The organism is Symbiopectobacterium sp. (genome assembly GCF_047692315.1).
Classification (GTDB): Bacteria; Pseudomonadota; Gammaproteobacteria; order Enterobacterales; family Enterobacteriaceae; genus Symbiopectobacterium.
In genome coordinates this window covers 1-176,512 of the sequence record NZ_JBLLJS010000003.1, presented here as the reverse complement: position 1 = coordinate 176,512, position 176,512 = coordinate 1, and the positions used below count along the sequence as shown (strand labels likewise).

Sequence of the window (176,512 nt, the reverse complement as noted above, 5' to 3'; positions counted from 1 at the left end):
CCCATGCCGAACTCAGAAGTGAAACGCCGTAGCGCCGATGGTAGTGTGGGGCTTCCCCATGTGAGAGTAGGGAACTGTCAGGTTTTAATTAAGCGAAGGGGCTGTCCGAAAGGACAGCCCCTTTTTGCTGTGCGTGGTTTTGTATCATGGAGCGCAATTAATCCCACATATTTTATATGTATTAATTTGCCTCACTTCCCACGGCTAAACGCCTGAAAATGGCTGAATGAATTAGCTGTAATTATGTACAAAACTATCGTAATACCAGGTTGTGAGCTTGCTCATCCCACCTCGCCAATATTTCAACTAAAACAGATAAGCCCCTGACAAAAACCTCAGGAGCATGTCGTGTCTCTGTACAACCTGCACGCATTGACGTGGGGTTAAAACCTGCAAACAAGCCAAAAAGCTGTCGGCTGCTCATAAAGGAGTAGATTATGTATAGGCGTTTACTGGTCGCAATGGCTGTCGCTACAGCATTATGTGGCGCAACACAGGCGTCGGCGTTAACCGTAGGGTTTTCGCAAATCGGTTCCGAATCGGGATGGCGCTCTGCTGAAACCAAAGTCTCTAAACAGGAAGCAGAAAAACGAGGTATCACGTTAAAAATAGCGGATACGCAACAGAAACAAGAGAATCAGATCAAAGCAGTAAGATCGTTTATTGCACAAGGCGTTGATGCGATTTTTATCGCGCCCGTGGTCGCAACAGGATGGACGCCGGTACTTCAGGAAGCCAAGGAAGCAAAAATACCGGTATTCCTGTTGGACCGTATGATCGATGTTAACGATCCCTCTTTGTATACCGCCGCTGTTGCCTCTGACAGCGTCTACGAAGGTAAGGTTGCTGCCGAATGGCTGCTGAAGGATGTGGCAGGCGTTGTTGAGCTGCAAGGCACGGTAGGCTCGAGCGTCGCAATAAACCGCAAAAAAGGGTTTGTTGATGGCATCGCATCTTCGCCGAATGTGAAGATTATCCGTTCGCAATCAGGCGACTTTACTCGCAGCAAGGGTAAAGAAGTGATGGAAAGTTTCATCAAGGCAGAACAAAACGGCAAGAATATCTGTGCGGTTTATGCCCATAACGATGATATGGCGATTGGTGCAATTCAGGCGATTAAAGAGGCTGGATTAAAACCGGGTTCACAAATTAAGGTCGTTTCTATCGATGCCGTTCCTGATATTTTTAAAGCAATGATCGACGGTGAAGCAAATGCTACGGTGGAGCTGACGCCAAATATGGCTGGCCCGGCATTTGATGCATTAATTGCATTGAAAAAAGAAGGAAAACAACCGCAGAAATTTATTCAAACTGAATCAAGATTATTATTGCCGGATACAGCACAAGCAGAATATCAATCCAAAAAAGACCTTGGTTATTAACCCTGATAACGATGGCGTGCAATACGCCATCGTTACCCCATGTTTTATGACCATTAAATCAGGTTGTGACCAATAGGTTTTTTGACCAACACCCAAACGCAAGTGGCATAGGTGAGTCTGATGGACACTGAATCGCTGTTGGATATCCAGGGAATGAGCGTCGAATTTTCTGGCATAAAAGCGTTGGATAGCGTCGATTTCACGCTGCGCAAAGGGGAGATCGTCGCCCTGTTAGGAGAAAACGGTGCGGGAAAATCGACGCTGATAAAAGCGCTGACAGGGGTTTATCGGCGGTCGGCAGGGGCGATTTTTCTCGAAGGCAAAGCGATCGATCCGTTAAACACAGCGCACGCGCAATCATTAGGTATTGGTACCGTTTACCAGGAGGTCAATCTATTACCCAACCTGTCGGTGGCGGCCAATTTGTTTTTGGGCCGGGAACCCTTGCGCTTCGGCATGGTTGACCAGAAAGAAATGGCGCGGCTTGCCAGAGAAATCGTCGCCTACTACGGGTTACGGATAGATGTCACTGATCCTTTGGGCAATTACTCGATCGCCATTCAGCAGATCATTGCCATTGCCCGTGCGGTCGATCTTTCCGCCAAAGTGTTGATCCTCGATGAATCCACGGCCAGTCTGGATGCAAATGAAGTCGATATGTTGTTCGGCATTCTTTCTCATTTGCGTGAACATGGGGTGGGCATGATTTTTGTCACCCACTTCCTCGATCAGGTTTATCGCCTGAGCGATCGTATCACCGTGTTGCGCAACGGCAAACTGGTGGGTAGCGAAATGACGGCGGCGTTGCCGCGTATCGATCTGGTACAGATGATGCTAGGCCACAGTTTCGATGAGTCGCTGTTAAAACGTTCGGCCCATGCGACTGAAACGGGCGATCCACTGGTGGAATTCCGTGGGTATGGTTGCCGTGGCATCGTTGACCCCTTTGATTTATCCGTTGCACCGGGTGAAATCGTTGGGCTGGCCGGATTACTCGGTTCAGGCCGCACTGAAACCGCACAGCTTATCTTTGGCATAAAAACGTCGGACAGTGGCGAAGCGAAGGTTAATGGACAACCGGTTTCGATTCGCACTCCGCGCAAGGCGTGTAAGCTGGGTTTTGGCTACTGCCCGGAAGACCGTAAAACGGAGGGGATCGTTGGTTCTGCGACCATGCGTGAGAATATCATTCTGGCGCTACAGGCTCAGCGTGGGTGGTTACGTCCACTGGCGTTAAAAGAGCAAACTCGCATTGCAGAAACCTTTATTGAGCGGTTGGGGATCCGCACGCCGAGCCCTGAGTAGGAAATTCAGTATCTTTCTGGCGGCAATCAGCAAAAGGTACTGCTCTCACGCTGGCTGGCGACAGAACCCCGCTTTCTCATTCTTGATGAGCCGACGCGCGGTATTGACGTTGGTGCTCATGCGGAAATTATTCGTCTGATAGAAAAACTGTGTGAGCGCGGTATGGCGCTACTGGTTATCTCGTCCGAGCTGGAAGAACTGACCGGTTATGCCGACCGCATCATTGTGTTGCGCGACAGAAAACAGGTGGCACATCTGGCGCATCATGAAATTTCCGTTGCCGCCGTGATGCAGGCCATCGCGTTACAACCGGGAGGTGCGCATGACGGACAGCCATGTTAAGCCCGCGCGCCGGGTGCGTTTAGGCGTAAAGATTGCGGCGTTGGTGGTTATCTTGTTGATTGATAGCCTGGTTGCGCCCAACTTCTTTTCACTTCATGTGCAGGATGGCCGCTTGTTCGGCAGCCTGATCGATATTCTGAATCGCGGTGCACCGGTCGCGCTGCTGGCATTAGGCATGACACTGGTGATTGCTACCGGTGGCATTGACCTCTCGGTGGGGGTGGTGATGGCGATTGCTGGCGCTACCGCCGCGAGTCTTGCAGCGCAGGGATATGCGTTACCGGTGATTTTACTGGCGGCAGTGCTCACCGGTGCGGTGTGCGGGCTATGGAATGGCTTTCTGGTTGCTGTATTACAAATACAGCCGATTGTGGCGACCTTGATGCTGATGGTCGCGGGCCGTGGCGTTGCACAGCTGATTACCGAAGGGCAGATTATTACTTTTGCGCATCCTGCGCTGGCACATTTGGGCAGCGGCTCGCTGTTCTATCTCCCGATGCCAGTGATTATCGCCTGTGCCATGCTGCTGCTCTGGCTGCTGACACGCAAAACTGCGCTGGGCCTGTTTATCGAAGCGGTAGGGATCAACGTGCGTTCGGCCAGAAATGCAGGCGTGAGCACACGTTTGGTATTGATGTCCGTCTATGTCATCTGCGGTATCTGCGCTGCGGTTGCGGGTGTCATCATTACGGCGGACATTCGCGGCGTAGACGCGAACAACGCCGGTTTGTGGCTTGAACTGGATGCCATTCTGGCGGTGGTTATCGGCGGCGGCTCTCTCTTGGGGGGACGTTTCAATCTGCTGCTTTCGGTGGTCGGGGCATTGATTATTCAAAGTATGAATACCAGTATTCTGCTGGCAGGGTACAAGCCGGAGCTGAATCTGGTGCTTAAGGCGTTGGTGGTGTTGGCAGTGCTGATTATGCAGTCTCCACGCTTCTCGCTGCGCCGCCTGTTGCGGAGGCAAGAATAATGCTGAAACGAAATATTCCGCTGTTGATTACGCTCGGCGTTTTTATTGTCGGCTATCTGTTTTGCCTGAGCCAGTTTCCCGGATTCGCCTCCACGCGCGTGTTCTTCAACCTGCTGACAGATAATGCGTTTATCGGGATCGTGGCAGTCGGCATGACCTTTGTGATCCTTTCCGGTGGGATCGATCTCTCCGTTGGCTCAGTGATCGCCTTTACCGGCGTGCTGTTAGCCAAGCTGATTGGCACCTATGGCATGCACCTAGCCTACGCGTTTGCGCCTGGCGCTGGTGATGGGGGCGGCGTTTGGCGCGCTGATGGGCTGGATCATCGATACCCTGAAACTGCCCGCGTTTATCATCACGCTGGCCGGCATGTTTTTTGTGCGCGGTATGAGCTTTATTGTCTCTCAAGAGTCGATCCCTATTGAGCATCCTGTGTATCAACAGCTTGCCGGATTAGCATGGCGGGCGGGCGCCTGACTTTTTTGGCGTTGATCATGTTGATGACGGTGATCGTCGGGATGGTATTGGCACACCGCACCTGTTTTGGTAACCGCGTCTATGCGATTGGCGGCAATATCACTTCAGCCGAGCTGATGGGAGTGCGAGTGAGAAAAACCACCATCCAGATTTACATGCTCTCCAGAACGCTAGCAGTGTTGTCAGGGATTGTGTTCTCACTCTATACCTCGGCAGGCTATGCGCTGGCGGCAAGCGGTGTGGAACTGGATGCGATTGCTGCCGTGGTGATTTGGTGGCACGCTCTTGACCGGCGGTGTGGGTACCGTACTGGGGACTTTCTTTGGTGTGCTGATTCAGGGGCTGATTCAAACCTACATCACCTTTGATGGCACGCTCAGTTCCTGGTGGACCAAGATCGTGATTGGCATCCTGCTGTTTACCTTTATCGTTTTGCAAAAAGGACTGAGCGCGTTTTGGGTCGCCAAACGCGCCTGATAGCGCTATGTGGCTCATATCATGTCGGCAATAGGGGTTTTAAGCAGTTGACGGATTAACGCCTGCTGGTCGCTGTTTTGCAGCCAAACGGCATACAGCGGGCGGATCACTGGCGGCGTATGCTGCTGAACGTACAGCAGCGGATAGATTTTTTCCCAATGGCACGGAAGAAAGGCACAGCCGCCGGTCGTCAGCAACAGCTGGCGCGTCAGGTGCGCAGAGGTGGTTGTCAAAATGGGAAGCTGTTCGTTGCTCAACAACCGCCCTTCATGCTGATGAAAATCCGCGCCCCATTCCAGTTTGATGAAAGGCCGTTCGGTCTGTTCCTCGTCTTGCGTCGCAAATAAGGCCAAGGAGAAATTTCCTAAAAGATGACTGGTTAACTCCTCCATCTTCGGCTGCTCGGTGGTAATTAGCAGGTCTAGCCGCCGTTCGTGTAACTGCTGCACCAGAGAGTAGCGCTGAGCAATGCGCGCTTCAAGCTGGAGCAGCGGGCGCTGCTGATACAGCGTTTGCAACCAGGGCGTCAGGTATGATTCCCACAGCGATACTGTCGCGCCAATGGACAGCAATTGATGTTGCTGCGAGCGCGCGACCTCTTTTTTGGCCAGTTGCCAGGTGCCCATCAGGTTCTCTGCGTAGGGCAACAGCCGCTCTCCTGCTGGGGTGAGACGAATATTATTGCGATGGCGAGTGAACAAATTTGCACCAAGTTGGTTTTCCAATTGGCGAATACGAAAACTGACCGCCGATTGAGTCAGATAGAGCGATTCTGCGGCGCGTCCAAAATGCCGCGTCCTGCTGACTTCCAGGAAGGTTTTCAGTAATTCGGTATCCACGCCCATCTCCAAAAAAAATTTGTCGTGATGATTTAAATTTTTTGTTTTACAGAATGTCAAGCCTATCTAATACTCCGCGCCATAAACAGCACGACCATAAAAGAATTAGGAGCGTGTAAGATGGCGGAAAGCTTCTCTACAATGAATCGTTTTTTTGATAACAAATCGTACCCACGCGGTTTCTCTCGTCACGGTGACTTCACGATTAAAGAAGCCCAGATGCTGGAGCGCTATGGCTATGCGTTGAATGAGCTTGACCTGGGTAAACGTCAACCGGTGACCGAGGAAGAGAGCCAGTTCGTCGCCATGTGCCGCGGTGAGTGTGATGCTTCCACTGACCTGGAAAAAACCTGGGCCAAATACGTTGCGCGCATTCGTCGTCCGAAGCGTTTTCACACGCTCTCTGGCGGTAAACCGCAGATGGATGCGGTGGAAGAATACACCGATAGCGACGACTAAGTTTTTTACTCGCGGGGTCAGCGGCCCCGTTTTTTATGTCTGCGCTTTACCCTAAATCGCGGTGTAAACGGCGCAGCAACCTGTCCATGCAGCGATAACTGATCGCCTCCGCCAAAAATGGTCGCGCTGGATATCCGGTTGTTGTGCCAGATCGGCGATGGTCCTCGCCACCTTCAATATGCGGTGCCAGGCGCTAACCGACAACTCCAGCTTAGTCATTAACGCCTCCAGCCAGGCGGCATCCTCTACTTACAATCGACAGTGAATATCCATCTCTGGTGGCGTCAGTTGCGTATTGATTTTTCCAGCCCTCTCGAGCTGCTGGTGCCGTGCTGCCAACACGCGCGCTCGCACCTCGGCACTGCACTCTCCCCGCCGCCCTTGCTTGCGTAGTGTACCGGGCGGCGGCAACGGGACTTCAATCGACAGATCAAATCTGTCGAGAAACGGCCCGGAAAGTTTCCCCAGATAGCGTAGGATCTGTTGTACCGGCAGGCGGTTATGGACCCCCTGATAGTGCCCTGAAGGGCTAGGGTTCATGGCGGCGACGAGCTGAACGCGGGCTGGATAAGTGACTTTGGCCCGCGTGCGGGAAATCACGATTTCACCCGCCTCCAGCGGTTCGCGCAGGGCATCCAGTACGCGCCGTTCAAACTCGGGCAACTCGTCGAGAAACAGTATGCCGTTGTGCGCCAGCGAGATCTCCCCCGGTTTCGGCAGAGTGCCGCCGCCCACCATCGCCGTCATCGAGGCGCTATGATGCGGGGTTCGGAAAGGGCGGGTATGCCAGCTGCCCGGCGCTGCGTCCACCGCACCGATCAGGCTATTGATGGCCGCGATTTCCAGCGCTTCCCCACTTCTCAACGGCGGTAACAACCCGGCCAACCGACTGGCCAGCATGGTTTTTTCTGTACCGGGTGGCCCCATCAGCAGCAAGTTGTGGCCGCCAGCGGCGGTGACTTCGAGCGCTCGCTTTCCCTGCTCTTGTCCAATGATATCCCCCAGATCCGGGCCGCAGGCGGGCGCGGGTGTGAGGACGTCTACTGCTTGGCTACAGATCAAAGGCTCACCGCTGTGCAAAAAGGCACACACTTGAAGCAGGTGCTCTGCCAGCAGCACCTCAGCTTGCCCGATAAGCGCCATTTCCTGCTGATGGGGCAGTGGCAAAATAAGCTGGCGGCCCGCCTTGCCTGCGGCGATGGCGGCAGGGATTGCGCCGGTTACCGCACGTAGCGTACCGGATAAGCCCAATTCTCCCAGAAACTCATACCGTCCTAACGCCTTGCCGCAAATCTGTTCCGAGGCCGCCAGAATCGATAGTGCAATCGGCAGATCGTAGCGCCCGCCCTCTTTGGGCAAATCTGCCGGAGCGAGATTGACGGTGATCCGCTTGGCAGGAAAGGTGAACCTGGCATTGAGCAGTGCGCTACGTACCCGATCCCGCGCTTCCTTGACGGTGGTTTCAGGCAGGCCAACCAGCGTCAGGGCGGGCAAGCCGTTGCTGATATGGGCTTCGATTGTCACGCAAGGGGCCTGAATGCCAATCATTGCGCGGGTATAGGTCACAGCCAGCGACATAACGCTCCTCCCTGTTAATTCCGGCAGCGTGCGTCATCCTGAGTCCAAGGGGCAGTACAAAAATAACGTTGTCAGCGACGGCTCGCACGAAGGTCGTTGCCATGCAGTGCGTTCCATCTGGGATGGGCGTTGGCTTGCAGGTCTTACGTGAGTCGATGGCGTCGTCGATGAAACTCTGAAGAAAAAGCACAATATGAATAATTGTTTATATCTATATGATTAATTTGTATTTAACGCAGGTTTTTTCATCAGATTTTGTGGCGCGCTAGAAAAAAAATATTGTCAGTAGCGCTAAGTCTGTGGTAACTCTGTAGGTATTCGTTCGACAGTGATTACAGAACAAACTATTTATGAAAGCGTTCTCTCTCGTGATTAGCCTAGTCATTATTAGCGTGGTGGTGATTATTAACCCACCGTGCAGGGTGTCGCTGAGACGAAGAATGGCTTAAAATCAAGCCGTAATTCAAAAAAACCCCGCACCGTAAGGTCGGGGGTTTTTTGTTGGGCGGTGAAAACTACAGAAGGGAGTGGGGCATGTCTTACAGCATAAAATCCTGTTTCTCCCCGGCAGCGTCGGGGAAATAAACTATGAATGGGGCTCAATGGGTGGTGCAAGCGTTGCGGGCGCAAGGTGTCGATATCGTGTTTGGTTATCCTGGTGGCGCGATCATGCCGGTTTACGATGCACTCTACGACGGCGGCGTTGAGCACCTGTTGTGCCGTCATGAACAAGGCGCTGCCATGGCGGCGCTCGGTTATGCCCGCGCGACCGGCAAGGTTGGCGTGTGCATCGCCACCTCTGGCCCCGGTGCCACTAACCTGATCACCGGGCTGGCAGATGCGCTGCTGGATTCCGTGCCCGTCGTGGCGATTACCGGGCAGGTGGCTTCACCGCTGATCGGTACTGATGCATTTCAGGAAATCGATGTGCTGGGCCTGTCGCTGGCGTGTACCAAACACAGTTTCCTGATGGATTCGCTGGAATCGCTGCCGGAAATCATGGCTGAAGCCTTCGCCATCGCCAGCAGCGGCCGCCCCGGCCCGGTGCTGGTTGATATCCCGAAAGATATTCAGTTGGCCATCAGTGAGATAGCCCCGCAGTTTACGCCAGTTGATGACAGCCAGCCGGCGTTCCCGGAGCAGGCGATTGCACAAGCGCGCGCCATGCTGGCGGCGGCGAAAAAACCGATGCTGTACGCGGGCGGTGGCGTGGGCATGGCGCAGGCAGTGCCCGCGCTGCGCGCATTCATTGCCGAGACGGAGATCCCTTCCGTCGTGACGCTGAAAGGGTTAGGTGCTGTGGATGCCGAGCATCCGCACTACCTCGGTATGTTGGGCATGCACGGCACCAAAGCGGCCAACCTCTCGGTGCAAGCATGTGACCTGCTGATTGCCGTCGGTGCTCGTTTTGACGATCGCGTGACGGGCAAACTGAATGCGTTTGCGCCGCACGCGGCGGTGATTCATCTGGATATCGATCCGGCAGAGTTGAGTAAACTGCGCCAGGCCAACGTGGCGCTGCCGGGCGATTTGAACACGCTGTTGCCCGCACTCGCCCAGCCACTGGCGATTGACGCCTGGCGTCAAGAAGTGGCTGCGCTGAAGGCTGAATACCCGTGGCGTTACGATCATCCGGGGGCAGCCATCTATGCGCCCGCGCTGTTAAAAACCCTGTCTGAACGCAAACCGGCGGAAACCGTGATCACTACCGATGTCGGCCAACACCAGATGTGGGCCGCGCAGCATATGCGTTTTTCCCGTCCGGAAAATTTCATCACCTCCAGCGGGTTAGGCGCCATGGGCTTTGGTTTGCCTGCGGCGGTGGGGGCACAGGTTGCCCGCCCTGAGGATACCGTAATGTGTATTTCCGGTGACGGCTCTTTCATGATGAATGTGCAAGAGTTGGGCACCATCAAGCGAAAACAGCTGCCGATAAAAATCGTGCTGCTGGACAACCAACGGTTAGGCATGGTTCGACAGTGGCAGCAGTTGTTCTTCAATGAACGTTATAGCGAAACCAACCTCTCCGATAACCCCGATTTTCTGACCCTGGCAAGCGCTTTTGATATCCCAGGGCAACGCATAACCCGAAAAGATCAGATCGATGCCGCGCTGGATGCCCTGTTTAGCAGTGATGGGCCGTATTTGCTGCATGTCTCTATCGATGAACTGGAAAACGTCTGGCCGCTGGTTCCACCGGGCGCCGGGAATGAAACCATGTTGGAACGTACCGAATAATGGCAGGAGAACAGAGAATGACGCACCATCAACTTTCCATACAGGCCCGTTTTCGTCCCGAAATGCTGGAGCGCGTGCTGCGCGTGGTTCGCCACCGCGGGTTCCGGGTTTGCGCCATGAACATGATGACGGCCGCCAACCCCGACCACATCAATATCGAATTGACCGTTGCCAGCCAACGGCCGGTGGATTTATTGTCAACACAGTTAAGCAAGCTGCTTGATATCGCTTGTGTTGAAATACAACCCCACACATCACAACAAATACGTGCCTGATGGCATCAAAAAGGATAAACAGAATGACGAGCAAAGCTGGTTTTATTTGGTTCAATGGTGAGATGGTGTCGTGGGCGGAAGCCAAAGTACACGTAATGTCCCATGCGCTGCATTACGGTACTTCCGTGTTTGAAGGGGTGCGCTGTTACGATTCCCACAAAGGCCCGGTGGTGTTCCGTCACCGTGAACATATGCGCCGCCTGCACGACTCCGCTAAAATTTACCGTATGCCGGTGCAGTACAGCGTGGACGACCTAATGGAAGCCTGCCGCGCTACGCTACGTAAAAATGACCTGAAAAGCGCCTATATCCGTCCGCTGGTGTTTGTCGGCGACGTAGGCATGGGCGTAAATCCGCCGGCAGGTTACGTCACGGATGTCATCATTGCGGCATTTCCCTGGGGCGCTTATTTGGGCGAAGAAGCCCCGGATCAGGGGATTGATGCCATGGTGTCCTCCTGGAACCGTGTAGCAGCCAACACTATTCCGACGGCCGCAAAAGCGGGCGGTAACTATCTCTCCTCCTTGCTGGTGGGCAGCGAAGCACGTCGCCACGGCTATCAGGAAGGGATCGCGCTGGACGTTAACGGCTACGTCTCTGAAGGTGCAGGTGAAAACCTGTTTGAAGTGAAAGATGGTGTGTTGTTCACCCCGCCGTTCACTTCCTCAGTGCTGCCGGGCATCACCCGTGATGCCATCATCAAACTGGCGCAGGATCTGGGTTTGGAAGTGCGCGATCAAGTGCTGTCGCGTGAATCGCTCTATCTGGCGGATGAAGTCTTTATGTCTGGCACTGCCGCGGAAATCACCCCGGTGCGCAGCGTGGACGGTATTCAGGTCGGCATTGGCCGCTGTGGCCCGGTCACCAAACAACTACAAAAAGCGTTCTTCGGCCTGTTTACTGGCGAAACCGAAGACAAATGGGGCTGGTTAGATCAGGTTAACCCGTAATCGTCACAAAAAAGATTAATACACCCCTTTCCCTTGCCTCCTCGGCTCAAACAAGTCTGTCGGTGTGAGTCACCGCCGAAGGAGCAGGAAAGGGGATGAAACACACACTGGAGTAATCAGAGTATGCCTAAGTACCGTTCAGCCACAACCACGCATGGCCGCAATATGGCGGGTGCGCGCGCCCTGTGGCGTGCCACCGGAATGACCGACGCCGATTTCGGCAAGCCGATCATCGCGGTGGTCAACTCGTTCACACAATTCGTTCCGGGCCACTTTCATCTGAGCGACCTGGGCAAGCTGGTGGCGGAGCAAATCGAAGCCGCTGGCGGCGTGGCCAAAGAGTTCAACACCATTGCGGTGGATGATGGCATCGCGATGGGGCACGGTGGCATGCTCTACTCCCTGCCGTCGCGTGAGCTGATTGCAGACTCGGTTGAATACATGGTGAATGCCCACTGTGCCGATGCGATGGTGTGCATTTCCAACTGCGACAAAATCACACCCGGAATGCTGATGGCCTCGCTGCGCCTGAACATCCCGGTAATTTTCGTTTCCGGCGGTCCGATGGAAGCCGGGAAAACCAAGCTCTCTAACCAACTGATCAAACTGGATCTGGTGGATGCCATGATCCAGGGCGCTAACCCGAACGTCAGTGATGCCGATAGCGATCAGATCGAACGCTCTGCCTGCCCAACCTGTGGCTCCTGTTCCGGTATGTTTACCGCTAACTCGATGAACTGCCTTACAGAAGCGCTGGGCTTGTCACAGCCGGGCAACGGTTCGCTGCTGGCGACGCACGCCGATCGTAAACAACTGTTTTTGAATGCGGGTACGCGCATCGTCGAACTGACCAAACGCTACTACGAGCAGGATGACGCCAGCGCGTTGCCGCGTAATATCGCCACCAAGGCCGCGTTTGAAAACGCCATGACGCTCGATATCGCCATGGGCGGCTCCACCAACACCGTTCTGCACCTGCTGGCCTCCGCGCAGGAAGCGGAAGTTGACTTCACCATGGACGACATCGATCGCCTGTCACGCCGGGTGCCGCAACTGTGTAAAGTGGCACCGAGCACGCAGAAATACCACATGGAAGACGTGCACCGTGCGGGCGGTGTGATCGGTATTCTGGGCGAACTGGATCGCGCGGGCTTGCTGAACCGCGATGTGCGTAACGTGTTGGGCAAAAGCTTGACAGAAACGCTGAACGCCTATGACGTGATGCTGACCGATGATGAAGCGGTGAAAAGCATGTATTCCGCAGGGCCGGCGGGCATTCGTACCACGCAGGCGTTCTCGCAGGATTGCCGCTGGGATTCGCTGGATACCGATCGTGAAGGAGGCTGTATCCGTGCCCGCGAGCACGCCTACAGTCAGGATGGCGGTCTGGCGGTGCTGTACGGCAACATCGCAGAAAACGGCTGTATCGTAAAAACCGCCGGTGTGGATGAAGGCAGCCGGGTATTCCGTGGCCCGGCGAAAGTGTACGAATCTCAGGATGATGCGGTAGACGCCATCCTGGGTAGCAAAGTGGTTGCGGGCGATGTGGTGGTTATACGTTACGAAGGGCCGAAAGGCGGGCCGGGCATGCAAGAGATGCTTTATCCGACCAGCTTCCTGAAATCGATGGGATTGGGTAAAGCCTGTGCGTTGATCACCGATGGGCGTTTCTCCGGTGGCACGTCGGGCCTTTCTATCGGTCACGCTTCGCCGGAAGCGGCAAACGGTGGCACCATCGGGTTGGTGGAAGAGGGGGACATCATCGCCATTGATATTCCGAACCGTACCATTGAGCTGGTGGTGGCAGAAGATGAATTGGCACGCCGTCACGATGCGGAGCTGGCACGCGGCGATGCAGCCTTTACGCCGAAAAATCGTCAGCGTCAGGTGTCTTTCGCACTGTGTGCCTACGCCAGTTTGGCGACCAGCGCAGACAAAGGCGCAGTGCGCGATAAGAGCAAGCTGGGAGGCTAAGTTCAATGGCGGTATCACTCCCTCTCCCCGACGCCCCGTGCGGCGCGGAGTATTTGCGCGCGGTGTTGCGCGCGCCGGTGTATGAAGTGGCGCAGGTGACGCCGCTTCAGCCAATGAATAAGCTCTCGACTCGTCTCGGCAACACCATTTTGGTGAAGCGAGAAGACCGGCAACCGGTGCACAGCTTCAAGCTGCGCGGTGCGTATGCCATGCTGGCAACGCTGACCGATGCGCAGAAGTCACAGGGCGTGGTAACTGCCTCCGCCGGTAACCACGCTCAGGGCGTTGCGCTCTCGGCCAGTAAGCTCGGCATCAAGGCGCTGATCGTGATGCCGGTTGCCACGGCGGATATCAAAGTGGATGCGGTGCGCGGTTTTGGTGGTGAAGTGCTGCTGCACGGCGCCAATTTTGATGAGGCCAAGGCCAGAGCGATTGCGCTGTCGCAAGAGCAGCATATGACCTTCATTCCGCCGTTCGATCACCCGGCAGTGATTGCCGGGCAGGGCACGCTGGCGATGGAGTTGTTGCAGCAGGATGCGCATCTCGATCGCGTATTTGTGCCCGTTGGTGGCGGCGGTCTGGCGGCGGGTGTGGCAGTGTTGATCAAGCAACTGATGCCGCAGATCAAGGTGATTGGCGTCGAGGCGGAAGATTCTGCCTGCCTGCGTGCGGCATTGGATGCCGGGCAGCCGGTGGATCTGCCGCGCGTTGGACTGTTCGCCGAAGGTGTGGCGGTCAAGCGTATTGGCGATGAAACCTTCCGCCTGTGCCAGGAATATCTGGATGATGTCATCACCGTGGACAGCGATGCGATTTGTGCGGCGCTGAAGGATATCTTTGAAGATGTGCGTGCCATTGCTGAGCCGTCTGGCGCACTGGCGCTGGCGGGGATGAAGAAGTATATCCAGCAGCACGGCATTCAGGGCGAGCATCTGGCGCATATTCTGTCGGGCGCCAACGTGAATTTCCACGGTTTGCGTTACGTCTCCGAGCGCTGTGAGCTGGGCGAGCAACGCGAAGCATTGCTGGCAGTGACCATCCCTGAGCGCAAAGGAAGCTTTTTGACCTTTTGCCAACTGCTGGGCGGTCGCTCGGTAACTGAGTTCAACTACCGTTACGCGGATGACAAAGAAGCCTGTATTTTCGTGGGCGTGCGTCTGACGCGTGGACATGCGGAGCGGGATGAGATTATCGCTGAACTCGCCGCGGGTGGTTATCAGGCGGTCGATCTCTCCGATGATGAAATGGCGAAGCTCCATGTGCGTTACATGGTGGGCGGGCGTCCTTCCAAGCCGTTGCGGGAACAGCTTTACAGCTTCGAGTTTCCGGAATCTCCCGGCGCGCTGCTGAAGTTCCTGCACACGCTCGGAACGCATTGGAACATCTCGCTGTTCCACTATCGCAGCCACGGCACCGATTTCGGTCGCGTGTTGGCTGCGTTCGAAGTCACCGAACGCGATCCGGGGTTTGAGCAACGCTTGCAGGCGCTGGGTTACGAGTGCCATGACGAAACCCAAAATCCGGCGTTTCGTTTCTTCCTGGCCGGTAACGCGGCTTGATGTCACAGCGCCCGACGGTGGAATTTCGCCGCCGGGTGCGCTATCGTGGTTGCCATTCAAGGGATTAGAAATGGCAGACCATCATGACGACGTTCAACGGTTTCTCGCAGCAGAGCCTCACCTTTCTTCAGCAAGTTCGGCAGGAAAACAGCAAAGAGTGGTTTGACGACAACCGCGCGATATACGATGAGACGCTGGTTGCCCCGTTCCGCACGCTGGTGGAGGCGCTGAGCCTGACGATGCTGCCGATCGACGATCAGTTTGAAGTGCGTCCTGCCATTGGCAAAACCTTGTCGCGTATCCATCGTGATACCCGTTTTCTCACGACAAATCCCGTTACCGCAGTCAGATGTGGCTGACATTTAAACGCCCGCGTAAAGACTGGACGGATGCGCCGGTGTACTTTTTCGAAATTGGCCCCGATTTCTGGCGCTACGGGTTGGGATATTACAGTGCCACGCTCGATACCATGGAACTGTTTCGCCAGACGCTACGCGACAACCCGCAGGCCTTTTTGGCAATGGCTGCGTGTCTGGAACCGACCTTTACGCTGGAAGGTGAAAGCTATAAGCGCCCGCTTCTCAAAGATCAGCCTGCGGAATTGGCGACCTGGTACAACCGCAAATCCTTTGCCGCCATGACCACGCGACAAGATATGGAAGCGCTGTTTTCTGCTGATCTGGTGACTACGCTGGCGCAAGGTTTTCGCCAGCTGGAGCCGCTGTATCGTTATCTGATGGGGATTGAGAGCATGAAGCGGCTGACGCCTGAGCAGGAGGAAGGGCGCTGGTCGAGCTTTCCGGCGTCAGCGCGTTTTGAACGTTAGGTTTTTGCCGCGTCATCACCATGTTGAACAGGTAGCTTTCGCCCTGCGTGTCGAAGGTGGAAATAATACGTAGTTCATTGTCGCTCACGCAGGTAAACAGGATCTTGGTGGTGCCGCCAAAACTGCTCTCTCTGCGACCAATCGCCTGCGTATCGCTCATCTGGCGCGCGGTGAACTCACCGTCATCCAGCCGGTTGGCGTAGCGGAATGCGACGGAAATGTTGCCGCTGATTTTCCCTTTCTCCTGCGTCATATCCAGCGTCATATCCAGGCCGACCCATTATAGGGCGCTTTCTGGTCGTACATTTCCTGAAAATAACTGCCGAGGTTGTCGTACTCTTCCTTGGTGAGATCCTGCAAATAATCCTCGTAGCTGAATGCGCCGTGGAAACACCCGGTATTTTTGATCGGGGTAATCGGTGTTGGCAACGCATGCTGGGCGACCTGATTGAGGTAGCGCAGTCGGTTGAGCTGTTGCTGATAACGCTGGCGCAAACAATCCTCATCCTGACATTGGTTACGCATGGTGAGCCAACTGCGCTGAAACAGGTTTAACACCTGTTCAAAGGGCTGACTCTGTGTATAGGTAGTCAGGGCTGCCCGCGCGGTCTTCCACTCCTGGGCCAGCTCATCATCCAACTGACCGAGTAGGGGGCTTTGGCAAATCTGCTTTTCCTGCGCACTGGTGGCATTGGCGCAGTCGAATGAGACAGCCTGTGCATGAGGTACAAACGCACCAGCTGCCAGTGCCGCCACGGCAGAGAACACAGAGAGCTTCATAGGGGATCCTGTTTCATCCCTTGAGCAATTAGTGTTTGTTATACAGCCATATGCGTCCCTCCGCCAGTCCAGTCCGTTAACTTAGTTTGTCGTAACCGTCCGCTGTAAACACATTCTATTTCGTGCTGACCCTTTCGGTTGCATGCTGTGTCGCCGACACGGGTCGTTGTTTTCAGAAGCGAAAACTGATATTTGGTGCCGCTGACTGGCGTTAAACTACCCATCGACCGACTCAGGTCTTTGACTGATTTTATTCGCTATACTGAGGCGTGTCGTTCCGCTTATCGTGCCGTGCACATCGGTGTTTGCGGGCGACAGCAAGGAGGCAAAAGCTCTGTATTTTGCATCGATGGTACCCTCGTCATTGTGGCATTTCCTGCGAAATTAAGGGGGGTGACGGTGCAAGTACGCAGGGAATCAGCAAAAGATTCATGATGATCTGGCTGAAACGACAGAGCATCCCCATGATGAGTCCCTCCCATTTAACCGCGCAACGCTAAATGCAAAATAAGAAAAAATTAGCGTAAATATACAATTTCTACTAATTTGCGTTTTTAATAATTTTTTTGCACTATCAGGCCAAGAATATTTTGGCTTTTTTTTACGGCCTATAAAAATAGTATTGCAGTGAAGGACGAAGAAATGTCTAAAAATAAAAGGAAAATTGACTTTGTTGAGCGGTTTTTTTTCGGTTCCGGGACCGTGCTTGCTGTTGTCTCATCGCTATTAATGGCGCCGCAGGCTCTGGCCACTGAGACGGTAACGCGCAATCCCGACGTGATGGTGGTCACTGCGGAAGGGGTGAAAAGCGCAGCGGCCCCATTACGTGGAAGGGTGGCGAAGCAGAGCGCCGCCGGAACGAAAACGGAAACGCCGCTGGTAAAGACGCCACAGTCGATTGCGGTCGTTACGCGTGCTCAAATGGATCAGCAGCGGGTGACATCCGTTTCCGATGCGTTTAATTACTCTGCCGGTATGCTTCCAAATTATCGGGGTTCCTCCAACCGCAATGACGAAACCATCGTGCGTGGTTTTCACTATGCCCCCAAATTTCTTGACGGGCTGAGTTTTGGTTTAATCGGGCAAGGTGCGGGAATTGGGAAGATTGATCCCTGGCTGTTAGAACGCGTTGAGCTGATTCGTGGCCCGGTTTCTGTCATGTATGGTCAGGTCAATCCTGGTGGCACGGTGGTTATGACCAGCAAACGCCCCACCGCAGAAAGTATTCGCTATGTGCAGTTTACTGCGGGCAATAAACGCCTGGGTGAAGCGGCGTTTGATTTCGGCGGAGTGCTGAACGATGACAGTTCGCTGTTATATCGCTTGAACGGTATAGCCAGTACCCGGCAGCAATTTGTTAAAGATGCCCGGCAACAACGTATGGAGATTGCCCTGCGCTGACCTGGTTGCCCAATGCAGACACCAGCCTGACCGTGTTGACCAGCTACCAAAACGACCCCGAAGTGGGTTTCCGTAATTTTTTACCCGCCTACGGCACCGTGTTTGCTACCAACGCGGGTTATATTCCTTACGATCTGAATGTCAGCGATCCGAATTACCATCAATCAAAACGCGAGCAGGTGGCGTTCGGTTATATTTTTGAGCACTCCTTTAACACTGCGATCTCTGTTCAACAGAATCTGCGTTACTCACAACTGCATGATAAATATAAATCCCTGGTTTACAGCACCGGTGGCAGCGCCACGGATACCACGCTAATACGTAGCCAGCAACGCGAACAAACCGATGCTGATGAACTGGGTATCGACAACCAATTGAAAGCGACCTTCGCGACCCGCGCGGTGAACCATACCCCTGCTAGCCGGGTTGGATTACAAATGGCAGAAGCGCGACGCCCGATTCTGGTTCAATACTGGCGATAAGTACAATTTCGACTGGGCCCATCCCAGTTATGGCGGGGCCTACCTGGAAAATGACAGTGATTTGTCCCTCGCTCGCAGTGCGTTTAAAAAGCTCGATCAGGTGGGGCTCTATTTACAGGATCAGGCGGTGTGGCAACGGTGGAACCTGTTGCTCTCGGGGTGTCATGACTGGACGGAAATACGTACCTACGAGCGCACGCTCAACAATGCTAAAAGACAGTCCAACGATGACGCCTTTACCGGTCGTGCGGCGCTGCTGTATGCATTTGATAATGGCGTCTCGCCCTATCTCAGTTACAGCACCTCATTTGAGCCCAATCTGGACAGCGGCATTCCGGGCTCGGCATCCTTTAAACCCACAACCGGCGAGCAACTCGAAGTGGGGATGAAGTTTCAGCCTGCGGGGAGCGAGACACTGTTAACCCTGTCGCTGTTTGATATTACGCAGAAAAATATCACCTCGTGGAACAGCAAACTCAAGTTCAACGAGCAAATCGGCAAAGTCAAGTCACGTGGCGCCGAAGCGGAACTACACACCCAAATAACGCCGGCGCTGAGCCTGATGTCGGCTTACAGTTACACCGAGGCGGAAACGAAAGAGAGTGGCAACGTGAGCACACCGGCAGGGAACAGGCCAGCGGCGACCCCACGCCATATGGCCTCTGCCTGGGGCAGCTATCACTTTCACAACGGTCCCTTGGCCGGGCTGACGCGGGGAACCGGCGTGCGTTATACCGGCAGCAGCTATGGCGATAACAAGGAGAGCTTCAACGTGCCGCATTACATCCTGTATGACGCGATGGCGAGTTATCCTCTGGGCGCTCAATCGCCACTGCTGAAAGGTGCGGTGGTACAACTCAATGTCAGCAACCTGACCAATGAACACTATGTGGCCTCTTGCAGCAATAACGAAGCCTGTTTCTACGGCGTTGGGCGCACAATTATCGCCACCCTCAGCTACCGTTGGTAAACCTTCAAACGTTGTCCTGCAAGATATGCCAGAACGCGGCAATCAGTGGTTCATTGAGTCGCTTTTTTTGCACGCATACGCCGAGCTCAAACGGCTCCATGGCTTGCTCCAGCAGTACAGAGACGCGGTTGCGCACCGGCTCCGGGCTGTTTTCCAGCACTACGTCCGGGATCAGAGAGATGCCGCAGCCGAGTGCTACCATAGAAACCATTGCCTCATGCCCGGATACGGTAGCGTAAATCAGCGGGTTGGTGATGTGATGACGACGGAACCAGACATCGATACGTTTTCGCACTGGGCCGTGCTCAGGCAAAATAAACGGAATCTGCGCCCAATCTGGATTGGGTTGCCGTACCATCGCCTGCACCGGTGATGCCAGCGCCGGGGCAATCAGCACCAGCGGGATCTTGCCGATAGGCATAAAATCAATGGTGGTGGGCAAGGTCTCCGGGTGGCCTGCAATGCCGAGATCGGCCTCATTGGACTGCACTTTTTCCACCGCATCTGCGGCATCGCCGGTAGTCAGCTTGATTTCGACTAACGGATGTTGAGCGCGAAAACGATCGAGGATCGGTGGTAAATGGCTGTAGGCTGCGGTCACAGAACAGAAAATGCGCAGCTCGCCGCTCAATGACGGCCCGCGTTGTCCAATCGCGTGGCGCAACTGCTCGTAGTGCAGCAGCGTTTGCTGAGCAAACTGCTTTAGTTGCTCACCGGCATCGGTGAGCTGCACGGTGCGGTTATCACGTAAAAACAGGGTTTGCCCGACATCCTCTTCCAGCCGTTGGATCTGGCGCGATAACGTTGAGGGACTCAGGTGCATGGCTTTGGCGGTGCGTCCGAAATGGCGGCTGTCGCACAGGTGCAGAAACAGTTTTAAATCTCGTAAATCCATGTGCGCGCGGCCTCATTTTCGTCTTGCAGTTATTGCAATGTCATATTGTTAATATATCAATTTAAGCAATATTTTTCCTGTCATATCATGAGAGCATTCAGGCTTCCATGACAGGAAACCTCTTCTGAACACTCGCAATTAACAGATTAAACGGAGTTGTGCATGGCTAACTATTTCAACACCTTGAACCTGCGTCAGCAGTTGGCGCAATTGGGTGTATGTCGCTTCATGGGGCGTGAAGAATTCGCAGACGAAGCTAACTACCTGAAAGGTAAAAAAGTGGTGATCGTCGGTTGCGGCGCGCAAGGGCTGAACCAGGGGTTGAATATGCGTGATTCCGGGCTGTATATCGCCTATGCGCTGCGTGCAGAAGCTATCGCGGAAAAACGTGCTTCATGGCGTAAAGCGACGGAAAACGGCTTCAAAGTGGGCACGTATGAAGAGCTGATCCCGCAGGCAGATCTGGTGGTTAACCTGACGCCGGACAAACAGCACTCTGCGGTGGTACAGGCCGTTCAGCCGCTGATGAAACAGGGTGCATCGCTGGGTTATTCTCACGGCTTTAACATCGTTGAAGTGGGTGATCAGATCCGTAAAGACATCACCGTGGTGATGGTTGCACCGAAATGTCCGGGCACCGAAGTGCGCGAAGAGTACAAACGCGGCTTTGGCGTTCCGACCCTGATCGCGGTTCACCCGGAAAACGATCCGAAAGGCGAAGGCATGGCGATCGCCAAAGCCTGGGCAGCCGCTACCGGTGGTCACCGTGCGGGCGTACTGCAATCCTCTTTCGTTGCAGAAGTGAAATCTGACCTGATGGGCGAGCAGACCATTCTGTGTGGTATGTTGCAAGCCGGTTCTTTGCTGAGCTTTGACAAACTGGTTGCCGAGGGTACCGATCCGGCCTATGCGGAAAAACTGATTCAGTTCGGCTGGGAAACCATCACCGAGGCGCTGAAGCAAGGCGGTATCACGCTGATGATGGATCGCCTGTCTAACCCGGCGAAACTGCGTGCTTACGCGCTGTCTGAGCAGTTGAAAGCCATCATGGCACCGCTGTTCCAGAAACACATGGATGACATCATCTCCGGTGCCTTCTCCGGCGGTATGATGAAAGACTGGGCCAACGACGACATTAAACTGCTGACCTGGCGTGAAGAAACCGGTAAAACCGCGTTTGAAAATGCGCCGCAGTTCGACGGTAAAATCGCTGAGCAAGAGTATTTTGACCACGGCGTACTGATGATCGCGATGGTTAAAGCGGGTGTGGAACTGGCGTTCGAAACCATGGTAAGCGCTGGGATCATCGAAGAATCTGCTTACTACGAATCGCTGCACGAACTGCCGCTGATTGCTAACACCATTGCGCGTAAGCGTCTGTATGAAATGAACGTGGTTATCTCTGATACTGCAGAATACGGTAACTACCTGTTCGCCAATGCAGCAGTGCCGTTGCTGAAAGAGAAATTCATGGCCTCACTGCAAGCGGGTGATATCGGTAAACCGGTGGCAACCAGCAGCGTCGATAACGCGCAACTGCGTGATGTGAATGAAGCGATTCGCAACCACCCGATCGAAGCAGTGGGCAAGAAACTGCGTGGCTACATGACTGACATGAAACGCATCGCGGTTGCAGGCTAAAAGCTAACGTATCAAATCTGAAAACAAAAGGGCGCAACCGGTGGTTGCGCCCTTTTTCATTTGAGAGTGTGTTGTGTCTTAGCGGCTCTGGAACTGCGCTTCCGCTTTGTGGAAACGCTCAACTACTGCGCTGGACGGTGCGCGCCCATTCAGACTAACGATAAAGATCGCCAGGCTGGCAAAGAGGAAGCCAGGGATGATTTCGTACAGATTAAACCAGGCGTACTGCTTCCAGATAATCACCGTAGCTGCCCCAACCAGCATACCCACCAGCGCGCCATTGCGCGTCATACGCGGCCACAGCAGGGATATCAGGATCACCGGACCAAACGCTGCACCAAAACCGGTCCAGGCGTAGCTGACTAGTCCTAACACACGGTTTTCCGGGTTCGCAGCCAATATAATTGAAATGACGGCGATCAGCAGCACCATAATGCGCCCTACCCATACCAACTCACGCTGTGACGCGCTCGGGCGGAAGAAGGGGCGATAAAGGTCTTCGGTGATGGCACTGGAACAGACCAGCAGCTGGCAGCTCAGGGTGCTCATCACCGCCGCCAGAATGGCGGAAAGCAATACGCCTGCGATCCACGGGTTAAACAGCAGCATGGAAAGCTCGATAAACACGCGCTCGGCATTGTTTGTGACGTTGCCCGCTTGTTCCGGGTGATTGCTGAAGTAGGCGATGCCGAAGAAGCCCACGCTCACGGCGCCGGCGAGACACAGGATCATCCAGGTCATGCTGATGCGGCGAGCGCTACGAATGGCGTGGTGAGAATCTGCCGCCATGAAACGCGCCAGAATGTGCGGTTGGCCAAAGTAGCCCAGTCCCCAGCTCATCAGAGAGATGATGGCGACGATATCCAGCCCCCTGAACATATCCAGATTAGCCGGATTTTTCGCCGCGATAACCAGCAGAGATGCATCGATCCCATCCAGTGACAGAATCACCATCACCGGCGTCAGAATCAGCGCGAAGATCATCAGTGTGGCCTGTACGGTATCCGTCCAACTGACCGCCAGATAGCCGCCAATAAAGGTGTAGGCGATGGTGGCTGCCGCACCGGCCCACAGCGATGTGGCGTAGCTCATGCCAAAGGTGCTTTCGAACAGACGGGCACCGGCAACGATGCCTGAAGCGCAGTAAATGGTAAAAAACACCAGAATAATCAGAGCTGCAATGACTCTCAGGATTTTTCTGGTGTCTTCGAAACGGTGTGTGAAATAGTCTGGCAGGGTGAGCGCATTGTGGTTCACTTCAGTGTGAACGCGCAGACGACCTGCAACCCAGCGCCAGTTGAGATAAGCGCCGATAGTCAGGCCAATAGCGATCCAGCTTTCGGAAATGCCGGAAATATATATCGCGCCCGGCAGTCCCATCAGCAGCCAGCCGCTCATGTCAGAGGCCCCCGCTGAAAGTGCCGTGACCACGCTGCCCATTCGGCGTCCACCCAGGATATAGTCGCCCAGGGTGGTGGTTGAGCGATAGGCGGCCAGGCCGATCAAGACCATTCCGAAGATATACACCAGAAAGGTCACCAGCATGGGTGTACTCATTGTCATTAGAATCTCCAAGTTAAAGCGCCCTGTCTATCCCCATCATGCTAGGGCATAAAGGCAAATCATATTGTTGGTTTAACCTGACGGGAACGACGTCAGGCAAAGCGCAGTCTGCACGATAGCGCATCCGTCGTGCAGACTGTTTTTTCTTATAATGCAATGCGTTAACGATTTGTTATATTTTTCCGTCGCGCCAATGTTATACACTTGTTAACTGCATTGCATCTTATGGCAACTCGCAAAAACCAGGTTGCATAATCCGATAACGGCGGCTAAGCTTCGAAGGCATACCTTCAACAAATCAACGTTATCCGATCCCTCACTATCGATGATTATCTTGGCTTCACTGGAGTGAAACGATGGGATTCTCCACTATAGCGGTAAAACTCGACGACGCGACCCGCGATCGTATCAAACGTACGGCGCTGCGCCTTGATCGCACATCGCATTGGTTGATTGAGCACGCCATTTTTTGTTACCTCGACGCCGTTGAAAGAGACGGCAAGGCACCTGACATCACGCCAGCTCATGGTGTGGTATTCAATCGCGCGCCGGAGATTATGCCGCAATCTCGTCAGGAAGGAAGCTATCAACCGTTTTTAGAATTCACCGACACGCTGTTGCCCCGTTCGCCGCTGCGTGATGCTATCACGGCGGCATACCGTCGTTCCGAGCGTGAAATGGTGCCGCTGCTGCTCGAACGGGTGGAACCCATGGCTCCGATGGCTCCGGCGGTGCAGAAACTGGCCTATCGACTGGCACAAACGCTGCGCCTTGAACAGCAAACCCACGGGCGTGCGGGACGGGTGCAAAGTTTATTACAGGCCTTTTCCCTTTCCTCTTCAGAGGGCATTGCGTTGATGTGTCTGGCAGAAGCGTTGCTGCGCATTCCCGATGCTTCAACGCGCGATGCGATGATTCGCGATAAAATCAGCAGTGGAGACTGGCATTCCCATCTGGGGAAAGGGCGATCGCTATTCGTCAATGCGGCGACCTGGGGGCTGTTGCTGACCGGAAAACTGGTTGCGACGCACAGCGAAACGCGTTTGGCGCATACCCTGAAGCAGCTGATTAACAAAGGAGGCGAACCGGTTATTCGACTGGGGATGGACCGCGTTATGCGCCTGATGGGTGAGCAGTTCGTGACCGGCGAAACCATTGATGAGGCGTTATCCAACGCACAGCACCTTGAGCAGCAAGGGTTTCGCTACTCCTATGACATGCTGGGCGAAGCGGCATTAACCGCGCAGGATGCGGAGGCTTACCTCAAAGCTTACCAACAGGCGATTCACGCTATCGGCAAAGCGTCCGCCGGGCGTGGAGTGTATGAGGGGCCGGGGATCTCCATCAAGCTGTCGGCGCTGCACCCGCGTTACAGCCGCGCGCAGTACGATCGTGTCATGGAGGAGCTTTATCCCCGCTTGCTGGCGCTGACGCTACAGGCGATGCAGTATGACATTGGCATCAATATTGATGCGGAAGAGGCTGAGCGGCTGGAAATTTCCCTCGATTTGCTGGAGCGGTTGTGCAATGAGCCCTCGCTGGCGGGTTGGAAAGGGATTGGTTTTGTGGTGCAGGCCTACCAGAAACGCTGCCCGTTTGTGATTAATTTCCTGATCGATCTGGCACAGCGTACCCAGCGACGCCTGATGGTGCGACTGGTGAAGGGGGCCTACTGGGACAGCGAAATCAAACGCACGCAGATGGACGGTTTGGAGGACTACCCCGTCTATACCCGCAAAGTCTATACCGACGTCTCCTATCTGGCTTGTGCACGCCAGCTGCTGGCGGCACCGGATGCCATTTATCCGCAGTTTGCTACACACAATGCCCATACCCTGAGCGCCGTGTATACGCTGGCCGGAGAAAACTATTACCCTGGCCAATATGAATTTCAATGTCTGCACGGCATGGGCGAAGCGCTTTATACGCAGGTCGTCGGTCCTGAAGACGAAGGTAAGCTGGCGCGCCCCTGCCGGATCTATGCCCCGGTTGGCACCCATGAAACCTTGCTGGCTTATCTGGTGCGGCGTTTATTGGAAAACGGTGCTAACACCTCGTTTGTCAATCGTATTGCCGATGCAGACGTTCCACTGGAACAACTGATTGCCAGCCCGATAGGTGAAGTGCAGGCGCTGGCTTACAAAGAGGGCGCTCCCGGCTGCCCGCATCCGCGGATTCCTTTACCCGCAGAGCTCTATGGCACTGAGCGCTGCAACGCGCAAGGCGTTGACCTGACCGATGAACGTGGCCTGGAAATACTCGCTTCGGCATTACGTGCCGATGCCGCTCGGGTATGGCATACGGCACCCATCATGGTTGATGTGCCATCGCCAAAGGCGGCTCGGCCAGTGACCAATCCAGCCCAGCAACAGGATGTTGTTGGCTACGTGCGCGATGCCAGTGAGGAGGATGTTCGCATTGCGTTGGGCCGCGCGGTGCAAGCGGCGGAGCGGTTCACCGCAACATTGCTACCCGAGCGCGCGGCCTGCCTGCAACGTGCTGCCAGCCTGCTGGAGGAGGCGTATCCACAGTTTATTGGACTGTTGGTGCGAGAGGCGGGAAAAACCGTGCCGAACGCCATCGCTGAAATACGTGAAGCGGTGGATTTTTTGCGTTATTACGCGCAGCAGTCTGTCGCCGTGATATCGGAACATGCTTGCCCGTTAGGCGTGGTGGTTTGTATTAGTCCGTGGAACTTCCCGCTTGCCATTTTTACTGGCCAGGTTGCTGCCGCGCTGGCGGCGGGTAATGCGGTACTGGCAAAACCGGCGGAGCAGACGCCGCTGGTTGCCGCGCTGGCGGTGCAACTGTTGCATCAGGCTGGCATTGCGCCTGATGTGTTGCAACTGCTGCCCGGCACAGGCGAAAGCGTCGGCGCGGCGCTGGTGGAGGATGCGCGCGTCAACGGCGTGCTGTTTACCGGCTCCACGGCGGTTGCCAAACGCTTGCAGCGCACTCTGGCAGGCAGGCTGGATGCCCATGGTCGGCCTGCGGTGCTGATCGCCGAAACCGGCGGTATGAATGCCATGATTGTCGACTCCTCAGCCCTGACGGAGCAGGTGGTTAGCGATGTTATGGCTTCCGCTTTTGACAGTGCAGGGCAGCGTTGTTCGGCACTACGTCTGCTTTGCCTTCAGAATGAAATCGCAGATGCCACGTTGAGCATGCTACGCGGGGCGATGGCACAGTACCGCGTGGGCAATCCCGATCGGTTGGTGACGGACTGCGGCCCGCTGATTGATGATGATGCTCGCGAGCAGATTGAGCAGCATGTTCACATGATGCGGGCTAACGGTCATCCGGTCTTTCAAGCGGCTTATGGTGTACAGGCATACGTGACTGCATGGCGACAAGGCACCTTTGTTCTGCCGACCCTGATTGAACTGGATAACGTTACCCTCTTGCAGCGAGAGGTCTTCGGTCCAGTGCTGCACGTGGTGCGCTACGCCCGTGAAGAGCTGGATACCTTGATTGAGCAGATCAACGCCTTGGGATATGGGCTAACGTTGGGTGTCCACTCACGCATTGACGAGACCATTTCACGTATTACGCAGCGGGCACATGTGGGTAACCAGTACGTTAACCGCAATATGGTGGGTGCTGTGGTGGGCGTACAGCCGTTTGGCGGTGAAGGGCTGTCCGGTACCGGGCCGAAGGCGGGCGGGCCGCTTTATTTGCCTCGCTTGCAGGTAGCATTACCCGGTGCATCAAGTGCAGCGAGCAACGCACTGGGCGTGGATGCTTCATTGGCAACAACGCCCGAACGCGCGGCTTTCGCTATGCTGATTGACTGGGCGCAGCGACAGGCGCGATCGGTGCTGCTAGCGGCAGCACAGCGTTACCGCGCCTGGGGCGCTGTCAGTGGGGTGATCCGCCCGTTGCCCGGCCCGACCGGAGAGCGCAATACGTATATGTTGACGCCTCGCGATAATGTGCTCTGTCTGGCCCAGGAGAGTGACGATATTCTGCTACAACTGGCCGCGCTGCTGGCCGTGGGCTGTAGCGCGTTGTGGCCCGAAAGCGAGGCGTTACGCTCTCTTGCTCGCGGCTTGCCGCAGGAAGTGCAAAACCGCATACGCTTTACGCCCGAATGGCAGCAGGAAGGTGAGAGTATTGATGCTGTTATCTGTCACGGCGATAGCGAAATGCTGCGTCAGGTGAGTTACCAGCTTGCGCAATCGGAGGGGGCTATTGTTCCCCTGCTGGGATGTGAGTCAGGCAGTGACAACATACCGCTGGAGCGGTTGTGGCATGAACGTGTGCTCAGCGTGAATACGGCGGCAGCAGGAGGAAACGCCAGCCTGCTGATGATGACAGAGTAATTACCCTGTATGCGTCGTGCAGAGCGCGGCGCAGCAATGCAAAACACTCAGTTGCGGTACAGTACCTTGATGATATGGTAACCAAACTGGGTTTTTACCGGACCGAAAGGTTTGAGTAACTCGCAGGAAAAAACCGCCTTGTCGAAGGCTGGCACCATCTCGCCCTGACGAAATTCGCCCAAATTTCCCCCATCCCGTTTAGACGGGCAGGTGGAGTGTTTTTTGGCTAACTGCTGAAAGTCTGCCCCTTGCGCTAGTTGGTCCAGTAAATCATTCGCCTGTTGTTCTGTATCGACCAGAATATGCAGTGCAGATGCTGTTTTCGCCATGGGAATACCTTTGATATGAGTAATTAGCGTGAATTTAGCTGGCCTCACTCACGCCGCTGCCGATGGCTGGCAATGTAGCACGATGCGCGCACGAAGTGAATCGGGAAAGGGGAAATCCCGTCATCAAGATCTTCCTGGCTTTCTGCTACAATCGGCTTCCGTTTTTATTGTGAGTTGAACGCCATGCGCCTGAATCCCAGTCAACAACATGTTGTCGAATTTGTTACCGGCCCTTGTCTGGTGCTGGCTGGTGCGGGGTCGGGTAAAACGCGCGTGATCGCCAACAAGATTGCTCACCTGATTCGCCAGTGCGGCTATCAGGCGCGTCATATCGCGGCTGTGACTTTTACCAACAAGGCGGCGCGCGAAATGAAAGAGCGTGTGGCGCAAACCCTGGGGCGAAAGGAGACGCGTGGGCTGCTGATCGCGACTTTCCACACGCTGGGTCTGGAGATCATCAAACGGGAATACGCAGCGCTGGGCATGAAGGCGAACTTCTCGCTGTTTGACGATCAGGATCAGGCCGCACTGCTTAATGAACTGACGGAAACCTGGCTGGAAGGGGACAAAACCCAGCTACAGCAACTTACCTCAACCATTTCCAACTGGAAAAACGATCTGATGAACCCGTCACAGGCGGTGGCATCGGTGCAGTCGGAACGCGATAAGCTGTTTGCGCACTGCTATGGCCTGTATCACGATCATCTGCACGCCTGTAACGTGCTGGATTTTGACGATCTTACCCTGTTGCCGACGCTGCTGTTCAAACGCAATGAAGAGGTGCGAGAGCGTTGGCAAAACCGCTTGCGCTATCTGCTGGTGGATGAATATCAGGACACCAACACCAGTCAGTATGAGCTGATCAAACTGTTGGTAGGCGCGCGCGCGCGTTTTACCGTGGTCGGGGATGACGACCAATCTATCTACTCTTGGCGCGGTGCCCGCCCGCAAAATCTGGTGCTGCTCTCGCAAGATTTCCCCCAGCTTGAGGTGATCAAGCTGGAACAAAATTACCGTTCCTCGGGCCGTATTCTCAAGGCCGCCAATATTCTGATCGCCAATAACCCGCACGTCTTTGAAAAAAGGCTGTTTTCAGAATTGGGTTACGGTAGTGAACTGAAGGTAATTACCGCCAATAACGAAGACCACGAGGCGGAACGGGTGGTGGGGGAACTGATCGCCCATCACTTTATCAACAAGACGCAGTACAGTGACTATGCGATCCTCTATCGCGGCAACCACCAGTCGTGGCTATTTGAAAAGATGCTGATGCAAAACCGCATTCCCTATTGCATCTCGGGTGGCACATCTTTCTTTTCCCGCCCGGAAATCAAGGATCTGTTGGCGTATCTGCGTGTCCTGACCAATGCGGATGACGACAGCGCATTTCTGCGTATCGTGAACACGCCTAAGCGAGAAATCGGCCCCGCTACGCTACAGAAACTGGGGGAGTGGGCTAATGTGCGTAACAAAAGCCTGTTTACTGCCAGTTTTGACTTGGGGTTGGAGGAGCACTTGTCTGGGAGTGGGCTGGCTTCGCTGCAACGTTTCACCCACTGGATGGGGGAAATTGCTCAGCAGGCGGAGCGGGAGCCCGTAGCGGCAGTGCGCGATCTGATCCACGGGCTGGATTATGAAAGCTGGCTATATGAAACCTCCACCAGTCCGAAAGCGGCGGAAATGCGCATGAAAAACGTCAATCAGCTGTTTAGCTGGATGACGGAAATGCTGGCGGGCTCAGATCTTGATGAGCCGATGACTCTGACGCAGGTAGTGACGCGGTTTACTCTGCGAGACATGATGGAACGCGGCGAAAGCGAAGAAGAGCTGGATCAGGTGCAACTGATGACACTTCACGCCTCCAAAGGGTTGGAATTCCCTTATGTGTATCTGGTGGGCATGGAAGAGGGGTTACTGCCGCATCAGAGCAGCATTGACGAAGACAATGTGGATGAGGAGCGCCGCCTGACGTATGTTGGCATCACGCGCGCACAGCGTGAGCTGGTCTTTACGCTGTGTAAGGAACGTCGTCAGTATGGGGAACTGATGCGGCCCGAGCCCAGCCGTTTCTTGCTGGAACTGCCGCAGGACGATCTGCAATGGGAGACGGCGCGCAAAGTGGTCAGTGCGCAAGAGCGGATGCAAAAGGGACAAAACCATCTGGCGAACCTGCGCGCACAGCTGGCGCAGGCGCGCGGCAATAAATAAAGAGTAGACAGCAGTAAAACGCGGGCAACAGTAAAAAACCAATAGTGAAGTGGTTAGCTCGCCGTTTCCTCAATCACCAGCGGCCAGTGAGCATAACCTTGCCAACGGCTCTCTTGCTCCAACGCTTCGGCGCGCAGGGGATGTGCCGCCAACCAACCCGCGGGTAACTGGACATGCAGGGTGTCTCCTTCTGCTCGCAAAACAATCTCCGGCAAGGTGTCATCGCGGCGGCGGCTGGCGAAAATAATCGCCAGACGCAACAGGCGGCACAAGCGCTGCGCAGGCAGCACCGGCATGGCGTTTTGCTGATTCAATGACTGAAGGTCGATCGCACCACTTTGATTTAACAGCAGAATGGCCAAAAGTTTTTTCTATGCTGGGGTGAAACCGGGAAGATCGCTATTGCGGATCAGATAGGCGGCGTGTTGCGGAGCATTGCGGAAATCGACGGCCAGACCGATTTCATGCAGAAAACCGGCGCTGTGAAGCAGGTCGCGACATCGGTGATCTAGCGGCTATGCCTGCGTGAGTTGATGCAAAAAATTGTCGGTCAGCGCGCTGACGCGATGGCCTTGTTCTCCGTCTAGCAAGTAGCGGTGTTACAGATTGATCAGCGTACGCTGGCGAATATCTTGCTCAACGGGCAAGTGCAGCATCCCATACACCAATCCTTCACGCAGTGCACCACCGGCCAGCGTCATGCTCTGAATGTCGAGTTCCTGGAAAATGGCCAGCAGAATGGAAAGCCCGCTGGGGAATACCAGCGCTCGCTCCAGTGTCAGGCCGTCAATTTCCAGCTCTTCCAGCTTGTGACATGCAATGGCGTGCTGTTTCAGGGCAATCAGCTTGTCGAGCGTGATGTGCTCGTCCATGCCTGCGGCCACCATAATCTCTTGTAGCGCCTGCACCGTATCGGATGCCCCAACGCACACCTGCCAGCCTTGCTCACGCAGTTGGGCGGCCACGGGGCGTATCATGTCGCGCGCAGCTTGTTCAGCGCGAGAAAAATTCTCTGCCGTAAGGGTGCGATAGCTGAAATAACGCTCCAACCAAGTTACGCATCCCATAGGCAGGCTGAGTAGCCGCGTTGCGTGGGCTGCCGTCCCGGTCGCCAGTTCGGTGCCGCCGCCGCCGATATCCACCACCAGGCGTTTTTCTGGCCCGCCGGTGGTATGCGCCACACCCTGATAAATCAGGCGTGCTTCCTCTTCACCGCTGATAATCTGAATCGGCAAGCCCAGAATCTGCTGCGCCTGAGCCAGAAATTCATCGGCGTTGGTGGCGAGTCGCAAGGTCGCCGTGGCCACAACGCGGGTTTGCGCCTGAGGGATATCCTGCAAACGTTCAGAAAACAGGCGTAAGCACTGCCAGCCGCGCTGCATAGCTTCCTGTGATAAGCGATTATCACGATCCAGCCCTGCCGCCAAACGGACCTTGCGCTTAATGCGCGCCAGTGTCTGAATGCTGCCGGCGCTCTCTCGCACAACCAGCATATGGAAGCTGTTAGAGCCCAGATCGATTGCCGCATATAGCGAGGAAGCCGTTAGCATGGACGCTTAACTCGTTCTTTTACGGTTGCCGCGCGGTGCGCCGCTACGACGTGGCGGGCCACCGCTGGTGCGCGTGCGGGGTAACCGCTTCGGCGCAGGCAGATCGGTCATCAGTGCATCGCTGTTGTATTTACTCACCGGGATCGAATGACCCGTGTACTGCTCAATCGCGGGCAGATTCAGCGCATACTCTTCACAAGCCAGGCTGATGGAGAAACCGCTGGCCCCGGCGCGTCCGGTACGGCCGATGCGGTGCACGTAGTCTTCGCAATCGTCCGGCAAATCATAGTTGAATACGTGGGTTACCGCTGGGATGTGCAGGCCGCGGGCAGCAACGTCGGTTGCGACCAGAATATCCAGGTTGCCCTGCGTGAAGTCATCCAGAATACGTAAGCGTTTTTTCTGCGCCACGTCACCGGTCAGCAGACCAACGCGATGGTCGTCCGCAGCCAGATGGCCCCAGATATCCTCGCAACGGTGCTTGGTGTTGGCGAAAATGATGCAGCGATCCGGCCACTCTTCTTCCAGCAGCGTTTGCAGCAGGCGCATTTTCTCTTCGTTTGACGGATAGAACAGCTCTTCCTTGATGCGGTGACCGGTTTTCTGCTCCGGCTCCATTTCAACGTATTCGGCATTGTTCATCTGCTCAAACGCCAATTCACGCACGCGATAAGACAGCGTGGCCGAGAACAGCATGTTCAGGCGCTGCGTAACAGGCGGCATGCGGCGGAACAGCCAGCGAATATCTTTGATAAAGCCCAGATCGTACATTCTGTCGGCTTCATCCAGCACCACAACCTGAATGGCGCCAAGGTTAATGTGATTCTGCTTGGCGTAGTCGATTAAGCGGCCCGTGGTGCCGATCAGGATATCCACACCCTGTTCCAACACTTTGAGCTGCTTGTCGTAACCGTCTCCGACGTAAGCCAGACCCAGTTTCAAGCCGGTCGCTTCCGCCAGCGCCTGCGCATCCGCGTGGATTTGCACGGCCAACTCGCGGGTGGGCGCCATGATCAGCGCGCGCGGCTGGTTGGTTTGACGCTCTGTCAAAGCAGGGTGCGACAAGAGATAGTGGAAAGTAGACACCAGAAATGCCAGCGTCTTGCCAGTTCCGGTTTGTGCCTGACCCGCGACGTCCCGGCCAGCCAAGGCTAGGGGCAGTGCGAGAGTCTGAATAGGCGTACAGTTATAAAACCCTTTTTTTCCAAGGACTTTGATTACCTGCGGGTGCAGCGCGAAGTCGGAAAACTTCTGTTCGGTCAAGTGTGTTTTGCTCATAGTGTGGTAGAATATCAGCTAACTATCGCTTTACGAAAGCGTATACAGTGAAATAAAGTCAAGCTTTGTTGGTTAATGCTACACCAACCTGCTAAAGATAATCCTACGGAGTAAAAAATGAGCGATAAAATTATTCACCTGACAGACGACAGTTTTGAAACGGACGTGTTGCAGGCCGAAGGGGCAACACTGGTTGATTTTTGGGCTGAATGGTGTGGTCCCTGCAAAATGATCGCTCCGATTCTCGATGAAGTCGCTGATGAATTCGAAGGCCGCGTGACCGTAGCCAAACTCAATATTGATGAAAACCCGGCAACGGCACCGAAATACGGCATTCGTGGCATCCCGACCCTGCTGCTGTTCAAGAACGGCGAAGTGGCGGCAACGAAAGTGGGCGCGCTGTCCAAAGGACAGTTGAAAGAGTTTCTGAACGCCAATCTGTAACGCCCGGCAGATTTACTAACCATACTTCATCGCACAAAGCGGTCAGTGAGGATTTCTCGTATTGACCGCTTGCCGCATGTCATGAAGCGTGCTAGATTCATCAATACTGCATATCGTACTTGCCTATGTTTAAGCTTTGCGGGCTTGAGCCTGAAAGTTTGAATCTATAGCATTACTCACTGTATATACCTTAACGCTGCCGGTTCGTGACAACAGATCGCACAAACACGGCATCAGAATCTGTAGCGTGGTCAGGCAATCTAAAAGCATTACATTAATTGGTTTCAGGTGTCTTCGATCTCTTGCCGTCGTTTTGTATCGGGCTTGCGTGGTCAACGTGTGACACGTTCACGTATCAAGCCAAACGGAATGGTGTGATTGAGGGCAGTTTATGATAGTGGCATGGATGACCCTTGCCATCCCATTCACGCTAATTGTTCGAGATTTACCCCGAGTTTAAGAACCCACCACTATGAATCTTACCGAATTAAAGAATACGCCAGTTTCTGAGTTAATTACTCTTGGCGAAAACATGGGGCTGGAAAACCTGGCTCGTATGCGCAAGCAGGATATTATTTTCGCCATTTTGAAGCAGCACGCAAAAAGTGGCGAAGATATTTTCGGCGATGGCGTGCTGGAAATCTTGCAGGATGGTTTTGGTTTCCTCCGCTCCGCAGACAGTTCCTACCTCGCCGGTCCCGATGATATCTACGTTTCTCCCAGCCAAATCCGCCGTTTTAACCTTCGTACTGGTGACACCATTTCAGGCAAGATTCGTCCTCCCAAAGAAGGGGAACGTTATTTTGCCTTGTTGAAAGTCAACGAAGTCAACTACGACAAACCTGAAAACGCCCGCAACAAGATCTTGTTCGAAAACCTCACTCCGCTGCATGCCAATTCGCGTCTGCGCATGGAACGCGGTAACGGTTCTACGGAAGATTTGACGGCGCGCGTGCTGGATTTGGCTTCTCCGATTGGCCGTGGTCAACGTGGTCTGATTGTGGCACCGCCGAAAGCCGGTAAAACCACGCTGCTGCAAAACATTGCGCAGAGCATCGCGTACAATCACCCTGACTGCGTGCTGATGGTGCTGCTTATCGACGAACGTCCGGAAGAAGTGACCGAGATGCAACGTCTGGTGAAAGGGGAAGTGGTCGCGTCTACCTTTGACGAACCCGCCTCACGCCACGTTCAGGTTGCTGAAATGGTGATTGAAAAGGCCAAGCGCCTGGTCGAGCACAAAAAAGACGTTATCATCCTGCTGGACTCCATTACCCGTCTGGCGCGAGCCTACAACACCGTGGTACCGGCTTCCGGCAAGGTGTTGACGGGTGGTGTGGATGCCAACGCCCTGCACCGTCCGAAACGCTTCTTTGGTGCTGCGCGTAATGTGGAAGAGGGCGGTAGCCTGACCATCATCGCAACGGCGCTTATCGATACCGGTTCCAAGATGGATGAAGTGATTTACGAAGAGTTCAAAGGTACAGGCAACATGGAACTGCACCTGTCACGTAAAGTCGCTGAGAAGCGCGTCTTCCCTGCTATCGACTACAACCGTTCCGGTACGCGTAAAGAAGAGCTACTCACCACTTCTGAAGAACTGCAAAAGATGTGGATTCTGCGCAAGATCATTCACCCGATGGGCGAGATCGATGCGATGGAGTTCCTCATCAACAAGTTGGCGATGACCAAAACCAACGATGAATTCTTCGACATGATGAAGCGTTCATAAGCCAGACAGGCTCTCGGGGAAAACGCCACGCGGGTCGTGGCGTTTTTTTTAGGAACTTACCGACCTTTACACTACGTAGCCTTTTTCCAGAGTATTCTAGGATGTCCCGGCGCCATGCTTTCCGTTATGGTACGCACTGATTTGATGGCGTCATCATAACCCCGCCGCAAGTGCCTGCTTTATGCATGCCTGTGCGATAACGTCGGCCGCATAATGATGTTGTGGTGAACGCCCTGTTATGGCGAACGATTCTGTCGCTGTGACAGCCTGCGGCGGCTTGTAGCCATAAACGGTAAACTTACTCGCTATGCGTCTAGAGTTATTATTGATTTTCCTGTTTTCTTTGGCTTTTCTACTCCTTGCCCATCGCGTGGCGGGGCCGCTGGGTCTTGTCGATCGCCTCAACCAGCGTAAACGTCACCAGGGATTGATTCCGTTGGTAGGTGGCATTTCCGTCTATGCTGGCTTGTGCTTTACCTTTCTGGTGACAGACTTCTACATCCCCCATTTCCACTTTTACCTGCTGTGTGCGGGTATTTTGGTGTTTGTTGGCGCATTGGACGATCGCTTTGATATCAGTGTTAAAGTGCGTGCGCTGGTGCAGGCGTTGGTCGCTGTTGCCATGATGTTCTTTGCCCATCTTTCATTGCGTAACCTTGGGGAGTTGTTTGGCCCGTGGGATATGGTGCTAGGGCCTTTTGGTTATCTGGTGACGCTGTTTGCCGTGTGGGCGGCTATCAACGCGATTTAACATGGTCGATGGCATCGACGGCCTGCTGGGTGGCCTTTCCGGGGTTTCATTTGGCGCGATGGGCATCCTGCTTTACGGTTACGGCCACCATAATCTGGCACTGTGGTGCTTTGCCATGATCGCGGCCACGCTGCCGTATATCTTGTTAAATCTCGGTTTCTTTGGTCGCTGCTATAAAGTGTTCATGGGCGATGCAGGCAGTACCATGATAGGGTTCACCGCCATCTGGATTCTGATGCAATCAACGCGGGGTAAATACCATCCCATTAACCCGGTAACGGCGCTGTGGCTGATCGCCATTCCGCTGATGGACATGGTTGCCATCATGTACCGCCGTCTACGCAGGGGCATGAGCCCTTTGCGCCGGATCGTCAACATATCCATCACTTACTGATGCGTGCCGGTTTTACGCCGCATCAGGCTTTTGTGCTGATCACGATGGCAGCGGTGTTGTTGGCGGGCATTGGCATGGCGGGAGAATACTTCTCTTTCATTCCGGAATGGGTCATGTTGGCACTGTTTTTACTGGCCTTCGGGCTTTGTGACTACTGCCTGAAGCGAGCCTGGCGCGTGGCGCGCTTTCTGAAACGTATGAAACGCCGGACGCGCCACCGCGACGATCATCGACACTCAACTTGAAACCACATCACTTTGGGGAAGTAATGAAACACGAAAACTCTTCTAACGGAAAATCTGGCGAAACCCATGACAACGTGCGTAATGGGCATGCTAGTATCGAGAATGAACTGGACATTCGTGGCCTGTGCTGTGCGTTGTGGCGGGGAAAATTCTGGATTGCCGGCGTGGCGCTGGCTTTCGCGCTGATGGCGCTCGGGTACTCCTATCTTGCGCGCCAGGAGTGGAGCGCCACGGCATGACTGACCGGCCCGGCGTTACGTTGCTGGGAGGCTATTATCCGCAGCAGCAGTTCTTGCGCAATCTGGATGCCAAGGCCTTTGCGTCGCTGCCGTCTGAGCCTCTGTCGGTGTCAGCCAAGGTCTATGACGAAGGTTGCCGCGTATGACACTCGGCGCGATTTCTGGCTACAGAGCGACTACTATAAATCGTATCAGGAAGGTGATGCCAAGGCGGATGCGGCCTTGCTGGACGAGCTGATTGCCGATATCCAGTTTACCCCGCGTGACGACGGCAAAAAGACCTTTGACATCGTGCGCCTGACGGCAGACAACCCTGCCGCAGCCAATCGGCTACTGCGCCAATATATCGAGTTTGCCAGCCAGCGCGCAGCGCAACATCTTAACGATGAGCTTAAAGGTGCCTGGGCAGCACGTAAGGTCTTTTTGCAGTCGCAGATCCAGCGTCAGGAAGCGGTCGCACAGGCAATTTTCGATCGTGACCTGAATAGCGTGAAAATGGCGTTGAAGATTGCGCAACAGCAGGGCATTAGCCGCAGCCAGACTGATACCCCTGCCGAAGAATTGCCTCCATCGGAATTTTCCTGCTGGGACGCCCGATGTTGCAGACGCAATTGGAGTCTTTGCAGGCCAGCGGCCCTCGCTATGACATCGATTATGACCAAAACCGCGCAATGTTGGCGACATTAAGCGTTGAGCCAATGCTCGATGCTGCATTGCTGACCTACTGTTATCTGCGCACACCGGAGGAACCGGTGAAGCGAGATAGCCCGCGCCGCCTGTTCTTGATGGTGATGTGGGGCGTCATCGGTGCATTAACCAGGGCGGGTATTGCATTGGTTCGCCGTAAGTAGCGGCGGCTGGTGGATTGACTGTTTGCGCCGCCTGAAAGGGCTGCCCCTAACCTGATGAAAGAGATTCATTGTGAAAGTGTTGACTATTTTCGGCACCCGGCCAGAAGCCATCAAAATGGCCCCTCTGGTTTATGCCCTGGCTCAGGATGAAGCCTTTGAATCGAAAATATGCGTAACAGCCCAGCACCGGGAGATGCTGGATCAGGTGCTGCGTTTATTTGCTATTACGCCGGATTATGATTTGAACATTATGCAACCGGGCCAAGGGTTGAGCGAGATTACCTGCCGCATCCTTGAAGGGTTGCAGCCGGTATTGACCGCGTTCAAACCCGATCTGGTGCTGGTGCATGGTGATACCACCACCACGCTGGCTGCCAGCCTGGCGGCGCTGTATCAGCGTATTTCTGTCGCCCATGTGGAAGCCGGGTTGCGCACCGGCAATCTCTACTCCCCCTGGCCGGAAGAGGCGAATCGAAAGCTGACCGGTCATTTGGCGACGTACCACTTTGCGCCAACCGAGCGCGCGCGATAATCTGTTGCGGGAAAATCTCGGCGATCGGCAGATCGTGGTGACAGGAAATACGGTTATCGATGCGCTGTTCTGGGTGCGCGATCGTATTCTTGGCGATGAAACATTGCGTCAGTCCCTGGATACCCACTACGGTTTTCTGGATGCGAGTAAAAAACTGATTCTGGTTACAGGGCATCGTCGTGAAAACTTTGGTGATGGTTTCGAGCGTATTTGCACTGCGCTGGCGAGCATTGCTCGTCGCCACCCGGAGGCGCAAATCCTGTATCCCGTATCCTGTATCCCGTGCATTTGAACCCGAATGTGCGCGAACCGGTGAATCGCATTTTGAACGGCATTGATAACGTGGTTCTGATCCCGCTGAAAGAGTATTTGCCGTTTGTCTATTTGATGAACCGGTCATACCTGATTTTGACCGATTCTGGCGGCATTCAGGAAGAAGCGCCCTCATGGGGGTGCCGGCGCTGGCGATGCGCGAGACCACAGAGCGGCCAGAAGCCGTAGAAGCAGGAACGGTGCGACTGGTTGGCACAGAAGTTACAACGATTCTGGATGCGGTATCGCAACTGCTAACCGATAACGCGGCGTATCAGGCAATGAGCAGGGCGCATAATCCGTTCGGTGACGGCACCGCGTGTCAGCGTATTATTGCCGCGCTGAAGAACTCCTTGGTAACACGATAATGATTAATATAATTAAAATCAATACGATAGTGGTAATTGGGCTGGGCTATATCGGTCTGCCGACCGCAGCTGCTTTTGCCTCACGTAAAAAGCGGGTGATTGGAGTGGATATTAGCCGCCATGCGGTGGAAACCATTAATCGCGGTGAGATTCATATTGTCGAGCCCGATCTGGGGGTTATGGTCAAGGCTGCCGTGGAAAACGGCTATTTAACAGCAACGCACAAACCCGAGGCAGCCGATGCCTTTTTGATTGCCGTGCCTACGCCGTTTAAAGGGGGGCACGAGCCTGATTTAAGTTATGTTCAGGCGGCGGCCTCAGTGGCGCCAGTGTTGCAACCCGGGGCGTTGGTGGTGCTTGAGTCTACCTGTCCCGTGGGAGCGACGGAGCAGATGGCGGCATGGCTGGCCGAAGCCCGGCCCGATCTGACCTTCCCGCAGCAGGCGGGAGACGATGCCGATATTCATATTGCTTACTGCCCGGAGCGGGTGCTGCCCGGTCAGGTCGTCGTGGAACTGATGAAAAACGACAGGGTGATTGGTGACATGACGCCAGCATGTGCCGTGCACGCCAGCGCATTGTACAAGATTTTTCTTGAAGGCGAGTGCGTAGAGACCGACGCACGCACGGCCGAGATGTGTAAACTGACGGAAAACAGCTTTCGCGATGTGAATATCGTCTTTGCCAACGAATTGTCGCTGATTTGTGCCGAACAAGGTATCAATGTGTGGGAGCTGATTCGACTGGCGAATCGTCATCCGCGCGTGAATATCCTTCAGCCTGGCCCGGGCGTCGGCGGCCATTGCATCGCAGTAGATCCGTGGTTTATCGTGGCGCAAAACCTGCAACAGGCACGGTTGATACACACGGCGCGATTGGTGAACGACGGTAAACCGCTGTGGGTGGTCGATCGTGTCAAAATGGCAGTGGTGGATTGTCTGGCGCAGAGTGGCAAGCGTGCCAGTGACGTGACTATCGCCTGCTTTGGGCTGGCGTTTAAACCGGATATTGACGATTTGCGCGAAAGCCCGGCGGTCGAGATTACCGAGATGATTGCGCAGTGGCATAGCGGCACGACGCTAGCTGTGGAACCGAATGTGGCCGCGTTGCCGCCGCGTTTGGCTGGATTGGTGACGCTGACGGAACTGTCAGCGGCGTTGCGTGATGCCGATGTGGTGGTGATGCTGGTCGACCATCGGGCATTCCGCGCGATAGAACCTGAAAAGATAAAACAACAGTGGATTGTAGACACGAAAGGAGTATGGCGTTGAAACGTATTTTGGTGACAGGCGGGGCAGGATTTATTGGATCGGCGCTGGTGCGCTATCTGGTAGCGGAAACGCAAGACAGCGTGGTGGTGGTCGATAAGCTGACTTATGCCGGTAATCTGGCGTCATTGGCACCCGTAGCGGCCAGCGATCGCTTCGCGTTCGAGCAGGTCGATATCTGCGATCGTCCGGCGTTGGATCGGGTATTTGCCGCTTATCAACCGGATTTGGTGATGCATCTGGCGGCGGAAAGCCACGTTGACCGCTCTATTGATGGTCCGGCGGCGTTTATTGAAACCAATATCGTCGGCACTTACCAGATGCTGGAAACGGCGCGCCACTACTGGAGCGCGCTGGATGATGAGAAAAAAGCCGCCTTCCGTTTCCACCATATCTCTACCGATGAAGTGTTTGGCGATCTGCACGGTACGGACGATCTCTTTACCGAAACCACGCCTTATGCGCCCAGCAGTCCCTATTCCGCATCCAAAGCCTCCAGCGATCATCTGGTACGCGCCTGGATGCGTACCTATGGGCTGCCGACGATTATCACCAACAGCTCCAATAACTACGGTCCTTACCATTTCCCGGAAAAATTGATTCCGCTGATGATCCTCAACGCGTTATCCGGTAAACCGCTGCCAGTGTATGGCAACGGTGCGCAGATCCGCAACTGGCTGTTTGTCGAGGATCATGCCCGTGCGCTTTACCGTGTGGTGACGGCGGGAGACGTCGGGGAAACCTACAATATCGGCGGCCATAACGAGCGCAAAAATCTCGACGTGGTGCATACCCTGTGCGATCTGCTGGAGGAACTGGCGCCGCAAAAACCGGCAGGTGTGGCTCACTATCGCGATCTCATTACCTATGTGACCGACCGACCCGGTCATGACATGCGCTACGCCATCGATGCCAGCAAAATGGCGCGCGAGCTGGATTGGAAACCGCAGGAAACCTTCGAAACGGGTATGCGTAAAACGGTGCTGTGGTATCTGAACAACGAAGCCTGGTGGCGCAGCGTGCAGGATGGCTCCTACACCGGAGAGCGGTTAGGACTGGACGCATAGTTGGCGCTGGCCACCTGAGCGTGTCAGCAACATCGGCGCTTACAGCTACATCGACGTTTACAGCAACAACAGGAGAGGCGATAACATCCACGATTTATGCGCATGTGATGCCGTTACCGTGGGAAAGTGAGTTTTTCGCCCTCCCCAGCGCGCGCTTGTTGTTCAGTGATGATGCGCCTGCGTTAACGCCTGCGGCGTTGACGGCGTATGCCGTGGTGCAGGCCAAGGTCGCTTCCAGCGATCTGGCGCAGATCGATGCGCTCTCGGCCAGAGGCTTCCAACTGGCAGAGAGCGAAGTGGATTTGTGTCTGCCGATTGCCGCGGGCGAGGTGACGCTTCCGGCCTGGCCCGTGCGCCCGAATCTGGTGCTTAACAGCGCCAACTACTTCACCTGGGAAGTTCTGAATAATCACTCTGGGCTGGCGATTTCGCCGACGCTGCTGGGATCGCTGGTGGTGATGGGGGGTGCTGTTTATCCCACTCGGTGCCATTGCGGTGGGTGTTATCGTCAAGTGGTTTGATGCGTTGTATGAATTGGGGCGGCGCAGTCAGAACCGCTACAGTGCGGCAGTGCTGCAAAGTTTCTGCTTTGGCGCCGTGTTTAACCTGATTGTGTTGGTGCGCGAAGGCGGCGACGCTTTTGTGTCGCGCGTGGTGTTTTTTGCCTTGGTGTTTGGGCTATGTGTGCTGGTGGCGAAGCTGCTTTACTGGTTGTTTGAAAACGTGGGCTTGATTCGCCAGCGCTGGGCACCGTCCCACACCGTGCCTGTGGCCCTGACGCCACATACTTCGGATACGCCGTAAGGAACCTCCATGAAAAATCATGCTCCCGTCCCTCTCTATCGCATTCGCAATATTCCGTTGCACGGGTTTGCGGATCAAGCAACCTGTCTGGCGTTTCTTTTTGCCGAGGGAGAGGTAAAAACCGGCACGTTAGTCGTGATTAATGCTGAGCAGGATAAGCCGCTGTGGGATTTGATTGCCGAGGCTGAATACAAGTATGCCGACGGCATCAGTATTGTGTGCGCCATCAAACGTAAATACCCGCAGGCGGAGGTCACGCGTGTCGCCGGGGCCGACCTGTGGGAAGCATTGATGCAAAAGGCCGGTGCTGAAGGCACCCCGGTGTTTCTGCTGGGCGGAAAACCGGCGATACTGCGCCAGACGGAAGAGAAATTGCGTAAGCAGTGGCAGGTGAATATCGTCGGCAGTCAGGATGGCTATTTCCCGGCAGAGCAGCGCGACTCGGTGTTTGAGCGTGTGCGTGCCAGTGGAGCACGCATTGTGACTGTCGCGATGGGATCCCCACGCCAGGAGATCCTGATGCGTGACTGCCGCCGCCATCCACAGGAACTCTATATGGGGGTGGGGGGCACCTATGATGTTTTCACCGGGCACGTGAAACGCGCACCTCTGGTCTGGCAGCGCCTGGGATTGGAGTGGCTCTACCGGTTGCTGAGCCAGCCCAGCCGCATTACCCGTCAAATTAAACTGTTAAAATTCCTCGCCTATTACTTTAGTGGACGTTTGTAACGACGTTCCCTCTCTGCGCAGCCATCGGTATTTGTTATGACGATTGGCTCTTAAAATAAAATTGTTATTCTCATTTGATTTTAAATGACTATTTGCTAATCAGACAAAAATGCAGAAGGATATGCTGCCTAAAATGTGCGAACCCGCTCGAAAGCGGGATGGGCACGATAAAACCCGGTATGAAACCGGGAGGAAAACACAACATTTAAGACAGAGGATCTATGGCTAACGAGGAATCGCAAGGCAAGCTCCACCGTGGGCTTGAGGCTCGGCATATTGAGCTGATCGCGCTGGGTGGAACGATTGGCGTCGGGTTGTTTATGGGAGCGGCGAGCGCATTGAAGTGGGCCGGGCCGTCTGTGCTGCTGGCTTATATTGTCGCGGGTATATTTGTTTTCTTTATCATGCGCTCGATGGGCGAAATGCTCTATATGGAACCGGTCACCGGCTCCTTTGCCGTGTATGCGCATAAATACATGAGCCCGTTCTTTGGTTATCTCACCGCCTGGGGCTACTGGTTTATGTGGATGGCGGTCGGGATTTCGGAAATCACTGCTATCGGTGTTTACGTGCAGTACTGGTTCCCGGAATTACCGCAGTGGATCCCCGCTATTGCGTGCGTAGCGCTGGTGGCGCTGGCCAATTTGGCCGCCGTGCGTCTTTACGGTGAAATTGAATTCTGGTTCGCCATGATCAAAATCACCACCATCATTGTGATGATCGTGGTGGGTGTGGGCATCATCTTTTTTGGTATCGGTAATCACGGTCAATCTACCGGTTTCGCCAACCTGACGGCCCACGGCGGCTTTCTTGCGGGCGGCTGGAAAGGGCTGCTGTTTGCGCTGTGTTTGGTGGTTGCGTCTTATCAGGGCGTCGAGCTGGTTGGGATCACTGCCGGTGAAGCCAAGAACCCCAAGATTACCCTCAAGCGTGCGATTAATAACATCCTGTGGCGTATCCTGATTTTCTATGTGGGTGCCATTTTTATCATCGTCACCATTTTCCCGTGGAATGAAATTGGCACTTCGGGCAGCCCGTTTGTGCTGACCTTTGCCAAAATCGGGATTACTGCCGCTGCCGGGATTATCAACTTTGTGGTACTGACTGCCGCGCTCTCTGGCTGTAACAGCGGTATGTACAGCTGTGGCCGTATGCTTTACTCACTGGCAAATAACCGTCAGCTACCTGCCTGGATTGGTAAAGTGACTGCCAGAGGTGTACCGGCCGCGGGCGTCACCGTGTCTATTCTTTGTCTGTTGTTAGGGTCGGCGTTAAACTACATTATTCCTAATCCGGAAAAAGTGTTTGTCTATATCTACAGCGCCAGCGTGCTGCCAGGTATGGTGCCATGGTTTGTTGTGCTGATAAGCCAGATACGTTTTCGCCAGCAGCATCAGGCTCAATTGGCGGGCCATCCGTTCAAATCCGTGCTGTTTCCGTGGGTGAACTATCTGACCATGGCTTTCCTGCTGTGTGTCCTGGTAGGGATGTACATTAATGAAGACACGCGTATGTCTTTATTGGTTGGGGTAGCGTTTCTCGCCGTCGTTAGCGTGATTTACGCTGTGCTGGAAGGGCGTAAAACAGGCATTGACGGTACCGGAAGCCTGATTAACGGGTGGGGAGAGTTGCTGACTGTGTGTTTTCGGCATGAAATGCGCAAAGCATAAGCAAACGCATCATTTCGATAAAAAAAAGCACTAGACAGGCAGAGATTAAATCCGTACTATCCCCACCCGCAACGGCGCTACGCGCCCGTAGCTCAGCTGGATAGAGCGCTGCCCTCCGGAGGCAGAGGTCTCAGGTTCGAATCCTGCCGGGCGCGCCATTCAATTTTGTGCGCGAGAGCTGCGGTGGTACGATTCACCGTAAGGGAAGTACCGGTTTTATCGTTAGTTGTAGATGTATCTAATACATCGCTATGCAGTACATTGGTGGCTATAGCTCAGTTGGTAGAGCCCTGGATTGTGATTCCAGTTGTCGTGGGTTCGAGTCCCATTAGCCACCCCAGATTCAGATGTTCGTGAATGTATGCGAAGGTGGCGGAATTGGTAGACGCGCTAGCTTCAGGTGTTAGTGTCCTTCGGACGTGAGGGTTCAAGTCCCTCTCTTCGCACCATTTCTTAATGATTTCCCCTTCTTTTTTTATTCCCTTGCATTTATCAAAAATTTTCCTTAGTACTGCGCGACGCATCGCCCGCTACGGCCACGTCGTTTGGAAAGCCACTACCAACGCGCTTAATCCGCCCGCCAGTGCGACACAGGAAGGCAGTAGCAAGTAATGGCGCAAGCGAGGATGGAACAGCATCACCGCGGTCACCAGCAGCGCAATCGCCACAATCAGCTTCCAACTGTTGAGTTGAAGATCGAGCAGAGCGAGCAACGGCATCAGCGCGGCAGGCAGCAGAATACCCCAGGCGCTGCTCAGACGTTTACCCAGACACCAGCTGGCACTCCATAACCCGCAGGCAGTAATCATGGCGGCAATCATGGTTCGCCCCTCTATACTGATAATGATAACTACTATCATATGTGAATTTATATCATTTACGTGCAGGCGTAAACCCCGGCAAACGCAGCCGGGGTGGTAGGATAGTGAGAGAAAATACGAGGAAGGGGAATCAGTAGATTGACTGGTACAGCGCCTTAATTTGCTCCAGCGTCACATCGCGCGGGTTGCCGCCGGTGCAAACGTCGTCGAAGGCAGCCTGTGCCAACGCCGGAATGTCCTCTTCCTTCATGCCCACCTGGCGTAGACGTGCCGGAATATCGACATCCTGAGAAAGCTGTTTTACCGCGGCGATGGCCGCTTCTCGCGCTTGTGCGATCGGTATCTGTTGTGAGCCAGCGACACCCATTGCTACGGCGATTTGGCGGAACTTGTCGCTGGTATAGTCGGCATTGAACGCCATGATATAAGGCAGTAGGATCGCGTTTGCCACGCCGTGTGGGGTGTCATAGAAAGCGCCCAGCGGGTGTGCCATACCGTGCACCAATCCTAATCCCACGTTGTAGAAACCCATTCCGGCGACGTACTGCCCCAGCGCCATGGCCTCCACACCTGCGGCATGGCCCGCGACCGAATCGCGCAGCGAACGGCTGATGATCTCGATGGCCTTCAGATGCAGCATGTCGGTCAGCTCCCACGCGCCTTTGGTGGTGAAGCCTTCAATCGCGTGCGTCAGGGCATCCAGACCCGTTGCCGCCTTCAGTGAGGCTGGCATACTGGCCATCATGTTGGCATCGATAAAAGAGACGATAGGAATATCATGCGGATCGACGCAGACGAACTTGCGCCGTTTTTCTTCATCGGTGATCACGTAATTAATTGTGACCTCAGCGGCGGTGCCTGCGGTGGTGGGGATCGAGAAGATCGGTACGCTGGGGAGGCGCGTGGGCGCAACGCCCTCCAGACTGCGCACATCTGCGTATTCCGGGTTGTTGATGATGATACCAATCGCTTTGCAGGTGTCCTGCGGTGAACCGCCGCCAATGGCAATCAGATAATCGGCTTGTGCGGCCTTGTAGCGCTCAATGCCTGCGGTAACTACGCGGATGGTGGGGTTGGGAATCACTTCATCGTAAACCGCATAGGGTAGGCCCGCCTGATCGAGCAGCGCAGTGACTTTGCCCACTACGCCATATTTCACCAGGTCTTTGTCGGTGACCACCAACGCTTTGTGGAAACCACGCCGGGTTATCTCTTCTACGATATGGTTAATCGCCCCCGCACCAAAATACGAGGTTTCGTTAAGGATCATTCTTTGGGTCATCGTCGTAATCTCCATAACATTTTGATTTTAAATGGATGCTGAACGTGGTCGGGTGGCGCAAGCGATCGGGGAGGGAAACGCCCTTAAGGCGCGAAAAGTTAACCGTCATAGCGTTAGCTTCTATGCCATCGATAACGGAAAGACTGTGATGGATCGCTGATAAATGGATATTACCCATTTAATCAGTATGGATATGTGAAAGGAGATTTGCCTTCCTCTCGCTGCCATCTGCTGTGACGCGGTGGCAGTGAGCGCAAGGTGAGTGTGATCGTCGTCATCTTTAGCGCTTTTGATGGCACGGCATAATCGTGGTGTTTGGTTGAAATAATCTAATTTCAGCCAGTTTTTTGCATTATAAAAACTAATCCATTGTAAATGTTTGCGGGTTGATCATCCTCTAATGATGTGAATATTTATGCCATTATTTTTGTTTTAAACTTATCTAATTGGTGTTTTGTTCTATTTAATGATTTTATTCTGGCGAATTTCGTTGTCTTGTGCTCTGGCACTCTTTTTGCCATTCACTGCTGATATATAGTTTAACTTATGACAGAGGGTGTGGTAGGCCCTGTGGCAGAGGTGGTAAGTTCAACGCAAAGAAAGCGTTTGCGTGGCGTATTTTGCGCCGTTCGCAAAGAGAGGTTCGGGAGAAAAAATGACACAGCAAACTCCGTTGTATCAGCAACATCTGGCCGATGGCGCGAAGATGGTCGACTTTCACGGCTGGATGATGCCGCTGCACTACGGCTCACAGTTGGATGAACATCACAGCGTTAGACGTTATGCGGGCATGTTCGATGTGTCGCACATGACTATTGTGGATTTAGACGGTCCACGCGTGCGCGAATTCCTGCGTTATCTGCTGGCGAATGACGTTGCCAAACTCACGCAACCGGACAAGGCGCTTTATACCGGGATGTTAAATGCCTCGGGGGGCGTCATTGACGATCTCATCGTCTATTTTCTTACCGAAACGCATTTCCGGCTGGTGGTGAACTCCGCCACGCGGGAGAAAGATCTGGCCTGGATCGCCGAGCATGCCAAGGTGTTCAACGTGGAGTGGCGTGAGCGCGACGAACTGGCGTTAATTGCCGTGCAAGGGCCGTTGGCCCAGGAGAAAGTGCAGGCGTTACTGAGTGCAGAACAACGCGCGGCAACGGCGGGAATAAAACCCTTTTTCGGCGTACAAACCGGCGACTATTTTATTGCTACCACCGGGTATACCGGTGAGTCAGGCTATGAAATCGCCCTACCAGCGGAGCAGGCGGTGTCGTTCTGGCAACAACTGCTGGCGGCCGGTGTACAGCCGTGCGGCCTCGGTGTACGTGATACGTTGCGCCTTGAAGCGGGCATGAATCTTTATGGTCAGGACATGGACGAAGGCATTTTGCCGCTGGCCGCCAATATGGGTTGGACCATCGCCTGGCAACCGGAGGCGCGTGATTTTATTGGCCGGGAAGCGCTGACACGCCAGCGTAGCGAAGGCACTGAGCAGTTGGTCGGGCTGGTGCTGCGCGAAAAAGGGGTGCTGCGCCATGAAATGCCAGTATGCTTTACCGATGCTAATGGCACCGTACAGGAAGGCATGATAACCAGCGGTACCTTTTCTCCGACGCCGGGCTTCAGCATTGCGTTGGCCCGTGTGCCACAAGGCATTAGTGAAACGGCGCTGGTGCAAATCCGCTAGCGCGAAGTGCCCGTAGAGGTCACCAAACCGGTATTTATGCGCGGCGGCAAGGCGCTGGTTTGACGCCGTGCCCGATCTGACCATGATTATCTATTGATTAACGTTAGCGCGATAGCGCGCAATGTAATACGATGAAGCCATTTTGAAGGAGAGCAGGGCAATGAGCAGCACAATCCCAACCGAGTTGAAATACACCTCATCCCATGAGTGGGTTCAGGCCGAAGGTGAGGGTATCTACCGTGTCGGTATTACCGAACATGCCCAAGAGTTGTTGGGGGACATGGTTTTCGTCGATTTGCCTGACGTTGGCACACAGGTTGCGATGCGCCGTCGCTGAGTCGGTCAAGGCGGCCTCAGATATCTATGCGCCGTTGAGCGGTGAGATCGTGACGGTGAACGATGCGCTGGAAGGACAACCGGAGCTGGTCAACAGCGCTCCCTACGCCGACGGTTGGCTGTTTAGCATCAAAGCGTCTGATGAAAGTGAATTGAGCGAATTGCTGGATGCAACGGCTTATCAGGCGCTGTTGGAAGAAGACGAATAACCTTCTCGCCCCGTGACGGTTTCACCGCACATCACGGGGCAAATCGATTTTTCAGAATGTAAGACGCTGAGCGCAGCCTACCGCGTTCGCGCTTGTTGTTTGCCATGAACGTTCACTTGCTATAAACAATCGCTTGATGCAGGAAATACCCCTAATGACCCAGACTCTCAGCCAACTCGAACATGACGCCGCTTTTGTTGAGCGTCACATCGGCCCTATGCCCGCGCAGCAGGCTTACATGCTTGAAACGCTCGGCGCGGATTCATTGTCGGCGTTGATTCGGCAGATCGTGCCGGCAGATATCCAGTTGCCCAACCCACCAGTGGTGGGAGAGGCGCTGCCCGAGCATCAGGCGTTGGCGGAACTCAAGTCTATTGCCAGTCGCAATCAGCGCTACAAGAGCTATATCGGTATGGGGTACACCGCTGTGCATATGCCACCGGTGATCTTGCGTAATCTGCTGGAAAATCCCGGCTGGTACACCGCATATACCCCTTATCAGCCTGAAGTGTCGCAAGGGCGTTTGGAAGCCTTGCTGAATTTCCAGCAGATGACGCAGGATTTGACCGGACTGGAACTGGCCTCTGCCTCTCTGCTTGATGAAGCCACAGAGGCGGCGGATGCGATGGCGATGACCAAGCGTGTCAGTAAGCTGAAACAGGCTAACCGCTTCTTCGTGGCGGAGCATGTGCATCCGCAAACGCTGGATGTGGTGCGCGCCCGTGCCGAGACCTTTGGTTTTGAAGTCGTGGTCGGCGATGCTGCCGCAGCACTGGAAACGGAAGGCGTGTTTGGCGTGCTGTTGCAGCAGGTGAATACCTATGGCGAAGCGCATGATTATCGCGAGCTGATTGCACAACTGAATGCACGTAAGGTAATCGTCAGCGTTGCTGCCGATATCATGGCACTGGTGCTGCTGGCCGCGCCGGGTAAGCAGGGGGCCGATATTGTGTTTGGCTCCGCCCAGCGTTTTGGTGTTCCGATGGGCTACGGCGGTCCGCATGCGGCCTTCTTCGCCTGTAAAGATGAATATAAACGTGCCATGCCGGGGCGTATTATCGGTGTCTCACGTGATGCTGTGGGTAACACCGCGCTGCGTATGGCGATGCAGACGCGTGAGCAACACATCCGTCGCGAAAAAGCCAACTCCAACATCTGTACCTCTCAGGTGCTGCTGGCAAACATTGCCGGTTTCTATGCCGTCTATCACAGGCCGCAGGGGCTTAAACGTATCGCGGAACGCATTCATCGCTTGACCGATATTCTGGCAGCGGGTTTGCAGAAAGGGGGGTTGAGTCTGTGGCACACCACCTGGTTTGATACGCTGGCGGTTGAGGTGGAAGACAAGAATGCCATCATCGCCCATGCGCTGAATGCCGGGATCAACCTGCGTACCGATCTCTATCATGGGGTCGGTATCACACTGGATGAAACCACCACCCGCGAGGATGTTCAGGCGTTGTTTGACGTGCTGCTGGGAGAAGGGCATGGCCTGTCTATCGATGCGCTGGATGCAGCGCTCAGTGGCGGTTCATCTTCTATTCCTTCTGCGCTGTTGCGCACGGATGCCATTTTGACTCACCCGGTATTCAACCGTTATCACAGTGAAACCGAGATGATGCGTTATCTGCATCGCTTGGCACACAAAGATCTGGCGCTGAACCGTGCCATGATCCCGCTGGGCTCCTGCACCATGAAGCTGAATGCTGCGGCGGAAATGTTGCCGATCACCTGGCCAGAGTTTGCTGAACTGCATCCATTCTGTCCGCCGGAACAAGCGCAGGGTTATCGTACGATGATCGAACAGCTTTCCGGCTGGTTGGTTCAGCTTACTGGCTATGACGCTGTGTGCATGCAGCCTAATTCAGGCGCGCAAGGCGAGTACGCTGGTTTGCTGGCCATTCGCCGCTACCATGAAAGCCGAGGTGATGCTCAGCGCACGTTGTGCCTGATTCCAAGCTCTGCACACGGCACTAACCCAGCATCGGCGCAGATGGCAGGGATAGCGGTAGAAGTGGTGGCCTGTGCCATTTTCTGGCGATCTACCTTTACGTTTAGCCCCTAAATATCAACCTGGCGCCGTTTCTTGGTGAAACAGAAACGGCGCTCAGCGACGATCCTTGCCAGTAATTATTCAGACAATGAATAAGGCAGCGGTTGCAGACTAAGCTGACTTTCCGCTGCATCGCGTACGCGCAATACGCTATCCGCTTCCAGATCGTTATTCAGTACAGCTTGCATCCAAAGTGTACCGTCGCTCAACGGGCAGGCGGCTAACACTGTACCGGTGCGACGCCAGTTTTCCCCCATTTTCAGTTCCAGGTCTTCTCCTGCTTCTGGCTCGCGCGCTGAGGTGCCTGCCAGCCAATAGAGCGCCCGCTTGTTGGCTCCGCGAAATTTTGCCCGCGCCACCATCTCCTGCCCGGTGTAGCAGCCTTTATTAAAACTGATACCGTTAAGTGCCTGTATATTCGTTGCTTGCGGGATGAACTGCGCGCTGTTTACGTTGTCAATAATCGGCAGTGCGGATTCAATATCAAGCGCCAGCCACTGTTGGCTGTCGGCCCACTGCACGCTGTCACCCAGTTTTGCACTCAGCGCAGCGGCACCTTCTTCGTTCAGTACCAGAAGGAAACGTTCAGCAGGGAGAGCAAAATGCAGCAGCGTGCCGAAGGGGTGACTGACAACGGGATGTTCGGTGTCCGGCAGAGTGGAAAAGACCTCGGCTAAACGTTCGCGTATATTGCTGCCCGCGGCACCGATAAGCTGGAGGTTGTCATCTGCGGCAATAGTGGTTTTGGCGAAGACGGCGTATTTTTTTAACTCATTCAATTGCGTATCGCGCAGATTACGGCGCACCAGATAGGCGAAGCCGTCGTTGTGAGCAAACAGGCGCAGGGTGCTCCACATTTTGCCCTTGGCATCACAATGGCCGCAAAGTACATGTTGATCGGGCGCTAACGCGTTAACATCGGCAGTCACCTGGCCTTGCAGGTAAGTGCGTGTGTCTGGACCGGTGAGTGTGACCAGCGCCCAGTCATTAAGCGCTATCAGCGTAGCGGGAAGCTGGGCCGAAGCCGTGATGGAAAGTGATTTAACCGTTTGTGGTGCTGAGGGAATTGGGGTTGCCATGTAACCATCCTCGCGAAGGTACGTTTGCGTTTGGCCTAATGGTAAAAGAGCTTGTGGGGTTTGCAAGCAGTTATTCGTGCCATTGCATCACATGACTTTCAGTTAGCATATTCACAAGCGTTACTGCGCGTGCGTGATGGATAACCTTCTGCGAAGTGCGGATATGCGCTAAAATATGTCCAAATGTTACATTTAGTTGAGTGTTTATCTAGACATCCGAGTTACACTACACGTTGGCGTCGATAAAAAGTAGGAAAAGCAATGGATATCGATAATAAGGCGCGAATTCACTGGGCGTGCCGCCGAGGAATGCGAGAGTTAGATATCGCCATCATGCCCTTTTTTGAACACGAGTATGATGTGCTAAACGATGATGACAAACGTGCTTTTGTGCGTTTATTACAGTGCGATGACCCTGATCTGTTTAACTGGTTGATGAACCACGGTGAACCGGAAGACGGGGAACTTAAACGCATGATCTCTCTTATCCAGACGCGAAATAAAGATCGTGGCCCTGTGGCGCTGTGATTTGCGCGTCTCCTGGCGCATGCAGGTATTTTCTTTGCTGGTGCACGGGCTCTTGCTGTTATTGATTCTGCTGGCGCCCTGGCCGGACGGCTATGCGGTGCTTTGGTTATCGCTGATGACGTTGGTGGTTTTCGGGTTTATCCGCAGCCAGCGTAATATCAAAGCGCGCCACGGCGAAATCGTGTTGCAGGATGAAGCGAGTCTTGAGTGGCAGCAGCATCGCTGGCGTATTATCCGCCGTCCGTGGATGTTGAAAAATGGCATCCTGCTGTCGCTGCGGCGTAGCGACGGTAAACGCCAACAGCGGCTGTGGCTGGCATCGGACAACATGGATAAGCAGGAATGGCGACATTTGCGCCAGCTGTTGCTGGAGAGCAAAGAGTGGGCGAGTGAAAACTCGGACGTGCGCTAATTCAGGTTCAGCCGGCAGCACAATGTCGGCTGATGTCTCTCGGGAAATCCCCCGGATGTTACAACTGCTCAGCCATTTCCTGTAAGATCTGCTCGCACCACTGCTGCAACCGCTCATCGCTCACGTCATACTGATTTACCTCATCAAGCGCCAGCCCGACAAAGTGTTTCCCATCCTGCGTGAGCGGTTTGGTGGTCGTGAACTCATAGCCCTCGGTGGGCCAGTAGCCAATAAAGGTTGCACCGCTCACGGCCAGTTGCTGATGCAGCATACCGAGAGCGTCAAGGAACCATTCGCCGTAGCCGAGCTGGTCGCCCATGCCATACAGTGCAATGATTTTTCCTTGTAGATTCAATGAGGGCAACTGCCCCCAGATGGCTTCCCAATTTTCCTGAATTTCACCCAAATCCCACGTTGGGATACCCAGAATCAGGAATTCATACTCCTCCATCTTCAGCGGATCGACATCTTTAACGTTATGCAGATCAACCAGTGATTCGCCCAAAATGTCACGAATCTTCTCCGCTGCCATCTCGGTGTAGCAGGTGCTGGAGCCGTAGAACAAACCAATTTTCATATGCAATTGCAGCGTGTTAAACAAACCTGCCATTAGCCTAACTGAATCTTGCTGCGAGGCATAGCGTGGATGTGGGGAGTGCGTTCTGTGAGAAAAAGCGTGGGAGAAAAAAACGGGCGAAGGCCATTAACCTTCACCCGTATTCACGTTTGCCCGTAATGCTTAGCCGAGTGCTTGGTGACGCGTTTCTTTGGTCAGCAATAATGCGATAAGCGTTAAGGACGCCATGGCGAACAGATAAACACCCACATAGGACAGACCGTAGTTGGCTGTCAGCCAGGCCGCGATGTAAGGCGCAACCGATGCCCCCAAAATCGAGGAGACGTTATAGGAGAACGAGGCTCCGGTATAACGCACTTCGGTGGGGAACAGTCCTGGCAGCAATGCGCCCATCGGGCCAAAGGTCAGCCCCATCAGGCCCAGACCCAGCACCAGAAACAGCATCACCAGCGGTTGGCTGCCAGAGCCTAACAGCGACGGGAATAACATCGCGAACACCAGCATGCCGCAGGTGACGACGATCATGGTCTTGCGGCGGCCATAGGCATCTGCCAGCAGCCCGGCAACCGGAATCAGCAGACCAAAGGCGATAACCGCTACCATCAGCATCCACAGAAAGCTGTTACGGGAGAAACCCAGCCCTTTAGGAATGGGCGAGGTGTCGTAGGTCATGGAGTAGACCGTCATGATGTAGAACAGCGTATAGGTGGCAAGCATGATAAAGGTGCCAAGAATGGTCGCCTTCAGATGTTTGCTCAGCAGCGTTCCCAACGGGATGCGGACTTTTTTACCTGCCTCGATAGCTTTGGTAAACACTGGCGCTTCGTGCAGAGAGACACGAACATACAGGCCGATCAATACCAATACCGCAGAGGCAACGAAAGGTACGCGCTACCCCCAGGTCATGAACTGCTCTTCGCTTAATATCCAGGAGAGCAGCAGGGAGGTGCCGTTGGCAAAGAAGAAGCCGATAGGGGCACCTAACTGCGGGAATGAGCCATACAGCGCGCGCTTGTGGGCTAGCGCATTTTCGGTTGCCAGCAACGCGGCCCCGCCCCATTCACCGCCCAGACCGAGGCCCTGACCAAAACGGGCCAATGCCAGCAGCAACGGTGCGAAAATACCAATGCTGTCATAGGTCGGCAGCAGGCCGATCAGCACGGTAGAGATCCCCATGGTGAGCAGTGAAGCCACCAACGTGACCTTACGACCCACGCTCGCCGAAGTGGCCAAACAGCGCAGAACCGATCGGGCGCGCAACAAAGGCAATAGCAAAGGTCGCGAGCGATTGTAGCGTCGCGGCAGTCGGATCGCCCTGCGGGAAGAAAATGTGCGGGAAAATCAGCACAGCAGCAGTGGCATAGATATAAAAATTGAAAAATTCGATCGCGGTTCCGATCAATGAAGCGACAACAACCTTACTGCGGGAGTTAACCGGGGCTGCGTCCGCCTCTGTATCGAGAGTGGGCGTGATGGTGGCTTGCATAGGACTCTATTATCTTTTTTTATCGACAGAACTGTAATTCTAGTCACAGAAAAAAAAGCATTTCAATGCTAGTCCAAAAAGCGCAAAAGCGGCCACAGAGCCTGCTTTGGTGAGTTGCGCGATTGTGAATACTTCCTGTGAGATAAGTTATGCTTTCCCCTATTTTGTAGCGGCAGCTGCCGAACAATGCAGCATAAAATAAATTTGCATAAAAAATCGTCGGCGTGAATTCAGGTGATGATACTGCCCCTTTCACCGTCACTTCGGGCATAATAACGGCAGGGTTTTACCCTGCACGCAGTGAAGAGAGGGGAAGCGCATGCAAGCACAGGATCGGGCACACATCGAACAGTTTCTTGAGGCTATGTGGCTGGAGCGTAACCTGGCGGACAATACGCTGACCTCCTATCGGCGAGATTTAACCGCACTTGCCGATTGGCTGGAGCATCGTGAAAGTGATTTATTGCAGGTGCAGGCGCTGGATCTGCACGCTTATCTTGCCGAACGCGTGGAGGGGGGATACAAAGCGACCAGTTCAGCACGTTTATTGAGTGCCATGCGCCGATTTTTTCAGTATCTATACCGGGAGAAACGGCGCAGTGACGATCCCAGTGCGCTACTCTCTTCTCCTAAATTGCTGCAGCGCTTGCCCAAAGATCTCAGCGAAGCGCAGGTGAGTGCGTTGCTGCAAGCGCCCTGTGTGGATGAGCCTCTTGAGTTGCGCGATAAAGCCATGCTTGAGGTGCTGTATGCCACGGGGCTGCGCGTCTCGGAACTGGTGGGGCTGACCATGGCGGATGTCAGTTTGCGCCAGGGGGTAGTGCGGGTGATAGGTAAAGGCAATAAAGAACGGCTGGTGCCGCTGGGAGAAGAAGCCATTTATTGGCTGGAGCGTTACCTTGAGCACGGCAGGCCCTGGCTGCTGAACGGGCAGACGCTCGATGTGCTGTTTCCAAGCTCTCGGGCGCAGCAGATGACGCGCCAAACCTTTTGGCACCGTATCAAACACTATGCCGTGCTGGCATCCATTGACAGTGAGAAGCTTTCACCGCATGTTTTACGCCATGCATTCGCTACGCACTTGCTGAACCACGGGGCTGATTTGCGTGTCGTACAAATGTTGTTGGGGCATAGCGATCTTTCAACAACGCAAATATACACGCACGTTGCCACTGAACGGCTGAAGCAGTTGCATCAACAGCATCATCCGCGCGCCTGACATTGCAGGCGAAATAAGGGCCAGATGGCTGAACGCGCCCTTTACAGGCGGAATACACCATGAACGGGACTGAATACGATGAAAAAAGGGCTAATGGCGCTTTCTTTACTGCTCGCGGCGACGAGTAGCGCAGTACTCGCCGACGATGCGGCGATTAAACAGACACTGACCAAATTGGGCATTGAAAAAATTGATATCCAGCCTGCGCCCGTTGCTGGCCTTAAAACGGTGCTGACGGAAAGCGGTGTGCTCTACGTAACTGAAGATGGCAAACATCTGCTGCAAGGCCCGCTCTACGCGCTGGGCGGTGGTGCTCCAGTGAACGTGACCAATCAGATTCTGAAGGGCAAACTGGATGCCTTGCAGGATCAAATGATCGTCTACAAAGCGGCGCAGGAAAAACATGTGATTACCGTTTTCACCGATATCACCTGCGGTTACTGTCACAAACTGCATGAGCAGATGAAAGACTACAACGATCTGGGCATCACCATTCGTTATCTGGCCTTCCCGCGTCAGGGGCTGAATTCGCCGACGGAAAAAGACATGCAGTCTATCTGGTGCACCGCTAACCGTAACAAGGCGTATGACGCTGCGTCTCGCGGTGAGGCTATCTCCCCGGCAACCTGCAAAACCGATATCGGTGCCCATTACGAGCTGGGCATTCAGTTCGGTGTGCAAGGCACGCCAGCGATCGTGTTGGAAGATGGCACCGTTGTACCGGGTTATCAGGCACCTAAAGGGATGTTAGCCATGCTGAACGCACATCGGGCTGCGGCCAAATCTGGCGCATAAATCGCAGGCATATTGATGCCAGCCCATTGAACGAAAAGTGAAAGCGTTCAGTGCAATCAGTCACGCAGTGGAATTGAAAATACAGTGGAATTAAAAACCATACTCCGCCGGCGTCCGCTGGCGGAAGGCAGTGGGCTTCCCGCAACGCTTCCTCCGTTACTACGTCGGCTGTATGCGCAGCGCGGCGTAACAGAGAGCCAGGAATTGGATCGCGGCCTGCGCGGTCTGCTTGACTATCGCCTGCTTGATGGCATTGACGACGCGGTGGTGTTGCTGCAACAGGCGCTGGCAGAACAACGGCGCATTGTGGTCGTGGGTGACTTTGATGCCGACGGCGCGACCAGTACCGCGCTGACCGTGCTGGCGCTGCGCAGCATGGGCGGTAGCCGGGTGACCTATCTGGTGCCGAACCGTTTTGAAGATGGCTACGGTCTGAGCCCTGAAGTGGTGGTGCAGGCGGAGAAAATGGGTGCTGAGCTGATCCTGACGGTGGATAACGGTATTTCATCCCATGCCGGGGTGGATCATGCGCACCAGCGCGGCATTCAGGTGCTAGTGACCGATCATCACCTGCCGGGCGAAACGTTGCCCGCTGCCGATGCCATGATTAACCCCAATCTGCGCGACTGCGCATTTCCTTCCAAATCGCTGGCAGGCGTCGGCGTCGCGTTTTACCTGATGATGGCGCTGTTTGTGCGTCTGCGCGACAGCGGCTGGTTTAGCCAAAAAGGGTTGGCAGAACCGAAGCTGGCGGAACTGCTCGATTTGGTGGCGTTAGGCACGGTGGCCGACGTGGTGCCTCTCGATGCCAACAACCGTATTCTGGTTTCGCAAGGGCTGAATCGCATTCGTGCTGGCAAGTGTCGCCCTGGTATTCGTGCATTGCTGGAAATCGCCAACCGTGATGCCAGCCAACTGGTTGCAAGCGATCTGGGTTTTGCGATTGGGCCACGTCTCAATGCGGCGGGGCGATTGGATGATATGTCGATTGGCGTGGCGTTACTGCTGTGTGATGACATCGTTCAAGCACGAATGCAGGCCAGCGATCTGGATGCCCTCAATCTGGCGCGGCGTGAAATCGAACAAGAGATGCAGTCCGAAGCCATGCAACTGTGCGAAAAGCTGGAGCATGGTCTGGAGCAGCTTCCTCTGGGGTTGGCGATGTATCATCCTGAGTGGCATCAGGGCGTGGTGGGTATTCTGGCATCGCGGCTTAAAGAACGTTTTCATCGCCCGGTGATCGCGTTTGCACCGGCGGGTGAGGGGGTACTTAAAGGTTCTGGCCGTTCGATTCCCGGTCTGCACTTGCGCGATGCGCTGGAGCGTTTGGATACCCGCTATCCGGGGTTGATGGTTAAATTTGGCGGTCACGCGATGGCGGCAGGGTTATCGCTGGAAGAGCATAAGTTTGATACCTTCCGCGAGCGCTTTGGCGAGCTGGTCGGCGAGTGGCTGGATGAATCGCACCTGGAAGGGGTTATCTGGTCCGACGGTGAGCTGATACAAACCGAACTGAACCTGGTGACGGCAGAGATGTTGCGCGATGCCGGGCCGTGGGGACAAGCGTTTCCTGAACCCACTTTTGACGGGCGTTTTCGTATCTTGCAGCAGAAGCTGTTAAAAGAGCGTCACCTGAAGCTGATGTTGGAGCCGGTCAACGGCGGCCCGCTTCTGGACGGTATCGCGTTTAACGTGGATACACGTTGCTGGCCCGACAGCAGCATTCGCGAGGCTGAACTGGCCTATCGCCTTGAGGTCAACGAGTTTCGCGGCAAACGCAGCGTGCAATTGTTGATACAGCATTTGTGGCCGCTGTAGTGAGTGTGGGTAATCGCCCGCATGGGTAAAATTGCGCCAGACGGCTATAAACCTGGCGTGTATTCCGCTAGAATAACGGGTTTATATTTATTCTTCTCCGTCGATTGACGGCTAACGTAAGACGCTAATCATGTTTGAAATTAATCCGGTAAAAAACCGTATTCAGGACCTGTCTGACCGGACAGCTTTTCTGAGGGGGTATCTTTGACTACGATGCTAAGAAAGAACGCCTAGAAGAAGTTAACGCCGAGCTGGAACAGCCCGACGTCTGGAATGAACCTGAGCGTGCACAAGCGCTGGGTAAAGAACGCTCCTCGTTGGAAGCGATTGTCGATACTATCGATCAGATGACGCAAGGGCTGGAAGACGTTTCCTGGCTGCTCGAGTTGGCGGTGGAAGAGGACGACGAAGAGACGTTCAACGATACCATCTCCGAAGTGGATGCGCTGGAAGCCAAGCTGGCACAGCTTGAGTTCCGCCGCATGTTCTCCGGCGAATACGATAGCGCCGACTGCTACCTTGATATTCAATCCGGCTCCGGCGGGACGGAAGCGCAAGACTGGGCCAGCATGCTGCTGCGTATGTATCTGCGCTGGGCGGAAAGCAAAGGCTTCAAGACCGAAGTGATTGAGGAATCAGAGGGTGAAGTTGCCGGGCTTAAATCCGCCACCATCAAGATTATTGGTGACTATGCGTTTGGCTGGCTGCGTACCGAAACCGGCGTACACCGTTTGGTGCGTAAGAGCCCGTTTGACTCCGGTGGTCGCCGTCATACGTCGTTCAGTTCCGCATTTGTGTATCCGGAAGTGGATGACGATATTGATATCGAAATCAACCCGGCAGATCTGCGTATTGACGTGTATCGCGCCTCCGGTGCAGGTGGCCAGCACGTTAACCGTACTGAATCTGCGGTGCGTATTACCCATATACCCACCAACATTGTTACCCAGTGTCAGAACGACCGTTCCCAGCACAAGAACAAAGATCAGGCGATGAAACAGCTGAAAGCGAAGCTGTACGAGTTTGAGATGCAAAAGAAAAATGCTGAGAAGCAGGCGCTGGAAGATAACAAGTCCGATATCGGCTGGGGCAGCCAGATTCGCTCCTACGTACTGGATGATTCCCGAATCAAAGACCTGCGCACCGGGGTGGAAACGCGTAATACCCAGGCCGTGCTGGATGGCGATCTGGACCGATTTATTGAAGCAAGTTTAAAAGCGGGGTTATAACAAGTCACATGGCTGAGTCACAATCACAGGGTGCCGAGCAGGCGCTGGATCTGAACAACGAACTGAAAACGCGCCGTAAAAAGCTCTCGGCGCTGCGTGAACACGGTATCGCCTTTCCTAATGATTTCCGCCGTGATTCCACTTCTGATGCGCTGCACGCGGCTTACGACGATAAAGAAAACGAAGAGCTGGAAGCGCTGGGCATTGAAGTGACCGTGGCGGGTCGTATGATGACGCGCCGCATCATGGGGAAAGCCTCGTTCGTGACGTTACAGGATGTGGGTGGCCGCATTCAGCTTTACGTGGCGCGTGACAATCTGGCGGAAGGTATCTATAACGAACAGTTCAAAAAATGGGATCTGGGCGATATTCTGGGCGCGCGCGGTAAGGTGTTCAAAACCAAGACCGGTGAGCTTTCCATCCATTGTACCGAACTGCGTCTGCTGACCAAGGCGCTGCGCCCGCTGCCGGACAAATTCCACGGTCTGGCGGATCAGGAAACCCGTTATCGTCAACGCTATTTGGATCTGATCGCCAACGACGAATCCCGTCATACCTTCCGTGTACGCTCGCAGATCCTGTCCGGCATCCGTCGTTTCATGGTGGATCAAGGGTTTATGGAAGTTGAAACCCCGATGATGCAGGTGATCCCAGGCGGTGCTTCCGCGCGTCCTTTTGTGACTCACCATAACGCGCTGGATATTGACATGTATCTGCGTATCGCGCCGGAATTGTACCTGAAGCGTCTGGTGGTCGGTGGTTTTGAACGAGTGTTCGAAATTAACCGTAACTTCCGTAACGAGGGGGTTTCGCCGCGTCACAACCCGGAATTCACCATGATGGAGCTTTATATGGCCTATGCCGATTATAAAGATCTCATCGTGTTGACCGAGAGCCTGTTCCGTACGCTGACGCAAGACGTGCTGGGCAGCACTACGGTGCCTTACGGCGATCAGACGTTTGATTTTGGCAAACTGTTTGAAAAGCTGACCATGCGCGAGGCGATCTGCAAATATCGTCCGGAAACCAACGTGGCTGATCTGGACGATTTTGATAAAGCGTCGGCCATTGCTACGTCTCTGGGGATCAAGATCGAGAAAGGCTGGGGTCTGGGCCGTATCGTTACCGAGATCTTTGAAGAAACAGCGGAAGCCAATCTGATCCAGCCGACCTTTATCACCGAATATCCGGCGGAAGTTTCACCGCTGGCGCGCCGTAATGATGAAAACCCGGAAATCACCGATCGTTTCGAGTTCTTCATCGGTGGACGTGAAATCGGTAACGGCTTCTCCGAGCTGAATGATGCAGAAGATCAGGCAGAGCGTTTTGCCGATCAGGTGCGTGCCAAAGATGCCGGCGACGACGAAGCCATGTTCTACGACGAAGACTACGTCACCGCGCTGGAACACGGCCTGCCGCCAACGGCGGGCCTGGGTATTGGTATCGACCGTATGGTGATGTTGTTTACCAACAGCCACACCATTCGTGACGTGATCCTGTTCCCGGCGATGCGTCCGCAGAAGTAAGTTTTTTCGAACTATCGACGGGTAAAAAAAACCATTCTTGCCATGTGGTTTTTTTACCCGTCTCCATCCCCGCGTGCCATGCTGGTAAACCCACAGAGAAAAATGCTACCGTCACTCTTCTGTTTTGGGGGGAAGTGACTCCATGATCACCTATCGTGATGGCTGGTTTGAACTGGCGTTGTTAGAAAATACGGGCGGATTTCCATGCCATACGCATGATGAATATGTGATTAGCGCCAATCTCAACGGCGTGGAGCATGTCTGGCTGGATGGCAACACCTTTGATGTCGATCCCTAGATGGTGACCACCTACAATCCGCATCAGCTACAAAGTGGTGATAACAGCGATGGGCGTTGGCAATGGGCCTCGCTCTACGTACAACCGGGCGCTTTTGAGCATTTCTTTGGCCGCTCCTTTCGGTTTGGTCAAGGCGTACAACATGCCCCCGTGCTGGCTCAGCAGTTGAAACTGTTGGTAAGCCCCGCAAACGAGCCGGGCAATAGCGCGATGTATCAGGAACGGCTGGTGCTGTTACTGGCGGTGTTGATGGACAATGATGCCGGCATCCCCGCACCGTTAAAGATGGTCAGCGAGGGCGGCAGAGTCAAACGCATCAAGGCGCGTTTGCTCAACTGCCTTGCAGAACCGCCAAATCTGGATGCGTTGGCACGTGATGAACACATTACTGTGGCACATCTGGTACGTAGCTTTCATCAGGAAGCGGGTATGCCGCCGCTTGCCTGGCTAATGCAACGCCGCATTGGCAAGGCCCGTGAGCTGCTGCGTCAGGGCATGAGTATCAGCCAGGTGGCTGTCAGCCTCGGCTTTGCCGATCAGGCGCACTTCACCAAAACCTTCAACCGCTTTAACGCCATGACGCCGGGGCGTTTTCAGCGTATCAATTTCTGACAATACGTCTTGCCTTACACCCCGTAGACTTTCGCTTACTGTTTATGTGTGTGGAGCTGTGGCGGTTATGTTGTTGGTTGTGCTTAATGGCATTTTACTCTCCCTCTCGCTGTGTCTGGATTTGGGGATGGTGAATACGGCGATCATTAACCGGGGTATGCGTGACGGGCCGCGCGCCGCGTTTATGATTGGCTTTGGTTCCTGTTTTGGCGATCTGGTTTATGCTGCGCTTTTTGCGTTTGGGTTGGCGGTGATTTTTACCGTGCTGCCCGTGTGCTGGGCGCTGTGGATTGGCGGTGGTGCTATTCTGCTGTTGATGACGTGGAACATGGCGCGCATGGCCTGGCGTGATTATCAGACGCAACGATTAGCACCTGTGGACGCTGATGTGACCGATCTTCCTGCTGTGGCAAAACGGTTTCGTGGCTATGATTTTCTGAGCGGCATGGGGATGGCGCTGGCGTCACCGACGGCGCTGTTGTGGTTTGCTGCGATTGGTGGCTCCATCATCGCGCAGTCAACGGACGGCTCAACGCTGATGGTGAGCGTGTTTCTCAGCGGCTTCTTTATCAGTGGATTGCTGTGGACGCTGTTTCTGGCGGGCATGATCAAGTTTGGCCGACAGGCCTTGCAAGGGCGGCTGACCTTTTACTGCTATGTCATTTCGGCACTGCTGTTTGCCTATTTTTCCGTGCAGGTGATTTACCACGGCTACCAAACGCTGCTGATCCCGCTGACCATGGCTGACTGATTGCTCAGTACGCCACCACTTTCGCCGGGTTTTTGCTTGCCCGGCAAGCGGATAGCGCTATAATGCCCAACGCACACCTGATGCGAGTGTAGTTCAATGGTAGAACGAGAGCTTCCCAAGCTCTATACGAGGGTTCGATTCCCTTTACTCGATCCAAAATGTTGTTTTTTATAAGTTTCCTACAATCATCCCAAACCCGAATGGCGTATGTTTCTCCGCTTACAATCGCTTTTGTGTCTGCTTGCCACTGTGTAAATCACGTATAGCGATACGGCTCGGCCACCATTTTTCCTCTTTTAAACGCAGTGAAAGAGCACGATTCAACTTTCAGTTTTTCTACTGCTATTAATTGTTCAATAACATCATTATTTTTTATGTCTCGGTGTGATGCTGCGTAGATTCATTCATTTATCACTGCTATTAATATTCACAAATAGAAATAAATCTCATTATCATTATATAGATTGTCGCGTAAATTTAGTATTTAAATCTAAAATATCTATATATTTTAGTAAATAACGACATTTCACGATCACATTTCTACCCTTTTTGGGGTAATAGACCTTACCCGCTTGATCGATATCAATCCCACATCATTAGCATGCCTTTATGGTTAGCAAGGTAAGCAAAGTGGGATAATAATCATGAAGAAAATTATTGAAGACCTTTTACACCAGGAAATATCTCGTCGGGACGCAGTGATCGATGCCGTGAAAATCGGCTCGGCGGTAGCGATTACCAGTGCCATCACCTTGCCATTTTCTGCCAATGCACAACCTGCGGTGACACCAACTGGCGTGGTGAACGACAATGAAACCGTTCGCCACAGCGCTTGTTTGGTCAACTGCGGCAGTCGCTGTCCGCTGAAGGTGATTGTGAAGGACGATCGCATCGTGCGTATCGAGCCGGAAGATGCCAAAGATGACAGCGTGTTCGGTGAACACCAGATTCGCCCTTGTCTGCGTGGACGTTCTAACCGCTGGCGTGTTTACAGCCCGGACCGTATCAAATATCCGATGAAGCGTGTCGGTAAACGCGGCGAAGGCAAATTTAAACGCATCAGTTGGGAAGAGGCGACCGCGTTTGTTGCCTCGGAAATGAAGCGTATTGCCGAGAAATATGGCAATGAGGCGATCTACTACAACTACCAATCCGGTGCCTACTACCACAATCAGGGAACGCACGCGTGGAAACGCCTGCTGAACCTAACGGGCGGCTACCTTAACTACCACAATACTTACTCTACCGCGCAAATCGCTACCGCTACGCCGTACACGCACGGTACCCATGTCGGCAGCCACTTTACGCAAATTGCCCATTCCGATCTGGTGGTGTTTTTTGGCCTGAACCTGTCGGAAACCCGTATGTCCGGCGGCGGACAGGTGGAAGAGTTGCGCCGTGCGCTGGAGGCCTCTCAGGCCCGCGTGGTGATCATCGATCCACGTTACACCGATTCCGTCATCACCGAGCATGCCGAATGGCTGGCGATTCGCCCGACCACCGATGCGGCACTGGTAGCGGGGCTGGCTCACACCCTGATTAGCGAGAACCTGATCGACGAAGCGCTGGTCAACCGCTACAGCGTCGGGTTTGATGCCAGCACGTTGCCCGCGTCTGCGGCACCGAATGCCAGCTACAAGGATTACATTTTAGGAAACGGGCCAGATGGCATTGCCAAAACGCCAGAATGGGCGGCAAGCGTCACCGGCATTCCTGCCGTGCGTATTCGTCAACTGGCACGGGAAATGGCGGGCGCGCGCGCTTGCTATATCGGCCAGGGCTGGGGACCGCAGCGCCACGCCAACGGCGAACAAACCGTGCGCGCCATCCAGACGTTGCCCGTGCTGACCGGCCACTTTGGATTACCGGGCACCAACAACGGTAACTGGCCTTACGGTACGCCTTATGGTGTTCTAACCTTGCCGGTGGGCAGCAACCCGATCAAAACCTCGATCCCTTGCTATCTCTGGACCGATGCCATCCTTAATCCCGAGAAAATGACGGCCACCACCATGGGCGTGAAGGGCACGGATAAGCTGCGCGTCGGCATTAAAATGGTGGTCAATCAGGCAGGGCAGGCGCTGTTGAACCAGCATGGCGATATCAACCGCACGCGTAAAATCCTGGCTGATGACACGTTGTGTGAAACCATCGTGGTGGTTGATAACCACATCACGCCAAGCGCCAAATTCGCCGATATCCTGCTGCCGGAAACCAGCTATCTGGAAGCGGAAGATCTGGTTGATAGCTCCTACTCAACGGGCTCGCACAACTACATGATCGCCATCCAGAAAACCATCACGCCGATGTGGGAAGTGCGCAGCACCTACGACATCTGTGCCGATATTGCTGGTCATCTGGGGCTGAAAGAGCAATTCACCGAAGGCCGCACTCAGGCGCAGTGGGTAGAAAAACATTACCAACAGGTGAAAGAGAAGCGTACCTACTTACCGGAATGGTTGGTCGCAAAAGAGAAAGGCGTTATCGATCAACAGATCGCGACGGAAAAACAGAGCATTGCCTTCCTGGATTTCCGGGCAGATCCGCACGCCAATCCGTTGAAAACACCTTCAGGCAAGATTGAGATCTATTCCGAAACGTTGGTCAAACTGGCGCAAACCTGTACGCTGCCGGAAGGCGATCGTATTCCACCGATCCCTGAGTTTTGTGTGGTGCGTGAATCTCACCTCAATACGGCGATGACGGCAAAATATCCGCTGCAACTCAGTGGGTTCCATACCAAGGGACACACCCACTCCACCTACAGCAACGTGCAATTCCTACATGAAGCGGCGCCGGATGAAGTCTGGATCAACCCGATCGATGCCGCGGCTCGCCAACTGAAATCTGGCGATCGCGTGCGTGTGTTTAACGATCGCGGCGTGGTGGAAATTCCCTGCAAGGTCACGCAGCGCATTCTGCCGGGCGTAGCCGCCATGCCGCAAGGTACCTGGACGCGCCTTGACAGCGCGGGCGTCGATGTTGGCGGGTGCATTAACACCCTGACCTCCCAGGATCCTTCGCCGTTGGCGAAAGGCAATCCGCAACATACCAACCTGGTTGAGATTCAGCGCGCTTAAGGGGAAATGACTGATGACACAATATGGCTTTTACGTTGACTCCTCGCGCTGCAAAACCTGTCAGGTCAGCTGCAAGGATAATAAAGATCTGGATCTTGGCCCGAAACTGCGTCGTGTCTATGAATACGGCGGCGGCAGTTGGGTAAAAGAGGGCGAATCCTGGCAAAATGACACCTACAGCTACTACCTGTCGATTGCCTGTAACCACTGTGACGATCCGACCTGTGTCGCTGGTTGTCCGACGGGTGCCATGCACAAGCGCAAAGAAGATGGGCTGGTGCTAGTGGATGAGAACGTGTGCGTAGGTTGTCGTTACTGTGAGATGCGTTGCCCCTACGGTGCGCTGCAGTTTGATGCACAGGCCAAGGTGATGCGCAAATGCGACGGCTGCCTAGATCGTTTGCAGAAAAATCTGCGCCCGATCTGTGTGGATTCCTGTCCGCAGCGAGCGCTGGATTTTGGCCCTATCGATGAACTGCGTGCTAAATATGGCACCGAAAATGAGATTGCACCGTTACCTTCTGCGTCGCTGACGCACCCTAATCTGATCGTTAAACCGCACCCCAAAGCGCGGCCCAGCGGCGATAAAGACGGTGCTATTCAAAACCTGCGGGAGGTGCGCCATGCATGAGTTGCCTTTGGTCTTTTTTACCGTTCTCACGCAGAGTGCGGTGGGGGCGTTTATCCTGCTGTTGGTAGCCGGTGTCGTGAAGCAGGTGGAAGCGCGGCCGTTAGCGATCGGGCTTTTTGCCGCGATGTGTCTGTTCGGTCTGGCCCTGCCGATTGCGGGGCTCCATCTCGGGCAGCCGCTGCGTGCCATGAACGTGCTGCTGCGCGCCGGCCACTCGCCGATGAGCAACGAAATCGTCCTCTCCTCGCTGTTTTGCGCCTTCGGTGGGCTGGGCGCGCTTGGGTTGCTGCTTAATCGCGGCGCACAACGCCTGTTCACCGCGCTGACGTGGGTTGCCGCCGTATTGGGCTAGCCGTTAGCGTATTGGCAACGCTGGCGAGCTTCTGCCTGCGCCCGGGCTACATGGCCACCTTGATGAGCGCAGACAGCGCACTGACCAGTGCACAACTTGCCTGGTTCAGCGCACAGGCGGTGCTGCTCGCCGTGGGTGTGGTCGGGGCGATGGTGCATGTCCGTTATAAAACCGGACGTTCACTGCTGGCCGCCAGTGCGCTGGTGGTGATTGTCGCTGAGCTGGCGGGCCGTGTCGCGTTCTACAACCTGTGGACGTTGCCGATGTAATGCCGTGCCGCCCTGCATGCTCCTGCGCGGGGCGGCATCCTAAGGGGAGAGCCCGATGTCATCTATAGCCGTGTTGCCGCGTTTTCTGGGCGCACTATTCTACTACCCACCTACACACCCCGATGTGCAGGCTATCGTGGCGAGCTTATCTGCGCTGCCTGCGCTTTGTCCCTGGGCAGAACGCAACAAGATGGAAACGCTGTGCCAGCACTGGCCTGTGCCAGAAGCAGAGGCGTTTATCTGGCAATACTCGGTGCTGTTTGAAGGGCAGGGAGAGATGTTTGCGCCTCCCTGGGCGTCTGTCTATCTGGAAAACGATAACCTGTTGATGGGGGAAAGCACTGTTCGTTATCGTGCTTTCCTGCGCCAGCACGGGCTGTCGTTTACCGGTGCGCAGCAGGAACCGGAAGATCAGTTCGGATTGATGCTGCTGGCGCTCGCTGCACTGTTGGAGCAAGAGAAAGAGCAGGCCGCACACACGCTGCTGGAAACGTATTTGCTACCCTGGGGCGATCGCTATCTGGAACGTTTGCAGCAAAATCCGCACAGCCCTTTCTATGCTCAACTGGCAGCCGTAACCCGATTGTTGCTACAGGGGATGCAGCGCCATTACGGGTTGCAACCCGTAATGGCGCGGATGTTTTTCTGATGGAAAAGGATGAGCGCTACTATCGCGGGTATTTGTCTCATCGCTACGTGAGTCGGCGCGGGTTGTTCCGCTCCTTTATCAGCGCATCACGCCACAGTGAGCCACTGCCAGACCGTGCTCAACCACGTGCGCCACTTCCGCCGGGCGCTCAACCTGCACCACAGTTTTACCAACATTGCGATCGTTGCCAGCAGTGCGTTAGCGCGTGCCCAATGGGCGTGTTGATCGTCAATGAAGAAGGTTATCCGCAGTTGGCGATTGAATACGCCAGCTGCGATGGCTGCCAGAAATGCATCACACACTGTCCCTCAGGAGCACTATTACCGCAGGCACACTTTGATACCGGGTTACGTCCGATTGTTGGAGAAGCTTGTATCAGCCAGCAACGCCATTGCCGCAGTTGTATTGAGGCCTGTTCGAGTCAGGCGCTTTTCCTGAGTGAAAGAGGGTTGCCAGAGGCTGACAATGCACGTTGTCACGGCTGTGGAGAATGCTTGATTCAGTGTGAAACCCAGGCAATTTCGTTGATTCCTACCGCATAAAAAACTTATTAATATCAATCCACAAATGCAGCCATTTTCGTGGTTGTGATGGGATATTGATATTTGAATGCAATGTTTTTATGTCAGTCATCTCTATTATTGTTTTTTTAATAAAATATAAATGAATATATAAAATAAACGCCAGTAATTGAACTTTTAATTTAATGGTTATTTTAAACACAATTCTTATGGAGGGTGTTTAAGGTGTTCATCTGGGTTATTTTAGTAACGCGTACCTGTATCATTATTTGTAATGGTTAAAAACAGGGCTCGACTATGTTTATCAGCCGATTTTCTTTCTTATTTCCTCACACGGATAATGGCAATTCAGTTGGTGACACCATGATGTTTTTTACGTTTGTTATTTTATCATCAGGATATTGTCATGCTTGATTTTTTACCTTTCTCTCGCCCTTCTTTGGGAGAGGAGGAAATTGCTGCTGTGAATTCGGTGATGTTATCAGGGTGGATAACGTCAGGGCCAAAAAATCAGCAGTTGGAAGCCGCTTTTCGTGCGTTGACCGGCAACAAGCACGCCATTGCCGTCAGCTCAGCGGCGGGCAGGATGCATGTGGCCTTGATGGCGCTGGATATCTCTCCCGGTGATGAGGTGATTACGCCCTCGCTGACCTGGGTTTCTACCCTCAATATGATTGTGTCGCTCGGCGCGGTGCCGGTGATGGTGGACGTTGACCGGGATACGCTGATGGTCACCCGGAGGCCATTGCTGCGGCCATCACACCGCGCACGCGTGCCATTATTCCAGTGCATTATGCTGGCGCGCCAGCTGGTATGGATGCGATTCGTGCCATTGGGCACCGTCACGGTATTCCCGTTATCGAAGATGCTGCACATGCCGTTGGGGCGGAATATCGTGGTGCTCCCGTTGGCGCGCAGGGCACGGCGATTTTCTCCTTTCATGCCATCAAAAATATGACCAGCGCTGAGGGCGGGTTGGTGGTCACCGACGATGACAGGCTTGCCGAGCGTATCCGCAGCCTCAAGTTTCACTGCTTGGGTGTAGATGCTTATGATCGGCACGCACAGGGGGCAGGGCCCCACAGGCCGCAGTGATAACGCCGGGCTACAAGTACAACCTCAGCGACATCCATGCCGCTATTGCCTTGGTGCAATTCGGCAAGCTGGCACACGTTAATCAACGCCGCAAGGAAATTGCCCAACGCTATCTGTCCGCCCTAGCCGATACGCCGTTATTGCCGCTGCGCCAGCCTGAGTGGCCGCACCACTGTGCCTGGCACCTGTTTATTTTGCGCGTGGATGCTGAACGCTGCGGTATTTCAAGAGATGCGTTAATGGCAGCGCTGCAAGCGCAAGGGATTGGTTCCGGCCTGCATTTGCGCGCGGTCCATACCCAAAAATATTACCGTGAGCGTTTTCCTGCACTTGAACTTCCTAATATGGAATGGAACAGCGAGCGCCTTTTATCCATTCCCCTGTTTCCGGATATGACCCATGACGACACATCACGCGTTATCGATGCGCTGCGCAAACTTGCCTGCGGTTGATATGTTTACCTTGCCACCGATAAAAAAGTCTCGGTTGTCATCCCGGTATTTAACGAGCAGGAGAGCCTGCCCACGCTTATCCAGCGCACGGTGGCTACCTGCGAGACTATGAAATTGTCCTGGTTGATGATGGCAGCAGCGACAACTCGACGCGGCTGATGGCGCAATCCAGCCAAATGCCGGGTAGCCACGTGATCGCCGTATTACTTAACCGGAATTACGGCCAGCATGCCGCCATTATGGCAGGTTTTAGCCATGCCTAGGGCGATTTGATCATAACGTTGGATGCCGATCTCCAGAATCCGCCAGAAGAGATCCCGCGTTTGGTGGCAAAGGCTGACGAAGGATATGACGTGGTGGGCACTGTGCGCCAAAACCGCCAGGACAGCCTGTTTCGTAAAATGGCGTCGCGTCTGATAAACCGCTTTATCCAGCGCACAACCGGCAAGATCATGGGGGATTACGGCTGTATGCTGCGTGCTTATCGACGCCATATTGTCGATGCCATGTTGACCTGCCACGAACGCAGCACCTTTATCCCCATTCTTGCCAATATCTTTGCGCGTAAGGCGACTGAGATTCCCGTAGAGCATGCCGAACGTCTACGTCTGCACGGTGATTCAAAGTACAGTGTTATCGACTTGATAAGCCTGATGTATGACCTGGTGACCTGCCTGACGACAACGCCTTTGCGTCTGCTAAGCGTGATTGGCAGCGCCATTGTGCTGTTAGGGTTCTTGCTGACCTTCGTGTTGGTAGTGTTGCGCCTGATATTAGGGCCCGAATGGGCGGTAGAAGGCGTTTTTATGCTGTTCGCCTTTCTGTTCAGCTTTGTTGGTGCACAGTTCGTGGGTATGGGGCTGCTCGGTGAATATATGGGACGCATTTACGACGATGTGCGTGCTCGCCCCCGCTATTTTGTACAACGTGTCGTTAAGCGCGAAGCCCGCGAAGACGAGATTTGCCAGAGAGTAATTTGAAATGAATACCGTAGTTTTTGCTTACCACGATATGGGATGCGTGGGCATTAATGCTTTGCTGGCCGCAGGATACCGTATCAGTGCTATCTTCACCCATGCGGATGCGCCCGGTGAAAATCCTTTTTTCGGCTCGGTGGCACGTATTGCCGCCAGAACGGGTATTCCTGTCTATACACCGGAAGATGTGAATCACCCGCTGTGGCGTGAACGCATTCGTGCGCTCGCACCGCAGGCCATTTTTTCTTTCTATTATCGCAATGTGCTGAGCGAAGAGATTTTGCAATGCGCATCCTTGGGCGCGTTTAATCTGCACGGCTCGTTGTTGCCGAAATATCGTGGCCGCGCACCGCTGAATTGGGTGTTGGTTAACGGAGAGACGCAAATGGGCGTTACGCTGCACCGTATGACATCGGAACCCGATGCTGGGCCGATTGTGGCGCAAAATCAGGTTGATATTGCTGGCGATGACAACGCGCTCAGCTTGCATCATAAGCTGTGCGAATCGGCAAACAACCTTGTTGTACGATATTTTGCCGATGATTAAATCCGGTAACTATCCGCAGCAGGAGCAGGATCACGCGCAGGCCAGCTATGTCACTCGACGCACGCCTGAAGCGGGGCGGATGGATTGGTCACACCGGCACAAGCATTGCACAACCTGGTACGTGCCGTGACGGACCCGTGGCCGGGAGCCTTTTGCTATGCCGGAGAGACACTCTTGACGGTGTGGTCCTCGCGTCTGCGGCAAGATTTCCCTGCGGCGCCGAGCGGAACGGTACTGTCGGTCTCACCGCTGGTGGTTGCCTGCGGCAGCGATGCGCTAGAGATTGTGACCGGGCAGAGTGACAACAGTGTGTTTATGGCCGGACAACAGCTGGCGCAAACCGTCGGCATGGTGGAAGGTGCCAGACTGAACGCCTGTTTGCCTTTGCGGCCTAAGCGCGTACGCGTGTTGATCCTCGGCGTAAACGGCTTTATCGGCCGGAACGGTTGCTGCAAGATGAAAACTACGAAGTATACGGCCTGGATATCGGTTCTGATGCCATTGCCCGTTTTCTGCTAAACCCGCGTTTTCACTTTGTTGAAGGCGATATCACTATCCACTCGGAGTGGATTGAGTATCACATCAAGAAATGTGATGTCATTCTGCCGCTGGTTGCTATTGCCACGCCGATTGAATACACGCGTAATCTGCTGCGGGTGTTCGAACTGGATTTTGAAGAGAACCTGAAAATCGTACGCAGTTGCGTCAAACACCAAAAGCGCATCATCTTTCCCTCCACCTAGGAGGTGTATAGCATGTGCAGCGATAAGGTATTCGATGAAGATCGCTCATCGCTGGTTGTTGGACCGATTAATAAACAGCGTTGGATCTATTCGGTATCGAAGCAACTGCTGGATCGTGTGATCTGGGCGTATGGTGAAAAGCAGGGACTGCGTTTTACGCTGTTTCGCCCCTTCAACTGGATGGGACCACGGCTTGATAGCCTGGATGCGGCACGAATCGGCAGCTCGCGTGCGATTACGCAATTGATCCTGAATCTGCATGACGTACGCGCAAGCGTCTTTTTCAGCGTTGGGCCCGATAATATGGGGCGTCACCTTTGGCGTCTGGTAAAGCCGGCGTTTCTGTGGAAGATGCTGCGCTCCAATGCCGTTTCTCTGTATGGATGGGATATCCTGCTGGCGGGTACCGCCTGGCCGGGCCGACTGATTGGGCGTGGTAACGCGGGCGTCATGCAACAAACGGCGCTCTTCCATGAGGTAGGGCTCCATGCCTGGGATCATTTCCTGGCAAACCTGGGCGAGCATATGGCGTCCTGAGCAGTTACACCGCCATATCGAACGGGGTAAAACAGCGCTTGAGGATCTGCTGGGTCAGGCCGTCACCTGTTCCGCCGTGGCTGGATGGCGGGCGGATCAGCGCGTCATTGAGGCCAAGCAGTGCTTTGGTTTCCGCTACAACAGCGACTGTCGCGGAAGCACACCATTTCGTCCCCGCCTGGCGGACGGCACACTAGGTACCGTTCAGATTCCTGTCTCATTGCCCACCTGGGATGAGGTTGTCGGTTCCACCGTGCAACCGCAGCAGTTCAACCGCTATTTGCTCAATGCCATGCACAGTGCACGTGGCACGCCTGTGTATACCGTGCACGCGGAGGTAGAGGGCATTGCTTTTCACCAGCAATTCTCGGCGCTGCTCTCTATGGCGCGTCTGGAAGGGCTTCAGTTTTGTCCGCTAGGGGAATTGCTCCCAGCATCCGAGGAAGACTTGCCCGTAGGGCACGTAGTGCGCCGTGCCATTGAAGGACGGGAAGGGTGTCTGGGGTGCCAACAGTGGTTGAATAGTCAACAATATCAGGTCGTTTAGTTATGAAGGCTGTAACATACTCGCTTGCGCTCGCTGCACTGTGGGCGCTCTACTATCTCATTCCGATTGAATATCGTTTGCTCTGGCAACCGGATGAAACCCGTTATGCGGAAATCAGCCGTGGCATGCTGGTGTCGGGCGATTGGGCGGTGCCGCATTTTTTAGGTATTCGTTACTTTGAAAAACCAATCGCCGGTTACTGGATCAACAATCTGGGTCAATGGCTCTTTGGCGATTCCAATTTCGCGGTGCGGGCCGGATCGCTGTTCTCCTCCACGTTGACTGCCTGTCTGGTGGCGTGGCTTTCGTGGCGGATCTGGCGGGACAAGCGTACTGCACTCCTCGCGGCGGTGATTTACCTTTCCTGTTTGCTGGTTTACGGCGTCGGGACTTATGCGGTGCTCGATCCCATGCTTGCGCTGTGGCTTACGCTTGCTATGTGTAGTTTCTGGTATGCCGCTAAATCCGAGTCCGTGCTCAAAAAGGTTATCGGGTATCTGCTGCTTGGTCTGGCCTGCGGCATGGGGGTGATGACCAAAGGCTTTTTGGTGCTGGCCGTGCCTGTCATCAGCGTGCTGCCGTGGGTGGCAGAAAAGAAACAGTGGAAATCGCTGCTGATGTTTGGTCCGTTGGCGGTGCTGAGCGCTGCGGCGGTAACTTTGCCCTGGGCGCTGACCATCGCCGAGCGTGAACCGACCTTTTGGCACTACTTCTTCTGGGTAGAGCATATCCAACGTTTTGCTGAAGAGGGGGCGCAGCACCGCGCGTTGTTTTGATACTACCTGCCGCTGTTTCTGCTGGGCGCGCTGCCTTGGCTCGGGTTCCTGCCCGGTGCGCTGCGCCAGGGCTGGCGTGGCAGGAAAGAAAATAGCGGCCTGATCTATTTGCTGGGCTGGACACTCATGCCGCTGCTGTTTTTCAGCCTCGCAAAAGGAAAGTTGCTGACCTATATTCTGTCCTGTTACGCGCCGCTGGCGGCGTTGCTGGCTCATCATGTGCTGCGTGCTGCGAGCTTAGATACCAGAGCGCTGCGAGCCAATGCAGTCATCAATATGCTGTTTGGTCTTATTGGTATGCTGGCCGTCATGCGGGCAGCATACATCTTCTTCGCTGTAGTGCGAGAGTCGATCGGGCTCAAAAAAAATAAACATTTTCAGGTGTAATTTCTTGTCATTCTTGTGGCAATGGCACTGTGTGAGATAGGTCATAGCATCCTTACCGTAGATAGTAAATAATATAAAACCGTTATCAATAGGATTTGAAGGGATATTCCTACGGCGGCGGAGGGGCGAAAACGGTATCTCAGACACGGTGTCTGACTGACAGAAAAGAGCATTATGAACAACAAATACCTATTGCAAGAAATCCTTGACGTTGAACGACTGCAAACGTTGCAGGATAACTTCAGCAAATCCATGATGATTGCATTGGTGGTTGTTGATGAGAAAGGTGTCCCCGTCACCAAACCCAGCGGATTTTCCGATTTTTGCGCCCGTTCGCGACGTAATCCTGCATTAGCTCAACACTGTTACGACTGCGATGACGCCGGAGGAAGGGCGGCTATGGCGGCTTGCCGCCCCGTGGTGTATCGCTGCTACTGCGGATTCGTCGAGTTTGCAGTGCCGATCATGATTGACAACCACTACCTGGGTGCGTTTATCTCCGGTCAGGTCAAAGTTGAAACCTCAAAAGAGGCAGAAATCCCCTATATTCTGGCGGAAAATGGCGTGTGGGAAGAGAACCCCATGTTGGTGAATTTGCATGAAAACACCAAACGCATGCCCTACGAGTGTTTTGAATCTACCGCCTATACGCTGTTGCATGTCGCGTCTTACCTGGTCGAGCAGGCTTACGCCAACAATATCCAGCGGGAATTGCATCAAAAAGATCTGGCGCTGACCAATGAGTTGCGCAAATGGGTGGACATTGAGCGTTCGCTACACGAGGCGGAATTTAAAGCGCTGTCTTACCAGATCAACCCCCATTTTCTGTTTAACGTGCTCAATACCATTGGTCGTTTGGCGTTTTTGGAGAACGCGCAGCGCACCGAAAATATGGTGCACGATTTTTCAGATATGATGCGTTATTTGTTGCGCAAGAGTAACAACGGGCTTATCACCCTGCGTAATGAAATCAATTACGTCAATAGCTACATATCGATTCAAAAAGTCCGTATGAGCGACCGTTTTGATTATATGTTCAGTATCCCGGATAAATATCTGGATGTGATTTGCCCTTTTCTTATTTTGCAGCCGCTGGTGGAAAACTTTTTTAACTACGTGGTCGAGCCGCGAGAAATAAAAAGTCACATTCACATTAAAGCCACCGACGATGGCCGCGATGTGATTATTGAAGTGACGGATAATGGCGATGGTATTTCGCCACAGGATATCGAGCATATTCTCTCCGGTAATGAGAATCGCCAAAAGGGCGGCATCGGTATCAACAACATTCAAAATCGACTTCAGTTGCTGTTCGGTGAGCGTTATGGTCTGGAGATTGCCAGTCCGCATAAACCGAAGCAGGGAACCTCTATCAAACTGCGTTTCCCGATGCAGGAAGTCCATTAATCCGGGGAGAAACACAATGTACAATTTTGTGATTGTGGAAGATGAACACATTGAATCTGAATCTCTGCGCTGCATGATTTCGGAGCACATCGAAAATGCCACCATTCATGAAGCATCGACCGGACGCAAAGCCATCCAACTGATCGATCAGCTTAATCACATCGACATGATCCTGGTGGATATCAATATCCCGCTGCCGAACGGTAAAGAGGTGATTGAGTACCTGCGTCGTAAAAACGATCAGACCAAGGTGATCGTCACCACCGCCAATGATGACTTCGATATTGTGCGCAGCATGTTAAGCCTGAAAGTGGATGATTACCTGCTCAAGCCGGTCAAACAGAGCATCATGACCGATGTGATCAAGAAAGTGCTGCATTACGATGAGCAGGATAATCAGGTGACGCGCGAGCTGAAACAGAAAGTGTTTGCCCTGATCGACGACGGCGATTATCCCGCCTGGAATGAGCTGGTGTTTCAGACTATTGATGGTGCCTACTGGGATAAATCCGGCGATCGCCGCCAGACGGTGGTGGATTTTCTTGCGCTGTTAGACCAATACGTGACGGCGCAGGGCGATAAGTTTGCCGCCGCTCATTCCACGGCGCTGAAAGGGGTGATGCGCGAAGTCGCCGGGCGCGGTCTGACGGAAGGGCTTTACTATCGCATTCTGCGCGGCGTATTTACCCTGAGCGGAGCGCTGTTTGAGCGAGCATTTAAAAACGCGGCGCCGCAGGGGGATTTTATCGAACGCGCGCGTTACCACATTGAGAAGAATATTTTCAGCAATATCACGCTGGATGATATCGCCGAACGCGCCTTTGTCAGCGTCTGTTATCTGAGCCGCGCCTTCAAGAAGGCCACTGGTACCGGGTTTTCTACCTATGTGGCGAACCGAAAAATAAAAATCGCCAAATCTCTGCTGCAATTCAGTGACTTAAAGGTCAACACCATCGCGTTGGAACTAGCGTATCAGGATGCAAACTATTTCTGCCGCATCTTCAAGAAAGAGACCAATATGTCACCATCCGACTACCGCAAGCTGATGGTATTCAACCCGCAGATAGCCCCGCCGGAAGCGGGGAGCAGCGTAGTGCTACCCGCACGGTGATAACGCAAAATAGTCCAATCTGACAGCAAGAAAGTTCACCGGAGCACATCGCCCCCCCCCCCCCCCCGAGTAAAATAGCGGGATACTCTCAGTGGGGCGAGGCTTGCGTGGACGAGTACCTGTTTACTTCCGAATCGGTGGCAGAAGGCCACCCGGACAAAATCGCCGATCAAATTTCCGATGCGATTTTGGATGCGGTGTTGCTACAAGATCCCTGGGGCCGCGTGGCGTGCGAATGTCTGGTGAAGACCGGTGTCGCCATTGTGGCGGGAGAAATCACCACCACCGCATCCATTGATGTGGAAAGCGTGGTGCGCCACACCATCAAACAGATCGGTTATAACCACTCTTCGCTCGGCTACGACGGCAACACCTGCGGTGTGTTAAACCTGATTGGTCGGCAATCACCGGATATTGCGAACGGCATTCAGGGTGAGGCGTTATCCGAGTTGGGGGCCGGCGATCAGGGGATTACCTTTGGCTACGCCACGGATGAAACGCCGGAATTGATGCCTGCAACCTTGGTCTATGCGCATCAGTTGATGGCGCGTCAGGCGCAGTTACGTAAATCCGGTCGCTTACCCTTTTTACGTCCAGATGCCAAAAGCCAGGTGACGCTGCGCTACCGCGATCGTCAGGTTATTGCGGCAGACACCATTGTCATTTCCACGCAGCACGCTCCTGATGTCTCGCTTGAAACACTACGCGAGGCGGTGATCGAAGAGATCGTCAAGCCGGTTCTTCCCACACGCTGGCTGACGCCGCATACCCGTATTCTGGTCGATCCAGCCGGGGCATTTGTCACAGGGGGCCGGTGGGTGACTGCGGGCTTACCGGACGCAAAATTATCGTCGATACCTATGGCGGCGCGGCTTGTCACGGGGATGGCGCGTTTTCAGGCAAGTGTCCTTCCAAAGTCGATCGTTCAGCGGCCTATGCGGCACGTTATGCGGCCAAGAATATCGTAGCTGCTGGATTGGCGGCGCGTTGTGAGGTGCAGTTGGCCTGGGCTATCGGTGTAGCGCGCCCGGTGGCGGTGCGAATCAACACGTTTGGCACTGAGCGGGTGAGTAGCGCTCGGTTGCAGCAACAGGTGGAAGCACACTTCGATCTCAGCGTCTACGGCATGATTACATCGCTCGATTTACTGGCACCGCATTATCGCCACACGGCATGTTACGGGCATTTCGGGCGCTCCGATTTTCCCTGGGAATTCACCGATAAAGCCGCATTGTTGCAGGATGCGGCTTTATTGGCATAAAGGTAAACAGGAATCGCTTATGGCTAAGCAAAGTTTGGGTCTGATAGAAACCGTGGGGCTTACTGTGGTCGTTGAGGCAGCGGATGCGGCGGTGAAATCCGCCAACGTCAATCTGGTCGGCTATGAGCTGACGGAAGGCGGCGGCATGGTCACCGTGAAGCTGGAAGGGGAAGTGGGGGCCGTCAATGCGGCGATTGTTGCTGCGGGCAAAGTGGGGCAGGTGTATGCACATAAGGTGATTGCGCGTACCGCAGAAGGGATTGAAGCCATCACGCACTCGGCAGAGACGGTAGGCGTTGCCAAACCAGAGCCGCGTGCACCGGAAGCGGCAATCACGCACCCACAGCGCCTGAACCAGAAACGAAAGAGACCACTATTCCGGTGGTGACGCTTGAGCCGAGCGACAATCGGTCGTCATGCGGGGATATCTTTGAGCCGCCAGCGCCTGCGCCACAACCGGCTGTGGAAGCACCTGCTGCGCCGGACGTTGCGCTAAAGGCAGATCCTGAGCTGCCCGCGAAAAAACCGACGCCACGTCCGACGAGCAAGAACACACCGCGTAAGGGCGACAAATAATCACTGCGTGGTTTCTCTTCCCGCTATCCCTGGCAACCGCCGGGTATTTTTTTGTTCTTGTTATTTGGGGTGTGGGCGACTGCACACCCCGTGTCGGGCGCGTGCCACGAGAGTGGCAGAGAGACACCGTGGTTTTCGCGCACGAAACCGTACACTGCACGTAAATAAATCTCCCCAGGTCTTGAGACCATCAATACCGGGGAACCCAAAATCAAAACAACGGTATTGCTGCAAAAAATCCAATGGTTGCCAGCAGGTTTACCAGCGTCGTCATTATCGCGATAGTGAAAGCCGGTGGGTCGATATGGTTGTCACCGTGAACCAAAAACAGGTGGGAAATCAGTTCGCCTAGCAGTGCGCACAGAATGCCGACCACTGCGGCCCAGATCAGGCTGCCGGAGGCCGCCGCCGCCAGTGCAGCCGGTAGGGCGATGTGGTGGGAAACCGGCACCTGGGTATTAAAATGCAGGAATACCAGCGAGAACGCTGAAATCCCAAAGGCCAGCAACGCGCCGCTGCCACCGAACGTATGACCCAGATAACCGGCCATCAACCTAATGCCGATGCCCAATACTGACAACTGCGGAATGCGGCTGTGATAGGGCATCCAGCATTGATCCTGTGGCGGGTAGCAGCGACGAATCCCGGTTTGCGGTGTGCCCAGCAGCCCGGTAGTCCCGAACATCAACCGCACGATCATCCCGGAGATCACCACGGTTAACGCTACCGTGTCGGTCCACGCCAAGCCAGAAGAGAAGGAGGGCACCTGATTGAACAGCCAGGCGATCACAAAACCGATTGCACCAAACGCACCGCCGACCAACAGCACATCGGGTGCGCCCAAACCGCTTAACCCGGCGGTGATATCTCGACCGGAAGCCAGTTTGCCTTTTTTCGCCGCATAGGCGGTTGCCGCAACCCCGGCAGCAAAACCGCCGACGTGTGGGCCGAATACGCCAAAGGGAAACTGAATAAATGTGGTGGCACTGCCGGTGACAATTTGCGATATCGCCATGGCAATCACCAGGAGGCCGACAAACTCAAAGGCCGCAAGGGCGCCTCGCGGCACCGAAAATACCGCCGCCGAAAGCGACTAAAATATCCATGCTGTTCATTACACTCACCTTGATTGTGTGGGTACAAGAAAATAAATAAGCGACGTAAGGCAATAACGTCGGATATGATTGATGTAAAAAAGAATAATTTTTTAATAGTGACGAACTAAAAATCGGGAAATGTGAAAATACATTTCCCGATGAATGCCAAAATATTACCGTTATACTGTGCGATTACCCCCCAATATGGCATTGGAAACCCAATGATTCGATTTCCCGCTTGAGGCTATTTACCGTTTCTTCCGGCACGCTGGGCGCATCGTCCATCGGATATTCACGGCCGAGTAACGTGTATTTATTTTCACCGTAGGTGTGATAAGGCAATAAATGAATGGTGTCGACATTTGACATCATGCGGGCAAATTCGGCGATAGCATGAATTTCTTCGCGATTGTCATTCACTCCGGGCACCAGCGGAATTCTCACGATGGTTTTGGTAATAAATGAAATTCTGATCAGGTTTTCTAATATACGCTGATTATCCACCCCGGTATTACAGCGATGCACGGCCGGATTGATTGCCTTGATATCAGTAAGAGCAAAATCAATACAAGTGAATATGTCTTCAATTGTTTGTTCAGACGTCAGCCCGGTGGTTTCAATGGCGGTATGCCAGCCCTTTTCTTTACAGGCTTTCAGCAGTTCGCGGGCGAATTCCGGCTGCGCCAGCGGCTCGCCGCCGGAAAGTGTAATGCCGCCGCCAGAACGACGATACACGTTCTCTTCTTTTTGCAGCTCTTGCGCCACCTCACGCACGGTGACGCGCTTGCCTTTCATCTCCAGTGCACCGGTCGGGCACACGCGCGTGCAATCGCCGCAGTTAACACAGCGCTGGCGATCGACAAAATGCGGTGCGGTGATGGAAAGCGCCTGATGCTGACACGCTTCCAGACATTTACCGCAGTGGATACAGTCATTCTTTTTGAACAGCAGCTCAGGATTTGGGCGCAGTGATTCCGGGTTGCTGCACCATTTACAAGAGAGCGGGAAGCCTTTAAAAAAGGGGATGGTACGGATACCAGGACCATCGTGCAGGGAATAGCGCTGAATATTAAAAATCACGCCTTCCGTTTCATATTGTACTTTATTCATAACATGGCTCATGGGCGACGCGTACCTTCGGGAATGTGGTGAATCCGGGGCGATACCGGCAGGTATCGCCCCGACCCTCAGCAACGCATCAGAAGTGCTGTTCCGTTCGGCTGATAATGTCGTCCTGTACTTCTTTCGCCAGCACCACGAACTGGGCACTGTAACCGGCTACGCGTACCACCAGATCGTTGTGTTTTTCCGGGTGAGCCTGTGCATCGATCAGCACATTGCGATCCACCACGTTGAACTGGACGTGCATCCCTTTCCGATCAAAGTAGCTTCTTACCATGTCGCCGAAGTTCACCAGTCCTTTGTCCCCGGCCAGTGCAGAAGGCAGGAATTTCTGGTTATACAGAGTGCCGTTGGAGGCGCTGAAGTGATCCAGTTTGGCTACTGAGTTCGCTGCCGCCGTTGGGCCCAATGTGTCCTTGACCTGGCGCGGTGAAACGCCGTCTGCCAGCGGTTCTTTCGCCAGACGACCATCGGGCAGCGCCGCGACGTCTTTACCGAACAGCACGTTAGCGGATACCGGGTAGATACCGGCCTGGAACTGGCCGCCACGCGGGTTAGTGTATTTCTTTACTTCCTGGCAGTAGATCAGCGCGCAGCGACGTGCCACCAGATCAACATCATCAATGTCGTTACCGAAGCACGGTGTACTTTCCAGAATGCGGCGAATTTCCTGATGGCGATTTTCGCTGGCACCATAGGTCGGGGTTGCCGGTGCGCTGGTAGAAAGCTGACGATAGACTTCGTTCTTGATCGCCGACGGATCCAGCGTACCGTTCTGTTCCACGATACGTTTCACGATGTCATATACATCTTGCTCATTCAGTGACGATTTCGGCGCAGCAGCGTGAGGTGCAGAACCCACCGGGTAACCGAAGTTAGCATCCAGCACGCCTTTCAGCTCTTGCAGCGTCAGTTTGCGATCTTCAAACACCTGTTTCTGAATGGCGTAAACAGAGTCACCGGTATCGGCCACGCCGAAGGCCTGCGGGCCAGTAAAGTTGTAGATCGCGCCACCGTCTTGCAACGATTTACCGCGACCGATGCAGTCATCCACCATGGCAGAGAGGAACGGCAGTGGGCAGCGCTCGGCGTGCGCGATATCCACGCTGTTACAGGCTTCGACCAACTGATGGACAAAGTGCGCCATCTGTTTTTGGAACGCGGTGTAGAAATCTTCAATGTTACCGAACTGCGGCAGCTCGCCAGTGACCGGCCCCAGTTGCTTGTTGCCAACGCGTCCGTTGTTCAACGTGATTTCCAACACCTTGGCGACGTTGAAGAATGCGGCATCGTGCCAGCCTTCAGTACGGTGCGGCGCTTGCGGTTCCACACAGCCGATGATGCAGTAATCACGCGCATCATGCAGAGAAACGCCACGGTTTTGCAGTACCGGGATGATCACTTCATCGTTGTACATGGCGGGAACGCCGAGCCCCAGACGTGCCACTTCGCATGCGCGATACAGGAATTCGTCCGGTGTGCCTTGCCATACGCGGATCGAGAAAGAGGGCTGCGGCAAGCGAACATGTGCGGTAGCTTCCATACACATGTAGCTCATTTCATTGGTGGCATCGCGCCCGTCTTCCGTTTGCCCACCCACGCACAGGTTTTGGAACACAGCGAAACCCGCGAAAGCCTGCGCCGAGACTTCATCACGCGTTTTGTTGATGTCGTTCAGTTTGATCCAGCAGCAATCCACCAGTTCCTGCGCGAATTCTTTGGTGATGTTTTTGTTGGCGGCGTAATACGGATACATGTATTGGTCGAAACGCCCCGGAGAGATGGAGTGACCGCTGGATTCAATCTGCAACATGCTTTGCAGGAACCAGAAGGTCTGACACGCTTCCCAGAAGGTTGATGCGCCGAATTCCGGTACGCGCTGGCAGTTCTGCGCAATTTGCAGCAGCTCTTGCTTACGCGTTGGGTTGCTTTCCTGTTGCGCCAGTTGTGCCGCATGTTCTGCATAGCGGTGAGCGTAACGGATCGCCGCGGTGTAACTGATGATCACGGAGTGATAGAACTGCTCTTTTTTAATGTAATCCGGTGAGCTGCGATCCAGTTTTTCCAGCGCGCGCTGTACTTCATCAATAATGCCGCGGAAACCGATTTTCAGAATTTTGCCGTAGTCCACGCTGACGTGGCCGACGCCGCCGTAGAAATAGTTGCCGACGGTGAATACGCCACTCGCCATACTCTCTTTGGTGGCATCGGACATATAGGATGCTGCCAGCGCACTGGTGGTTTTGCCCGGCCAGTAGGTGAAGGCATCATGCAGCTCTTTAGCGGTTTCTTTAGGAATGATAAACGGGTCAGCGATACGAGAGCCTATGGTCTCGAACTCTTTTTCCACCCAGTCGTAAGAGAATTCCGGGCAGATTTCAGTAGAGCGCGGGTTTTTGGTTACCGCACCAACGATCAATTCATCTGGGCGAATGGTCACGGGCAGATTGTTGAATATCTTTTCTACCACTTTGGCGCGACGCATAATCGGCGGTAAGCCTTCGGTTTCTTTATAGGCTTCGGCTGCCAATACGGCGCGTTCAGATTCGACATAGGGCTTTGCCGTCAGAATCATATTTTTCAGTCTGACAACGCGGTCGGTCGGATTGGAAAAACCTTTCTCTAACATATCCAGGACTCCTACATATTTAAAATTATTCATGATGTAAGCAATACAGAGGCATCCTTCGGGGAAAAAGGCATACCCAGACTGCTGGAAAATTGCTATACCCGTCATTATTCTCGTTATTCAACGAGTGTTATTCTGGGTAGGGAATACACACTGTGCGAAATATCAATGGTGCACAGTAGTTCCAATCAACGAAATAAACTGACGCAACAGCGCCGGGTGCCCCATCCAGGTAGTTGCCGTAACCAGATGGCCGTCGAGAACGGCTTCGTCATCGACAGCAGAACGATAAATACCGCCAGCCAATTCGATTTCTGGTTTCATGGTGAAATACCCGGTCAGGGTTCGGCCTTTTAAAACGCCCGTGGCCACCAATATTTGTGGACCGTGACAAATAGCGGCAATCGGCACGGAAAAATTAAACGCATAGTGGACAATATTCAGTACGGATTTATTCAGATGCAAATATTCAGGCGCGCGTCCGCCAGCAATATAAAACCCGCAATAGTCCTGCAAACGAATTTCATCAAACGACGCGGTCAGCTGAAACAGATGTCCGGGCTTTTCACTGTAGGTCTGATCGCCTTCAAAATCATGAATGGCGGTTTTAATAAATTCGCCTGCGCGCTTTCCCGGACAGACGGCGCCCACTCGGAAACTCAATGCGCTTAATGCCTGCCATGGCACAATGACTTCATAATCCTCAGAAAAATCACCCGCTAACAGCAGTATTTTTTTCATAGGTTGGTTCTCAGAATGCCGTGTTGTCATTTTCGATCATCCGCATGGCCTCGTTGACCGCAGCGACTTCGCCAAAGATTGCCAGCGTCGTGATGTGCTGAGGGCAACTGCTAAAGATTTCCGAAACCACCACATTGGCGCTTTTGCTGGCCAGATCGGCATAGAAGTAGAGATCCGGTACCGGCAGCATCAGCAGACCAATGGCGTCAATGCGCAACAGATCGAGCCGTGAGCGGAATTCGCCGGGCATTCTTCGCTTCAGCATCGCCACGATGTCGGGTGTTGGTGCATTGATGATTCGTGTTTTCATTGGAAAATTACCCTCAGCCTCGCGACGATTAACGGATATTGAGCGATTCCACCATCACACAACGGAGGGTGCGGGCAAACGACCGTGCGGACGTCAACCCTTCCCCGGTTGGCCCGGCGATGGTGAAGGTGGCATGCCCTTCGCCGCCGCCGATGCCGGCATAAGACGGCCCGTTTTTAACAAAGATGGTGGTTTGAATCAGTTTTGCCATCTTGGTCAGTTTTTCGACGTTGGTGGCGTGCATGATGGCGGTATGATGGTTGCCGTGTTCCACTTTGACGGCCAGATCGATAGCGTCATCGACGTTATCGACTCGGACCACTGGCAGAATCGGCATCATCAGTTCATGCACCACAAAGGGGTGATTTTTTTCCGTTTCGATCAGGATAACTTTTGTGTCCGGTGCGCTGGAGATCCCCAGTTGCTGCAAGATGAAACGCGCATCTTTACCGACAAACGCGGTATTGGGGCCCGTGCCTTTCTCGTTCAGCACCAGTGTTTGCAACTGCTGGGTCAACTGCTTGTCGCACAGCAGGTAAGCACCGCTTTTCTTCATGCAGTGGATCAGATAATCCGCCACCTGATTAACAACGATCACCTCTTTTTCCGCCACGTACGGCAGATTGTTATCGAAGCTGCACCCCTTGATGATATCGCGCGCAGCCCGTTCGATATTGGCCGTCTCATCCACCACTGCAGGCGGGTTACCCGCACCGGCACCGATGGCTTTCTTGCCCGATGACATCACCGTTTTCACAATCGCCGGGCCACCTGTTGCTACCAGCAGGTTGACGCGCGGGTCTTTGATCAAGGCGTTGGAGTTGTCGATGGACGGGGTTGCCACGGTGACCACCAGATTGGCCGGTGCACCCAACTGCGCCAGCTTTTCGTTGATCAGCCGCACCGCGAGGCGCGATACGTTGCGCGAGCGCGGGTGCGGGCTGAACACCACGGTATTGCCTGCCGCCAGCATGCCGATGCTGTTGTTGTTGATGGTTTCCGTCGGGTTGGTAGTGGGCGTAATGGATCCCACCACGCCGAACGCGGAGTACTCGATCAATGTCAGCCCACCGTCACCGTTACAGGCCTTGGTGGCCAGATCTTCCGTGCCCGGCGTTTTCAGCGCTGCGATGCGATTCTTGGTCAGCTTGTCCTCGTAGTTACCCATGCCGGTTTGGGGCAGTGGCTGCACCCGCGCCGGACGCGGCGGGGTTACTGTATTTGCTCAGGATGGTGGAGACCGCCTGGGCGATTTCAAGGTCGTTCATCTTTTGGTTCCTTTCCCCACATCGCACGGCACGCGAGCGCGCCTGACGGATCAGATATACGGCGTTGTTGTCGATCTGATTTCCGTTGGATCTAACGTGGACAGCAATTGCAAACCGACTTCGCGGGCGGCGATCACCGCCTGGCGTACTGCGCCAGAATCTCCAGCGAAGGTGAAAATCACTTCGTTACTGAAACTGGTGCCTTTGCTCGGGCTGGCATATCCCACCGGTTCGATCACGGCAGCCTTGGCGGCGGTATCTGCGATCACCACGCCGATAGCAGCCGGTGAGGCGCAGGTCATGCCGAAAGATTTACCGATGGGGGCACCGAAGGCTTTGTTCAGAGCAAAGCTGGCGCGTGCGGTGTACTGGAATTCCAGGTGACCGGCTGGGGAGCCGTACACATCGCCCATGGTGCGATCGATTTCGTTCAGGGCGACTTCCACGGCGCGGCGGGCATCGGAGACGTCTTCCGCACCGAAGATTATCATACAGCCGTGCCCGCCACCGCCTTCGGTGTCGCGTGCCAGTTCGATGATCAGGGTTTCGCTGTTGGTGACTTTCACTGCTTCATCAGCGGCAAAAATGTGCGGGCCTGCGCTAGTACGTGCGCCGAGAGTACCGATGGAACGGAATTTTTTATCGATATTCATCAGCTCATGCAGTTGGTGATCCACGTTGGCGATCACCAGACCAATGGTGTGGCCTAGCGCTGTACCGACAAATTCGGTCAGGCTGCAGCCCGCGATGCTGCCGAGCGTTTTGCCAGCACGTGGCGCGTCGCTCTGCTTGTTCATCACGTCAGATATAATCTGTTCGACAAGATTATCTCTCATAGGAATAATCCTCGCGGTTTAGGGATCAGCCCAGTGCCTTTGGCAGAATTTTTTCCACTTCGGTATGCGGGCGAGGAATTACATGCACGGAAACCAGTTCGCCGACTTTATTGGCGGCTGCGGAGCCTGCGTCGGTGGCTGCTTTCACTCCACCAACATCGCCACGCACCATCACGGTCACCAGGCCGGAACCAATTTTTTCGTAGCCGACCAGCGTGACGTTGGCGGATTTCACCATGGTATCTGCGGCTTCAATGGCGGAGACCAGACCTTTTGTTTCAACCATACCCAATGCTTCTTGTTGCATATCAACCTCGACGTTTTGTAGTAAAAAAAGTGCGTGGAATCTGTCCGGCGGACCGTGGTCTGCCCTCATTCCGCAACCGGCAGCTAACCGATTTTGCTGTTTTAGGATGTTATGAATATCCCAGCCAAATGTTTTGCCGATGAGCGAGACTTTTTTGTTATCACCTTCAGCGGTGCGACAATAAAATCCACGCTGGTTTATCAGGGCCGTCGCGGCGTGATGCCGTGCTGCCATAAACTGTTAAACGGGTCATATTTCAATAAGATGGTGATGTGTTACCTCACGCCAGCTGCGCAATCTGCGCCGCGTCCATCGCGATCATTTTCTCTTCGTTGGTGGGAATAACCGCGATAGTGGGGAAACCTTCGGCGGAAATCACACCGCTGCGTCCCCCTACCATGTCGTTGTTTTTTTGCTCATCGAGCTTCAGCCCTAAGACAGACGGTCGATGGTCAGCTGGCGGATCAGCGCCGAGTTTTCGCCGATGCCGCCAGTAAACACCAGCGCATCCAGGCGTGACAGAGAGGTGAGGTGGGCACCCAAGTGGCGCGCCAGGCGATGCACCATCACGTCAATCGCTAACCCTGCGCGTTCGTTGCCGCTTTCTCGTGCTTCTTGCAAGGTGTGGCAATCGCTGGAGATCCCGGAAATGCCGTACAGGCCGGAGGCGTTATTGACCGTTTGGTAGATTTTTTCGATAGACTGCTGGGTGCAACTGGCGATATAGGCCGCGGCACCGAAATCAAGATCCCCACTGCGAGTGCCCATCACCAGCCCTTCCAACGGCGTCATGCCCATCGAGGTGTCGACGCTGCGCCCGTTTTTCACCGCGCAGATGGAGGAACCGTTCCCCAGGTGGGCGACCAGAATGCCGTGATCGTCCTGTTTGAGATCCAGCATGGCGCGGGCTTGTTCCGCAATATAGCGGTGCGATGTACCGTGGAAACCGTAGCGTCTTACCTGATACTTCTGCTGATATTCATAAGGGATCGCGTAGGTGTAGGCGGCAGGGGCGAGTGTTTGGTGAAACGCGGTATCGAATACAGCAATTTGTGGCAGTGACGGCAGCAGCGCCTGAGCCGCTTCGATCCCGGTCAGGTTGGCAGGGTTGTGCAACGGTGCCAACACCGACAGCGCCTTAATTTTTTCAATCACTTCCGGCGTAATCAGCACCGAGTGTTTGAAATCACTGCCGCCGTGGGCGACGCGGTGGCCGATTGCGGCGAGTGAATCGATCAGCTGTTTACTACGCAGCGTATCAAATAGCACTTTCAGTGCTTCATGATGGCTGGCGGATTCGAGCGACAGCACTGATTTGTTGCCCGCGCTGTCTTTGAGAGTAATCACCGCGTTATCCAGCCCTAAGCTTTCTGCCAGGCCGAACAGCAGCGGTTGTCCAGCCTGGTCGGGACGTCTCCTGCGGCGGTCTACATCAGAATCTGCTGCGGGCACGGCAGCCGGCGGTAAAACGGGTTTGACGGCGACGGTGGTTGGCGTGCTGTTCCTGTGTCTGCTGTTCCTCTCCCCGCTGTCCTATCTGGTGCCGGGATACGCAACTGCGCCAGCATTGATGTATGTTGGTTTGCTGATGCTGAGCAATGTCGCCAAGTTGAATTTTGATGATATCGTCGATGCCATGTCTGGTCTGGTGTGCGCGGTGTTTATCGTGCTGACCTGTAATATTGTGACCGGGATTATGCTGGGTTTTGGCGCACTGGTGCTGGGACGCATTTTCTCTGGCGAATGGCGCAAACTGAATATCGGTACCGTGATTATCGCTATCGCGCTGGCAGTGTTTTACGCCGGTGGTTGGGCGCTCTGACTGTTCTGATACACCAGTCATTTAGGGGAGCCTGGCTCCCCTTTTTATTCCCGCTGTCTTGACCACATCCAGGGCCGAGACGTTTTCCTCTGATGATGTTACTCATCGATGTCTCCCTTCCCTCATGCTCTTCCCTAAGAGGCTCGCCGTAGTGATTTTATAGCGCAATTATTTGCAGCGTATTCATGCAAAAAAGATGCGTTTTACAATGAAATTTTGCCCCGCTGAGCGATATTTTCATGTAAAATAATAGGGCACTATCTTATAACGGACAAAGGGCAGCTCAGCACGCGGTTAGGTCATTATTGGACATCTCCTAAGGAAAGCATGGAAATCTTTTTTACCATTCTGATTTTAACCCTGGTGGTCTCACTATCAGGGGGTTGTTACACGTATTTTACCCTTCCAAGTTCTTCTACCTTTAATACAAATCGCCCTCGGGGCTATTTTGGCCTGGCCCCAGTTCGGTTTGCATGTCGATTTCAACCCCGAGCTGTTTATGGCGCTGTTCATCCCGCCACTGTTGTTCGCCGATGGCTGGAAAACGCCAACGCGCGAATTTATCAAACACAGCCGTGAGGTGATCGGTCTGGCGCTGGTGTTGATCACCGTTGCGGATGTGGGTTACCTGATTTACTGGATGATCCCGGGCATGCCGCTGGTGGCGGCCGTAGCGCTGTCTGGGATTGTGGGTGAAGATCGCATTCCGAAAAAGCTGATGAGTATCTTGCAGGGCGAAGCGTTGATGAATGATGCTTCCGGTCTGGTATCGCTAAAATTTGCTGTCGCAGTGGCGATGGGCACCATGGTATTTACCGTGTCCGGTGCGACGCTGGAGTTTTTGCAGGTGGCGGTTGGCGGCCTGCTGGCAGGGGTTGGCGTAACCTGGCTTTACAGTAAATCGCTGCGCATCATTAACCGCTGGAGCGGTGATGATGCGGCTACTCAGATTGTGTTGCTGATGCTGTTGCCGTTCGCGTCCTACCTGATTGCGGAACATATTGGTGTATCAGGGATTTTGGCAGCGGTGGCGGCGGGGATGACGATCAGTTACTCTAATGTGATCAGCAACGCGTCGCTGGCGATGCGGCTACGTGCAAACAGTGTCTGGTCGATGCTGGAGTTCGTGTTCAACGGTATGGTCTTTATCATGTTGGGGCTGCAATTGCCCGACATTTTGGAAACGTCGGTGACTCAGGCGGAGCTTGATCCGACCGTTGAAACCTGGATGCTGTTTACCGATATCGCCATTATCTATGGTGCGCTGCTGTTACTGCGTTTCTGCTGGCTGTGGTTTGTGAAATATTACAGCCGCCTGTTTCAGAAAAAACGCCCGATGCTGTTTGTACAGTACACTACGCGTGAAATCTGGATCGCCTCTTTTGCCGGAGTGCGCGGTGCCATAATGCTGGCTGGTGTGCTGTCGATCCCGCTGTTATTAAATGATGGCACCGCGTTTCCTTCCCGCTATCAGTTGGTATTTATTCTACCGGTGTCATCTTGTTCTCTTTGCTGTGTGGGGTGTTGACGCTGCCGCTACTGCTGCGTGGTGTGACGGTGGTGGACAAATCTCCGTATAAAAAAGAAGAGCGGATGGCACGTATGGCGATTGCCGAGGTGGCAATTCGCAGCTTGCAGAAAATGGAAGAGCGTCTGGCTGCGGATCGAGAAGAGAATATCGATGAGCAGGTGGTACGTGAAGTCAGCGCGCGCGTGATCGGTAATTTGCGGCGTCGCGTCGTCGGTGAGAGCGATCTGGAGCATAGTCTGGAGATCGAAAATCTGGAGCGCCGTTTCCGTCTGGCCGCCGTCACCGCCGAGCGCGGCGAACTTTACCACCTGCGTGCGACGCAGCAGATCAGTAATGAAACCTTGAAAAAGATGCTGCACGATCTCGATTTGCTCGAAGCCGTGTTGAGTGAGAAGAGTGTAACTCCGCTTTCGGCTATTTGATGCAGGCTCAATGCGCGTTGAGCCTGCGTTGGCATTCCGTGCTTTATTGACCCCCAGCCAGGCTGTTCCCGAAATGGGCAGATCCCGTATCTGCACCAGCATCGCATGAAAACCCCACGATCGCGAAAAAACCCTACAAAATCTGGCTAATTGTCAGCATTGTAAACTACTTGTCATTAAATGATAATGATTGTTATTATCCTATAACGCGTCGACGCATAAGAAGCCTCCAGACAGGTTATTGCCTGTGTCAGAGTGGCTCTGATTCTGTTATCCAGGATCGGTAGCACGTCAGCACGCGCGTTGTGGTGTAAGCAACCATCGCTTTGACAGAGGGAAAACTATGCGTGTTTTAGTGGTTGATGACGACTCGGTGTTGTGCCATTGGCTTGGTGCAAAGCTGCACTCACATGGTTATGCCTGCAATATCGTTCACGATGGCGAACATGCTCTAAAAGCCATTAAAGATGAAATTTATGACGTGGTGCTGTTGGACCGGATGCTGCCAACCCTGGATGATTTCAGCGTACTGCGTGAACTGCAAGGGTCGCGTCATCCACCCATCATGTTGCTTTCAGCGTTGGATCGCGATGTGGCTCGCGTGATGGGGCTGGAATTGGGCGCCGAAGATTATCTGGGTAAACCGTTTAATTTTAATGAGCTGCGTTTGCGCTTAGGAGATAATGGTGCGCAGAGGAAAACCGCAGGATCCGCCTTCTTCACTGCTGACGTTTGAAGATCTGCAACTTGATCGTCTGCAACGGGTTGCCTGGCGTAGCGGCCAGCGGATCGATCTGACAGATAAAGAGATCAAGCTGCTGATCATTCTGATGGAAAATCCAGGGCGGGTGATCACGCGTACCCTGCTGCTGGGGCGCGTCTGGGGCTATCATTTCGATCCGCAGACTAATCTGATCGATGTTCATATGTCCAAGCGGAGGGCCAAGATCGACAAAGGTTTTCCTCGACTGCTGATCAAAACCTTGAGATCCATGGGTTATGCCCTTGGCGCTGTGGAAAAAACAGATGCCGCGCAGCGCACACAATGAACCTGCTCTGAGACGGCCGGCCAATGGCTGGCGTGAGAAAGTCCGCCATTTGTGCGTGCACGGCGCTAACCGTTATCCGGTGTTTCTCCGCACGGCGCAGTTTCGTCAGTTTATCACGCTGGTGTTTCTGTTTTTGCTGATGGTGTTGTGTTGCATTGTTGGTTTCAGCGTATTGAGTGAAACACTGATCCGCACCCATGTGCGCGACGTCATTTTAGGGAATATCCATGACTACGCTACCCAGTCGCGCCTGACCGACACATCCACGCTGATCGCTCAGCTCAAACGCGATAATCAGGCAAAAACCGATGAATTGCCGATTTTTCTGGTGATGAGCAAGCAGGGCGAGATCCTCTATCACAACGCGGGTTGGATGTTGTCTGGGCCGAGCAGCACTGCATGCAAAATGGATGTTCATTGCCTGAAGGCGTTGCTGGTGGAAAAAGCGGCGCTGGAGGCTGGCGCTCAACGACGCACCGTGCCCGAGAGCAATCTGGTCGGGATGTCGGTGGCGCTGGACGATGGCGGTGTGTTGTTCACCGCCTACAATATTCGGCCGATGCTGGAGCGCATTCACACTATTCCTCTGGTGGCGGGGGCTGGGCTGTTTGTGGTGCTGCTGTTTTCGCTGGTTGTCAGCCGCCATTTCAGTTTGCGTAGCGTTGAGCGGATCCGCACCGCGCTGCACCGTTACAGCGCTGGCGAGCAGTATGTGCGTATGCCGCTCTCCACGCGCGATGACGATTTCCACAGCCTCAGCAGCGACATTAACCAGAATCTGGAACGCATTGAACGCCTGATGGAGCAGGTGCGTAGTACTTCAAGCCATATTGCCCACGAATTGCGCACGCCGCTGACACATTTGCAAAACCGGCTGTACAACCTGACCGAGCGCCAGGGGCTCGAGCATGAGATGCGCTAGGAGCTGCATCAGGCCGTGGAAGAGGTGCACAAGATTCTGGGACTGTTTCGCACGGTGATACGCATCGGTGAAATCGAAAGCGGACGCTGTGTGCATCAATTCGCCTGGTTTGATGCGCGCCCGCTGTTGGAAGAGGTATCGGAGTATTATCAGCCACTGGCGGAAGCACACAACTGCCAATTGGTGATTGATGCACCCGCTGGAACTCCGCTGTTTGGCGATCGTGCGTTGCTGTTTCAGGCACTGGCGAATCTGATCGAAAATGCGCTGAAGTATGCCGCTCAAGGTAAAGTGATCACCTTGAGCGTCACACTTTATCGCGGCTGGACAGCGTTGTGAGTCTCCGATCGTGGCCCCGGTATTCCTGAAAACCTACACGCCACGGCGCTGGAGCGATTTCAACGCCTTGAGGGCGCGCAGCAGCAACCCGGTTTCGGGCTTGGCCTCTCTTTGGTGAAAGCCATTGCCGAGTTGCACGGTGGCCAACTCTGCATGGTATCGGCCAACCCCGGTTTGCACGTCTATTTATGCGTAAAACGCACTTAACACGTCACGGCGTTGATGCCCATTGCGCTACTGGGCGTAGCGATTGGGGATCGCGCTGGCACCCTGTTCTGCACCGGTGATGTTCTCGCGCAGTGCGGTAAACAACTCTCGCCCCATACCAACGTGGGAGGCAGATAAATCCGTGGCGTTGCGCCAGCTCTGCTTCATCGACCAGCAGGCTGATTTCACCGCTGATGCCGTCAACGCGGATCATGTCGCCATCCTGAACTTTCGCCAGCAGACCGCCGACGTAAGCTTCCGGTGTGACGTGGATGGCGGCAGGCACTTTGCCCGATGCACCCGACAGACGACCATCTGTGACCAGCGCGACGTTGATGCCCCTGTCCATCAAGACGCCAAGCGGCGGCATCAGCTTGCGCAACTCCGGCATGCCTATCTCTCTCGGTCCCTGATAACGCACCACAACGACACAATCGTTATCCAGCCGACCCGCTTTAAACGCGGCATCAACATCGTTTTGATCGTTAAATACCACCGCTGGTGCGACGATGGTCTGTCTCTTTTGCGGTACGGCGGAGGTTTTCATCACCGCGCGTCCCAGATTGCCGGAAAGCACCTTGGTGCCGCCGTGTTTGGCGAACGGTTTTTCCAGCGGCGCGATCACCTCGGCATCCAGCGACACCTGTGGGCCGTCGCGATAGACCAACTTGCCCTCTTCCAGGAACGGCTCCTGGGTGTAGCGGTGTAGACCAAAGCCCGCCACAGTGTGGACATCTTCATGCAGCAAGCCGCCGCGCAGTAATTCTCGCACCAGTAACGACACGCCGCCTGCCGCCTGAAAATAGTTGATGTCGCCTGAGCCATTGGGATAGATGCGACACAGCAAGGGTACCGCTTCGGACAGCTCAGAAAAATCATCCCAGGTGACGGTGAAACCGGCGGCTTTTGCCATTGCCACCAGATGCATGGTGTGGTTAGTGGAGCCGCCGGTCGCCAGCAGTGCGACGATGCCGTTAACGATCACCTTTTCGTCCACCAGTTGTCCGACGGGTAGGTAATAGCCCGCTCTTTCTGTCATTCGGGTAACCTGACGTGCCGCCGCTTCAGTCAGCGCATCGCACAACGGAATATCCGGGTAGACAAAAGAGGAGCCGGGCAGATGCAACGCCATGATCTCCATCACCATCTGGTTCGAGTTGGCCGTGCCGTAAAAGGTACAGGTACCAGCACCGTGGTAAGCACTGACCTCTGATTCCAGCAGCGCGTCGCGGCCTACCTTACCTTCGGCATACAGTTGGCGGATACGCACCTTCTCTTTATTGGAAATGCCTGTGCGCATCGGGCCGGCGGGCACGAAAACCGTAGGCAAGTGACCAAAGGAGAGGGCGGCAATAAACAGCCCCGGGACAATCTTGTCGCACACGCCCAAGAAGAGCGCCCCATCAAACATATTGTGTGACAGGCCGATCGCTGCTGACATTGCAATCAGATCGCGGCTAAGCAGGGAAAGCTCCATGCCGTCTTGCCCCTGTGTCACGCCGTCGCACATGGCCGGTACGCCACCCGCCACCTGACCGACAGCGCCCACGGCGTTCAGCGCTTTTTTAATAAGATCGGGGTAACGTTCATAAGGCTGGTGGGCAGAGAGCATGTCATTGTAAGAGGTAATGATGCCGATGTTGCTTTTGATCATGTTCTTCAAATCGGCTTTGTCTTCGGGTGGGCAGGCGGCGAAGCCGTGCGCCAGATTGCCACAGGCAAGCTGAGAGCGGTGTACGGTTTTGCTTTTGGCTGATGCAATCTGTGTCAGATAACGGCTACGTTCGGCGTGAGAACGAGACAGGATGTTCTGGATGACGCGTGCAACAATAGGATTCATGCTATGCCCCATGTGTTTAACATTGATGCTTTGCTTAATTAAAATCAAATGCCAATGATGTCGAACGAAATAATCGGACTACTGTAGCTAGCCTGCGTTTTTATTTTTTTTAAGATGATGAGTACTCTCGCGCAAATAAATGCACGATACGAAATCGTCAATAAATAAAGAGCCCTTTGATACGGAACATTACCGTAAATGGTGTGGGCGCATTAAGGGTTGCCGATGGGTTCATCGCCGCCTTATTTGATTCAGACTGTCATCTTTACCGCTAGCTTTTCTCTCCAATAGACCCTGCATCAGGACGCCCTGACGGTGATGAGACTACTATATACTCAAATGATACCGGTAATAATGGGTTTTACGGTTACGCTTTACTCGATTCAGCCAGGGTGAAAATTATTTTGTGATGAAGATCACTTTGTAACCTACGTTGGCAAGAAAGGCGCAAAACGTGCCATGTCGGTCCGGATTGTCATGGGAGATAATATCTAAAATAATAGTAGAGAAAATAAAAATTAGTTTGGATTTTCGTAGGCGATATTATCCTGATAAATATTATTTATTGGTAAGGTACAAAAAATACAGGCTTACAAATAGGCAACGGGATATTTTTTCCACAGTACTGTCTTGATTATTTTTCACCGATGCGAACGCGCCTGTGTTGTGGCGTTTTTTTAACGGAAAATAAGGGAAAGTAAAGGGTTGTTTCATCATTATTGGTTGTTTGCTTGCTATGTTGATTCAGGTATTGAACGGGTTGCCATCGTGTCACCCATACACAGACAGCGCTGGTTTTCTTTGTTACACTAGAGCACCGGCCAACAATATTTCAATTGATTGAAAATGAAGAAGAAAAGACCAGGCTTACAAGATGTGGCCAATCGTGTCGGCGTCACTAAAATGACTATCAGCCGCTATCTGCGCGATCCGCAGATGGTATCGGCTGCGCTGGATGAATTGGGATACATACCCAACCGCGCGCCGGAGATTTTATCGAATGACACCAGCAAGGCGATTGGTGTTTTGCTTCCTTCATTCATTGACCAACCAGATGTTTGCTGAAGTATTGCGCGGCATTGAACGCGTGACAGATGCGCACGGCTGCCAGACGATGCTGGCGCATTATGGTTACCATGCCGAGCGCGAAGAGATGCGCCTGATGTCACTGCTTTCCTACAATATCGACGGTCTGATCCTCTCTGAACGTTCCCATACGGAACGCACGCGCAAGATGATTGAAGTGCGGGTATTCCGGTCATCGAAATTATGGACAGCGAGTCGCCTTGTATCGATCTGGCGGTGGGCTTTAACAACTTTGAAGCTGCCTATCAGATGACCCAGGTGCTGCTGGCTCGTGGACACCGTTTTCCGGTTTATCTTGGTTCGCGTCTGGATGAAAGTACCTTGATTAAGATGCAAGGGTATGAGCAGGCGATGCGTGATGCCGGGTTGACGCCGCGGGATGTCAGCACCGATCGCCCTTCGTCTTACAGCCTGGGGGGGGGAGCTGATGAGAGAAGCGCGCGAGCGCTACCCGGAAACAGACAGCCTGTTTTGTACCAACGATGATATCGCGATTGGTGCCGCTTTTGAGTGTCAATGGCAAGGGCTGCGCATTCCCGATCAAATGGCGATCGCCGGCTTTCACGGATACGATATTGGCCAGTCGATGGAACCGAAACTGGCCAGCGTACTGACATCGCGTGAACGCATGGGGCAGGTAGCAGCAGAGCGTCTGCTGGTCCGGCTGCGCGGGGAGGCTCGTACCCCGCAGAGGCTGGATTTGGGCTTCACGATCCTGCACGGTGGCAGCATTTGAGCCGTTAGCGACAAAACACAACACCGACGTTGCGCAATGCCGTCAGGCCGCGCGCAACAACTTCATCAAAATCGATATCGATACTCACCACGTCCGTTTCATCCTCGCCAGGTTCTTCCAACGCATCGAATTGACTTTTGAGCAGATCGGTAGGCATAAAATGCCCGGCGCGCGCTTTCAGGCGTTCCAGAATGACCTCAAAACTGCCCTTCATATAAAGGAACAGCATCTCTGGATTATCTTGGCGCAGACGATCGCGATAACGGCGCTTTAAAGAAGAACAGACGATCAAGCCCACTTCATTCTTGTGGCGCAGACTGTAAGCCGCATCATTGAGACGCTCAAGCCAGGGGGCGCGATCGGTATCGTCCAATGGATGGCCGCTTGCCATTTTCTGAATGTTGGCGCGCGGGTGCAGATCGTCGCCATCGATGAATTTAGCGCCCAGCGCATTCGCTGCTCCAACACTGGATTTACCGCACCCAGATACGCCCATGATGATGATGCTTTGTCCCGCCATAGTTTGATCTCTATCTCAAAATGAATATTTAAGCCCATATGATAGTTTCGCATTTTATCACGTTACTGGTAACAGACAGGGGTGTGACAAAAATCACAGATTACCGATGAAGCTAACGAGGGCGTGAACAGCTACTCCAAGGCCTCAGGCTTTGGCCCCCAAAGCTCGGCGGCATGCGCTGCCAGGTAACAAAAAGAACGCTATCTTAATGTAAAAATAGCATTTATAGATCTGACTGTAATAGTTGACAGCATCTGTACGATTCCTATATCGGAGAATTATTATGCCATTAATCATTGTAGCAATTGGGGTTGCGCTGCTGCTATTGATGATCCGTTGCAAATTGAACGGGTTCATTTCATTGATTCTGGTGTCGCTGGCCGTGGGTTTGGCGTTGGGCTACATCACTCAAGGGAAGTTTAACGTCAATGGTGTGATCACCTCGATCAAAAACGGGGTGGGCGGCACGCTGGGAAGTTTGGCCCTGATCATAGGGTTTGGTGCCATGTTGGGCAAACTGCTGGCAGATTGCGGCGGTGCTCAGCGTATTGCGACGACGCTTATCGATAAATTCGGTAAGGGGCGCATCCAGTGGGCTGTGGTATTAACTGGTTTCACCGTCGGTTTTGCACTGTTTTATGAAGTGGGTTTTGTGCTGTTGCTGCCGTTGGTATTCACCATTGCAGCGGCTGCGCGCATCCCCTTGCTGTTTATCGGCGTGCCGATGGCCGCAGCATTGTCCGTGACCCACGCGTTGTTGCCTCCGCATATCCGGGCCCGACCGCTATCGCTATTCTGTTCAAAGCCGATATGGGCAAGACCCTGCTGTACGGTACCTTGATTGCTATTCCGACCGTAATTTTGGCGGGGCCGGTCTATGCGTGTTTGGTTGCCTCCGTTTCGGGGGCAACCAAATCACTTAATGAGACACGCCGCGTGATGCCCCTACGCCAGTTTGTGAGCGAACAAACTGTGCATAGAAACGCCTGCGTTCTTGTTTGCCCTCTTCAGAGTTATCGGTAATCGAGAAGAACCAGATACCAATAAATGCCACCAGCATCGAGAACAGCGCCGAATATTCATAGGGATAGATAGGCGTTGCATGGCCGAGAATTTTCACCCAAATCGTTGGGCCAAGGATCATCAGTATCACTGCGGTCAGCAAGCCCGCCCATCCTCCTATCATCGCGCCGCGCGTAGTCAGCTTCGACCAATACATTGAAATAATGATGATGGGGAAGTTACAGCTCGCTGCGATGGAGAAAGCCAGTCCTACCATAAAAGCAATGTTCTGATTTTCAAACAAAATACCGAGCCAGATAGCGACCACGCCCAACGCCAACACGGTGATCTTCGACACTTTCAGTTCATCACGCTCGGTTGCCTGCCCTTTCTTGATCACATTGGCATACAGATCGTGCGATACCGCAGATGCGCCTGCCAGTGTCAGACCAGCCACTACCGCCAGGATGGTGGCAAACGCAACGGCAGAGATAAAGCCAAGGAAGAAGTTGCCACCCACCGCATCGGCCAAATGCACCGCTGCCATGTTATTGCCACCGATCAGCGCGCCAGCAGCGTCTTTAAAGGCCGGGTTAGCGCTGACCAGCACGATGGCACCAAAGCCGATAATAAAGGTCAGGAAGTAGAAGTAGCCCATGAACCCCGTCGTATAAAACACACTTTTGCGTGCTTCGCGCGCGTCGTTGACCGTGAAGAAACGCATCAGGATATGGGGCAAGCCTGCGGTACCGAACATCAGGCCCAGCCCGAGTGACCGCGCCGAAATCGGGTCTGAAACCAGTCCGCCGGGGCTCATGATAGCGACGCCTTTCGGGTGTACCGCCGTCGCCGCTTTGAACAAGCCGTCGAAACTGAAATTCACCGATTTCATCACCATCACAGCCATAAAGGTAGCACCAAACAGCAGCAGCACGACTTTGATGATCTGCACCCAAGTAGTGGCGAGCATGCCGCCAAACAGCACATACATCACCATCAGAATACCGACCAGCACCACGGCAACGTGGTAGTTGAGGCCGAACAACAACTCTATCAATTTGCCTGCGCCAACCATCTGGGCGATCAGATACAACGCCACTACGACCAGAGAGCCGCAGGCGGAGAGGGTGCGAATCGGTTTCTGTTGCAGGCGGTAAGAAGCCACATCGGCAAAGGTATAGCGCCCGAGATTACGCAGTCGCTCCGCGATAAGAAACAGGATGATGGGCCAGCCCACTAGAAAGCCCAGCGAATAGATCAGTCCGTCGTAACCGGAGGTATACACCAGTGATGAAATACCGAGAAACGACGCGGCAGACATATAGTCACCCGCAATCGTCAACCCGTTCTGAAAGCCAGTGATGTTACCGCCTGCCGTGTAGTAGTCGCTGCGTGAGCGCGTGCGCTTGGAAGCCCAATAGGTAATGTAAAGCGTGCCACCGACAAACAGCAGAAACATGATAATGGCCTGGATATTCAGAGGTTGGCGTTTAACCTCGCCGGTGAGGGCATCCGCGTAGGCCATGACCGGAAGCATAAGACCAATAAGCGGTAATAACAGACGAATTTTCATTACTTAACCTCACTCAGCAGCTTTTTGGTCATACGGTCAAATTCGCCGTTGGCGCGATAGACATACATCCCCGTCAAGACAAACGAGATAACGATAAGCCCAATCCCGATGGGAATGCCGCGCGTGATGGTTGCGCCGGGGGAAATGGGGGTACCCAACCAGCCTGGCGCAAAGGCAATCAGCAAAATGAAGCTGACGTATAACACCAGAACGATCAGAGAAAGTGAGACGGCAAAAAGCTGACGTTTGCGCACCAGTTCCTTAAACACCGAGTGGTTGCCAATGCGTTGGTAGAGGACGTCATTCATCATAAATCTCCGGTAAGTGAGTCTGTATCCGGTTGTGAGTAATAAACGTTGCCGATTTTAGGGTACAGCCAGATAACGCCAGGCCCTTTGGGTCTGGCGTTATCTGCTATCGGTTCGCTTAGCGCGTACTGCGTTTGATGTTTAAGACTGTGGCGTGTCCATGGTTTGTTTCTCTTCCAGCAGTTTTTCAACGACGCCAGGATCGGCAAGCGTAGAGATATCACCCAGATTACTGGTGTCTCCCGCCGCGATTTTGCGCAGAATGCGCCGCATGATCTTGCCGGAACGGGTTTTCGGCAGCGAATCCGTCCAGTGCAGGATATCGGGCGTGGCAATCGGGCCAATTTCTTTACGCACCCAATTACGCACTTCCGTGTAAAGCGCGCTGGAAGGCTCCTCGCCGTGGTTAAGCGTAATGTAGGCGTAGATCTCCTGACCTTTCAGGCTATGGGGGATGCCCACCACGGCGGCTTCGGCGATTTTCGGGTGTGCAACCAGGGCAGACTCAATTTCCGCTGTACCGAGGCGATGACCGGCCACGTTCAGCACGTCATCGACGCGGCCTGTTATCCAGTAGTAGCCATCTTCATCGCGGCGGGCACCATCGCCGCTGAAGTACATGCCTTTGAAGGTCGAAAAGTAGGTTTGTTCGAAACGTTCGTGATCGCCAAACAGCGTGCGTGCCTGACCTGGCCAGGAGCCGGTGATCACCAGATTACCTTCCGTTGCCCCTTCCTGCGGCGTACCCAGATTATCGACTAACGCAGGCTGCACGCCAAAGAAGGGAAGCGTTGCTGAGCCCGGCTTGGTTTCGATGGCCCCCGGCAGCGGGGTGATCATCAATCCGCCCGTTTCCGTTTGCCACCAGGTATCGACGATCGGACATTGCCCGTTGCCGATCTTATTGAAATACCACTCCCAGGCTTCCGGGTTGATGGGTTCGCCCACGGAACCCATGACTTTCAGGGAACGCCGGGTGCTGCCTTCAATGGCCTTGTCACCATCAGCCATCAATGCGCGGATAGAGGTGGGGGCGGTATACAGGATATTTACATTTTGTTTATCAACAACTTGACCAATGCGGCGCGCATCAGGCCAGTTAGGCACACCTTCAAACATCAGCGTGGTGGCGCCACAGGCCAGCGGGCCGTAGAGCAGGTAGCTGTGTCCGGTGATCCAGCCCACATCAGCCGTACACCAATAGATATCGCCGGGATGGTAGTCAAACACATATTTGAAGGTCATCGCTGCATAGACGGGGTATGCACCGGTGGTGTGCAGTACACCTTTGGGTTTACCCGTCGAGCCAGAGGTATAGAGAATAAAAAGCGGATCTTCAGCGTTCATCTCTTCAGGCGGGCAGTGATCCTCAGCATCGGCGATCAGATCGTGTCACCAATGGCCACGCCCTTCGTGCCAGTCGATGGCGGCACCCGTGCGCTGAAAAACAACGGTATGGGCTACTGTTTTGACGCCTGGATTGCGTAACGCCTCATCGATATTCTTTTTCAATGGGATGGTGCGTCCAGCACGGATACCCTCATCAGAGGTAATCACCAGTCTCGCACTGGAATCGATAATGCGTCCGGCGATGGATTTGGGAGAAAAACCGCTGAAAATAACCGAATGGGTGGCGCCAATGCGGGTACATGCCAGCATCGCTACCGCTGCTTCCGGCACCATAGGCGTATATAGATAGCGACCACATCGCCCTTTTTGATACCGAGCGATTTTAGCACGTTAGCAAAACGACAGACACTTTGGTGCAGTTCACTGTAACTCACCGTTTTGCTTTGGGTGGCGTCATCCCCTTCCCACACGATGGCGGTTTGATCGCCAAGCGTTGCTAAGTGTCGATCAAGACAGTTGGCTGCAACATTTAACGTACCCTCCTCAAACCAGCGAATGCGGATATGACCTGGATCGAAAGAGGTGTTTTTAACCGAGTTATACGGTTTGATCCAATCGACGATCTTGCCATGTTCCCGCCAAAAGCTTTCGGGATCTTTGATCGATGCCTGATACCACTCGCGATACTGCTCGGCATTAATCAGGGCGTTCTCCTCCACTGAGGCGGGTATGGTGTGTTTATTATATTGGCTCATAGCGCTCTCCTTAAACATTGTTAAATGTATGTCAAAAAATCGTTAAGTGTAGTGGTGCGCCAGAATTTGTTTCTTTTTTAAGCGATGGATCACGCAATAAGGAGTAACACAGTGAAAGGAAAAGCGTAGAAAATGGCGGGTCGCAAGCGTTTTGTTTTATTTATAAAAAACGAACCAAAACATAATTTGTGACGTGCATCACATTATTGTCGCAAGCTTGCTCGTTCACATGATCGTAAAGCATATAACGATAAATTTATTATTTTCAATAGATTAAAACTATTATTTTTTATTATTTTATCGTCCTTTACGATCAAATAGCATAAAGATACTGCTTATTCAGCCGATAGTGTGCATACCAACACGGGTATATTTTGATCCAGAAGATGCTTTTTGATCGTTTGATCTACAGGTACGTTAAAACTTTAGTACATATGTAAAAAAATGAGAGTGGTGTAAGCGACTAACGCAGTACGGATTCACGGGAAATTTTGGCCTTTTACTTCTACACTTGAACACGGGTTTAACGTTGCAGACGTTGACCTGATCGTTCGGAATCAAAACACAACGTCGCGCTGCTTGAACATCATGCTAACGGAAGTGCAAGATATTGTATCTATCTGTTTTTATTTATTAATTACGGTTTGTGGTTTCGGACAGCATTGAGTGTCTACCGAGTATCTTTCGATCCTGTGGGTAAGTATCACGGATCTGACAGGTACCAGACGACAACACCTCAGTATGTTCGTGGAGTTATCTTGTCATAGCATGAAGCAGAGGAAATGATGAGTCTGATATTTGGACAAAATGAGATCATAGGCATGCTAGCAAACCTGTACAGAATGACAGGTGCGCCGTCGCCGTTATTGATGATAAATGCAAGGTTCTCTGTGCTAACTCTGCATTTAATGCCCATTTCGGGCTACATTCTGAGGCGAATAATCCGGTATCCATTGATGATGTATTGCCTGTAAATGTGAAGTTTGCCTATCAGGATTTCCTGACTAACAGTAACGTTATGAGCACACGCGTGGTGTCAGATCTTTTGTCGGATGGCTTCACGAAAAAGCAGCTAAGCACACTCTCTATTCTTCGAAACTGAATGTTGAAAACCGCGTGTTTTCTCTGATGATTTTGAATCAAGAGATCAATGGACCTGCTCCCGCCATTAACCTTGTTTCTTAGGGAAATAAAACAAGGACGTTCGAAAACTAATAACATGACGGAATTATCGTTTGCTGATGGCGATATAAGCTATGTCTCCCTTGGCGTAGCGAATTTTATTAATGCATCTTAACGCAAATTACTGCGCATTTATTTCGTTTTTCTCGATCGGATAGCACTCGTCGTTTACCAACGCATATAACGGTGTTTCCACTTCTGATACTCCATACGCATTTTTTTATTTTTCTGGTTCCCCTTTTGGTGACCTCCATTGACATACCCATTAACAGCAATGAAAAACTGACAGGGGTATAACAATGAAAGCATGGCGAACCGGGCCGATAACACTGGCGCTGAGGGCAGCACTTTGGGGAATTGCGCTGGGTGGCGCAGCATCGGTCACGGCCGCTTCGGCAGCGGCACAGGAATTTCATGTGACAGCCGGAAGCCTGGCTCAGGCATTAAACCAATTGGCGCAGCAATCCGGCGTTCTGTTGTCTTACGATCTGGTCTTGACCGAAGGTAAACAAAGTAGTGGGTTACAAGGACGCTATGAGGTGGATCAAGGGTTTGCGCAACTGCTGGCAAACAGCGGTCTGCGCGCTGAGCGCCACACTGACGGCAGCATTTCTGTTGTGGCACAGCCCGCAGCGCAAGCTACGGCCGCAGTGCCAGCACGTAACGATCAGATCGTCGTCACTGCGCTGCCAAATACGGCCTTAAAGCTGGATGTACCGGTATCGGAAACGCCGCGCGCGATGTCCGTAGTGACACAGCAGCAGATGGAAGAGCGCGGTGCGAAAAAAGTCGATCAGGCATTGCGTTACAGCCCCGGCGTGTTGGCATCCTATTACGGCTCGGATAACAAAGCCGAGTGGCTCTCCATCCGTGGTTTCAAAGATCAGTCACGTTTCCAGAACGGGCTTGCAGCCATTAATGAGCGCGCTTATTTCGTCCAACAGTTCGAAGCCTTTGGCATGGAGCGGGTTGAGGTTCTGAAAGGACCGGCTTCTGTGTTGTATGGGCAAAACCCGCCGGGCGGTCTGGTCAACATGATCTCCAAGCGCCCAACGCGTTTGCCGCAGGGACAAATCTCGCTGGATTATGGCCCCAATGATTATCGCCAATTGGGCATCGATAGTGCTGGTCCGCTCAACGATGATGGCACGGTGCTCTATCGCGTGGTGGGATTGGCGCGTAGTACCTCAGGTGAAATGGATCATGCCAAGAGTGATCGCTTCTATCTGGCGCCCAGCATGACGTTCCTGATGGGGGACGACACCAAACTGACGGTGCTGGCGAGCTATATGGATACCCATTCCGATGTCACCAGCGGCTTTAAACTGCCGTATGGTACCTTGCATAACACGCCGTTTGGCAAGGTGGGTTACAGAACCTCATTGGGTGAACCTGGGCTCGATCGTAACAACACCCGCCAATTTACCTTGGGCTATGAGTTTACCCACCGTATTAACGATACCTGGACGTTCCACCAGAACATTAACTACAACTATCTGAATATGGATCTGCGTACTGCCTTTGCTTCTAGAAAGTTTAGTGAGCGTGAAGCTCAGCGTGGCATGGTTTACCGCGATGGTTTTGCGCAAAACTGGGCGACAGATAACCGTATGGTAGGGGAGTGGCAGTGGGGCGATGTGGAAAACACGCTGCTGCTGGGCATTGATTACCATCGCTCCAACTCGCAAAGCCGTGATGGTGATTTTTATGATATTGGCGCCATCGATATGTTTAACCCGGTGTATGGTAACGCTGTTCTGCCCCTCAACAATTTGTACTCATATCGCACCGGACGTCACCAAATCGGTTACTACATTCAGAACCAGTTCCGTTATGACGATCGCTGGGTTGCGCTGATTGGCGGCTGTTACGACAAGGCAAAATCGCGCGATCAGAATCTGACCAAAGGCGATGATACGCGCAAGGATGATGACAAGTTTGCCAAAATTGCGGGACTGATGTATCTGTTTGATAACGGCGTTTCGCCTTATATCAGCTATGCCGAGTCCCTTATGCCGGTTCCAAGTGTTGATGGCAGAAACAATCCCTATAAACCGTCAATGGGCAAGCAGACCGAAGTGGGGATGAAGTACACGCCGCACGGCTTTAACGGCTATGCGACTGTCGCCCTGTATAATCTGGTTCAGGATAACGTGCCGACCACTGACCCTGAGCACCCAGGCATCTCGACGCAAACCGGCCAGGTTCGCTCTCGCGGCATCGAGTTGGAAATGAGAGGTGAGGTGGCACGCGGCTTGACGGTGCTGGCTAACTATAACTATGGAAAAGTTGAAACCACCAAATCGCTCAACCAGGCTGAAGTTGGCAAACGCTTTGTTGAGCAGCCATTACAACAAGCATCTGGTTGGGTGAATTATGCGTTCCAGGGGACGCTCTCCGGCTTATCCGTGGGCACAGGGGTGCGTTATATAGGCAGTTCATACGGTGATTCAACGGAAAGTCCTGACCTGAAAGTCCCGGCGTATACCCTGTGGGATGCGATGGTCGCTTATGATTTCACCAAAGATTCGCGCTTGCAGGTTAATGCCACCAACCTCAGCAACCGCGAATATGTCAGCGTGTGTAATTACTGGTGTTACTACGGTGAAGGGCGCGTCTTTAATGCTAACCTGAGCTACCGCTGGTAATTTCTGGCGCGATTGTTTTCATCGATCGTTTTCATCGATCATAAAGCCCTGCTTTCAAGCGGGGCTTTTTCATTTATCACTCATTTGCCGATAGTGGTTGACTTTGCATTTAATGATAATGAAAATCATTTCATTATCATTAAATGAGACACAATGGTGAACGGTCACGCGGCTACCTATGCTGACCCCGTCGAATCCCTGGCGGTACAGCGAATTTATCACGAGCACCATGTCTGGTTACAGGCGTGGCTGCGTCGGCGTTTGGGATGCTCGCAGCAGGCCACCCAACTGCGTGAACCTCGCGCCTGGTTGACCACTGTCGCCCACGGTCTGGTAGTGAATTTCTGGCGGCGGCGCGACATTGAAAATGCCTATTTGCAGGTGCTGGCGGAACAGCAGCTTGAGGTGGAGCCTTCTTTGGAGCAGCACGCAATCATTATTGATACGCTGCTAGAGATTGACCGCATGCTCAGCACGTTGTCAGTCAAGGCCAGGCAAGCGTTCCTCTGGGTACATCTCGATGTATTGACCTATCAGCAGGTGGCCGATCGGCTTGATGTCTCTGATCGCATGGTGAAAAAGTACATGGCGCAGGCCATGTTTGCCTGCCTGACCTGTCAGGAACGCTAATTCCCATCATGCGCTCCGACGATATTCCCCAGGACGTGTTTTACGATGCCGCTGAATGGTATGCCATTCTCTACGCGGATGATTGCACCGTGAATGAGCGCCATGCCTGGCAGCAATGGTTGAACAGCCATCCTCTGCACCAGCAGGCGTGGCAGCGCGTAGAACAGATTCATACCCGTTTTCATTCCGTCGATAAAACCGTGGCTTCCAGCGTACTTAGCCGTCAGGGAACTGAACGCCGTCACCTGTTAAAACTGTTGGCGTTGATGACGTTGCTGGGCGGCGGTGCCTACAGTGTTCCCTGGGAAAACTATGCCGCAGATTATCGCACCGCCAAGGGTGAAAACCGACGCTGGGCGTTGGCAGAGGGCCTGACGTTAAGCCTAAACACCGATTCAGCGCTCAAACGCTACGATCAAGACGGAAAAATTGCCGCGCTGCGACTGCTGAAAGGGGAGTGTTTGCTGGAAAGCACTGAGCCTTACTCGTTGCCGTTTTCCACGCCGCAGGGCGTTCTGACGCTGAATTCGCCCTGTCGGTTTGATGTGCGCTGCGATGAGCGTGAAAGTACGCTGGCGGTATTTAAGGGTGAAGTGCTGCTCCACCCGGCGAAGCAACCGAACGCGGTTGTGCGCGTTAGCGCCGGGCAACAAGTCACCTTTACCGATGCGGTGATCCAGCCCCCACAACCGGTGGAAGGTTTCCGTCAAAGCTGGCTAGATGGCATGTTGCTGGCGGACAATATGCGGCTGGACACCTTGATGTGTGAATATGCGCGCTATCGTAACGACTATTTTCCCCTTGATGACAAGGCGGCGGCTTTGCGTATTTCCGGGGTCTTCCCCTTGCAGGACGACGCGCGTTTTTTCAGCGCCCTGACCCGCACCTTGCCGATAATCGTCGAACGACGCTTTTCCTGGTGGATTACTCTGCGCGCCTGCTAATACCTTTCTGGTTTTTCAAGCAAAAAACGCTAAGAATAGGACAGGGTTAAGCAGATTCATTACCGGGCTTCTTTCTTGCGACATCTCTCGTGCGAATAGTGCGATAAACCGAGTGCTATTCTTGATGCCGTAGATATGCTTGCAGGCCCGCTCGTTACGCATACAGGATGTCGTCATGCAGTTATTAAATTTAAAACAGGCCAGGTGGCTTAGCCTGTGTTTTATGTTTGGGGGATTGCTGCTGCTGTTGTCACTACGGCTGCTGACGTGTTTTATCGCCGGGTTCCTGGTGTATGAAATCGTCAATCTGTTGACGCCTCATTTCCAAAAAATCATCAGTGGCAAACGAGCGCGCTGGGCGGTGGTGGCGATCATCAGTACGCTGGTGGTGAGTGTGCTTAGCCTGCTTTTTGGCAGCCTGACCGGGATCGTGATGCAGGAAATGCGTGATACGTCGGCATTCAATGCGCGTATCGGCGTGATTCTCAATGATGTACAGCGGCACATCATGGTTTATTTGCCGGGTTACTTGCCGGTGAGTGTCGAAGAGCTACAGCACGAATTTATGCGTTGGGTGCAGGAACATATCGTGATGCTGCAAACCATGGGCAAAGATTTTCTGCGCGGTTTTGTCACCATGTTGATTGGTATGGTTTTGGGCGCGATCGTCTCGTTGTACAACGTGCAAGAGGATACGGAAAAACCGCTGCTGAAATCGGAACTGATGCGGCGTGTTTCACTGCTCTCGATGTCCTTTCGCAATATCGTGTTTGCTCAGGCCAAAATCTCCTCGGTTAACACCATTCTCTCAGCGGTATTTATTCTCGGCGTGTTGCCCTGTTTTGGCGTGCACCTGCCGTTTGCCAAAACGTTGGTGGTGCTGACCTTCATCTTTGGCTTGATTCCGGTAATTGGTAACCTGATATCCAACTCCATTGTGTTTATTTCCGGTTTATCGATTTCTCTGCCGGTGGCGTTGGCGGAGCTGGTTTATCTGATGCTGATTCACAAACTGGAATACTTCCTCAATGCACAGATTGTCGGCACCCGAATCAAGGCGCATGCCTGGGAAATCTTGCTGGCGATGCTGGTTTTTGACGCGGCGTTTGGTATTCCGGGCGTGATTGCCGCACCGATTTACTATGCCTACCTGAAAAGTGAATTGAAGGAAGCGGCGCTGATTTAAGGTGGGGAATAGGTCAGCCCGCGAGAGCGGGCTGACAGAAGGCATTACCGTTCAGAAGTGGCAATCTGTGGTGCAGCGGCTTCCGGTTGCACGCCCAGCGGGTTATTACCCCAGCACTGTTCGTATTTCCAGCCAGTCAACTCTTCCGCGACGGCTCTGGCGTGTACCGGCACATCGGCGATAGCACCACCAGCCTTGATACGCGCAATCTCTTCCAGCAGGATGGCGTGGTTTTCACGGCCAAGCTTCATCTGCGTGGTGTAGTAAATAGCGACCAGCGCCAGACCGATAACCCCCCCAGTGAGAACACACCGACAATGGCGAGCACGGCGCTTTCCGGCCGTGCGGCATGGCCGGAAACAAAACCGAATTGGCTCAGCGTCCACCCCATGGCGAATACGATGACTGAACGCACCATTTTGCCCGCGAAGGTCATTGCCCCGGCTTAGACCCCCTCACGGCGACGCCCCGTCAACACCTCATCCACATCGGCCAGGAAGGTGTAGACCGTCCACGGAATGTAGTAGATACCGCCTGTGCTCAAGCCGAAGATGGCAGTGATGCCAAACAAGACGGCAATAGTCGCCCCTTCAGACCAGTTGGTGAAGTAGAGTGCAGCGTAGGCGATAACGCTTACGATCACCACCATCAGCGCCAAACGGAACGGACGCGCAAAACCCATTTTTACGCAGATACCGATGAACGCAGCGGTAGAGATAAGCTGCATGATGGAGCTAAAGCTGTTCAGCTGTGAGACCAGCTCGGTGTTTTGCTTCAACCCGAACACAATAAAGTAGGTGAAGGCGGAAGCGAACAGCCATTCTGCGCCAAAACCGAACAGGTACATCCCCAGGTGCTTGCGGAAAATACGCAAACGGAAGGTGGAAAGCATGTCCACGCTCAGTTTTTTCATGCACCAGTTCATTCAACGGGCGTTCCCAGGACGTGGTGTACAGGGCAATCATTGCCGCGCACATGATGAATCCATGGGTCAGGCCGGTGTAAAAGAACGGCGTAGCAGAGTCTTTACCGTAGATGGCGATAAACTGGCCGGGGATAAAGGCCGCCAGAAAGTTAGCCAGCTTGCCGAAAATCGCTTTAGAACCGGTCAACTTGGAGCGGATCTTGAAGTCGTGCGTCATTTCGGTCGCCAGCGTTTCGTATGGCACCATAATGGAGGTGTAAATCAGCTCAAACAGCACGTAGGTCGCCATGTAGTACCAGAAGCCGAAGCCACTGACCCACAGCAATGGATAGACCAGCACCAATGGTACACCCAGCAGAATAAAGAAACGGCGACGCTCAAACAGGCGACCCAGTCGGGTGTTGTGAAAGTTATCACTGACGTAACCCATCACCGGGTTGCTGATGGCATCGATGATACTGGCAACGGAGAAAATGGACGCCGCTTCAACCAGCGTAAGCCCACAAAAGGTGGTATAGAAATACATCAGTCATGCGCCGCTGATCGCCAGTGCGCCGCTGCCAATCAGGTTTGCGCTTCCTGGCGATCCTGTTTATGTACGCCGACCGGTGCTTCAATGATGTTTTGCAACACCGTCATATGGGGATAGAGGTTGAACTGCTGGAACACCATGCCGATATGGCTACGCTGGCGCGCAATATCGCGTGCTGACAGTGCATAGAGCTTCTCGCCGCGCAACTGGTAGCCGATCTGCTCATCGCCCATCATGATGTAACCTTCATCCATCTCTTCCAGATGGTTGATGCAGCGCAGGAAGGTTGATTTTCCCGAACCCGATGGCCCCAGGATCACCACGGTTTCGCCGCTGTTCACATCCAGATCGATGCCGCGCAGGACATGGTTGTCGCCAAAGTATTTATGAACGTTTCGTGTCCGCACCAGTGGCGGCGTGCCGCGAAAAAACCAGATGTAGAGGCTGGAAAGCCCGCTCAGCAACCGATTGCTGGACATGCGGTCAATCGCCAGCAACAGCCCCAATATAACGCCGATGATCATGGCCACGACGGTAAGGCCCAGGGTCCCAATCCTTCGAGAACGGTTTTCTCGTTGAACCACTGATAAACCACATGCCATTCAAAGTTTTTATTGGTGCTGACGGACCAAAGGACATAAAAAGCGATAACCAGCGTTAAGCCCCAGGAAAGCCGCTGGCTAAAGCGGCTGGGTGGCAGGGCCCTGGCAACATTTCTCAGTGTATCCACGACGAAAGAATACCTCTCAACGTTGTTGGCGGTGTAATAAACGGTTTCTATGCAGAAACGTTGATTACTTGGCTAAATTGACGCCCGGCGCAGGCAGCATGTTGTCTGATAAGTGCCATGTCTTCATGACGGCGGCATAGGTGCCGTTATCAAACAGCTGTTGATAGGCTGCTTGAATCACTGGCGTCAGCGGTGAATCTTTGGCAAACACCGACCCTTGATAGAGGTCGTTAAAACCGTTGTGTTGCTCGGTGCCAGCCAGTTCTAGCTGTCCGTTGGTCTGCTCAACGAAATAGGTCAGCGGTGCCTGAGAAGAGAAGAACGCATCTGCACGGCCAGAGCGCACAGAAAGAATAGAGGTAGGCTGGTCAGTGTAAGACTGCACCGCAATGGCGGGTTTGCCTGCGGCCGTACAGGCTTCCGATTGCTTAACGATCACTTGCTCAGTGGAACCACCGGACATCACGGCAATACGTTTACCGCAGGTATCGTCCAGCGTATTGATTTTTTCCGGGTTACCGCTTTTAACCGCGAACACCACGAATTCACGGACAAAATCGACGAAATCGTTTTTCTCCTGACGTGCAGGGAAATCACCGATTGGCCCCAGCGCAAACTGGTAGCGTCCAGACTGGATGCCGCTCAACAGACCCGATAACTCACTGACGGAAGCATGTTCGATTTTAACACCCAGCAGTTCGCCCAAGGCTTTGGCGAGATCGGCGCTGGCACCATCAAGAGAGTGTGTGCCGTTAACAATCTGGTAAGGAGGGAATGAACCGTTATTGACGGCATTCAGCACGCCGGTTTTTTTCACGTCATCCGGCAAACGGTCATGCAGGCTTTTGTTCAGGGTTTGGGTCGGAATGTCAGCGGCCAGTGTGCTTGCAGAAAACAGTGAACCCATGAGTAACGCGGTATATCCCAGTCTTTTCAGTGTCATGCTGTGTTCTCCTCTGCCTTTATTGGAATGCAGATGTCAGTGATGGTAGTGAAAATCAGTGATGGTGGTGAAAACTATCCTTGTACTTCATGTGGTAAACGCGGCGCAACAAAACGGCGGTTAACCAGTGCCGGTAAAACGTCGCGGGCATAAGCGGTGCGTTTTGGATCGATATCAGCATAGACTAGCGCGGGCGTTTCTGGCGCCTGAACGACCACGACGCCGAGCGGGTCGACCACCATGCTGTTACCGATGTTTCGCACACCGCACTCCCCAACCGCTACCACATAGGTAGTGTTTTCCAGAGCACGGGCGCGTACCAGCAGCTCCCAGTGCGTCTCTTTCAGCGGCCCTTTGATCCAGGCGGCGGGCAGCACCAGAAGATCGGCGCCATCCAGTACCAGACGACGGGCGAGTTCGGGGAAACGGACGTCATAGCAGGTCATCAGACCCACATTCAGCCCGGCGACGTTGACCAACGGCGGAACATCTTCTCCCGGCACCACGTTTTCCGATTCCTTCATGGCGAACGCATCGTACAGATGCAATTTGCGGTACTGCGCGATGATTTCGCCGTTGCGAACGGCAACCAGCGTGTTCCAGACTTTCTCTGTGCCGTTAGGAACGTGGATGCTCATCATGGTGGTCATGTTATTGCCACGACTGGCCGCGAGCACCTGCGTCATAAACGGGCCATCGAGGGGTTGCGCGGCGGTCAGCACCAGCTTGGGATTGGTGATATCACGTGCCAGAATGCCTTCAGGCAACACCAGCAGATCGGTACCAGCCTGTTCGGCCTGTTCCATCAGCGAGAGCGTGGTGATGACATTGTTTTGCCACTCTTTATCTACCGCGAATTGTCCCAACGCAACTTTCATAGCAACCCCTGTTATCCATCACTTAGTTAAGGTTCACATCACTACTGGCATGACCACGGGAACAGCGCTTCAGGGGTTAGGCATTCCTCCGTGATCTTCTGCGCATGCAGTTCACGGGCGAAATCAGCGATCATCACTTTATTAACCTCAAAACCGTTTTCATTCCAGTTGGCGGGCAAATCCTGCGCAGTTCTGCGCAAATCCTCCAGCAGCCACGGCGTGGTGTCGGCATACTTGATGCGTTTGTTCATCCACATGGCGTAGGATTGATCAATCACCTCGCTCAATGCTTCCGGTAGCCAGGGGTGCTCTTGGGCTATCTCGGGTTTGATGCCAAGAACGTGCATTCCCGGGTTGTAACCCACCGCATGGAAGTAATCTAATTCAGCCTGGCGGAAATCCCGCTGCAACTGGCGTAACCCTGAATGCCCGCTGAAATACCCGTCCGGTCCGTCCGGCATAAAGGGGGTGAAAATGGCATCCAGTCCGCCATTTTTCAGCAGCGTGCTCAGCGGTTGTTCGCCGGGCGCGGCTTCAATTCTTCCCGGCTGACCAAACTTGCCAAGTCGGTCAACAATCGGGTGTGCGTCAGTTAAACGGCCGGCGTACCAGTACGCATCTTCTGTTTCCACCCCTTCGCGACGCAGCAGGGCGCGCGTCCAGGTATTGCCAGAGTCCTGCCAGCCGGTAACGCCAATACGTTTTCCTGCCAACCGCGATAACTCGGTCAACAGGCTTTCTTCCGTTGTCAAAATGCAGCGCTGGCGGAACCCCCGCATCAAGAAATGCGGGAGTGCCAGCAAACTTTCATCGCTACGCGCACGGCTTTGCGCGTAGCGGCTGAAAGAGACTTCGCCTGCATCGTAATGCGGGCTGTGGGCTAAATCGTCGGGCAGTGTGCCCACCCGATCGATCGCCAACGTAAAGCCTTTTGGTTTGATGTCGCCTAAAGCGAGTGGGGTAAAATAGTCCCAATCGCGCACAGCTAATCTAATTGTTATTGTCACGTTGTTTTCCCCGGTGAAGGCTAACAAATCCGCACATCTCTTATTATTCGCTTGCTTACAATTGCGCATTTTTTATACGTAATACGACTTTTTTTGATACTAGATCGTCATTTGTATGTGTACAATAAGATTTTTGTTATTGAACAAATTATTTTTCTATAACCACAAAAATCGATCCCAACTGGTTGGCAGGAATGCTTACCAACCCCACGATTCGTGGGATTGCGATGGATATCGCTGCACTGATCCGTGAAGAGCGCATCGCTATTGGCAGCCAGTTGCCGTCGGTTCGGGAACTGGCCGAAGTGCTGGGTGTGAGTCTGGCAACGATTTCGGCTTCCTGGTCTCAATTGCGGCGGCAGAACCGGGATGTGGGTGTGTGGTCAACATGTATCGCCTCGCCCGGAGCATTTCGAGAAGATCGGTAACTTTGGCGACACGATCTTGGCCGATATGACACTTTCAGCGCCGGATCCTGCCTTGCTGCCTAATCTGTCGGCCGCGCTGCGCCACGGTCTGTTAGCTCCGAATTTGAACAGCTACCAGCGCACTGCCATCATCCCGGAATTGGAGCAGACGGTGCGCAGCCACTGGCCTTATCCGGCGGAGGCGTTTATCACGTCGGATGGTGGATTCGATGGTATGTATCTGGCATTGCAGGCGCTGCTGTTCCCGGGTTCGACAGTGGCCGTGGAAAGTCCTACGGCGGCGCGCGTGTGATCATCTGGGGATGAATGCCATTATGGTGGAGTGCGATGTGCATGGCCCTGAACCCGAGGCGCTCAAACAGGCGTTGCTGCAAAAGCCGACGGCGTTTATTTTCCAGCCCAGAACGCATTCGCATACGGGCAACGCCATGAGCCATGAGCGGCTGACCGAGTTGGCCGCGTTGCTTGCCGGGCACGATAATGTGCTGATTCTGAAAGACGATGGCGTTGGAGAATTATCAACCCACCCGGCGATCAGTCTGGGGCGTTACTATCCCGATCGCACAGTGCATATTCGTTCCTACTCCAAAGCCTACGGACCGGATTTACGTTTGGCAGTGATGTCGGGCAGCAAAACCTGCATGGGGGCAGATCTAATCCTTCCGACATTTTGGTGCGGGATGGAGCAGCCGGATACTGTAAGGGGCGCTGGCCTATTTATTGACGGATGCACAAACTCAGCAGAGTATCGCGCATGCGCAAGAGGTTTATCACCAGCGGCGACAGGCGTTAGCAGATGCGCTGGCACGGCGCGGCGTGTATGTGCCGGAAAACGACGGCCTTTGTATCTGGTTACCGGTGCCTTCGGAACGTTATGCCTTGGTGACACTGGCAGCACGCGGCATTGCCGTGCAGCCGGGAGAGCGGGCTGGGGTAAAAAACGGGCAGTTTATTCGGCTCAGCATCTGCCAACTGCCCGATCATCTGGTGGAACCCGTAGCCGAAGCTGTCAGCCAGATTTTTCGCTAGCGCGCGTTTTCCTCACGAGATCCTCGGTTTTCACAGAGGATCTCGTCGGGTATCACGGCCTTATTCTTGCGAATTCTTCTCTGCTTTACCCGCCATCAGCGTCAGGAAATCAAAGCGACGACGCAGATCCAGTTCCGCTTCCTCATACAACCGTGCAGTCTCTTCCGGCATTTGTGTATTCAGCCGGCGGAAGCGCTGCTCTTTCAACAGCGTCTCGCTCAGGCTGCTGGATGGCGGACGCGAATCCGTTACCAGCGCAGGTTTGCCTTCTTCCACACGACGCGGATCGAAGCGATAGAGCGGCCAGAATCCGGTAGCGGTCAATTGACGCATCTGATCGTGACTGAACGCCAGATCGTAGCCGTGCTCTTCACACGGACTGTAGGCGATAATCAGCGATGGACCCGGCCAGGCTTCCGCTTCCTGAATCGCTTTCACCGTTTGGTTAAGCTGTGCGCCCAGTGAAATCTGCGCGACATAAACGTGACCATACATCATCACGTTGGTGCCAAGATCTTTACGCGCCTTGCGTTTACCTTTTTCACCAAATTTGGTGACCGCGCCCAATGGCGTGGCTTTAGACTGCTGGCCGCCCGTGTTGGAATAGCACTGGGTATCCAGCACCAGCACGTTGACGTTTTCTGTCAGGCTCATCACATGATCCAGACCGCCGTAGCCAATGTCATAGGCCCAGCCGTCACCGCCAATCAGCCAGACGGATTTGTCCACCAGGTGGTCGGCGTCGTGGCTGAGCTCCCGTGCAGCCGGTTCATTGAGGCTGGCAAGCTGTTCACGCAACTGTGCGATTTGCTGACGGCGCAGATCCGGCGCGATATTCTCTTCCTGCAATGCGCTCACAAGATCGGCGGGGAGCTGCGGTGCCAATTGCAAGAGCTGACGCAAGGCGCGTTGGCGATGTTGATCCACGCTGAGACGGAAACCCAAACCAAATTCGGCGTTATCCTCAAACAGCGAGTTGGCCCAGGCCGGACCGCGTCCGTTGGCGTCGGTTGTCCACGGGGTGGTGGGTAGGTTGCCGCCGTAAATGGACGAGCACCCGGTGGCGTTTGCCACCAGTAAACGATCGCCATAGAGCTGCGTTAACAGTTTGATATAAGGTGTTTCACCACAGCCGGAACAGGCGCCCGAGTACTCGAACAGCGGTGTAATCAATTGAGACGTGCGGATATCGATACGTTCCAGCTTGCTCTTGTCGATTTCCGGCAATTGCAGGAAGAAATCAAAGTGGGTTTTTTCCACGCTCAGGTTATCCAGGCGGGATTCCATGTTGATGGCTTTGATCTCAGGGTGTTGACGGTCTCTCGCCGGGCAAACCTCGACGCACAGATTACAGCCAGTGCAATCTTCCGGGGCGACTTGCAGTACATACTTCTGGCCACGCATATCACGCGCTTTCACATCGAGCGATTGCAGTGAGTCGGGGGCGTTGCTCATGGCATCGGCAGGCACCACTTTGGCACGGATGGCGGAGTGTGGGCAGGCGGCGACACAGTGGTTACACTGCGTACAAAGCTCCGGCTTCCAAAGTGGAATGGCTTCCGCAATGTTACGTTTTTCCCACTGGGTGGTGCCGGTGGGCCAGGTGCCATCTGGTGGCAGGGCAGAGACGGGTAAGGTATCACCCAGTCCGGCCAGCATGGTCGCGGTCACCGTTTTAACGAAATCCGGTGCGGCATCGGACACCACTGGCGGGCGTTGCGGGCTTTCTGGATTAACAGCTTCCAGCGCAACGGATTCCAACGCCGCCAGCGTGGCTTCCAGCGCCTTCCAGTTGCGCGCGACCAGTTCTTCGCCTTTGCTACCGTAGCTCTTCTCGATGGCGCTACGCAGTTTCTCCACCGCCACGTCGCCGGGCAATATCTGGGAGAGATGGAAAAACGCCATCTGCATCACGGTGTTGATACGCGCGCCCAACTGACATTCGCGGGCAATTTTTGCCGCGTTGATGCAATAGACTTTTGCCTGGCGTTGATTGAGTCCTGCTTGCACCTCTTGCGGCAGGCGGTGCCACAGATCGTCAGCGCTGTACGGGGTGTTAATCAGGAAGATACCGCCGGGTTTCAATCGCTCCACCATGGCGTATTTGTCGATGAACTGCCATTGGTGGCACGCAACAAAATCGGCCTGATCGATGAGATAGGCCGAATTGATAGGGTGTGGGCCAACGCGCATATGCGATACCGTCAGGCTGCCCGCTTTTTTGGAGTCGTAGACGAAATAGCCCTGCACAAACATTGGTGTGCTGGAGCCGACAATTTTGATGGCATTCTTGGTGGCGGAAACGGTGCCATCACTGCCCAGACCGTAGAACAACGCTTCCAATCCGGCGCTGGAGGGGAAATGTTGCTCCGGCAACGGCAGTGAAAGGTGGGTCACATCGTCATAAATCCCAACGGTGAAGCGTGGTCTCGGGTTGGCAAGCGCTAACTCATTAAAGATGGCCTGCACGCACTGTGGTGTGAACTCTTTGGATGACAAGCCATAACGGCCACCAATGGTACGCGGCAGGGTTGCACGCTCTCCACGGGAAAAGGCTTCCGCCAGCGCTGTCATCACATCCAGATAAAGCGGTTCTGCCAGGGCGCCGGGTTCTTTGGTACGATCGAGTACCGCGATGCTCTGCGCGGTTTGCGGCAAGGCGGCGAGCAGATGCTGGGCCGAAAACGGGCGATACAGACGCACTTTGAGCACACCCACTTTCTCGCCGCGAGTCAGTAGGGCATCCACCACTTCTTCGCAAGTACCGACGCCTGATCCCATCAGCACAATCACGCGAGTCGCTTCCGGGTGTCCATAATATTCAAATGGCTGATAGCGGCGTCCGGTCGCCTCGGCAAAGGCATCCATCGCCTGTTCAACATGAGAATAGGTGTTGTTGTACCACGGGTTGGTAGCTTCGCGCGCCTGGAAGAAGGTGTCCGGATTGGAGGCCGTTCCACGGATCACCGGACGTTCTGGTGTGAGCGCTCGCTCACGGTGCGCTGCAATCGCATCCTGAGGCAACAGCTTCAGTAATACTTCATCGCTCAGCGGTTCCACTTTATTAATTTCATGTGAAGTGCGGAAACCGTCGAAGAAATGGATAAAGGGGACGCGGCTGTTAAGCGTCGCGATTTGTGCAATCAAGGCGAAATCTTGCGCTTCTTGCACGGTGTTGGCACACAGCAGAGCACAGCCCGTCTGACGCACGGCCATCACGTCAGAGTGATCGCAGAAAATGGAAAGCGCATGGGTGGCGACGGTACGGGCGGCAACGTGCAGCACGAAAGGCGTTAACTGCCCGGCCAGCTTGTAGAGCGCCGGGATCATCAACAGCAATCCCTGCGACGACGTGAACGATGTCGCCAGTACGCCGGTCTGCAGCGCCCCGTGTACAGTGGCGATAGCGCCGCCTTCAGACTGCATTTCGATCACCCGCGGGGTATCTCCCCACAAATTTTTGCGCTCATCGCTCGACCACGCGGCAGCCTGCTCAGCCATGGAGGAACTTGGGGTAATCGGGTAGATGGCGATGACGTCGTTTGCTCGCCAGGCTACAGAAACGACTGCGCTGTTACCGTCAGTGGTGATCATGATTTAACCTTAACTTGCTTGCTCACAGAATGAAATACGATTGTTTTTTTGCATTATCGCATCAGAGAAATGGATTTGGATGAACCATAATGTGCTCAGATGTATAAATACGCGTGAATGAGCATCTTTTCAGACGAATGTATCACATAACCCAATCACCGCCTATCTTGCGACGGGCATTACCGCCACGTAAATTACAATAATATCAATAAAAATCAGATAGTAACGCCGATATATTGAAAATTGTTAATTTTTTTCTTAAACTGATACTGCCGTGACAAAAAATGCGATATGTTACCTAAACCCCGGTGATACAGAGCTATTTGCCAGGGGCATAATAAGAGGACAGGATGATGGCAGATGAGTTGCAGAACAAACTCGTTACGGCGTTAACGTCTTTGCGTGAGCAGGGGAAAACGCCGACGCAGGCCGTCGAGCATATGATTCAGGCATTGGGCGGGCACTACCATGATATTTCCCGCATTAGTGTATTAAATGCCAAACTGATTGCCGATGTACTGTATACGGTTTATCAGGGAACGATCACCGCTCAAGAGTTGGCGGTGTTACTGCGCAATATGTGTTATGGCGGGCCGGATATCGCTTTGGCAATTCGAACCACCTTCACGACGCAGCGATTGGGGCACTGCTGCTGGATGCACAGGTTTATCCTGAGAGTGAAAAGCACGAGGTGCACCATGCAAAATTTGCTGTACCTGAGTGTGACCAGGCGGTGGAGGCGCTTTACTCCGCCTAGCGATACGATTCGTTGCCGCCATCCCGGCTTCCGGTGTGGCGGTGTAAATGCCTTTCTCCACCTCTCTGTTAGCATATTGCCTGGCATGTATTGCTGATAACAATATCGTCTACTTTGTTACCCGTTGTATTTTATAAAAATCGATTTTTTTCTTGTCCCGAATAGTTTTAATACTGTGCGGTTGCGATCTGTTACGCATAATTATGTGTAGCTGTGTGATTTTGTGGTTTTCAGTTCTATAGACATTGGTTTGCGAAAATCTTCTGCAACGTTGCGGCTTTTACTCCCAGATTGCATGAACTGCGCCTGCTGCGAGCGACATAACATTAAAACGTCATTGCGGTTTTGGAGGTGGAAATGCAAGAGATTATTCGTTATCGCAGTATTTGCGGGGATGATTATCGCCATGTGTGGGTTGTTGGGGATCTTCATGGCTGTTATCAGCAATTGAAACAGCAACTGGTCGCGAGAAACTTTGATGAGCGTTGCGACTTGCTGATTGCCGTCGGCGATCTTATCGATCGTGGGCCGGACAGCGCTGCATGTCTGGCATTGCTCGATGCCCCTGGTTTACCTCAGTGGTCGGCAATCATGAATGTATGGCGCAAGCCGTGTTGCAAGGGGGGAATAGCCACCACTGGCGTGACAATGGCGGGGACTGGTATTTCAATTTGAGTGCGGTGCATCGTCATTCGGTCGATCGACTGATCCATCTGTCGGCATCACTGCCACATATTCTCGAGGTAAAGGTGCAAACACGCCTTTATGTTATCGCTCACGCGGATTATCCAGCCTCGCGCTATTATTTCGGGCTACCGGTTAATGTGGATTATGTAGTGTGGGGGCGAAGGCGATTGCTGCAAGCACAGTCTGGCGTACATCAGCGGATTGAGGGGGCTGATCGCTTCATCTTCGGACATACGCCGGTGGATAAGGATAAGGTTTGCGTGTATGCCAATCAACTCTACATTGATACCGGTGCCGTGTATGGCGGTCCCCTTTCTATGGTGCGACTGCGCTAGTGAGATATCTGTTTCTGCTCACTCCTCTCCTTCTTAACACCCTGTCATCTGCCTGCTGTTTCAGGTAGGTTACGATATTTTACTCACGTTCGATATAGTGCAGTAGCGTGATTTTTATCGCCCAATTAACAAAATGCTGTTCATACTGCAACCTCTCTGCGGTAGCATCGGGGGGCAATGTTGGCGTTTATAATAGGAAAGGATGATGAATATAACTATTTATCCCGCAGAGAAGGCTGATGCGGGCGTAATCTTGGATATGATTATTGAACTGGCGGAATATGAACTTGCCTGTAATCAAGTGATTGCGACGCTTGAAGACATTGAAAAAACGCTGTTTGGTCCTGATGCACGTACGGAAGCCTTAATTTGTGCTATCGATGGGGAACCGGTCGGCTATGCAGTATTTTTTACCAGTTACTCCACCTGGTTGGGCAAAAACGGCATTTATCTTGAAGATCTCTATGTAGCCAAACTATTCCGTCAACATGGCGCAGGCAAGGCGTTGTTAGCACACGTGGCTAAATTAGCGAAAGCCCGAGGCTGTGGTCGCCTGGAGTGGCGTGTTCTGAACTGGAGCCAGCCTGCTATCGATTTTTACGACAGCATTGGTGCCAATGCGCAAAGTGAATGGATTCGCTACCGATTAGACGAGCAAGGTATCGAGAATTTTTTGCGTAAGCACGCCAAGGCGTGAAGTGAATCGACTGAATGATCCGGTGGCCCGCAGTGTGACCACCGGATTGACATTATACACCTAGCTTTTTGTGGTACTCGGCGCGGGTTTTTTTCAGGTTGTCTGTCGCGGTTTTCGCTTCCTGTAATTTTCCTGCATCCACCAGAGCAATGGCATCATCGATCTGCGCAATCAGCTTGCCCAAACCTTCATTAAATACCTGGCTGTCAGCACCTTTGTTAAACTCCGGATCGGCTTTGGCCTTGGTGGCATGTTCCTTCATCGTCTGCAATTCAGATTTTAACGTCGCTGCATCGCTGGTGCTGCTGGCACCTTTATAGCTGCCAGCCATGGCGCGCATTTCTTCTTTTACCGATGCTTGACTGGCCAGCGGCAGTGCCAGAGTGACGCTCGCCAATGCGATGCTTACTGCAATCATTGCTCTTTTCATTGCTTACTCCTGTTGGGTGACTCATTAACGGAAGGGATTCCCTTGTCGTTTTGTTATTGTTATGTGAAAGAGTATTCATGAGTAGCAAGCAGGGTCAAATGGTATATCTGGTTCAATGCATAAGAAAAAAATCTTGCTGCTGTATGTTATTTCTCCCTGTTACCCGTGAACATCTTGAGCAATATGAGCAACACGGTTAACACGCTCTCCAATGCCCATCGCTTCGCTTGTCAGTGAAAATTATTTCCGCTGCTGGTAACCCCGCATCGATTGCGTCACGGCCGAACTGTTTAGCAGTTTTTCCCGCTCTTGCCATACATGGGCAAACAAATCCGTCATTAGCGGATCAAACTTGAGTTTCTTTAGTTTGTAACCGATGCCAAGGGCGGTCATGTAGGTTTCAACGTCCAGCGGTGTTTTGTGCACCAGAAAGATCTCGATAAATTTTTTACCGCGTTGCGCTATGGCCGGGTCTTTTTCCAGTGGAAACTTGTTGTTACGAGGGGTTTGTTGGCAAATGCGTGTGGCAGTTCCCCTCAGTTTGGTATTTTTAAAGATGTCATCGACGGAGGTTACCGCAATACCGATCGCATGGCAGCGGCCCTCATGCCCTTCATCAACCGCGCTGCGGTACACGCTTTTCAAACAAGGGTGTTTCTTTGTTATGTGAAACAAAAATCGCTCTCGTTGTGCTGTCAGTAGAGTGAGGAGGTTGTTTTCAACCTTCTTTATCAGGTGCGGCTCTATCTTTTTGGGAACCTGTTTTTCCTTATGGTCCTCGTATGCAATGAGGGGGCTTAGGCTCGGGGACTTATAGAGCGTGATAGTCATGTCATCCTTCCTTGTTGTTCCTTATGTAAGGAGCCAGTATGCGGTATAGTCGCTTGTTTTCTTTCTGAAAACGTTCCATGTGGTATTGATGCATGAGGGAAAGTCACGCCCTGCGATATTTTGTCTTGTGACGTGTTGCATGGTGTAGCTGTCTAGAATGAGAGCTCGCGAATCAACACTGCCGAGGCCAGTTTCCATCCGCGCACCAACAGGCTTTGTGCCTCGCCTTCCATCACTACAGTGCCGCGTAGCACCTGTTCTGGTGCGCGAAAATCAGGCGGCAGTCGCAGCAGGACGCGATACACTGCCTGTTCTGGGTGGAGTTTACGCTGTCCGTCACTCAGGGTGGCAATTGCACCGCCGTAGAGGGATGCCAGCTCCGGCACGCTGTTCAGGTCGCGCGCGGCAGTGCTGTCAATATCGGCAACGGTGACGGACATTGCCCCGTGGTTAACATCCTGAGCGTAAAACGTACCGGAATTGCCGATGCGTAAGCGCTGCCAATCTCTTTCAGAAACGAAGGCTTCTATCAGACCACCGATGGGCTGGGTGACGATGGCCAGCCATTCACCTTGCCCAAGCCACTCGCCTTCGGACAGCGGCGTGGCCATATCTGCCACCATGCCAGCTATCGGGGCGCGCACCGTTAACTGTTCGGATTGACGCAACAGCACCTGCAAGCGCTGTTGTGCAGCCTCCCGTTCTTGCTTGACGCGCAGGTGATCGCCAGCGGCTTCTTTATTAAACAGCTAAAACGCGCTTTGCCACTCCAACGTGGCGATTTGTTACTCCAACTGTTGCCGCTCGTGGGCCAAAGCTTCAGCTGATAGCTGAAACAGCACCTGTCCGGCCTGACGGGTTGGCCTACCTTTACCTCGATGCGGTCGAGCATAGCGGGCAGCGGCGTGTAGAGGCTACTTTGCTGTTCTGCGCGCAGTAAGGCGGGGGCGTAAACACTTCGTTGCCAGGGCAGCAGCAACAGCAATAGTGCAAGGGTGCTGAGCGTCAGAGTGGTTATCATATTGCGGTTCATACGGTAATCCTTGCGGCGCTGGCTCCACGCGCGCAGCTCATTGACGATGGGCATCACCACGAAAACCCCGATCTCCACGGCAAACAGCAGCATGCCCAACAGTTTAAAGGCCATGTGGTAGACCAGGATCGCGATGCCGGTAAACAGGAACAGACGGTAAACCCATACCGTAAAGGCATAGCCGACCAGCGTGCGCTGCAACCAGCGTGGAAAGGCCTCTGGTGGCGCATCCCTCAGGCCAAACAGCCACTCGCGCATCTGCCAGCGGCCCATAGCAAAGCCGCGTTGTTGCAGGTTTGGCACCTGCAAGGCATCTGACAGTAAAAAGTAACCGTCGAACCGCATCAGTGGGCTTAGGTTGACCGCCAGCGTCATGATCCAGGTGGTGGTGGCCAGCATAAAGGCGGCGCTGCGCAGCATACCATCGGGCAGGAAGCTCCATGCCAATGTGGCCCAGGCTGCTAACGCCAGTTCGGTCAGCATACCTGCGATACCGATGGTCATGAGTTGACGCTGCCGCGTCAGTTTCCATGAGCCGGAGGTATCGGTGTAGCGCATTGGCATCATCACCAGAAATGCCACTCCCATGGTGGCGACGCGCGCGCCAAAGTGTTTACAGGCGTAGGCATGGCCGAACTCGTGCAGGACCTTGGTAAAGCACAATGTGAGCCCGGCCAGTGCGGCACCTGCCAGCGTGAAAAAGTGCAGAAACGTGTGGGTGAAGGTGTCCCATTGACGTCCTGCGAGGAACAGCCCCAACACGCCAGCCAGCAACGTCAGCGTTAAAAATGGGCGGCGATAAAAGGGGGAGACCCAGGGCAGCGTGGCGCTAAGAAAACGGTCCGGGTGCCACAGGGGGATACGGAAAAAAGATAATTTTTCAATAGCATGCGCCACAGTGATACCCGCGAGCGCTGCACTTGCTGAGAAAATTGCGCCAGTGCCTTATCGCCGCTGATGCGCGTCAGGCTGTTGATTTGCAGAAATTGGTTAAAATAGTGCACATCACTTTCATCCAGCACCAGCGTAGAGTTGTGTTGGATGTCCGCAATAATACGCGCGGCGTTATCCAGCGACCAGCGAGACAGCATCGCCATCTCTGGCCAACCGATACGAAAATAGAGGCCGCGTAGCGGATCTTCCAACGTCCAACTGGGGGAACCATCACGGTTCGCCGGGCCTGCATGTAAAATCAACTCATCCCGTAACGGGCTGAGTGCAGTAGCAGAAGATGTTTCCGACCGCCACAGAACGGCCAATCCATTCACTGGCATCGTCAAACACAGCCACACCGTCGCGCGGTGAGGTTAACTGCATACGTTCCAGTTGGCGCAGAAGAAAATCTCGCTCACTTTGCGCCTGCTCGCGGCGGCTTTGCAGAACAGCCAGACTGGCCTTTCTGTTAGCATCAAATAGCGCCTGTTGTTGGGCTTGACGATACTGGGCGTCAGCCGTGGCAAACGTCTGGCGCGCGGCTTCCAGTCGGTTTTCCAGTTCGCGCGCATCCAGCCGCGCCAAGGGCTGATTGGCACGAATGGGCTGGTTGGGGCGCACCAGAATATCGTCTACCACGCCAGCGACAGGGGCGCGCACCATCACGGGTTGATGCGCCACAATCTCTGCCGGGGCCAGCACGGACTGGCGCACCGGGATTAACATCACTAACGCCAATGCCACTGCGCTAAACAGCAAGATGCGACGTCAGTCGCGTATCGAGCACCGCAACGGTACTGTGGATATCGAGTGTGGTGGTGTTGTCGTTGGCATCAACCAGTTGTGTCAGCGTAACGGTGACGGCGCCTTGCGCAACATCGCTGTTCACCACCTGATAGTGGATATTGTCGATCAGCGTGTTTACGGCATCAGGGGTGCTGCTGCTATTCAGCGTGAGGGTGATGGTGGCGGTGCCATCGTTAACCTTCACCTGATAGTGATGGCCCTGCGCTGTCTCCCCTTCGCTGCCGGTCAACACAATGGTGGTGCCATCAATCACCAGCGTTTCATGGGGGCCGGAACGGTCGATCGTGAAAGTCAATTCAGAGAGCGCTGCGCCCGCTTTGCCAAGCCGCACATCCACATTATCGAACAGATCCACCGCGCCTGGCAGGCCGCTGGAGGTAATGGTGGCGGTAGTTTGCTTGCCTTCCGCGCTCAGCGTGGGTTCAACGGGCGTGTCTGTTAACAACGGTGCCACGGCGGTTTCGGCGGATTTGCCGCCGCTATCGCGCACGGTGATGTTCAGATCAACCCGCGTGGGTGCTTCTGCGTTGGTGTTAAGATAAGTGACCTGCTGCAATACTTGATTGGCGATGGATTTGTCCACATCGGCGCTAAAGGTGATGGTCAGTACGCCATCCTGCGCAGCGAAAGTGGCAATGGTCGCCTTGCCTTTCATGACTTTGCCATCTTCCAGACGCAACCCGGAACCATTTTTAAAACCGAATTGATCGTCTGCCGAGGCACCGTTGGCGCGATTTACGGTCAGCGTAGTGCCTTTATAATCCGTTATTTGATCCGCATCGACATCGGAGAAGCTTAATCCTTCTGCGAAGGTGGTTGAGACGTTGGTGGTGTAACCAGCGTGAGGTAGGGATGAGAGAATGGTCAGCCCAGTGGTAAACTGGCTACGCCCGCTGTAGATATTGAGTCCATCGGGTGTGACAGCAATATGGTTGGTACGTACCCCTACATCCTGCTTACTGACATACGTCAATGACCCCGTGGCGCTGTCACGGCTTAGCATTGCCAATACGCTGCCATTAAAACCGACATAAAGTGCTGTGCCATCACTGGATAGCGCCATTTCTCGGATATTAAGAGCTGAAACATTGGTATAGAGTGAGAGGGTGCTGACATAGGTCAAGCTGCCGTCGTTGGCATCACGGCTGAAAATAGAGACGGTGGCCTGCTGCACAGAGCCAACATACACAAAGGAACCGTCGGGTGAAATTACAATATTATGTAATTCAGTCAGATAGATGCTACCGCTTGGTCTTTCACCGCTATCAGGATCTGCAATGATGGTGGCATTGTTAATGAAACCTGTGTAAGTAAGTTCACCTGTTTCTGTGTTACGAGAAAATAGTGTCAACATGCTACCACTACGGTTAGCAACGTAGACCGATTTCCCATCGCCAGAGATCACCATGCCACTGGGGGCATTCATTCCGAGTTCGTTAGTTCCTCCCTGATAGGCTGCCAGATAGGTGAGTGCTCCGGTGCTTGGATCGCGTGAGAATTGACTCAGTACCGATTTACCCGTTGCTCCATCAATACTGGTAACGCCGTTAATGGTATAGAGCGATTTGCCATCGGCCGAAATCACGATTTCGGTAATCTGTGCATCCAGCCCCGTGACATCATTCACGCCTTGGGTTGCCACGATACCCGCGTAGGTGTATTGGCCGGTGGTGGTATCGTAGGTGAAGCGCACCAGCGAGTAGGTGGTGGCATCGCCGCTATGCCCGGCGACGTACAGATCGTTGCCATGCATCGTCATCGTGGTGATACCGCTCAGGCCGTTAGCCTCAATCGTCGCCGTCTCAGGATTGTCGCTTTCACCCTGAATAAAGGTTTGCACCAGGGTTAATTCACCCGTCGTGCTATTACGACTGTAGATACGCAGCGTGCTGTTGCCACCCGCATTGGCCCCGTCACTGCCGCTGACCAGCAGCGTTTTGCCATCAGCGGACACCGCGATAGCGGTGACATATTCGCTGTATCCACTCAGGGTGCCATTGGTGTCGGCACCGGTATTGCTGCAGGTGATCTGGTGCAATACGGCATTGGCATCGGCTTTACTGGCACCCGCCAGGAAGGTGAGGGTGAGCGTGCCTGCGCTTTGGCTGAAGGTGGCGATAGCGGTATCGCCTTTCATGATTTTCCTGTCGATTAGTTGCAGGCCGCTGCCTTGCGCAAAGCCGAATTGGTCGTCGGCTTGCGCATGGGTTGCGCGGGAAAGCGTCAGCTTGGTGCCGTTATAATCTCCGTTGCCTTCTGCCAGACGGTCATTGTTGGCATCAGACAGCGTCAAGCCGTGTGCCAGCGTAATTTCTCCACCACGCAGCAGCGTTTGGATGGGTAAATAGCGGCTGATGCCGTTGCCAGAAACCAGAATGGATTTGCCATCGGCGGTGACGGCGATGTCACCGCCGTTGGTGGTGCCGGTACTACTGCCCGTTAGTGTTAGGCTGCCATTTTCACCCACGGCGTAAACATTCACGGTGCCCGTTGTGGTCGCGGCGTAAAGCTGGGTGCCATCACTGTTGAGTGTCAAGCTGCCAATCTTATCGCTGGTAACGGTGTTGATCAGAGCCAGCGTATTATCGCTGCCTAACTGGTAAATGTCGATATTGGCGCTGGTCGGGTCGCCGACATACAGCAACGTGCCATCTTTTGACGTGGTCATGGCGTAGTCGACGGCATCTTGTCCCGTTTTAGTCAGGGAGATTCCGTCGACGAGTGTCAAAATACCGGTGGTAGCGTCGCGTTGATAAACTTTCAGTTCATGGGGGTAGAAGAAAAGGGCGCCGCTGTGAATCACATAGACATAATCACCCGAGGTGGCAATCATGCCATTCCGGTGTGCGTCCAGTTTTTGTACCTGCGTTAATACCCCGTCGGCATCGCGGTTGTAGACATAGACCTCGCGCCCGTAATTGCTGCTCGTGTCCACATAGACCTGTTTGCCGTCATCGGAAATCGCCAGCCCACCGGTTGAACCGCCGCCTTCCAGTGCGGTGGTGCTGACATATGCCAACTTGCCGTCGTTAACGCTCAGGTGAATCAGGTTACCGTTACTGGCAATGGTATAGACCGATTTGCTATCGGCACTGACCACCAAATGGTTAACGGTGCCGAGATTTTCAACCACCAGGCTCTGCTGCTGGGTTAAACGGCCGGTGCTGTCGACAGCAAAAACGGTGATGGTGTTTGTGTCACCGCTGACGGTGACTTTGTAACTGTTGTCGTGGGTAGCATAGGTCCCAGTGGTCGTGGGTTTCAGTGCAATTTCACTGCCATCAATCATCAGCGCTTGATTGGCTCCGGAACGATCGACGGTAATGACTAGTTCTGTCAGTTCCTTGCCGCTGCTATCAGCACCAGTGTCAGTGGATACGGAAACGTTACTGAACAGATCCACAGCGGCAAAGCCGGTATCTCCATCATTGATCGTGACCGTGCCGTGGGCGGGGGTGGCATCCACACCCGGCGCACTTTCGGTAGGAGCGATGACCTGAGCGGCAACAGCATCAGCTGTGGCGGCGGCGGCGTCAAACATCATGCGCTGTTCCAGCACCCATGCCTGACGGGGTGGGCGCGCAGGTGCAGTACCGGCTTTGGAACGGGAAAATGTCATGGTGTCGTGTCCTTATAAAAGAATCAAATCGCGTCTTATACCCGTCATACTTCACGTTGCATGTGCGTTGGCTGTGTTCGTTATTCGGCCTATCCCTGGGCCTCACCTCTCACGAAGCCGCCGCACGCGGCATTCAAATCTGCTCCCAGCAGATTTGTCACCCGAATCACTGACCTGAGTAAACTCATCGGGATTAATGAACCTCATCCCTGAGGTTCACCCTTCGGGCTAGCGCAAGCGCTGTTCAAAACGTTAACGTTTTGTCCTGCAACTCGAATTACTTAGGGTGTAGCTGGTAAAATACGGTGCTTACTCCACCAACCGCACGTAGCCGCCCTCGGTTTCGATTTGGCTGGCAATGCGATTCAGCCGTTGAATCAATTGATCTTCGACTCCCTCTGCGCCTAACCCTGCGCCATCAACAAAGCTCATGCGTTTCTCACCTTCGGTGCAGATAAGCGGGCCAGGAGTGGCTTCCTCGTCAAACAGGTTGCGACCGAAATCCTCCGGATCGCCGGGGCGAATACCCACGAAATAGAACTTGAGGTTGCGGTCGCGGAAGCTGGCACACAGATCGCAAAAGCGCTTGCGTGCGAACTGGCGTGAAACGTCTGAACCGGTGCTGCCAGAAAACTGATTACGCTTGAAGTTGTAGCTGTCGGTGTCGAACCAGTTGCCAACGGTATTGGCCATCATCACAATCACTTTTTGCCCGTCGCCCTTGCCGTCCTGATTGAAATCGAGCGACAGCTTGGCATCGCCCCAACCTTCCGAACCGCGCATATTGGGCGACAGCGCTGCGGCGGCCCATCCCATCGCAATGGCGTAGTTGACGTTGAAACGCGGAGTGAACTGGGCGATGCGCTGTTCCAGCTTGGTTTCTTCGTTGGTGAGTGGCGGTAGTGCTGCGTTGGGGCAGCCGCGATCGGCCACCATCCAACGCACATCGTTAACGCCGCTGGCCTGGCCGAAATCGGGATTAGGTCCTATCCAGGAGATCGGTTCCGCACCGGGGCTACCGTTCTGCGGCAGATCGTGGCGGTAATAGACACCAAACTGTGCTACTGGCGGCTCATCCCAGAAGAAGTTTTCTTCTGCGCCCAGACCATGGTACATGCACAGCAAGTTTGTGCGCCTGTCGGGAATACGGCGATCGTCCAAGCCGCGATAGCCCGCGCGGAACAGCGTGGTGAGTTCTATCGGGTTGAGCGCGGTAGGTGTCGCCCAGCGACGAATACGGTTGGTATCTTCCGCGTCGTAGACGTTGACCGACTGGCTGTAAGGCACCAGAGAGAGCCACGGGTTGTCTCGCTTGCCGTCGGCTCTGCTCAGCATGCGCTCGACAAATTTGCGACTGACGCTTTTCAGTGCGCGGATATCGGCATCGCTCATTTCACCGGTGACGGGCATCATGAAGGCAATTTCCGTTGGGCGGTTGATCACTTCTGCCGTGGAATAAACTGCCTGTTTTCTGGCACCCAGATTCAGCAAGCTGGGCTGGGTATTGAAGCTGGCTTAGACGGTATAGGTTTTGCGCGTGTCGTTTTTGCGTCCTTCAGTGACGGTGACGTCTTCGCGGGTGAGCTTGTTGTCGAGTGCATTATTCAACCCGAGGTTGTTTTTGACGTATTGATAGGCCAGTTCTTTAATCTGTTCTGGGTCATACTCGTCGCCGTTGATGGTGGCCTGATGCGCGACAGCCAGCGCCGCTGCGTCCGTCGCGCGCTTTATCTGAGTGGCATCGCCGGTGGCGGTCGAGGTATCGACAATAAAGGCGGCGCTGACCAGCAGCGCCATGGTGCCGAGCACGTAGAATGCCGTGCTTGCGCCGGTTTCCTGATGAATAAAAGCGGACTGCGCGGCGCGCCAAAAGGGGCGCATGCTACGGCTGCATTTTTTCAGTTCACTGTTTTTTTTATCGCTTTTTTCATCTTTTAACATCCTGAGTGGCCAAATTTAGTGCATAGGTATCCCGCCCGAATCAGCGGGAAAAAAAGCAATACGACATGGCTCTGTATCGGTGCGCGTGGTTATGGAGGGGTCTTTTTGCCCGTCACGTGTCGTTATGTTTTATCATTATCCAGCCCGGCTTCTTTGCTCAGGGCTTCGTCTAAATCCACTACGCCGATGGCAACCCGATTGATTGCCGTGGCGTGCAACAAGCCACCTAATGACATGCCGCCCAGCAAGGCGACGTCTTTGCCCTGACGACAAATCTCCACCACCAACATGGAGGTGCTCTTGCTGCCGTTTTTGCACCTCGCTCGGGCAGGTCAGGCAGATATGGCGTATTCGGCTGGGTTTCACTCCCCACGCACAGGCCTTTCGCCGTACCGCGACTCAGTTGCCAATAGAGATCGCCCGTCTGGCGCACGTTGCTGATCAGTAACTGGTAATTCCCCAATCCTTGCTTCGGCAATACGGTATCAAGCAGCCCTTGCAGCCCGGTTTCCGTCAGATCCTGCTGCATCGCCAGTATCGAGACGATGGCACCTGCACGTTGCTCCATGCGTGAGCGCTCCAGACCAATGTTGTACATGTCGGCACACAACGAACCGATCGCCAGAACAATAGGAAACGCCAGTGCGGTTTCCACTGCGGCAACCCCGCGGCATGAGGTGCGAAAGCGTTTCACGTAGCGCAACAGCGTCTTAGTCATTGCGTAACTCCGTGCCGAACACGTGCTTGTACTGATAGCGGAAGGTGGTGCCCAGCGTTAATACTTCTGGCAGCGGCGTGATAAACGCCTTTTCAATCTGTACCGTGACGGACCACACCGGCAGCGTGGTAGTGTTCTCTTCGTCATTTTGCGCGTAGTTTGATTTATTACCGCTGGCGGTAAAACCACCTAATTGGTTCAGGTTTTCGAAATGCAGCACATTGACGGTGAGGTTGTCTGCGTTGAGGTAGCCATATGCCGAATCCACCATGCGCGTTTTAAGGCGCGTACTCATCTGCTCCGGGCTGACGGTGTTTAGATTATCGAGGCGGAAACTCTGTACCGCTTTATCCAGCGCAGCGCTGCCGACCGCGATCACCAGCCCAATACGTGCCAGCTCAAAAAGCATCATCACGCCGACCATCGTCACCGATACCAAAAAGGCGACCTCGGTCGCGATCACGCCGTGCGAGGCGCGCCAGCGCAGAGCTTGATGTTGGAGCGTATCGCGCATGCTTGCCATTATTCCGGGTTACTCAGTTGCAGGCGTTGGCGGCTGGAGGCCAGCAGCGTTTCGACACGGGTTTTATCCTGCTGCATCTGTTGCAAACGCTGGTGCAGCGAGGCTACCAAGGCATCAATCCGCTGTGGCTGTGCGATGGCACCCAGCGCAGTGCGCGCATCGTCTTCCCGATCGCTGGCGAGATAGGCCAGCGCCAGATTAAGTTTTCCGGTGGTGTTGCCGTCATCCAGTGAGCGCAGTAGTGGGATAGCTTTATCCGGGTTGCCGCTGGCAAGCCAGGAGAGAGCCAGATTGTTGATGGCAGAGACATCTGCCGGGTTCACCTGCAACGCTTTTTCGAACATCTGACGTGCCTGAGTATGTTGCCCTGCGCTGTCCATCACCACGCCCATACCATTGAATGCGAGCGGGTTGTTTGGCTGCGCTTTCAGCGCACAGGCAAAATCTTTCTGCGCCATGGTGTTACGTCCCAGCGCTAACTGGGCGCGCCCCATGCCTAAACAGACGGCCAGCGCTTCTTCGGGAGACATTTTGTCCGTGTCGCCTCCTAATGCCTGACGTGCCCGGCTGTACAGTTCCAGCGTTTGCTGCGGTGAACGAGCCAGTGCTGCGACGCTGGCGTATTCCAGCATTTCCGCCCCTTTCAGCATGTTACGGCTGTCCAAACGCGTATAGACATCGGTCGCGGCTTCCACCCGTCCCTGATCGCGCAGCAAACGTGCCAGACGCAGTCTTTCGTCTTTATTGCCCTTGATCGCCATTGGACTGCCACAGCCAGCGCCATACTGAGCAGCAACACCGTCAGTGAGAAGGTGCGGCGGCGGTGAGCGATTTTGTTACTCAAGGTTATCTGACCAAACATCTTCACGGACTCCATCGGTTGTTCATTGCACCAGCAGGCGTACCACACGCACCAAAGCGGGGGCAGCCATAATGGCGATAATCGGTGGCAGGATCAGCGTCATCAATAGCACGCTGAGCTGTGCGGGCAGCTTTCCCGCTTTCTCTTCCATCCCTAAAATCAGTGTATTGCGGCCTTCGTCCGCAATAGTGCGCAGCGCCTGAGAGAGCGGGGTGCCGTAGCGTTCTGCCTGAATAAGTGTGGCTACCATGCTTTCGATTTCGCTGACACGGGTGCGCTCCGCCAGGTGCATCATCGCCAAGGTACGATCGGACAAGATCTGCAACTCGGCGGCGGTGTAGTGCAATTCATCCGCCATTTCCGGTGAGGAAAGGCCCAGCTCTTTTGATACCACGTGCAGTACACGCCCGATGGGCAAGCCCGCTTCGGCGCACACTACCATCAGATCCAGCGCGTCCGGCACCGCGCGCGCCAGCTTTATACCAGCAGCACGGCAATCAACGCACCTGTGATAAATTTGCCCATCACCAGCCAGCCCACCGCTTCATGGCGGCGTAAACCGGCCAGATCCAGCATGCGGCGCAGGTTACGGCGATCATGGTCTGAACCCGCCAGTCGCTCGCCTTGCGCTGCGACTGGCCGCAGCAGCGCTTCCAGCCAGGGCGACAATGCCGTTCCCTGACCGCGCAGGATGGTGTCTTGTGAATCCGTCTCGGTGCTCTCGGCAGGCAGGTGTCCACGCAGACGGTTTTCCAACAGTTTGTACTGACGCGCCTTATGTTGCGTACGGCCAAGCACGATGCCAGCGATGATCAACATCAGGGCCAGCAGCAGTAAGGGGTCGCTTAATAACGTCATTTCGGCTCTCTCTTATCCAACCCGCTTGACTATCAAATGGGTCACCAACATCCCCAGCGAGACGCTGCACAGGGCGTAAATCAGCACCGAGGTGCCCACCGGGTCGGAGAACAAAAAGCTGAAATCCTCCGGCGACTTCATATACAAATAGGCGAGGCAGCAGGGGAACATAGCGGCGACAATCTTGGCGGACGCGCGCGCTTCTGAGGTTTTCGACTGCACTTTAAGTTGCAGTTCGCGCCTGTCGCGCAGCGTGGCGGAGAGCCGCTCCAGTGTCTCACCTAACCGACCGCCCGCTTCCTAGTTGATGATCAGAATCACCACGAAGAAACGGTATTCCGCCATCGGTACCCGTGTGGCAGAGGTCTGGATCACCTGGCGCAGGGGAATGCCTAGCTTGAGCCAGTGATCGATGGTTTTGAATTCGTTTGCCAGCGGGCCGCTCAGGTGCTCTGCCACAATGGCGAACGTATTCGACACGGGCACGCCCGCACGGCAACTGCGAGTAATGGCATCGATTGCTGTCTGGATATCATCCGTTCTCACTGTGGCAGTGCGTTGGCAAATCGCGTGGCGCGTCGCATGGTGGTTCCCCCCTATCGGGATGGCGGGCAGGCGCAGTTTATTGAGCGCCCGGTGCCGGAAACCACGCGTGACACACATATCAATGCGCTGTTGGATTATCTGCGCAGCCATCTCGATAAACCTCATTCTCTGGATTCGCTGGCTGCTTTTGTCAGCATGAGTCGCCGTACCTTTACCCGCCACTTTATTAAGGCAACAGGCATGTTATTAAGGCAACAGGCATGACGGTGGGCGAGTGGCTCACCGCAGAGCGTTTGCAGCGCAGCCAGATGCTGTTGGAAAGCAGCGATCATAGCGTCGAGGTGGTGGCGCAAATGGCAGGATTTGCTTCGCCGATTTCATTTCGACAACGTTTCAAGGCCAGTTTCAACCTTAGCCCGAGCGAATGGCGTCGGGCTTTCCGTGGGCCTGCGCGCTGATGGGGTATTGATTCTTTTCTCTGAACGCTTTTGCTGCGCTGTTGTATGTCGAGATAAGTTCCTTCAGCAAGCTTTCCGTGTCGATGTGCTCTCCGGTATCCTCAAGAAAGCGGTCGAAAAACTCGATTACCGAAGGTTCCAGCTTATCGCCAAACGTCTCCACCACTTCTTCCAGCGTATCGCACGGGAAAGTGATGAGCTGCTTTTTCACCGCAGTCACTTCTTTCTCGACTTTATCAAGCGTCTTCTTTTCTGCTCGCTCATCTTTCGCCTTCGCTAACGATTTAAACATCCGTTCAACGTGGTCGGCAGAGGCGCGCTGTTGCAGTGTGGCGATGCGGTTATTGGGTGCAGCTTGAGTGGGTTGGTAGAAAACAACGTTTGTGGCATCCGGGCCCAGCACCCGTGAGCGCCATTGTGCGAGCGTCTCATCAGCGTCGTCGATAGGACTGGGAACATTGATGCGGTGCGGCTCACCGTCAAAATCGACAATCAGAGAATACGTTTTCAGTATGCGATAACAATACTCTTCTTTTTTCATTGTCAGGTCTACGAACGTTGATAATAACTTGTTGTATTTTATATTTTTTATTCTGTTCAAGAGGATTTTGTATTTGTGTGGAACACTTCAGCCTGACCTGAAAGTTACGGGCGCATCAGCGGTTCAATGCCAATCCACTCTTTCCGTGGGTGATAGCACAGAGACATCGGCGGAATCGCCACTTTTTGACCCGCGACCGTCAATTCCCCTAAGTGTATGGTCCACTTTGAGTTTGCCGTGAAGCGTGGCGTTTTGAATATCACATAGACCGAACCGTAATCGTCGTTGTTAGTGAGTTTCGGGATGCGGTGGTGCACTTCATCACTGTTGATGTCGTAAGGGGGCATGCGCGCGTATTTCATATCGGAAATCGGAAAATCGTAGGCGAGCGTTCCGAGAAACAGCTCAGGCTGTGCATTCACCCGAGTGCCATCTTCCAGAGTGACATAAGCCTGCCGGCTGTCGTAGATAACCGGAATGGCGGGTTCACCTTTTTTACCTGGACGAGAAGGGCGCAGGCGGTTTTTGTTATAGGCGATCAGTTGGACATAAAACTCCGGTTTGGCTTCCGGCCCGTTAACGTAAGGAATGGAGAACAGTGTTTGCATATAGCGGGAAGGGGCATAGGAAATCGCGTGATCGTAGAGATAGGTTTCGAGCATCAGGGTGGTTTCCCCCTGCGGGCCCGGCACTTTGAAGCTGTACTCACTCTGGCAAAGATCCGTGTAGGCGGCGCGTTGGCGCTGCATCGGCACACAGGCACTTAGCGATACAGCAATGAGTGCAGCCATCGCAGCGCGCGAATGCCATTGATAAGATGCCATAATTATCCTCTTTTATATTTATTTTCCAAGATATTAGCTTAAGTACGGCCTCTCAAGTGTATTGGCTTTACGTGCATTTGAGCGTCGGCGGAATCTGAAAAGTTACGAATGAAATGATTACCTAAGTTAGCAAGTGTTGACATTGAGCAACGATCCTTTCGTTATATGTGTAAATATATAATGAAATATTGCGTATTCAGGATGATGTTATGCCAGTAACACGACGACGCTTACTTCAGGCGATGGCTGCCGCAGGGTTGCTGCGGGGGTGGCCAGCCTTTTCCGCCGACTCTCTGACGTTTGCTGTGGGAAGCTTACTCGCACCACAAAATATCCACCGCGTTATCAGCGCGGGCGTGCCTGCCGATTTGTTGCTGATGGCTGCGGCACCGGCACCGGAAAAATTGCTGGGTTTCTCTTCCTTCGATTTCTCCCAGACGGGCAAAGATCTGCTGCCGGAAGCGATTACCCGCTTACCTAAGTTGGGCCGTCTGGCGGGACGTGCTACTACGCTGTCGCTGGAAAAACTGCTCGCGTTGAAACCCGATATGATTGTGGATTGTGGCAATGCGGATGAAACCTGGACCTCACAAGCGCAACGGATCAGCACCCAAACACAAACTCCGTGGCTACTGATCAACGGCACGCTGGCGCGCACGCCGCAGCAGTTATAGGAGATAGGGAACGCGCTCGGCGTAGCGTTTCGCACCGAGCCGCAAGCGGAATTGGCGCGTCAGTTTATTGAGCAGGCGCAGTCCTTCGCCCACTCGGATGCAGCCAACGTTCGCTTTTACGCGGCGCCAGCGGGTTGGAAACCGGGCTGGCCGGTTCCTTACACACTGAAGCGGCCGAACTGATGGGGCTGAAAAATGTCGCACAACTGCCGGATCGTCAGGGGTTGGCGCAGGTGTCGCTGGAGAACCTGCTGGCCTGGCAGCCGGACATGATTTTGGTGCAGGAGGCGGCGACCCTGCACACGCTTACTCACGATCCGGTATGGCAGGGGGTGAAGGCCATTGCGCAAAAACGCATCCTGTTTCTTAGCGGCTTGCCGTTTGGCTGGCTGGATGCACCGCCGGGCATCAATTGGCTGCTCGGCTTGCGACGCTTGCATGCCTGGCTGGACAAGGAGGTGGCACGTTCATTCGAAGCAGACATGATGCGCTTTGCCACGCTGTTCTGGCATGCGCCGTTGAGCGAGACGCAGTTTAACCGGATCGTTAACGCGCAATGAGAACGGCAACCCTGTTTACGCTGTTAAGCACCTTGGCGCTACTGTGTATCGCGCTGGCCGTTTTTTCCGGTGCGTATCCCTTAAGCCTTCGCCAGGTTATAGGGCTGTTTTTCAGCCCTGACAGCCATTTGCCGCAAGATCAGATCGTGTTCTGGCAGATCCGCCTGCCGCGTATCGCGGCGGCGTTACTGATTGGCGCTGCGCTGGCGCATGAACTTGCTGACGCTGGCAGACGATGAAGCACGTGCGCTGGGCATTAATGTCACACGCTTGCGCATGGGGCTGATTGTGTGCGCCACGCTGATGACGGCCAGCGCTGTGGCAGTCGCGGGCGTTATCGGCTGGGTCGGGCTGGTGGTGCCGCATATCGGGCGCTTACTGACGGGTAACAACCACCAGCGCTTGTTGCCGGTTGTCATGAGCATTGGCGCCATTTTGCTGCTGCTGACCGATACGCTGGCGCGCGCCCTGAGCGGCACTGAAATTCCTCTCGGCATTCTGACGGCCTTTATCGGTGCGCCGTTCTTCCTGCTGTTGTTGTTACGAGGGGGCCGATGATGTCGCTGCTCGAAGTGCGTCAGGCCACTGTGGGCTACGCCCGCCGCGCGGTATTGCGCGATGTGGTGTTCTCCCTGCCTGCGGGGAGTGCCTGCTGCTTGCTGGGCGCTAATAGCTGCGGGAAAACCACGTTAATGCGCGCCATTCTTGGCGTGTTGCCGCTCCTTTCCGGCGAGATTGTGCTGGCCGATACCCCCTTGCACCGTTATTCAGATGCGCAGCGCGCCAGCGTGATTGCCTGGGTGCCGCAGGCGCATGAAGGCGCGTTCGCCTTTAGCGTGCTCGACATGGTGATGATGGGGCTGACGCCGCATATGAGTACGTTTGCCGTGCCCGGTCACCGAGAACGAGAAGCGACATTGCAGCAGCTAATGGCGCTGGGGATCGCACATCTGGCAGCGCGGCGCTGGAACCTGCTGAGCGGCGGCGAACGACAACTGGTGCTGATTGCCTGCGCTTTAGCGCAAAAGCCGCGCTTATTACTGCTGGATGAGCCGGCTTCCAGTTTGGATTTTGGTCACCAAATCGATTTGTTGGAAACGCTGGTGGCGCTGAAACAGCAGGGGATGACGTTGTTGATGGCGACGCACCATCCCCTGCATGCGCGCGCGATTGCCGACAGCGTGGTGATGGTGGAGCCCGATGGTCGGATGACACAAGGCGCTCCCGCAGAGCAATTGCACACCAACAGGCTCGCAGCGTTGTACCGGGTGACACCCTCGCAGATTCACCGCCATTTGTATGGCACTCATTGATAAGGGATAGCAATGCTGATTGATGACATTGATTTTGCAGACCTTTACCGCCAGCAACTGGCGCTGGCCCACCGCACGGAAAAAACGCCCGATCACTGGGATAAACGGGCGGAGAAGATGGCAGAAAATTGTGCTGCGCCCCAGGACAGCTATCTGCAACAACTGGTGGCGAAGATTGATCTGCGCGGTGCGCAGTCGCTGTTTGATATGGGGTGCGGCCCGGGCACAGTGGCGTTGGCGCTGGCGGATAACATGGAGACGGTGTACGGCGTGGATTACAGCCAGGGCATGCTGGAGGTGGCTGCCCGCCGCGCGCGACAGCAAGGTGCGGATAACGTGAACTGGGTGCGCCGGGCGTGGGAAGAGAGTTGGGACGAGCTGCCGGTGTGTGATATCGCGGTGGCATCTCGCTCGACGTTGGTGGCCGATATGCGACAAGCGATGGCGGCAGGCACGGCTGCGCGTGTATACCACGCATCTGGTCAGCACCTCGTTTATGTCGCCGGTGATTCAGCGGGCGTTAGGGCGCGACGTGGTGGAACTGCCTAACTATATCTATGCCCTTAATATGCTGTATCAAATGGGGATTTATGCACAGGTCGATTTTATCCGTGGACCAAACTGCCAGCAGGATAACAGCACTTATGCACGCTTCGAAGAAAACGTGAAATGGAGCTTCGGGACACTCAGCGATGACGAGCGTGAGCGGCTTTATCGTTGGTATCAACAGCAGGATGTCAGCATGATTGCGCCGCCGAGCCGTGACTGGGCGCTGATCTATTGGGACAGTGTGCCGCTTGGGCAACATCATGATTTTCCTTCCACACGCGCTCACCGACGCCTGGCTACTGGAAGATATTCAGGGCGGAGATCTGACGACGCAGGCGCTCGGTATTGGCGCGCAGCCGGGAAATATCACCTTTTTTCATCGGCAGGGCGGTTGTGTCAGCGGCAGATGCTCACGTCACTCGGGGTTAGCGTGACGGCCTCGGTGAATGACGGCGAGTGCGTCGTTGCCGGGCAGCCCTTGCTGTGTGCCAGCGGCTCGGCTGCTGCGCTGCATCAGGGATGGAAAGCGGTACAGAATGTGCTGGAATGGAGTTGCGGTGTTTCTGGCTATCTGGCACGCATGTTGGACCTGCTGCGCCAGCGCCATCCTGATGGGCATATCTCCTGCACGCGCAAAATGATCCCCGGCACCAAGCTGCTCGCAACGCAGGCCGTGCAGGCCGCAGGAGGGCTGATTCATCGCGCCGGATGCAGTGAAACCATCCTGCTGTTTGCCAATCACCGACGCTTTCTCGCAAACGGTGATGACTGGCCTGCCATGGTGAACCAACTGCGTCGCAATGCGCCGGAAAGAAAGATTGTGGTGGAGGCGGACACGCCGGACGAAGCGCTGGCGGCACTGCGTGCGGCACCTGACTGCGTACAGCTCGACAAATTTACCCCTGAGCAGGCGACGAATATTGCCCGCCTCGCACCCACGCCCGCGCCTGCATGCACGCTGGCGCTGACCAGCGGCATCACGCTCGCCACCCTGCCGGATTATCTCGATTGTGGCATCACGCTGTTTGTGACCTCGGCGCCCTATTACGCACCGCCAGCGGATATCAAGGTGTGTCTGGGGCCAGACTCGCCGCTTTAGTGAAAATAAAAAAGGACATAATAACAATGAGACGTAAGAAAAATTATCTTTACACCGCGCTGTTGCTTGCTTTCGCGCATAACGCTGTTGCTGGGCTGGAAAGCGACACCATGACCGTGTGGTCCAGCCCGGTGCCTGCGGCTACCACCACGGTGCTTAATCAGGAAACCATACAAAAACTGGATAAGCGCAATGTGGTACAGGCGCTGAGCGTGGTGCCCGGCGTGGTATTGCAAAAATCGGGCAATCGTAACGAACAACAGGTCAAAGTGCGTGGCTTTGATAGTCGCCAGGTGCCGGTCTTTTTTGACGGCATACCGGTCTATGTTCCTTACGATGGCAATCTGGATTTAGGGCGTTTTCTCACGTCCGATATTGCGTCGCTGGAAGTCTCCAAAGGCTATTCGTCGCTGCTGCAAGGCCCGAACCAGATGGGCGGTGCCATCAATATTACCAGCAAAAAACCGACCAAACCGCTGGAAGCCAGCGTGGGATATCGTCAGGGTTGGAGCCGCAGCAAAACCAATGCGTTCGATACCCAGGCTTCACTGGGTGCCAGCAATGACATGGGCTATATCCAGCTCAGTGGTGGCCGGGTGAAACAGGATTTCCTCGGCCTGCCGCGCAGCGTGGACAACCCGGTTGCGGGGCAGAATGGCAAGATGATCAACTCCGCGGCTGATGATAAACGCGGGATAGTCAAAGTGGGCTTTACCCCACGCGAAAACGACGAATACGTGTTTACCTATATCAATCAAGACGGCAGCAAAGAGAACCCGCCCTATACGGGCACCAGCGGTCAAAAATTTCGTTATTGGCAGTGGCCACAATACGACAAAGAGAGTTATTACTATCAGGGCACCACGCACCTTGGCGATCGCTACACCTTGAAAAGCCGTCTCTATCGTGATACCTTTGAAAACACACTAATGATGTATAACTCATTGGCATATTTGAAGAATCGCAATGGTAGCTACAGCCATTACGCCGATTTCAGCAACGGAGCCGGGCTGCAACTCTCCGCTGATATGTACACCAGTGATCTGCTCTCGTTTGCCGTGAACTGGAAGGATGATGTGCATAGGGAACGGGGCGCTGTCGATGCGCTGTTTGACCGCTACAAAGATCACACCTGGTCTTTGGCGAGTGAATACCAGTGGGCCGCCGCCGATAATCTCGACGTGGTAGCAGGTATCAGCTATGACTGGCGCGACAGCCGTCAGGGAATGAAACATGAGAAAAGCGGCGATATTACCCATTACGCCAACAATAGCCAGAATGCGTTTAACTGGCAGTTGATGACCAAATATCACTTCGCCAATGAAGATACGCTGTCGCTCTCCTTCTCGGACCGTACGCGTTTCCCAACGCTAAAAGAGCGCTACACCACCTCGAAGCCTGCGTATAACGGCCAGACGGTGCTGGTAAATCCGCATTTGAACTCAGAACGGGCGCAAACGATCGATGTGACCTGGAACGGCACCTTTACCCGCGACTGGGGCTATGATGTCAGCGTCTATTATAACCGCGTCAATGATGCGATTCTGGGGCACACCATTGTGCCAATACCCTGCAAAACCTTAACAGCGGGCGCGTGGACTATACCGGTCTGGATCTCGGTGTAAAAGGGCGCGTGACGGAGATGCTGGATCTTGGCCTGAGCTATGGCCTGATTCATGCCGATGTTAAACAGGACGAAGTGGGTAAAGTGACCGATTTGCCGACGCACACTCTGGTTGCATGGATGACATTTAAGCCTTGGGAACCATTAAGCTTCACACTGTCGCAGGAAGCGCGCTCCTCGGCTTACAACAGCAGTGACGCGAAACAGCGTGCCTCAGGCTTCACCGTGACCAATCTGCGTGCCGATTACGAGGTGGGCCGCGGCGTTAGCGTGAATGCCTCGGTCAATAACCTGTTCGATACCGAGTATGCCTATTATGCCTATTATGCCTATAACGAAGGATTCATTGAGCAGGGGCGCAATTTCTGGGCGGGGATCGCCTACAAGTTCTGATTATCTGCTCCCTGGCGAGCTGGGGAGCACCAGCATTGAGCGTGGAGGTTTTATGGAACACAAAGCAACGCTATCCCATATTTTGTGCAATGCGAAACAAACAACTGTCCCTCATGAGAAGAAGGTGTTTACCGAGCGGGCCTGGATTCATACTCACGGTATGGAAACCGAGCAGGGGGATAAAACCTACTACCCGGATCCGGACTGTGCGCTGTTACACTATGTGTGGGAGCATTATGCCTTCTGGCGGGATAAGTACCCTGATCGCGCCGCGCTATTCGACGCACCGGGAATTTTTGGTGAAAATTTTTCGACGCAGGGTATTACCGAACAGAGCGTGTGCCCCGGTGATATCTTCAAGGTGGGTACGGCGCTGCTTCAGGTATCCTGGGGGCGTATTGCCTGTAATACCATGGCTGGGCGACTGGAAGAGGATGCAGCACCGACCTTGATGCATGCGCAATCCCGTAACGGCTGGTTCTATCGTGTGTTGCAGGAAGGTGAAGTTTACGCTGGTGCCACGCTTGATCTGCTGGAGCGCCCTTACGGCCAATGGCCGCTGAGCTGCGTGCAGGATATCGTTTTCGATCTTGCAGCCAGCCGAGAGGCTCTGGAAGCGGTTTATCAGATTGAAACATTGTTGAGCACCTGGCGGGAACAGATTCGGGAGCGGTTGGAACTGCTCGACCCACGTTGAGAGCCATTAACCTGAGACAAGGATGTTTTTTCGTTGCCACATTTTATGCCGGCTATGGGGTGTCGTGAACACCCTGTTAATGCGTGATAATCATCACAATAAAACGAAAATCAAACAGACCGTGCTTGCAAGTCATACCCGGTTATGGTGTATTTTCAGGCATGGATTGTTACTGTTTTAATAACAGGCAAAACCTAAAAGAGAGAAAGGCTCTTTTAGGTTTTGCTTTTTTTGGGTGAAATATGAGAATATAGCTGGTTCTGAATAACAATGTCATCGTTGCACGCGATTTTAGCGGCAAGGAGTGCGTTGTTATTGGAAAAGGCGTCGGGTTTAATAAAAAAAACTGACGACCTGGTTGATGAAGCCTGTATTCAAAAAATATTTCGGCTCGATGAAGAAAATAGCCTTGATAAAACCAGTGAAGCGTTTAAGGATGTTCCTGAAGTGCTGTTTAATATCGTTCTCGACATCGTCAAACAGGCGACCAGCAAACTCGACAGAAAAATTCATAAAAGCGTTTATGCCTCTTTGCTTGACCACTTAAGTTTTGCTATCGAAAGAACTCGGCAGGGAACCTACGTCGAAAATATGCTGCTGTGGGATATCAAGCGCCTTTATCGCAATGAGTTTATCATCGGCCAATGGGCGATTGCTGAAATTAATGAGCAACTCCACGTTAAGTTGCCTGAAGACGAAGCCGGATTTATTGCCTTGCATCTGCTGAACTCGCAGAAAGACGGCGCCATGCCGGATATTAAAGCAGTGTTGAAAGTTATTCAGGATATTCTGAATATTCTGAATATTGTTAAATACCATTTCAAAATTGAATACGAAGAAGACTCAATCAATTTTCAGCGTTTTGTCACTCACCTGAAATTTTTTGCTCATCGGTTGCTGAGCAATACCTATGTTACCAGCGATGACAGTTCGCTGCATGACGTTGTCGCGTTAAAATATTCTGCCTCTTATGAATGTGCCAAACGCGTGAATAAATTTATTAGCCATGATTATGGCCGCTCGTTAACTGATGATGAAATGATGTTTCTTTCTATACATATTGAACATGTGAGGAAATGAAATTTTAAAGACAATTCTCACGATGGGTTTTAATACGAGCGCTAAAACAGCCGCTTATTCATTCTATGATAAATAATGTTTTTTATGCAAAGGCATAAAAATACGACTATGACTATTATTGAGGTCAGCCCATGAGTAATTTCCGTTTACTTGCCGGGGAAATACTTGAGCTTATTGGTGGTGAAAAGAACGTTGTTTCTTTAACTCACGGTATTACACGCTTAAGATTTTCACTAAAAGATGGAAAAAAATTTAATAAAGCAGCATTGGATAAACTGGATGGCGTTATTTTGGCCGTCGAAAGTAATAACCAATACCAAGTCGTGATTGGCAATGACGTCACTACCGTGTATCGCCTTTTGGTGGACGAGTTTGGGATTAAAGGTGATGTCTCCTCAGACAGTGAAGGCGAATCCGATGGGAAGAAAGGCAATATTGTCGGACGTCTGTTCAATAAAACGTCCTCCATCTTAGTGCCTATTGTGCCCGCATTGGCCGGTGCCGGGATGCTGAAAGCGTTTCTGGTGATCCTGTCGACCTATCACTTTATTGATACCGCAGGCAGTACCTATAAAATTCTGGCGGCAGCGAGCAACAGCGTGTTCTATTTCCTGCCGCTGCTGTTAGCGTTTTCCTGTGCCAAAGCGTTCAATGCGCATCCGTTTGTTTCCGTGGCGATTGTCGGTGCGTTGCTGGAACCGACGTTCACCGGCTTGATGGCGAAGCAGGGGGATATTGTCCAGTTTCTGGGGATTCCGGTGGCGTGAAGAACCCCTATCTGAAAACCACCGAATGGGACTGGCAGATCGATCCGGTCGGGTTGCGGATTGCGCTCAACGATATGTACGATCGTTATCAGATCCCCTTATTCGTGGTGGAAAACGGTATGGGAGTCGTGGATCAGATCGACGAAAATCATCAGGTGAACGATGACTACCGTATTGTATTCTTTGAGTCACACCTGAGAGAGATGCAAGAAGCGGTGAAAGACGGGGTGGAACTGATGGGTTACACCTCTTGGGCGCCCATCGATCTTATCAGTGCATCGACGTCAGAAATGAACAAAGCGTTACGGCTTTATCTATGTCGATCAGGATAACGACGGTAACGGCACGCTGGCCCGCTACCGTAAGAAGAGTTTCTACTGGTATCAGAACGTTATCGCCACCAACGGTGAAACGCTCTAACGCGTGAGTGAAAGGTCAGGGCGCGTGCCATAGCGCCCTGACCGTGGCTAAATAAAGCGCGAGAGACGCTGTTGCAACCGACGATTTTCCTGACGCAGCTGCGCGTTCTCTTCCAGTAATGTCAGGGCCACGGCGATGCCGGGCCAATCCAACTCTAACTCCCTTCTCAAACGCAGTGCGCGCTGCACAATCGCTGCCGCACGATCGTCAAATTGCCAGCATGAATGTTCGTCTTCGCGAGGTTCAATCACGCCCAGGCCGACAATTTTACTCAGATCGTCTTCCGAAACGCCGGTATGCAGGCAAAACTCAGTAACGGTAAAGGTGATGGTTACAGTAGACATTATGCTTTCCCCCATGTCTTGCGAGGATCAAAGGACGACTGAGCGTCTGCCAGTTGTTTCCACAGGACGCGGGTGCTGTCATCGGGGTGCGGTGGCATCACGATTTTGATCACGGCATACAGATCGCCGGTATGGTGTTTGCCGAGAAGCCCCTTACCTTTGATACGCAACCGTTGTCCAGCCTGACTGCCTGTAGGGATTGTCAACAGAATGCTCTCTTTCAGTGTCGGTACGGTGGCCTTTGTGCCCAGCGCTGCTTCCCACGAGGAAAGCGGAACGACAATTTCCAGATCGTGACCCACGATATCAAACAGCGGATGCGGTGCAATATGGATAACCAACCACAGATTGCCATTCGGTCCGCCATGCTCGCCCGGCGTTCCCTGGCCTTTAAGGCGAATGCGCTGACCGTTGCCAACGCCTGCTGGTATCTTCACATTGAGCGTTTTGGGAATTTCCTGCTCTACCATGCCGAAGGCGTTATACACCGGTAGCCTGTAACTGATGGTTTGATTGTGCTAGGTAAGCGTTTCTTCGAGGAATACCGCTACTTCGATTTCAATGTCATGGCCACGGGTTGCGCGGGATTGCTGTGACTGGCGCGCATGCTGACCAAAGATAGAGGAGAAGAGATCGTCAACGTCTTCAGCCTTATAGCGCTGACCACTTTCCTGTTGAGGTTGTCGGTTGAACTGCGGATCATTGCGGTGTTGCCACAGTTGGTCATACTCGGCACGCCGCTGTTCATCACTAAGCACTTCCCATGCTTCAGCCACTGCTTTAAACCGTGCTTCGGCATCGGGCTCTTTGCTGACATCCGGGTGGTATTTACGGGCCAGTCGACGATAGGCGGTCTTGATGGTTTTGAGATCGTCCGTCGATTTTACGCCCATGATGGCGTAATAATCCTTTAATTCCATAACGTAATCTCGCGTAATTCAATAGGTAAATGGGATTCCTGAGAGTGTTTTCACCGCTAAGTGTAGGATAATCCCATGGAATGCATATATCTATCGCAAACCACCAGGTCGATAACCGTACTAAACGTAATGCATTGATTATATTTTATTTGCTGGAAACGGTTGATAACATCAGCAATAATTGCCGTCCGTTCAGCCATTCTCCCCGCCTTGTGGCACAGGATCCTTGCGCGGTTCGGCACTGTTTTTACCACCGTTCGGGGCTCGACGTCATGACCGACAAAAGCAAGGATCTCGCCGCGTTATTTATACCTCACAGAGCATGAGCGCTTGGAACGTCAGATCCGACGTCGGGTTGGCTGCCGTAATATCGCCAGCGATCTGGTGCAGGATATTTTTCTTCGCTTGTGGGAAAAGGCGGTTGAGTGGAAAGGCGACTCTGCCGCTTATCTCACCCGCTGTGCGCGTAATGCGGCAATCGACCATTTGCGGGCGGAAAAAACCAAAGCAGACTACCTTCGAGGCGTGCTACCGGAGCAATACGCTGAAGAGTCGGAGTCACCGTAAGAGATTGTGTCCGCACAGCAGAACATCCATCACATTGATGAAATCCTTGCTGCCTTACCGCAAAAGATGCGGCATATCTTTTTGCTCAATCGGGTTCATGGACGCAGTTTCTCGGAAATCGCTGCGGTGATGGGGATTTCATCACGTGCGGTGGCAAAACATATGGCGCGGGCAGTGGCTGCCTGCGAAGCGCGCATAGGAAGCGAGCACGATGACACCGTCTGAGACGCAGATCCGCGAACAAGCGCGCGACTGGTTTATTTCTCTGCGGGATAATCCTTCGCGCTCTCAGCGTGCCGCCTGTGACCAGTGGCGACATAGTAACCCCGCGCACGATGAAGCATATCGCGCGGTCGAAGCGGTATGGCTGGCAACCGCAGCGCCGGGCAAGCGGCTGGCGGAAAAAGAGTCTGAGGTGCTGGCGGTCTATCTCACCGCAATGAAGCAGGCACAGCGCCATCAACGAGCAAGGCGGTGGCTTGTCTCGGCCAGCGCCTGCTGTGCATTGGTGTTGGTGGGGATTCTCTGGCTGGAAAAAATAATATATTCATAATGTTACGTCGATACACGTGGCGAGAAAAGGCGAACGTCGTGACGTAACGCTGGCAGATGGCTCGCGGGTATTACTGGATGCAGATAGCGCGTTCAGCGTGGAGGTTACACCGCAATTGCGGCGCGTCCACTTGCTGCGCGGTGCCGCTTTCTTTGATGTCACGCCTTCGCAGACTCCCTTTGTGGTGGCGACAGCGGCGGGTGATGTTCGGGTGCTTGGCACTCAATTTGATGTACGGCTGATCGATGACGCCGCATTGGTGACCTTGGCAAAAGGCAGTGTAGCCGTGACGGCGGGTGGGGCAGTGACACCCGCCATGCTTAAGCCCGGACAGCAGGTGTGGTTTAGCGCCACCGTTACCCATGCGCCTGTCAGCGTGAATGTTGCAGATGAAATGGCGTGGCGTGAAGGGTGTTATATTTTCTATCGTGCTCGCCTGGCCGATGTGGTGCGTGAGGTGGAACGCTATCGTCCCGGGCGTATTCTCATCCCGGCGTCTGCGTTGGCCAATGAAAGAGTGACCGGCAGCTTCTCGCTGGCGGATAGCGATGTAGCGTTGGTGTCTTTGCAGGCCAGTGTTGGGTTCCAGATGCGCAAAGTAACTGAACGTCTGGTGATTCTCTATCCATAAAAATTATCTGTTTTACAGTGTATTGTGATTTTTTTATCAAAAAATTTATTTTCAGGGTTCAGTGATCCGTTTTCTCATCCGTGAACTTAGTGAGAGTGCAAATGATAATTACTATTATTAACGTGCTCGCTGTTCATGACACGAGATAAGGATCTCCTCTAATGAAACAAAAAAGAGCACACCAGGCAGGCTACCTATTCGCCACCCTTTTATTGACCAGCTTTAGTGGTGCGCACAGCACCGCAGCGCAGGTTCAGTAGCACGCAGCGCAGCAATTCAGCTTCAATCTCCCGGCGAAACCGGTCACTCAGGCGGTGAACGACATTGGACGTATCACTGGCCTATCCGTTGTTTTCCGTGAAGAACAGAAAATGGCCGCCATTGGCAAACCTGTTCGCGGCACGCTGAGCGCAGAGCAAGCGTTGGCAATCCTGCTCAATGGCACCGGGCTGGGCTACCGCTTTAGTAATGCGACCACAGTACAGATTTATGTATTGCCCCCTTCGACGAGTGCAGCATCAAGGGGAACGTCCGACACCATGGTGGTTCAGGCGCAGGGAAATAGCCGACTTGGCCCGGTGGTGGGTTATGTTGCCAGCAACAGTACCTCTGGCACCAAAACCAACACCCCGCCGATGAGAACACCGCAGTCGGTCAGCGTGATTACCCGCGAACAGGCTGACGCGCAGGGAGCGCAAAGTCTGGTTCAGGCATTGCGCTATTCATCGGGCGTGGCGGCAGAGGTTCGTGGCTCGGCATCGCGTTATGACTTGCCTTATGTGTGTGGCTTCGGTTCGCCAACCAACAGCAACCAGTATCTTGATGGCTTGCGTTTGCTGCGTGGCGGCGGTTATGCCATTCCACAGATTGAAACCTATGGCATTGAACTCATTGAGTTTCTCAAAGGTCCTTCTTCTACGCTGTATGGCGGTGTTACCCCCGGCGGGCTGATCAATGCCATTTCCAAGGTGCCTACCAGCGAGCCGCAGCACGCGGTTGAGATGCTCTACGGCAGCCATAACCGGATGCAGCTTGGTGTTGATTCCGCCGGGCCGCTCAATGACGATCGCTCGTTGCTCTATCGCGTGGTCGCACTTGGCCGGAAATCTGACACGCAGGTGGTTAATACCAAAGAGGAGCGTGTCTACGTTGCGCCCTCTCTGACCTGGATTCCAAATACCGATACCTCATTCACGCTGAACATGAGCTACCAGCACGATCCGGAAGGGGGATACTACGGCGTGCTGCCCACCGTAGGTTCTCTGTGGCCCAGTCCGGCCGGGCAAATTCCGCGTAATTTTAACGACGGCGATCTGGCGTTTGATGAATTTGATCGTAAGCAGAGCAGAGCATGGTGGGGTATCAGTTTGAGCACCGCATCAATGACACTTGGAGCGTGCGCCACAACTTCCGCTATCTCGATCATTCAACGGTTACCAAGAGCGTAGTGACGCCCAGTATGGGTGTCGATGGGCATACGATCGCGCGTTACGCGTTGGGGACTGATGGGTTTGACATCCGATCTGCAACTTCAGGCTGAATTCGATACCGGGCGCTTGTATCACACGGCCTTATTAGGTTTTGATTATCAGGAATCTGACTGGACGCAGATTCGGGATTATCGCTTCCGCTCCGGAGCACTGGAAGGGATTACCGTGGGCAGCGGCGTACGCTATGTCGGCGGCACGGTAGGCGGATATTCGCCGAACGTTTACACCGCCAATGCCACGCGGTTGGACGCGCCGAGTTACACCGTATTTGATGCGTCGGTCAGCTACGATTTCGGCAAAAGATCGGCAACGCTCAACGGGTTAAGTGGCAAGGTCAGCGTCAATAACCTGTTTGATAAACGCTATGTCACTTGCCTGTCCAATAACTTCTGTAACTACGGTAACGATCGCGTGGTGTATGCCTCGCTGGCATCCGCCGCTCTTGCCATCTCGCCTTGCATGGATTGTGCCTATGCAAGTGCTGGCGGCATTCACGGTCGCCATGGTGGCGCTGCTGGAAGGTGCTGCAATGGGCATCCTGTTCGCGATGGGGCTCTTTGTGGCGTTCACCATGGCAACCATGGATATTGCGCTGGATGCTCTGGCGGTAGAACGGATTCATCCGGCCTGGCGACCGTGTGCTGCGGCCTGCAAACTGGGAGCATTATCGACAGGTGCCATGATTGGCGGCGGCGCTTTTGTTGCGCTGTTTCACACCTATGGCTGGAAAGCGATCTTCCTGTGTTATGCCGCCTCTCTCTTGCTGCTGGTGTTACCGGTGCTGCTGTTGATGAAAGAGGTGCCGCACGCTGGCCTTCCAAATGCTGAACGGCGGGACGCGGCGAGCCTGAGCACACTGCTGCGTAACCCCGTGCAGCGCAAGAGGCTGATTCTACTGACGCTGGCGTGCTGCGTTATCTTCCCGATTGCGGGACTGAACCGCCTGATGCTGATTGATCTTAACGTGCCGATGGAGCAGATCGGCGGGATCGTCGGCACGCTCGGCCCCATCACCATGCTGATCAACCGCCGTTATCTCTATGCCGCTGATGAGACGGTGTGGGCTTTCCGGCGCGCTGATGGCGTTCACCGTGCTGGCTTTACTGGCGTTAGCCGCGATGGCGACAGGCTTTGTGATGGCGCTGGCATGGCTGGTCATGTCGGGCGCGATAGCGGTGGGAGCGGCGGTGAGCGCCACAATATTAGGGTGGTCGCGCGGGGCGCAACCCGCCACCGATTACGCTGCTTCTTACGGCGTAGGGCGGTTTGCCAGCACGCTTGGCCACCATTGCGGGGGCGCAAATGGTGAACTGGATTAGCTGGCCCTGGTTCTACGCATCGGGTGCGCTGGCATTACTGATTATCACGGGGCTACTGCGTGCCCCTATGGCAGAAAAGGATGAATGATATGAACCAACAAGGTATTTATTCCGGTGAGCAACTGGACAGTGAAATCTTCGACAGTTCGCGCTGGCCAGTGGTATTCCTGCGCTTTCCCGCATTGGAGATGCCGAATCGCACTGACAGACTACTGGCGGGATTGACGCAAATTTTAACACAGCAGCAGCGCGTGGTCTTGGTGTGGATTCCGGCAAGGCATGGTCATGAAAGAGAGCCGCATGAACAAGAGAAACAGGCATCGCGTTGGATGAAGCAGTATAAAAATGAGCTGCGCGATTACTGCGCGGGCTATGTGTATTTGACCTCCGAGCCTGAAGTGCGCGAGAGCCTGAGCGCCATGTTCCCCAAGGTGAAAAAGATCCTGCCGTTCCCCAAAACGCTGGCCGACGACATGGACGATGCTTATCTAAAAGCTACGGCGTTTCTTGCTCTTAGTAAGGACGCGGCGGAGTAGGTCCAGATGTGTTGCGGATGCATTTCAGCGCCCAATATCATGAAAAAGATCCGCAACGCACTGGCTCCGTATGACGCAATGTCTGCCACCACATCCTCGTCAAGCCAACCCACATAGCCAGGCTGGCTTGGCGTAAAGGGGAAACAGGTTATTTTATCCCCTGCGACGCGATGGTTGAATCGGTCGTTTTACAAAGCTCCTGTTACGTTGCCCTATCATTGTTGTGATCTACCGCCGCTAACGAAACATGCAGATGCTTCAGTCGTTCTAGCGTGCTAACTGGCAAGGCGAGAGCGGTAATTAATTGCGCGGCGATTCAACGATCGTAAATACCCAATCTTTCCGGTACGACCGCTTCCAATAGCTTAATCAGCGCAGGATCCATATAGCGGTAGTCGTCGGGAATATCGAGCACATGGAGTGGTTTGTTTTCGATGATGCGACGATATTCAGCCATTAGCCGGTTTTTGTGTTTTTGTTCCATCACACAAATAACATCAGCCCAGTGAAGCAGGTCATGTGATACGGTTTTTTTTTGCGTTCCGGCTAGTTCCGGCGGAACGAACGGCAAGTGACAAGTGGTGGCGGAACACCTGTTCCGCCGTGGGGCTTCGCCATTGATTACGACTGCATATGAAAAGAACATTCATCGGCAAGCTGATACTCTTCCAGACCGCGCTTCGCCAGTAACTGGTTTGTTACGCGTGGATACTCCATTCCCAGTTGTGCGGCACGCAACACTTTGTCGGAACGTGTGTACAACATCTTCCAGTTTTTTTCGCCACGAAAACGTAAAAGCGCGGTATGAACATCGCGGGATTTATTACGCTGCTTTTGAGCAATGCGCCAATCCCGGTTACGGGTTATTTCCATTGTTTTTCTCTCTCAGATTGATCGGGTTCAGCAGCCGCGACAATCCGAATATAATTAACTTGTTGATTTTATAGCATTAATTTAGGGTAATTCCAGTGCAATGTTGTTTGATTGCTGTTATTGCCATGCCGTTTTTGTTTTCAATTCATCTATATTAGCTCCAATAAAATGATGTTATGGAAAACAGTTCCCCCCCGCCGCCTTAGCGCTAACTACGTTATGATGTGTAGCTTTTGCTATACATGAGGCCATTATGAGAACTGAAGCGAAAGGAACATCGATCAATATCCGCGCTAAAGCATCACAGCGAGAGCTGATTGATGTCGCAGCAAAGCTGCTATCAAAGTCTCGCACTGATTTTATCCATGAGGCGGCATGCCGTGAGGCGGAATAAGTGTTGCTTGCTCAACGACTGTTCTTGGTCGATGAGGCACAGTTTGATGCCTTCATGACCATGCTTGAACGATCAACCCTCTAAACCGCTCGGTATTACGTGTTCTCATCGGTTTTTTGTTTTTGGGTGTCTGTTTCTCTGCTGAGGGTTGTCTTGCCTAAACGGCGGCTCAGGGCACTTTGCGTGATCCCGAGCAGTTTGGCAGCGGCGCTCTGGTTGTTATTGGTGCGAACGAGTGCCTCATGGATCAACTGCTGCGTGATTTCTCTAATGGTGGGCAAGTTTGCCGGAAAGGTAATTCGTTCACTTTGCGGCATCTGTCGGGTCTGTTCTAGCACTTTAAAAAAAGGCGCGAGGGCCAGCTCCCGGCCGTTACTGATTCCAACTGCGGTAAAGGTTAGCGACTTTAATTCGGCAATATTTCCTGGGAAGGCGTAACGCTCTAATCGGCTCGCGAGATCGTGGGGCAGAGCGAGGTAATCCTGGCCCAACTCCTGGCAGGCTATTTCATTAAAATGTTGCAATAACAAGCCAATATCGGCGGTCCGTTCCCTCAGCGGCGGCAGTTTGATGCGTTGTGGTTGCAAGCAGTAGAGCAATCCATGGGAAAAAGCCGTTTGCTCGAGTTGTTCCAGTGGCTCTGTCGTGCTAAACAGTAATCGGCATTTGAGAGCGGTTTCCCGCAACGAGCCCTGTGGAAAATAGCGTTTGCGCTGACACAGTTGAGTGAGCACCCTTTGGGTTTCCGCGCCCACCAGCGTTAAATTATCGAGCAGCAAAAAGCCTGAGCCTGCCATATCGAGCAAGTCCACTTGATTGGCAACCCCAAACAGTTTTTGCTCCAACATCTGCGGGGATACATCGGCCAGTGACAGCGTTAACAAGGGTAATTCTGGGTAAACCAGTTGTTGCAGTGCCTCAGCGAACAGGTGCTTGCCTGTGCCGATTTCCCCTTCAATTAAAATGGGCTCGCGACTATCTTGCAGAGTGGCGGCGAAGTTGAAGCAGTCGTGCATTTTGATGTCAGTGGTGAGGATGCGATCGAATGCGCTCAGGTTTATGCGGTTAAAGAAACCCTCTTTAATTTGATGATAACGCCGTTCTAGCCCGATCATCTCCATAGCGCGGCGGACACATATCAGTAACTGGTCGGTCGAACTGGTTTTGGTAATAAAATCGTAGGCTCCTTGCTTCATGCACTCTACCGCGATTTCGGTTTCATTGAGTCCCGTCAATACGATCACTCGGACATAGGGGGCATGCTCGCGAATATCCCTCAGCAATTGCCGGCCGTCGAGGGCGGGCATGTTGAGATCGAGTAACACCAGCGCGATATCCAAATCGTTGATCAGTTGCATAGCCTGGCGGCTGTTTTCGCAGGTGTAGGTCTTAGCCTCCGGAATATGCCGATTGAGCAACATATCGATGGTGCGTAACCAGCGGGTTTCATCATCGATGACGAGAATATTGCGGCTAAGCTTCATTGCACATTCCTAACAGGATTTTCATTTCGGTGCCGATGTTGGGCTGCGAATGGATAAGCCATTGGGCACCGTGTTCGACAAGAATTTTATTGGTGGTCGAGAGCCCAAGCCCAGTGCCACCTTGCTCGCGCCGTGTGGTGAAGAAAGGCTCGCGAATACGTGCCTGTATGTGCGGCTGCATACCGCAACCATTATCTATGACCTTAAGATATACCCGCCCCTCTTCGACCCCGGTTTCAATCGTCAGCAGCGGGTGGGGTTTATCCATCGCCAGACAGGCATTTTGGATCAAATTGATAAGCACCAGTTGCAGTTCGTCCCCCTTAATTGCAGGAAGTTGAGGATGGAGTGAGAGCTGCAACTGCAAACGTTTGACATTGTTATGGGTTAATCGCAACGCGGTTTCAACAATGTGGTTTAGCGCGACAGGCTTAACATTGCTGAGGCCATAGCGGGAGAAGTGCTTGAGATCGTGAATAATGCAGCCAATACGCTGAGCCGATTCCTGCACCGATTGGCTGGTATAATTAAGCTCCTCAAGCCCCTGTAGCAGCGCCTGCGGTTGCGTGCTCGCCAACGGCAGAGCACGTTGCAGATCGTCGATAATATCCTGCATCAGACTCAGCGCTAATATCATTCCCCGTAAATACTGCCAATAGCTCACTGAATACACACCTTGTTGAACTCTTCCCAAAATTGGTGCTCTCTTTTTTATGGAGAGGAAGGGCCGAAAGCTTTACTTTACGCTGCTACTGAATAAAGGGAAGAGATCAATCTCGCTTTTTGGATTGGATGTAACCCTAAGTGCAGTTAGTTCACAATAGCAGGCTGTTATCTCTTTTTTGACAGTGATATCACATTTAATTTACTTGGCTAATTTTACGGTTAAGTTATATTAGTTTAAAGAGAATGATAATTAATTAATTTTGAGGGATTGAGTTTTGTTGTTATGCAAAAATGCATAATTGGGTATGCAAGGTTCAAAGTTTTTTAAGTTAAGCGATCTATCGCCAAATTTTATCCTCGAGTGTTATCCCCTAAGAAATTATGCGGCGTAAATTCAGGCTGTGAGCAATACGCGTTAGTAACTCCTGAAAAGAATTGAATAACATAGGGGACACTAATATGGATAATAAATTAGATCAAAATCGTCGAGAATTTTTAACCAAGGGAGCAGTACTGGCCGCAGCGGCAGGAACGCTTGCCCTGTCGGCCTCATCTTCGGCCCGTGCCGCAGAGGCGGTGGCCGCAACGGCAGCCACTGCAGCGGCGGAAGAGCCAAAAGCCATCACGGGTTACATTAAAGAGCCTAAAAACTTAAAAGATGTGCTCGGCAATGCCCGTAAAATCATGAGTACTTGCGCGGCTTGTGATGTCGCCGGTGCAGGCCGTTGTAACGGTAAAGGCCCCTGCGGAGAAGGGGGTCCTGGTATGGGCGGTATGCGCCAAAGCTTTGTGCGTCGTAACATTGAAGCCTTTGAAGGCATGAGCCTCACTATGAGCAGCCTGCACAATGTGAGTAAACCGAAAATGGAAACGGAGTTACTCGGCGTTAAATTAGCGATGCCCATTCTGACCGGTGTCACTGGCGGTCTAACCTACAACATGGGGGCTGCCAACAAATTAGCGTTCGATGGCGAAGTAATGACCGAAGATAAATACGCCCGCGGCATTATCGAAGGCGCGGCAAACTCAGGTTGTTTAGGTTGGGCGGCAGACGGTATTGAAGATCCACTCGATACCTACAAACGTCGTTTAGAAGTCGTCAAAGAATTTAAAGGTCGCGCGATTGCGCAAATCAAACCTCGTACGCAACAGGAAATTTTTGACCGTATCGATCTGGTACAGAATGCCGGTGCGCCTTTCTTTGCGATTGATATCGATTCGTCAGGTCGTGCTGCCCGTGCTTTACCCGGCAACACGGTTGATCCTAACGATCTGAAAAAGCTTAAAGAAATCGTTAAATACGCCAAGATCCCCTTTATGGCGAAAGGTGTGATGACGGTTGAAGAAGCCCTGATGTGCTCCGAAGCCGGTTGCGGTGCAGTTGTGGTGTCTAACCACGGTGGGCGCGTACTGAGCTCGACTCCTGCGACTATGCATGTGTTACCCGCTATTGTAAAAGCCGTACGCGATCGCGGTTACAAGATGCCCATTCTGGTCGACGGCGGCGTGCGTGATGGTGGCGATGTGCTCAAAGCGCTGGCCAGCGGTGCTCATGCCGTATTAGTCGGTCGTCCAATGCTGCGTGCCAGCCTCGGCGGTGGTGTTAAAGGGGTTGAGATGCAGTTCAAACGCTTCCAGGGTGAGCTTGAGTCCAGCATGGTGCTGACCGGCACCGCCGATGTGAAGAATGTCGATCCCTCGATTCTCATCCGGGAAGTTTAATTAATATGAATCGCTGTGGGGACCATTAGACAGAAAATCCCCTTGGGAATAGCGGTGGCTGTGTGACTGTTGCCACCGCTTTTCGTATGGACGAGTGAGAGATCAGGAACGCAATGCTTTTTCCATTTCCCGGCGTATCGCTATAGTCAATGTCTGTATCTGCATGTTGTTAAGACGATCAATCTGTTGTTTACGATTCATAGTCTTTGTAACTCGTTCTTTCTTTGGCGTTCGTTTTTCGGGCGGAAATGATCCTGATTGAACCGAATCTATCCGTATGAACCACCAAAAGTAAAATTTGTCCTTCTGCTGCACCTATTGTCTGATAGCGCTTTTTGCCATAACCAAATCGGTTATCACGAGCGCTCAATACACAAGTCAACCCGTACAGACGGGATGACTTGTGGCAGATGAGTATCAGCCTACTTCATCGATAGTGATCCACTGTATCTAACGAAACATTCAAATGCTCCAGCCGTTCAGCCAGCATGAAGGTGAGAATTTCTTTAATGGCGGGATCTTCCTGTTTGATTAATGCATGGGTTAATGCACGGCACTAGTCGGTCACTTCTGTAAGTATTCCGGTAAACCGAACCGTTCACTTTTAGAGATCTTCCGCTTGTTTGCCCTGGCAGAAGCCAAAGAGGGCGGAAAACTGAAACGCTACCGGGTGGCTAACCCCTACCGCACAGGTCATTAATTTTCGTCTGGCCACGTTCACCGGCTCGATCGACGCACCGAAGCAGGACGGCAAACAGGCGTGGTTAGTGACGTTTACCCCGCCGTTCCGCTGCCGGTGCCGATGGTGGGCAGTGAATCGGGTATGTTCCAGTTTCCCCCGGCTGGCACACTGGTTGAGATTGGTTTCACCGATGGTCGGCCCGATCGCCTGTTTGTGCGGCAAACGCTGGCACAGGGCCATAGTCTGCCGGACGTGAAGCCAGGCGAGCAGCTACAGCAGCAGCGCGCGGAAGTGTCGCAGCGCGTAATGGTTGCAGGGGATTGGGAACGGCAGACCGACCAAAGCATTAAAGAATCGTCTATGCGCCGTGATATTACCGCCGATGAAGAAAAACGTACCCTTGTTGCCAGGGAAACCACGATACAGGCAACGGACAAAACTACCGTGCTTGGCACGTCCACGCTACTCGCCGGTGCAGATGGCACCGGGGGATTACAGCCTGGCGACGCAAGCAGGCTACAGAAAAAGTACAGCCTAGTTATTGGTTAATAATATTTGCTTCGTATGGGTACACCAATATCTGGGTTTTTTATTTGAGACTTTTTTCTCCTTAGAACGTGTAAATATTCTATCGTTTATTTTTCGTTTAGTTTTTATTGATACACTTAGGTTAAGACTTGGTGTTAATTGATTCCTAATGCATTATAGTTAAAAAACGTGATTTGATTAGATGCATTAAATGGTTGTTACGGTTTGTTTGAATGTTTTTACGTATGTTTATGTGTCTTTCTCTATATCAAGAGTGTCATACATTGGTTCCTGGTGTTGGCTAAATTTGCCGCCTGGCCCTTGTGGCCAGTTTTTTATTTAAAGGTACTATAGATTGCTGATGTCACTTCGTAAATAGGCTGTTTGTTCAGGGAGGGGGACTGTCCTTTTGGCCAGTGGTAGTCTTAAAAAGACCTTATAGGTGCAGGATATATGAAATTTACATTCGGTTTTAACGCTAGTGACGTTTTATGCTCATTTTTGGAGCAAAAACTGGAAATTATAAATAATGCAATATTTGCCTACAGTATAATCAATAAGGGAAATATTTCAGAGATTTTCATCGCCTCCAACTATCATGATGATTGGGTGAAAATGTATCTAGATAATAAGCTTCAATATGTAGATCCGGTTGTGGTAATGGCACTAAGACGCTGTTCTCCATTCGTCTGGAATGAAGATATGTCAATTTTTTCAAACATAAAATTCACTGAGGTATTTGCTCTGTCTAGGACCTTTGATATCGTAAACGGATATACATTTGTATTGCATGATTATGATAATAATTTAGTGACATTATCGTTACTTATTGATAAGGATGCAAAGAATGAAACCGAGGCTGAAATCAAAAAAAACAAAAGTCAATTGCAGTTATTGCTCATAGAAATTCATGAGAAAACAGTAATGTTTTTTGATGATAATAACAAGGCACCATCTTTGAATGATGCCTTGTTTACTGCAAGGGAAACCGAGGTGTTGTACTGGTGTAGTTTGGGTAAAACCTATTCTGAAATATCCATCATTCTAGGTATTTCGCCGAGAACGGTGAAGTTTCATATGGCGAGAGTGAAATCAAAGCTTGGAGTCGTTAATGCAAAGCAGGCAATCCGCCTAAGCTCGGAGTTAGGTCTAATCAAAAGTCCTAGATCCTTGGGGTAATGATAGTGGCCAAGTGCATAAGTCTAAAGTTGGAGACGATAACGTTGCACTTATTTTGGCTGCCAGTGCTGTTTGGTTTTCTAAAGTAACTGGAAGAAATAATAAATAAATACGTTCCTTTTCCGATAAGTATCCTTCTTTGATGTTCTCGAACTGCCATCCCGCACGTCTTAATATGGATAACATCGCTTTGCTTACGATGGTGTATATACCATCAAACCCATAATGATGGGAGTAATTTATCATAGATAATAGAAGAATTGTGCTAATCGGATAATGGCAACCCAATAGCTTTTGAGCTCTTTCTTTGTGTACAAAAAAACGGCTTGATTCTAGGTAATTCCCTTTTTTAAATTTTATTTTTCCAAAATGTGATTGAAATGTATGTGTTATCATATTAGGGTTTTCTAATTTAATGAATCGCACGCTGCAAATAATGTTTGACTGAAAAACTCCTATCATATAATTTGTGTCTGTATTGTCATACTCATCAAACTCCATATCATTTTCACATTGCACCTGCCAATTCAATCTTTCTTTAAAAGTTTTTTTCCTCAAATGGAATAATTCATCTTTTTTTGTTCTTTAAGTGATTCATAACTGACATCGAACATTTCTAACATGTTATCCTCCAGAGAAAAAATTTATCTATGAATTGCATGAAAAATAAATTGGAATAACTGATTTTAATGCATTCATTAAATTTTATAATTTTATAATTAAACGATTAATCAATTTGAAGCGAAAAATGGTAATTACATGATTTAATCTAGTTACTTTAATTATGAAATCCTAAAGAAGTTTGAAAAAACCACAATCACCTATCTCCTCACTCGGGATTTCTTACACCCATCATAAAGCACAGCAAACGCTCTACGGGCACTGAAAATGAGGCACTCATTCCTAATAACTTGAGGTTACGCATAATATGTACAGCCAGAGTACACACAAAATAAACGCCCGCATGAAAAAACCGGCGCTACACCGCACCCGCCTGCGGTTTTCGGATCAGAGAAATTTTTCAGTTTTATTTTTCTACAAACCAATGCACCAGCCCGTGCCGCTGCTGGGCTTGTTGTGGAAATCCCAAACTGAAATGATTGAAAAGAATTTCAGGTTTTTTCAGTTTTAAGGATCTCGGATGGATCAGGTTAAAAAATTAACCGATAGATATTAAAGAATTTTTTCTGTTTTTCATCGGTTGAATGGATTTAGTTTTGGAAAGTTGCGTGGATGGCGCGAAAGGAAGAAAACCAGGCAGGGCGCTGGCTTTAGGGTAGATAGGGTGATTTAAAAAACTGAAATTTATATCATCTGGCCAAAACCCCAAATACACATATAAACAAAAGTTACCCAAGCGAAAATATGAGGGAAGTAGTGGAATCCAATAATAGGCGTGTCAAATATCCGTAGCGCTAAGAATCTAGTTTTAAACCAGATGCATTGCCAATACCCAGTATTTGAAGGAGTTAGATCTCCGTCTTTGATGTTGGAAGCCACAGGCCCAAAGTGAACACATAACGCTTCATCATTGGTATCATTGCCATAGTAATAAAACATGAAGCGATGTTTAAAGCGCTCACGTTTATAAGACACATAATCATGAGGGGCGGTTTGTGGGATGCTTTCATGAGACCAGCTCCATTTATGTATGTCTACTGCGCCGGGTAGCTTGTAAGACTTTGGAGGAAACACAGCGAGAATTAGTTTAGATGAGTTTACTTTTTCAACGAGCATCTGATCGACTGCTGGCTTGTTGCTTTGGCGAGCTAGCACAAAAAAACGCTGCCAGCTAAAGAGCCAAAAAGCGATCAATATGATAGGGGCAACATGCAGTGAAGTAAGTTTTAGTCCTAAGTTGCCGATTAGGATGGAGTCAGAGAAAGATGCCCACCCCCTAAAAAGAGAATGAGACCAGCGGAGGAAACGATTAATCGTGTGCTGGCTGATTTAATATCTTCCATGTTCACCTGCATATGGCTGTCGCCATTAACATGAAAAAGGGGGTTACGAAAAAATCGTAACCACTTGATTTAATTGGTGGAGCTGGCGGGAGTTGAACCCGCGTCCGAAATTCCTACATCCTGGGTACTACATGCTTAGTCTAGTCTTTACATTTGCTTGCCAGCTGCGGACAGACACGCCACTAACAAACTAGCCTGATTAGTTTTAACGCTTCAACCCTAGGCAGGGCATCCACGCGATCTCTTTTGGGTTTAACCTCTCTTGATCCCCGTCCTAAGAGCGGAGGCTAGGGAGAGAGGGCTCTAAGCAGATTATTAAGCTGCTAAAGCGTAGTTTTCGTCGTTTGCGACTATTTTTTTGCGGCTTTTAACGAGGCCAACCGCCCCTCGGCATGCACCCCGGGTTTCGCAAATCCCGTCGAATCCAGAATCAGCCCCGAAGTATTTTAATAGTATAACAGAACGATGATGCCTGACGCTACCGTTAGCGGTTGGCGTTTTTCATGATGCGCGCTTTATCCATCTGCCATTCGCGTTCTTTGATATCTGAACGCTTGTCGTGCTCTTTCTTACCCTTGGCTACGCCAATTTTCACTTTACACCAGGCGTTCTTCCAGTAGAGCGAAAGCGCAACCACAGTGTAACCCTTGCGGTTAACTCGCCCGTAGAGCGAATCCAGTTCGCGCTGGTTCAATAGCAGTTTACGGCTGCGCGTAGGATCGCACACCACGTGCGTCGAAGACGCCAACAGTGGCTGAAAGGTCGAGCCAAACAGGTAAGCTTCACCGTCACGCAGCAAAATGTAGCTGTCGCTGATGTTGGCTTTACCTGCGCGCAGTGATTTTACTTCCCATCCTTGCAGCGCCAAGCCCGCTTCGAACTCTTCTTCAATGAAGTATTCGTGGCGAGCACGCTTGTTTTGCGCAATGGTGGCGGAACCGGGTTTATAAGCTTTTTTCTTTGTCATAGTGTCGTCATTATACTGGATGTTAAAGGGAAAGACATCACTGCCGCATCAGTGAGCGCACGTTGAGGAAGGGATGCGATCGTCGCCTCAGAATTTTTACCATCCGGGCCATCGGTGCTATTATTCCGCGCGTTTGATGTTATACGGAAAAAGCTATGCCCAAGATTAGTCGCTCTGCACTGGTGCCTTACAGCGCGCAACACGCTCACCGAGAGACAATGCATCAGTATGCAGCTGGTTGATGGCCCGTTCCGTCAACTGAGTGGGGATTGGCGTTTTATTCCCTTAAGTGCGGATGCCTGCAAGGTGGAACTGCATCTGGATTTTGAGTTCACCGATGCATTGATCGAGCTGGCCTTTGGCAAGGTATTTAAAGAACTGGCAAGCAATATGGTGCAGGCCTTCACCCAGCGCGCCAAAGAGGTATACCGTGCCTGAAATCCGTGTTGATGTGGTTTATGCGCTGCCAGAACGCCAGTATGTGCGATCAGTGACGCTGGAAGAGGGTGCTACGGTAGAGCAGGCTATTGCCGCATCAGGGCTGCTGGCATTGCGCACTGATATCGATTTGCAGGTCAACAAAGTAGGGATCTTTAGCCGACCAGCCCGTTTAACGGACACAGTGGCGGAGGGCGATCGCGTAGAGATCTATCGCCCGTTGATTGCCGATCCTAAAGAATTGCGCCGTCAGCGCGCGGAGCGTTCCAAAAAATAAGGCACACTGTGTGCCCTATCATGCGTGTTTTGATCACCACACCAATATCAATTCAGCGTCGGTTGATTCTTCACGTTGGTCAAAATGCCATCCTGGCTGAAGGTCAGCGTCAGCGTTTGCTGTTTCACGGCCTCATGCCCCGGTTGCTGGCGGAAAACGTAGAACCAGGTGTCACTGCCAAAGGGGTCTTGCATCATCGGCGTACCCAACGTATAGGCAACCTGTTGCTTGGTCATGCCGGTGTGGATTTTTGCCACATCAGCCGGTGCCAGATAGTTCCCTTGGTTGATATCTGGACGATAAACCAGTCTTTCCAGCGTAGAACAACAGGCGGTCAGCATAACAACCATCGCGGCGATGACGGTCAGCGTTTTACAGCACATAGTAAATACATTCCTTAAGGGCATAAGTTGCCGATGATAATAGACCTTGCCTGTCTTGAAAACCGGCAAGGCGCTTGTGTGACCACCGGAATGCAAAAAAGTTGATTATTTTTGCCTGAACGCCAACGGTAACAACAGTAAAACGTACTCAGCCATTGGCCATGGTTCGAGATGCCTGCTGTTGTTTTTTTACGCTGCCAGCAACTCTTTGGCGTTCGCCAATGTGTTTTTGGTTACCGCACTGCCGCCCAACAAACGGGCCAGCTCTTGTAACCGTGCGCGTTTATCCAGCGGCTGCATCAGCGTTTCGGTGGCAGCACCGTCGGTATGTTTGCTGACAAAGAAGTGTTGATGCCCGCATCCGGCAACCTGAGGTAAGTGGGTCACACACATCACCTGAGTGGATGTTCCAAGCTGGCGCAGCATTTTGCCAACAATCGCGGCGGTCGGGCCGCTGATGCCCACATCCACTTCATCGAAAATCAGCGCTGGAGTGTCCATTTTACGCGCTGTAATCACCTGAATGATCAATGCGATACGGGAGAGTTCGCCGCCGGAGGCGATCTTCGCCAGCGCCTGATGCGGTTGACCGGGGTTAGTGGTAACCAGAAATGCGATGTTGTCTGCGCCATAGGCAGTCAGGCGTTCCGGTGAGAACTCCACCTCAATGGAGAAATGGCCGTGCGGCATGGCGAGTTCATGCATTTGTGCCGTAATCAACTGAGACAGTTCATGCGCATGGTGCTGACGGCGGGCATGTAACTGTTCCGCTGCATGAAGCGCCTGTTGGTGATATTCGCTGACCGCGAGACTGAGCGTGGCGTGGTTGCTCTCTTGTTCTGCCAGTTGCTGCTGTTCATCCAGCAGTTGCTGGTAGAATGCGGGTAGGTTTTCCGGGGCGACGTGGTGTTTACGCGCCAGCGCCATCTGGCGTGACAAGCGCTGCTCCAGCTCATAGAGTCGGGTCGGGTCAAGATCCGTTTGTTCGCTGTAGTGGCGCAACTCATCGCTCGCTTCGCTGATCTGAATGCTGGCTTCTTCCAGCATATTCAGCACGCTGCCCAATTTTTCATCCATGGCAACGAGCTCACTGAGCTGGTGTTTTGCACTGTGGAGCATGCTCATGATGTTCTGCTCGTCATTTTCGCTGAGCAGTTGCAATGCATGCTGGCTGAGCGACAGCAGCTGGCCGCTGTTAGCCAGCCGTTTGTATTCGATGTCAATTTGCTCGTATTCGTCGGGCTGTGGGGCAAATTCTTTCAGTTCTTTGAGTTGGTATTGCAACAGTTCACGGCGCGCTTCACGTTCGATATTCGCTTGTTGTAACTGTGCCAGATCACGACAACTTTGGTGCCACTGTTGCCAGATTTGTTGCATGGCAGCAAGCAACTGCGGTTCATCGGCATAGGCATCCAGCAGGTGACGTTGGTGTTCAGGTTTAAGCAGCAACTGATGGGCGTGCTGCCCGTGCAGTTGGATCAGGTGCTGGCCCAGCTCACGCAACTGGGATAATGGCACTGCGGTGCCATTGATAAATCCGCGTGAACGCCCGTCGGCACTGATCACACGGCGCAGCAGGCACTCGTTGCTGTCATCCAGTTGGTTTTGCTCCAGCCATGCCCGCGCCGCTGGGGTGTCGTTCAGGGAGAAGCGGGCACAGATATCGGCGCGCTGTGCGCCGGGGCGCACCATGCTGGCATCAGAGCGGTTGCCCAGACACAGGCCCAATGCGTCAATCGCAATGGATTTGCCCGCGCCGGTTTCGCCGGTGATAACGCTCATACCTGATTGAAAATCAATTTCTAACTCACGCACGATAGCGAAATGACTGATAGTGAGTTGCACCAGCATGAATCACCTTCCTGTATGCAATAACAGACTGTAATTGCATACATTATAATGCCATTTTTTAACCAGTAAAGTGGGTGGCGCGAAATTTTAGAATAATTTTTTCGACCACCCCAGTTTTGTGATTAACATATTGAAGTAGCTATAATTTTCTGGGTGTATCAGGTTTAGCGAATATTGGCTGCGGGTAATCAGTACCTCTTCTCCTTCCTGTACTGGCAGCGTTATCTGGCTGTCACAGCTCAACTCCAGATCGTTGGTGATATGCGAAAACTTCAGGCGGATGGTACTGCTGCTATTTATCACCAGTGGGCGCGCTGAAAGCGTATGTGGAAACATCGGCACCAGCGCGATGGCATCCAGTGAGGGCGTCAGAATGGGGCCGCCCCCGGAAAGCGAGTAAGCGGTGGAACCGGTGGGCGTTGAGATAATCAGGCCGTCCGAGCGTTGGGAGAAGGCGAAACGATCGTCAATATAGACTTCGAATTCAATCATATGGGCGACTTTTCCGGGGTGTAGCACCACCTCATTGATCGCCGTGCTGGTGCTGTCCGGCTGATTGCGACGGCAAACGTGCGCTTCCAACATAAAACGACGTTCGCTGAGATAGCGCCCCTCCAGCACTTCAGAGAGCTGCTGCTGCGCCTGATCGGGATCGAGATCGGTCAGGAAGCCAAGATTTCCCCGATTGATGCCAATGACGTCGATGTCATAGCGAGAGAGCACACGGGCAGCACCTAGCATGTTGCCATCGCCGCCGACCACCACGGCCAGATCGGCTTGCATACCGATCTCCGCCAGACTGCCAGTCAGCGCGTCGGGCAGGTTGAGCTCGTGGGCGATATGCTGCTCCAGCATGACTTTATAGCCTTTGCCGTGCAGCCAGTGATACAACATCTCATGCGTTGCCAGTGCCGTGGGGTGGCGCGGGTGGCCCACAATGCCAATGCAATTGAACTGGTTAGTCATCGTTATGCTTTTCCTTACCCTGTGCCGCCCGGTGTCGCGAAATCTGTCGGTATATGTGACTGCTTCTCTTGAATCCCCGGTTTTCATCCCCATAATAAGCGAACAAGCGAGATGAATGCTAAAACCGCGGAGAATTTCATGAGTAGTAAAGAACAGAAGTCGCCTGACGAGCAAGTCGTAGATCAAATGGAAGCGGCACAGGGACAACATGCGGAAGTGGAACCTGCAACGACAGACGTCGCCAACCCGCGTGATGAACGTATTGCCGAACTGGAAGCGCAACTGAACGAACTACAGCAGCGTGAGCGCGACACCGTGCTGCGCGCGCGTGCCGAAACGGACAATATCCGCCGTCGCGCTGAAATGGACGTGGAAAAAGCGCACAAATTTGCGCTAGAAAAATTTGCCGGTGAAATGCTGACGGTGATCGATAACCTCGAGCGTGCGCTGGAAGCGGCCGATCGCAGCAACGAGTCGCTCTCTTCGTTGATTGAAGGTGTGGAGCTGACGCTGAAATCGCTGCTGGATGCTGTGCGCAAGTTTGGCATCGAAGTGGTTGGCGAAGTGAACGTACCGTTTAATCCGGAAGTACACCAGGCCATGACCATGCTGGAATCTGCCGACCATGCGCCCAATTCAGTGATGATGGTGATGCAAAAAGGTTACACCCTGAACGGTCGTTTGCTGCGTCCTGCCATGGTGGCTGTTTCTAAAGCGAAGGGCTAATTTCCCTGTGCGACCCGCGCACGTCCTGAGGCTAAGGGCAGGCGTAACAAATTGAAATCAATAAAAACCCCAAGTGACTTTACCTTGGAGTTTTTTGTTTATATTTTGTTAACAATATGGCAGAGATCACATTTCTATGGGGAAATGCGTGTCTGGGGCTGTGATAGCTCAGGTCTGGCCGTGAAACATTTTTGGTTAAACCTATGTCCCTGCTAACAGTGTTGATTTTGGCTATTGCAGCAATCAGTTTTGCCATTACAAATGCACTTGATAATCATTATCATTCATGACAGAGTGAATCTTATAGAGGTCATTAAGGGTCATTGTATGCCGGGGAGCCGAGTGATAGAGACTGCCAGCCGCACGTCAAGGAAACTTAAGCTTTCCCTGATGGGGCCAGCATTTATAGCGGCGATCGGTTATATCGATCCGGGTAACTTCGCTACCAATATTCAATCGGGGGCGGCCTACGGCTACCAATTGCTGTGGGTTGTGGTATGGGCCAACCTGATGGCGATGCTGATTCAGCTGCTTTCCGCCAAGCTTGGGATTGCCACAGGGAAAAATCTGGCAGAGCACATTCGCGATCGTTTCCCACGCCCTGCGGTATGGGCCTATTGGGTGCAGGCGGAGATCATTGCCATGGCAACCGATTTGGCCGAGTTTATCGGTGCTGCCATCGGCTTTAAGCTGCTGCTGGGCGTTTCGCTGCTCGAGGGGGCGATTCTCACCGGTATTGCTACTTTCCTGATTTTGGCGCTGCAACAGCGCGGTCAAAAGCCGCTGGAGATGATTATCGGCGGGCTGCTGCTGTTTGTTGCTGCCGCGTATATCGTCGAGCTGATCTTCTCGCGTCCTGAAATGGCCTCGCTGGTGCGTGGCATGGCGGTGCCGCAGCTACCCACCTCGGATGCGGTGCTGTTGGCTGCTGGCGTATTGGGAGCCACCATTATGCCCCATGTTATTTATCTACACTCTTCATTGACCCAGCAGGGTGAAGACCACACCCGTGCCGAGCGCTATGCAGCCACCAAAATCGACGTGGCGGTGGCGATGACCATTGCGGGGTTCGTCAATCTAGCGATGATGGCTACCGCTGCTGCGGCGTTCCACTTTAGCGGCAATCAGGATATCGCCGATCTGGAGCGTGCCTATCTCACTCTCGATCCGCTGTTAGGGCGAGCGGCCGCAACCATTTTTGGCTTAAGCCTGGTGGCCGCAGGGCTCTCTTCTACCGTTGTGGGTACGCTGGCCGGGCAAGTGGTGATGCAAGGGTTTATCCGTTTCCATATTCCACTGTGGGTGCGGCGTACGGTCACCATGCTGCCTTCGTTTATTGTGATTATGTCCAGCATGGAACCTACTCGCGTGTTGGTGCTGAGTCAGGTTCTGCTCAGTTTCGGTATCGCGCTGGCGCTGGTGCCTTTGTTGGCGTTTACCGGAAATCGGGCGTTGATGGGATGCATGGTCAACGGACGTTGGGTGCAGAATGCCGGTAATGCGATTGTTTTTATTGTGGTTTCTCTCAATGCTTATCTGCTGATTAGCACATTTTTCCTCAACTGACGCAACGTAATATTTCTCACGCCTAACGGATTGTCGTCACAATAAATGTGATGGCAGTCCATTTTTTTATCAAAAGGCTGGCGCTCATTTTTCCTCCTCTCTATTATGTGGATCATTAATACGAACAGCGTTCGCATATGCGAACAAAAGAGGTGAGAGATGCCAGCTTTTGATTACAGTAATCCCGTCAAATTTCATTTTGGATTAGGGCGACACAAGCAAGTGGGCGACATTGCACGTCCTTACGGTAAAAAGGCGCTGCTGGTTGCGTCAGACAGCTCCAAACCCACCGGGCAGTTGCAGGCGGTGCAGCACTGACTGAAGCTGGCGTAGCGTTAGAGGTTTACGATCGCTTTATGCAAAACCCACTGTCCACGCTGGTGGCTGAAGGCTGTGATCTGGTGATTGGTCTCGGCGGCGGTAGCGCCATGGACATGGCGAAAGGGATTGCATTTTCTGCGGTAAATGAAGGCAGCATTTGGGATTACGTGTTTGGCCGCAAAGTAGGAATAAGCGCGTTGCCGATCATTCTCATCCCAGCCACGGCAGGTACCGGCAGTGAAGCTAACCGCACGGCGGTATTCACCAACCCGGAAACCAACGACAAGAAAGTCTTGGTGAATCCGTTAATCTACCCGAAAGCAGCCATTATTGATCCTGAATTGATGCTGACCCTGCCAAAACGCGTGATCGCCGGGCCGGGCGCTGATGTGCTGTTCCATGCGCTGGAATCCTACATTTCCAAAAATGCCACACCGTTCAGCGAAATGCTGTCCTTGCGCGCTATTGAGCTGATCGCGCAGAACCTGCCGCTGGTCTATGAAGATGTCACCAACGTGGCTGCCTGGGAGAAAGTCACACTGGCCAGCTCATTGGCGGGCATGGCGATTGATTGCGCGGGCACCACGCTGCCGCACGCGTTGCAGCATCCGATGGGCGGTCTGCTGGACGTGGTGCACGCGGAAGGTATCGCAGCCATTTATAAACCCTTTATGGAATATACCTGGCCTGCGGCACCGGAGAAGTTTGCCGCCATCGCAAAAGCCATGGGTGTGGATACGCGTGATATGAGTCAGGATCAGGCGGCAGAAAGCAGCGTGGCTGCGGTTCATCAATTCCTGACCGGCATTAATATGGTTCCTACGCTGACACAATTGGGCGTAAAAGAAGAGCACTTCGATTGGTTGATTAATAATGTCTTAACCACCATGAAAGTCGTGCTGTCGAATAATCCACGTGTACCAGACGGAGAAAAGATTCGGGAAATTTATCAGGGCCGCTTGTAATTCTGTGTGCGTTATCCACCAGGGATAAACGCTTATTTCTCTGGTGTGAGGTTTAATTCATAACGACCCACACCGGACAATAAAAAGCATATTCCGCCTGACGAAATTTTTTTCGTCAGAGGACTTCTGTACCCATTTTTTGATGGCCGTTATAAATGTTACGACAATAAGAGGCTAACTATCATGTTTGTGGTTATTGATTGCGGTTCTACCAATACCCGCCTTTATCTGATCAAAGATCAGGCGGTAATCAGTAAAAATGAAATTCCTGTTGGAGTAAACAGCACGGCAGCGACCGGTAATAACATTGCCTTGAAAGAGGGCATTGCTGCCGGATTCCAACAACTGCTGGCACAGGAAAACCTGACACTCAACGATGTGCGCTTTGCCATTGCTTCTGGGATGATCACCTCTAACCTGGGGCTGGTCGAAATCCCGCATCTGACCGCACCCCGGTCAACATTGATGATCTCGCCACCTTTGCCCGCTAATACCGCGATCCGGCCATTTTTCCCGTTGATATCCCGGTGGTGTTTATTCCCGGCATTAAAAATGCGGCAGGAAAGGGCGGATGGGAAGGGATCGCTTCGCTGGATTTGATGCGCGGTGAAGAAACGCAGGCAATTGGCATATTGAGCCGTCATCAGCCCGCATTGCCGTGCACCATCAGTGAGTTGGGATCGACCACCAAGCTGATTCACATTGACGCGCAAGGAAGACTTGCCGGCAGCATGACGTCGCTGAGCGGTCAGGTGTATGCGGCCATCCTGAAAGAGACCTTTATCGGCTCCAGCGTCAAAAGCGCCGAACCTCAGCCAGATTGCTTCTCTGAGCACATTGCCGACGTGGCCTACCGCAGCGTGCAGCAGAGCGGGCTGTTGCGCACCATCCTGCTGACCCGTTTTATTCAATTCTCACTGGATACCCAACCGGCGGAACGCAAGCTGTTCTGCGAGGCGGCGATTGCGGCTGACGACATGAAGCTGTTTGCCGATGCTCAGCAGCAAGGGTTTGACCTGAACGGTGAGGTGATTTTTGTTGGCAACGCGCAGCGCTGCCGTATCTACCAGCACATGATGAAAAACGTGCTCGACCTGACGCGCCCGGCGACGCTCATCACGGCGCGGGAAGATATTGACCGGCTAGTGGTGGAAGGGGCGGGCTATATCGCCGCTCGCGTTGAACTGGAGCAACAGGGTTAAGGGCAGGAGAGAGAAATGTATTCCGTTACCATAGATACTGGCACAACCAACACGCGCGTTTTTGTCTGGCAGGACAATCGCATTATTGCTGAAGCCAGCTAGGCGGTTGGCGTGCGCGATACCGCCATCACCGGCAGCAAAGAAACCCTGACGCGCGGCGTACAGGCCGCCGTTCAGGCCGCACTGGCACAGGCGGCGTTACCGTCAGATGCTAAAGTGACCTACCTTTCCGCTGGCATGATCACCTCCAATGTTGGGCTGTGTGAGATTCCGCATGTTGTTGCGCCAGCAGGCATTAACGAATTGGCGGCGGGCATGGTGCAACAGGTAATTCCCGAGGTGAGCGATCAGCCGATTTGGTTTGTTCCCGGCATTCGCAACAACGATGGCGTTGTTGCTCCGGAAAACGTCGAAAAAATGGATGTGATGCGCGGTGAGGAAGTGGAAACCATCGGGGCGATTGTCGCGCTGGATATTCGCGGCCCGGCGCTGATTATCCAGCCGGGTTCCCACTCCAAATTCATTAAAGTCGATGCTGATAACCGCATTGAAGGCTGTGTGATGACCATTGCCGGTGAGCTACTGGACGTCATTACTCAGCGCACCATTCTGGCCAGCTCGCTGAAACACCAGTTCGCCAATGAAGTGGAAGCGCAGTATCTGCTGCAAGGCGCGCATGATTGTGCCGCCGTCGGTCTGGCGCGCAGCTGCTTCTCGGTGCGCATTCTCGATATGTTCGCTTCACTGAGTGATAACCAAAAAGCGAACTATTTGCTCGGCGCGGTATTGCAAACGGATATTCTCGCTATCAAAAACAGCAAGGCGCTGAATATCTCCCCGGATGCCACGTTAGTGATTTGCGGCAAGAAAATATTAAAGAACGCCTTTGAAATATTAATTAAGGATGATGCCTTTTTTACCGGCGATGTGGTGGTGATTGATGATAATCGGCCCTCGCTGTCTGGCTTAGGTGCATTGGAAATTGCCCGGGTCAGGAAAATTATTTAACTAACATTCCGCCTTTAAGTAGGCAGAAGAATGTCATTACCTCTTACCCTACAGGTATTATTATAGGAATATCACGATGAGTACTCTGGTTAATACCGATGCCGCGAGTAAAAAAATCGGCAAGAAACGGTGGTTTGTCGTTTTCTTGTTATTAATTGGCGGCATTATCCATTGCTGCACCAGACATGATGAAAGATCTGCATTTGACCAATACCGATATTGGTTTGATGGGGTCCGTATTTGCGCTGATTTACGCCATGTGCCAGCTGCCTTCCGGCTGGCTGGTAGATAAATTTGGGCCGAAGAAAGTCTATGGTTGGGCGATCGGCCTGTGGAGCGGTGCCACCATGCTGACCGGTGCCTGTAGTAACCTGATGACGCTGCTGTTTGCGCGCGGCATTTCTGGATATTACCGAAGCTCCGTGCTGGCCGGGCGCAGCGAAAATTGGTTCCCGAAAAAGGGGCGCGCGTTGGCGACAGGCTTCTGGGATGCGGCTTCCAAATGGGGCCCGGCCATTGCTTCGCCGATTCTGGTGGCCATCATTGTACCGTTCGGCTGGCGTGCTCTGTTCTTTATCGCCGGTGGTATTGGTCTGATCTTCCTGGTGTTTTTCATCTTTGCCTACCATCAGCCGGAAAAACACCCGACGCTGAGTAAAGAAGAGCTGGATTACGTTAAAGAAGGCGGCGGCACGGCAGAAAAGCTGGGCAACAGCGAAGTCACCATTAGCTGGGGCGGGCTGTTCAAGTACAAATGCGTGTGGGGCATGATTCTCGGTTGGTTCTGCTATGTGTGGATGATGAACATCTTCACCACCTTCCTGCCGTTCTATTTGATGAAAACGCAGAACATCGAGCTTAAAGCGTTGGGCATCTACGCCAGTATCCCTTACTTCGGCGGTATCGTCGGGGCCATTGGCGGCGGATACCTGTCCAATTGGTTGATGGATCGCGAAATTTTCAGTGATTCACTGGTTGCCAAACGTGTCACCATCAGTGTCTCCGCGCTGCTGGCAGGCGTTGCGGTAGTGGCTATTCCGTTCGCGACCAGCCTGACCGGTACGCTGGCCTTGCTGGTGATTGCCATAGCGCGGCTCTCGGCACTCTCTGCAATGGGCTGGGCGTTACCGGGTGATGTCGCACCGGCATCGATGGTGGCCTCTGTGGGCAGTATCCAGAATTTCGGCGGTTACTTCGCCGGTTCACTCTCACCGCTGGTGACCGGCATGATCACCGATGCCACCGGTTCTTACACCATGGCGTTCGTCAGCGGCGGGATCATCGCTGGCTGTGCCGCCCTGTGCTACTGGTTCATCTTCAGAAAACCGATCGTCGCTAATGCATGATCGCAGTGAAGGCGGCCTCGCGCCGCCTTTTTCGCCGTTTGTTGCAGTCGATTTAATAGTTAATTAAAGGGTTATAAGATTATCAATGATTAAGCACCAAGTGATTCACGCCATAGAAGAAACGGGCATTATCGCGATTGTCAGAGGGACAAAACCCGAGGAGGTAATCCCCGTTGCACGCGCGCTCTATGATGGCGGTGTGCGTGTGTTGGAAGTGACCTGGCAACACGTCAGGTTATCTGCGCAGTATTGAAGCGCTCACGGCGGAATTGGGCGACAAAATGTGGATCCGGTGCGGGAACCGTTATCAATCCGGTGATGGCGCAGCTGGTGATGGATGCGGGCGCCAATTTTGTGCTGGCACCGGATTTTAATCCGCAAGTGGTCAGCATGGTGCATGAGAAGCAGAAGCTGATGATCCCGGCTGTGGCCACGCCGTCGGAAATATTGCAGGCGTGTCGCATGGGCGTCGATTTGCGTAAGCTGTTCCCGGCTAACGGTCTGGGCGTCAACTATCTGAAAGAGTTGCAGGGGCCGCTTAACAATCTCTCCATCACTCCTGTTGGCGGCGTGACGCTGAATAATGTCGCAGACTTTGCACAGGCGGGTGCGTTTGCCGTTGGGGTGGGCAGCGAACTGATCAATAAAACGTTAGTGGTCGAGCAAGAGTGGCAACAGTTAACCGAGCTGGCACAGACCTTATTACCCGTTTCCGCGAAAATAAAAAGCCAGACTACGTTTCTTATCCTCTTTGATTCGCTATCGCGTTCCGATAAAGGTGATCTGCCGCAATATCAACGCGGGTTGCCCTTATCGGCACTTTTATTTTTTCTTACCGCTATGGTTATCTTGCATAATCCCGCGCAAGCGAATGCATGGGGATGGATGGCGTGGAAAAAATCAATCGCTCGGTGGCCAGAGCGCTGGATATGCTGGAATTGGTGGCAGGAACGCAGGAACGCAGGGACGCGGGATGAGTTAACCATAACGGAAATCAGTACTCAGTTAGGCATACCGAAAAGCACCACCTTCGATATTATTTATACGCTGGTGTATAAAGGCTATCTTGAAATCGCCAATCCTCGTGTCAAATCTTTCCGTCTGGGGCTGAAGTTGTTCCAGACCGGTGCGGTTTATCTCGATCAAACGCCCTTTCGTGAAGCCGCACGTTCCGTGCTGGAGGAGCCGGCTGCCGCCGCGCAGGAAACCTCGTTTCTGGCGATGGAAAACGACGGCATGCTGTAAAGTGGAGAGTGCCACATCAGTGCGCACGTCTGCGCGTATCGGCTCCAATAACCCGCTTTATTGTACCGGTCTTGGCAAGGCGCTGCTGGCAACCATGCCGGATGAACAGGTCAAAGCCATTCTTGATAAAACCGGCGGTTTGCAGCCGATTACTCCCTACACCGTGACGGATGAAGCGCGTTTTTTCGGGGTGTTGAATGAAGCGCGCCAGCGTGGCTACGTAATTGACGATCGTGAGCATAACTCGGAAGTCTTTTGTGTGGCGGCACCTATTTATAACGCGCGCGGCAAGGTACAAGCAGCCCTCAGCATTGCCAGCCTGTTTTCCAAAGTAAAAGATAACCCTGAGCGCATTGCCGAGCTGGGTTCGCTGATCTCAACGGCGGCACTCACTTTATCGCGTCGAATCGGTTTTCGCGGTGAACATCTATATCAGGAGTTTTGTTAAATCAGCCGCGTGGTTTTCGCGCGTGATGGAGGGTTGTGATGTCGTCTCCCATAAAGCTTATTGAAAAGAAACTGCTGTCCGATAACTGGTATGTGCTGCACAAGTACACGTTCGATCTGAAACGCAAACACGGCGGTGTGGTGCGACAGATGCGGGAAGTTTATGACAAAGGCGATGGTGCCACCATTCTGCTCTATAATCGGGAAAAAAAGACGGTGCTGCTGATGCGTCAATTTCGTATGCCGACTTACGTGAACGGGAATGAGAGCGGCATGCTGTTGGAAACCTGTGCCGGTCTGTTGGATGATTTGTCGCCGGACGCGTGTATCCGTAAGGAAGTCATGGAAGAGACGGGCTACATTATCGAGAAGTTCGAAAAGCTGTTTGATGCCTACATGTCACCCGGTAGCGTGACGGAAAAGGTTCATTTTTTTGCTGCAGAATACGAGCCTTCCCAGCGTAAGGCGAGCGGTGGCGGCGTGGAGGATGAAGACATCGAAGTTATCGAGCTACCGTTTACTGACGCGTTGGCGATGATCAAAGACGGACGTATCCACGATGGTAAAACCATCATGCTACTGCATTATGCGCAGCTTCAGGGATGGTGTGCAGCGTGAAACCTATGAAGGGGCGTTTCTGAGGCGCCCCAGTTGTTGAAGTCAGCCCTGGCGTAAGAGCGAACTCGCCACATCCACCACGTTATCAACCGTAAAGCCAAACACCTCGAACAGTTTTTCCGCCGGAGCCGACTCGCCGAAGCTGGTCATGCCCACAATCGCGCCGTTCAGGCCGACATACTTGTACCAGTAGTCTGCAATCCCCGCTTCGATCG

The 176,512-nt window shown here is 53.3% G+C and carries 123 protein-coding genes, 3 tRNA genes, 1 other RNA gene and 49 pseudogenes; 113 read left to right on the top strand and 63 right to left on the bottom strand.

What is annotated here, in order from left to right; all coding sequences use genetic code 11:
- Positions 1-437: 437 nt before the first annotated feature.
- From ytfQ to yjfF, 4 genes and pseudogenes are all read left to right on the top strand, one after another.
- Positions 438-1,382, top strand: a complete 945-nt coding sequence (gene ytfQ / locus ACMZI0_RS01485; protein WP_415671679.1) for a galactofuranose ABC transporter, galactofuranose-binding protein YtfQ — start codon at positions 438-440, stop codon at positions 1,380-1,382.
- Between the two features lie 120 nt (positions 1,383-1,502).
- Positions 1,503-3,029, top strand: a pseudogene (locus ACMZI0_RS01480) (sugar ABC transporter ATP-binding protein).
- Positions 3,010-4,002: a galactofuranose ABC transporter, ATP-binding protein YtfT gene (gene ytfT, locus ACMZI0_RS01475; protein WP_415671678.1), complete on the top strand. Its 993-nt coding sequence runs from the start codon at positions 3,010-3,012 to the stop codon at positions 4,000-4,002. The pseudogene ACMZI0_RS01480 and the gene ytfT overlap by 20 nt, the downstream one beginning before the upstream one ends.
- Positions 4,002-4,956, top strand: a pseudogene (yjfF, locus tag ACMZI0_RS01470) (galactofuranose ABC transporter, permease protein YjfF). The gene ytfT and the pseudogene yjfF overlap by 1 nt, the downstream one beginning before the upstream one ends.
- A gap of 14 nt (positions 4,957-4,970) precedes the next feature.
- Here yjfF and hdfR read toward each other — a convergent pair.
- The gene (hdfR, locus tag ACMZI0_RS01465) at positions 4,971-5,795 is read right to left on the bottom strand and encodes an HTH-type transcriptional regulator HdfR (protein WP_415671677.1); all 825 of its coding nucleotides are present in this window, start codon (positions 5,793-5,795) and stop codon (positions 4,971-4,973) included.
- 120 nt (positions 5,796-5,915) lie between these two features.
- Between hdfR and ACMZI0_RS01460 the strand changes: the two genes are divergently transcribed.
- Complete coding sequence (locus tag ACMZI0_RS01460; protein ID WP_415671676.1) at positions 5,916-6,254, top strand: DUF413 domain-containing protein; 339 nt, start codon at positions 5,916-5,918, stop codon at positions 6,252-6,254.
- 46 nt (positions 6,255-6,300) lie between these two features.
- Here the strand turns inward: ACMZI0_RS01460 and ACMZI0_RS01455 are convergent.
- Positions 6,301-7,832 (bottom strand): annotated as a pseudogene (locus ACMZI0_RS01455) (YifB family Mg chelatase-like AAA ATPase).
- 350 nt (positions 7,833-8,182) lie between these two features.
- Here ACMZI0_RS01455 and ACMZI0_RS01450 point away from each other — a divergent pair.
- From ACMZI0_RS01450 to ACMZI0_RS01420, 7 genes and pseudogenes are all read left to right on the top strand, one after another.
- On the top strand, positions 8,183-8,281 hold the full coding sequence (locus ACMZI0_RS01450; protein WP_415671675.1) for an IlvGEDA operon leader peptide: 99 nt from the start codon (positions 8,183-8,185) through the stop codon (positions 8,279-8,281).
- 139 nt (positions 8,282-8,420) lie between these two features.
- Positions 8,421-10,070 carry an acetolactate synthase 2 catalytic subunit gene (gene ilvG, locus ACMZI0_RS01445; RefSeq protein WP_415671674.1) on the top strand — a complete coding sequence of 550 codons (1,650 nt, stop codon included), beginning with the start codon at positions 8,421-8,423 and terminating at the stop codon, positions 10,068-10,070.
- Between the two features lie 17 nt (positions 10,071-10,087).
- On the top strand, positions 10,088-10,345 hold the full coding sequence (gene ilvM / locus ACMZI0_RS01440) for an acetolactate synthase 2 small subunit (RefSeq protein WP_195314405.1): 258 nt from the start codon (positions 10,088-10,090) through the stop codon (positions 10,343-10,345).
- A 23-nt stretch (positions 10,346-10,368) separates the two neighbouring features.
- Entirely contained in the window at positions 10,369-11,295 is a 927-nt protein-coding gene (ilvE, locus tag ACMZI0_RS01435) for a branched-chain-amino-acid transaminase (RefSeq protein ID WP_415671673.1), read from the top strand.
- 123 nt (positions 11,296-11,418) lie between these two features.
- A complete protein-coding gene (gene ilvD, locus ACMZI0_RS01430) occupies positions 11,419-13,269 on the top strand; it encodes a dihydroxy-acid dehydratase (protein ID WP_415671672.1) in 1,851 nt (616 codons plus the stop codon).
- A gap of 5 nt (positions 13,270-13,274) precedes the next feature.
- Complete coding sequence (gene ilvA / locus ACMZI0_RS01425; protein WP_415671671.1) at positions 13,275-14,828, top strand: threonine ammonia-lyase, biosynthetic; 1,554 nt, start codon at positions 13,275-13,277, stop codon at positions 14,826-14,828.
- A gap of 80 nt (positions 14,829-14,908) precedes the next feature.
- Positions 14,909-15,654, top strand: a pseudogene (locus tag ACMZI0_RS01420) (DUF2461 domain-containing protein).
- Here the strand turns inward: ACMZI0_RS01420 and ACMZI0_RS01415 are convergent.
- Positions 15,629-16,434 (bottom strand): annotated as a pseudogene (locus ACMZI0_RS01415) (lysozyme inhibitor LprI family protein); the annotation flags it as partial. The pseudogenes ACMZI0_RS01420 and ACMZI0_RS01415 sit on opposite strands and share 26 nt — an antisense overlap.
- A gap of 729 nt (positions 16,435-17,163) precedes the next feature.
- On the opposite strand from ACMZI0_RS01415, the pseudogene ACMZI0_RS01410 reads away from it, so the two are divergent.
- A pseudogene (locus ACMZI0_RS01410) lies at positions 17,164-19,287 on the top strand (TonB-dependent siderophore receptor).
- A 4-nt stretch (positions 19,288-19,291) separates the two neighbouring features.
- Here ACMZI0_RS01410 and ilvY read toward each other — a convergent pair.
- The gene (gene ilvY / locus ACMZI0_RS01405; protein WP_415671670.1) at positions 19,292-20,182 is read right to left on the bottom strand and encodes an HTH-type transcriptional activator IlvY; all 891 of its coding nucleotides are present in this window, start codon (positions 20,180-20,182) and stop codon (positions 19,292-19,294) included.
- A 162-nt stretch (positions 20,183-20,344) separates the two neighbouring features.
- On the opposite strand from ilvY, the gene ilvC reads away from it, so the two are divergent.
- Positions 20,345-21,823 carry a ketol-acid reductoisomerase gene (ilvC, locus tag ACMZI0_RS01400; RefSeq protein WP_415671669.1) on the top strand — a complete coding sequence of 493 codons (1,479 nt, stop codon included), beginning with the start codon at positions 20,345-20,347 and terminating at the stop codon, positions 21,821-21,823.
- Between the two features lie 78 nt (positions 21,824-21,901).
- Here ilvC and putP read toward each other — a convergent pair whose 3' ends face one another.
- Entirely contained in the window at positions 21,902-23,386 is a 1,485-nt protein-coding gene (putP, locus tag ACMZI0_RS01395; protein ID WP_415671668.1) for a sodium/proline symporter PutP, read from the bottom strand.
- Positions 23,387-23,742: 356 nt separating this feature from the next.
- Here putP and putA point away from each other — a divergent pair, with 356 nt between their 5' ends.
- Complete coding sequence (gene putA / locus ACMZI0_RS01390) at positions 23,743-27,708, top strand: trifunctional transcriptional regulator/proline dehydrogenase/L-glutamate gamma-semialdehyde dehydrogenase (protein WP_415671667.1); 3,966 nt, start codon at positions 23,743-23,745, stop codon at positions 27,706-27,708.
- A gap of 47 nt (positions 27,709-27,755) precedes the next feature.
- Here the strand turns inward: putA and ppiC are convergent, their stop codons facing one another.
- Positions 27,756-28,037, bottom strand: a complete 282-nt coding sequence (gene ppiC / locus ACMZI0_RS01385) for a peptidylprolyl isomerase PpiC (protein WP_415671666.1) — start codon at positions 28,035-28,037, stop codon at positions 27,756-27,758.
- Positions 28,038-28,220: 183 nt separating this feature from the next.
- Here ppiC and rep point away from each other — a divergent pair, with 183 nt between their 5' ends.
- A complete protein-coding gene (rep, locus tag ACMZI0_RS01380) occupies positions 28,221-30,245 on the top strand; it encodes a DNA helicase Rep (protein ID WP_415671665.1) in 2,025 nt (674 codons plus the stop codon).
- Positions 30,246-30,298: 53 nt separating this feature from the next.
- On the opposite strand, the pseudogene gppA reads toward rep, so the two are convergent.
- Both gppA and rhlB read right to left on the bottom strand, forming a co-directional pair.
- Positions 30,299-31,795 (bottom strand): annotated as a pseudogene (gene gppA, locus ACMZI0_RS01375) (guanosine-5'-triphosphate,3'-diphosphate diphosphatase).
- A 6-nt stretch (positions 31,796-31,801) separates the two neighbouring features.
- The gene (gene rhlB / locus ACMZI0_RS01370) at positions 31,802-33,073 is read right to left on the bottom strand and encodes an ATP-dependent RNA helicase RhlB (RefSeq protein ID WP_415671664.1); all 1,272 of its coding nucleotides are present in this window, start codon (positions 33,071-33,073) and stop codon (positions 31,802-31,804) included.
- A gap of 117 nt (positions 33,074-33,190) precedes the next feature.
- Here rhlB and trxA point away from each other — a divergent pair, with 117 nt between their 5' ends.
- The 13 genes and pseudogenes from trxA to ACMZI0_RS01305 all read left to right on the top strand — a co-directional run bounded on the left by trxA (position 33,191) and on the right by ACMZI0_RS01305 (position 44,928).
- A complete protein-coding gene (trxA, locus tag ACMZI0_RS01365; RefSeq protein WP_415671663.1) occupies positions 33,191-33,517 on the top strand; it encodes a thioredoxin TrxA in 327 nt (108 codons plus the stop codon).
- A 472-nt stretch (positions 33,518-33,989) separates the two neighbouring features.
- A complete protein-coding gene (gene rho, locus ACMZI0_RS01360; protein WP_415671662.1) occupies positions 33,990-35,249 on the top strand; it encodes a transcription termination factor Rho in 1,260 nt (419 codons plus the stop codon).
- A 307-nt stretch (positions 35,250-35,556) separates the two neighbouring features.
- Positions 35,557-36,639, top strand: a pseudogene (gene wecA, locus ACMZI0_RS01355) (UDP-N-acetylglucosamine--undecaprenyl-phosphate N-acetylglucosaminephosphotransferase).
- A 23-nt stretch (positions 36,640-36,662) separates the two neighbouring features.
- Positions 36,663-37,729: pseudogene (wzzE, locus tag ACMZI0_RS01350) on the top strand (ECA polysaccharide chain length modulation protein).
- 70 nt (positions 37,730-37,799) lie between these two features.
- A pseudogene (wecB, locus tag ACMZI0_RS01345) lies at positions 37,800-38,941 on the top strand (non-hydrolyzing UDP-N-acetylglucosamine 2-epimerase).
- On the top strand, positions 38,941-40,212 hold the full coding sequence (gene wecC / locus ACMZI0_RS01340) for a UDP-N-acetyl-D-mannosamine dehydrogenase (protein ID WP_415671661.1): 1,272 nt from the start codon (positions 38,941-38,943) through the stop codon (positions 40,210-40,212). The pseudogene wecB and the gene wecC overlap by 1 nt, the downstream one beginning before the upstream one ends.
- The gene (rffG, locus tag ACMZI0_RS01335) at positions 40,203-41,276 is read left to right on the top strand and encodes a dTDP-glucose 4,6-dehydratase (RefSeq protein WP_415671660.1); all 1,074 of its coding nucleotides are present in this window, start codon (positions 40,203-40,205) and stop codon (positions 41,274-41,276) included. Before wecC ends, rffG begins: the two co-directional genes overlap by 10 nt.
- 344 nt (positions 41,277-41,620) lie before the next feature.
- Positions 41,621-42,080 (top strand): annotated as a pseudogene (locus ACMZI0_RS01330) (WzyE family oligosaccharide polymerase); the annotation flags it as partial.
- Between the two features lie 9 nt (positions 42,081-42,089).
- Positions 42,090-42,809, top strand: coding sequence for a lipopolysaccharide N-acetylmannosaminouronosyltransferase (gene wecG, locus ACMZI0_RS01325; protein ID WP_415671659.1), 720 nt, complete (start codon positions 42,090-42,092; stop codon positions 42,807-42,809).
- A 221-nt stretch (positions 42,810-43,030) separates the two neighbouring features.
- A complete protein-coding gene (thrP, locus tag ACMZI0_RS01320) occupies positions 43,031-44,479 on the top strand; it encodes a bifunctional threonine/serine APC transporter ThrP (RefSeq protein ID WP_415671658.1) in 1,449 nt (482 codons plus the stop codon).
- 81 nt (positions 44,480-44,560) lie between these two features.
- Positions 44,561-44,637 (top strand) — tRNA-Arg (locus tag ACMZI0_RS01315).
- Between the two features lie 106 nt (positions 44,638-44,743).
- A tRNA-His gene (locus tag ACMZI0_RS01310) sits at positions 44,744-44,819 on the top strand.
- Positions 44,820-44,842: 23 nt separating this feature from the next.
- Positions 44,843-44,928: transfer RNA gene (locus ACMZI0_RS01305), tRNA-Leu, on the top strand.
- An 81-nt stretch (positions 44,929-45,009) separates the two neighbouring features.
- Here the strand turns inward: ACMZI0_RS01305 and ACMZI0_RS01300 are convergent.
- Entirely contained in the window at positions 45,010-45,300 is a 291-nt protein-coding gene (locus tag ACMZI0_RS01300) for a DUF1435 family protein (RefSeq protein WP_415671657.1), read from the bottom strand.
- 130 nt (positions 45,301-45,430) lie between these two features.
- The gene (gene fucO / locus ACMZI0_RS01295) at positions 45,431-46,582 is read right to left on the bottom strand and encodes a lactaldehyde reductase (RefSeq protein ID WP_415671656.1); all 1,152 of its coding nucleotides are present in this window, start codon (positions 46,580-46,582) and stop codon (positions 45,431-45,433) included.
- 655 nt (positions 46,583-47,237) lie between these two features.
- Between fucO and gcvT the strand changes: the two genes are divergently transcribed.
- From gcvT to gcvP, 3 genes and pseudogenes are all read left to right on the top strand, one after another.
- Positions 47,238-48,269: a glycine cleavage system aminomethyltransferase GcvT gene (gcvT, locus tag ACMZI0_RS01290; protein ID WP_415671655.1), complete on the top strand. Its 1,032-nt coding sequence runs from the start codon at positions 47,238-47,240 to the stop codon at positions 48,267-48,269.
- Between the two features lie 160 nt (positions 48,270-48,429).
- Positions 48,430-48,814 (top strand): annotated as a pseudogene (gene gcvH / locus ACMZI0_RS01285) (glycine cleavage system protein GcvH).
- A gap of 154 nt (positions 48,815-48,968) precedes the next feature.
- A pseudogene (gene gcvP / locus ACMZI0_RS01280) lies at positions 48,969-50,840 on the top strand (aminomethyl-transferring glycine dehydrogenase); the annotation flags it as partial.
- 104 nt (positions 50,841-50,944) lie between these two features.
- Here the strand turns inward: gcvP and ygfZ are convergent.
- Positions 50,945-51,946, bottom strand: a complete 1,002-nt coding sequence (gene ygfZ, locus ACMZI0_RS01275; RefSeq protein WP_415671654.1) for a tRNA-modifying protein YgfZ — start codon at positions 51,944-51,946, stop codon at positions 50,945-50,947.
- A gap of 261 nt (positions 51,947-52,207) precedes the next feature.
- Between ygfZ and sdhE the strand changes: the two genes are divergently transcribed.
- Both sdhE and ACMZI0_RS01265 read left to right on the top strand, forming a co-directional pair.
- Positions 52,208-52,474, top strand: coding sequence for an FAD assembly factor SdhE (sdhE, locus tag ACMZI0_RS01270; RefSeq protein WP_196907542.1), 267 nt, complete (start codon positions 52,208-52,210; stop codon positions 52,472-52,474).
- A complete protein-coding gene (locus tag ACMZI0_RS01265; protein WP_415671653.1) occupies positions 52,455-52,886 on the top strand; it encodes a protein YgfX in 432 nt (143 codons plus the stop codon). Before sdhE ends, ACMZI0_RS01265 begins: the two co-directional genes overlap by 20 nt.
- A 58-nt stretch (positions 52,887-52,944) precedes the next feature.
- Here the strand turns inward: ACMZI0_RS01265 and fldB are convergent, their stop codons facing one another.
- Complete coding sequence (gene fldB / locus ACMZI0_RS01260; protein ID WP_415671652.1) at positions 52,945-53,463, bottom strand: flavodoxin FldB; 519 nt, start codon at positions 53,461-53,463, stop codon at positions 52,945-52,947.
- A gap of 162 nt (positions 53,464-53,625) precedes the next feature.
- A pseudogene (locus tag ACMZI0_RS01255) lies at positions 53,626-54,949 on the bottom strand (MFS transporter).
- Between the two features lie 319 nt (positions 54,950-55,268).
- Here ACMZI0_RS01255 and xerD point away from each other — a divergent pair.
- The 23 genes and pseudogenes from xerD to ACMZI0_RS01140 all read left to right on the top strand — a co-directional run bounded on the left by xerD (position 55,269) and on the right by ACMZI0_RS01140 (position 79,115).
- Positions 55,269-56,168 (top strand): site-specific tyrosine recombinase XerD, encoded by a 900-nt coding sequence (gene xerD / locus ACMZI0_RS01250; protein ID WP_415671651.1) that lies wholly within the window; start codon positions 55,269-55,271, stop codon positions 56,166-56,168.
- Positions 56,169-56,246: 78 nt separating this feature from the next.
- Positions 56,247-56,963, top strand: a complete 717-nt coding sequence (gene dsbC, locus ACMZI0_RS01245) for a bifunctional protein-disulfide isomerase/oxidoreductase DsbC (protein WP_415671650.1) — start codon at positions 56,247-56,249, stop codon at positions 56,961-56,963.
- Between the two features lie 84 nt (positions 56,964-57,047).
- Positions 57,048-58,781, top strand: a complete 1,734-nt coding sequence (gene recJ, locus ACMZI0_RS01240; RefSeq protein ID WP_415671649.1) for a single-stranded-DNA-specific exonuclease RecJ — start codon at positions 57,048-57,050, stop codon at positions 58,779-58,781.
- A 130-nt stretch (positions 58,782-58,911) separates the two neighbouring features.
- Positions 58,912-60,010 (top strand): peptide chain release factor 2 gene (prfB, locus tag ACMZI0_RS01235; RefSeq protein ID WP_415671648.1). Its coding sequence is split into 2 segments (ribosomal slippage): positions 58,912-58,986 and positions 58,988-60,010, totalling 1,098 coding nucleotides; the frame shifts between segments, so codons are not numbered across the junction.
- An 8-nt stretch (positions 60,011-60,018) separates the two neighbouring features.
- Positions 60,019-61,536 (top strand): lysine--tRNA ligase, encoded by a 1,518-nt coding sequence (gene lysS / locus ACMZI0_RS01230; protein ID WP_415671647.1) that lies wholly within the window; start codon positions 60,019-60,021, stop codon positions 61,534-61,536.
- A gap of 142 nt (positions 61,537-61,678) precedes the next feature.
- Positions 61,679-61,834 (top strand): AraC family ligand binding domain-containing protein, encoded by a 156-nt coding sequence (locus ACMZI0_RS01225; RefSeq protein WP_415671646.1) that lies wholly within the window; start codon positions 61,679-61,681, stop codon positions 61,832-61,834.
- Positions 61,835-62,446, top strand: a complete 612-nt coding sequence (locus ACMZI0_RS01220) for a helix-turn-helix transcriptional regulator (protein WP_415671645.1) — start codon at positions 61,835-61,837, stop codon at positions 62,444-62,446.
- Positions 62,447-62,513: 67 nt separating this feature from the next.
- Entirely contained in the window at positions 62,514-63,197 is a 684-nt protein-coding gene (locus ACMZI0_RS01215; RefSeq protein ID WP_415671644.1) for a LysE family translocator, read from the top strand.
- Between the two features lie 644 nt (positions 63,198-63,841).
- On the top strand, positions 63,842-66,277 hold the full coding sequence (locus ACMZI0_RS01210; protein WP_415671643.1) for a DMSO/selenate family reductase complex A subunit: 2,436 nt from the start codon (positions 63,842-63,844) through the stop codon (positions 66,275-66,277).
- 13 nt (positions 66,278-66,290) lie between these two features.
- On the top strand, positions 66,291-66,908 hold the full coding sequence (locus ACMZI0_RS01205; RefSeq protein WP_415671642.1) for a DMSO/selenate family reductase complex B subunit: 618 nt from the start codon (positions 66,291-66,293) through the stop codon (positions 66,906-66,908).
- Positions 66,901-67,529, top strand: a pseudogene (locus ACMZI0_RS01200) (DmsC/YnfH family molybdoenzyme membrane anchor subunit). Before ACMZI0_RS01205 ends, ACMZI0_RS01200 begins: the two are co-directional and overlap by 8 nt.
- Before the next feature lie 55 nt (positions 67,530-67,584).
- Positions 67,585-68,178: a TorD/DmsD family molecular chaperone gene (locus ACMZI0_RS01195; RefSeq protein ID WP_415671641.1), complete on the top strand. Its 594-nt coding sequence runs from the start codon at positions 67,585-67,587 to the stop codon at positions 68,176-68,178.
- Entirely contained in the window at positions 68,178-68,720 is a 543-nt protein-coding gene (gene napF / locus ACMZI0_RS01190; RefSeq protein ID WP_415671640.1) for a ferredoxin-type protein NapF, read from the top strand. The genes ACMZI0_RS01195 and napF overlap by 1 nt, the downstream gene beginning before the upstream one ends.
- A 385-nt stretch (positions 68,721-69,105) precedes the next feature.
- Positions 69,106-70,246 (top strand): annotated as a pseudogene (gene arnB, locus ACMZI0_RS01185) (UDP-4-amino-4-deoxy-L-arabinose aminotransferase).
- Position 70,247: 1 nt separating this feature from the next.
- Positions 70,248-71,226: pseudogene (gene arnC, locus ACMZI0_RS01180) on the top strand (undecaprenyl-phosphate 4-deoxy-4-formamido-L-arabinose transferase).
- A 1-nt stretch (position 71,227) separates the two neighbouring features.
- Positions 71,228-72,771 (top strand): annotated as a pseudogene (arnA, locus tag ACMZI0_RS01175) (bifunctional UDP-4-amino-4-deoxy-L-arabinose formyltransferase/UDP-glucuronic acid oxidase ArnA); the annotation flags it as partial.
- Positions 72,748-73,597 (top strand): annotated as a pseudogene (arnD, locus tag ACMZI0_RS01170) (4-deoxy-4-formamido-L-arabinose-phosphoundecaprenol deformylase). The pseudogenes arnA and arnD, both read left to right, overlap by 24 nt.
- Positions 73,598-73,599: 2 nt before the next feature.
- A pseudogene (arnT, locus tag ACMZI0_RS01165) lies at positions 73,600-74,685 on the top strand (lipid IV(A) 4-amino-4-deoxy-L-arabinosyltransferase); the annotation flags it as partial.
- A gap of 249 nt (positions 74,686-74,934) precedes the next feature.
- On the top strand, positions 74,935-76,167 hold the full coding sequence (locus ACMZI0_RS01160; protein WP_415671639.1) for a PocR ligand-binding domain-containing protein: 1,233 nt from the start codon (positions 74,935-74,937) through the stop codon (positions 76,165-76,167).
- 16 nt (positions 76,168-76,183) lie between these two features.
- Positions 76,184-77,278, top strand: a complete 1,095-nt coding sequence (locus ACMZI0_RS01155; protein ID WP_415671638.1) for a response regulator transcription factor — start codon at positions 76,184-76,186, stop codon at positions 77,276-77,278.
- A gap of 107 nt (positions 77,279-77,385) precedes the next feature.
- A pseudogene (metK, locus tag ACMZI0_RS01150) lies at positions 77,386-78,539 on the top strand (methionine adenosyltransferase).
- A 19-nt stretch (positions 78,540-78,558) separates the two neighbouring features.
- A complete protein-coding gene (locus ACMZI0_RS01145; RefSeq protein ID WP_415671637.1) occupies positions 78,559-78,927 on the top strand; it encodes a BMC domain-containing protein in 369 nt (122 codons plus the stop codon).
- Positions 78,921-79,115: a hypothetical protein gene (locus tag ACMZI0_RS01140; RefSeq protein ID WP_415671636.1), complete on the top strand. Its 195-nt coding sequence runs from the start codon at positions 78,921-78,923 to the stop codon at positions 79,113-79,115. The genes ACMZI0_RS01145 and ACMZI0_RS01140 overlap by 7 nt, the downstream gene beginning before the upstream one ends.
- A gap of 211 nt (positions 79,116-79,326) precedes the next feature.
- On the opposite strand, the gene ACMZI0_RS01135 is transcribed toward ACMZI0_RS01140, so the two are convergent.
- The 9 genes and pseudogenes from ACMZI0_RS01135 to ACMZI0_RS01095 form a co-directional block, all read right to left on the bottom strand.
- Complete coding sequence (locus ACMZI0_RS01135) at positions 79,327-80,184, bottom strand: permease (RefSeq protein WP_415671635.1); 858 nt, start codon at positions 80,182-80,184, stop codon at positions 79,327-79,329.
- A gap of 220 nt (positions 80,185-80,404) precedes the next feature.
- The gene (locus tag ACMZI0_RS01130; protein WP_415671634.1) at positions 80,405-81,322 is read right to left on the bottom strand and encodes a glycyl-radical enzyme activating protein; all 918 of its coding nucleotides are present in this window, start codon (positions 81,320-81,322) and stop codon (positions 80,405-80,407) included.
- Between the two features lie 88 nt (positions 81,323-81,410).
- The gene (gene grpM / locus ACMZI0_RS01125) at positions 81,411-83,963 is read right to left on the bottom strand and encodes a glycyl radical diol dehydratase GrpM (protein ID WP_415671633.1); all 2,553 of its coding nucleotides are present in this window, start codon (positions 83,961-83,963) and stop codon (positions 81,411-81,413) included.
- A 165-nt stretch (positions 83,964-84,128) separates the two neighbouring features.
- Positions 84,129-84,704, bottom strand: coding sequence for a DJ-1/PfpI family protein (locus ACMZI0_RS01120; RefSeq protein ID WP_415671632.1), 576 nt, complete (start codon positions 84,702-84,704; stop codon positions 84,129-84,131).
- 10 nt (positions 84,705-84,714) lie between these two features.
- Positions 84,715-85,014 carry a BMC domain-containing protein gene (locus ACMZI0_RS01115; protein ID WP_415671631.1) on the bottom strand — a complete coding sequence of 100 codons (300 nt, stop codon included), beginning with the start codon at positions 85,012-85,014 and terminating at the stop codon, positions 84,715-84,717.
- A gap of 28 nt (positions 85,015-85,042) precedes the next feature.
- Positions 85,043-86,191 (bottom strand): annotated as a pseudogene (locus ACMZI0_RS01110) (aldehyde dehydrogenase family protein); the annotation flags it as partial.
- Between the two features lie 141 nt (positions 86,192-86,332).
- Positions 86,333-87,118, bottom strand: a complete 786-nt coding sequence (pduB, locus tag ACMZI0_RS01105; RefSeq protein WP_415671630.1) for a propanediol utilization microcompartment protein PduB — start codon at positions 87,116-87,118, stop codon at positions 86,333-86,335.
- Between the two features lie 25 nt (positions 87,119-87,143).
- On the bottom strand, positions 87,144-87,425 hold the full coding sequence (gene grpH / locus ACMZI0_RS01100; protein ID WP_415671629.1) for a propanediol utilization system shell hexameric protein GrpH: 282 nt from the start codon (positions 87,423-87,425) through the stop codon (positions 87,144-87,146).
- Between the two features lie 280 nt (positions 87,426-87,705).
- Positions 87,706-88,772: pseudogene (locus ACMZI0_RS01095) on the bottom strand (acetate/propionate family kinase).
- A gap of 48 nt (positions 88,773-88,820) precedes the next feature.
- Between ACMZI0_RS01095 and ACMZI0_RS01090 the strand changes: the two are divergent.
- From ACMZI0_RS01090 to ACMZI0_RS01075, 4 pseudogenes are all read left to right on the top strand, one after another.
- Positions 88,821-89,247: pseudogene (locus tag ACMZI0_RS01090) on the top strand (solute carrier family 23 protein); the annotation flags it as partial.
- A gap of 327 nt (positions 89,248-89,574) precedes the next feature.
- Positions 89,575-91,200, top strand: a pseudogene (locus tag ACMZI0_RS01085) (Na+/H+ antiporter).
- 343 nt (positions 91,201-91,543) lie between these two features.
- Positions 91,544-92,249: pseudogene (locus ACMZI0_RS01080) on the top strand (response regulator transcription factor).
- Positions 92,227-93,717: pseudogene (locus ACMZI0_RS01075) on the top strand (sensor histidine kinase). Before ACMZI0_RS01080 ends, ACMZI0_RS01075 begins: the two co-directional pseudogenes overlap by 23 nt.
- A gap of 27 nt (positions 93,718-93,744) precedes the next feature.
- On the opposite strand, the pseudogene edd reads toward ACMZI0_RS01075, so the two are convergent.
- A pseudogene (edd, locus tag ACMZI0_RS01070) lies at positions 93,745-95,557 on the bottom strand (phosphogluconate dehydratase).
- A gap of 846 nt (positions 95,558-96,403) precedes the next feature.
- Between edd and gntR the strand changes: the two are divergent.
- A pseudogene (gene gntR, locus ACMZI0_RS01065) lies at positions 96,404-97,379 on the top strand (gluconate operon transcriptional repressor GntR).
- Between the two features lie 4 nt (positions 97,380-97,383).
- Here gntR and ACMZI0_RS01060 read toward each other — a convergent pair.
- On the bottom strand, positions 97,384-97,899 hold the full coding sequence (locus ACMZI0_RS01060; RefSeq protein ID WP_415671628.1) for a gluconokinase: 516 nt from the start codon (positions 97,897-97,899) through the stop codon (positions 97,384-97,386).
- A gap of 283 nt (positions 97,900-98,182) precedes the next feature.
- On the opposite strand from ACMZI0_RS01060, the pseudogene ACMZI0_RS01055 reads away from it, so the two are divergent.
- Positions 98,183-98,799, top strand: a pseudogene (locus ACMZI0_RS01055) (SLC13 family permease); the annotation flags it as partial.
- Positions 98,800-98,818: 19 nt separating this feature from the next.
- Here ACMZI0_RS01055 and actP read toward each other — a convergent pair.
- The 3 genes and pseudogenes from actP to acs all read right to left on the bottom strand — a co-directional run bounded on the left by actP (position 98,819) and on the right by acs (position 102,887).
- Positions 98,819-100,474, bottom strand: a complete 1,656-nt coding sequence (gene actP, locus ACMZI0_RS01050; RefSeq protein ID WP_415671627.1) for a cation/acetate symporter ActP — start codon at positions 100,472-100,474, stop codon at positions 98,819-98,821.
- Positions 100,474-100,782: a DUF485 domain-containing protein gene (locus ACMZI0_RS01045; RefSeq protein WP_415671686.1), complete on the bottom strand. Its 309-nt coding sequence runs from the start codon at positions 100,780-100,782 to the stop codon at positions 100,474-100,476. The genes actP and ACMZI0_RS01045 overlap by 1 nt, the downstream gene beginning before the upstream one ends.
- Before the next feature lie 141 nt (positions 100,783-100,923).
- Positions 100,924-102,887: pseudogene (acs, locus tag ACMZI0_RS01040) on the bottom strand (acetate--CoA ligase).
- 1,481 nt (positions 102,888-104,368) lie between these two features.
- Here acs and ACMZI0_RS01035 point away from each other — a divergent pair.
- From ACMZI0_RS01035 to ACMZI0_RS01020, 4 genes are all read left to right on the top strand, one after another.
- The gene (locus ACMZI0_RS01035; RefSeq protein ID WP_415671626.1) at positions 104,369-106,717 is read left to right on the top strand and encodes a TonB-dependent siderophore receptor; all 2,349 of its coding nucleotides are present in this window, start codon (positions 104,369-104,371) and stop codon (positions 106,715-106,717) included.
- A gap of 153 nt (positions 106,718-106,870) precedes the next feature.
- Positions 106,871-107,347, top strand: a complete 477-nt coding sequence (locus tag ACMZI0_RS01030) for a sigma-70 family RNA polymerase sigma factor (protein WP_415671625.1) — start codon at positions 106,871-106,873, stop codon at positions 107,345-107,347.
- A gap of 8 nt (positions 107,348-107,355) precedes the next feature.
- Positions 107,356-108,291: a DUF4880 domain-containing protein gene (locus ACMZI0_RS01025; RefSeq protein WP_415671624.1), complete on the top strand. Its 936-nt coding sequence runs from the start codon at positions 107,356-107,358 to the stop codon at positions 108,289-108,291.
- Between the two features lie 175 nt (positions 108,292-108,466).
- Positions 108,467-109,477, top strand: coding sequence for an AI-2E family transporter (locus tag ACMZI0_RS01020; RefSeq protein WP_415671623.1), 1,011 nt, complete (start codon positions 108,467-108,469; stop codon positions 109,475-109,477).
- 44 nt (positions 109,478-109,521) lie between these two features.
- Here the strand turns inward: ACMZI0_RS01020 and ACMZI0_RS01015 are convergent.
- From ACMZI0_RS01015 to ACMZI0_RS00995, 5 genes and pseudogenes are all read right to left on the bottom strand, one after another.
- Positions 109,522-110,928: pseudogene (locus ACMZI0_RS01015) on the bottom strand (MFS transporter).
- Positions 110,929-110,975: 47 nt separating this feature from the next.
- Positions 110,976-111,413, bottom strand: a pseudogene (locus ACMZI0_RS01010) (ATP-binding cassette domain-containing protein); the annotation flags it as partial.
- Between the two features lie 315 nt (positions 111,414-111,728).
- Positions 111,729-112,607 carry an ABC transporter substrate-binding protein gene (locus tag ACMZI0_RS01005; RefSeq protein ID WP_415671622.1) on the bottom strand — a complete coding sequence of 293 codons (879 nt, stop codon included), beginning with the start codon at positions 112,605-112,607 and terminating at the stop codon, positions 111,729-111,731.
- Between the two features lie 74 nt (positions 112,608-112,681).
- Complete coding sequence (locus ACMZI0_RS01000; RefSeq protein WP_415671621.1) at positions 112,682-113,485, bottom strand: deaminated glutathione amidase; 804 nt, start codon at positions 113,483-113,485, stop codon at positions 112,682-112,684.
- Between the two features lie 41 nt (positions 113,486-113,526).
- A complete protein-coding gene (locus ACMZI0_RS00995; protein WP_415671620.1) occupies positions 113,527-114,492 on the bottom strand; it encodes a nitrate ABC transporter substrate-binding protein in 966 nt (321 codons plus the stop codon).
- A 194-nt stretch (positions 114,493-114,686) separates the two neighbouring features.
- On the opposite strand from ACMZI0_RS00995, the gene ACMZI0_RS00990 reads away from it, so the two are divergent.
- From ACMZI0_RS00990 to ACMZI0_RS00980, 3 genes are all read left to right on the top strand, one after another.
- Positions 114,687-114,920 carry a GntR family transcriptional regulator gene (locus tag ACMZI0_RS00990; protein WP_415671619.1) on the top strand — a complete coding sequence of 78 codons (234 nt, stop codon included), beginning with the start codon at positions 114,687-114,689 and terminating at the stop codon, positions 114,918-114,920.
- 25 nt (positions 114,921-114,945) lie between these two features.
- The gene (locus tag ACMZI0_RS00985; protein ID WP_415671618.1) at positions 114,946-115,212 is read left to right on the top strand and encodes a hypothetical protein; all 267 of its coding nucleotides are present in this window, start codon (positions 114,946-114,948) and stop codon (positions 115,210-115,212) included.
- A gap of 428 nt (positions 115,213-115,640) precedes the next feature.
- Complete coding sequence (locus ACMZI0_RS00980; protein ID WP_415671617.1) at positions 115,641-115,949, top strand: aminotransferase class I/II-fold pyridoxal phosphate-dependent enzyme; 309 nt, start codon at positions 115,641-115,643, stop codon at positions 115,947-115,949.
- Positions 115,950-116,009: 60 nt separating this feature from the next.
- On the opposite strand, the gene nifJ is transcribed toward ACMZI0_RS00980, so the two are convergent.
- Positions 116,010-119,543: a pyruvate:ferredoxin (flavodoxin) oxidoreductase gene (nifJ, locus tag ACMZI0_RS00975; protein ID WP_415671616.1), complete on the bottom strand. Its 3,534-nt coding sequence runs from the start codon at positions 119,541-119,543 to the stop codon at positions 116,010-116,012.
- Positions 119,544-119,893: 350 nt separating this feature from the next.
- On the opposite strand from nifJ, the gene ACMZI0_RS00970 reads away from it, so the two are divergent.
- The 4 genes from ACMZI0_RS00970 to ACMZI0_RS00955 all read left to right on the top strand — a co-directional run bounded on the left by ACMZI0_RS00970 (position 119,894) and on the right by ACMZI0_RS00955 (position 122,019).
- Positions 119,894-120,397 (top strand): hypothetical protein, encoded by a 504-nt coding sequence (locus tag ACMZI0_RS00970; protein WP_415671615.1) that lies wholly within the window; start codon positions 119,894-119,896, stop codon positions 120,395-120,397.
- Positions 120,398-120,657: 260 nt separating this feature from the next.
- Positions 120,658-120,975: a metallophosphoesterase gene (locus ACMZI0_RS00965; protein ID WP_415671614.1), complete on the top strand. Its 318-nt coding sequence runs from the start codon at positions 120,658-120,660 to the stop codon at positions 120,973-120,975.
- On the top strand, positions 120,900-121,322 hold the full coding sequence (locus ACMZI0_RS00960) for a hypothetical protein (RefSeq protein WP_415671613.1): 423 nt from the start codon (positions 120,900-120,902) through the stop codon (positions 121,320-121,322). The genes ACMZI0_RS00965 and ACMZI0_RS00960 overlap by 76 nt, the downstream gene beginning before the upstream one ends.
- Before the next feature lie 205 nt (positions 121,323-121,527).
- Positions 121,528-122,019, top strand: coding sequence for a GNAT family N-acetyltransferase (locus tag ACMZI0_RS00955; RefSeq protein ID WP_415671685.1), 492 nt, complete (start codon positions 121,528-121,530; stop codon positions 122,017-122,019).
- 52 nt (positions 122,020-122,071) lie between these two features.
- Here the strand turns inward: ACMZI0_RS00955 and ACMZI0_RS00950 are convergent, their stop codons facing one another.
- The 13 genes and pseudogenes from ACMZI0_RS00950 to ACMZI0_RS00890 all read right to left on the bottom strand — a co-directional run.
- Positions 122,072-122,449 (bottom strand): cytochrome b562, encoded by a 378-nt coding sequence (locus tag ACMZI0_RS00950; RefSeq protein ID WP_415671612.1) that lies wholly within the window; start codon positions 122,447-122,449, stop codon positions 122,072-122,074.
- Positions 122,450-122,689: 240 nt separating this feature from the next.
- The gene (locus ACMZI0_RS00945; protein ID WP_415671611.1) at positions 122,690-123,280 is read right to left on the bottom strand and encodes a hypothetical protein; all 591 of its coding nucleotides are present in this window, start codon (positions 123,278-123,280) and stop codon (positions 122,690-122,692) included.
- A 152-nt stretch (positions 123,281-123,432) separates the two neighbouring features.
- Positions 123,433-125,587: pseudogene (locus ACMZI0_RS00940) on the bottom strand (efflux RND transporter periplasmic adaptor subunit).
- Positions 125,523-125,993 (bottom strand): annotated as a pseudogene (locus ACMZI0_RS00935) (biotin/lipoyl-binding protein); the annotation flags it as partial. The pseudogenes ACMZI0_RS00940 and ACMZI0_RS00935, both read right to left, overlap by 65 nt.
- A 1-nt stretch (position 125,994) precedes the next feature.
- On the bottom strand, positions 125,995-129,672 hold the full coding sequence (locus ACMZI0_RS00930) for a beta-propeller fold lactonase family protein (protein WP_415671610.1): 3,678 nt from the start codon (positions 129,670-129,672) through the stop codon (positions 125,995-125,997).
- 309 nt (positions 129,673-129,981) lie between these two features.
- Positions 129,982-131,163, bottom strand: a complete 1,182-nt coding sequence (locus ACMZI0_RS00925; protein ID WP_415671609.1) for a hypothetical protein — start codon at positions 131,161-131,163, stop codon at positions 129,982-129,984.
- 24 nt (positions 131,164-131,187) lie between these two features.
- Positions 131,188-131,553: a pilus assembly protein TadG-related protein gene (locus tag ACMZI0_RS00920; RefSeq protein WP_415671608.1), complete on the bottom strand. Its 366-nt coding sequence runs from the start codon at positions 131,551-131,553 to the stop codon at positions 131,188-131,190.
- Positions 131,554-131,735: 182 nt separating this feature from the next.
- Positions 131,736-132,331 (bottom strand): annotated as a pseudogene (locus ACMZI0_RS00915) (TadE/TadG family type IV pilus assembly protein).
- Complete coding sequence (locus ACMZI0_RS00910) at positions 132,324-132,845, bottom strand: hypothetical protein (RefSeq protein ID WP_415671607.1); 522 nt, start codon at positions 132,843-132,845, stop codon at positions 132,324-132,326. The pseudogene ACMZI0_RS00915 and the gene ACMZI0_RS00910 overlap by 8 nt, the downstream one beginning before the upstream one ends.
- A gap of 8 nt (positions 132,846-132,853) precedes the next feature.
- Positions 132,854-133,633, bottom strand: a pseudogene (locus ACMZI0_RS00905) (tetratricopeptide repeat protein); the annotation flags it as partial.
- A 105-nt stretch (positions 133,634-133,738) separates the two neighbouring features.
- Positions 133,739-134,179, bottom strand: coding sequence for a type II secretion system F family protein (locus ACMZI0_RS00900; protein WP_415671606.1), 441 nt, complete (start codon positions 134,177-134,179; stop codon positions 133,739-133,741).
- 14 nt (positions 134,180-134,193) lie between these two features.
- Positions 134,194-134,574 carry a hypothetical protein gene (locus tag ACMZI0_RS00895; RefSeq protein ID WP_415671605.1) on the bottom strand — a complete coding sequence of 127 codons (381 nt, stop codon included), beginning with the start codon at positions 134,572-134,574 and terminating at the stop codon, positions 134,194-134,196.
- A gap of 12 nt (positions 134,575-134,586) precedes the next feature.
- Positions 134,587-135,099, bottom strand: a pseudogene (locus ACMZI0_RS00890) (type II secretion system F family protein); the annotation flags it as partial.
- Here ACMZI0_RS00890 and ACMZI0_RS00885 point away from each other — a divergent pair.
- Positions 135,079-135,578, top strand: a pseudogene (locus tag ACMZI0_RS00885) (GlxA family transcriptional regulator); the annotation flags it as partial. The pseudogenes ACMZI0_RS00890 and ACMZI0_RS00885 sit on opposite strands and share 21 nt — an antisense overlap.
- Here ACMZI0_RS00885 and ACMZI0_RS00880 read toward each other — a convergent pair.
- Positions 135,532-136,119, bottom strand: coding sequence for a hypothetical protein (locus ACMZI0_RS00880; protein ID WP_415671604.1), 588 nt, complete (start codon positions 136,117-136,119; stop codon positions 135,532-135,534). The pseudogene ACMZI0_RS00885 and the gene ACMZI0_RS00880 sit on opposite strands and share 47 nt — an antisense overlap.
- 104 nt (positions 136,120-136,223) lie before the next feature.
- Positions 136,224-136,943, bottom strand: coding sequence for a hypothetical protein (locus tag ACMZI0_RS00875; RefSeq protein ID WP_415671603.1), 720 nt, complete (start codon positions 136,941-136,943; stop codon positions 136,224-136,226).
- Between the two features lie 209 nt (positions 136,944-137,152).
- Between ACMZI0_RS00875 and ACMZI0_RS00870 the strand changes: the two are divergent.
- The 12 genes and pseudogenes from ACMZI0_RS00870 to ACMZI0_RS00815 form a co-directional block, all read left to right on the top strand.
- A pseudogene (locus ACMZI0_RS00870) lies at positions 137,153-138,177 on the top strand (ABC transporter substrate-binding protein).
- A complete protein-coding gene (locus ACMZI0_RS00865; RefSeq protein WP_415671602.1) occupies positions 138,174-138,416 on the top strand; it encodes an iron chelate uptake ABC transporter family permease subunit in 243 nt (80 codons plus the stop codon). The pseudogene ACMZI0_RS00870 and the gene ACMZI0_RS00865 overlap by 4 nt, the downstream one beginning before the upstream one ends.
- Positions 138,376-138,735: pseudogene (locus ACMZI0_RS00860) on the top strand (FecCD family ABC transporter permease); the annotation flags it as partial. The gene ACMZI0_RS00865 and the pseudogene ACMZI0_RS00860, both read left to right, overlap by 41 nt.
- Positions 138,735-139,490, top strand: coding sequence for an ABC transporter ATP-binding protein (locus tag ACMZI0_RS00855; RefSeq protein WP_415671684.1), 756 nt, complete (start codon positions 138,735-138,737; stop codon positions 139,488-139,490). The pseudogene ACMZI0_RS00860 and the gene ACMZI0_RS00855, both read left to right, overlap by 1 nt.
- A 12-nt stretch (positions 139,491-139,502) precedes the next feature.
- Positions 139,503-140,286, top strand: a pseudogene (locus tag ACMZI0_RS00850) (class I SAM-dependent methyltransferase); the annotation flags it as partial.
- A 13-nt stretch (positions 140,287-140,299) separates the two neighbouring features.
- Positions 140,300-141,138, top strand: a pseudogene (gene modD, locus ACMZI0_RS00845) (ModD protein).
- Positions 141,139-141,164: 26 nt separating this feature from the next.
- Positions 141,165-143,155, top strand: a pseudogene (locus tag ACMZI0_RS00840) (TonB-dependent receptor plug domain-containing protein).
- Positions 143,156-143,207: 52 nt separating this feature from the next.
- On the top strand, positions 143,208-143,852 hold the full coding sequence (locus tag ACMZI0_RS00835; RefSeq protein WP_415671601.1) for an MOSC domain-containing protein: 645 nt from the start codon (positions 143,208-143,210) through the stop codon (positions 143,850-143,852).
- A gap of 254 nt (positions 143,853-144,106) precedes the next feature.
- Positions 144,107-144,202 carry a CAT RNA binding domain-containing protein gene (locus ACMZI0_RS00830; protein WP_415671683.1) on the top strand — a complete coding sequence of 32 codons (96 nt, stop codon included), beginning with the start codon at positions 144,107-144,109 and terminating at the stop codon, positions 144,200-144,202.
- On the top strand, positions 144,168-144,932 hold the full coding sequence (locus tag ACMZI0_RS00825) for a PRD domain-containing protein (protein ID WP_415671600.1): 765 nt from the start codon (positions 144,168-144,170) through the stop codon (positions 144,930-144,932). The genes ACMZI0_RS00830 and ACMZI0_RS00825 overlap by 35 nt, the downstream gene beginning before the upstream one ends.
- Before the next feature lie 131 nt (positions 144,933-145,063).
- On the top strand, positions 145,064-145,699 hold the full coding sequence (locus ACMZI0_RS00820) for a PTS transporter subunit EIIB (RefSeq protein ID WP_415671599.1): 636 nt from the start codon (positions 145,064-145,066) through the stop codon (positions 145,697-145,699).
- Positions 145,696-146,119 (top strand): annotated as a pseudogene (locus tag ACMZI0_RS00815) (family 1 glycosylhydrolase); the annotation flags it as partial. The gene ACMZI0_RS00820 and the pseudogene ACMZI0_RS00815, both read left to right, overlap by 4 nt.
- A gap of 47 nt (positions 146,120-146,166) precedes the next feature.
- Here the strand turns inward: ACMZI0_RS00815 and cbpM are convergent.
- Together cbpM and cbpA are read right to left on the bottom strand one after the other, a co-directional pair.
- Positions 146,167-146,463, bottom strand: a complete 297-nt coding sequence (cbpM, locus tag ACMZI0_RS00810; RefSeq protein WP_415671598.1) for a chaperone modulator CbpM — start codon at positions 146,461-146,463, stop codon at positions 146,167-146,169.
- A pseudogene (cbpA, locus tag ACMZI0_RS00805) lies at positions 146,463-147,383 on the bottom strand (curved DNA-binding protein). The gene cbpM and the pseudogene cbpA overlap by 1 nt, the downstream one beginning before the upstream one ends.
- A gap of 291 nt (positions 147,384-147,674) precedes the next feature.
- On the opposite strand from cbpA, the gene ACMZI0_RS00800 reads away from it, so the two are divergent.
- The 7 genes from ACMZI0_RS00800 (at position 147,675) to ACMZI0_RS00770 (ending at position 152,479) form a co-directional block, all read left to right on the top strand.
- On the top strand, positions 147,675-147,950 hold the full coding sequence (locus ACMZI0_RS00800; protein WP_415671682.1) for an RNA polymerase sigma factor: 276 nt from the start codon (positions 147,675-147,677) through the stop codon (positions 147,948-147,950).
- Between the two features lie 6 nt (positions 147,951-147,956).
- On the top strand, positions 147,957-148,175 hold the full coding sequence (locus ACMZI0_RS00795) for a sigma factor-like helix-turn-helix DNA-binding protein (RefSeq protein WP_415671597.1): 219 nt from the start codon (positions 147,957-147,959) through the stop codon (positions 148,173-148,175).
- Complete coding sequence (locus ACMZI0_RS00790) at positions 148,162-148,503, top strand: FecR/PupR family sigma factor regulator (RefSeq protein WP_415671596.1); 342 nt, start codon at positions 148,162-148,164, stop codon at positions 148,501-148,503. The genes ACMZI0_RS00795 and ACMZI0_RS00790 overlap by 14 nt, the downstream gene beginning before the upstream one ends.
- Positions 148,504-148,519: 16 nt before the next feature.
- Positions 148,520-149,134, top strand: a complete 615-nt coding sequence (locus ACMZI0_RS00785) for a FecR family protein (RefSeq protein ID WP_415671595.1) — start codon at positions 148,520-148,522, stop codon at positions 149,132-149,134.
- 314 nt (positions 149,135-149,448) lie between these two features.
- On the top strand, positions 149,449-150,582 hold the full coding sequence (locus tag ACMZI0_RS00780) for a TonB-dependent siderophore receptor (protein ID WP_415671594.1): 1,134 nt from the start codon (positions 149,449-149,451) through the stop codon (positions 150,580-150,582).
- A 514-nt stretch (positions 150,583-151,096) separates the two neighbouring features.
- Positions 151,097-151,933 carry an MFS transporter gene (locus tag ACMZI0_RS00775; protein WP_415671593.1) on the top strand — a complete coding sequence of 279 codons (837 nt, stop codon included), beginning with the start codon at positions 151,097-151,099 and terminating at the stop codon, positions 151,931-151,933.
- Positions 151,934-152,032: 99 nt separating this feature from the next.
- Positions 152,033-152,479 carry a hypothetical protein gene (locus tag ACMZI0_RS00770; RefSeq protein ID WP_415671592.1) on the top strand — a complete coding sequence of 149 codons (447 nt, stop codon included), beginning with the start codon at positions 152,033-152,035 and terminating at the stop codon, positions 152,477-152,479.
- 316 nt (positions 152,480-152,795) lie between these two features.
- On the opposite strand, the pseudogene ACMZI0_RS00765 reads toward ACMZI0_RS00770, so the two are convergent.
- Together ACMZI0_RS00765 and ACMZI0_RS00760 are read right to left on the bottom strand one after the other, a co-directional pair.
- A pseudogene (locus tag ACMZI0_RS00765) lies at positions 152,796-153,129 on the bottom strand (low molecular weight protein tyrosine phosphatase family protein).
- Positions 153,101-153,352 (bottom strand): hypothetical protein, encoded by a 252-nt coding sequence (locus ACMZI0_RS00760; protein ID WP_415671591.1) that lies wholly within the window; start codon positions 153,350-153,352, stop codon positions 153,101-153,103. The pseudogene ACMZI0_RS00765 and the gene ACMZI0_RS00760 overlap by 29 nt, the downstream one beginning before the upstream one ends.
- Positions 153,353-153,605: 253 nt before the next feature.
- Between ACMZI0_RS00760 and ACMZI0_RS00755 the strand changes: the two genes are divergently transcribed.
- A complete protein-coding gene (locus ACMZI0_RS00755) occupies positions 153,606-153,746 on the top strand; it encodes a DUF1778 domain-containing protein (protein ID WP_415671590.1) in 141 nt (46 codons plus the stop codon).
- Between the two features lie 95 nt (positions 153,747-153,841).
- Here ACMZI0_RS00755 and ACMZI0_RS00750 read toward each other — a convergent pair whose 3' ends face one another.
- On the bottom strand, positions 153,842-155,230 hold the full coding sequence (locus ACMZI0_RS00750; RefSeq protein ID WP_415671589.1) for a sigma-54-dependent transcriptional regulator: 1,389 nt from the start codon (positions 155,228-155,230) through the stop codon (positions 153,842-153,844).
- Positions 155,220-155,894 (bottom strand): sensor histidine kinase, encoded by a 675-nt coding sequence (locus tag ACMZI0_RS00745; protein WP_415671588.1) that lies wholly within the window; start codon positions 155,892-155,894, stop codon positions 155,220-155,222. Before ACMZI0_RS00745 ends, ACMZI0_RS00750 begins: the two co-directional genes overlap by 11 nt.
- A 461-nt stretch (positions 155,895-156,355) precedes the next feature.
- Between ACMZI0_RS00745 and ACMZI0_RS00740 the strand changes: the two genes are divergently transcribed.
- Positions 156,356-157,618 (top strand): alpha-hydroxy-acid oxidizing protein, encoded by a 1,263-nt coding sequence (locus ACMZI0_RS00740; RefSeq protein WP_415671587.1) that lies wholly within the window; start codon positions 156,356-156,358, stop codon positions 157,616-157,618.
- Positions 157,619-157,808: 190 nt separating this feature from the next.
- Here the strand turns inward: ACMZI0_RS00740 and ACMZI0_RS00735 are convergent, their stop codons facing one another.
- Positions 157,809-157,988 (bottom strand): BrnT family toxin, encoded by a 180-nt coding sequence (locus ACMZI0_RS00735; RefSeq protein ID WP_415671586.1) that lies wholly within the window; start codon positions 157,986-157,988, stop codon positions 157,809-157,811.
- Between the two features lie 402 nt (positions 157,989-158,390).
- Here ACMZI0_RS00735 and ACMZI0_RS00730 point away from each other — a divergent pair.
- Positions 158,391-158,820 (top strand): annotated as a pseudogene (locus ACMZI0_RS00730) (hypothetical protein); the annotation flags it as partial.
- 461 nt (positions 158,821-159,281) lie between these two features.
- Positions 159,282-160,007: a helix-turn-helix transcriptional regulator gene (locus tag ACMZI0_RS00725; RefSeq protein WP_415671585.1), complete on the top strand. Its 726-nt coding sequence runs from the start codon at positions 159,282-159,284 to the stop codon at positions 160,005-160,007.
- On the opposite strand, the pseudogene ACMZI0_RS00720 reads toward ACMZI0_RS00725, so the two are convergent.
- Positions 159,978-160,630: pseudogene (locus tag ACMZI0_RS00720) on the bottom strand (acyl-homoserine-lactone synthase). The gene ACMZI0_RS00725 and the pseudogene ACMZI0_RS00720 overlap by 30 nt on opposite strands.
- A gap of 305 nt (positions 160,631-160,935) precedes the next feature.
- Between ACMZI0_RS00720 and ACMZI0_RS00715 the strand changes: the two are divergent.
- On the top strand, positions 160,936-161,139 hold the full coding sequence (locus tag ACMZI0_RS00715) for a hypothetical protein (RefSeq protein ID WP_415671584.1): 204 nt from the start codon (positions 160,936-160,938) through the stop codon (positions 161,137-161,139).
- A 173-nt stretch (positions 161,140-161,312) separates the two neighbouring features.
- Here the strand turns inward: ACMZI0_RS00715 and ACMZI0_RS00710 are convergent, their stop codons facing one another.
- The 3 genes from ACMZI0_RS00710 to smpB all read right to left on the bottom strand — a co-directional run bounded on the left by ACMZI0_RS00710 (position 161,313) and on the right by smpB (position 162,938).
- On the bottom strand, positions 161,313-161,783 hold the full coding sequence (locus ACMZI0_RS00710; protein WP_415671583.1) for a hypothetical protein: 471 nt from the start codon (positions 161,781-161,783) through the stop codon (positions 161,313-161,315).
- A 262-nt stretch (positions 161,784-162,045) separates the two neighbouring features.
- Positions 162,046-162,409: a transfer-messenger RNA gene (gene ssrA / locus ACMZI0_RS00705) on the bottom strand.
- Between the two features lie 46 nt (positions 162,410-162,455).
- Positions 162,456-162,938 (bottom strand): SsrA-binding protein SmpB, encoded by a 483-nt coding sequence (gene smpB / locus ACMZI0_RS00700; RefSeq protein WP_415671582.1) that lies wholly within the window; start codon positions 162,936-162,938, stop codon positions 162,456-162,458.
- A 141-nt stretch (positions 162,939-163,079) separates the two neighbouring features.
- Here smpB and ACMZI0_RS00695 point away from each other — a divergent pair, with 141 nt between their 5' ends.
- The gene (locus tag ACMZI0_RS00695; protein WP_415671681.1) at positions 163,080-163,376 is read left to right on the top strand and encodes an SRPBCC family protein; all 297 of its coding nucleotides are present in this window, start codon (positions 163,080-163,082) and stop codon (positions 163,374-163,376) included.
- Positions 163,369-163,653, top strand: coding sequence for an RnfH family protein (locus tag ACMZI0_RS00690; protein ID WP_415671581.1), 285 nt, complete (start codon positions 163,369-163,371; stop codon positions 163,651-163,653). Before ACMZI0_RS00695 ends, ACMZI0_RS00690 begins: the two co-directional genes overlap by 8 nt.
- A gap of 47 nt (positions 163,654-163,700) precedes the next feature.
- Here the strand turns inward: ACMZI0_RS00690 and bamE are convergent, their stop codons facing one another.
- The 3 genes from bamE to nadK all read right to left on the bottom strand — a co-directional run bounded on the left by bamE (position 163,701) and on the right by nadK (position 166,853).
- On the bottom strand, positions 163,701-164,036 hold the full coding sequence (gene bamE, locus ACMZI0_RS00685) for an outer membrane protein assembly factor BamE (RefSeq protein ID WP_415671580.1): 336 nt from the start codon (positions 164,034-164,036) through the stop codon (positions 163,701-163,703).
- Positions 164,037-164,225: 189 nt separating this feature from the next.
- Complete coding sequence (recN, locus tag ACMZI0_RS00680; RefSeq protein WP_415671579.1) at positions 164,226-165,887, bottom strand: DNA repair protein RecN; 1,662 nt, start codon at positions 165,885-165,887, stop codon at positions 164,226-164,228.
- 87 nt (positions 165,888-165,974) lie between these two features.
- Complete coding sequence (gene nadK, locus ACMZI0_RS00675; RefSeq protein WP_415671578.1) at positions 165,975-166,853, bottom strand: NAD(+) kinase; 879 nt, start codon at positions 166,851-166,853, stop codon at positions 165,975-165,977.
- Positions 166,854-166,991: 138 nt separating this feature from the next.
- On the opposite strand from nadK, the gene grpE reads away from it, so the two are divergent.
- From grpE to nudK, 12 genes are all read left to right on the top strand, one after another.
- The gene (gene grpE, locus ACMZI0_RS00670) at positions 166,992-167,579 is read left to right on the top strand and encodes a nucleotide exchange factor GrpE (RefSeq protein WP_415671577.1); all 588 of its coding nucleotides are present in this window, start codon (positions 166,992-166,994) and stop codon (positions 167,577-167,579) included.
- 327 nt (positions 167,580-167,906) lie between these two features.
- Complete coding sequence (locus ACMZI0_RS00665) at positions 167,907-169,145, top strand: Nramp family divalent metal transporter (protein WP_415671576.1); 1,239 nt, start codon at positions 167,907-167,909, stop codon at positions 169,143-169,145.
- A 159-nt stretch (positions 169,146-169,304) separates the two neighbouring features.
- Entirely contained in the window at positions 169,305-169,463 is a 159-nt protein-coding gene (locus ACMZI0_RS00660; RefSeq protein WP_415671575.1) for a hypothetical protein, read from the top strand.
- A 38-nt stretch (positions 169,464-169,501) separates the two neighbouring features.
- Positions 169,502-170,431 (top strand): iron-containing alcohol dehydrogenase, encoded by a 930-nt coding sequence (locus ACMZI0_RS00655; protein WP_415671574.1) that lies wholly within the window; start codon positions 169,502-169,504, stop codon positions 170,429-170,431.
- A gap of 183 nt (positions 170,432-170,614) precedes the next feature.
- Positions 170,615-171,031 carry a 2-dehydro-3-deoxygalactonokinase gene (locus ACMZI0_RS00650; protein ID WP_415671573.1) on the top strand — a complete coding sequence of 139 codons (417 nt, stop codon included), beginning with the start codon at positions 170,615-170,617 and terminating at the stop codon, positions 171,029-171,031.
- Entirely contained in the window at positions 170,959-171,633 is a 675-nt protein-coding gene (locus tag ACMZI0_RS00645) for a 2-dehydro-3-deoxygalactonokinase (RefSeq protein ID WP_415671572.1), read from the top strand. Before ACMZI0_RS00650 ends, ACMZI0_RS00645 begins: the two co-directional genes overlap by 73 nt.
- Positions 171,634-171,744: 111 nt before the next feature.
- The gene (locus ACMZI0_RS00640; protein ID WP_415671571.1) at positions 171,745-172,641 is read left to right on the top strand and encodes a 2-dehydro-3-deoxygalactonokinase; all 897 of its coding nucleotides are present in this window, start codon (positions 171,745-171,747) and stop codon (positions 172,639-172,641) included.
- 185 nt (positions 172,642-172,826) lie between these two features.
- A complete protein-coding gene (locus ACMZI0_RS00635; RefSeq protein WP_415671570.1) occupies positions 172,827-173,987 on the top strand; it encodes an MFS transporter in 1,161 nt (386 codons plus the stop codon).
- A gap of 85 nt (positions 173,988-174,072) precedes the next feature.
- Positions 174,073-174,240: a hypothetical protein gene (locus tag ACMZI0_RS00630; protein ID WP_415671569.1), complete on the top strand. Its 168-nt coding sequence runs from the start codon at positions 174,073-174,075 to the stop codon at positions 174,238-174,240.
- Positions 174,237-175,232, top strand: a complete 996-nt coding sequence (locus ACMZI0_RS00625) for a helix-turn-helix domain-containing protein (protein ID WP_415671568.1) — start codon at positions 174,237-174,239, stop codon at positions 175,230-175,232. Before ACMZI0_RS00630 ends, ACMZI0_RS00625 begins: the two co-directional genes overlap by 4 nt.
- 19 nt (positions 175,233-175,251) lie before the next feature.
- On the top strand, positions 175,252-175,680 hold the full coding sequence (locus ACMZI0_RS00620; protein ID WP_415671567.1) for an IclR family transcriptional regulator: 429 nt from the start codon (positions 175,252-175,254) through the stop codon (positions 175,678-175,680).
- Between the two features lie 38 nt (positions 175,681-175,718).
- The gene (gene nudK, locus ACMZI0_RS00615) at positions 175,719-176,297 is read left to right on the top strand and encodes a GDP-mannose pyrophosphatase NudK (RefSeq protein WP_415671566.1); all 579 of its coding nucleotides are present in this window, start codon (positions 175,719-175,721) and stop codon (positions 176,295-176,297) included.
- 42 nt (positions 176,298-176,339) lie between these two features.
- On the opposite strand, the gene ACMZI0_RS00610 is transcribed toward nudK, so the two are convergent.
- Positions 176,340-176,512, bottom strand: a 173-nt coding sequence (locus tag ACMZI0_RS00610) for a transketolase-like TK C-terminal-containing protein (RefSeq protein WP_415671680.1), incomplete at its 5' end; no start/stop codon positions are given.

Excerpts from the sequence above, each read along its gene's own strand:
- ytfQ (WP_415671679.1), top strand. The coding sequence starts at position 438 with ATGTATAGGCGTTTACTGGTCGCAATGGCTGTCGCTACAGCATTATGT.
- ytfT (WP_415671678.1), top strand. The coding sequence starts at position 3,010 with ATGACGGACAGCCATGTTAAGCCCGCGCGCCGGGTGCGTTTAGGCGTA.
- ACMZI0_RS01460 (WP_415671676.1), top strand. The coding sequence starts at position 5,916 with ATGGCGGAAAGCTTCTCTACAATGAATCGTTTTTTTGATAACAAATCG.
- ACMZI0_RS01450 (WP_415671675.1), top strand. The coding sequence starts at position 8,183 with ATGAAAGCGTTCTCTCTCGTGATTAGCCTAGTCATTATTAGCGTGGTG.
- ilvG (WP_415671674.1), top strand. The coding sequence starts at position 8,421 with ATGAATGGGGCTCAATGGGTGGTGCAAGCGTTGCGGGCGCAAGGTGTC.
- ilvM (WP_195314405.1), top strand. The coding sequence starts at position 10,088 with ATGACGCACCATCAACTTTCCATACAGGCCCGTTTTCGTCCCGAAATG.
- ilvE (WP_415671673.1), top strand. The coding sequence starts at position 10,369 with ATGACGAGCAAAGCTGGTTTTATTTGGTTCAATGGTGAGATGGTGTCG.
- ilvD (WP_415671672.1), top strand. The coding sequence starts at position 11,419 with ATGCCTAAGTACCGTTCAGCCACAACCACGCATGGCCGCAATATGGCG.
- ilvA (WP_415671671.1), top strand. The coding sequence starts at position 13,275 with ATGGCGGTATCACTCCCTCTCCCCGACGCCCCGTGCGGCGCGGAGTAT.
- ilvY (WP_415671670.1), bottom strand. The coding sequence starts at position 20,182 with ATGGATTTACGAGATTTAAAACTGTTTCTGCACCTGTGCGACAGCCGC.
- ilvC (WP_415671669.1), top strand. The coding sequence starts at position 20,345 with ATGGCTAACTATTTCAACACCTTGAACCTGCGTCAGCAGTTGGCGCAA.
- putP (WP_415671668.1), bottom strand. The coding sequence starts at position 23,386 with ATGACAATGAGTACACCCATGCTGGTGACCTTTCTGGTGTATATCTTC.
- putA (WP_415671667.1), top strand. The coding sequence starts at position 23,743 with ATGGGATTCTCCACTATAGCGGTAAAACTCGACGACGCGACCCGCGAT.
- ppiC (WP_415671666.1), bottom strand. The coding sequence starts at position 28,037 with ATGGCGAAAACAGCATCTGCACTGCATATTCTGGTCGATACAGAACAA.
- rep (WP_415671665.1), top strand. The coding sequence starts at position 28,221 with ATGCGCCTGAATCCCAGTCAACAACATGTTGTCGAATTTGTTACCGGC.
- rhlB (WP_415671664.1), bottom strand. The coding sequence starts at position 33,073 with ATGAGCAAAACACACTTGACCGAACAGAAGTTTTCCGACTTCGCGCTG.
- trxA (WP_415671663.1), top strand. The coding sequence starts at position 33,191 with ATGAGCGATAAAATTATTCACCTGACAGACGACAGTTTTGAAACGGAC.
- rho (WP_415671662.1), top strand. The coding sequence starts at position 33,990 with ATGAATCTTACCGAATTAAAGAATACGCCAGTTTCTGAGTTAATTACT.
- wecC (WP_415671661.1), top strand. The coding sequence starts at position 38,941 with ATGATTAATATAATTAAAATCAATACGATAGTGGTAATTGGGCTGGGC.
- rffG (WP_415671660.1), top strand. The coding sequence starts at position 40,203 with ATGGCGTTGAAACGTATTTTGGTGACAGGCGGGGCAGGATTTATTGGA.
- wecG (WP_415671659.1), top strand. The coding sequence starts at position 42,090 with ATGAAAAATCATGCTCCCGTCCCTCTCTATCGCATTCGCAATATTCCG.
- thrP (WP_415671658.1), top strand. The coding sequence starts at position 43,031 with ATGGCTAACGAGGAATCGCAAGGCAAGCTCCACCGTGGGCTTGAGGCT.
- ACMZI0_RS01300 (WP_415671657.1), bottom strand. The coding sequence starts at position 45,300 with ATGATTGCCGCCATGATTACTGCCTGCGGGTTATGGAGTGCCAGCTGG.
- fucO (WP_415671656.1), bottom strand. The coding sequence starts at position 46,582 with ATGACCCAAAGAATGATCCTTAACGAAACCTCGTATTTTGGTGCGGGG.
- gcvT (WP_415671655.1), top strand. The coding sequence starts at position 47,238 with ATGACACAGCAAACTCCGTTGTATCAGCAACATCTGGCCGATGGCGCG.
- ygfZ (WP_415671654.1), bottom strand. The coding sequence starts at position 51,946 with ATGGCAACCCCAATTCCCTCAGCACCACAAACGGTTAAATCACTTTCC.
- sdhE (WP_196907542.1), top strand. The coding sequence starts at position 52,208 with ATGGATATCGATAATAAGGCGCGAATTCACTGGGCGTGCCGCCGAGGA.
- fldB (WP_415671652.1), bottom strand. The coding sequence starts at position 53,463 with ATGAAAATTGGTTTGTTCTACGGCTCCAGCACCTGCTACACCGAGATG.
- xerD (WP_415671651.1), top strand. The coding sequence starts at position 55,269 with ATGCAAGCACAGGATCGGGCACACATCGAACAGTTTCTTGAGGCTATG.
- dsbC (WP_415671650.1), top strand. The coding sequence starts at position 56,247 with ATGAAAAAAGGGCTAATGGCGCTTTCTTTACTGCTCGCGGCGACGAGT.
- lysS (WP_415671647.1), top strand. The coding sequence starts at position 60,019 with ATGGCTGAGTCACAATCACAGGGTGCCGAGCAGGCGCTGGATCTGAAC.
- ACMZI0_RS01225 (WP_415671646.1), top strand. The coding sequence starts at position 61,679 with ATGATCACCTATCGTGATGGCTGGTTTGAACTGGCGTTGTTAGAAAAT.
- ACMZI0_RS01220 (WP_415671645.1), top strand. The coding sequence starts at position 61,835 with ATGGTGACCACCTACAATCCGCATCAGCTACAAAGTGGTGATAACAGC.
- ACMZI0_RS01215 (WP_415671644.1), top strand. The coding sequence starts at position 62,514 with ATGTTGTTGGTTGTGCTTAATGGCATTTTACTCTCCCTCTCGCTGTGT.
- ACMZI0_RS01210 (WP_415671643.1), top strand. The coding sequence starts at position 63,842 with ATGAAGAAAATTATTGAAGACCTTTTACACCAGGAAATATCTCGTCGG.
- ACMZI0_RS01205 (WP_415671642.1), top strand. The coding sequence starts at position 66,291 with ATGACACAATATGGCTTTTACGTTGACTCCTCGCGCTGCAAAACCTGT.
- ACMZI0_RS01195 (WP_415671641.1), top strand. The coding sequence starts at position 67,585 with ATGTCATCTATAGCCGTGTTGCCGCGTTTTCTGGGCGCACTATTCTAC.
- napF (WP_415671640.1), top strand. The coding sequence starts at position 68,178 with ATGGAAAAGGATGAGCGCTACTATCGCGGGTATTTGTCTCATCGCTAC.
- ACMZI0_RS01160 (WP_415671639.1), top strand. The coding sequence starts at position 74,935 with ATGAACAACAAATACCTATTGCAAGAAATCCTTGACGTTGAACGACTG.
- ACMZI0_RS01155 (WP_415671638.1), top strand. The coding sequence starts at position 76,184 with ATGTACAATTTTGTGATTGTGGAAGATGAACACATTGAATCTGAATCT.
- ACMZI0_RS01145 (WP_415671637.1), top strand. The coding sequence starts at position 78,559 with ATGGCTAAGCAAAGTTTGGGTCTGATAGAAACCGTGGGGCTTACTGTG.
- ACMZI0_RS01130 (WP_415671634.1), bottom strand. The coding sequence starts at position 81,322 with ATGAATAAAGTACAATATGAAACGGAAGGCGTGATTTTTAATATTCAG.
- grpM (WP_415671633.1), bottom strand. The coding sequence starts at position 83,963 with ATGTTAGAGAAAGGTTTTTCCAATCCGACCGACCGCGTTGTCAGACTG.
- ACMZI0_RS01120 (WP_415671632.1), bottom strand. The coding sequence starts at position 84,704 with ATGAAAAAAATACTGCTGTTAGCGGGTGATTTTTCTGAGGATTATGAA.
- ACMZI0_RS01115 (WP_415671631.1), bottom strand. The coding sequence starts at position 85,014 with ATGAAAACACGAATCATCAATGCACCAACACCCGACATCGTGGCGATG.
- pduB (WP_415671630.1), bottom strand. The coding sequence starts at position 87,118 with ATGAGAGATAATCTTGTCGAACAGATTATATCTGACGTGATGAACAAG.
- grpH (WP_415671629.1), bottom strand. The coding sequence starts at position 87,425 with ATGCAACAAGAAGCATTGGGTATGGTTGAAACAAAAGGTCTGGTCTCC.
- ACMZI0_RS01060 (WP_415671628.1), bottom strand. The coding sequence starts at position 97,899 with ATGGCGGGACAAAGCATCATCATCATGGGCGTATCTGGGTGCGGTAAA.
- actP (WP_415671627.1), bottom strand. The coding sequence starts at position 100,474 with ATGAAAATTCGTCTGTTATTACCGCTTATTGGTCTTATGCTTCCGGTC.
- ACMZI0_RS01045 (WP_415671686.1), bottom strand. The coding sequence starts at position 100,782 with ATGAATGACGTCCTCTACCAACGCATTGGCAACCACTCGGTGTTTAAG.
- ACMZI0_RS01035 (WP_415671626.1), top strand. The coding sequence starts at position 104,369 with ATGAAAGCATGGCGAACCGGGCCGATAACACTGGCGCTGAGGGCAGCA.
- ACMZI0_RS01030 (WP_415671625.1), top strand. The coding sequence starts at position 106,871 with ATGGTGAACGGTCACGCGGCTACCTATGCTGACCCCGTCGAATCCCTG.
- ACMZI0_RS01025 (WP_415671624.1), top strand. The coding sequence starts at position 107,356 with ATGCGCTCCGACGATATTCCCCAGGACGTGTTTTACGATGCCGCTGAA.
- ACMZI0_RS01020 (WP_415671623.1), top strand. The coding sequence starts at position 108,467 with ATGCAGTTATTAAATTTAAAACAGGCCAGGTGGCTTAGCCTGTGTTTT.
- ACMZI0_RS01005 (WP_415671622.1), bottom strand. The coding sequence starts at position 112,607 with ATGACACTGAAAAGACTGGGATATACCGCGTTACTCATGGGTTCACTG.
- ACMZI0_RS01000 (WP_415671621.1), bottom strand. The coding sequence starts at position 113,485 with ATGAAAGTTGCGTTGGGACAATTCGCGGTAGATAAAGAGTGGCAAAAC.
- ACMZI0_RS00990 (WP_415671619.1), top strand. The coding sequence starts at position 114,687 with ATGCTTACCAACCCCACGATTCGTGGGATTGCGATGGATATCGCTGCA.
- ACMZI0_RS00985 (WP_415671618.1), top strand. The coding sequence starts at position 114,946 with ATGACACTTTCAGCGCCGGATCCTGCCTTGCTGCCTAATCTGTCGGCC.
- nifJ (WP_415671616.1), bottom strand. The coding sequence starts at position 119,543 with ATGATCACCACTGACGGTAACAGCGCAGTCGTTTCTGTAGCCTGGCGA.
- ACMZI0_RS00970 (WP_415671615.1), top strand. The coding sequence starts at position 119,894 with ATGATGGCAGATGAGTTGCAGAACAAACTCGTTACGGCGTTAACGTCT.
- ACMZI0_RS00965 (WP_415671614.1), top strand. The coding sequence starts at position 120,658 with ATGCAAGAGATTATTCGTTATCGCAGTATTTGCGGGGATGATTATCGC.
- ACMZI0_RS00960 (WP_415671613.1), top strand. The coding sequence starts at position 120,900 with ATGGCGCAAGCCGTGTTGCAAGGGGGGAATAGCCACCACTGGCGTGAC.
- ACMZI0_RS00955 (WP_415671685.1), top strand. The coding sequence starts at position 121,528 with ATGAATATAACTATTTATCCCGCAGAGAAGGCTGATGCGGGCGTAATC.
- ACMZI0_RS00950 (WP_415671612.1), bottom strand. The coding sequence starts at position 122,449 with ATGAAAAGAGCAATGATTGCAGTAAGCATCGCATTGGCGAGCGTCACT.
- ACMZI0_RS00945 (WP_415671611.1), bottom strand. The coding sequence starts at position 123,280 with ATGACTATCACGCTCTATAAGTCCCCGAGCCTAAGCCCCCTCATTGCA.
- ACMZI0_RS00930 (WP_415671610.1), bottom strand. The coding sequence starts at position 129,672 with ATGACATTTTCCCGTTCCAAAGCCGGTACTGCACCTGCGCGCCCACCC.
- ACMZI0_RS00920 (WP_415671608.1), bottom strand. The coding sequence starts at position 131,553 with ATGCGCCCCTTTTGGCGCGCCGCGCAGTCCGCTTTTATTCATCAGGAA.
- ACMZI0_RS00910 (WP_415671607.1), bottom strand. The coding sequence starts at position 132,845 with ATGCGCGATACGCTCCAACATCAAGCTCTGCGCTGGCGCGCCTCGCAC.
- ACMZI0_RS00895 (WP_415671605.1), bottom strand. The coding sequence starts at position 134,574 with ATGACGTTATTAAGCGACCCCTTACTGCTGCTGGCCCTGATGTTGATC.
- ACMZI0_RS00880 (WP_415671604.1), bottom strand. The coding sequence starts at position 136,119 with ATGAAAAAAGAAGAGTATTGTTATCGCATACTGAAAACGTATTCTCTG.
- ACMZI0_RS00875 (WP_415671603.1), bottom strand. The coding sequence starts at position 136,943 with ATGGCATCTTATCAATGGCATTCGCGCGCTGCGATGGCTGCACTCATT.
- ACMZI0_RS00865 (WP_415671602.1), top strand. The coding sequence starts at position 138,174 with ATGAGAACGGCAACCCTGTTTACGCTGTTAAGCACCTTGGCGCTACTG.
- ACMZI0_RS00855 (WP_415671684.1), top strand. The coding sequence starts at position 138,735 with ATGTCGCTGCTCGAAGTGCGTCAGGCCACTGTGGGCTACGCCCGCCGC.
- ACMZI0_RS00835 (WP_415671601.1), top strand. The coding sequence starts at position 143,208 with ATGGAACACAAAGCAACGCTATCCCATATTTTGTGCAATGCGAAACAA.
- ACMZI0_RS00820 (WP_415671599.1), top strand. The coding sequence starts at position 145,064 with ATGAGTAATTTCCGTTTACTTGCCGGGGAAATACTTGAGCTTATTGGT.
- cbpM (WP_415671598.1), bottom strand. The coding sequence starts at position 146,463 with ATGTCTACTGTAACCATCACCTTTACCGTTACTGAGTTTTGCCTGCAT.
- ACMZI0_RS00790 (WP_415671596.1), top strand. The coding sequence starts at position 148,162 with ATGACACCGTCTGAGACGCAGATCCGCGAACAAGCGCGCGACTGGTTT.
- ACMZI0_RS00775 (WP_415671593.1), top strand. The coding sequence starts at position 151,097 with ATGCAAGTGCTGGCGGCATTCACGGTCGCCATGGTGGCGCTGCTGGAA.
- ACMZI0_RS00770 (WP_415671592.1), top strand. The coding sequence starts at position 152,033 with ATGAACCAACAAGGTATTTATTCCGGTGAGCAACTGGACAGTGAAATC.
- ACMZI0_RS00760 (WP_415671591.1), bottom strand. The coding sequence starts at position 153,352 with ATGGAAATAACCCGTAACCGGGATTGGCGCATTGCTCAAAAGCAGCGT.
- ACMZI0_RS00755 (WP_415671590.1), top strand. The coding sequence starts at position 153,606 with ATGAGAACTGAAGCGAAAGGAACATCGATCAATATCCGCGCTAAAGCA.
- ACMZI0_RS00750 (WP_415671589.1), bottom strand. The coding sequence starts at position 155,230 with ATGAAGCTTAGCCGCAATATTCTCGTCATCGATGATGAAACCCGCTGG.
- ACMZI0_RS00740 (WP_415671587.1), top strand. The coding sequence starts at position 156,356 with ATGGATAATAAATTAGATCAAAATCGTCGAGAATTTTTAACCAAGGGA.
- ACMZI0_RS00725 (WP_415671585.1), top strand. The coding sequence starts at position 159,282 with ATGAAATTTACATTCGGTTTTAACGCTAGTGACGTTTTATGCTCATTT.
- ACMZI0_RS00715 (WP_415671584.1), top strand. The coding sequence starts at position 160,936 with ATGTACAGCCAGAGTACACACAAAATAAACGCCCGCATGAAAAAACCG.
- smpB (WP_415671582.1), bottom strand. The coding sequence starts at position 162,938 with ATGACAAAGAAAAAAGCTTATAAACCCGGTTCCGCCACCATTGCGCAA.
- bamE (WP_415671580.1), bottom strand. The coding sequence starts at position 164,036 with ATGTGCTGTAAAACGCTGACCGTCATCGCCGCGATGGTTGTTATGCTG.
- recN (WP_415671579.1), bottom strand. The coding sequence starts at position 165,887 with ATGCTGGTGCAACTCACTATCAGTCATTTCGCTATCGTGCGTGAGTTA.
- nadK (WP_415671578.1), bottom strand. The coding sequence starts at position 166,853 with ATGACTAACCAGTTCAATTGCATTGGCATTGTGGGCCACCCGCGCCAC.
- grpE (WP_415671577.1), top strand. The coding sequence starts at position 166,992 with ATGAGTAGTAAAGAACAGAAGTCGCCTGACGAGCAAGTCGTAGATCAA.
- ACMZI0_RS00665 (WP_415671576.1), top strand. The coding sequence starts at position 167,907 with ATGCCGGGGAGCCGAGTGATAGAGACTGCCAGCCGCACGTCAAGGAAA.
- ACMZI0_RS00660 (WP_415671575.1), top strand. The coding sequence starts at position 169,305 with ATGCCAGCTTTTGATTACAGTAATCCCGTCAAATTTCATTTTGGATTA.
- ACMZI0_RS00655 (WP_415671574.1), top strand. The coding sequence starts at position 169,502 with ATGCAAAACCCACTGTCCACGCTGGTGGCTGAAGGCTGTGATCTGGTG.
- ACMZI0_RS00650 (WP_415671573.1), top strand. The coding sequence starts at position 170,615 with ATGTTTGTGGTTATTGATTGCGGTTCTACCAATACCCGCCTTTATCTG.
- ACMZI0_RS00635 (WP_415671570.1), top strand. The coding sequence starts at position 172,827 with ATGATGAAAGATCTGCATTTGACCAATACCGATATTGGTTTGATGGGG.
- ACMZI0_RS00630 (WP_415671569.1), top strand. The coding sequence starts at position 174,073 with ATGATTAAGCACCAAGTGATTCACGCCATAGAAGAAACGGGCATTATC.
- nudK (WP_415671566.1), top strand. The coding sequence starts at position 175,719 with ATGTCGTCTCCCATAAAGCTTATTGAAAAGAAACTGCTGTCCGATAAC.